The 227,151-nt window shown below is 67.5% G+C and carries 213 protein-coding genes, 1 tRNA gene and 1 riboswitch; of the genes, 95 read left to right on the top strand and 119 right to left on the bottom strand.

Annotated features, from left to right (window positions below; translation table 11 throughout):
* Window positions 1-55: 55 nt before the first annotated feature.
* On the bottom strand, window positions 56-1,030 hold the full coding sequence (locus LGN19_RS19370) for a LysR family transcriptional regulator (RefSeq protein ID WP_226216631.1): 975 nt from the start codon (window positions 1,028-1,030) through the stop codon (window positions 56-58).
* Window positions 1,031-1,211: 181 nt separating this feature from the next.
* Window positions 1,212-2,183: a GlxA family transcriptional regulator gene (locus tag LGN19_RS19365; protein ID WP_174955529.1), complete on the bottom strand. Its 972-nt coding sequence runs from the start codon at window positions 2,181-2,183 to the stop codon at window positions 1,212-1,214.
* A gap of 117 nt (window positions 2,184-2,300) precedes the next feature.
* On the opposite strand from LGN19_RS19365, the gene LGN19_RS19360 reads away from it, so the two are divergent.
* Together LGN19_RS19360 and LGN19_RS19355 are read left to right on the top strand one after the other, a co-directional pair.
* The gene (locus tag LGN19_RS19360; RefSeq protein WP_226216629.1) at window positions 2,301-2,984 is read left to right on the top strand and encodes a DJ-1/PfpI family protein; all 684 of its coding nucleotides are present in this window, start codon (window positions 2,301-2,303) and stop codon (window positions 2,982-2,984) included.
* 67 nt (window positions 2,985-3,051) lie between these two features.
* Window positions 3,052-3,363, top strand: a complete 312-nt coding sequence (locus tag LGN19_RS19355) for a cupin domain-containing protein (RefSeq protein ID WP_226216628.1) — start codon at window positions 3,052-3,054, stop codon at window positions 3,361-3,363.
* A 58-nt stretch (window positions 3,364-3,421) separates the two neighbouring features.
* Here LGN19_RS19355 and LGN19_RS19350 read toward each other — a convergent pair whose 3' ends face one another.
* Together LGN19_RS19350 and LGN19_RS19345 are read right to left on the bottom strand one after the other, a co-directional pair.
* Window positions 3,422-3,706, bottom strand: a complete 285-nt coding sequence (locus LGN19_RS19350; protein ID WP_166963454.1) for a PAAR domain-containing protein — start codon at window positions 3,704-3,706, stop codon at window positions 3,422-3,424.
* A gap of 141 nt (window positions 3,707-3,847) precedes the next feature.
* Window positions 3,848-4,240, bottom strand: a complete 393-nt coding sequence (locus tag LGN19_RS19345) for an MAPEG family protein (protein ID WP_122946196.1) — start codon at window positions 4,238-4,240, stop codon at window positions 3,848-3,850.
* 410 nt (window positions 4,241-4,650) lie between these two features.
* Here LGN19_RS19345 and LGN19_RS19340 point away from each other — a divergent pair, with 410 nt between their 5' ends.
* The gene (locus tag LGN19_RS19340; RefSeq protein ID WP_122946197.1) at window positions 4,651-7,758 is read left to right on the top strand and encodes a transglycosylase domain-containing protein; all 3,108 of its coding nucleotides are present in this window, start codon (window positions 4,651-4,653) and stop codon (window positions 7,756-7,758) included.
* 34 nt (window positions 7,759-7,792) lie between these two features.
* On the opposite strand, the gene LGN19_RS19335 is transcribed toward LGN19_RS19340, so the two are convergent.
* The gene (locus LGN19_RS19335; RefSeq protein ID WP_226216626.1) at window positions 7,793-8,140 is read right to left on the bottom strand and encodes a GFA family protein; all 348 of its coding nucleotides are present in this window, start codon (window positions 8,138-8,140) and stop codon (window positions 7,793-7,795) included.
* A gap of 144 nt (window positions 8,141-8,284) precedes the next feature.
* On the opposite strand from LGN19_RS19335, the gene LGN19_RS19330 reads away from it, so the two are divergent.
* A complete protein-coding gene (locus LGN19_RS19330; RefSeq protein WP_226216624.1) occupies window positions 8,285-8,530 on the top strand; it encodes a DUF1272 domain-containing protein in 246 nt (81 codons plus the stop codon).
* A 27-nt stretch (window positions 8,531-8,557) separates the two neighbouring features.
* On the opposite strand, the gene LGN19_RS19325 is transcribed toward LGN19_RS19330, so the two are convergent.
* Window positions 8,558-9,190 (bottom strand): FadR/GntR family transcriptional regulator, encoded by a 633-nt coding sequence (locus LGN19_RS19325; protein ID WP_235995892.1) that lies wholly within the window; start codon window positions 9,188-9,190, stop codon window positions 8,558-8,560.
* Between the two features lie 222 nt (window positions 9,191-9,412).
* Here LGN19_RS19325 and dgoD point away from each other — a divergent pair, with 222 nt between their 5' ends.
* Window positions 9,413-10,561, top strand: a complete 1,149-nt coding sequence (gene dgoD, locus LGN19_RS19320) for a galactonate dehydratase (RefSeq protein WP_011353101.1) — start codon at window positions 9,413-9,415, stop codon at window positions 10,559-10,561.
* A gap of 161 nt (window positions 10,562-10,722) precedes the next feature.
* On the opposite strand, the gene LGN19_RS19315 is transcribed toward dgoD, so the two are convergent.
* Complete coding sequence (locus LGN19_RS19315) at window positions 10,723-11,655, bottom strand: CopD family protein (RefSeq protein WP_175221657.1); 933 nt, start codon at window positions 11,653-11,655, stop codon at window positions 10,723-10,725.
* Between the two features lie 379 nt (window positions 11,656-12,034).
* Between LGN19_RS19315 and LGN19_RS19310 the strand changes: the two genes are divergently transcribed.
* The 3 genes from LGN19_RS19310 to LGN19_RS19300 all read left to right on the top strand — a co-directional run bounded on the left by LGN19_RS19310 (window position 12,035) and on the right by LGN19_RS19300 (window position 15,712).
* The gene (locus tag LGN19_RS19310; protein WP_122946200.1) at window positions 12,035-12,799 is read left to right on the top strand and encodes a c-type cytochrome; all 765 of its coding nucleotides are present in this window, start codon (window positions 12,035-12,037) and stop codon (window positions 12,797-12,799) included.
* A gap of 19 nt (window positions 12,800-12,818) precedes the next feature.
* Window positions 12,819-14,117 (top strand): c-type cytochrome, encoded by a 1,299-nt coding sequence (locus LGN19_RS19305; RefSeq protein ID WP_122946201.1) that lies wholly within the window; start codon window positions 12,819-12,821, stop codon window positions 14,115-14,117.
* Between the two features lie 134 nt (window positions 14,118-14,251).
* Window positions 14,252-15,712 carry a DEAD/DEAH box helicase gene (locus tag LGN19_RS19300; RefSeq protein WP_226216622.1) on the top strand — a complete coding sequence of 487 codons (1,461 nt, stop codon included), beginning with the start codon at window positions 14,252-14,254 and terminating at the stop codon, window positions 15,710-15,712.
* On the opposite strand, the gene LGN19_RS19295 is transcribed toward LGN19_RS19300, so the two are convergent.
* The 3 genes from LGN19_RS19295 to LGN19_RS19285 all read right to left on the bottom strand — a co-directional run bounded on the left by LGN19_RS19295 (window position 15,706) and on the right by LGN19_RS19285 (window position 19,078).
* On the bottom strand, window positions 15,706-16,212 hold the full coding sequence (locus LGN19_RS19295) for a hypothetical protein (protein ID WP_175221655.1): 507 nt from the start codon (window positions 16,210-16,212) through the stop codon (window positions 15,706-15,708). The two genes, LGN19_RS19300 and LGN19_RS19295, sit on opposite strands and share 7 nt — an antisense overlap.
* Window positions 16,213-16,282: 70 nt before the next feature.
* Window positions 16,283-17,110 (bottom strand): ferritin-like domain-containing protein, encoded by an 828-nt coding sequence (locus LGN19_RS19290; protein ID WP_043190698.1) that lies wholly within the window; start codon window positions 17,108-17,110, stop codon window positions 16,283-16,285.
* 327 nt (window positions 17,111-17,437) lie between these two features.
* Complete coding sequence (locus LGN19_RS19285; protein WP_226216620.1) at window positions 17,438-19,078, bottom strand: gamma-glutamyltransferase family protein; 1,641 nt, start codon at window positions 19,076-19,078, stop codon at window positions 17,438-17,440.
* 222 nt (window positions 19,079-19,300) lie between these two features.
* Here LGN19_RS19285 and LGN19_RS19280 point away from each other — a divergent pair, with 222 nt between their 5' ends.
* Both LGN19_RS19280 and LGN19_RS19275 read left to right on the top strand, forming a co-directional pair.
* A complete protein-coding gene (locus LGN19_RS19280; RefSeq protein ID WP_048025981.1) occupies window positions 19,301-20,080 on the top strand; it encodes a DeoR/GlpR family DNA-binding transcription regulator in 780 nt (259 codons plus the stop codon).
* 304 nt (window positions 20,081-20,384) lie between these two features.
* Window positions 20,385-20,582 carry a hypothetical protein gene (locus LGN19_RS19275; RefSeq protein ID WP_011353109.1) on the top strand — a complete coding sequence of 66 codons (198 nt, stop codon included), beginning with the start codon at window positions 20,385-20,387 and terminating at the stop codon, window positions 20,580-20,582.
* Between the two features lie 91 nt (window positions 20,583-20,673).
* Here the strand turns inward: LGN19_RS19275 and LGN19_RS19270 are convergent, their stop codons facing one another.
* A complete protein-coding gene (locus tag LGN19_RS19270) occupies window positions 20,674-21,042 on the bottom strand; it encodes a hypothetical protein (RefSeq protein ID WP_164462622.1) in 369 nt (122 codons plus the stop codon).
* A 162-nt stretch (window positions 21,043-21,204) separates the two neighbouring features.
* Between LGN19_RS19270 and glpD the strand changes: the two genes are divergently transcribed.
* The 3 genes from glpD (at window position 21,205) to LGN19_RS19255 (ending at window position 25,133) form a co-directional block, all read left to right on the top strand.
* Window positions 21,205-22,728: a glycerol-3-phosphate dehydrogenase gene (glpD, locus tag LGN19_RS19265; protein WP_226216618.1), complete on the top strand. Its 1,524-nt coding sequence runs from the start codon at window positions 21,205-21,207 to the stop codon at window positions 22,726-22,728.
* 104 nt (window positions 22,729-22,832) lie between these two features.
* A complete protein-coding gene (gene glpK, locus LGN19_RS19260; protein WP_226216615.1) occupies window positions 22,833-24,335 on the top strand; it encodes a glycerol kinase GlpK in 1,503 nt (500 codons plus the stop codon).
* Between the two features lie 81 nt (window positions 24,336-24,416).
* Window positions 24,417-25,133: an MIP/aquaporin family protein gene (locus LGN19_RS19255; protein WP_011353113.1), complete on the top strand. Its 717-nt coding sequence runs from the start codon at window positions 24,417-24,419 to the stop codon at window positions 25,131-25,133.
* A 195-nt stretch (window positions 25,134-25,328) separates the two neighbouring features.
* Here the strand turns inward: LGN19_RS19255 and LGN19_RS19250 are convergent, their stop codons facing one another.
* The 3 genes from LGN19_RS19250 to LGN19_RS19240 are packed head-to-tail and all read right to left on the bottom strand — an operon-like array spanning window position 25,329 to window position 27,951.
* Window positions 25,329-26,579 carry an NAD(P)/FAD-dependent oxidoreductase gene (locus LGN19_RS19250; protein ID WP_226216613.1) on the bottom strand — a complete coding sequence of 417 codons (1,251 nt, stop codon included), beginning with the start codon at window positions 26,577-26,579 and terminating at the stop codon, window positions 25,329-25,331.
* Between the two features lie 4 nt (window positions 26,580-26,583).
* Window positions 26,584-26,892, bottom strand: coding sequence for a non-heme iron oxygenase ferredoxin subunit (locus LGN19_RS19245; RefSeq protein ID WP_226216611.1), 309 nt, complete (start codon window positions 26,890-26,892; stop codon window positions 26,584-26,586).
* A 36-nt stretch (window positions 26,893-26,928) separates the two neighbouring features.
* Complete coding sequence (locus tag LGN19_RS19240; RefSeq protein WP_264173126.1) at window positions 26,929-27,951, bottom strand: fatty acid desaturase family protein; 1,023 nt, start codon at window positions 27,949-27,951, stop codon at window positions 26,929-26,931.
* A gap of 232 nt (window positions 27,952-28,183) precedes the next feature.
* On the opposite strand from LGN19_RS19240, the gene LGN19_RS19235 reads away from it, so the two are divergent.
* The 5 genes from LGN19_RS19235 to LGN19_RS19215 all read left to right on the top strand — a co-directional run bounded on the left by LGN19_RS19235 (window position 28,184) and on the right by LGN19_RS19215 (window position 33,349).
* Complete coding sequence (locus LGN19_RS19235; RefSeq protein ID WP_226216608.1) at window positions 28,184-29,248, top strand: LacI family DNA-binding transcriptional regulator; 1,065 nt, start codon at window positions 28,184-28,186, stop codon at window positions 29,246-29,248.
* A 264-nt stretch (window positions 29,249-29,512) separates the two neighbouring features.
* A complete protein-coding gene (locus LGN19_RS19230) occupies window positions 29,513-30,547 on the top strand; it encodes a xylose isomerase (RefSeq protein ID WP_226216606.1) in 1,035 nt (344 codons plus the stop codon).
* A 39-nt stretch (window positions 30,548-30,586) separates the two neighbouring features.
* Window positions 30,587-31,414 (top strand): TIM barrel protein, encoded by an 828-nt coding sequence (locus LGN19_RS19225; RefSeq protein ID WP_226216604.1) that lies wholly within the window; start codon window positions 30,587-30,589, stop codon window positions 31,412-31,414.
* Window positions 31,415-31,485: 71 nt separating this feature from the next.
* Window positions 31,486-32,472 carry an inositol 2-dehydrogenase gene (gene iolG / locus LGN19_RS19220; RefSeq protein ID WP_226216602.1) on the top strand — a complete coding sequence of 329 codons (987 nt, stop codon included), beginning with the start codon at window positions 31,486-31,488 and terminating at the stop codon, window positions 32,470-32,472.
* 190 nt (window positions 32,473-32,662) lie between these two features.
* The gene (locus LGN19_RS19215) at window positions 32,663-33,349 is read left to right on the top strand and encodes an HAD family hydrolase (RefSeq protein WP_122946215.1); all 687 of its coding nucleotides are present in this window, start codon (window positions 32,663-32,665) and stop codon (window positions 33,347-33,349) included.
* 100 nt (window positions 33,350-33,449) lie between these two features.
* Here the strand turns inward: LGN19_RS19215 and ribB are convergent, their stop codons facing one another.
* From ribB to LGN19_RS19200, 3 genes are all read right to left on the bottom strand, one after another.
* Window positions 33,450-34,160, bottom strand: coding sequence for a 3,4-dihydroxy-2-butanone-4-phosphate synthase (gene ribB, locus LGN19_RS19210; RefSeq protein ID WP_085042345.1), 711 nt, complete (start codon window positions 34,158-34,160; stop codon window positions 33,450-33,452).
* Window positions 34,161-34,278: 118 nt separating this feature from the next.
* Window positions 34,279-34,427, bottom strand: a riboswitch (FMN riboswitch).
* Between the two features lie 189 nt (window positions 34,428-34,616).
* Window positions 34,617-35,318 (bottom strand): helix-turn-helix domain-containing protein, encoded by a 702-nt coding sequence (locus LGN19_RS19205; RefSeq protein ID WP_122946216.1) that lies wholly within the window; start codon window positions 35,316-35,318, stop codon window positions 34,617-34,619.
* A gap of 218 nt (window positions 35,319-35,536) precedes the next feature.
* Complete coding sequence (locus LGN19_RS19200) at window positions 35,537-36,712, bottom strand: MFS transporter (RefSeq protein WP_174955560.1); 1,176 nt, start codon at window positions 36,710-36,712, stop codon at window positions 35,537-35,539.
* A 146-nt stretch (window positions 36,713-36,858) separates the two neighbouring features.
* Here LGN19_RS19200 and LGN19_RS19195 point away from each other — a divergent pair, with 146 nt between their 5' ends.
* From LGN19_RS19195 to lnt, 8 genes are all read left to right on the top strand, one after another.
* Window positions 36,859-37,791 (top strand): LysR family transcriptional regulator, encoded by a 933-nt coding sequence (locus LGN19_RS19195; protein WP_174955562.1) that lies wholly within the window; start codon window positions 36,859-36,861, stop codon window positions 37,789-37,791.
* Between the two features lie 253 nt (window positions 37,792-38,044).
* The gene (gene miaB, locus LGN19_RS19190; RefSeq protein ID WP_039360028.1) at window positions 38,045-39,418 is read left to right on the top strand and encodes a tRNA (N6-isopentenyl adenosine(37)-C2)-methylthiotransferase MiaB; all 1,374 of its coding nucleotides are present in this window, start codon (window positions 38,045-38,047) and stop codon (window positions 39,416-39,418) included.
* A 31-nt stretch (window positions 39,419-39,449) separates the two neighbouring features.
* Window positions 39,450-40,496: a PhoH family protein gene (locus tag LGN19_RS19185; protein ID WP_122946219.1), complete on the top strand. Its 1,047-nt coding sequence runs from the start codon at window positions 39,450-39,452 to the stop codon at window positions 40,494-40,496.
* Window positions 40,497-40,643: 147 nt separating this feature from the next.
* Window positions 40,644-41,420 (top strand): rRNA maturation RNase YbeY, encoded by a 777-nt coding sequence (gene ybeY / locus LGN19_RS19180; protein ID WP_226216601.1) that lies wholly within the window; start codon window positions 40,644-40,646, stop codon window positions 41,418-41,420.
* Between the two features lie 12 nt (window positions 41,421-41,432).
* Window positions 41,433-42,065, top strand: coding sequence for a gamma-glutamylcyclotransferase (locus tag LGN19_RS19175; RefSeq protein WP_122946221.1), 633 nt, complete (start codon window positions 41,433-41,435; stop codon window positions 42,063-42,065).
* A 70-nt stretch (window positions 42,066-42,135) separates the two neighbouring features.
* Window positions 42,136-42,285, top strand: coding sequence for a hypothetical protein (locus LGN19_RS19170; RefSeq protein ID WP_164462623.1), 150 nt, complete (start codon window positions 42,136-42,138; stop codon window positions 42,283-42,285).
* Between the two features lie 305 nt (window positions 42,286-42,590).
* Complete coding sequence (locus tag LGN19_RS19165; protein WP_122946222.1) at window positions 42,591-43,478, top strand: HlyC/CorC family transporter; 888 nt, start codon at window positions 42,591-42,593, stop codon at window positions 43,476-43,478.
* A 52-nt stretch (window positions 43,479-43,530) separates the two neighbouring features.
* Window positions 43,531-45,219 carry an apolipoprotein N-acyltransferase gene (lnt, locus tag LGN19_RS19160; protein ID WP_226216599.1) on the top strand — a complete coding sequence of 563 codons (1,689 nt, stop codon included), beginning with the start codon at window positions 43,531-43,533 and terminating at the stop codon, window positions 45,217-45,219.
* Between the two features lie 142 nt (window positions 45,220-45,361).
* Here lnt and LGN19_RS19155 read toward each other — a convergent pair whose 3' ends face one another.
* Entirely contained in the window at window positions 45,362-47,062 is a 1,701-nt protein-coding gene (locus tag LGN19_RS19155) for a hypothetical protein (protein ID WP_226216597.1), read from the bottom strand.
* Window positions 47,063-47,382: 320 nt separating this feature from the next.
* On the opposite strand from LGN19_RS19155, the gene glyQ reads away from it, so the two are divergent.
* The 5 genes from glyQ to LGN19_RS19130 are packed head-to-tail and all read left to right on the top strand — an operon-like array spanning window position 47,383 to window position 52,825.
* Complete coding sequence (gene glyQ, locus LGN19_RS19150) at window positions 47,383-48,387, top strand: glycine--tRNA ligase subunit alpha (RefSeq protein WP_175221648.1); 1,005 nt, start codon at window positions 47,383-47,385, stop codon at window positions 48,385-48,387.
* 22 nt (window positions 48,388-48,409) lie between these two features.
* Window positions 48,410-50,509, top strand: coding sequence for a glycine--tRNA ligase subunit beta (gene glyS / locus LGN19_RS19145; protein WP_226216595.1), 2,100 nt, complete (start codon window positions 48,410-48,412; stop codon window positions 50,507-50,509).
* 10 nt (window positions 50,510-50,519) lie between these two features.
* Entirely contained in the window at window positions 50,520-51,083 is a 564-nt protein-coding gene (gmhB, locus tag LGN19_RS19140; RefSeq protein ID WP_226216593.1) for a D-glycero-beta-D-manno-heptose 1,7-bisphosphate 7-phosphatase, read from the top strand.
* A 43-nt stretch (window positions 51,084-51,126) separates the two neighbouring features.
* Complete coding sequence (locus tag LGN19_RS19135) at window positions 51,127-51,891, top strand: lysophospholipid acyltransferase family protein (protein ID WP_122946226.1); 765 nt, start codon at window positions 51,127-51,129, stop codon at window positions 51,889-51,891.
* 46 nt (window positions 51,892-51,937) lie between these two features.
* Window positions 51,938-52,825, top strand: a complete 888-nt coding sequence (locus tag LGN19_RS19130; RefSeq protein ID WP_226216591.1) for a M48 family metallopeptidase — start codon at window positions 51,938-51,940, stop codon at window positions 52,823-52,825.
* 108 nt (window positions 52,826-52,933) lie between these two features.
* Here the strand turns inward: LGN19_RS19130 and gloA are convergent, their stop codons facing one another.
* Complete coding sequence (gene gloA, locus LGN19_RS19125; RefSeq protein WP_174955567.1) at window positions 52,934-53,323, bottom strand: lactoylglutathione lyase; 390 nt, start codon at window positions 53,321-53,323, stop codon at window positions 52,934-52,936.
* Window positions 53,324-53,722: 399 nt separating this feature from the next.
* Between gloA and LGN19_RS19120 the strand changes: the two genes are divergently transcribed.
* Window positions 53,723-54,658: a DMT family transporter gene (locus LGN19_RS19120; protein ID WP_122946228.1), complete on the top strand. Its 936-nt coding sequence runs from the start codon at window positions 53,723-53,725 to the stop codon at window positions 54,656-54,658.
* 115 nt (window positions 54,659-54,773) lie between these two features.
* Here LGN19_RS19120 and rsmA read toward each other — a convergent pair whose 3' ends face one another.
* The 4 genes from rsmA to LGN19_RS19100 are packed head-to-tail and all read right to left on the bottom strand — an operon-like array spanning window position 54,774 to window position 60,419.
* Window positions 54,774-55,601, bottom strand: coding sequence for a 16S rRNA (adenine(1518)-N(6)/adenine(1519)-N(6))-dimethyltransferase RsmA (gene rsmA / locus LGN19_RS19115; RefSeq protein ID WP_174955571.1), 828 nt, complete (start codon window positions 55,599-55,601; stop codon window positions 54,774-54,776).
* A 46-nt stretch (window positions 55,602-55,647) separates the two neighbouring features.
* Window positions 55,648-56,637: a 4-hydroxythreonine-4-phosphate dehydrogenase PdxA gene (gene pdxA / locus LGN19_RS19110; protein WP_226216589.1), complete on the bottom strand. Its 990-nt coding sequence runs from the start codon at window positions 56,635-56,637 to the stop codon at window positions 55,648-55,650.
* Between the two features lie 11 nt (window positions 56,638-56,648).
* Window positions 56,649-58,007 (bottom strand): peptidylprolyl isomerase, encoded by a 1,359-nt coding sequence (locus LGN19_RS19105; protein ID WP_122946231.1) that lies wholly within the window; start codon window positions 58,005-58,007, stop codon window positions 56,649-56,651.
* Between the two features lie 51 nt (window positions 58,008-58,058).
* The gene (locus LGN19_RS19100) at window positions 58,059-60,419 is read right to left on the bottom strand and encodes an LPS-assembly protein LptD (protein ID WP_226216588.1); all 2,361 of its coding nucleotides are present in this window, start codon (window positions 60,417-60,419) and stop codon (window positions 58,059-58,061) included.
* A 223-nt stretch (window positions 60,420-60,642) separates the two neighbouring features.
* On the opposite strand from LGN19_RS19100, the gene LGN19_RS19095 reads away from it, so the two are divergent.
* Together LGN19_RS19095 and murU are read left to right on the top strand one after the other, a co-directional pair.
* Window positions 60,643-61,692 carry an aminoglycoside phosphotransferase family protein gene (locus LGN19_RS19095; RefSeq protein ID WP_226216586.1) on the top strand — a complete coding sequence of 350 codons (1,050 nt, stop codon included), beginning with the start codon at window positions 60,643-60,645 and terminating at the stop codon, window positions 61,690-61,692.
* 31 nt (window positions 61,693-61,723) lie between these two features.
* Window positions 61,724-62,443 carry an N-acetylmuramate alpha-1-phosphate uridylyltransferase MurU gene (gene murU, locus LGN19_RS19090; RefSeq protein WP_226216585.1) on the top strand — a complete coding sequence of 240 codons (720 nt, stop codon included), beginning with the start codon at window positions 61,724-61,726 and terminating at the stop codon, window positions 62,441-62,443.
* A 376-nt stretch (window positions 62,444-62,819) separates the two neighbouring features.
* Here the strand turns inward: murU and LGN19_RS19085 are convergent, their stop codons facing one another.
* On the bottom strand, window positions 62,820-64,691 hold the full coding sequence (locus LGN19_RS19085) for an ABCB family ABC transporter ATP-binding protein/permease (protein ID WP_226216583.1): 1,872 nt from the start codon (window positions 64,689-64,691) through the stop codon (window positions 62,820-62,822).
* Between the two features lie 174 nt (window positions 64,692-64,865).
* Here LGN19_RS19085 and LGN19_RS19080 point away from each other — a divergent pair, with 174 nt between their 5' ends.
* Complete coding sequence (locus LGN19_RS19080; protein ID WP_226216582.1) at window positions 64,866-65,261, top strand: acyl-CoA thioesterase; 396 nt, start codon at window positions 64,866-64,868, stop codon at window positions 65,259-65,261.
* 36 nt (window positions 65,262-65,297) lie between these two features.
* On the opposite strand, the gene LGN19_RS19075 is transcribed toward LGN19_RS19080, so the two are convergent.
* Window positions 65,298-65,780 carry a nitrate reductase associated protein gene (locus LGN19_RS19075; protein WP_226216580.1) on the bottom strand — a complete coding sequence of 161 codons (483 nt, stop codon included), beginning with the start codon at window positions 65,778-65,780 and terminating at the stop codon, window positions 65,298-65,300.
* A gap of 115 nt (window positions 65,781-65,895) precedes the next feature.
* Between LGN19_RS19075 and fdhD the strand changes: the two genes are divergently transcribed.
* Complete coding sequence (gene fdhD, locus LGN19_RS19070; protein ID WP_374730312.1) at window positions 65,896-66,726, top strand: formate dehydrogenase accessory sulfurtransferase FdhD; 831 nt, start codon at window positions 65,896-65,898, stop codon at window positions 66,724-66,726.
* 51 nt (window positions 66,727-66,777) lie between these two features.
* Here the strand turns inward: fdhD and LGN19_RS19065 are convergent, their stop codons facing one another.
* From LGN19_RS19065 to LGN19_RS18980, 18 genes are all read right to left on the bottom strand, one after another.
* Window positions 66,778-67,545, bottom strand: a complete 768-nt coding sequence (locus LGN19_RS19065) for an enoyl-CoA hydratase (RefSeq protein ID WP_226216579.1) — start codon at window positions 67,543-67,545, stop codon at window positions 66,778-66,780.
* Window positions 67,546-67,636: 91 nt separating this feature from the next.
* Window positions 67,637-68,836 (bottom strand): acetyl-CoA C-acyltransferase, encoded by a 1,200-nt coding sequence (locus LGN19_RS19060; protein WP_043190603.1) that lies wholly within the window; start codon window positions 68,834-68,836, stop codon window positions 67,637-67,639.
* Between the two features lie 27 nt (window positions 68,837-68,863).
* Window positions 68,864-71,299: a 3-hydroxyacyl-CoA dehydrogenase/enoyl-CoA hydratase family protein gene (locus tag LGN19_RS19055; RefSeq protein WP_174955580.1), complete on the bottom strand. Its 2,436-nt coding sequence runs from the start codon at window positions 71,297-71,299 to the stop codon at window positions 68,864-68,866.
* A 113-nt stretch (window positions 71,300-71,412) separates the two neighbouring features.
* Window positions 71,413-73,200, bottom strand: a complete 1,788-nt coding sequence (locus tag LGN19_RS19050) for an acyl-CoA dehydrogenase C-terminal domain-containing protein (protein ID WP_226216577.1) — start codon at window positions 73,198-73,200, stop codon at window positions 71,413-71,415.
* A gap of 58 nt (window positions 73,201-73,258) precedes the next feature.
* The gene (locus LGN19_RS19045; protein WP_006751498.1) at window positions 73,259-73,858 is read right to left on the bottom strand and encodes a TetR/AcrR family transcriptional regulator; all 600 of its coding nucleotides are present in this window, start codon (window positions 73,856-73,858) and stop codon (window positions 73,259-73,261) included.
* Between the two features lie 200 nt (window positions 73,859-74,058).
* Complete coding sequence (gene clsB / locus LGN19_RS19040) at window positions 74,059-75,333, bottom strand: cardiolipin synthase ClsB (RefSeq protein ID WP_226216576.1); 1,275 nt, start codon at window positions 75,331-75,333, stop codon at window positions 74,059-74,061.
* Window positions 75,330-75,824 carry a dihydroneopterin triphosphate diphosphatase gene (gene nudB / locus LGN19_RS19035; protein ID WP_226216574.1) on the bottom strand — a complete coding sequence of 165 codons (495 nt, stop codon included), beginning with the start codon at window positions 75,822-75,824 and terminating at the stop codon, window positions 75,330-75,332. The genes clsB and nudB overlap by 4 nt, the downstream gene beginning before the upstream one ends.
* A 158-nt stretch (window positions 75,825-75,982) precedes the next feature.
* Window positions 75,983-77,785, bottom strand: a complete 1,803-nt coding sequence (gene aspS, locus LGN19_RS19030; protein WP_226216573.1) for an aspartate--tRNA ligase — start codon at window positions 77,783-77,785, stop codon at window positions 75,983-75,985.
* A gap of 67 nt (window positions 77,786-77,852) precedes the next feature.
* Complete coding sequence (locus LGN19_RS19025) at window positions 77,853-78,503, bottom strand: DUF502 domain-containing protein (RefSeq protein WP_011353157.1); 651 nt, start codon at window positions 78,501-78,503, stop codon at window positions 77,853-77,855.
* A gap of 61 nt (window positions 78,504-78,564) precedes the next feature.
* Window positions 78,565-78,912, bottom strand: coding sequence for an FmdB family zinc ribbon protein (locus tag LGN19_RS19020; protein ID WP_226216571.1), 348 nt, complete (start codon window positions 78,910-78,912; stop codon window positions 78,565-78,567).
* 95 nt (window positions 78,913-79,007) lie between these two features.
* Window positions 79,008-79,634 carry a TPMT family class I SAM-dependent methyltransferase gene (locus LGN19_RS19015; protein WP_226216569.1) on the bottom strand — a complete coding sequence of 209 codons (627 nt, stop codon included), beginning with the start codon at window positions 79,632-79,634 and terminating at the stop codon, window positions 79,008-79,010.
* Window positions 79,635-79,651: 17 nt separating this feature from the next.
* On the bottom strand, window positions 79,652-81,229 hold the full coding sequence (gene ubiB, locus LGN19_RS19010) for a ubiquinone biosynthesis regulatory protein kinase UbiB (protein ID WP_226216568.1): 1,578 nt from the start codon (window positions 81,227-81,229) through the stop codon (window positions 79,652-79,654).
* A gap of 13 nt (window positions 81,230-81,242) precedes the next feature.
* Window positions 81,243-81,869 (bottom strand): SCP2 domain-containing protein, encoded by a 627-nt coding sequence (locus LGN19_RS19005; RefSeq protein ID WP_006487883.1) that lies wholly within the window; start codon window positions 81,867-81,869, stop codon window positions 81,243-81,245.
* A 164-nt stretch (window positions 81,870-82,033) separates the two neighbouring features.
* Window positions 82,034-83,068 (bottom strand): Tim44 domain-containing protein, encoded by a 1,035-nt coding sequence (locus LGN19_RS19000; protein WP_226216566.1) that lies wholly within the window; start codon window positions 83,066-83,068, stop codon window positions 82,034-82,036.
* A 41-nt stretch (window positions 83,069-83,109) separates the two neighbouring features.
* Complete coding sequence (gene ubiE / locus LGN19_RS18995; protein ID WP_122946245.1) at window positions 83,110-83,841, bottom strand: bifunctional demethylmenaquinone methyltransferase/2-methoxy-6-polyprenyl-1,4-benzoquinol methylase UbiE; 732 nt, start codon at window positions 83,839-83,841, stop codon at window positions 83,110-83,112.
* Between the two features lie 53 nt (window positions 83,842-83,894).
* Window positions 83,895-84,308 carry a gamma-butyrobetaine hydroxylase-like domain-containing protein gene (locus tag LGN19_RS18990; protein ID WP_122946246.1) on the bottom strand — a complete coding sequence of 138 codons (414 nt, stop codon included), beginning with the start codon at window positions 84,306-84,308 and terminating at the stop codon, window positions 83,895-83,897.
* The gene (locus tag LGN19_RS18985) at window positions 84,305-84,748 is read right to left on the bottom strand and encodes an HIT family protein (RefSeq protein ID WP_174955593.1); all 444 of its coding nucleotides are present in this window, start codon (window positions 84,746-84,748) and stop codon (window positions 84,305-84,307) included. The genes LGN19_RS18990 and LGN19_RS18985 overlap by 4 nt, the downstream gene beginning before the upstream one ends.
* Window positions 84,749-84,833: 85 nt before the next feature.
* On the bottom strand, window positions 84,834-88,859 hold the full coding sequence (locus LGN19_RS18980; protein ID WP_226216564.1) for a DUF3683 domain-containing protein: 4,026 nt from the start codon (window positions 88,857-88,859) through the stop codon (window positions 84,834-84,836).
* 574 nt (window positions 88,860-89,433) lie between these two features.
* Here LGN19_RS18980 and ilvA point away from each other — a divergent pair.
* Together ilvA and queF are read left to right on the top strand one after the other, a co-directional pair.
* The gene (ilvA, locus tag LGN19_RS18975; RefSeq protein WP_122946250.1) at window positions 89,434-90,957 is read left to right on the top strand and encodes a threonine ammonia-lyase, biosynthetic; all 1,524 of its coding nucleotides are present in this window, start codon (window positions 89,434-89,436) and stop codon (window positions 90,955-90,957) included.
* Between the two features lie 11 nt (window positions 90,958-90,968).
* On the top strand, window positions 90,969-91,793 hold the full coding sequence (queF, locus tag LGN19_RS18970; protein WP_122946251.1) for an NADPH-dependent 7-cyano-7-deazaguanine reductase QueF: 825 nt from the start codon (window positions 90,969-90,971) through the stop codon (window positions 91,791-91,793).
* Window positions 91,794-91,915: 122 nt separating this feature from the next.
* Here queF and LGN19_RS18965 read toward each other — a convergent pair whose 3' ends face one another.
* The 4 genes from LGN19_RS18965 to LGN19_RS18950 all read right to left on the bottom strand — a co-directional run bounded on the left by LGN19_RS18965 (window position 91,916) and on the right by LGN19_RS18950 (window position 95,449).
* Window positions 91,916-92,335, bottom strand: coding sequence for a bleomycin resistance protein (locus tag LGN19_RS18965; protein WP_226216562.1), 420 nt, complete (start codon window positions 92,333-92,335; stop codon window positions 91,916-91,918).
* 180 nt (window positions 92,336-92,515) lie between these two features.
* The gene (locus tag LGN19_RS18960) at window positions 92,516-92,902 is read right to left on the bottom strand and encodes a RidA family protein (protein ID WP_011353171.1); all 387 of its coding nucleotides are present in this window, start codon (window positions 92,900-92,902) and stop codon (window positions 92,516-92,518) included.
* Window positions 92,903-93,026: 124 nt separating this feature from the next.
* Window positions 93,027-94,508, bottom strand: a complete 1,482-nt coding sequence (locus LGN19_RS18955; RefSeq protein WP_226216560.1) for an N-acyl-D-amino-acid deacylase family protein — start codon at window positions 94,506-94,508, stop codon at window positions 93,027-93,029.
* Window positions 94,509-94,510: 2 nt separating this feature from the next.
* Window positions 94,511-95,449, bottom strand: coding sequence for a MurR/RpiR family transcriptional regulator (locus tag LGN19_RS18950; RefSeq protein ID WP_226216558.1), 939 nt, complete (start codon window positions 95,447-95,449; stop codon window positions 94,511-94,513).
* A gap of 119 nt (window positions 95,450-95,568) precedes the next feature.
* Here LGN19_RS18950 and LGN19_RS18945 point away from each other — a divergent pair, with 119 nt between their 5' ends.
* Together LGN19_RS18945 and LGN19_RS18940 are read left to right on the top strand one after the other, a co-directional pair.
* Window positions 95,569-96,849, top strand: a complete 1,281-nt coding sequence (locus tag LGN19_RS18945; protein WP_226216556.1) for an amino acid deaminase — start codon at window positions 95,569-95,571, stop codon at window positions 96,847-96,849.
* Between the two features lie 156 nt (window positions 96,850-97,005).
* Window positions 97,006-97,587 carry a DJ-1/PfpI family protein gene (locus LGN19_RS18940; RefSeq protein WP_021161332.1) on the top strand — a complete coding sequence of 194 codons (582 nt, stop codon included), beginning with the start codon at window positions 97,006-97,008 and terminating at the stop codon, window positions 97,585-97,587.
* Between the two features lie 69 nt (window positions 97,588-97,656).
* Here LGN19_RS18940 and LGN19_RS18935 read toward each other — a convergent pair whose 3' ends face one another.
* Together LGN19_RS18935 and LGN19_RS18930 are read right to left on the bottom strand one after the other, a co-directional pair.
* Entirely contained in the window at window positions 97,657-98,103 is a 447-nt protein-coding gene (locus LGN19_RS18935; protein WP_122946257.1) for a MarR family winged helix-turn-helix transcriptional regulator, read from the bottom strand.
* A 26-nt stretch (window positions 98,104-98,129) separates the two neighbouring features.
* On the bottom strand, window positions 98,130-99,725 hold the full coding sequence (locus LGN19_RS18930; protein ID WP_122946258.1) for an MDR family MFS transporter: 1,596 nt from the start codon (window positions 99,723-99,725) through the stop codon (window positions 98,130-98,132).
* Between the two features lie 95 nt (window positions 99,726-99,820).
* Between LGN19_RS18930 and LGN19_RS18925 the strand changes: the two genes are divergently transcribed.
* Entirely contained in the window at window positions 99,821-100,663 is an 843-nt protein-coding gene (locus tag LGN19_RS18925; protein WP_226216555.1) for an EcsC family protein, read from the top strand.
* On the opposite strand, the gene LGN19_RS18920 is transcribed toward LGN19_RS18925, so the two are convergent.
* The 5 genes from LGN19_RS18920 to LGN19_RS18900 form a co-directional block, all read right to left on the bottom strand.
* Window positions 100,633-101,595 carry an alpha/beta hydrolase gene (locus LGN19_RS18920; protein ID WP_226216553.1) on the bottom strand — a complete coding sequence of 321 codons (963 nt, stop codon included), beginning with the start codon at window positions 101,593-101,595 and terminating at the stop codon, window positions 100,633-100,635. The genes LGN19_RS18925 and LGN19_RS18920 overlap by 31 nt on opposite strands.
* An 89-nt stretch (window positions 101,596-101,684) precedes the next feature.
* Window positions 101,685-102,119, bottom strand: coding sequence for a CHRD domain-containing protein (locus tag LGN19_RS18915; RefSeq protein WP_226216551.1), 435 nt, complete (start codon window positions 102,117-102,119; stop codon window positions 101,685-101,687).
* Between the two features lie 365 nt (window positions 102,120-102,484).
* On the bottom strand, window positions 102,485-103,258 hold the full coding sequence (locus LGN19_RS18910; protein ID WP_175221639.1) for a class II aldolase/adducin family protein: 774 nt from the start codon (window positions 103,256-103,258) through the stop codon (window positions 102,485-102,487).
* Between the two features lie 228 nt (window positions 103,259-103,486).
* Entirely contained in the window at window positions 103,487-105,109 is a 1,623-nt protein-coding gene (locus LGN19_RS18905) for a phospholipase D family protein (RefSeq protein WP_226216549.1), read from the bottom strand.
* 255 nt (window positions 105,110-105,364) lie between these two features.
* Window positions 105,365-106,081 carry a FadR/GntR family transcriptional regulator gene (locus LGN19_RS18900; protein WP_043190542.1) on the bottom strand — a complete coding sequence of 239 codons (717 nt, stop codon included), beginning with the start codon at window positions 106,079-106,081 and terminating at the stop codon, window positions 105,365-105,367.
* A gap of 134 nt (window positions 106,082-106,215) precedes the next feature.
* On the opposite strand from LGN19_RS18900, the gene LGN19_RS18895 reads away from it, so the two are divergent.
* Genes LGN19_RS18895 through LGN19_RS18880 form a run of 4 tightly spaced genes read left to right on the top strand, consistent with a single transcriptional unit; the run spans window position 106,216 to window position 110,949 of the window.
* Window positions 106,216-107,016: a (Fe-S)-binding protein gene (locus LGN19_RS18895; protein WP_226216547.1), complete on the top strand. Its 801-nt coding sequence runs from the start codon at window positions 106,216-106,218 to the stop codon at window positions 107,014-107,016.
* Entirely contained in the window at window positions 107,013-107,744 is a 732-nt protein-coding gene (locus tag LGN19_RS18890) for a LutC/YkgG family protein (RefSeq protein WP_226216545.1), read from the top strand. The genes LGN19_RS18895 and LGN19_RS18890 overlap by 4 nt, the downstream gene beginning before the upstream one ends.
* Window positions 107,741-109,186, top strand: coding sequence for a LutB/LldF family L-lactate oxidation iron-sulfur protein (locus LGN19_RS18885; protein WP_226216543.1), 1,446 nt, complete (start codon window positions 107,741-107,743; stop codon window positions 109,184-109,186). Before LGN19_RS18890 ends, LGN19_RS18885 begins: the two co-directional genes overlap by 4 nt.
* Window positions 109,187-109,236: 50 nt before the next feature.
* A complete protein-coding gene (locus LGN19_RS18880; RefSeq protein ID WP_226216541.1) occupies window positions 109,237-110,949 on the top strand; it encodes a lactate permease LctP family transporter in 1,713 nt (570 codons plus the stop codon).
* Window positions 110,950-111,048: 99 nt separating this feature from the next.
* On the opposite strand, the gene LGN19_RS18875 is transcribed toward LGN19_RS18880, so the two are convergent.
* The 5 genes from LGN19_RS18875 to LGN19_RS18855 all read right to left on the bottom strand — a co-directional run bounded on the left by LGN19_RS18875 (window position 111,049) and on the right by LGN19_RS18855 (window position 115,450).
* On the bottom strand, window positions 111,049-111,810 hold the full coding sequence (locus LGN19_RS18875) for a M48 family metallopeptidase (RefSeq protein WP_122946267.1): 762 nt from the start codon (window positions 111,808-111,810) through the stop codon (window positions 111,049-111,051).
* Between the two features lie 195 nt (window positions 111,811-112,005).
* Entirely contained in the window at window positions 112,006-112,788 is a 783-nt protein-coding gene (locus tag LGN19_RS18870) for a glycosyltransferase family 2 protein (protein WP_226216539.1), read from the bottom strand.
* A gap of 125 nt (window positions 112,789-112,913) precedes the next feature.
* Window positions 112,914-114,275: an endoribonuclease L-PSP gene (locus LGN19_RS18865; protein WP_226216538.1), complete on the bottom strand. Its 1,362-nt coding sequence runs from the start codon at window positions 114,273-114,275 to the stop codon at window positions 112,914-112,916.
* An 87-nt stretch (window positions 114,276-114,362) separates the two neighbouring features.
* Window positions 114,363-115,079 carry a 3-oxoacyl-ACP reductase FabG gene (gene fabG / locus LGN19_RS18860; RefSeq protein WP_226216537.1) on the bottom strand — a complete coding sequence of 239 codons (717 nt, stop codon included), beginning with the start codon at window positions 115,077-115,079 and terminating at the stop codon, window positions 114,363-114,365.
* Window positions 115,080-115,189: 110 nt separating this feature from the next.
* Window positions 115,190-115,450 carry a phosphopantetheine-binding protein gene (locus LGN19_RS18855; RefSeq protein ID WP_041490598.1) on the bottom strand — a complete coding sequence of 87 codons (261 nt, stop codon included), beginning with the start codon at window positions 115,448-115,450 and terminating at the stop codon, window positions 115,190-115,192.
* 572 nt (window positions 115,451-116,022) lie between these two features.
* On the opposite strand from LGN19_RS18855, the gene LGN19_RS18850 reads away from it, so the two are divergent.
* The 10 genes from LGN19_RS18850 to LGN19_RS18805 all read left to right on the top strand — a co-directional run bounded on the left by LGN19_RS18850 (window position 116,023) and on the right by LGN19_RS18805 (window position 126,409).
* On the top strand, window positions 116,023-116,676 hold the full coding sequence (locus LGN19_RS18850; RefSeq protein ID WP_226216536.1) for a hypothetical protein: 654 nt from the start codon (window positions 116,023-116,025) through the stop codon (window positions 116,674-116,676).
* Between the two features lie 63 nt (window positions 116,677-116,739).
* On the top strand, window positions 116,740-118,482 hold the full coding sequence (locus LGN19_RS18845; protein WP_226216535.1) for an AMP-binding protein: 1,743 nt from the start codon (window positions 116,740-116,742) through the stop codon (window positions 118,480-118,482).
* Window positions 118,479-119,456 (top strand): acyl-CoA synthetase, encoded by a 978-nt coding sequence (locus tag LGN19_RS18840; RefSeq protein ID WP_122946271.1) that lies wholly within the window; start codon window positions 118,479-118,481, stop codon window positions 119,454-119,456. Before LGN19_RS18845 ends, LGN19_RS18840 begins: the two co-directional genes overlap by 4 nt.
* A complete protein-coding gene (locus tag LGN19_RS18835; protein WP_226216533.1) occupies window positions 119,453-120,109 on the top strand; it encodes an outer membrane lipoprotein carrier protein LolA in 657 nt (218 codons plus the stop codon). Before LGN19_RS18840 ends, LGN19_RS18835 begins: the two co-directional genes overlap by 4 nt.
* The gene (locus tag LGN19_RS18830) at window positions 120,109-122,586 is read left to right on the top strand and encodes an MMPL family transporter (protein ID WP_226216531.1); all 2,478 of its coding nucleotides are present in this window, start codon (window positions 120,109-120,111) and stop codon (window positions 122,584-122,586) included. The genes LGN19_RS18835 and LGN19_RS18830 overlap by 1 nt, the downstream gene beginning before the upstream one ends.
* Window positions 122,583-123,476, top strand: coding sequence for a polysaccharide deacetylase family protein (locus LGN19_RS18825; protein WP_226216529.1), 894 nt, complete (start codon window positions 122,583-122,585; stop codon window positions 123,474-123,476). Before LGN19_RS18830 ends, LGN19_RS18825 begins: the two co-directional genes overlap by 4 nt.
* A 63-nt stretch (window positions 123,477-123,539) precedes the next feature.
* Entirely contained in the window at window positions 123,540-124,751 is a 1,212-nt protein-coding gene (locus LGN19_RS18820; protein WP_226216527.1) for a beta-ketoacyl-[acyl-carrier-protein] synthase family protein, read from the top strand.
* 8 nt (window positions 124,752-124,759) lie between these two features.
* On the top strand, window positions 124,760-125,578 hold the full coding sequence (locus LGN19_RS18815; RefSeq protein WP_226216525.1) for a beta-ketoacyl synthase chain length factor: 819 nt from the start codon (window positions 124,760-124,762) through the stop codon (window positions 125,576-125,578).
* Window positions 125,575-126,078: a hotdog family protein gene (locus tag LGN19_RS18810; RefSeq protein ID WP_122946277.1), complete on the top strand. Its 504-nt coding sequence runs from the start codon at window positions 125,575-125,577 to the stop codon at window positions 126,076-126,078. The genes LGN19_RS18815 and LGN19_RS18810 overlap by 4 nt, the downstream gene beginning before the upstream one ends.
* Window positions 126,062-126,409: a hypothetical protein gene (locus LGN19_RS18805; RefSeq protein ID WP_122946278.1), complete on the top strand. Its 348-nt coding sequence runs from the start codon at window positions 126,062-126,064 to the stop codon at window positions 126,407-126,409. Before LGN19_RS18810 ends, LGN19_RS18805 begins: the two co-directional genes overlap by 17 nt.
* A 90-nt stretch (window positions 126,410-126,499) precedes the next feature.
* On the opposite strand, the gene LGN19_RS18800 is transcribed toward LGN19_RS18805, so the two are convergent.
* From LGN19_RS18800 to LGN19_RS18760, 9 genes are all read right to left on the bottom strand, one after another.
* Entirely contained in the window at window positions 126,500-126,706 is a 207-nt protein-coding gene (locus tag LGN19_RS18800; RefSeq protein WP_105815070.1) for a hypothetical protein, read from the bottom strand.
* 124 nt (window positions 126,707-126,830) lie between these two features.
* Complete coding sequence (gene phbB / locus LGN19_RS18795; protein ID WP_041492959.1) at window positions 126,831-127,574, bottom strand: acetoacetyl-CoA reductase; 744 nt, start codon at window positions 127,572-127,574, stop codon at window positions 126,831-126,833.
* A 216-nt stretch (window positions 127,575-127,790) separates the two neighbouring features.
* The gene (locus tag LGN19_RS18790; protein WP_226216523.1) at window positions 127,791-128,972 is read right to left on the bottom strand and encodes an acetyl-CoA C-acetyltransferase; all 1,182 of its coding nucleotides are present in this window, start codon (window positions 128,970-128,972) and stop codon (window positions 127,791-127,793) included.
* A 292-nt stretch (window positions 128,973-129,264) separates the two neighbouring features.
* Entirely contained in the window at window positions 129,265-129,849 is a 585-nt protein-coding gene (phaP, locus tag LGN19_RS18785) for a TIGR01841 family phasin (RefSeq protein WP_122946279.1), read from the bottom strand.
* A gap of 502 nt (window positions 129,850-130,351) precedes the next feature.
* On the bottom strand, window positions 130,352-131,116 hold the full coding sequence (locus LGN19_RS18780; protein WP_226216521.1) for a ParA family protein: 765 nt from the start codon (window positions 131,114-131,116) through the stop codon (window positions 130,352-130,354).
* Between the two features lie 102 nt (window positions 131,117-131,218).
* A complete protein-coding gene (locus LGN19_RS18775) occupies window positions 131,219-131,842 on the bottom strand; it encodes a DNA-3-methyladenine glycosylase (protein WP_226216519.1) in 624 nt (207 codons plus the stop codon).
* A complete protein-coding gene (gene mug / locus LGN19_RS18770; protein WP_226216738.1) occupies window positions 131,829-132,377 on the bottom strand; it encodes a G/U mismatch-specific DNA glycosylase in 549 nt (182 codons plus the stop codon). Before mug ends, LGN19_RS18775 begins: the two co-directional genes overlap by 14 nt.
* 120 nt (window positions 132,378-132,497) lie before the next feature.
* On the bottom strand, window positions 132,498-133,052 hold the full coding sequence (locus tag LGN19_RS18765) for a single-stranded DNA-binding protein (protein WP_011353211.1): 555 nt from the start codon (window positions 133,050-133,052) through the stop codon (window positions 132,498-132,500).
* Window positions 133,053-133,153: 101 nt separating this feature from the next.
* Window positions 133,154-134,341 carry an MFS transporter gene (locus LGN19_RS18760; protein ID WP_043187349.1) on the bottom strand — a complete coding sequence of 396 codons (1,188 nt, stop codon included), beginning with the start codon at window positions 134,339-134,341 and terminating at the stop codon, window positions 133,154-133,156.
* A 264-nt stretch (window positions 134,342-134,605) separates the two neighbouring features.
* Between LGN19_RS18760 and uvrA the strand changes: the two genes are divergently transcribed.
* Window positions 134,606-137,491 (top strand): excinuclease ABC subunit UvrA, encoded by a 2,886-nt coding sequence (gene uvrA / locus LGN19_RS18755; protein ID WP_226216518.1) that lies wholly within the window; start codon window positions 134,606-134,608, stop codon window positions 137,489-137,491.
* 251 nt (window positions 137,492-137,742) lie between these two features.
* On the top strand, window positions 137,743-138,828 hold the full coding sequence (locus LGN19_RS18750; protein ID WP_164462627.1) for an AI-2E family transporter: 1,086 nt from the start codon (window positions 137,743-137,745) through the stop codon (window positions 138,826-138,828).
* A gap of 147 nt (window positions 138,829-138,975) precedes the next feature.
* Here LGN19_RS18750 and purU read toward each other — a convergent pair whose 3' ends face one another.
* The 5 genes from purU to LGN19_RS18725 form a co-directional block, all read right to left on the bottom strand.
* Window positions 138,976-139,860 carry a formyltetrahydrofolate deformylase gene (purU, locus tag LGN19_RS18745; protein ID WP_122946291.1) on the bottom strand — a complete coding sequence of 295 codons (885 nt, stop codon included), beginning with the start codon at window positions 139,858-139,860 and terminating at the stop codon, window positions 138,976-138,978.
* Between the two features lie 73 nt (window positions 139,861-139,933).
* The gene (locus LGN19_RS18740; protein WP_174955659.1) at window positions 139,934-140,800 is read right to left on the bottom strand and encodes an NUDIX hydrolase; all 867 of its coding nucleotides are present in this window, start codon (window positions 140,798-140,800) and stop codon (window positions 139,934-139,936) included.
* Between the two features lie 6 nt (window positions 140,801-140,806).
* On the bottom strand, window positions 140,807-141,421 hold the full coding sequence (locus LGN19_RS18735; protein WP_175221625.1) for a LysE family translocator: 615 nt from the start codon (window positions 141,419-141,421) through the stop codon (window positions 140,807-140,809).
* A gap of 50 nt (window positions 141,422-141,471) precedes the next feature.
* Complete coding sequence (locus LGN19_RS18730) at window positions 141,472-142,038, bottom strand: adenine phosphoribosyltransferase (RefSeq protein WP_011353218.1); 567 nt, start codon at window positions 142,036-142,038, stop codon at window positions 141,472-141,474.
* Window positions 142,039-142,121: 83 nt separating this feature from the next.
* On the bottom strand, window positions 142,122-144,128 hold the full coding sequence (locus LGN19_RS18725) for a monovalent cation:proton antiporter family protein (protein WP_122946294.1): 2,007 nt from the start codon (window positions 144,126-144,128) through the stop codon (window positions 142,122-142,124).
* A 125-nt stretch (window positions 144,129-144,253) separates the two neighbouring features.
* Between LGN19_RS18725 and kdsD the strand changes: the two genes are divergently transcribed.
* The 11 genes from kdsD to LGN19_RS18670 all read left to right on the top strand — a co-directional run bounded on the left by kdsD (window position 144,254) and on the right by LGN19_RS18670 (window position 153,486).
* Entirely contained in the window at window positions 144,254-145,237 is a 984-nt protein-coding gene (gene kdsD / locus LGN19_RS18720) for an arabinose 5-phosphate isomerase KdsD (RefSeq protein ID WP_122946295.1), read from the top strand.
* Window positions 145,237-145,773 (top strand): KdsC family phosphatase, encoded by a 537-nt coding sequence (locus LGN19_RS18715; protein ID WP_226216516.1) that lies wholly within the window; start codon window positions 145,237-145,239, stop codon window positions 145,771-145,773. Before kdsD ends, LGN19_RS18715 begins: the two co-directional genes overlap by 1 nt.
* 3 nt (window positions 145,774-145,776) lie before the next feature.
* On the top strand, window positions 145,777-146,391 hold the full coding sequence (lptC, locus tag LGN19_RS18710) for an LPS export ABC transporter periplasmic protein LptC (protein WP_174955661.1): 615 nt from the start codon (window positions 145,777-145,779) through the stop codon (window positions 146,389-146,391).
* A gap of 20 nt (window positions 146,392-146,411) precedes the next feature.
* Window positions 146,412-147,077 carry a lipopolysaccharide transport periplasmic protein LptA gene (lptA, locus tag LGN19_RS18705; RefSeq protein WP_175221624.1) on the top strand — a complete coding sequence of 222 codons (666 nt, stop codon included), beginning with the start codon at window positions 146,412-146,414 and terminating at the stop codon, window positions 147,075-147,077.
* Window positions 147,074-147,850, top strand: a complete 777-nt coding sequence (gene lptB / locus LGN19_RS18700; protein WP_011353224.1) for an LPS export ABC transporter ATP-binding protein — start codon at window positions 147,074-147,076, stop codon at window positions 147,848-147,850. The genes lptA and lptB overlap by 4 nt, the downstream gene beginning before the upstream one ends.
* 159 nt (window positions 147,851-148,009) lie before the next feature.
* Window positions 148,010-149,515 (top strand): RNA polymerase factor sigma-54, encoded by a 1,506-nt coding sequence (locus LGN19_RS18695; RefSeq protein WP_226216514.1) that lies wholly within the window; start codon window positions 148,010-148,012, stop codon window positions 149,513-149,515.
* Between the two features lie 158 nt (window positions 149,516-149,673).
* Entirely contained in the window at window positions 149,674-150,033 is a 360-nt protein-coding gene (gene hpf, locus LGN19_RS18690) for a ribosome hibernation-promoting factor, HPF/YfiA family (RefSeq protein ID WP_006477786.1), read from the top strand.
* Window positions 150,034-150,201: 168 nt separating this feature from the next.
* A complete protein-coding gene (locus LGN19_RS18685; RefSeq protein ID WP_122946770.1) occupies window positions 150,202-150,741 on the top strand; it encodes a PTS sugar transporter subunit IIA in 540 nt (179 codons plus the stop codon).
* A 129-nt stretch (window positions 150,742-150,870) separates the two neighbouring features.
* The gene (hprK, locus tag LGN19_RS18680) at window positions 150,871-151,839 is read left to right on the top strand and encodes an HPr(Ser) kinase/phosphatase (protein WP_011353227.1); all 969 of its coding nucleotides are present in this window, start codon (window positions 150,871-150,873) and stop codon (window positions 151,837-151,839) included.
* A gap of 75 nt (window positions 151,840-151,914) precedes the next feature.
* Window positions 151,915-152,823, top strand: a complete 909-nt coding sequence (gene rapZ / locus LGN19_RS18675) for an RNase adapter RapZ (RefSeq protein ID WP_043187318.1) — start codon at window positions 151,915-151,917, stop codon at window positions 152,821-152,823.
* A gap of 27 nt (window positions 152,824-152,850) precedes the next feature.
* Window positions 152,851-153,486, top strand: coding sequence for an LON peptidase substrate-binding domain-containing protein (locus tag LGN19_RS18670; protein WP_122946299.1), 636 nt, complete (start codon window positions 152,851-152,853; stop codon window positions 153,484-153,486).
* Between the two features lie 287 nt (window positions 153,487-153,773).
* Here the strand turns inward: LGN19_RS18670 and mutY are convergent, their stop codons facing one another.
* Together mutY and mutM are read right to left on the bottom strand one after the other, a co-directional pair.
* Window positions 153,774-154,880: an A/G-specific adenine glycosylase gene (mutY, locus tag LGN19_RS18665; RefSeq protein WP_226216512.1), complete on the bottom strand. Its 1,107-nt coding sequence runs from the start codon at window positions 154,878-154,880 to the stop codon at window positions 153,774-153,776.
* 24 nt (window positions 154,881-154,904) lie between these two features.
* Window positions 154,905-155,732, bottom strand: coding sequence for a bifunctional DNA-formamidopyrimidine glycosylase/DNA-(apurinic or apyrimidinic site) lyase (mutM, locus tag LGN19_RS18660; RefSeq protein ID WP_122946300.1), 828 nt, complete (start codon window positions 155,730-155,732; stop codon window positions 154,905-154,907).
* A gap of 86 nt (window positions 155,733-155,818) precedes the next feature.
* On the opposite strand from mutM, the gene LGN19_RS18655 reads away from it, so the two are divergent.
* From LGN19_RS18655 to hisC, 8 genes are all read left to right on the top strand, one after another.
* Window positions 155,819-157,642: a tetratricopeptide repeat protein gene (locus LGN19_RS18655; RefSeq protein ID WP_122946301.1), complete on the top strand. Its 1,824-nt coding sequence runs from the start codon at window positions 155,819-155,821 to the stop codon at window positions 157,640-157,642.
* Window positions 157,642-158,262: a lipoprotein insertase outer membrane protein LolB gene (lolB, locus tag LGN19_RS18650; RefSeq protein ID WP_122946302.1), complete on the top strand. Its 621-nt coding sequence runs from the start codon at window positions 157,642-157,644 to the stop codon at window positions 158,260-158,262. Before LGN19_RS18655 ends, lolB begins: the two co-directional genes overlap by 1 nt.
* A 25-nt stretch (window positions 158,263-158,287) precedes the next feature.
* Window positions 158,288-159,169, top strand: coding sequence for a 4-(cytidine 5'-diphospho)-2-C-methyl-D-erythritol kinase (gene ispE, locus LGN19_RS18645; protein ID WP_226216510.1), 882 nt, complete (start codon window positions 158,288-158,290; stop codon window positions 159,167-159,169).
* Between the two features lie 55 nt (window positions 159,170-159,224).
* A tRNA-Gln gene (locus LGN19_RS18640) sits at window positions 159,225-159,301 on the top strand.
* Window positions 159,302-159,346: 45 nt separating this feature from the next.
* Window positions 159,347-160,309 (top strand): ribose-phosphate pyrophosphokinase, encoded by a 963-nt coding sequence (locus tag LGN19_RS18635; RefSeq protein ID WP_043187297.1) that lies wholly within the window; start codon window positions 159,347-159,349, stop codon window positions 160,307-160,309.
* Window positions 160,310-160,470: 161 nt separating this feature from the next.
* Entirely contained in the window at window positions 160,471-161,076 is a 606-nt protein-coding gene (locus tag LGN19_RS18630; RefSeq protein WP_226216508.1) for a 50S ribosomal protein L25/general stress protein Ctc, read from the top strand.
* Window positions 161,077-161,197: 121 nt separating this feature from the next.
* Window positions 161,198-161,797, top strand: a complete 600-nt coding sequence (gene pth / locus LGN19_RS18625; RefSeq protein WP_006477776.1) for an aminoacyl-tRNA hydrolase — start codon at window positions 161,198-161,200, stop codon at window positions 161,795-161,797.
* A 116-nt stretch (window positions 161,798-161,913) separates the two neighbouring features.
* Window positions 161,914-162,981 carry a histidinol-phosphate transaminase gene (gene hisC, locus LGN19_RS18620; RefSeq protein WP_226216506.1) on the top strand — a complete coding sequence of 356 codons (1,068 nt, stop codon included), beginning with the start codon at window positions 161,914-161,916 and terminating at the stop codon, window positions 162,979-162,981.
* A gap of 84 nt (window positions 162,982-163,065) precedes the next feature.
* On the opposite strand, the gene LGN19_RS18615 is transcribed toward hisC, so the two are convergent.
* The 3 genes from LGN19_RS18615 to rsmD all read right to left on the bottom strand — a co-directional run bounded on the left by LGN19_RS18615 (window position 163,066) and on the right by rsmD (window position 164,615).
* Complete coding sequence (locus LGN19_RS18615; RefSeq protein ID WP_174916173.1) at window positions 163,066-163,332, bottom strand: YfhL family 4Fe-4S dicluster ferredoxin; 267 nt, start codon at window positions 163,330-163,332, stop codon at window positions 163,066-163,068.
* Between the two features lie 59 nt (window positions 163,333-163,391).
* Window positions 163,392-163,889 (bottom strand): pantetheine-phosphate adenylyltransferase, encoded by a 498-nt coding sequence (coaD, locus tag LGN19_RS18610; protein ID WP_031403077.1) that lies wholly within the window; start codon window positions 163,887-163,889, stop codon window positions 163,392-163,394.
* A gap of 111 nt (window positions 163,890-164,000) precedes the next feature.
* Window positions 164,001-164,615 (bottom strand): 16S rRNA (guanine(966)-N(2))-methyltransferase RsmD, encoded by a 615-nt coding sequence (gene rsmD / locus LGN19_RS18605; RefSeq protein ID WP_226216504.1) that lies wholly within the window; start codon window positions 164,613-164,615, stop codon window positions 164,001-164,003.
* A 215-nt stretch (window positions 164,616-164,830) separates the two neighbouring features.
* Between rsmD and ftsY the strand changes: the two genes are divergently transcribed.
* Entirely contained in the window at window positions 164,831-165,985 is a 1,155-nt protein-coding gene (gene ftsY, locus LGN19_RS18600; protein WP_226216502.1) for a signal recognition particle-docking protein FtsY, read from the top strand.
* A 72-nt stretch (window positions 165,986-166,057) separates the two neighbouring features.
* Here the strand turns inward: ftsY and maiA are convergent, their stop codons facing one another.
* A complete protein-coding gene (gene maiA, locus LGN19_RS18595) occupies window positions 166,058-166,702 on the bottom strand; it encodes a maleylacetoacetate isomerase (protein ID WP_226216500.1) in 645 nt (214 codons plus the stop codon).
* A 195-nt stretch (window positions 166,703-166,897) separates the two neighbouring features.
* Between maiA and ybiB the strand changes: the two genes are divergently transcribed.
* Together ybiB and leuA are read left to right on the top strand one after the other, a co-directional pair.
* Window positions 166,898-167,872 (top strand): DNA-binding protein YbiB, encoded by a 975-nt coding sequence (gene ybiB, locus LGN19_RS18590; RefSeq protein ID WP_226216498.1) that lies wholly within the window; start codon window positions 166,898-166,900, stop codon window positions 167,870-167,872.
* A 380-nt stretch (window positions 167,873-168,252) separates the two neighbouring features.
* Window positions 168,253-169,902 (top strand): 2-isopropylmalate synthase, encoded by a 1,650-nt coding sequence (leuA, locus tag LGN19_RS18585; RefSeq protein WP_174955675.1) that lies wholly within the window; start codon window positions 168,253-168,255, stop codon window positions 169,900-169,902.
* Window positions 169,903-170,045: 143 nt separating this feature from the next.
* Here leuA and LGN19_RS18580 read toward each other — a convergent pair whose 3' ends face one another.
* Window positions 170,046-170,429 carry a nuclear transport factor 2 family protein gene (locus LGN19_RS18580; protein WP_043187274.1) on the bottom strand — a complete coding sequence of 128 codons (384 nt, stop codon included), beginning with the start codon at window positions 170,427-170,429 and terminating at the stop codon, window positions 170,046-170,048.
* A 45-nt stretch (window positions 170,430-170,474) separates the two neighbouring features.
* Window positions 170,475-171,044, bottom strand: a complete 570-nt coding sequence (pagL, locus tag LGN19_RS18575; RefSeq protein ID WP_043187272.1) for a lipid A 3-O-deacylase PagL — start codon at window positions 171,042-171,044, stop codon at window positions 170,475-170,477.
* A gap of 361 nt (window positions 171,045-171,405) precedes the next feature.
* Between pagL and rpoH the strand changes: the two genes are divergently transcribed.
* The 6 genes from rpoH to LGN19_RS18545 all read left to right on the top strand — a co-directional run bounded on the left by rpoH (window position 171,406) and on the right by LGN19_RS18545 (window position 178,960).
* The gene (gene rpoH / locus LGN19_RS18570; RefSeq protein WP_122946312.1) at window positions 171,406-172,341 is read left to right on the top strand and encodes an RNA polymerase sigma factor RpoH; all 936 of its coding nucleotides are present in this window, start codon (window positions 171,406-171,408) and stop codon (window positions 172,339-172,341) included.
* 349 nt (window positions 172,342-172,690) lie between these two features.
* Complete coding sequence (gene cydP, locus LGN19_RS18565; RefSeq protein ID WP_174921515.1) at window positions 172,691-172,972, top strand: cytochrome oxidase putative small subunit CydP; 282 nt, start codon at window positions 172,691-172,693, stop codon at window positions 172,970-172,972.
* On the top strand, window positions 172,962-174,542 hold the full coding sequence (locus LGN19_RS18560; protein WP_226216496.1) for a cytochrome ubiquinol oxidase subunit I: 1,581 nt from the start codon (window positions 172,962-172,964) through the stop codon (window positions 174,540-174,542). The genes cydP and LGN19_RS18560 overlap by 11 nt, the downstream gene beginning before the upstream one ends.
* A 31-nt stretch (window positions 174,543-174,573) precedes the next feature.
* Entirely contained in the window at window positions 174,574-175,710 is a 1,137-nt protein-coding gene (gene cydB, locus LGN19_RS18555) for a cytochrome d ubiquinol oxidase subunit II (RefSeq protein WP_226216494.1), read from the top strand.
* 62 nt (window positions 175,711-175,772) lie between these two features.
* A complete protein-coding gene (gene cydX / locus LGN19_RS18550; protein WP_043187264.1) occupies window positions 175,773-175,886 on the top strand; it encodes a cytochrome bd-I oxidase subunit CydX in 114 nt (37 codons plus the stop codon).
* A gap of 581 nt (window positions 175,887-176,467) precedes the next feature.
* Complete coding sequence (locus LGN19_RS18545) at window positions 176,468-178,960, top strand: family 20 glycosylhydrolase (protein WP_226216492.1); 2,493 nt, start codon at window positions 176,468-176,470, stop codon at window positions 178,958-178,960.
* 248 nt (window positions 178,961-179,208) lie between these two features.
* On the opposite strand, the gene nagE is transcribed toward LGN19_RS18545, so the two are convergent.
* The 11 genes from nagE to LGN19_RS18490 all read right to left on the bottom strand — a co-directional run bounded on the left by nagE (window position 179,209) and on the right by LGN19_RS18490 (window position 195,364).
* Window positions 179,209-180,978, bottom strand: coding sequence for an N-acetylglucosamine-specific PTS transporter subunit IIBC (gene nagE / locus LGN19_RS18540; RefSeq protein ID WP_226216490.1), 1,770 nt, complete (start codon window positions 180,976-180,978; stop codon window positions 179,209-179,211).
* A gap of 87 nt (window positions 180,979-181,065) precedes the next feature.
* On the bottom strand, window positions 181,066-183,648 hold the full coding sequence (ptsP, locus tag LGN19_RS18535) for a phosphoenolpyruvate--protein phosphotransferase (protein WP_226216488.1): 2,583 nt from the start codon (window positions 183,646-183,648) through the stop codon (window positions 181,066-181,068).
* A 15-nt stretch (window positions 183,649-183,663) separates the two neighbouring features.
* Entirely contained in the window at window positions 183,664-184,671 is a 1,008-nt protein-coding gene (locus LGN19_RS18530) for an SIS domain-containing protein (RefSeq protein WP_226216736.1), read from the bottom strand.
* A complete protein-coding gene (nagA, locus tag LGN19_RS18525) occupies window positions 184,664-185,767 on the bottom strand; it encodes an N-acetylglucosamine-6-phosphate deacetylase (protein WP_041492962.1) in 1,104 nt (367 codons plus the stop codon). The genes LGN19_RS18530 and nagA overlap by 8 nt, the downstream gene beginning before the upstream one ends.
* A 98-nt stretch (window positions 185,768-185,865) precedes the next feature.
* Complete coding sequence (locus LGN19_RS18520; RefSeq protein ID WP_226216486.1) at window positions 185,866-186,600, bottom strand: GntR family transcriptional regulator; 735 nt, start codon at window positions 186,598-186,600, stop codon at window positions 185,866-185,868.
* Between the two features lie 318 nt (window positions 186,601-186,918).
* Window positions 186,919-190,122 carry an error-prone DNA polymerase gene (locus tag LGN19_RS18515; protein WP_226216484.1) on the bottom strand — a complete coding sequence of 1,068 codons (3,204 nt, stop codon included), beginning with the start codon at window positions 190,120-190,122 and terminating at the stop codon, window positions 186,919-186,921.
* A gap of 6 nt (window positions 190,123-190,128) precedes the next feature.
* A complete protein-coding gene (locus tag LGN19_RS18510; RefSeq protein WP_226216482.1) occupies window positions 190,129-191,616 on the bottom strand; it encodes a Y-family DNA polymerase in 1,488 nt (495 codons plus the stop codon).
* The gene (gene imuA, locus LGN19_RS18505; protein WP_043187248.1) at window positions 191,549-192,256 is read right to left on the bottom strand and encodes a translesion DNA synthesis-associated protein ImuA; all 708 of its coding nucleotides are present in this window, start codon (window positions 192,254-192,256) and stop codon (window positions 191,549-191,551) included. The genes LGN19_RS18510 and imuA overlap by 68 nt, the downstream gene beginning before the upstream one ends.
* A 310-nt stretch (window positions 192,257-192,566) precedes the next feature.
* Window positions 192,567-193,361 carry an ABC transporter ATP-binding protein gene (locus LGN19_RS18500; protein WP_122946321.1) on the bottom strand — a complete coding sequence of 265 codons (795 nt, stop codon included), beginning with the start codon at window positions 193,359-193,361 and terminating at the stop codon, window positions 192,567-192,569.
* 1 nt (window position 193,362) lies between these two features.
* Window positions 193,363-194,259, bottom strand: coding sequence for an ABC transporter permease (locus tag LGN19_RS18495; protein ID WP_122946322.1), 897 nt, complete (start codon window positions 194,257-194,259; stop codon window positions 193,363-193,365).
* A gap of 139 nt (window positions 194,260-194,398) precedes the next feature.
* Window positions 194,399-195,364 carry an ABC transporter substrate-binding protein gene (locus tag LGN19_RS18490; RefSeq protein ID WP_011353263.1) on the bottom strand — a complete coding sequence of 322 codons (966 nt, stop codon included), beginning with the start codon at window positions 195,362-195,364 and terminating at the stop codon, window positions 194,399-194,401.
* 329 nt (window positions 195,365-195,693) lie between these two features.
* On the opposite strand from LGN19_RS18490, the gene LGN19_RS18485 reads away from it, so the two are divergent.
* Window positions 195,694-196,002, top strand: coding sequence for a VF_A0006 family four-cysteine protein (locus LGN19_RS18485; protein WP_174955690.1), 309 nt, complete (start codon window positions 195,694-195,696; stop codon window positions 196,000-196,002).
* 110 nt (window positions 196,003-196,112) lie between these two features.
* Here LGN19_RS18485 and LGN19_RS18480 read toward each other — a convergent pair whose 3' ends face one another.
* Together LGN19_RS18480 and LGN19_RS18475 are read right to left on the bottom strand one after the other, a co-directional pair.
* Window positions 196,113-196,928: a MetQ/NlpA family ABC transporter substrate-binding protein gene (locus tag LGN19_RS18480; RefSeq protein ID WP_043187236.1), complete on the bottom strand. Its 816-nt coding sequence runs from the start codon at window positions 196,926-196,928 to the stop codon at window positions 196,113-196,115.
* 204 nt (window positions 196,929-197,132) lie between these two features.
* Window positions 197,133-198,737, bottom strand: coding sequence for a methyl-accepting chemotaxis protein (locus tag LGN19_RS18475; RefSeq protein WP_226216479.1), 1,605 nt, complete (start codon window positions 198,735-198,737; stop codon window positions 197,133-197,135).
* Between LGN19_RS18475 and LGN19_RS18470 the strand changes: the two genes are divergently transcribed.
* Together LGN19_RS18470 and LGN19_RS18465 are read left to right on the top strand one after the other, a co-directional pair.
* On the top strand, window positions 198,712-198,936 hold the full coding sequence (locus tag LGN19_RS18470) for a hypothetical protein (protein ID WP_164462629.1): 225 nt from the start codon (window positions 198,712-198,714) through the stop codon (window positions 198,934-198,936). The two genes, LGN19_RS18475 and LGN19_RS18470, sit on opposite strands and share 26 nt — an antisense overlap.
* Window positions 198,937-198,975: 39 nt before the next feature.
* On the top strand, window positions 198,976-199,266 hold the full coding sequence (locus LGN19_RS18465; protein WP_175221614.1) for a YciI family protein: 291 nt from the start codon (window positions 198,976-198,978) through the stop codon (window positions 199,264-199,266).
* Between the two features lie 151 nt (window positions 199,267-199,417).
* On the opposite strand, the gene LGN19_RS18460 is transcribed toward LGN19_RS18465, so the two are convergent.
* From LGN19_RS18460 to LGN19_RS18440, 5 genes are read right to left on the bottom strand one after another with little or no spacing between them, the layout of a single operon-like run.
* Window positions 199,418-200,035 carry an SCO family protein gene (locus LGN19_RS18460; RefSeq protein ID WP_046544363.1) on the bottom strand — a complete coding sequence of 206 codons (618 nt, stop codon included), beginning with the start codon at window positions 200,033-200,035 and terminating at the stop codon, window positions 199,418-199,420.
* An 18-nt stretch (window positions 200,036-200,053) separates the two neighbouring features.
* The gene (cyoE, locus tag LGN19_RS18455; RefSeq protein WP_011353269.1) at window positions 200,054-200,956 is read right to left on the bottom strand and encodes a heme o synthase; all 903 of its coding nucleotides are present in this window, start codon (window positions 200,954-200,956) and stop codon (window positions 200,054-200,056) included.
* An 8-nt stretch (window positions 200,957-200,964) separates the two neighbouring features.
* Window positions 200,965-202,077, bottom strand: a complete 1,113-nt coding sequence (locus tag LGN19_RS18450; RefSeq protein WP_122946326.1) for a COX15/CtaA family protein — start codon at window positions 202,075-202,077, stop codon at window positions 200,965-200,967.
* Between the two features lie 24 nt (window positions 202,078-202,101).
* Window positions 202,102-202,728 (bottom strand): SCO family protein, encoded by a 627-nt coding sequence (locus LGN19_RS18445; protein WP_122946327.1) that lies wholly within the window; start codon window positions 202,726-202,728, stop codon window positions 202,102-202,104.
* A 60-nt stretch (window positions 202,729-202,788) separates the two neighbouring features.
* Entirely contained in the window at window positions 202,789-203,499 is a 711-nt protein-coding gene (locus LGN19_RS18440) for an SURF1 family protein (RefSeq protein WP_226216734.1), read from the bottom strand.
* 84 nt (window positions 203,500-203,583) lie between these two features.
* Between LGN19_RS18440 and LGN19_RS18435 the strand changes: the two genes are divergently transcribed.
* Window positions 203,584-203,793, top strand: a complete 210-nt coding sequence (locus LGN19_RS18435) for a twin transmembrane helix small protein (protein ID WP_011353273.1) — start codon at window positions 203,584-203,586, stop codon at window positions 203,791-203,793.
* A gap of 172 nt (window positions 203,794-203,965) precedes the next feature.
* On the opposite strand, the gene LGN19_RS18430 is transcribed toward LGN19_RS18435, so the two are convergent.
* The 8 genes from LGN19_RS18430 to LGN19_RS18395 form a co-directional block, all read right to left on the bottom strand.
* Complete coding sequence (locus LGN19_RS18430) at window positions 203,966-204,823, bottom strand: cytochrome c oxidase subunit 3 (protein WP_011353274.1); 858 nt, start codon at window positions 204,821-204,823, stop codon at window positions 203,966-203,968.
* 138 nt (window positions 204,824-204,961) lie between these two features.
* Window positions 204,962-205,159: a DUF2970 domain-containing protein gene (locus LGN19_RS18425; RefSeq protein WP_043187225.1), complete on the bottom strand. Its 198-nt coding sequence runs from the start codon at window positions 205,157-205,159 to the stop codon at window positions 204,962-204,964.
* A 16-nt stretch (window positions 205,160-205,175) separates the two neighbouring features.
* Complete coding sequence (locus LGN19_RS18420) at window positions 205,176-205,784, bottom strand: cytochrome c oxidase assembly protein (protein WP_226216477.1); 609 nt, start codon at window positions 205,782-205,784, stop codon at window positions 205,176-205,178.
* A 35-nt stretch (window positions 205,785-205,819) separates the two neighbouring features.
* On the bottom strand, window positions 205,820-205,960 hold the full coding sequence (locus tag LGN19_RS18415) for a cytochrome oxidase small assembly protein (RefSeq protein ID WP_043187223.1): 141 nt from the start codon (window positions 205,958-205,960) through the stop codon (window positions 205,820-205,822).
* A 70-nt stretch (window positions 205,961-206,030) separates the two neighbouring features.
* Entirely contained in the window at window positions 206,031-207,638 is a 1,608-nt protein-coding gene (gene ctaD / locus LGN19_RS18410; RefSeq protein WP_031401318.1) for a cytochrome c oxidase subunit I, read from the bottom strand.
* A gap of 43 nt (window positions 207,639-207,681) precedes the next feature.
* Entirely contained in the window at window positions 207,682-209,271 is a 1,590-nt protein-coding gene (gene coxB / locus LGN19_RS18405; RefSeq protein ID WP_226216475.1) for a cytochrome c oxidase subunit II, read from the bottom strand.
* Window positions 209,272-209,326: 55 nt separating this feature from the next.
* Window positions 209,327-209,851, bottom strand: coding sequence for a DUF2244 domain-containing protein (locus tag LGN19_RS18400; RefSeq protein WP_011353279.1), 525 nt, complete (start codon window positions 209,849-209,851; stop codon window positions 209,327-209,329).
* 195 nt (window positions 209,852-210,046) lie between these two features.
* Window positions 210,047-211,012, bottom strand: coding sequence for a methyltransferase domain-containing protein (locus tag LGN19_RS18395; RefSeq protein ID WP_174955704.1), 966 nt, complete (start codon window positions 211,010-211,012; stop codon window positions 210,047-210,049).
* Window positions 211,013-211,093: 81 nt separating this feature from the next.
* Between LGN19_RS18395 and LGN19_RS18390 the strand changes: the two genes are divergently transcribed.
* Together LGN19_RS18390 and trmL are read left to right on the top strand one after the other, a co-directional pair.
* Window positions 211,094-211,897: a ComF family protein gene (locus LGN19_RS18390; RefSeq protein WP_226216473.1), complete on the top strand. Its 804-nt coding sequence runs from the start codon at window positions 211,094-211,096 to the stop codon at window positions 211,895-211,897.
* 107 nt (window positions 211,898-212,004) lie between these two features.
* Window positions 212,005-212,475 (top strand): tRNA (uridine(34)/cytosine(34)/5-carboxymethylaminomethyluridine(34)-2'-O)-methyltransferase TrmL, encoded by a 471-nt coding sequence (gene trmL / locus LGN19_RS18385; protein ID WP_089451320.1) that lies wholly within the window; start codon window positions 212,005-212,007, stop codon window positions 212,473-212,475.
* A gap of 34 nt (window positions 212,476-212,509) precedes the next feature.
* Here the strand turns inward: trmL and LGN19_RS18380 are convergent, their stop codons facing one another.
* From LGN19_RS18380 to LGN19_RS18360, 5 genes are all read right to left on the bottom strand, one after another.
* Window positions 212,510-213,034 carry an O-acetyl-ADP-ribose deacetylase gene (locus LGN19_RS18380; RefSeq protein ID WP_043187212.1) on the bottom strand — a complete coding sequence of 175 codons (525 nt, stop codon included), beginning with the start codon at window positions 213,032-213,034 and terminating at the stop codon, window positions 212,510-212,512.
* Between the two features lie 95 nt (window positions 213,035-213,129).
* Window positions 213,130-214,128: an NAD(P)H-dependent glycerol-3-phosphate dehydrogenase gene (locus tag LGN19_RS18375; protein ID WP_122946333.1), complete on the bottom strand. Its 999-nt coding sequence runs from the start codon at window positions 214,126-214,128 to the stop codon at window positions 213,130-213,132.
* A 28-nt stretch (window positions 214,129-214,156) separates the two neighbouring features.
* The gene (gene secB, locus LGN19_RS18370; protein WP_011353285.1) at window positions 214,157-214,639 is read right to left on the bottom strand and encodes a protein-export chaperone SecB; all 483 of its coding nucleotides are present in this window, start codon (window positions 214,637-214,639) and stop codon (window positions 214,157-214,159) included.
* Window positions 214,640-214,747: 108 nt separating this feature from the next.
* On the bottom strand, window positions 214,748-215,008 hold the full coding sequence (gene grxC, locus LGN19_RS18365) for a glutaredoxin 3 (protein ID WP_122946334.1): 261 nt from the start codon (window positions 215,006-215,008) through the stop codon (window positions 214,748-214,750).
* Complete coding sequence (locus tag LGN19_RS18360) at window positions 215,005-215,427, bottom strand: rhodanese-like domain-containing protein (RefSeq protein WP_011353287.1); 423 nt, start codon at window positions 215,425-215,427, stop codon at window positions 215,005-215,007. The genes grxC and LGN19_RS18360 overlap by 4 nt, the downstream gene beginning before the upstream one ends.
* Window positions 215,428-215,562: 135 nt before the next feature.
* On the opposite strand from LGN19_RS18360, the gene gpmA reads away from it, so the two are divergent.
* From gpmA to LGN19_RS18345, 3 genes are all read left to right on the top strand, one after another.
* Entirely contained in the window at window positions 215,563-216,309 is a 747-nt protein-coding gene (gene gpmA, locus LGN19_RS18355) for a 2,3-diphosphoglycerate-dependent phosphoglycerate mutase (RefSeq protein ID WP_027789056.1), read from the top strand.
* Between the two features lie 270 nt (window positions 216,310-216,579).
* Window positions 216,580-218,124, top strand: a complete 1,545-nt coding sequence (locus LGN19_RS18350) for a S41 family peptidase (RefSeq protein ID WP_122946335.1) — start codon at window positions 216,580-216,582, stop codon at window positions 218,122-218,124.
* Window positions 218,125-218,228: 104 nt separating this feature from the next.
* Window positions 218,229-218,981, top strand: coding sequence for a HesA/MoeB/ThiF family protein (locus LGN19_RS18345; RefSeq protein ID WP_174955710.1), 753 nt, complete (start codon window positions 218,229-218,231; stop codon window positions 218,979-218,981).
* Between the two features lie 68 nt (window positions 218,982-219,049).
* On the opposite strand, the gene ptsP (LGN19_RS18340) is transcribed toward LGN19_RS18345, so the two are convergent.
* The 7 genes from ptsP (LGN19_RS18340) to LGN19_RS18310 all read right to left on the bottom strand — a co-directional run bounded on the left by ptsP (LGN19_RS18340) (window position 219,050) and on the right by LGN19_RS18310 (window position 226,475).
* On the bottom strand, window positions 219,050-220,822 hold the full coding sequence (ptsP, locus tag LGN19_RS18340; RefSeq protein WP_122946773.1) for a phosphoenolpyruvate--protein phosphotransferase: 1,773 nt from the start codon (window positions 220,820-220,822) through the stop codon (window positions 219,050-219,052).
* Between the two features lie 201 nt (window positions 220,823-221,023).
* Window positions 221,024-221,293, bottom strand: a complete 270-nt coding sequence (locus LGN19_RS18335) for an HPr family phosphocarrier protein (RefSeq protein ID WP_226216471.1) — start codon at window positions 221,291-221,293, stop codon at window positions 221,024-221,026.
* Between the two features lie 73 nt (window positions 221,294-221,366).
* On the bottom strand, window positions 221,367-221,837 hold the full coding sequence (locus tag LGN19_RS18330) for a PTS sugar transporter subunit IIA (RefSeq protein WP_043187196.1): 471 nt from the start codon (window positions 221,835-221,837) through the stop codon (window positions 221,367-221,369).
* A gap of 230 nt (window positions 221,838-222,067) precedes the next feature.
* Entirely contained in the window at window positions 222,068-223,024 is a 957-nt protein-coding gene (gshB, locus tag LGN19_RS18325; protein WP_175034800.1) for a glutathione synthase, read from the bottom strand.
* Window positions 223,025-223,050: 26 nt separating this feature from the next.
* Window positions 223,051-224,340 carry a glutamate--cysteine ligase gene (gene gshA / locus LGN19_RS18320; RefSeq protein ID WP_043187192.1) on the bottom strand — a complete coding sequence of 430 codons (1,290 nt, stop codon included), beginning with the start codon at window positions 224,338-224,340 and terminating at the stop codon, window positions 223,051-223,053.
* A 244-nt stretch (window positions 224,341-224,584) separates the two neighbouring features.
* Window positions 224,585-226,099 (bottom strand): ammonium transporter, encoded by a 1,515-nt coding sequence (locus LGN19_RS18315; protein ID WP_175221606.1) that lies wholly within the window; start codon window positions 226,097-226,099, stop codon window positions 224,585-224,587.
* A 37-nt stretch (window positions 226,100-226,136) separates the two neighbouring features.
* Window positions 226,137-226,475, bottom strand: a complete 339-nt coding sequence (locus LGN19_RS18310) for a P-II family nitrogen regulator (RefSeq protein ID WP_027789049.1) — start codon at window positions 226,473-226,475, stop codon at window positions 226,137-226,139.
* 355 nt (window positions 226,476-226,830) lie between these two features.
* On the opposite strand from LGN19_RS18310, the gene LGN19_RS18305 reads away from it, so the two are divergent.
* Entirely contained in the window at window positions 226,831-227,082 is a 252-nt protein-coding gene (locus tag LGN19_RS18305; protein WP_006489451.1) for an accessory factor UbiK family protein, read from the top strand.
* Window positions 227,083-227,151 lie beyond the last annotated feature (69 nt).

The raw sequence follows: 227,151 nt of genomic DNA, 5'->3' as shown, positions 1-227,151 counted from the left end.
GCAACCGTGCACCGGCTGATCGACATATCGGCGCAGGCCGGCGCGCCCCGGCCCCCTACGCCGCCACCGCTCCGCGCCGCGCCTCCGGCGCCTTGCCCCCCACCCGCCCGCGCCAGTTCTCCCCGCCCTCCAGCGACGGCGTCGACTCGAACACCTCCGCGATCCAGTCGGCGAACACGCGCACCTTCTGCGACAGATGCCGGTTGTGCGGATAGACGATCGAGATCGGCTTCGGCTTCGGATTGCAGTCCGGCAGCACCTCGACCAGCGAGCCGTCGAGCAGGTTCGGCAGCACCATGAACAGCGTCGGCTGGATCATCCCGAACCCTTCGAGCCCGCACGTCACATAGGCATCCGAATCGTTGACCGTGACACTTCCGTTCATCCGCACCTCGAACGGCTTGCCGTCGATCATGAACACCCACGGAATCGCCCGCGCGCCGTGGCTCGAACGGAAATTCACCGCGTGATGCTCGGCGAGATCGGCAATCTCGTGCGGCTCGCCGTGACGCGCGAGGTAATCGGGCGACGCACACGTCACGCGCTTCAGCATCCCGATCCGCCGCGCGACCATCGACGAATCCTCGAGCGGCCCGACCCGGATCATGCAGTCGATGCCCTCCTCGACCGGATCCACGTAGCGATCGGAGAGCCCCAGTTCGAGCGTGATGTCCGGATAGCGCTGCCGGAAAATCGACAGCGACGGCAGCACGATGCGCCGCCCGAGCGAACTCGGCATGTGGACACGCAGCACGCCGCTCGGCTTGCGGTTGCCGGTCTGGAAACTCGCGTCGGCCTCCGCGATCTCCGAGATGATCTTCATGCAATGCTCGTAGTACGCCGCCCCTTCCGGCGTCAGCGACAGCCTGCGCGTCGTCCGGTGCATCAGGCGCACGCCGAGCAGCGCCTCGAGGTTCTGGATGATGGTCGTCACCGATGCGCGCGGCATCGCGAGCGTGTCGGCCGCACGCGTGAAGCTGTTCGCGTCGACCACCCGGGTAAAAACTTCCATTGCCTGGATTCGGTCCATGCTGCTCCCCCTTCGAATCGCCAACGAAACAGAATAGAGCGCGCGACGGCCGCGGCACAAGCCCCCACCCATTGTTCTACGATCCTGAATAGTTTCGGCGTTTCGGACTGGAAAACGATCGATTTCCGTTCAGTCTCACCCGGCAATCGTTCCGGCCCCGATCGCAGCCGCCCGTCGTGCGTTACCGCACGAATCGGTCGCGATATCCCTGCGGCGACACACCCAGCACGCGCACGAAACAGCGTCGCAGCGTCTCCTCCGAGCCGAAGCCGCAACGCGCGGCGATCCGCTTGACGGGCCATGCCGTTTCGCCGAGCAGGCGCTGCGCGGCCTCGACGCGAATCTGCTCGACCGCGCGCGCGGGCGTGCGGCCGGTTCCCGCGCGGTAGTGGCGCACGAAGCTGCGCTCGCTCATGCGCACGCGCTCGGCCAGCGCGGGCACCGACAGGTCGTCCGCCAGGTGCTCGGCCATCCACGCGTGCAGTTCGCCGAACCGGTCGTCGGTGCGCTGCATCGACAGCATCGTGCTGAACTGGGCCTGCCCGCCCGGGCGCTTCAGGAACACGACGAGTTCGCGCGCGACGTCGAGCGCGGTCGCCCGCCCGAGATCCTCCTCGACCAGCGCGAGCGCGAGATCGATGCCGGCCGTCACGCCGGCCGAAGTCCACAGCGCGCCTTCGCGGATGAAGATCGGATCGGATTCGACGCGCACGTTCGGATAGCGCGCCGCGAATTCGTCGCAGCGCGCCCAGTGCGTGACCGCACGCCGCCCGTCGAGCAGGCCGGCCTCGGCGAGCAGGAATGCGCCGGTGCAGACCGATGCCACGCGCCGTGTGCGCGCCGCCTGCTGCTGCACCCAACGCACCAGCCGTGCATCCTTCGATGCCGCATGCACGCCCTTGCCGCCGGCGACGATCAGCGTATCGGGATGACGTGCCGCCGAGCGCAGCGATTCCGCCATCACGACCAGGCCCGACGACGTCTCGACCGGCCCCGCCTCGGCCGCGATGACGCGCGGCGCATACGGCGCCGGCTGGCCGCGCTCCAGCGCGAGCTCGTTGACGGACGCAAACACCTGCAGCGGCCCCGACACGTCGAGCAGTTGCGCACGAGGGAACGCGAGGACCAGGATCGAACGCGGAGCGGCAGGCATGGCGATTGGCTGAAAACGTGGGTGATATGGCAATTTCGCCAAACACTACGCGCCTAGAATCGATCTGTCCATCCGGTGCCCGCAACGGTTCGTTCCCCTTCCACTCGGAGTTTTCGCATGACCCTGCATATCGGCTTTCTCGTGTTTCCGGGCGTCCAGCAACTCGATCTCACCGGCCCGCACGACGTGCTCGCGTCGCTGCCCGACGCCACTGTCCACCTGGTCTGGAAGTCGCGCGACACCGTCGCGTCGAGCAGCGGGCTCGCGCTCGCGCCGACCTGCACGTTCGACGACTGCCCGCCGCTCGACGTGATCTGCATTCCGGGCGGGATCGGGATCAACGCGCTGCTGCTCGATGCCGAGACGATCGCATTCGTGCAGCAGCGCGCGGCCGCCGCGCGCTACGTGACGTCGGTCTGTACGGGTGCGCTGCTGCTGGGCGTCGCCGGCCTGCTGCGCGGGCGGCGCGCGACGACGCACTGGGCGTTCCATGCGCTGCTCGAACCGCTCGGCGCGGTGCCCGTGCGCGAGCGCGTCGTGCGCGACGGCAACCTGATCACGGGCGGCGGCGTCACGGCCGGCATCGACTTCGCACTGACGATCGCCGCGGAGCTGGCCGGCGAAGAAGAAGCGCAGGCGATCCAGCTGCAGCTCGAATACGCACCCGCGCCGCCGTTCGACGCCGGTTCACCCGACACCGCGCCGGCAGCGGTCGTGAAGCGCGTCACCGAACGGTCGGCGGCCAGCTTCGCGAAACGCAAGGAGACGATCGAACAGGCGCTGCGCGCGATGTCGCGCTGAATGCGGACGTCGGGACATTGACTCGAAGACTGGAAGACGACGCGCATTCGCGCCGGAGAACCCATCGATGAACATCATCCGCAGCGCCACGTTCACCGCAGACCGTGCGTGGGGCGCGCTCGACATCGCGAACCTCAACGGCATCACGGTCCGCCTGCACTGGACCGACCAGCCGTATCGATGGCATGTGAACGACGGTGAGGAAGTGTTCGCAGTGCTCGACGGTCGCGTCGAGATGCGCTATCGCGAAGCAGGCGTCGAGCACGCGACGGTGCTCGAAACGGGCGACGTGTTCCACGCGGCGGCCGGTACCGAGCACGTTGCGCATCCGCTCGGCGAAGCACGCATCCTCGTGATCGAAACTGCAGGCAGCGTCTGACGGCCGGCGGCCGTACGCTGACGCCGCGCGGATGGCAACCGCATCCGCGCGGCGGGTTTCATCCGGTGATCGTCCCCGTGGCCTGCGACGCGATCAGCTTCGGCTGCGGCGTGCACAGGCACTGGCACAGGTCGTGTTCGAGCGCGACGACCTTGCCCATCACGGTCATCGTCCGCTCGCCGCCGTCCGACACGATCACGCCCGGCGACTTGCAGGCGGCGCAGAACACCGGCGCGCCGAGATAGGCGAGTTCGCGTCCGTCGAACGACGAATTGGCGATCCCGTCGAGCACGACGCCGCCGTGGTCGGTCGTGTCGCCCTTCAGAATGAATTTGCGGCTCATGTTGTCGGCTCTTCCGTCGGAAATGCCGTGCAACGCGGCAGCGCGCAGGCAGTCGGAATCCGCCCGTCGATCGCGGGCGTATCACCGCTCGCCGCGGCCGCCCCGTCAGGACTTGTGCGGTATGCCGCCGCTTGCCGTCACTCAGACGAACAACGCGATACACAGCGCGGCGCCGCACAGATACGTGCCGAGCGCGCCGACGAAACGGACGGGATTCGGGTTGGCCATCGTCGGCCACGCGAGCAATCCGATCACGAGCAGACAGCGGCACACGGTCGCCGCGACGATCAGCGCCAGGATCGCGCGCGATGGATCGTGCGTGCCGAAATAGAGAAACAGCACCGCGAGAAACGGCGCGTATTCCGCCGTGTTGCCATGCGCGCGCACGATCTTGTGCAACCCGTTCGCCGGATCGGGGGCACACCCGGAACCGGTGGTGCACCGAAAGCGCGTGACGGACACGACGAGCCCGAGCCCGAACAGCAGCAGCCCGAGGATGGCCGTGCACACGAGCGCGACGGGATGGATCGGCATGGGACTCCCGGCGAAAGCGGAAAGGCGCCGCACATCCGACGATCCTACCCGCGGCCGGCGTGCGCGGCTATCGCGGAAACCCGCAGCATCTTCATACGACAGCGACGATTTTAAGGGTGGGTTCCGGCCCGAATTGTCGCCCTGCCGCACCGCACGAAACCGGTGCATCGTGCGCCCGGCCGGCCGCCCGGGCCTGCGCGCCGACACCCTTGCCACGCGGGTGCTCCGGCCTGAAACGCGCAAACGTTACGCCGCCACGGCGCACCGCAACGCCGGTTGCCCCACCGCACAGGCACGCCCGTTGCGTCGGCGCATCTCGGTAGTGAACGCCCTTGGCAGCCCGCTGCGGAGGACTACACTAATCCTTAATGGGGTGCGGCCGGAGCCCGTGCCTTCAGGGAGACGCCGCCATGAATCGGCCGCTGAATCGTATCCTGCCGCGCGTGACCGGTCTCGCATCGGTCTGGACGTGGGTCAAGTGGTCTTTGCTGGCCGCGCTGCTGATCGCCGTGGCGATCGTTGCGCGACTCGTGCAGAGCGAGATCGAAACGTCCCGGCTGCAGGCGCACTACCTGTCCGAGCTCACCCGCGACGTCGGCTACACGGTCGAGACGGGCCCGAGCGATCACATCCGCTTCCCCGCCAACGGCCCGTACGACCAGCGCCTCGGCTACGCGATGATTCCGGCGTTCCAGGAGCGGCTGCTCGCGCGCGGCTTCGTCGTCAGCAAGCAGGCGCGCGATTCGCAGCGGATGCTGTCGCTCGGCGATCGCGGGCTGTTCCTGCCGTTCGAAGAGAAGGACCAGGCGGGCCTGATGCTGTTCGACTCGACCGGCGCGCCGCTGTTCACGACCGTGTTCCCGCAGCGCGTCTACGCCGACTTCGACATGGTGCCGCCCGTGGTCGCGGATTCGCTGCTGTTCATCGAGGATCGCTACCTGCTCGACGCGAACGAGCCGAACCGCAACCCGGCAATCGACTGGGGGCGCTTCGGGCGCGCGGTCGCCGACCAGGCACTGCACGTCGTCAACCGCCATCAGGCGCGCCCGGGCGGCAGCACGCTCGCGACGCAGATCGAGAAGTTCCGCCATTCGCCCGAGGGCCGCACCGCGACGCCGCCCGAGAAGCTGCGGCAGATCGCGTCCGCATCGGTGCGCGCGTACCTGAACGGCCCGCAGACGATGCCCGCGCGCCGTACCATCGTCGTGCGCTACCTGAATTCCGTACCGCTCGCCGCGCGGCCGCATGTCGGTGAAATCACCGGCATCGGCGACGGTCTCGCCGCGTGGTACGGCCGCGACTTCAACGACGTGAACCGCATCCTGTCCGCGCCGACCACCGGCGACAACGTCGACGAACAGGGCAAGACGTTCCGCGAAGTGCTGTCGCTGATCATCGCGCAGCGCGCGCCGTCGTACTTCCTCAACCGCGGCTATCCGGCGCTGCAGAAGCTGACCGACAGCTACCTGCGGCTGCTGTCGAACGGCGGCGTGATCTCGCCCGCGCTGCGCGACGCCGCGCTCGCCGCGCAGATCGAACGGAGCGCACCGCCGGCCGCCGCGCACGTGCAGTCGTTCGTGTCGCGCAAGGCCGTGACGTCCGCGCGCGCGTCGCTGCTGTCGGCGCTCGGCATCAGCGACCTGTACCAGCTCGACCAGTTCGACCTGCAGGCGACCAGTACGCTCGACAACGGCGTGCAGCAGGCGGTCGCCGAACGGCTCGCCCAGGCGTCGACGCGTGACGGCGCGCAGAAAGCGGGCCTGTACGGTTTCGAGATGCTTGCGCCGAAGGACGACCCGTCGCACCTCACGTACAGCTTCACGCTGTACGAACACCGCAACGGCGCGAACCTGCTGCGCGTGCAGACCGACAGCGTGAACGAACCGTTCGACGTCAATCGCGGCGGCCGCATCAACCTCGGCTCGACCGCGAAGCTGCGCACGCTGATCACGTACCTGCAGATCGTGTCCGACCTGCATGCGCGCTACGCGAACCTGTCGAACGCGGAGCTGGCCCGCGTGAAGCCCGACCCGCTCGACGGGCTGTCGCACTGGGCGCTCGACTATCTGTCGCATACGCGCGACCGCTCGCTGCAGGCGATGCTCGACGCGGCCGTCGAACGCAAGTATTCGGCGAGCCCGGACGTGTTCTACACGGGCGGCGGCGCGCAGGTATTCTCGAACTTCGAGAAATCGGACAACGGCCGGATCCTGACGCTGCACACCGCGTTCGAGCATTCGGTCAACCTCGTGTTCGTGCGGCTGATGCGCGACATCGTCCACTACGAAACACTGCAGGCGGCCGGTCCGTCGTCGTCGTGGCTCGGCGATCCCGAGCAGCGCCAGCATTACCTGCAGCAGTTCGTCGACGGCGAAAGCCAGGTCTACGTGAAGCGCTACTACACGCGCTATGCGGGCAAGGTGCCGGACGACGCGCTCGCGCTGATGCTGAAGGACGTGCGCAAATCGCCACCGAAGATCGCGACGGTGCTGCGCAGCGTCGCGCCGAACGAATCGCTCGCGTGGTTCGATGCGCAGATGCGCGTGCAATTGAAGGGCACGCCGGCCGCGACGCTGTCCGACGATGACCTCGCCAAGCTCTACGCGAAGTATGCGATCGACCGCTTCAACCTCAACGATCGCGGCTATATCGCGAGCGTGCATCCGCTCGCGCTGTGGACGCTCAACTACCTGCGCGCGCACCCGAGCGCATCGCTCGCCGACGTCCAGCGCGACAGCCGCGATGCGCGTTTCTACACGTACTCGTGGCTGTACAAGACGCGCTACCACGCGACCCAGGACCGCCGCATCCGCCGCATGGTCGAGTTGCGCGCGTACGCGGAGATCACGAAGTCGTGGCGTGCGCTCGGCTACCCGTTCGCGGAAGTCACGCCGTCGTACGCGGCCGCGATCGGCGCATCGGGCGACCAGCCGGACGCACTCGCGAAACTGATCGGCCTGATCGCGAACGGCGGCCAGAAAGCACCGACCGAGACGATCACGCGGCTCGATTTCGCGAAAGGCACGCCATACGAAACGCGCTTCGCGCGCGCGGCCGCGCAGCCGCAGCCGATGCTGTCGCCGGAGATCGTCAACGTGGCGCACACGCTGCTGCGCGACGTCGTGCTCAACGGCACCGCGCGCCGCCTCGCGGGCGGCTTCACGCTGCCCGACGGCAAGACGCTCGACGTGTACGGCAAGACGGGCACCGGCGACCAGCGCTTCAACGTCTATGCGCGCGGCGCGCGGCTGATCGAGTCGCGCAAGGTCAATCGCAGCGGCACGTTCGTGTTCGTGCTCGGCGACCGGTTCTTCGGGGTCCTGACCGCAACGGCACACGAACCGTATGCGGCGCGCTACGACTTCACGAGCGCGATGGCCGTGCAGTTGCTGAAGTCGATGGCGCCGGCGCTCGCGCCGCTGATCGAACGCCCGGCCGGCACCGGTAAGCGCACCGCGGGCCCTGCCCCGCAGGCGGAAACGCCCGCGCCGGGTGCCGCTACCGCGCAACCGTCCTGACGGCCATGCGACCGTTCATGCACCGACGCGCCGCTCAGTGCGAGCGGCCGTCGTAGTGCGTGACCGGCAGCGCGTCGATATCGACATCCTCGAGACAGCGCACGTTGATCGCGGCCATCGCGGTGCCGTTCGGGTGGACGCCTTCGCCGAACGTGTGAATCCCGCAGCGCTTGCAGAAGCGGTGCTTGATCACGTGCTTGTTGAACATGTAGGTCGCCAGGTTCTCGTCGGGCGTGAGCAGGGTCATGCTCGTGCGCGGCACGAACCACATCAGTGCGCCCTTGCGCTGGCAGATCGAGCAATTGCAGGCCATCACGCCCTGCAGGTCGCCTTCCGCCTCGAACTTCACATCTCCGCAGTGACAGCTTCCGCGATAAAGCATGGTCGTCTCCCGGTGCGGCCCGTGCGCGTCGACGGCGCCCGGACGAGCGCCGTTGGCCAAGCCGATTCGATGCGCGTACAGTAGCGCGCACCCGCGGGGCCCGCAACGCCCGGCGGCGCCCCCTTTCCGAACGAGGAGACACCCATGCTCGAACTGCGCCCCGGCTGCGAATGCTGCGACAAGGACTTGCCACCCGATTCCGCGGAGGCGCGCATCTGCACGTTCGAATGCACGTTCTGCTCGACCTGCGACGAGCAGATCCTCAAAGGCCAGTGCCCGAACTGCGGCGGCGAGCTGGTTGCCCGCCCGCGGCGGCCGGCGCGCCTGCTCGGGAAATATCCGGCATCGACGCAACGCGTGCTGAAGCCCGGCGGCTGCGCGAACGCCTGACGGCGCCGCACCGCTCGCGCGCGCCCGTCACGACATCTCGATCCGCGCGCGCGTCACCGCGAGCAACGCCGCCATCGCGCGGCGCGCACCGTCCTCGTCGCGCACGCGGATCGCGTCGCTGACGGCCGTGTGCTCGGCGAGCGATGCGTTGTACACGTCCGCGCGGCGTGCATTCAGATGCAGTTGCGCCTCGAGCGTGCGATCGATCAGCGTGCCGAGCGGCACCAGCAGTTCGTTACCGCCGGCCTCGAGCACGCTCAGGTGAAAACGCAGGTCGGCGCGTACCCATTCGTCGACGTTGCGCGCGGCGGCCATCGCACGCGCGGCGCCGTCGATCGCGTCGAACGTGTCCGGCGTATGCATGCGCGCGGCGAGCGCGGCCGCGTATGGCTCGACCATCTCGCGCATTTCCTGCAGCTTCAGCGCGAACGCGAGCGGCGGCGCAACGCGCGCGTACCAGTCGAGCAGATCGGCGTCGAGCAGGTTCCATACGCCGCGCGGCCGCACGCGCGTGCCGATCTTCGGCCGCGATTCGACGAGCCCCTTCGACGTGAGCGTACGCAGCGCCTCGCGCATCACCGTACGGCTCACGCCGTACATCTCCATCAGGTCGGGCTCCCTCGGCAGCAGCGACTCGGGCGGGTAGTCGCCGCGCAGGATCGCCGTGGCGAGCCGGAAGGCCGTCTGTCCATGCAGGTCGCGTCGAATGATCGTTCTCCGTTAAGCCGGTACCCGGGCGTGCCGGCTGCCCACTATCTCACTATCTGCACAATAGTGCTATTAATACTATTTTTTATCGGGCTGCGCTAGGATAACCGCGAAAGCACGCGACCGTGCGCCGCGCCCGACTGCCCGCGCCGGTCAACCCTGGAGACCCGCATCGTGAAAATCACCCGCCTCGAAACCTTCGTCGTCCCGCCGCGCTGGCTGTTCCTCAAGATCGAAACCGACGAGGGCATCGTCGGCTGGGGCGAGCCGATCGTCGAAGGCCGCGCGCATACGGTCGAAGCCGCGGTGCAGGAGTTGGCCGACTACCTCGTCGGCCGCGACCCGCTGCTGATCGAGGATCACTGGCAGGTGATGTACCGCGCGGGCTTCTACCGCGGCGGCCCGATCATGATGAGCGCGATCGCGGGCGTCGACCAGGCGCTATGGGACATCAAGGGCAAGCACCACGGCGTGCCCGTGCATGCGCTGCTCGGCGGCCAGGTGCGCGATCGCATCAAGGTGTATTCATGGATCGGCGGCGACCGGCCGAGCGACGTCGCGAACAATGCGCGCGCGGTGGTCGAGCGCGGCTTCAAGGCCGTGAAGATGAACGGCTCCGAGGAGCTGCAAATCGTCGACACCTACGACAAGGTCGAGCAGGTGATCGCGAACGTCGCGGCGGTGCGCGACGCGGTCGGCCCGCACGTCGGGATCGGCGTCGACTTCCACGGCCGCGTGCACAAGCCGATGGCGAAGGTGCTCGCGAAGGAGCTCGACCCGTACAAGCTGATGTTCATCGAGGAGCCGGTGCTGTCGGAGAACGCCGAGGCGCTGCGCGATATCGTCAACCAGACCAACACGCCGATCGCGCTCGGCGAGCGGCTGTACTCGCGCTGGGACTTCAAGCACATCCTCGCGGGCGGCTACGTCGACATCATCCAGCCCGACGCATCGCATGCGGGCGGCATCACCGAGTGCCGCAAGATCGCGACGCTCGCGGAAAGCTACGACGTCGCGCTCGCCCTGCACTGCCCGCTCGGCCCGATCGCGCTTGCCGCGTGCCTGCAGCTCGACGCGGTCAGCTACAACGCGTTCATCCAGGAGCAGAGCCTCGGCATCCACTACAACCAGGGCAACGACCTGCTCGACTACCTGCGCAACCCCGAGGTGTTCCGCTACGAGGACGGCTTCGTCGCGATCCCGCAGGGCCCGGGGCTCGGCATCGACGTGAACGAGGAGAAGGTGCGCGAGATGGCGAAGACGGGCCACCGCTGGCGCAACCCGGTGTGGCGCCATGAGGATGGCAGCGTCGCCGAGTGGTGAGCGCGATGCGCGGCGCGCGCGGCTGCGGCCCGTGCGGTCAGTATCGATTCGAGAACGGCTGCCCGACGGGCAGCCGTTTTTGCATGTGCAGTGCGACGCCCGGCACGTGCCGGGTGCGCGCGGGCGGCCTTGCGGCGCGCCTCTGCGCGCAAGCCTTGCCGTCAGCCGAGGGCCGCGAACCCCGGCACGCTGAACGACAGCACGGCGGCCGCGACGAACACGCCGATCATCGTCAGCGCTTCGAGATGCAGGATGTTGCGGAACGTGTGCGCATCCTCGGTCGACGCGGTGCGGCGCAGGCGCGGCAGCGCCGAGAAACGGTTCAGTCCGCCGAGCACGAGCGCGAGCGCGACGAGCAGCAGCTTCAGCAGCAACACGCGCCCCCACGTGCTGCCGTCGAGCGGCGCGAGCGAACCGCCGAGCCCGCGGATCGCGTTGAGCGCGCCGGTACCGAGCACGAAGACGACCGCGATGATCGACGTACGCGACAGGTGCTGGCCGATGCGGATCAGCGCGCCGCGCGCGACCGACGAACCGAGCACCGGCAGCACCGCGAGCCCGCCCGCGAGCACGAGGCCGCCCCACACGGCCGTCGCGAGCAGGTGCAGCGTCTGCACGCCGACCGCCGCGGACAGCGCGCCCGTATCGGCCGCATGGCCGAGCGACGCCTTGCCGGCCGCGACCACGATCACCGCGAGCCACAGCACCGCATGTGCAACCGGGCCGTCCGGCTTGGCCAGCGCGACGATCGCGAGCACCACGGCTCCGCCGAACGCGACGCTCCACGCGAAGCCCGTATGCGTCTGCGTCAGCATGACGGGAATCGCGGCGAACGCGCCGCCGAGCCCCGCCCCGCTCATCGTCGCGGCCTCGTAGACGAGCCAGCCGAGATCCGCGAGCACCAGCGCCAGCGCCGCCGCGGTCAGCGAATGTTGCGCGCGCAGCCACGCGGGATGCGACGGCGCGACGACCGGACGGGCGCCGTCCTTGCCAAGCCATGCCTTGAGCAGCGCCGAGCCGACCGCCATCGCGAACGCGGCGTCCATCAGCGCCGCGAGCGCGACCTGACCGATCCACAAGCTGTCGAACTTCATCGCGTACACCCTCCCGAAAGCGGCAGGCCGACAGAGCGGCGGCAACGGGACAGACTGCGTGAGGAAGGCAACGGCACGGTAGAAAACGTCATCGATGAATCCGGAAACGGGAGAAATGACTGGACCTGCGGCGGAGGCGGCGCCGCGCGACCCGCGAGTGTACGGTCTTCGATGGTGAAAACGCACGCCGGTTCACACCAGCCCGTCACAGTGCGCGTCAAATTGTCGCAAGTCGCAAACAGACAGGAACCGATGACCTTTTGCCAAATAGCCGTCATTACCCATCGATGATAGAATGCCGCGTCGCAGCAGCCCGGCTGCCTTGCCGTCATGCGCCGAGCCGATCGTAGCCCGGACAACAGGTCCCCGTCGAATAAACATGGAGTCTCGTGTGTCTTCAAGACGCCTCTTCCGTCCGCTGCTCGCCGTTCTGATGTTCGGCGGCGCGGGCCTTATGAGCGCTGCCCAAGCGCAGACCAAGCCCACGGAGCAAGCGCAAGCCCAGCAGGCGCCGCTCAAGGCACCCGATACCATGGCCGAGCGCGTGCGCGGCTGTACGGCCTGCCATGGTGTCCATGGCCAAGGCACGGACAACGACTACTTCCCGCGTCTTGCCGGCAAGCCGGCCGAGTACCTGTACAACCAGCTCGTCAACTTCCGTGACGGCCGGCGCAAGTACCCGCCGATGAACTACCTGCTGACGTACCTGAACGACGACTACCTGCGCGAGATGGCCGAGCACTTCTCGGCCGAACGCCCGCCGTACCCGGCGCCGGCGAAGCCGACGCTGCCGGCCGCGACGCTCGCGCGCGGCAAGCAGCTCGTCACGCAAGGCGATCCGTCGCGCAAGCTGCCGGCCTGCGTGGCCTGCCACGGCGCGACGCTGACCGGCATGCAGCCGGCGATCCCGGGCCTGGTCGGCCTGCATGCCGATTACCTGAGCGCGCAGATCGGTGCATGGCGTTCGGGCAACCGTCACGCGAAGGCGCCCGATTGCATGCATGACGTCGCTTCGAAGCTTTCCGACGAAGACGTGACCGCCGTGACCGCATGGCTCGCCGCGCAACCGGCGCCCGCCAACCCCGTGCCGGCTCCGGCGCGTTCGATGAAGACTCCGCTCGCCTGCGGCAGCGAACCGCAATAAGGCAAGGGAGACAGACACAATGAAACGCAAGTCCCTGTTTGCACTCTCGGCCGTCGCGATCGTCGCGGCTGCCGCCCTCGTGCCGGTCCTGTGGCCGGGCAACGACACGCTGCACGGCGCTTCCGCCGTCGCGGCCACGCCGGCCGACCAGGCCGCGCTGATCAAGAAGGGCGAATACCTCGCGCGCGTCGGCGACTGTATCGCGTGCCACACCGTGCGCGGCGGCAAGTCGTTCGCGGGCGGCCTGCCGATGGCGACGCCGTTCGGCACGATGTACACGCCGAACATCACGCCGGACGACAAGGACGGCATCGGCAAGTGGACGTCGGACGACTTCTACCGCGCGATGCACACCGGCCGTTCGAAGGATGGCAGCCTGCTGTACCCGGGCTTCCCGTTCGCGAGCTACACGAAGGTCACGCGCGCGGATTCGGACGCGATCTACGCATACCTGCGCTCGGTCGCGCCGGTGTCGGTGCCGAGCCGTCCGCATGAACTGAAGTTCCCGTTCAACAACCGCAACCTGCTGATCGGCTGGCGCACGCTGTTCTTCAAGGAAGGCGAGTACAAGCCGGATCCGACCAAGTCGGTCGAATGGAACCGCGGCGCGTACCTCGTCGAAGGCCTCGGCCACTGCTCGATGTGCCACACGTCGATCAACATGATGGGCGGCCCGGTGACGGGGTCGGCGTTCGCCGGCGGCCTGATCCCGCTGCAGAACTGGTATGCGCCGTCGCTGACGAACGACAAGGAACTCGGTCTCGGCGACTGGCACGTGCAGGAGCTGTCCGACCTGCTGCAAGCCGGTGTGTCGAACAAGGGTGCGGTGTTCGGTCCGATGGCCGACGTCGTGCACAACAGCCTGCAGTACATGAGCGACGAAGATACGCGCGCGATGTCGACGTACCTGAAGTCGATCCCGCAGAAGGCTGAAGCGCCGAAGAACATGCAGTACGAGCCGTCGAAGCAGTTCGGCAACGCGCTGTTCGACCAGGGCAAGAAGATCTACGCGGACAACTGCGCGACCTGCCACGCCGCAACCGGCGCGGGCAAGCCGCCGGCGTATCCGCCGCTCGCGGGCAACCACTCGATCATGATGGAATCGGCAGTCAACCCGATCCGCATGGTGCTGAACGGTGGCTATCCGCCGAGCACGTTCAAGAATCCGCGTCCGTACGGGATGCCGCCGTTCGCACAGTCGCTGTCGAACCAGGAAGTTGCGGCGGTCGTCACGTATATCCGGATGTCGTGGGGCAACAACGGTACGCCGATCTCGCCGCAACAGGTGAGCGACCTGCGTTCCGCGCCGCTCGACTAAGAAGCGGCTGACACAAACGGGGCGCGGCTGCGGGAAACCGCGGCCGCGCCCTTTTGCATTTTGCATTTTGCGATGTCACCTCCCGCGCGGGCCGCGCGAGACGTCGCCGATCATAAAACTGAAGAGTGGCAACTATGTCTTTCGAATCTCTCGGCTTGGCCGAACCGCTGGTCAAGGCGGTCAACGAGCTCGGCTACACGTCGCCGACCCCGATCCAGCAGCAGGCGATCCCGGCCGTCCTCGGCGGCGGCGACCTGCTCGCCGGCGCGCAGACGGGCACCGGCAAGACCGCCGGCTTCACGCTGCCGATCCTGCAACGCCTGCATACGTTCTACGCCGAGCATCGCGGTGCGAAGCGCGCGGTGCGCGCGCTGATCCTCACGCCGACGCGCGAACTCGCCGCCCAGGTCGAGGAAAGCGTCCGTGCGTACAGCAAGTACCTGAAGCTGCGCTCGACCGTGATGTTCGGCGGCGTCAGCATCAATCCGCAGATCGATGCGCTCAAGCGCGGCGTCGACATCGTCGTCGCGACGCCGGGCCGCCTGCTCGACCACATGCAGCAGAAGACGATCGACCTGTCGGATCTCGACATCCTCGTGCTCGACGAAGCCGACCGGATGCTCGACATGGGCTTCATCCACGACATCAAGCGCGTGCTCGCGAAGCTGCCGCCGCAGCGCCAGAACCTGCTGTTCTCGGCCACCTTCTCCGATGAGATCAAGGCGCTCGCCGACAGCCTGCTCGATTCGCCCGCGCTGATCGAAGTCGCCCGCCGCAACACGACCGCCGAAAGCGTCGCGCAGAAGATCCACCCGGTCGACCGCGATCGCAAGCGCGAACTGCTCACGCACCTGATCCGCGAACACAACTGGTTCCAGGTGCTCGTGTTCACGCGCACGAAGCACGGCGCGAACCGGCTTGCCGAGCAGCTGACGAAGGACGGCATCAGCGCGATGGCGATCCACGGCAACAAGAGCCAGTCGGCCCGCACGCGCGCGCTGGCGGAGTTCAAGAACAGCACGCTGCAGGTGCTCGTCGCGACCGATATCGCCGCGCGCGGGATCGACATCGACCAGCTGCCGCACGTCGTCAACTTCGACCTGCCGAACGTGCCGGAAGACTACGTGCACCGGATCGGCCGCACGGGCCGCGCAGGCGCGACCGGCGAAGCCGTGTCGCTCGTGTGCGTCGACGAAAAGCAGCTGCTGCGCGACATCGAGCGGCTGATCAAGCGCGAGATTCCGCAGGAAGTGATCGCGGGCTTCGAACCCGATCCGAACGCGAAGCCGGAGCCGATCCAGCAGCGCCGCGGCCAGCAGCAGCCGCGCGGCGGTGGCGGTGGCGGTGGCGGCAATCGCCAGCCGCGCGCAGGCGGCTCGGGCCAGCCGGCCGCGAAACGCGACGGCAACGCGCAACCGAAGGCTTCGCAACAGAAAGCCGCGAAGCCGCGCACGCAAGGGCAAGGCGGCGGCGCCGGCGGCAGCGGCAGCGGCGGACGCCCGGCCGGTGGCGGCAACAGCGCACGTCCGGCGAACGGCAATGCCGCGCACCCGAACCGCAACCGTTCGTCGCGCAGCGGCCAGCGCGGTCACTGAAGCCGCGCGGCTGCGCGCCGCAGGTGCTCGACCTGGCGTTGCCAGCGTGCGAGCACCGCGGCGCGCTCCCCTTCCAGCGTGAACGTGACACCTGTCGCGAGTCGCGCATAGCCGACCCGCTGCGCATCGCCGTGCGCGATCGTCGCAGCGAATCCGGCCAGTCCGCCGAAGTCTCCTTCGAGCGGCGTCATCCTCAATTGCGCCTGAAAGAACGCACCGTCCGCGACGAGCGTCAACGCGGCGTTACGCCGTTGCGCGATCGCGCGCGCCGCACGCGATTGCGGCCAGAGCGCCAGCAGCAGCGTGCGCGCATCGTGCGCATAGATCTCGCCGACGCCGAGCAGCGTCGTGCGCAACTGGCCGTCGTCGGTTGCGACGATCAGCGACGCGGCAACGTCGGCATGACGCTCGAGCGCGGTACCGTCGAACAGCGAGACGACGGCCGGCGGCCACGCATCGAACGTCCATTGTTCGAGCGCGTGGCGATGGGTATCGGTCATGATGGCGTGGCCCCGGTGGAAAGCGGATGATGAAGCCGCAGCATACGCGCGTCGGGCCGCGCCGCGGCGATCAGCGCAGGAACACGTGCCGCGTGATCTTGGTGAGCGGATAGTGGACGCCCGGCTGGATCTTCGCGGGCAGGTCGAGCGGCTTGAGCAGCATCTTCACGCACATGTCGGCCGACAGGTTGCGCCGCACGAGCTTGCTGATCCGCGCGGCGCGTTCGCGGTTGTACTGGCTGTCGCCGACACGATCCGGATAGCGGACCGCGAACACGTGGCGCAGCGCGATCTCGGAATCCTCGTTCTTGATTTCCATCACGCGGCGCGCCAGCGCGCCGAGCACCGCAAGCCGGCCATTGCCTTCGAGCTGGTTGTACTTCTTGAAGAACTTGAAGAAGTGCTTGTAGTGACGCACTTCGTCCGTGCGGATGTTGTCGGTGATTTCCTTCAGCACGGGCTCGTCCGAGCATTCGTTGATCGCACGATAGAGCGTGGCCGTGCCCGTCTCGACGACACAGCGCGCGACCATCTCGAGCGCACGGGTCTTCTCGAACGCCTCGACCTTGCAGGTCTTCGAATACTCGGCGAAGAAATTCGCGAACGCGGTATCCCAGTCGAACTCCGGCCACACGTGCGCGATGTACGCCTTCAGCGCGCGCCCGTGCTGCAATTCTTCGTGCTCCCATGCATTGTTGAGCCATGCGGAGACTTCCGGGTCGTCGTTGAAGAACTGGCTCAGATTGCTCGTGTAGAGATCCGAGCCGCTTTCGATGAACGACGACGCACACAGCAGCAGCAACAGATCTTCGTTCGCGGCGGCACGCTGACGATCGATCCGGTTCAGATCGATGTCCTCGATGCGCCACGGCATCACATGCGTTGTTTTGGTGTCCATGGTGGTGCGCTCCCAGTCGTCGCGCGGGGGCCGGCCCATGCCTTCGGCACAGGCGCCAACCGACCCGCAGGCGGCGTTTTACTTGCGTTTATAGTGGATTGGTCCGGCCGAACCATGCTGGCATCTTAGCCGGACTTTGATGTTCCTGCTCCAACCACTGACCATACCCGACCAGCGCAGTTCCACGGCGTCTGTTGCCGTTGGTTAGACGAGTCCTTCAAACCGCTTGCGCCCGCTCGACGATACGGGCCGCGCCAAACGAAACGGGCGGCCATTCGGCCGCCCGTGAAGCGCAAAAAACTGCAAACGAAAGCCGGCAGCAATCCGTCAGAAACCGGCCGCCAGACCGTCGCGACGGCTGTCGCTTGCCGCCACGTAGCCGCGCTCGCGATCGTCGCGGTCGAGACGCCAGATGAACTGCCCCGAACCGAAATCCATGTAAGGATCGTCGATCGACTTGATCGTATGGCCGCGCGCGGCCAGCGCATCGACGGTCGCGCGATTCATCGTCGCCTCTACGTCGAGCGTGAAGTCGCGGTTGACCTTCCAGCGCGGCGCATCGCAGGCGGCCTGCGGTTGCTGCCCGTAGCCGAGCATCCGCACGACGGTCTGCAGGTGGCCCTGCGGCTGCATGTCGCCGCCCATCACGCCGAAGCTCATCACGGCCTCGGTGCGGCCGTCGACCTCCTCGGTGACGAACGCCGGGATGATCGTGTGGAACGGCCGCTTGCCGCCCGCGACGACGTTCGGCGAAGCCGGGTCCATCGAGAAGCCGTGCCCGCGGTTCTGCAGCGCGATGCCGGTGCCGGGCACGACGAGCCCCGAACCGAAGCCCATGTAGTTCGACTGGATGAAGCTCACCATCATCCCGCGCTCGTCGGCCGCCGACAGGTAGACCGTGCCGCCCGAATGCGGCCGGCCGGCGCCGAAATGCGTCGCGCGCGCGGGATCGATCAGCTTCGCGCGTTCGGCGAGATACGCATCGTCGAGCATCTGCTCAGGCGTGACGTCCATCGCGCGCGGATCGGCGACGTAGCGATAGACATCGGCGAACGCGAGCTTCATCGCCTCGATCTGCAGATGCTGCGAGTCGACCGAATCGACTGGCCATTCGGTCACGCCCGCGTGCTCGGCGATCCCGAGCGCGATCAGCGCGGCGATGCCCTGCCCGTTCGGCGGAATCTCGTGAATCGTATGACGGCCGAAGCGCTTGCCGATCGGCTCGACCCATTCGGGCCGGTAAGCATGCAGGTCGGCTGCGGTCAGCGCGCCACCGCCTTCACGGGAGAACGCGGCGATGCGCTCGGCGAGTGCGCCCTCGTAGAACGCGCGAGCGCCCTCCTTCTGCAGCGTGCGCAACGTCTGCGCATGGCCCGGCAGGCACATGCGCTCGCCCACCTGCGGTGCGCGGCCGTGCGGCATGAAGGTGTCCGCGAAACCCGGCAGCCCCTTGAGTTCCGGCACCGCGGCCGCCCACTTGTGCGCGACGATCGGCGGTACCGCATAGCCGCGCTCCGCGATCTCGATCGCCGGTTCGAGCAGGTCCGCGAACGGCAGCGAACCGAATTTCGCATGCAGCGCCTCCCAGCCCGCGATCACGCCCGGCACGGTGACGGTATCCCAGCCGCGCGTCGGCTTGTTCGCGATCCCGTTGCCCGCCTCGCCGTGGCGCTGGCGGAAATAGTCGACGTTCCACGCGGCCGGCGCGACGCCCGACGCGTTCAGCCCGGACAACCGCTCGCCGTCCCACACGAGCGCGAACGCGTCGCCGCCGAGCCCGCACGACACGGGCTCGACGACCGTGAGCGCGGCCGCCGCGGCCAGCGCCGCGTCGACCGCGTTGCCGCCCTTCCACAGCATCCGCAGGCCGGCCTGCGCGGCGAGCGGGTGCGACGTCGACACGACGTTGCGCGCGAACACCGGAATGCGGGTCGTCGGATATGGGTTGTGCCAGTTGAAGCCAGTCATCGGTTCCACCTCGTCGAAAGCTGAATGAACGCGCCGAACGCGCACCCGCGTGCGCGCGCAATCCGCCATTGCAGCGCGATCAGCGCAATCGCACAAATTCATTTGTCACATTAATCCATGCAATTTCCGCATGAATATCCGGCGACCATGCCGGCCAGGCCGGCCTAACGCCGTTGCCGCCCTTACAATACCCGCTCCGTCTCACGACACGACCATCGAGCCATGACCCGAGATCCCCGCCTCACCCTCAACGCGCGCCAGCAGGAATTGCTCGAATGGGTGCAGCGCGACGGTTTCGTGACCGTCGACGATCTCGCCGCGCACTTCGCGGTGACGCCGCAGACGATCCGCCGCGACGTGAACTGGCTCGCCGACCTGAACCTGCTGCGCCGCTACCACGGCGGCGCGAGCCTGCCGACCAGCTCGGAGAACGTGTCGTACACGGCGCGCCAGCGGATGTTCCACGACGAGAAGCGGCGCATCGCGGCGCTCGCGGCGTCGCACATTCCCGACCAGGCATCGCTGTTCATCAATCTCGGCACGACCACCGAGGAAGTCGCGCGCGCGCTGAACCGTCACCACGGGCTGCACGTGATCACGAACAACCTGAACGTCGCGTCGATGATGAGTGGCTACCCCGACTGCGAGGTGCTGATCACGGGCGGCATCGTGCGGCCGTGGGACAAGGGGATCGTCGGCGAACTCGCGATCGACTTCATCCGCCAGTTCAAGGTCGACTACGCGATCATCGGCACGTCGGCGATCGAGGCCGACGGCACGCTGCGCGACTTCGACACGCGCGAGGTGCGCGTGGCCGAGGCGATCATGCAGCATGCGCGCACGGTCTATCTCGTCGCAGACCACTCGAAGGTCGGCCGCCCCGCGCTGGTACGCCAGGGCCATCTGAGTCAGGTGCACGCACTTTTCACCGACAAGCCGCTGCCGCCCGAGATGGCCGATGCCGTGGCAGCCGCCGGCACTCAGGTGTACGTCGCGGAGTGACGGCGCCGATGCTGCGCCGCACCCAAAACTTCAAGTGAAATCAAGAAGTTGGCGTCGCAAGCAAACCGCTTGCGCGCGGCTCGGCTGTCAAAGGGAAAATTAACGGGGCACGATTTGTCGTTGCCTGCGTGCTCGACTAGACTCCAGTTCCCCGGCCCGTTTCGACCGTTCCGCCTGTGCCAGGGCGCGGACGAATGGCATGGCCGGCGCATGCAGCTTTTCCCCCCAAGCCATACCCCGATGGGTATCGCGCGTCGGCTTTTACGCCGGCCGCGCGGGCTGACTGGTCGCCATGGAGAGAACGATGCTGAGTCCGCATGAATTCGCCACGCTATTGCTTGTGAAGGACGCTCCCGATCAAACCCATATGGATCGGGACGAAATCGACGCACTGCTGGAACAGCAGCTCGTTCGCCTGGAAGGGCTCGGATCGGGGCGCAAATACTGCGTGACCGAAACCGGCGACGCCGCGCTGCGATCCATCAAATACCGCTATTCGTAAAACCACACCGTTCCTGACCTGACCGCGCCGCCCGGATTCCGGGCCGCGCGGTCGTTTCCGCTTCCCGTTCGCCGCCCCGCCGCAGCCTGCTTCAGCCGCCGCGCAGCGTCGGATCGACCGCCGCCCGCCAGCTGATGGCCTGCGCGCGCGCACCGTTGAAATACGCGATCCAGCCGGCACGCGCCGCCGCGTCGGGCGCCGCATAGTGCGTCGAAAGTTCGTTTACGAACGCACAATAGTTCGCTTCGGTCAGCCCGCGATACCGCTTCGCCACGTACGCGTCGTACAGCGTCGAATAGACCGGCTGCGCGTCCGCGCCCCAGTCGCGCGCCGTGCCGCCGCACGACGTCTGCAGGTCGACGAACGACGGCGCCCGCCAGTTGCCGGCAAGCGGCGGCGTGCCGGCACTGCACCCCGCCAGAAGGACGGCGCACACGCCGGCCCACATCCCAATACGCATGATTCACCTCGCGAAACGGTCGATTCCGCCAGTATCGTCCGGGATCGCGCCGTGCGCTACTGGCCCCGCTTTTTCGAACTTTACTTTTTCGATTTCGTTCGTTAAATTTCGAATTCGAACATTTTCTGTTCACCCATTTCCCTCAGACGATAAGGACAGCAGGTGACCCAACCGAATCGCTACGATCTGCTCGTCGTCGGCGGCGGCATCAACGGCGCGGGCATCGCGCGCGATGCGGCCGGCCGCGGCCTGTCGGTCATGCTCTGCGAGCAGGACGATCTCGCGTCGCACACGTCGTCGTCCAGCACGAAGCTGATTCACGGCGGCCTGCGTTACCTCGAGTACAACGAGTTCGGGCTCGTGCGCAAGGCGCTGCAGGAGCGCGAGACGCTGCTGCGCGCGGCGCCGCACATCATGTGGCCGCTGCGCTTCGTGATGCCACACATGCCGAACCTGCGTCCGGCCTGGCTGATCCGCATCGGCCTGTTCCTTTACGATCACCTCGCGAAACGCGAACTGCTGCCCGGCTCGCGCGGCATCGACATGCGCCGCCATGCGGCCGGCGCGCCGCTGATCGATTCGATCAAGCGCGGCTTCGTCTATTCGGACGGCTGGGTCGACGACGCGCGCCTCGTCGTGCTGAACGCGATGGATGCGAAGGAGCGTGGCGCCGAGATCCTGACGCGCACGAAGCTGGTGTCCGCCGAACGTCGCGGCGACGAATGGGAAGCGCGGCTGCAGCACGCCGACGGTTCGATCCGCGTCGTGCATGCGCGCGCGATCGCGAACGCGGCCGGCCCGTGGGTCGGCGAAGTGCTGAAAGGCGCGCTCGGCCGCGGCGCGCACCACAGCGTGCGGCTCGTGAAGGGCAGCCACATCATCACGCGGCGCCTGTTCGATCACGACCACGCGTACATCTTCCAGAACCCGGACAAGCGGATCATCTTCGCGATTCCGTACGAACACGATTTCACGCTGATCGGCACGACCGACGTGGAATACACGAACGATCCCGCGAAGGTCGCGATCGATCGCGACGAAACGCAGTACCTGTGCGACTCGATCAACCGCTACTTCAAGCGCAAGATCTCGCCGGCCGACGTGCACTGGACCTACTCGGGCGTGCGCCCGCTGCTGGAAGACGAGAACGCCGCGAACGCATCGGCCGTCACGCGCGACTACCGCCTCGAGCTGGACGACGGCGCGGGCGCCCCACTGCTGTCGGTGTTCGGCGGCAAGATCACGACGTTCCGCAAGCTCGCGGAAGAAGCCAGCGACATGCTGTGCAGCGTGCTCGGCCGCGACGCGAAGACCTGGACGGCCGGCGTCGCGCTGCCGGGCGGCGACATCGCGAACGCGAAGTTCGATGCATTCGCCGACACGTTCGCCAAACGCCATGCATGGCTGCCCGCCGCGCTCGCCCGCCGCTATGCCCGTGCATACGGCACGCGCGCGGAGCGCGTGATCGACGGCGCGAAGTCGCTCGCCGATCTCGGCACCGAAATCGCGCCGGGCATCTACGACGCCGAACTGCACTACCTGCGCGACGCCGAATGGGCGACCCGCGCGCAGGACGTGCTGTGGCGCCGCTCGAAGCTCGGCCTGCATGTGGCGCCCGGCACGCTCGATGCGGTGACCGCCGCGGTCGATGGGTGGTTTGCCGCCGCGCACGCGCCGCAGGCCTGATCCGAATGCAGTTGCAGTTGCCGTACCGACGTTGACTCACCGACGCGCCGCCCCACGCGGCGCGCATCACAACTAAGCCAAATCCACGGATGGAGATGAGAGACATGCAGGATCAGTACATCCTCGCGCTTGACCAGGGCACCACGAGTTCCCGCGCGATGCTGTTCGATCGCCAGGGCAATATCGTTTCGATCGCCCAGAAGGAATTCGAGCAGATCTACCCGCAACCCGGCTGGGTCGAGCACGACCCGCAGGAAATCTGGTCGACGCAAGCCGGCGTCGCCGCCGAAGCCGTCACGCGGACGGGCCTGAACGGCACGTCGATCGCCGCGATCGGCATCACCAACCAGCGTGAAACCACGATCGTCTGGGATCGCGAGACGGGCCAGCCCGTCTACAACGCGATCGTCTGGCAGGATCGCCGCACGGCCGACTTCTGCGATTCGCTGAAAGCCCAGGGCCTCGAGGCGAAGGTGCGCGCGAAGACCGGCCTGCCGATCGATTCGTACTTCTCAGGGACCAAGATCCGCTGGATTCTCGACAACGTGCCGGGCGCACGCGAGAAGGCCAAACAAGGCAAGCTCGCGTTCGGCACCGTCGACAGCTGGCTCGTGTGGAACTTCACGAAGCACGAACTGCACGTGACCGACGTGACGAACGCGTCGCGCACGATGCTGTTCAACATCCACACGCGCGAGTGGGACAACGAACTGCTCGAACTGCTCGACATCCCGCGCAGCATGCTGCCGGAAGTGAAGGCATCGTCGGAAATCTACGGCCACACGAAGACCACCGTGTTCGCATCGAAGATCCCGCTCGCGGGCATCGCGGGCGACCAGCAGGCAGCGCTGTTCGGCCAGATGTGCACGCAGTCCGGCATGGTGAAGAACACCTACGGCACCGGCTGCTTCCTGATGATGAACACCGGCGACAAGCCGATCGAATCGAAGAACAACCTCGTCACGACGATCGCCTGGCAGATCGGCGACAACGTGCAGTACGCACTCGAAGGCAGCATCTTCATCGCGGGCGCGGTGGTGCAATGGCTGCGCGACGGCGTCGGCATCATCAAGTCGGCCGCTGAAATCGAAGCGCTCGCCGCGAGCGTGCCGCATACCGACGGCGTCTATCTCGTGCCGGCCTTCGCGGGCCTCGGCGCACCGCACTGGAACGCGCGGGCGCGCGGCTCGGTGTTCGGCGTCACGCGCGGCACGACCTCCGCGCACCTCGCACGCGCGGCGCTCGATTCGATCGCGTACCAGTCGCTCGACGTGCTGGCCGCGATGGAAGCCGATTCGGGCATCAGCATCGGCGAGCTTCGCGTGGACGGCGGCGCGAGCGCGAACGACCTGCTGATGCAGTTCCAGGCGGACCTGCTCGGCGTCGACGCGGTGCGTCCGCAGATCACCGAGACGACCGCGCTCGGCGCGGCCTATCTCGCGGGCCTCGCGATCGGCTACTGGAAGAACCTCGACGAAGTGCGCGACCAGTGGCAGCTCGATCGCCGCTTCTCGCCGTCGATGCCGAAGGAGCAGGTCGAACGCTGCATGTCGGGCTGGCAGCGTGCGGTGCGTGCTGCGAAGGCATGGGCCGACGACACCCAGTAATCCTCAGACATCCAGACGAAATACAACAACACCGGCGGACCGCGCAATGCGCGAGTCCGCGATGACATACGAGAGACAACCATGTCACCTTATATTGCAGAGTTCATCGGCACAGCGATCCTCGTGCTGCTCGGCAACGGCGCGGTCGCAAACGTGCTGCTTGCAAAGACCAAGGGCAAAGGCGCGGACCTGATCGTGATCGTGATGGGCTGGGCGATGGCCGTTTTCGTCGCCGTCTACGTGACCGCGTCGTTCAGCGGCGCACACCTGAACCCGATCGTCACCATCAGTCTCGCGCTCGCGGGCAAGTTCGCGTGGTCGAAAGTCGGCGGCTACATCCTCGCGCAGATGCTCGGCGGGATGGCGGGCGCCTTGCTCGTGTGGCTCGCGTATCGCCAGCACTTCGCGAAGGAAGCCGATGCGGACCTGAAGCTCGCGGTGTTCTGCACGGCGCCCGCGATCCGCAGCGTCACGCACAACGTGCTGACCGAAGCGATCTGCACGTTCGTGCTGATCCTCGGCGTGCTGTACCTCGCATCGCCGCAGGTCGGCCTCGGCGCGCTCGACGCACTGCCCGTCGGCCTGCTCGTGCTCGGCATCGGCATCTCGCTCGGCGGCCCGACCGGCTATGCGATGAGCCCCGCACGCGACCTGTCGCCGCGCATCATGCACGCGCTGCTGCCGATCCCCGGCAAGCGCGACAGCGACTGGCGCTACGCATGGGTGCCCGTCGTCGGCCCGCTGCTGGGCGGCGCCGCGGCGGCCGGCCTGTACCTGCGCCTGCACGCGATGGCCTGAACGCGGGCCTGTGAAGAAGCGCGTGGCAATCAACCCGCGCGCGCTTCGGGAACAGGCTCTTGCACGTGACCGCCGGCACGCCGGCATGGCGGCACGGGTATCGCACCCGTGCCGCTTCTCCCCTCCTTCGTACTCGTTCCCCCGGCCCGTGGCTCGCGCCCGTTGCGCATTGCTCACATTGCTCGCATCGTTTCGCTACCTGCCGCCCGCCTCTCCGATCAGCGATTTCAGCTTCACGTTCACGTCCGCCACTGCGGTCGGCGTCACGTCCGCCTCACGCTCGACCAGCATCCGCGCGACCCGCATCTCCTTGACGAAACCCGACGCGTGGCCGAAGCCGCTCGCCGCGACGAGCCGCCCATCCGCATCGAAATGGAAGTGGATTTCCGCATCGTCGCCGAGCACGCGCGCGACCGACCGCTCGCCCAGCGCCGGCTCCCCGGCCACTTGCAGCTGCGCGTCGTATTGATCCGACCAGAACCACGGCATCGCGCGGTACGGTTCGTCGGCGCCGAGCATGTTGCGCGCGGCGACGCGCGCCTGGGTCTCGGCGCCGTGCCACGTCTCCTGACGCACTAGCCGCCCCGACCGGTGGCTCGGAAACACCGCGACGTCGCCGGCCGCGTAGATGCCGCGCGCAGAAGTCTCGAGCCGCGCGTTCACGACGATGCCGCGCTCGACTGCGAGGCCCGCATCGCGCGCCAGCTCGTCGGCCGGCTCGATGCCGATGCCGGCGACGACCGTGTCGGCGATCAGCGTGTCGCCGTCGTCGAGCACGACGGCCAGCGCGCCGCGCGCCGTGCGCTCGATCGCAACCGGCTTCCGGTTCATGCGAATCGCCACGCCCTGCCGTTCGTGAAGCGCGTGCACGCGCGCCGCGATCGTCTCCGGCACCGCGCGCCCGAGCAGGCGCGACGCCGCATCGAGCACCGTCACGCGGCAGCCGCGCAGTCGAGCCGACGCCGCGACTTCGAGACCGATGAAGCCGCCGCCGATCAGTACGACCCGCGCATCGGGCACGAGCCGCGCGCCGAGCGCCGCCGCGTCGTCGAGCGTGCGCAACGCAAACACGCCGTCGAGCGTCGCACCCGGGATCGCCAGGCGACGCGCGCGGCCGCCGGTCGCGAGCAGCAGCGCGTCGTAGCCGAATACGCGTTCGCCCGACACGCGCACTTCGCGTGCGCAAGGATCGATGCGCTCGACCGTCGCGACGACCGGCTCGATGCAATCGGCCGCCCATGCGTCCGGATCGCGCAACCGGCACTGCGCCGCGCTGCGTTCGCCGGTCAGCACCCCCTTCGACAACGGCGGCCGCTCATAAGGCAGGTGCGCTTCCGCGCCGATCAGCACGATCCGCCCGCCCCAGCCGGATTCGCGCAGCACCTGCGCCGCACGGCCGCCCGCGTGGCCCGCACCGACGATCGCCATCAACCGGTCGTTCGCCATCGCGTCACACCTCGATCAGGATGCGGCCTTCTTCGATCTTCGCGCGGTACGTGCGCAGCTTCTCGCAGGCAGGTGCGGACAGCGGACGGCCGTCGCGTATGTCGAAGCGCCCGTTGTGCTTCGGGCATTCGATCACGTGGTCAATCACGAGGCCGTCCGCAAGATGCACGTGCTCGTGCGTACACAGGCCGTCGCTCGCATAGACTTCACCGTCGATGCGGTAGATCGCGTACGTGTGGCCGGCATGATCGAAGCGCGCGACGTCTTCATCGTCGATGTCGTCGAGCGCGCCGGTGTCGATCCATTGCGTCATGTTGCGTGTCTCCTGGGTGGGAAGGGTCGATATCGGTCACGCACGCGCGGCATCCGGCACGGGCCGCACGACGTAATCGGTCGGGTCGCGCGTCTGCCGGACCAGCGCCGGCACGATCTCCGCATACGCGGCCAGCGTGCTGCGGTACGGCGGCGGCATGTCGGCCTTCACGGCCTCGTGCAGCTTCGGCAGCGCGTGGAACGGCACCATCGGGAACATGTGGTGCTCGACGTGATAGTTCATGTTCCAGTACAGGAAGCGGAACACGGGATTCATCATCACGGTCCGGCAGTTGCGCCGGTGATCGAGCACGTTCTCGGGCATGCCCGCGTGCTGCGTGAGGCCGAAATACAGGTACAGCCACGCGCCGTAGAGGCTCGGCAGCCCGATGTAGAGCAGCGGCAGGATCGTGTGCCAGTACCACGACGCACCGACCACAATTGCATAGACCGCGAGATGGATGCGAGACTCACGCACCACCTTCGGCCGTTCCGATTCGGGCACGTAGGTACGCTCCTCGTCGTCGAGCCGGCCAGTGAACGCAATCGCAATCATCTTGCGCAGCTCGCCGGCCACATGCTTCAGCGCGACGATATTCAGCGCGAGCGAGCGCCAGTCGGTCGGCTTCGGCGCGGCGATTTCCGGATCGCGCCCGACGACCAGCGTATCGGTGTGATGGCGCGCATGGCTCCAGCGCCACGCCGTCGCGCGGCGGAACACCTGGAACGACGCGACCTGGTACAGCACGTCGTTCATCCAGCGCGTGCGGAACGCGGTGCCATGCCCGCATTCGTGCCAGCGCGAGTCGGCCGGGCTGCAGTAGAGCGTGCCGTACACGAAGAACGCGGGGATCACCCACGCCGAATGCGCGCGCCACGCCAGCCACGCGAGCACGCCGCTGATCGCGATCGCCGCGTACCAGAGCAGCGTGTCGCGGATCGCGCGCGCGTCGCCGCGCTGCATCAGCTGCTTCATCAGCGGCCGCGGCACCGCGCACCGGTACCACTCGGCGTTGACGAGCCCGGCCGCGTGCGCGCGCTCGCCGGCGCCACCGATCATCCGGTATTCGTGACGGCGCGCCGCCGTGCGGTCGTGCGCGGGGTTGTCGAGATGAACCACGTGCGTCTCCTTGATTCCTTGTCCGTAGGAAGCGCGGCAAGCGCTTCGGCATGGAATCAAAATTAGGCCCGCGGCCGCCCCCGCTCAATCGAAACGTTGACGAAATTTCGTCATCGCTTTAGCGTTCCTCGCATCGCCACGCATCGATGGCGACACCACGATGGAGACAACCATGGCAGGCGAATCCGGGCCGCGCTGGCGCAAGCGCACCGCGCGCTTCGACGAGATCGCGGCGCTCGCCGGGGTCAGCACGACCACCGTCGACCGCGTACTGAACGAGCGCGGCAGCGTGTCGGCGCAGGCGCGCGAGCGCGTGGTCGCGGCCGCGCGGCAGCTCGGCGTGCCGCGCCAGTTGCCCGACACGCGGCACGGGCTGATCCACGTCGACGTGCTGCTGCCGGACACCGACGCGGCGTTCTTCCGGCGGCTGCAGCTGGCGCTGCAGCGCTCGCTGCAGATGCTCGACCGGCGCGTGGTCGTGCACCGGACGATCCTGCCCGCCGCCGACGACGAGCGGGCCGCCGCGCTGATCGAACGGCCCGCGTACCGGCGCGCGGCGCTGATCGTCACGGCGCGCGACACGGCCCGCGTGCGCGACGCGCTGGCCGGCGCGATCGCGCGCGGCGAGACCGTCGTCACGATGGTCACCGACATCGGCGGCATCGACCGCGTGCACTTCGCGGGCATCGACAACTACCGGGCCGGGCGCACGGCCGGTTACTACATCGGCCGCCTGGCGGCACGCCCCGGCCGCGTGCTGCTGCTCGGCGGGCGCATGGGCTACCGCGCGCACGCCGACCGGATGGCCGGCTGCCGCGACCAGCTCGCCGAAGCATTCGCCGCCGTCCGCTGCGACGACGAGCCGGTCGAGACGCTCGACCAGGACGACCGCTGCTACCGCGCCGTGACGAAGGCGCTGCAGGCGCACGACGACGTGGTCGCGATCTACAACAGCGGCGCCGGCTCGGCCGGCATCGAAGCGGCGCTGCGCAAGACCGGCGCGGCCGGCCGGGTCGTGTGGATCGGCCACGAGATGATCGACCTGCACCGCACCTTCATCGAAGCCGGCGCGATGGACCTCGCGATCGACCAGGATCCGGACGGCCAGGTGATTTCCGCGCTGCAGCACGTGCTGCATGCGTGCGGGATCGTCGAACAGCCGCCGCCAGCCGACCCGGTCGAATTCCGCGTGTTCTGTCCGGCAAACGTGAGGACGAGCGCCTACCTGCCGGCCTGAATCCCGCCGCCTGGTGCGCTGTCTGTCGCGCTGTCTGTTGCGCTGTCTGTCGCACCGTCTGTCGCACCGTCTGTCGCGCCGTCTGCCGCACCGTCTGTCGCACCGTCTGTCGCACCGTCTGTCGCGCCGTCTGTCGCGCCGCATCCGCGTTGTAAAAAAATCGACCGCCGCATGGGCGATTTTTCGTCAACGTTTGTCATGCAGCCCGCGCCGCACCTCCGTACATTGGGCAGCCAATCCCATGACAACGGCGGACAGGAGACGATGGCTGAACCGATCCTCATCGGCGTGAACCTCGACGGCGTGCTCGAACACGACGGCCTGCCGTTGCCCGCGCCCCCCGAACGCTTCCGGAGGGTCGCCGGCGCCGGTGTATTCGACTACGTCGAAATGAACCCGGCGCGCGGCGAAGACCTGTCGCCTTATTTCGCGCTGGTCGAACGCCATGCGCTGCCGATTCGCGTGATCGGCGGCATCTGGTGCGCGGGCCGCGACGAAGCACACGTGGCCGAGATCGTCGACGCGGGTGCGCGCTTCGGCAGCACCGTACTCAACTGCCAGCTGTACACGCATCACGCGGACGGCCATCCGCTGTCCGACCGCGAGGTTGCCGATTTCTACCTGCGCACTTACGAGCGCGGCGAGCCGGCCGGTTGCCTGCCGAGCCTCGAAGTGCACGTCGACATGTGGAGCGAGGATTTCACGCGCATCGCGCGCGTCGCGCGGCTTGTCGAACAGGCCGGCGTGCCGTTCCGGATCACGCTCGATCATTCGCACCTGCTGTTCAAGATCGGCAATCGCGCCGAACTCGATGCATCGGGCATGCACGACGCGGCCGATGGCGGCCGCCGGTTGCTCGACCCTGTATCGCCCGACGCCCTCTACACCGACTGGATCGCGCGCGGCTGGGTCCGCCATGCGCATGCGCGCAGCGTGAGCCCGAACAATCCGGACAACCCATGGATGCGCCGCGCAGACGGCAGGCCCGGGCGCGGCATCCAGTATCCGTTCGTCGCGCCTGCGCCGGGCGCCTATCACGGCGCATGGCACGCGGCGGCGCTCGACACGTGGAAGGCCGCGCTTCGGCAGTTGCTGCGCGCGCAGGCCCACGCACAGCCGGTGCACGTCGAACAGATCAGCTGCGAGTTCATCCCGTTTCCCGACTACGGCGGCGGCGCGCGCTATTCGATCTTCGACAACAACGTCGCGTGCGCGCACTGGCTGCGCGACACGTGGCATGCCCTCGCCGCGCCGCCGGCGAACCAGCCGGCAGCCGACCTCGCGCGCACCGGCACCTGATTCGAACCTCGCCCCCACTCGAACCCCAAGGACAGAACGATGACGCAAACCTTCCATTTTTCGCTGAACCGGATGAGTGCGCCGCGCTTGCCGCTCGACCGTTACATCGCGCTGTGCAAGCGTCTCGGTGTCGACACGATCGAGATCCGCAACGATCTCGACGGTGTCGAGATCGCCGATGGCACGCCCGCCGCCGCCGTGCGCGCGACGGTCGAAGCCGGCGGCGTGACGATCCTGACGATCAACGCGCTGCAGCGCTTCGAGCAATGGAACGCCGAGCGCGCGGACGAGGCGACCGTGCTGGCCGACTACGCGGCGCAATGCGGCGCGCGTGCGCTGGTGCTGTGCCCGACCAACAGCCGGAGCGACACGCGCAGCGCGGACGTGCGCCACGCCGATCTCGTGAAGGCGCTGAAGGCGCTCAAGCCGATCCTCGACGCGCGCGGCCTGCTCGGTTTCATCGAGCCGCTCGGCTTCGAGGAATGCGCGCTGCGCCGCAAGTCGGATGCGGTGAAAGGCATCTACGACGCAGCGGGCGAGCAGGTGTTCCGGCTCGTGCACGACACGTTCCACCATCACCTGTCGGGCGAGGACATCTTCTTCCCGAACCTGACGGGCCTCGTGCACCTCTCGGGCGTCGAGGAAGACGACCTGCCGGTCGACCGGATGCGCGACGGCCATCGCGTGCTGGTCGGCGGCGCCGACCGGCTCGGCAATATCCGGCAACTGCGCGAACTGCTCGCGCGCGGCTACCGCGGCGCGTTCTCGTTCGAGCCGTTCGCGAACGAGATCGCCGAAGCCGGCGACATCGAAGACCGGCTGCGGGCGAGCATCGACTACGTTCGCGGCGAACTGGCGGATCAATGACCGCCGCCACGGTGCATGGCCGACTCGAGCCGCGTGCCAACGGAAAACTTCGAAATCAACAGGAGAACGGAATGATCGAATTCGCGTTGTTCGGCGCGGGACGGATCGGCAAGATCCACGCGGCGAATCTTGCGCGCCATCCGGGCGCGAAGCTGACGTACGTGGTCGACCGGCACGCGCCGTCAGCCGAAACACTGGCCCACGCGCACGGCGCGCACGTGGCCGACGTCGAGCGTGCGCTCGGCGATCCGGCTATCCACGCCGTCGTGATCGCATCGAGCACCGACACGCATGCGGACCTGATCGTCGCGGCCGCGCACGCGGGCAAGGCCGTATTCTGCGAGAAGCCCGTCGACCTGACCGTCGAGCGCTCGCGCAGCTGCGCGGACGTCGTCCGGCGTAGCGGCGTGACTTGCATGATCGGCTTCCAGCGCCGCTTCGACCCGACCTTCGCCGCGCTGAAGGCGCGCGTCGAGCGCGGCGAGATCGGTGCACCGGAAATGCTGATCGTCACGAGCCGCGACCCGGGTGCACCGCCCGTCGACTACATCCGCAGTTCGGGCGGCATCTTCAAGGACATGCTGATCCACGATTTCGACGTGTTCCGCTGGATCCTCGGCGACGAAGCGCAGACGCTGCACGCGACCGGCAGTTGCCTGACCGATCCGGCCGTGCACGACGCAGGCGACATCGATTCGACCGCCGTGACGATCCGCACGCGGCGCGGGCTGCTGTGCCAGATCAACACGTCGCGGCGCGCCGCCTACGGCTACGACCAGCGTTTCGAGCTGCTCGGCAGCAACGGGATGCTGCAGGCCGGCAACGTGCGGCCGACCGAGGTGAGCGCGTGGCTCGCGGGCGGCATCGCGACGGACGTGCCGGAGCCGTTCTTCCTCGAGCGCTACCGGCATGCGTACGCGGCCGAGATCGCGCACTTCGTCGACGCGCTGCGCGACGGCACACCGGTCAGGACGACGATCGATGACGGGCTCGCCGCGCTCGAACTGGCCGAGGCCGCGATGACGTCGTGGAAAACGGGGCGCGTAATCGAGCTGTAACGCAACCGCTGGCAAGCGGCGGCGAATCGTGCAAGCGAGCCGCCGACGAACGATCTGCCGCCCCCTGGACGACAGGTTGCGAGCGCGCGGCCGCATCGGGAAAATTTGCCGAAGCGTCGCGCGGCATGCGCGTGAAAGCACGTATGATGGCGAATTGATCTGCGTTGCCGACATCCCGCTTTTCACCACCATGCTCGATCACCTCATCTGCGACTGCGACGGCGTGCTCGTCGACAGCGAAGTCATCGCCGACCGCGTGTTGCTCGACACGCTGTCCGCCACGTTCCCGAATCTCGATTTCGAAGCCGCCGCAAAGTCGGCGTTCGGCCAGCAGACGTCGCGCTTCCTGGCGGGAATCGAATCCCGCTTCGGGATCGAAATGCCCGCCAATTTCATCGAGATCATCGAGCACAACATCGAGAGCGCGCTGGCGCAGTCGCTCGCGCCGATCACCGGCGTGCGCGACGCGTTGCTGAAGGTGAGCCTGCCGGTGGCCGTCGTGTCGAACAGCCGGCTCGTGCGCGTGCGCAGCTCGCTGAAGCGCGCGTCGCTCACCGAGATCTTCGGCGATCGTGTGTTCAGCTCCGAACAGGTGGCGCGGCCGAAGCCCTACCCCGACGTCTACCTGCACGCGGCGCACACGCTCGGCGTCGCGCCAGAGCGCTGCATCGTCGTCGAGGACAGCGTGTCGGGTTTGAATGCCGCGCGCGCGGCGGGCATGAAGACGATTGCGTTCGTCGGTGCGAGCCACATCCCCGACAACTACGCGGACGCGCTGCGCGCGATGGGCATCACGCGGATCATGCGCAAGATGGACGAACTGCCGACGCTCGTCGAAGCCGGCGTGCGCGGCGAATTCGGGGACGTACAGTCCTGACGGTCGTGCCGGTCCGATCACGCTGATCGGGCCGATCCGGCGTGCACCGGTTCACGCACGCCGTGCCACGGGCGCGCGAACGCGCCCGCTTTCCCTACGCTCAGGCCGGCTCGCAGCAGCGCTCGCGCGCGGCGGCCAGCGCCTCGCGGAACTCGACGAGTTCCGCGATCGTCAGCATCGGCAGCCCGTGCTGTTGCGCGAAACGCTCGACATCGTCGCCGCGCGTCATCGTGCCGTCCGGATTCATCAGCTCGCACAGCACACCGGCCGGCTTCAGGCCCGCGAGGATCGACAGGTCGACCGTACCTTCGGTGTGACCGCGGCGTGCCAGCACGCCGCCCGGTTGCGCACGCAACGGAAACACGTGGCCGGGGCGCACGATGTCGTGCGGCTTCGCGCCTTCGGCAATCGCCGCGCGGATCGTCGTCACGCGATCGGCCGCCGATACGCCCGTATGCACGCCTTCGCGTGCCTCGATCGAGACGGTGAACGCGGTGCCGTTGCGGCTCTCGTTGGTCTGCACCATCGGCGGCAGCTCGAGCGCGCGCACCGTGTCGTCGGTCAGGCACAGGCACACGATGCCGCTGCACTCGCGAATCAGCAGCGCCATCGTCTCGGGCGTGATGCGCTCGGCGGCGACGATCAGGTCGGCTTCGTTCTCGCGGTCGTGGTCGTCCTGCAGCACGACCGCACGGCCTGCGCGCATCGCATCGAGCGCGGCGGCGATGCGCGGCGGCACCGGTTCGGAATCCAGCAACGGGAGATCGGCAAAGGCGTCGGCGGGTGCCGACGAAACGGACATCAAGGACATGTGAAACGCTCCTCGCAAAGATGATTTGGGCGAAAAACGTTTCAGGGCATTGCAAACAGACAGAACGACAACCCGCTTCGCACGCATCGCGAAGCGGCCCTGGCGGACATGACTATCTGCACATCTTCTCTCATCCGGACTATGACCGTCGGCTCTGGCATTCGACCAGATCTGCTGACCCCGCGCGGATGCGCGGGCGCTCGCGGGCTCGCCGGCTTACGCCAGCCTACCGCCGGTGGGGAATTTCGCCCCGCCCTGAAGACGCACTGATTGCCGGATGGGCCAACCCCATCAACGGCGGGCCAAGCATACAACAGCTACGCGCGCGGCGCAGCGAAGACTACCTAAAACCTTACTGACGACTCCGTTTAACGGCATCGTCCGAACGGCCGACTGACGACCCGCGATCTCGCCCGAACGACGAGAACGCGGCCCGCTTCCGTGCAGCCTGTGCAATCAGCCGGCCGCGTGCGCAGCATGTGCCGCGTGCGCCGCGTCGGGCACGAGCCAGCGCGGCGGCACCTCGGGGCTCACCGTCACACGAAACGCGCGCGCCTCGCTGTCGCCCGGGTTGCGCAGGCTGTACGGCTGGTCGGCATCGAACACGATCGCGTCGCCGGTCGCGAGCAACTGACGGCGCTCATGCACGCTGACTTCGAGCGTGCCTTCGCTGACGACGAGGTTGACCGTCGTGCCGGGCGCGCGGCGTGCGCCGGGCTCCGTATGCAGCGGCGCGATCCGCAGCTCGTGGAACTCGGCCGCGGCCGGCTCGCCTTCCGGGTACAGCGCGCGCGCCGAGAAGCGGCCATTCGAGCTGACGACGCGCGATGCGCGCTCGGCCGCCAGATGCTCGAAGCCGTTCACCGCATGGCGGCGCAGGAATGCGGCGACCGATACCTTCAGCGCCGCGGCGATCTTGCAGAGCACCTTGATCGACGGCACGCTGCGCGCCGACTCGATCTGCGCGAGCATCGCGCGCGACACGCCGGACAGCCGTGCGAGCGCATCGAGCGACAACTGCCGCTCGGCGCGCAACCGCGCGAGGTTCACGCCGACGACCTGCTCGAGCACGTCGAGCGACGCGGAGGCCCGCGCATCGACGGCGTTGCCGGACTCGAAGGAAGACACGTCGCGCACGAGCGCCAGGGATGAAGACATAGCATTGCCTCCGGGCCGCCTGTGCAGCCCTGCGTATGGGGTAAGCCGGGATCGGAATCGGGTTGCGCCAGCAACGGCGCGTATCGAGACGCTATCACCCGGCCTGGCACCGGCAAACGAAGTTATCTTCACACCGTTATCAGCATCGCGGAGGAATGCGTTCCTCGCGAACCCATTCCTGCCGCTATCGCGTCGCGCGGGTGCCGCTCATTCGCCACTCATTGCGCGGCCGGCGCCGCGCCGCGCGCCGGCCCGCGCGCGTCGAGCCGCATCGCGAACCACGTGACGACGAGCGCCGCGAACGTCACCGCGACGGCGACCCACGGCAGCGCATCGAGCGCGAGGCCGTGGTCCAGCGCAACGCCGCCGAGCCACGCACCGAGCGCATTGCCGACGTTGAACGCCCCGATGTTCAGCGTCGACGCGAGATGCGGCGCGCTCGCGGCCTTCTCGACCATGCGCGCCTGCAGCGGCGGCACCGTCGCGAACGCGGCGATCCCCCACACGAACACGGTCACGGCCGCCGCGACCGGATAGTGGCTCGTCTTCGCGAACACGACCATCACCGCCATCAGTGCGACGAGGATCGCGATCAGCGACGGCATCAGCGCGCGGTCGGCGAGCTTGCCGCCCAGCGTGTTGCCGATCGTGAGCCCCGCGCCGAACAGCACGAGGATCAGCGCGACCGCGCGCGGCGAATAGCCCGACACGGACTGGAGGATCGGTGCGATGTACGTGAACACGACGAATACGCCGCCGAAGCCGAGCACCGTCATCAGCAGCGCGAGCCACACCTGCGGCTCCTTCAGCACGCGCACTTCGTGGCCGAGACCGACCGGCCCGCTGTCGTGGCGGTTCGGTACGAGCACGGCGACGCCGCCGAGCGCCAGCACACCGAGCGCGGCGACGATCCAGAACGACGCGCGCCAGCCGAGCAACTGGCCGACGAACGTGCCGAACGGCACGCCGAGCACGTTCGCCAGCGTGAGCCCCGTGAACATCAGCGCGATCGCGCTCGCGCGCTTGTCGGTCGGCACGAGCGACGCGGCGACGACCGCGCCGATCCCGAAGAACGACCCGTGCGCGAACGACGTGACGACGCGCGCGACCATCAACGTCGCGTAGCCGGACGCGGTCGCGCACAGCACGTTGCCGACGATGAAGATCGCCATCAGCAACTGCAGCGCGGCCTTGCGCGGCATGCGGCTCGTCAGCACCGCGAGCAGCGGCGCGCCGGCCGCGACACCGAGCGCATAACCGGTGACGAGCAGCCCGGCCGACGGCAGCGACACGGCCAGATCCTGCGCGACTTCGGGCAACAGGCCCATGATGATGAATTCGGTGGTGCCGATGGCGAAGGCGCTGATCGCGAGCGCCAGCAAGGGAATGGGCATGAGGTTCTCCGGGAAGCGGCGGTGCGGCGCCCGGTCGGTGCCGCACCGCACAAAAATGCGGGGTGTGCGCGCATTGTCCCGAATACGCCTATATTTGATAATTGGCGTGGCATTTGAATCATTTTCAAAAATTTCTGGAAAATCCGATGGATCGACTGGGCGATATCCGGCTGTTCGTCGAGGCGGCCGACCTGGGCAGCCTGTCGGCGGCCGGGCGCAAGCTGAACCTCACGCCGGCCGCCGCCAGCGCGCGCCTCGCGAAGCTCGAGGCGAAGGTCGCGACGCGCCTGTTCGAGCGCTCGACGCGCCAGCTGCGGCTCACCGACGAGGGCCGGCTGTACCTGAACTGCTGCCGGCAGGCGCTGCAGGCACTCGACGACGCGGACGCCATGCTGCAGGAAGGCCGCAACGTGGTCGGCGGCAAGGTGCGGCTGTCGTCGACGACCGACTTCGGCCGCAACCAGCTGCTCGACTGGCTCGACGAATTCACCCGGCTGCACCCCGACGTCAGGTTCTCGCTGACGGCGTCCGATTCCGCGTCGAACCTGTGGCAGGACGAGATCGACCTCGCGATCCGCTTCGCCGCGCCGCCCGACGGCGCGCTGATCGCGCGCCGGCTCGCCGCGAACCGGCGCGTGCTGTGCGCGGCACCGTCGTTCGTCGAGCGGCACGGCATGCCGGCCGATCCACACGATCTGGCCCGCTTTCCATGCAACGTGATCACGATCGCGTCGGGGCCGATGAACACCTGGCGCTTCACGCGCGGCGACGAGACACAGACCCACACGGTGCCGCTGTCGACCGCGTTCGAGACCAACGACGGCGGCCTCACCCGCGAATGGACGCTGCGCGGCCACGGGATCGCGCTGAAATCGTTGTGGGACATCGCCGACGACGTGCGTGCGGGCCGGCTGCGCGTGCTGCTGCCCGACTGGCGGCACCAGGATGCGCCGCTGCACGCGATCCATCACAGCAAGCGCTACATGGCACCGCGCGTGCGCGTGCTGCTCGACTTCCTCACCGAACGCTTCGCACGCGAGGAAGCCGCGCTCGAGGACTTGCTGAACGCTTGCCGCTGACGGCCGGCGCGCGCCCCGATCAGGGTCGGAACGCGACACATGCCGTCGCGCGGCCGCAACCCGCCGGGCGCTCCCGACAGCATGAAAAGCTATAATGGAAAGCTTTCCCGACGGCTTTTCATGCGCGTGCACGCGAGATGCGTGCAAGGCGGCACGCCCGCCCCTGCGCGGCGCGGCATGCGCCAGGCAAGGCCGTCCCGATTCACCCTATAGACGACGCCCCCAGGTCAACCACTGCGAACGGCGAACCCCCATGACCAAGAAAGTTTACGTAAAGACCTTCGGCTGCCAGATGAACGAGTACGACTCGGACAAGATGGTGGACGTGCTGAATGCGGCCGAAGGCCTCGAAAAGACCGATACGCCGGAAGACGCGGACATCATCCTGTTCAACACCTGCTCGGTGCGTGAAAAGGCGCAGGAGAAGGTGTTCTCCGATCTCGGCCGCGTGCGCGAGCTGAAAGAAGCGAAACCGGGCCTGCTGATCGGCGTCGGCGGCTGCGTCGCGAGCCAAGAAGGCGCGTCGATCGTGTCGCGCGCACCGTACGTCGACCTCGTGTTCGGCCCGCAAACCCTGCACCGCCTGCCGCAGATGATCGACGCGCGTCGCGAGAGCGGCCGCGCGCAGGTCGACATCTCGTTCCCCGAGATCGAGAAGTTTGATCACCTGCCGCCCGCACGCGTCGAAGGCCCGAGCGCGTTCGTGTCGATCATGGAAGGCTGCTCGAAGTACTGCAGCTACTGCGTGGTGCCGTACACGCGCGGCGATGAAGTGTCGCGCCCGCTCGACGACGTGCTGACCGAAGTGGCCGGCCTCGCCGACCAGGGCGTGCGCGAAGTCACGCTGCTCGGCCAGAACGTGAACGCGTATCGCGGCGCACTGGCGGCCGGCTCGTCGGAGATCGCCGATTTCGCGACGCTGATCGAATACGTCGCCGACATCCCCGGCATCGAGCGGATCCGCTACACGACGTCGCACCCGAAGGAATTCACGCAGCGCCTGATCGACACCTACGCGAAGGTGCCGAAGCTCGTGAGCCACCTGCACCTGCCCGTCCAGCACGGCTCCGACCGCATCCTGATGGCGATGAAGCGCGGCTACACGGTGCTCGAATACAAGTCGGTGATCCGCAAGCTGCGCGCGATCCGCCCGGACCTGTCGCTGTCGACCGACATGATCGTCGGCTTCCCCGGCGAGACCGAGGACGATTTCGACAAGATGATGGCACTCGTGCACGAGATGAGCTACGACACCAGCTTCTCGTTCATCTACAGCCCGCGCCCCGGCACGCCGGCCGCGAACCTGCACGACGACACGCCGCGCGAAGTGAAGCTCAAACGCCTGCAACATCTGCAGGCGACCATCGAGGAAAACGTCGCGCGCATCAGCCAGTCGATGGTCGGGAAGGTCGAGCGGATCCTCGTCGAGGGCCCGTCGCGCAAGGACCCGAACGAACTCGCGGGCCGCACCGAGAACAACCGGGTCGTGAATTTCCCGGCACCGCTCGCATCGCACCCGCGCCTGATCGGCCAGATGATCGACGTGAAGATCAACCATGCGTATCCGCATTCGCTGCGCGGCGAGCTCGTGCTCGTCAGCGACGACGCGAGCGCGGCCACCCACTGACACTGACGCTCAACAGGAGCCCGACGCCACTTTGAAGCCGACCCAAGCACTGGAATTCGTCGCGCCGCGCGACGACAACGCGCGCCTCGCCAACCTCTGCGGCCCGCTCGACGAGAACCTGCGGCAGATCGAACAGGCGCTCGACGTCACGCTGTCGCGACGCGGCCACCGGATCGCGATCCGCGGTCGCGGCGCCAAGCTCGCGCTCGCCGCGCTCGAGAACTTCTACAACCGCGCGCGCGATGCGCTGTCGGTCGACGACATCCAGCTCGCGCTGGTCGAAGTGCGCCACACGTCCGGCAACGGCCGCCAGGACACGCTCGACGTGCGCTTCCGCGGCGACCCCGACCATCCGTTCGACGACCCCATCGTACAACTCGACGCCAGCGAGCCGGACGAGGAGCCCGCACCGAAGCTCTACACGCGGCGCGCCGACCTGCGCGGCCGCACGCCGGCACAGCGCGAATACCTGAAGCAGATCCTGTCGCACGACGTGACGCTCGGCGTCGGGCCGGCCGGCACCGGCAAGACCTACCTCGCTGTCGCGTGCGCGGTCGACGCGCTCGAGCGCGACCAGGTCAAGCGGATCGTGCTGACGCGCCCGGCCGTCGAGGCCGGCGAGCGGCTCGGTTTCCTGCCGGGCGATCTCGCGCAAAAGGTCGACCCGTACCTGCGTCCGCTGTACGACGCGCTGTACGACCTGCTCGGCTTCGACAAGACCGCGAAGATGTTCGAGCGCCAGATGATCGAGATCGCGCCGCTCGCGTACATGCGCGGCCGCACGCTGAACCACGCGTTCATCATCCTCGACGAGGCGCAGAACACGACGCCCGAGCAGATGAAGATGTTCCTCACGCGGATCGGCTTCGGCTCGAAGGCGGTCGTGACCGGCGACACGAGCCAGGTCGACCTGCCGCGCGGCCACAAGAGCGGCCTCGTCGAGGCGCAGCAGGTGCTCGGCGGCGTGCGCGGCATCGCGCTCACGCGCTTCACGAGCGCGGACGTCGTGCGCCATCCGCTCGTCGCGCGCATCGTCGAGGCGTACGACGAGTTCCACGCGCAGCACCAGGACGGCTGACCGGCCGGCGGCGCGCGCACGCCGCCCCGGCCTGACAGCCCGGCCCGGCCCGCCAGACGGCGCGCCGGGCTTTTTTTCGCCTGCGCGAATTCGGGTGCGATCGGCCGTTTGGTGTATCCTCAACGCGTCCTAATCGCCGCACGCGTCATGAAATCCTCCCGTTCCCGCAAGTCCGGGCGCGCCAAGTCCGCCGCGCCCGCCTCCCCCCGCCTTTCGCTGTTCGATTCGAAGGGCAAGGCCCGGACCGTCAACGCACAAGGGCTGCGAATCGACTTCCCGGACGGCCGCAGCCTGATGTTCGACCTGTCGGGCAGTTCGGGGGAAGCCGCCGTCGCGATCGTCGCGCAGCACAACGATCCGGCGATGCGCGCAAAGCTCGCGCTGCAGCCCGAGCACTACGACAGCGTGACGCTGCACGTGGGTGCCGAGCCCGCGCCGCGCGAAGACGACACCGAAGATGCGCTGCGCGAGCCGGAGCTCGACCTGTCCGTGCAGTACGGCGACGAAATCACGAGCGACGTGCGCAAGACGCTGCCCAAACGCAAGCTGATCGCCGAATGGCTCGAGCCGGCGCTGTTCGCCAGCGCGCAGCTCACCGTGCGCTTCGTCGGCGAAGAAGAAGGCCGCACGCTGAACGCCGGCTACCGCCACAAGGACTACCCGACCAACGTGCTGACCTTCGCGTACGACGCGGCGCCCGACGGCACCGTGATCGGCGACCTCGTGCTGTGCTGCCCGGTCGTCGAGAAGGAAGCGCACGACCAGGGCAAGCCGCTCACGGCCCACTACGCGCACCTGCTGGTGCACGGCGCGCTGCACGCGCAAGGCTACGACCACGAGACGAGCGACGAAGACGCGGCCGAAATGGAAGCGCTCGAAGTCGACATCCTCGCGAAGCTGGGCTTCCCGAACCCGTACCAGTAAGCCGTCCGCACGATGCGCAACGCCGCGACGCTCCCGCCCGCCTACCCGCCGTCGATCGGCGACGGGCGCCTGCTGACGGAAGACGAGCTCGCGGCGTCGCTCGCGCTCACGATGCGCGACTGGGACGGCCAGCAGGATCTGTGGCTGTTCGGCTATGGCTCGCTGATCTGGAACCCGGGATTGCCGACCGTCGCCGCCGTGCGCGGCAAGGTGCACGGCTATCATCGCGGGCTCTATCTGTGGTCGCGCGTGAACCGCGGCACGCCCGAGCGCCCGGGCCTCGTGCTCGCGCTCGATCGCGGCGGCTCGTGCTCGGGCATCGCGTTCCGGCTCGCCGGCCCGACCGCGCAGCCGCACCTCGAAACGTTGTGGAAGCGCGAGATGCCGATGGGTTCGTACCGGCCCGCGTGGCTGCCGTGCTCGCTCGAGAACGGCGAACGCGTGAACGCGCTCGCGTTCGTGATGCGCCGCGACGCGCCGACCTATACGGGCAAGCTGTCCGATCCCGTCGTGAAGGAAGTGTTCGGCTGCGCGGCCGGCCGCTACGGCACGACGCTCGACTACGTGAGCCGCACGGTCGACGCGCTGCGCGCGAGCGGCATCCCCGATCGCGCACTCGAAGGGTTGCTCGCGCGATGCCGGTGACACGGCACGGCGCCCGGCTTGCCGCCGCGCGCGGCCGCGCCGTGTGCGCATTCGAACGAGGGCATGCCCGATGAATCCGTCACGCTGGTCACGCTGCAAGGTCGCCGCGCTGCTCGTCGCCGCGAGCATCGCGCTGTCCGGCTGCGGAATCCTTGGCTGCGGCGGCGCCGCGACCAACGGCGCGGCCGCAGGCGGCTGTTCGGCCGGCATGCGGTTCTGAACCGCGGCCCGGCCAAACCCGCGTGCGGCAGAATGCCGCCGCAGGCCGCGTCCGCCGGGCGCTTTCCCGCGTCACGGTTCCCGGCGCCTTCCGCACCCGATTTTTTTCGCCGCTGCCCCGCGCCCTTTTCTGAGATAGGATGGAACCGAGGACGAGGTCGCGCCCGGCGCGACCGTTCCCGAGCGGGGCCCGCGCGCGCTGCCCACCCTGGCCGTGCGGCCGGTGTGACACGGTCGCGTCGTGCCCTTGGTGTATCCTTGCCTACTCCGTGACAGCGCGCTCCGGCATGACCCGGGCGCACCACCATGAACGATTCGTATCCCAGTCGTAAGCCAACCGACAAACCGCAAGAAAAGCGCTCGCTCCTCGAGCGCCTGACCGACTTCATCTCGCCCGAGCCCGAATCCCGCGCCGAGCTGCTGGAAATCCTCCAGGATGCCCACGAACGCAACCTGATCGACGCCGATTCGCTGTCGATGATCGAAGGCGTGTTCCAGGTATCCGACCTGTGCGCGCGCGACATCATGGTGCCGCGCGCGCAGATGGACGCGATCAACATCGCCGACAAGCCCGAAGATTTCATCCCGTTCGTCCTCGAGAAGGCGCACTCGCGCTACCCCGTGTACGAGGAGAACCGCGACAACGTCATTGGCGTGCTGCTCGCGAAGGATCTGCTGCGCTTCTATGCCGAAGAGGAATTCGACGTGCGCGGCATGCTGCGCCCGGCCGTGTTCATTCCCGAATCGAAGCGCCTGAACGTGCTGCTGCACGACTTCCGCGTGAACCGCAACCACCTCGCGATCGTCGTCGACGAATACGGCGGCGTCGCGGGCCTGATCACGATCGAGGACGTGCTCGAGCAGATCGTCGGCGACATCGAGGATGAATACGACTTCGACGAGGAAGCCGGCAACATCATCTCGGGGCCCGATGGCCGCTACCGCGTGCGCGCGCTCACCGAGATCGAACAGTTCAACGAGACGTTCGGCACCGATTTCCCCGACGACGAAGTCGACACGATCGGTGGGCTGATCACGCATCATTTCGGCCGCGTCCCGCATCGCGGCGAGAAGCTGCAGCTCGGCAACCTCGTGTTCGAGATCCAGCGCGGCGATGCGCGCCAGGTCCACGTACTGCTGGTGCGCCGCAACCCGCTCGCCAGCCGTCGCGCCGAAGCCTCGCACGAGGACTGACCGTCGCGCGCCAGCCGCGCGTTCCACAACCGCTCGCCCACTTCCGCTTCACATGGACGATCCGATCCTGTCCCGCCCGGCTGGCGGCCTGCTCGCGCCGACACCCGGCCGCGCGCTGCCGCGCTGGCACTACCCGGCCGCGCTGCTCGCCGGCGCGGCCAATACGCTCAGCTTCGCACCGACGCCGCATGGCGGCTGGTTGCAACTCGTCGTATTCGTCTGGTTTTTCGCGCAGCTCACGCGCACCGCGAGCTGGCGCAGCGCCGCGCTCACCGGCGGCGCGTTCGGCTTCGGCAACTTCATCAGCGGCATCTGGTGGCTCTACATCAGCATGCACGTGTACGGCGAGATGGCCGCACCGCTCGCGGGCGGCGCGCTCGTGCTGTTCTCGCTGTACCTGTCGCTGTACCCGGCGTTCTCCGCCGGGCTGTGGTCATTCTGCGCGGGCCATGCGTGGCATCGCCGCACACCCGACCCGCGGCCGTTCCTGCCGACCTGGCATGGCGCATTCGCGTTCGCGAGCGCCTGGGCGCTCGGCGAATGGCTGCGCGGCACCGTCCTCACCGGCTTCCCGTGGCTCGCCAGCGGCTATCCGCAGGTCGACGGCCCGTTCGCGGGCTTCGCGCCGGTTGCCGGCGTGTACGGGATCGCGTGGGTGCTCGCGCTGTTCGCCGCGCTCGTCGTGCAGGCGCTCGCCGCCGCCCGGCCGTCGCCGCTCGCCGAGCCCCGCGCCGGCAATGCGCGCGTGCGCATCGCCGCGCCGGCCGGCATCGCGCTCGCGCTGATCGCGGCCGGTCTCGGCCTGTCGCAGGTCACGTGGACCGTGCCCGCGAACGCGCCGCTCACCGTGCGGCTGCTGCAGGGCAACGTGAAGCAGGACATCAAGTTCGAGGAAGCGGGCATCGACGCGGCGATCAAGATGTACACGCAGATGATCATCGAGAAGCCCGCCGACCTGATCGTCACGCCCGAAACCGCGATCGCGGTAATGATCCAGGAGCTGCCCGAGCCGTTCGCCGTCGCGATCCGCAAGTTCAGCGACACGACTGGCTCGGCCGTGCTGTTCGGCGCGGTCGGCGCGTCGGTGACCGAGGACGGCCACTACGTCGACTATACGAACAGCCTGTACGGTGTGACGCCGAATTCGCGCGACATCTATCACTACGACAAGCACCACCTCGTGCCCTTCGGCGAATTCATCCCGTGGGGCTTCCGGTGGTTCGTCGACCTGATGAAGATGCCGCTCGGCGACTTCGCGCGCGGCGCGCCCGTGCAGAAGCCGTTCCTGGTGCACAACCAGCCCGTGATGGCCGACATCTGCTACGAGGACTTGTTCGGCGAGGAAATCGCCGCGACGATCCGCGACAACCCGCAGCCGCCGGGCGTGCTCGTCAACGTGACGAACCTCGCGTGGTTCGGCGACACGATCGCGCTCGACCAGCACCTGCAGATCGCGCGGATGCGCTCGCTCGAGACGGGCCGGCCGATGCTGCGCTCGACCAACACGGGGATGACCGCCGCGATCGACGCACACGGCCGCGTGCTCGGCCAGCTGAAGCCGTTCACGATCGGCTCGCTCGACGTGCGGATCGAAGGCACGAGCGGCTTCACGCCTTACGTGACGAGCGGCAACAACATCGTGCTCGCGGTGTCGCTCGTGCTGCTCGCGTTCGGCTTCACCTTCGGCCCCGGGCTGCGCCGACGCAACGGCCGGAAGAACGGCGGCGACCAGCCGGAATGACGCCACGGGCGGCCGCTGCGCAGTGCGCGGCGGCCGTCGCCGCATGCAACGTGCGGCGGCGGCCCGTGGCCGCGAACCGGTCGGCCTCTCAGCCCTCTCAGCCCTCTCAGCCCTCTCAGGCCTCTCAGGCCTCTCAGGCCTCTCAGGCCTGCCGGGCCGATTGAACCGATTGAACCGATTGAGCCGATTGAGCCGATTGAGCCGATTGAACCGATTGAACCGGCTGCGCGGCGAGACACCGCAGGTCGCGGCTCACCGCCTCCATCACCGGTTCCCACGCGCCGAACGCCGGTTGCCGGTACAGCGTCGCAGTCGGATACCACGGGCTGTCCGTGCGTTCGAGCAGCCACGGCCAGTGCGGATTCACGTCGAGCAACACCCAGGTGCGCGCGCCGAGCGCGCCCGACAGGTGCGCGACCGACGTGCAGACGGTGATCACGAGATCCAGCGCGCCGATGAACGCGGCCGTCTCGTCGAAGCTCGTCAGTTCCGCCGTGAGATCCTCGATCGCGAAGCCGGCCGCGCGCGCCGCCGCGACGTCCGCGCCCGCACCCGGCTGCAGCGAATAAAACGCGACGCCGTCGATCCCGCGGAACGCGTCGGCATAGCGTTCGAGCCCGACGCGCCGGTACGGATTGCGCTGGTGCCCGGCGCTGCCCGTCCACACGAGCCCGACCTTCAGCCGGCCGTCGCCCGCAAGCCGCGCGTGCCACGCGTCGCGCGCGGACGGATCGGCCCGCAGGTACGGCACCGACGACGCGAGCGTCGACGCTTCCATGCCGAGCATCAGCGGCAGGCCGATCAGCGGGACTTCGTAATCGAAGGCAGGCAGCACGTCGACGCCACCGCCCGTGCTGAATGCATCCGCATGCGCGCCGAGGCTGCGCTGCATCAGCGTGCCCACCAGCGGGAACGTATTCCAGACGAGCCGGCCGCCCTCGCGATGCACGCGCTCGGCGAGCGGTGCGACGAAGCGGCAGAACTGCAGCACATCGCCGAGCCCCTGCTCGCCCCACACCAGCAGCGTCTTGCCGGCCAGCGGCTCGCCCTGCCAGCGCGGGCCCGGCAGCGCCGGCCGGCGGCCGCGCAACTCGCCCGCGCCGTCCCAGCGCGCCTCGTGGCCGCGCCAGCCGGCCGCGAAGTTGCCTCGCACGAGCTGGATGATCGCCAGGTTGAAGCGGTACGACGCGTCGTCGGGCGCCAGCTCGCACGCGCGCACCGCGTAACGCTCGGCGTCGTCCCAGCGCTGCGCCTCCTTCATCGCCAGCGCGACGTTGTTCATCGCGAGCGCGTTGTCGGGCGCGAGCTCGACGAGCCGCGCGCCGCATGCGAGCGCGCCGTCCAGGTCGTGCGTCGCGAGCCGCGCGACCACGAGGTTGATCCACGCCTGCACGTCGCGCGGATCGGCGTGCACGGCTGCGTCGAGCAGCGCGATCTCCTCCGTGCGGTCGCTGCCCGACAGCCGCAGCGCGATCGCGAGGTTGTTGCGCAGCGATGGCCACCCGGCATCGAGCGCCAGCGCCGCGCGATACGGCGCCACGGCGTCCGCGTGACGGCCCGCCATCTGCAACGCGTAGCCGTGATTGAAATACGCGGCGGCACCCGGATGCATGCGCGCCGCGCATTCGGCGAGCGCGACCGCGTCGGCCGTGCGCTGCCGCGCGACGAGCGCGCCAGTGAGCTGCGCGAGCGCATCGGCGTCGACCGCATGCAGGTGCGCGGCGGCGGCGAGCCACAGATCGTGCGCGGCGCGCTCGCCGCGCGCCTGCGCATCGGTAGCCTGCCCGAGCAGCGCGAGGAAGGGCGGAAGCAGCGGAATGAGGATGTCGGTCGGTTCGTCCATGCGATCGGGATCGGCAAGCAGTGACGCGGCACGCGTCGCGCGCACCGCAATACGCGCATCTTAACGCCCGCACGAAGCCGCGCCGCACCCGCGTCGCGCATGCCGCGCGCGGCCGTCCGACGCGCGCCGGGCACGCCCGCGCAGGCCGCCCGGACGGGGCCGACGGTGCGCCCGCCCGCGTTCCGGCCGCATCCGCTCGCCGATCCGGTAAAATTACGCGTTTCAGCACACTAACAAGCCGCGCCGCCGCGCGAGCCGACCCTCCGGGCCCCGCCCGGAGCGCCGCCCGCAACGGAGCGCCAGCGCCACGAAGGCTCTTCATGCTTACGTTTCAGCAAATCATCCTGACGCTGCAGTCCTACTGGGACAAGCAGGGTTGCGCCCTGCTCCAGCCCATCGACATGGAAGTCGGCGCAGGCACGTCGCACGTCCACACGTTCCTGCGCGCGATCGGCCCCGAGCCGTGGCGCGCCGCGTACGTGCAGCCGTCGCGCCGCCCGAAGGACGGCCGCTACGGCGAGAACCCGAACCGCCTGCAGCACTACTACCAGTACCAGGTCGTGCTCAAGCCGGCGCCGGAAAACATCCTCGACCTGTACCTCGGCTCGCTCGAGGCACTCGGCTTCGACCTGCAGCAGAACGACGTGCGCTTCGTCGAGGACGACTGGGAAAACCCGACGCTCGGCGCGTGGGGCCTCGGCTGGGAAGTGTGGCTGAACGGGATGGAAGTCACGCAGTTCACGTATTTCCAGCAGGTCGGCGGCCTCGACTGCAAGCCGGTGCTCGGCGAGATCACCTACGGCCTCGAGCGCCTCGCGATGTACCTGCAGAAGGTCGAGAACGTGTATGACCTCGTGTGGACGGAGTGGGAAGAGCAAGGCCCGAACGGCCCCGAGCTGCGCCGCCTGTCGTATGGCGACGTCTACCACCAGAACGAGGTCGAGCAGTCGACCTACAACTTCGAGCACGCGAACGTCGACCTGCTGTTCACGTTCTTCAACAGCTACGAAGCGGAAGCGAAGAAGATGATCGACGCGCAGCTCGCGCTGCCCGCGTACGAACTCGTGCTGAAGGCCGGCCACACGTTCAACCTGCTCGACGCGCGCGGCGCGATCTCGGTCACCGAACGCGCGGCGTACATCGGCCGCATCCGCGCGCTGTCGCGTCTCGTCGCGCAGGCTTACTACGACTCGCGCGAGAAGCTCGGCTTCCCGATGCTCGGCAACCCGCCGGGCGTGCCCGGCCTCACCACCGACGCCCAGGACGCCGCCCAGCCGGCATGGGCGCCGCCGCTCAAGGTCGAACGCAAGATCGATCAGGACTGACGAGACGAGATTCATTCCAATCATGACGCACAATCATCCCGCCCCCCTGCTCGTCGAACTGCTGACCGAAGAGCTGCCGCCGAAGGCCCTCGCGCGCCTCGGCGACGCATTCGCCGAAGGTCTCGCGCAACGCCTCGCGGCACGCGACCTCGTCGAAGGCGAACTCGTGTTCGAACGCTACGCCACACCGCGCCGCCTCGCCGTCGTCGTGCAGAACGTGCGCGCCGTCGCCCCTGAAAAGCAGGTCCGCGAAAAGGTCCTGCCCGTGTCGGTCGCGCTCGATGCCGAAGGCAAGCCGACCGCCCCGCTCGCGAAGAAGCTCGCGGCGCTCGGCCACCCGAACCTGTCGATCGCCGATCTCGAGCGCGCACAGGACGGCAAGGCCGAAGCGTTCTTCCTCAACTATTCGGCAGCCGGCGCGACGCTCGCCGACGGCCTGCAGGCCGCGCTCGACGAAACGCTCGAGAAGCTGCCGATCCCGAAGGTGATGACCTACCAGCGCCCGGACGGCTCCGACGTGAAGTTCGTGCGCCCGGTGCATCGCCTGACGGTGCTGCACGACGATCGCATCGTGCCCGTCACCGCCTTCGGCGTCGACGCCGGCGATACCACGCTCGGCCACCGCTTCCTGTCCGACGGCCTCGTCGCGATCCAGCATGCGCGCGCGTATGCCGACACGCTGCGCGACAAGGGCCGCGTGATCGCGCACTTCGTCGATCGCCGCGAAACGATCCGCACGCAGCTGAACGAACATGCGAACGGCGATACCGTCGTGATGCCCGAGTCGCTGCTCGACGAAGTGACGTCGCTGGTCGAATGGCCGGTCGTCTACCCGTGCCGCTTCGAGGACGAATTCCTGCAGGTCCCGCAGGAATGCCTGATCCTCACGATGCAGACGAACCAGAAGTATTTCGCGCTGACCGACGTCAGTGGCAAGCTGCGCTCGCGCTTCCTGATCGTGTCGAACATCGAGACGAAAACACCGGGCGAGATCATCGAAGGCAACGAGCGCGTCGTGCGCCCGCGCCTCGCCGATGCGAAGTTCTTCTTCGAGCAGGACAAGAAGAAGCCGCTCGCCGACCGCGTGCCGCAACTCGCGAACGTCGTGTATCACAACAAGCTCGGTTCGGCGCTCGCGCGCGTCGAGCGCCTCGAAGCGCTGGCCGGCGAGATCGCACCCGCGATCGGCGCCGACGCCACGCTCGCGAAGCGCGCCGCGCGCCTCGCGAAGGCCGACCTGCTGACCGACATGGTCGGCGAGTTCCCGGAACTGCAGGGCACGATGGGCACGTACTACGCGCGCCACGACGGCGAAGCCGACGACGTCGCGCTCGCCTGCGCCGAGCACTACCAGCCGCGCTTCTCCGGCGACGCACTGCCGACCACGCCCGTGTCGACCGCGGTCGCGCTGGCCGACAAGCTCGAGACGATCGTCGGCATCTGGGGCATCGGCCTCGCGCCGACCGGCGAGAAGGATCCGTTCGCGCTGCGCCGCCACGCGCTCGGCGTGCTGCGCCTGCTGCTCGAGAAGCAGTTGCCGCTCGATCTCGTGTCGCTGCTGCGCACGGCCCACGCGCGCTTCGAAGGCGTGCCGGGCGTCGCCGAGTCGACCGATGCGATCTTCGCGTTCTTCATGGATCGCCTGCGCGGCCTGCTGCGCGAGCGCGGCTATTCGGCCGGCGAAATCGACGCGGTGCTGAGCCTGAACCCGACGCGCGTCGACGATCTCGTCGCGCGCCTCGACGCGGTGCGCGAATTCACGCGCCTCGCGGAAGCCGAAGCGCTCGCGGCCGCGAACAAGCGGATCTCGAACATCCTGAAGAAGTCGGAAGGCGGCGCGAACGGCACGGTGCAGCCGACGCTGCTCGTCGAGGCCGCCGAGAAGGCGCTGCACGAACAGCTCGCGGCCGTGACGCCGCACGTGCAGTCTCAGCTCGAGGCGCGCGCGTACACGGGCGCGCTGTCGGCGCTCGCCGCACTGCGCGCACCGGTCGACACGTTCTTCAACGACGTGATGGTCAACGCGGAAGATCCGGCGCTGCGCGCGAACCGTCTCGCACTGCTGTCCGCGCTGCACCAGCAGATGAACTGCGTCGCCGACATCTCGAAGCTCGCCGCATAAGGGCCGCACGATGCCGATCAGCCCCAACCGAAAGCTCGTCGTCCTCGACCGGGACGGCGTGATCAACGTCGATTCGGATGCGTTCATCAAGACGCCCGACGAATGGATCGCGCTGCCCGGTGCCCTCGAGGCGATCGCCCGGCTCAACCACGCGGGGTATCGCGTGGTCGTCGCGACCAACCAGTCCGGCATCGGTCGCGGGCTGTTCGACATGGCCACGCTCAACGCGATGCATCTGAAGATGCATCGCGCGGCGGCCGCGGTCGGCGCACGTATCGACGCGGTGTTCTTCTGCCCGCACACGGCCGAGGATCACTGCGACTGCCGCAAGCCGAAACCCGGCATGATGCAGATGATCGCCGAGCGCTTCGAGATCGATCCCGATCACACGCCGGTCGTCGGCGATTCGCTGCGCGACCTGCAGGCCGGCGTCGCGGTCGGCTTCCAGCCGCACCTCGTGCTTACCGGCAAGGGCAAGAAGACGCTCGCCGCCGGCAACCTGCCGCCCGGCACGAAGGTCCACGACGACTTGCGCGCGTTCGCGCTCGATTTCCTTTCACACGACCACGAGTGATGCAGCCGCCGCGCGCATCCTCCCTAACGCCAGACTTACGCCGATGCGCTTCGTCCGCTCCCTGCTGCTGCTGATCTACTTCGTCCTGTACACGGTGCCGTACGCCACCGCGTGCTTCATCGCCTTTCCGTTCATGCGCCCCGATGCGCGCTACTGGATGGCGGCCGGCTGGTGCAAGTCGACGCTGTGGGTCGTGCGCTGGCTGAACGGCATCCGCTACCGGATCGAAGGGTACGAGAACCTGCCCGACGGCCCGGCGGTGCTGCTGTCGAAGCACCAGTCCGCCTGGGAGACGCTTGCGTTTCCGGCGCTGATGCCGAGGCCGCTCTGCTACGTGTTCAAGCGCGAGCTGCTGTACGTGCCGTTCTTCGGCTGGGCGCTCGGGCTGCTGCACATGGTCAACATCAACCGCAAGGAAGGCAAGAACGCGTTCGTTTCGGTGATCCGCCAGGGCAAGAAGCGCCTGTCGGAAGGCGCATGGATGATCATGTTCCCGGAAGGCACGCGCACGCCGGTCGGCAAGCAGGGCAAGTACAAGACGGGCGGCGCGCGCTTCGCGATCGAAACCGGCGCCCCCGTCGTGCCGATCGCGCACAACGCAGGCCGGGTGTGGCCGCGCAATTCGTTCACGAAATTCCCGGGCGTCGTCACCGTGTCGATCGGCAAGCCGATCCCCAGCGAGGGGCTGACGCCCGACGCATTGAACTCGCAGGTCGAAGCATGGATCGAAGCGGAAATGCGCCGGATCGATCCGGATTCGTATCGCCAGGCGGGCAACGCCGGCGCGCGTGATGCCGCGCGTGCCTGACGCCCCCAGGTTGCAGCCGTTGCGTACGACAAAAAGAAGCGAACTGATGAAACAGCGTCCGCGGCCACGGCCTGCCGTCGTGGCCCTCGATCATCGCCAGATGGACCTGCCGCTCTTCGACGGGCCGGCCGCCGCACCGTCGGCGCCCGCCACGCCGCCGGCGCCGACCGCAGCGGCACCCGCCGCGCCCCTCGATCCGGGCCCGGCACCCGACCGCTCGCGCGTGCGGACGTTCGCACTCGACAGCCGCGTGCTCGAATACCGCCTGAAGCGCTCCGCGCGCCGCACGATCGGCTTCACGATCGACGGCAGCGGGCTGTCGATCACCGCGCCGCGCTGGGTCACGCTCGCCGACATCGAAGCCGCGATCGCCGAGAAACAACGCTGGATCTTCGCGAAGCTCGCGGAGTGGAAGACGCGCACCGAGCAGCGCGCGCTGCCGCAGATCGACTGGCGCGACGGCGCGCAACTCCCCTATCTCGGCAAGACGGTGACGATCGCGCTCGGCGCGGGCGCCGTCGCGTTCGATGCGGATGCGCTGCGGCTCTCGCTGCCGCTGCCCGTGCAGGCCGACATGCAGCAGATCAAGGATCGCGTGCAGGGCTGGCTGCAGGGCGAAGCCAAGCGGATCTTCGGGGAACGCCTCGTGGTCTATGCGGAGAAGCTCGGCGTCACATATTCGATGTACGCGCTGTCGTCGGCCGCGACGCGCTGGGGGAGCTGCTCGAGCGACGGCAAGATCCGCCTGAACTGGCGGCTGATCCATTTCCCGATGTCGATCATCGACTATGTCGTCGCGCACGAGCTGTCGCACCTGCGCGAGATGAACCACAGCCCGGCCTTCTGGCAGACCGTCGAATCGATCTTCCCCGAGTTCCGCGAAGCGCGGCACACGCTCAAGCATCACCCGCCCGAGTTGCTGCCGTCGCTTTGACGCGCACGGCTTCGCCGCCAACGAAAAAGGGCGATGCGGGTTACCCCGCACCGCCCTTTTTTGCGGCTGCGGCGCACATCGCACGCCGCAGCCCGGTTCATCCGGCGCTCAGTGCGCCTTCTTCTGGATGAACTCGATCTTGTAGCCGTCCGGATCCTCGACGAACGCGATCACGGTCGTGCCGTGCTTCATCGGGCCCGCTTCGCGCGTGACCTTGCCGCCTTGCGCCTTGATCTTGTCGCAGGCCGCGTAAGCGTCGTCGACTTCCAGCGCCAGATGGCCGAAACCCGTGCCGAGGTCGTAGGACGGCGTGTCCCAGTTGTGGGTCAGTTCGATCACCGTGTTGTTGCTTTCATCGCCGTAGCCGACGAATGCGAGCGTGAACTTGCCTTCCGGATAGTCGTCGCGGCGCAGCACCTTCATGCCGAGCAACTCGGTGTAGAACTTGATCGAGCGGTCGAGATCGCCGACTCGCAGCATCGTATGCAGCAATCGCATGGGTTGTACTCCTGTGGGGACTTTCCAGAACCGGGAACTCTACCAGAGTCGGGTGAACTTCGCCGGGGGCGCCTAGCCGGGGGCGCCTAGCCGGGGGCGCCCAGCCAGGCGCGCCTAGCCGCGAGTGCCAGGCCGGCGCGCGGCCGAGACGGCCCATCGATCCCGACCGGCGCGAGCACAACGGCGAAAAACAGCACGATCCGGCTCGCCCGGCTACCGCGCCGATCGGGTAACATCCTTCCACCTCGCACCAAAATCGGGCATGCGATCCACCGCCCGAACGCGACCACCCACACTTCCCTACCTCCACACTGCCGTGCGAAACCGCCGATTCGAGCGCGCCGGATGCGCCGCCCTCCCGATCTCGCAGCCGCCGTCCCGAACCGGTGAGGCTCGCCGATGACCACGCTCGCCGCTGCCCCCGTGCGCCGCGCCCTAGACACGCGCGCCGTCGGCCTGATGCTGCTGCTATGCGCGATCTGGGGCTTCCAGCAGGTTGCGATCAAGAGTACGAACGCCGCGATCGCACCGATGTTCCAGGCCGGGCTGCGCTCGGTGATCGCGGCGGTGCTGCTATGGGGCTGGGCCCGCTCGCGCGGTACTCCGCTGTTCCAGGCCGACGGCACGTTCGGCCCAGGTCTTGCGGCCGGTGCGTTGTTCGCCGGCGAATTCATCTGCGTGTTCTTCGGGCTGACGCTGACGAGCGCGTCGCACATGGCGATCTTCCTTTACACGGCGCCGTGCTTCACCGCGCTCGGCCTGCACCTGTTCGCACCCGGCGAGCGGCTGCAGCGCACGCAGTGGGCCGGCGTCGGCCTCGCCTTCGCCGGCATCGCGCTCGCGTTCGCGGACGGCTTCCTGAAGCCGCGCGCACCCGGTGCATCCGTGCTGGCCGGGCTCGCCGGCGACGCGCTCGGGATACTCGGCGGTGCGATGTGGGCCGCGACGACGGTCGTCGTGCGCTCGACGACGCTCGCGCGGGCGAGCGCGAGCAAGACGCTGTTCTATCAGCTTGCGGTGTCGGCGGTCGTGCTGGTCGCGCTGGCCGCACTGTTCGGCCAGGTGTCGTTCGCACGCGTCACGCCGATCGCGATGGTGAGCCTCGCGTACCAGTCGGTGATCGTCGCGTTCGTCAGCTACCTGTCGTGGTTCTGGCTGCTGACGCGCTACAGCGCGTCGCGGCTGTCCGTCTTCACGTTCCTGTCGCCGCTGTTCGGCGTCGCGTTCGGCGTGCTGCTGCTTGGCGAATCGGTCGGCTGGCGCTTCATGTCCGCGGCCGCGCTCGTGCTGACCGGCATCGCACTCGTCAACGCGCCGCCGCGCAGGCGGGCATGACCACCCTGCGCAACACGCGCGCGCCCACGCCATAAAAAAGGCTGCCCCGCAGGGCAGCCTTTTTCGCACATCCGGGCCGGCTCGCGTAACCGGCCTTAACCCGCCTCAACCGGCCTCAACCGGCCTTGCGCACCGCCGCGAGCGCCTGCGCGACGCCGACATATTCGGCCACGCTCACGTCCTCCGCGCGACGCGCGAGATCGAAGCCGAGCGCGTCGAAATCGATCGTCTCGCGATAGTCGCCGAGCGTATTGCGCAGCATCTTGCGGCGCTGCGAGAACGCGGCGGTGACGACTTCGCCGAGCAGCACGGGATCGACGTCCGGCAGTTCGTGCGGCTCGTACGGAATCATCCGGACGATCGCCGAATCGACCTTCGGCGGCGGCTGGAACGATTCCGGCGGCACGTCGAGCATCTTCTCCATCACGTAGCGGTACTGCAGCATCACCGACAGACGCGAAAACGCCTTCGTGCCCGGCTCCGCGACCATCCGCTCGACGACTTCGTTCTGCAGCATGAAATGCTGGTCGATGACCGCATCGGCGAACGTCATCAGGTGAAACAGCAGCGGGCTGGAAATGTTGTACGGCAGGTTGCCGACGATCCGCAGCGACGGCTTGTCGCCGGGCGCCGCGAGCGACCGGAAGTCGAACGCAAGCGCGTCGCCCGCGTGCAGTTCGAGCAGCGGGCCGAAGCGTTGCTGCAGGCGCCCGATCAGGTCGCGGTCGAGCTCGACCGCATGCAGCGGCGACTCGGGCGTCGCGAGGCGCGCGATCAGCGGCTCGGTCAGCGCGCCGAGCCCGGGGCCGATCTCGACCATGCGCTGGCCGCGCGCAGGGCCGATCGTCGAGACGATCGAATCGATCACGCCGTGATCGACGAGGAAGTTCTGCCCGAAGCGCTTGCGCGCGAAATGGCCTTGGTGCTGTCTGCTGTTCGACATCGACTGAGTAAAACGAAAAATACGACGAAAGAGGTAAAGCCGGGCGTCAGGCCGTGCGGCGATGGCGCGCCATCGTGACGGCCGTGTCGAGCGCGGCGATCATGCTGCCCGGATCCGCGCGGCCCGTGCCGGCCAGATCGAGTGCCGTGCCGTGATCGACCGACGTGCGGATGATCGGCAGCCCGAGCGTCACGTTGATGCCCTCGCCGAACGTCGCATACTTCAGCACGGGCAGACCCTGGTCATGGAACATCGCGAGCACGCAATCGGCGTCGGCGAGATGGCGTGGCTGGAACAGCGTGTCGGCCGGATACGGGCCGCGCGCGTCGATGCCCTGCGTGTTCGCGCGGGCCAGCGCCGGCGCGATCACGTCGATCTCCTCGCGGCCGAGATAACCGTTCTCGCCCGCGTGCGGGTTCAGGCCCGTCACGAGGATGCGCGGCGCGGCCAGACCGAAGTCGCGCCGCAGGTCGCGATCGATGATCGCGAGCGTCTCGACGAGCCCGTCGACCGTCAAGGCGGCCGACACGTCCTTCAGCGGCAGGTGCGTGGTCGCGAGCGCGACGCGCAGCGGCTTGTGGCCGGTACCGGCCAGCATCATCACGACACGCGGCGTATGCGTGCGCTCCGCCAGGTATTCGGTATGGCCGGTGAACGGCACGCCCGCATCGTTGATCGTGCTCTTCTGCAGCGGCGCGGTGACGATCGCGTCGTACCGGCCTGCCAGCGCGCCGTCGATCGCCGCGTCGAGCAACCCGAGCACGTACGGACCGTTCGCCGCGTCCAGCTTGCCCGCCTGCACGGGCACGGCGAGCGCATGATGCGCGACCGACACCGGCCCGCCACCGGCCAGCGTGGCCCGGTCGGCACCGACGGCCGCCGCACGCGCATCGAGCAGCGCCGCATCGCCGAGCACGGTGAAATGCGCATCGGGCCAGCGCTGCGCGGCATCACGCAGCGCCTGCACGGTCAGCTCCGGGCCGACCCCCGCAGGTTCGCCGGTCGTGATTGCGATCTGCAACGCGGGCGTGGTCATCTGATGCTCGCTCAGTTCGCCGGACCGGCGCCGCCGAACTTGTACTGCACGTACGACGAATCGCGCAGCTCGCGCAGCCAGTCGGCATACGCCTGTTCGGCCTTGCGCTGGCCGATCGCCTGACGCGCGATGTCCATCTGCTGCTGCACCGAGCCTTCCGCCTCGCGGCGGTTCAGCACCTGGATCAGGTGATAGCCGTACTCGGTACGAATCGGCTGGCTGATCTGGCCGTCCTGCAGGTTGTTCATCGCGCGCTCGAATTCCGGCACGGTCTCGCCCGGGCTGATCCAGCCGAGATCGCCGCCCTGCGACGCCGAGCCGTCCTGCGAGTAGGTGCGCGCGAACTTCGCGAAATCGCCGCCGGCCTCGACCTGGTTGCGGATGTCGGCCAGCTGCTGGCGCGCCTGGCCTTCCGACTTGCCTTCGCCCACGCGCAACAGGATGTGGCGCACGTGCGTCTGCACGATCTTCGGTGCCGCGGCGGACGCACCCTGACTCTGGCGACGATCGACGAGACGCACGATCTCGAAGCCGTCCGGCACGCGGATCAGCGTCGGGTTGACCTGGCCCGGGCGCAGCTTCGATGCGGCGTCGACGACCTCGGCCGGCAGCGCGCTCGGCGACTTGAAGCCGAGGTCGCCGCCCTTCTTCGCGTCGTTCGCTTCCGAATTGTTCTTCGCGAGCTTTTCGAAATCGGCGCCCGACTTCGCCTCCTGCAGCAACGCATCGGCCTTCTTCTGCGCGACTTCGATGTCGGCCTGCGGCGCGTTGGTCGGCGCCTTGATGAAGATGTGCTGGAAGCGCAGATCCTGCTGCTGCGACGCGTTCGGCCCGCGCTGGCTCGCGATGTAGTTCGCGACCTCGGCGTCCGAGACGGTGATCTTGCCGTCGACCTCGCGCTCGCGCAGCTTCGACAGCATCAGTTCGGTACGCGCGTCGCTCGTGAAGATGCTCCAGGGCACGCCTTGCGCCTCGAGACGCGAGCGGTACTGGTCGAGCGTCATGCCGTTCGCCTGCGCGAGACGCTGCAGCGTGGACTGCACGGTCGCGTCGTCGATGCGGATCCCGTCGTCCTTCGCCTTCTGCACCTGGATACGCTCGAGCACCATCTGGTTCAGCACCTGCGCACGCAGCTGGTCGACCGGCGGCACCGGCGCATTCTGCTGCTGCAGCCGGCGCGCGATCAGGCCGGCACGCTGGTCGAGTTCGCGGCCCGTGATCACGTCGTTGTTGACGACCGCGACGACTTCGTCGGCGAGCTGCGCACCTTGCGAACCGAGCGCCTGCGCCGCGGCCGGCGCGGCGGCGAGCAGCGCGGCGGCCGCAGCGAGGCTGGACACGACTGCCGCGAAACGAAGGGTTTTCTTCATTGCCACTGGAACTCCATTGAAATCGTGCTGACCGGTGCAGACAAGCCGGCGTTACTCGTAGTTGCTGAAGCGGGACATCGGTGGCGGCGGCGGCGGCAGCGGCGTGTAGCCCGGCACCCCGGCGCGGAACGCGGACACGAGGCCGTTGTCGACCGTCGACAGGCCCTTGAGTGTCAGCTGCATCATGACTCGCGTCGACGAATTCTGCTGTCCCGACGAATTGATACCGTTCGCAGCCCGTTGCACCCCGACCCCAAGCGCCCAGCAATCCGCGTCGTATTGTAAGCCGACCAGACCGTCGACCACGCGATCGCCGGCGATGTCGTAGTTGAAGCGGCCGATCGCATACAGGCGGCGCGTGAGCGGCCACTGCGCGGACACCAGGAACTGGTTGATCGGCTGGTTGTCGAGCGTGGTGTTCGATCGCGTATAGCGATAGCCGACGTTGATCACGCGGCGCTCGCCCGGGCTGTAGCCGAACCCGACACTCGACTTCACGAGCTGGTTGTTGTTCTGGTTGTACTGGAACGCCGTCTCCGACATGAAGCCCGAGCCGAGCTTCAGCGCGGCGCCGACGATCAGGTCCGAGTGGCGTGCCTGCGCGGCGGACTGCCCCGAATTCAGCGTGACGCGCTGATCGGCGAAGTAGTACTGCTGCGCGATCACGAAGCGCGCGCGCTCGTCGCCGGTGCGCGGATCGATGAAGCGCGACGTCAGGCCGGCCGTGATCCGGTTCGCATCGGCGATCCGGTCGTTGCCGACGAACGTGTTCGGCTGGTAGATCTCCGCGAGGCCGAAGTCCGATTCCGCGGTGTCGAACAACGGCGCGTTCGACTGGTCGCGATACGGCGTGTACACGTAGTACAGGCGCGGCTCGAGAGTCTGGATGAAGTCCTGGCCGAACAGGCGCACCGAGCGGTCGAAGATCAGCCCCGTATCGAAGCTCACGGTCGGGATCGACTCGGTGAAGCGCTTCGGGCTGTTCGGCGTAGTCGACGACAGGTAGTTCAGGTCGTACGACGCGAAGTGGTACTGGACCTTCGGCACGACGAAGTAGCCGGGGCCGTACACGCCATACGAGATGTACGGATTGAAGACGATCCGGTCGCCTTCGGTCGCATCGCCCGTCGTGATGCGGAACCGCGAATAGTCGGCTTCCGCGCCGAAGTCGAAGCCGCCGACGTTGTACTTCGTGTACTTCACGTTCAACTGCGGCTCGCGGCTGTAAGGCGCGATCGACGGCGGCAGCGTCTGCCAGTGCTGGTAGCGCGCGAGCACCGACCACGGGCCGTTGTTGTACGTGAGGCCCGCTTCCTGCTGGTACAGCGTCTGCGTCCCGTTGACGAACTGGTTCGTCGACCCGAGGTCTTCGGGATACGTGTTGTCCGAGACCTTGTTGTAGTAGACGTAGCCGCCGAAACCGCCGCCGAAGTTCTGCTGGTGCTGCCAGTAGATCGCGTAGCGGTTGCGGTGCGCGAGCCGGTCGTCCGGCAGGTAATTGGCCGTAAACGTGCCCGAATACGACGGCGACAGGTAGCGGAACGTCGCCTCGGCCATCACGCCGCGCCGCGAGATGATGCGCGGCGTGAGTGTCAGGTCGCGGTTCGGCGCGATGTTGAAGTAGTACGGCAGCGACAGCTCGAAGCCGTTGTTCGAGCTCATCGAGAACGTCGGCGGCAGCAGGCCGCTGCGCCGCTCGCCCGACAACGGGAACGTCATCCACGGGCTCGCGAAGATCGGCACGCCCTGGAAGAACAGCACGCCGTTGCGCGCGGTGCCTTCGTCTGCGCCCGTATCGAAGTCGAAGCGGCTGCCCTTGATGTACCACGCGGGGTTCGTCGAGCACTGGCACGCGGTGTAGGTGCCGTTGACGAACACCGAGCGCTCGTTGTCGACCATGTCGACGCGCTCCGCGCTGCCCGAGCCGCCCGTCATGTTGAAGTGATACTTCGGCGCCGTCATGAAGCCCTGGTTCGCCTCGATCTTCAGGTGCGCCTCGGGGCCTGCGAACGACGTACTGCCATTGACCACCTTGACCTGGCCGTACGCATCGGCCATGTCGGTATCCTGATCGTAGTGGATCGCGTCGGCCTTCACGACGGCGTCGCCGCGCCGCAGCTCGGCCGAACCCTTCGCGGCGAGATCCTGCTCGGCCGTCCCGTTCGTGTGGTCGGCGATCACGAAGGCGGCCGGCTTGGCGCCGTTCTTCAGCGGATGATCCTCGAGCTGGGGCGCGAGACGCAGATCCCACGGCGAGTCGAGCGACTGCGGCTGCGCGGCCGCGCCCGACAGCTGCGCGTACGACACGGCCGGCACGAGGCCGGGCACGGCCAGGAGCGCGAGCGCGAGCCGCCGTTTGCGCGGCGCCCCGTCACCGGGGAAAACATTCGGGAATAGCGGTTTGGGCGGCATCTATCGTTTGGCGAATCGCCCCTTGTCAACCGCGCCGTCGCGGCACATTCGCGCGCGGCGGGCCGCACCGTCGCACCGCGACTGCGGCTGAGCGCAAACCGGGGAGGCGATCGGGTGACGGCTCGACAGGCGGCGGGCCTGCACGGCGGAAAGCTGACGCGGGGCGCGTCAAAAAAGTCGTGGGGTATTATATGGCAAGACGTTCCCCCCTCCTCCGAGTTTCATGACGCCCCCATCCGCCGCATCCCAGCCCGACGCCCGCCTCGAAGCGCTCACCGCGTGGCTGCACCCGCTCGCCGAGCGCTATGCGCTCGATCTGTCGACCCTCGCGCCCGCCTCGTCGGACGCCAGTTTCCGCCGCTATTTCCGTGTCGCATCGGCCACGAGCGCCGGCGGCACGCTGATCGCCGTCGACGCGCCGCCGCCCGAAAAGTGCCGTGAGTTCGTCCAGGTCGCGCAGTTGCTCGCCGCGGCGGGCGACCACGTGCCGGACATACTGGCCCACGATTTCGACGCGGGCTTCATGCTCGTGACCGATCTCGGCCGCACGTCGTACATCTCGGTGCTCGATCCGGCCGACCCGGCCGCCGCAAAGCCGCTGATGCGCGCCGCGCTCGACGCGCTGATCCGCTTCCAGCTGACGTCGAAGCCCGACGTGCTGCCGCCGTTCGACGAGGCATTCCTGCGCCGCGAGATGGAGCTGATGCCCGAATGGTTCGTCGGCCGCCATCTCGGCAAGCCCGTCACCGACGCGATGCGCGGCACGCTCGACCGCACCTTCGCGCTGCTGATCGCCAGCGCGCACGCACAGCCGCAGGGTTTCATGCTGCGCGACTTCATGCCGCGCAACCTGATGGTCTGCGAGCCGAACCCGGGCATCCTCGATTTCCAGGACGCCGTCTACGGGCCGCTGACATACGACGTCGTGTCGCTGCTGCGCGATGCGTTCATCAGCTGGGACGAGGAGTTCGAGCTCGACTGCTTCGCGTACTACTGGGAAAAGGCGAAAAAGGCCGGCCTGCCGGTCGACCCCGATTTCGGCGAGTTCTACCGCCAGCTCGAATGGATGGGGCTGCAGCGCCACATCAAGGTGCTCGGCCTGTTCGCGCGCATCAACTACCGCGACGGCAAGCCGCACTACCTGAACGACCTGCCGCGCTTCATCGCGTACGCGCGCAAGGTCGCGCTGCGCTACCGCCCGCTCGTGCCGTTCGCGAAGCTGCTCGACGAACTCGAGGGCAACGCGCCGGCCGACGTCGGCTATACGTTCTGACCGTTCCGACTCTCCTGAAACCCGGCCGAACATGAGCAACACCCTGACCACGGCGATGATCTTCGCCGCCGGGCGCGGCGAACGGATGCGCCCGCTCACCGACACCCGTCCGAAGCCGCTGCTCGAAGCGGGCGGCAAGCCGCTGATCGTGTGGCAGATCGAAGCGCTCGCGTGCGCAGGCATCGAGACGATCGTGATCAACCACGCGTGGCTCGGCGAGCAGATCGAGGCCGCGCTCGGCGACGGTTCGCGCTGGGGCGTACGGCTCGCGTACTCGGCCGAGGGCGAAGCGCTGGAAACGGCTGGCGGCATCGCGCAGGCGTTGCCGCTGCTCGAGCGCGACGGGCAGCCGGCCGTGTTCGCGGCGGTCAGCGGCGACGTCTACTGCGCGTTCGACTACCGGACGCTCGCGCCGCGCGCCGCCCGGATGGCCGCGCTCGAAACACCTGCGATGCACCTCGTGATGGTGCCGAACCCGCCGTTCCACCCGGCCGGCGACTTCGCGCTCGGCGACGACGGCCGCCTGGCGCTCGACGGCGCCGCGCGCTTCACGTTCGGCAACATCGGCCTGTACGACACGCGGATGTTTCGCGATCTCGCACCGGGCACGCGGCGCGCGCTGACGCCGTACTATCGCGCGGCGATCGAAGCCGGCCGTGCGAGCGGCGAACTGTATGAAGGTATCTGGGAGAACGTCGGCACGCCCGCGCAGCTGGGCGAGCTTGACGCGCGGCTGCGCGCCGCGGGGTGACCGGTTGACTGGTCGTCGGGTTGATCGATCCGCTGGCTGATTGAGCGGCCGGCTGATTGAGCGGCCGGCTGATTGAACGGTTGGTTGATTGAGCGGCTGGTCAGTTGGCCGGCTGTTCGGCTGTTCGGCTGTTCGGCTGTTCGGCTGTTCGGCTGTTCGGCTGTTCGGCTGTTCGGCTGTTCGGCTGTTCGGCTGTTCGGCGATGCGGCGATGCGGTGGTGCGGCTGACCGGCTGACTGACTGGCCAACCGGCGAACTGGCTGGGTTGGCTTGACCGATCAACAGGGCCAGCCCCTGCCGGACCATCCTGCCGGCCCGACTCCGCCCATCGAGCAAGCGCCCTTCCGCTGCGCGCCCCCGCGCGCAGCACCGCCGCTCACGCGGCTTCCGCCTCTTCCCCGCCCGCCGCGGCGCGCTGCTGCTGCAACGCCCACATCTGCGCATACAACCCGTCGGCGCGCACGAGTTCGTCGTGCGTGCCGCGCTCGACGATCCGCCCGTGGTCCATCACGAGGATCTGCTGCGCGTGCACGACCGTCGACAGCCGGTGCGCGATCACGAGCGTCGTGCGATGCCGCGCGATCTGGTCGAGCTCGTGCTGGATCGCACGCTCCGAGCGCGAATCGAGCGCCGACGTCGCTTCGTCGAACAGCAGCACCGGCGGGTTCTTCAGCAGCGTGCGCGCGATCGCGACGCGCTGCTTCTCGCCGCCCGACAGCTTGAGCCCGCGCTCGCCGACCGGCGTGTCATAGCCCTTCGGCAGGCTTTCGATGAAATCGTGGATGTGCGCGGCGCGCGCGGCCGCGATCACCTCGTCGCGGGTCGCGGTCGGCCGCCCGTACGCGATGTTGTAATAGATCGAGTCGTTGAACAGCACGGTGTCCTGCGGCACGATCCCGATCGACGCGCGCAGCGAGTCCTGCGTGACGTCGCGGATGTCCTGGCCGTCGATCCGGATCGCGCCGCCCGCCTGCCGGTCGAGATCGTAGAAGCGGAACAGCAGCCGCGACAGCGTCGACTTCCCGGAGCCGCTGTGGCCGACCACCGCGGTCGTCGTGCCCGCGTCGATCGTGAACGACACGTCGTGCAGGATCTGCCGCGCCGGCTCGTACGCGAAATTCACGTGCTCGAAGCGCACCTGCGCGCCGGCCACCGCGAGCGGACGCGCATCGGGCAGGTCGGCCACTTCCTTCGCGGACGACAACAGCCCGAACATCCGGTCCATGTCCGTGAGGCTCTGCTTCAGCTCGCGATACACGACGCCGAGGAAGTTCAGCGGAATGTACAGCTGCAGCATGAACGTGTTGATCAGCACGAGATCGCCGAGCGTCAGCTTGCCGGCGAGCACGCCCTGCGTCGCGCGCCACAGGATGAACACGAGCCCCGTGCCGATGATCGCCTGCTGGCCGAAGTTCAGCACCGACAGCGAATTCTGCGAGCGGATCGCGGCCTTCCGGTAGCGCCGCAGGTTCTCGTCGTAGCGCTGCGCTTCCCACTCCTCGTTGCCGAAATACTTGACCGTCTCGTAGTTGATCAGCGAATCGATCGCCCGCGAGTTCGCGCGCGAATCGAGCTCGTTCATCGTGCGGCGGAAATGCGTGCGCCAGTTGGTGACCTTCACGGTGAACACGATGTAGGTGACCAGCGCCGCGAACGTCACGTACGCGTAATAGGCCTCGTACTTGACCACGAAGAATCCGAGCACGAGCCCGACCTCGACGAGCGTCGGCAGGATGCTGTACAGCGAATACGAAATCAGTTGCTGGATGCCGCGCGTACCGCGCTCGATGTCGCGCGACATGCCGCCCGTCTGGCGCTCCAGGTGAAACCGCAACGACAGCCCGTGCAGGTGCCGGAACACCTGCAGCGCGAGCTGGCGCACCGCGCTCTCGGTCACCTTCGAGAACAGGATCTCGCGCAGCTCGGTAAACAGCGACGTCGACAGCCGCACGAATGCATACGCGACGACCAGCAGGCCCACGCCGCCCGCGAGCACGATGGCGGCCGACTGTTCGGCGCGGCCGAGCGCGGTGATCTGCTGCACGTAGGACAGGTGGTCCACGATGCGCTTCATCACGACCGGCACGCCGAGGTTCGCGACCTTCGCGCCGATCAGGCAGCCGAGCGCGAGCGCGACGCGCCATTTGTAGGTGGTCAGGTACGGCAGCAACGACCGGATGGTCTGCCAGTCGTTGCGGGGCCCGGTCGAAGCCGGCGCGGGCTCGCCGGAAGCAGGAAATCGGCGCATGGGGGAAGGATCGGCGGCGGTGCCGGGCGCGTGCATCGGCGGCCGGCTCGCTCACTTTCTCGTACAATTTGCGGACGTTGTATTGTCGCAGAAGCCGCTTCGCGCCGCTGCCGGCGCCCTCGCCGGCCGGCCTGCGCGCGGCGGCACGTTTATTACAGGATGAAAGCCCCCGCCATGACCGATTCGACCCTCGAACTCCCGCAGAAACAGCCCGCGCTGCGTGTCGTCCCGCAACCGCACGACGCGAACGTCCACGGCGACGTGTTCGGCGGCTGGATCATGTCGCAGGTCGACATCGCCGGCTCGATCCCCGCGAGCCAGCGCGCGAACGGCCGCGTCGCGACGGTCGCGGTCAACTCGTTCGTGTTCAAGCAGCCGGTGTTCGTCGGCGATCTGCTGAGCTTCTACGCGACCATCACGCGCACCGGCAACACGTCGATCACGGTCGACGTCGAGGTGTACGCGCAGCGCATGCGCCTGATCGGTGAAATCGTGAAGGTCACCGAAGCGACGCTCACCTACGTCGCGACCGGCCCCGACCGCAAGCCGCGGCAACTGCCGCCGCTCTGACCGGCGAGCGCCGCGACCGCGCGGCGCACGGCCGCGTCAATGCGTAGCCGTCAGCCCGAACTCCCGCATCGCGGGCAGGAAATCGTGGTTCAGCTTCGGCTTGCGCGACAGTTTCACCAGCACGTAGCGCTGGAACGGCGCGAGCCGCTGCCACTGCGCGAGCTCGGGCGCCATCAGCCCGGCCAGCGCGCTCTGCTGCACGAGCGACGCCGGCACGATGTGGGTGGCGCGCCAGGTCGGCTGCTCGTCTGGCTGGAACCACGATGGTTCCAGATCGGCGTGCGTGCGCAGCATTTCGAACAGCGCGTGATCGAAGTTGGGCTCGATCGCGGTGTCTTCGTCGGCCGGAAAGCGCGCGAGCAGCTTGCGGTCCTCGAGCGGCAGCAACTGCCACTGCTCCAGTGAAATCCGCAGACCGAAACGGTCGAGATTGAAACGCACGATCATCGGAATGTACGTGAAATTTTCCGACGAATCGTGTTCGAAGTTGAATAGCAACGGAGCGTCGCTGAGTCCCATGGTCGTTACCTGACGTGGCGGATGCCGGCGCGGCCGGCCTGCCTGAGGTATTTTAGAACCTCTGCGCGCGGGCGGCGCACACGATTGTCGCCGCCCGTGCTTCGAATCAACGGGAGTGCTCGTGAATCCGACCGAAACAACCGAACCGCGCGGCGCGATCGAATTGTCCGTGCGCCGCACGCGCGGCGACGCCGTCGAAACCGCGCACGACTACGTGGGCCAGGAATGGCCGGTCGCACTCGTCTTCAACGGCATCTCGCACGCGGTAATGATGTGTACGCCGTGCGACCTCGAGGCATTCGCGGTCGGCTTCGCGATTTCGGAGGGGATCGTCGCGCGCGGCAGCGACATCAAGGACATCGAGGTGATCCTGCACGCCGACGCACCGCTGCCGCACGCGGAAGTCCATCTGGAAGTCGTGCAGCAGGCGTTCGCCGCGCTGAAGGACCGCCGCCGCGCACTCGCGGGGCGCACCGGCTGTGGCGTATGCGGGATCGAAAGCATCGACCTGCTCGACCTCGCGCCCGAACGCGTGCCCGATACGGGCTTTCTCGCGCGCCTCGCGCCCGACGCGCTCGCACGCGCGGCGCAGGCGCTGCCGGCCCACCAGGCGCTCACGCGGCTCACGGGCGGCCTGCACGCGGCCGCGTGGTGCGACGCAACAGGCGCGATCCGGATGGCGTTCGAGGACGTCGGCCGCCACAACGCGCTCGACAAGCTGATCGGCTCGCTCGTGCTGTCGCGCGCCGACACGACCGACGGCTTCGTGTTCCTGTCGAGCCGCGCGAGCTACGAGCTCGTGCGCAAGGCCGCGCGGGTCGGCATCCCGCTGGTGGCAACCATCTCCGCCCCGTCGTCGCTCGCGATCGAGATTGCGAAAGCGGCCGGCTTGCGGCTCGTCAGCTTCTGCCGCGAAACCGGCCACGTCGATTACGGCACGGCCTGAGCGCGATCGCGGGCGCGCGCCGGCAATCCACTGCCGGCGCGCCCTGCCCCGTCAGTCGAACTGACGGAAATCCGGCTTGCGCTTCTCGAAGAACGCCGTCATCGCCTCGCGCGCTTCCGGTGCGCGCAGCATCGCGGCGAAGTGGCCCGCTTCCTCGGCCATCCGCGCCTGCGTCGCCACGCCGCCCGTATCCTTCAGCAGCGCCTTCGTCACACGCAGCGATGCCGCCGGCAGCGCCGCGAGCTTCGCCGCCTGCTTCGCAGCGAACGCGTCGAGCTCGGCCGCCGGCAGCACGCGGTTGACGATGCCGATCCGGTGCGCTTCCAGCGCGTCGAACGCCTCGCCGAGCAGCAGCTTCTCGGCTGCGACCTGATGGCCGGCCAGACGCGGCAGCAGCACGCTCGACGCGGCTTCCGGGCACAGCCCGAGCTGCGTGAACGGCAGCGAGAACGTCGCGGTGTCGGCCGCGTACACGAGATCGCAATGCAGCAGCATCGTCACGCCGACGCCGATCGCCAGGCCCGGCACCGCGGCCACGATCGGCTTGCTCGCGCTGCTGATCCGCGCAAGAAACTGGAACACCGGCGCGGTGTCGTCCTTCGGCGGCGACTTCAGGAAATCCTCGAGATCGTTCCCCGCGGTGAAGCTGCCGTCGCCACCGCGCAGCAGGATCACGCGAACCGCCGTGTCTTCCTGGGCGTCGGCGAGTGCGTCGGCCATCGTCTGGTACATCGCCGCCGTCAGCGCGTTCTTCTTCGCCGGGCGCGCGATCGTGATCGTCATCACGCCATCGGCGCGTTCCACTTGAATTTCGGCCACAACCGTCTCCTTTGACTTTCCTCTACCGGAATGAAAAAACGGTGCGCGAGCTCGTGGCCCGCGCACCGTCGTCGCTACTGTCCCGCTCCGCTTACAGGCGTTCGATGATGCCCGCGGCACCCATGCCGGTGCCGACGCACATCGTGACCATCCCGTACTTCAGGTTGCGGCGGCGCAGCCCGTGCACGACGGTCGCCGCGCGGATCGCGCCGGTCGCGCCGAGCGGGTGGCCGAGCGCAATCGCGCCGCCCATCGGGTTGACCTTCGACGGGTCGAGGCCGAGATCGCGCATCACCGCCAGCGATTGCGCGGCGAACGCTTCGTTCAGCTCGATCCAGTCGAGATCGTCCTGCTTCAGGCCGGCAGCCTTCAGCGCGGCCGGAATCGCTTCCTTCGGGCCGATGCCCATGATTTCCGGCGGCACGCCACGCACCGCGAAGCTCACGAAGCGCGCGAGCGGCGTCAGGTTGAATTCCTTCAGCACCTTCTCCGACACGACGAGCAGCGCGCCTGCGCCGTCCGACGTCTGCGAGCTGTTGCCGGCCGTGACCGAGCCCTTGTTCGCGAACACCGTACGCAGCTTCGCAAGACCTTCGATCGACGTATCCGCACGCGGACCTTCGTCGAGCGCGATCTCGCGCGTCTTCACGTCGACTTCACCGGTCGCGAGGTTCGGGAAACGCTCGGTGATCGTGTATGCGGCGATTTCGTCGTTGAACTCGCCGGCCTGCTGTGCGGCAAGCGCCTTGCGGTGCGACTCGACCGAGAACGCGTCCTGGTCTTCGCGGCTCACCTTCCACTGCTCGGCGACGCGCTCGGCCGTCAGGCCCATCCCGTACGCGATGCCGAAGTCTTCGTTGCGATCGAAGATGTGCGGCGACATCGACGGCTTGTTGCCCATCATCGGCACCATGCTCATCGATTCGCAGCCACCCGCGAAGATCGCGTCCGATTCGCCGACGCGGATACGGTCGGCCGCCATTGCCAGCGCGGTGATACCCGACGCGCAGAAGCGGTTGACCGTCACGCCGCCGACCGTCTGCGGCAGGCCCGCGAGCAGCGCACCCATCCGCGCGACGTTCAGGCCCTGCTCGGCTTCCGGAATCGCACAGCCGATGATCGCGTCTTCGATCAGCTTCGTGTCGAAGCCGGGCACCTGCGCCACCGCCGACTTGATCGCGTGGACCAGCAGCTCGTCCGGGCGCGTGTTCTTGAAGACACCGCGCGGGGCCTTGCCGATCGGCGTGCGGCTGGCGGCGACGATGTATGCGTCTTGCAATTGTTTGCTCATTTGAGACTCCTTGCCTTATCCGCTCGCTCAGTTACGCACCGGCTTGCCGGTCTGCAACATGCCCATGATCCGTTCCTGCGTCTTCTGCGTGCCGAGCAGCTCGACGAACGCACGGCGCTCCAGCGCGAGCAGCCACTGCTCGTCGACCAGGCTGCCGGCTTCGACGTCGCCACCGCACACGGCTTCGGCGATACGGCTCGCGATCAGGTAGTCGTGATCGCTGATGAAGCGGCCGTCACGCATGTTGACGAGCGATGCCTTGATCGTCGCGATTGCCGAGCGGCCTGCGACCGGCACGTCCTTCGCACGCAGCGGTGCGCGGTAGCCGGTTGCGGCCAGCGCACGCGCTTCCTTCTTCGCGGTGTCGAGCAGTTCGAACACGTTGAAGATGATCGTGTCGGACGGCTTCACGTAGCCCATCGCACGGGCATCGTGCGCGGACGCTGACACCTTCGCCATCGCCGCGTTCTCGAACGACTTCGTGACGAACTTCAGGATGTCGGTGGTCGCGTTCGCGGCCGTGGCAGCATCCGCTGCGCGCAGCGCGGCTTCCTTCAGGCCGCCGCCCGCCGGCACGAGGCCGACGCCCACTTCGACGAGACCGATGTAGCTCTCGACGTGCACGACGCGCTTCGCGCTGTGCAGCATCAGCTCGCACCCGCCGCCGAGCGCGATGCCCGACACGGCTGCGACGACCGGCACGTTCGCGTACTTCACGCGCAGCATGCCTTCCTGGAACTTCTTCACGAAAGGCTCGATGCCCTTCGCACCGCCCATCATGAACGCGGGCATCGCCTCTTCGAGGTTCGCGCCGGCCGAGAACGGGCCGCCCGGCGTGCCGAGCTTCAGCGACGTCGGCTGCCAGATCACGACGCCCTTGTAGTCCTTCTCCGCGAGTTCGATCGCCTGCACGAGGCCGTCGATCACGCTCGGTCCGATCGTGTTCATCTTCGACTTGAACGACACGATCACGACGTCGTCTTCACCCGCACGGTCGTCGACCCACGCGCGCACTGCGTCGGTCTCGAACAGCGTTTTGCCGTAAGTCTTCGGATCGGCACCGGCTTCGCCGAGCAGCGGCGCGCGGAATACCTGCTTGTCGTAGACCGCGAGGTCCGAACGCGGCACGAAGCGCTGCGCGGCCGGCGCCCACGAGCCTTCGGCCGTGTGCACGCCACCCTTCTCCGCGACCGGGCCTTCGAGCACCCACGACGGCAGCGGCACGTTCGCGAGCGCCTTGCCTGCCGCGATGTCTTCCTGCACCCACTCGGCGACCTGCTTCCAGCCGGCGGCTTGCCAGCCTTCGAACGGGCCTTCGTTCCAGCCGAAGCCCCAGCGGATCGCGAGGTCGACGTCGCGCGCGTTGTCGGCGATCGACTCGAGATGCACGCCGATGTAGTGGAACACGTCGCGGAAGATCGACCACAGGAACTGCGCGTGCGGATGGTCCGTTTCACGCAGCAGCTTCAGGCGTTCTGCCGGCGGGCGCTTCAGGATGCGGCCGACGGTTTCGTCCGCCTTCGCGCCCGAATCCACGTAGGTGCCCGTCTTCGCGTCGAGCACCTTGATCGCCTTGCCTTCCTTCTTGTAGAAACCGCCGCCCGTCTTCTGGCCGAGCGCGCCCTGCTTCACCAGTTCGGCGAGCACGGCAGGCGTCTGGTAGACCGGGAAGAACGGATCGTCGGCGAGGTTGTCCTGCATCGTCTTGATCACGTGCGCCATCGTGTCGAGGCCGACCACGTCCGCGGTGCGGAACGTCGCCGACTTCGCGCGGCCGAGGCGGCTGCCCGTCAGGTCGTCGACTTCGTCGAAGCGCAGGCCGAACTTGGCGGCCTCGGTGATCACCGCGAGGATCGAGAAGATGCCGACGCGGTTCGCGATGAAGTTCGGCGTGTCCTTCGCGCGCACGACGCCCTTGCCGACGATGCTCGTCAGGAACGTCTCGAGCTGGTCGAGGATCTCCGGACGCGTATGCGCGGTCGGGATCAGTTCGACGAGGTGCATGTAGCGCGGCGGGTTGAAGAAGTGCACGCCGCAGAAGCGCGACTTCAGCTCGTCCGAGAAACCTTCGGACAGCTTCGTGATCGACAGGCCCGACGTGTTGGTCGCGAAGATCGCGTTCGGCGCGATGTGAGGTGCGACCTTCTTGTACAGGTCGTGCTTCCAGTCCATCCGCTCGGCGATCGCTTCGATCACGACGTCGCACTCGGCGAGCTTCGCGATGTCGTCTTCGTAGTTCGCTGCTTCGAGGTACTTGGCGTCGTCCTTCACGCCGAACGGCGCGGGCGACAGCTTCTTCAGGTTCTCGATCGCCTTCAGCGCGATCGCGTTTTTCGGGCCTTCCTTGGCCGGCAGGTCGAACAGCAGCACCGGCACGCGTGCGTTGATGAGGTGCGCGGCGATCTGCGCGCCCATCACGCCGGCGCCGAGCACGGCGACCTTGCGAATCAGGAAATTGCTCACGGGATGTCTCCGGATAGTGTCGTGCAGCGCGGGAGAGGTGGGCTGCACGGCGAAGTGAGTACCAGGAACCGTTGCGTTCGGGCGGCGCGCGTCGCGCCCCGCCCGGACTCGCGTCAGAACAGCGATTCGTCGACTTCCATCATCGTCTTCGAACCGGCGCGTGCGGCGCGGATCGTCGACGCCGTCTCGGGCAGCAGGCGCGCGAAGTAGAAACGTGCGGTCGCGAGCTTCGACTTGTAGAACGGATCGCCCGACGCTTCGTTGTCGAGTGCGAGGCGCGCCATGCGCGCCCAGAAGTACGAGAACACCAGGTGGCCGACGGTGCGCAGGTACGGCACGGCGGCAGCGCCGACTTCGTCCGGGTTCTGCATCGCCTTCATGCCGATTTCCATCGTCAGCTTCTGCACCTTGTCGCCGATGTCGGCGAGCGGGTTGATGAACTCGGCCATTTCCGGCTTCACGCCTTCGGCTTCCGCGAATTCGGTGACGAGCTTGCCGAACTTCTTCAGCTTCGCGCCCATGTCGCCGAGCACCTTGCGGCCTAGCAGGTCGAGCGACTGGATCGAGTTCGTGCCTTCGTAGATCATGTTGATCCGCGCGTCGCGCACGTACTGCTCCATGCCCCACTCGGAGATGAAGCCGTGCCCGCCGTAGATCTGCATCGCGTGGTTGGTCGACTCGAACGCGTTGTCGGTCAGGAACGCCTTGATGATCGGCGTGAGCAGCGCGACGAGATCGGCTGCTTCCTTGCGCACCGCTTCGTCACCGTGCGACAGTTCCTTGTCGATCTGCAGCGCGGACCAGTACGTGAACGCGCGCGCGCCTTCGGCGTAGGCCTTCTGCGTGAGCAGCATGCGGCGCACGTCCGGGTGCACGATGATCGGGTCGGCCGGCTTGTCCGGTGCCTTCGGGCCCGTCAGCGAACGCATCTGCAGGCGTTCCTTCGCGTACGTGAGCGAGTTCTGGTATGCGACTTCCGTGAGGCCGAGGCCCTGCATGCCGACGCCGAGGCGCGCGGCATTCATCATCACGAACATCGCGTTCAAGCCCTTGTTCGGCTCGCCGACCATCCAGCCCTTCGCGCCGTCGAGGTTCATCACGCACGTCGAGTTGCCGTGGATGCCCATCTTGTGTTCGATCGAGCCGCACTTGATGCCGTTGCGCTCGCCCGGCTCGCCCGCTGCGTCGGGAATGAACTTCGGTACGATGAACAGCGAGATCCCCTTGGTGCCCTGCGGCGCTTCCGGCAGGCGCGCGAGTACGAGGTGGACGATGTTCTTCGACATGTCGTGCTCGCCGCTCGAGATGAAGATCTTCGTGCCGCTGATCGAGTACGAGCCGTCGCCGTTGGGTTCGGCCTTGGTGCGCAGGATGCCGAGGTCGGTGCCGCAGTGCGGCTCGGTCAGACACATCGTGCCGGTCCATTCGCCCGACACGAGCTTCGGCAGGTAGCGCTGCTGCAGTTCCGGCGCGCCGTGTGCGTGCAGGCACTCGTAGGCGCCGTGCGACAGGCCCGGATACATCGTCCATGCCTGGTTCGCCGAGTTCAGCATTTCGTAGAGCGCGTTGTTCACGAACGCGGGCAGGCCCTGGCCGCCGTAGTCCGGATCGCAGCCGAGTGCCGGCCAGCCGGCCTCGACGTACTGCTGATAGGCTTCCTTGAAGCCGGTCGGGGTCTTCACGACGCCGTCGCCTTCATACGTGCAGCCTTCGCGATCGCCGACCTGGTTCAGCGGGAACAGTACCTCGGAGCAGAACTTGCCCGCTTCCTCGAGGACCTGGTTGATCGTGTCGGCGTCGAGGTCCGCATGCTTGGGCATTTGCTTGACTTCGGCTTCGACGTTCAGAAGCTCGTGCAACACGAATTGCATGTCGCGCAGCGGCGCGGCGTACTGTCCCATGACTCTCTCCAAAGGTGGGCAAAACGGCTCGAGCTCCTGGCGGGCGGATCACGCGCCGCTAACGGCTCTCGCTCTGATACGAAACAATCGTCTTTTCCAGCGCGGCCCACGTGAGGCGCACGGCGTCCGGCGAATGCAGGAAGCGTGCGTCGTGATGCAGGCCGAGCGTGAAGCTGTACAACTCGAAGAGCATCAGGTCCGGATCCGTATCCGCACGCAGATGGCCTTCTTCCTTCGCCTGCGAAATGGCACGCAACATCGCGGCACGCCAGGCCGTCACGCTTGCGATCAACTGCTCGCGCACGGGGCTGTCAGGCCGGTCGTCGTACTCGACTGCACCGCTGATGTAGATGCATCCCGTCGTCACCTCCTGGATGCGCTTCTCCGTCCAGCGGGCCAGCATCGCCCGAAGGCGCGGCAGGCCTCGCGGCTCGCGCAGGCTCGGAAAGAACACCTCGTTTTCGAAACGATGGTGATACTCGCGGACGACCTCGACCTGCAGGTCCTCGCGCGATCCGAAGTGCGCGAACACGCCGCTCTTGCTCATCTGCATGCGCTCGGCCAGCAGGCCGATCGTCAGCCCCTCCAGCCCATCACGGCTGGCGAGGTCCAAAGCAGCTTCAAGTATCGCGGCACGCGTCTGTTCGCCTTTTCGCATAGCTATTTCTGTAACCGTTCGGGGGTTCGAATAAAATCGAACGGCCGTACTATTATTGAGTGCGGCCGCTCGCGAAACAAGGAAATTATTAGAAACCGGTGTCTAACCGAGCCGCTATTTTGCGCGATTCCGGCGGGACCGGAGCGGCTTTTCCGCACGAACGTGCGGACAGATTTTTTGAAGCGAACGCTTAGTCTTCGTCAGTCGTAACCGCCGACCGTCAGCGCCTTCATCACGACGCGATACGCCGTATAGGCGAGCCAGTTCAGCATGCGCTCGATGCGCGGGCGCGCGGCGAATCGTGCGGGATCGATTTCCCGACCATCGGCGAACGCGGCCGCGATCGCGTCGCGCAGTTCGTTCGTGACTGCATCGTAGCGCACCAGCACGACATTCGCCTCATTGTTCAGCATCAGGCTCAGCGCGTCCAGGTTCGACGAGCCGACCGTCGCCCAATTGTCGTCGATCACGGCCACCTTGCCGTGCAGCATCGTCTTGTCGTATTCGGCCACGCGCACGCCTGCGCGCAGCAGCGTGTGATAGAGGAACGGCACGGCCGTATCGAGTGCCGCGAATTCCTTGCGGCCGATCAGGATCCGCACGTCGACACCGCGCCGCGCGGCGCCCGTCAGCGCACGGCGCAGCTTGCGCCCCGGCATGAAGTACGGATTGGCGAGCAGGATCCGCTGGCGCGCCTGGCCGATCGCCGCGAGATACGTCTTCTCGATCGCGCGGCGGTTCACGACGTTGTCGCGCGCGACGAACGCGACGCTCGGCTCCGTCACGACCCGCAGCGCGCCGGCCTTGATCCAGCGGTGGCTGCGCATCCAGCGCCGGAACATCTCGGGGAACGCTTCGCCGCCGTGCAGCCCGGCCGCGTATTGCGCATACGGCTTGTGGCCGAACATGATCCGGTGCCACTGCAGTTCGAACGCGGCACGCACGTCGGACACCGCGGGCCCCGCCATCTCGACCGCGAAATCCCAGCGCGGAAACGGCAGCCTCGTGCCGCCCTGCGCGTAGTCGTCGATGATGTTGATGCCGCCGCAGAACGCGACCGCGTGATCGATCACCGCGAGCTTGCGATGCGTGCGCGAGAAGCCGAAGCGGCCGAACAGGAAGCGGTTGTAGATGCAGTGCTCGACGCCGGCTGCCACCCACGTGTCGAACAGCGGCAGGCGTGCGGTGCCGATGCCGTCGGTGATCACGCGCACACGCACGCCGCGCTGCGCCGCGCGGATCAGCGCGTCAGACACCGGCCGGCCTGCCGCGTCGTCGCAGAAGATGTAGGTTTCGAGCATCACCTGCTCGCGGGCGGCATCGATCCGTTCGATCAGTGCCCCGAAGAATGCCCCGCCGCCCTCGCACAGCCGCACGGTGTTGCCCGACGTGAAGGCGAGCCGCGACGCGGAACCGCGTTCCTGCAGGAACATCTGCCGCAATTGCGCGAAGCGCTTGCGGGCTTCCGCCGTCATGCGGACGAGCCGTGCGGCGCGCGCGACAGTGCCACGCGCGCGGGCAGTTGCAGGATCGCTTCGGCGTTCGACGGCGAGAAGCAGCGCGCGGCCGCCTCGCGGAACGGCAGCCATGCATGGTCGACATGCTCGCGCGGCGACAGCGTCACGTCGACCCGATACGGCACGCACAGGCCGAACCAGTGCTCGACGTTACGCGTGACGCCCGGTGCATAGCGGTGCAGGTATTGCGGATAGATCGTGTATTCGATCCGGTGGCGCCAGTCGACGAGTGCGCTGGCCGGCACGTCCGGCGCGCCGATCGCGATGCCGGTTTCCTCGGCCACTTCGCGCGCGGCGGTGACCGCGAGCGGCTCGTCGAGCGCGTCCTTCGAGCCGGTCACCGATTGCCAGAAATCGGGCTGGTCGGCACGCTTGATCACAAGCACATCGAGGTCGGGCGTGTAGATCACGACAAGAACGGATTCGGGGATTTTCGGCGGCTTCGTCATCGTTGTTTCATGCGGCACGGGGCCGCGCGCCGGGCAAATGCTCCGAACGGGCGGCAAGTGCTGCGACTGTACCGCAAAAAATGAAAAAGGCGCATCGCTGCGCCTTTTCATGTGCGTCGTGTGCGCGTGAATGCACACACGACCGGGTGCCAGGCGCGTTACGCCTTCGGCTGTTCCGGCTGACGCAGACGGATGTGCAGTTCGCGCAGCTGACGCTCGTCGACCGGGCTCGGTGCTTGCGTGAGCAGATCCTGCGCACGCTGCGTCTTCGGGAACGCGATCACGTCGCGGATCGAATCGGCACCGGCCATCATCGTGACGATGCGGTCGAGACCGAAGGCGATACCACCGTGCGGCGGCGCGCCGTACTGCAGTGCGTCCAGCAGGAAGCCGAACTTCAGCTGCGCTTCTTCCGCACCGATCTTCAGCGCGCGGAACACCTTGCTCTGCACTTCCTCGCGGTGGATACGCACCGAGCCGCCGCCGATTTCCCAGCCGTTCAGCACCATGTCGTAGGCCTTCGCGAGGCAACGGCCCGGATCCGTCTCGAGGTACTCGAGGTGCTCGTCCTTCGGGCTCGTGAACGGGTGGTGAGCCGCGACGTAGCGCGCATCTTCGTCGTCGTATTCGAACATCGGGAAGTCGACGACCCACAGCGGCTTCCAGCCGGCATGGACGAGGCCGTTCGCCTTGCCGAATTCCGAATGGCCGATCTTCAGGCGCAGTGCGCCGAGGCTGTCGTTGACGACCTTCGCGCGGTCGGCCGCGAAGAAGATGATGTCGCCGTCTTCCGCGCAGGTGCGCTCGAGGATCGCCGCGATCGATGCGTCGTGCAGGTTCTTGACGATCGGGCTCTGCAGGCCGTCACGGCCCTTCGCCTTCTCGTTGACCTTGATCCAGGCGAGGCCCTTCGCGCCGTAGATGCGCACGAATTCGGTGTAGCCGTCGATGTCGCCACGCGACAGCTCGCTGCCCTTCGGCACGCGCAGTGCCGCGACACGGCCGTCCTTCGCGTTGGCCGGCGTGCTGAACACCTTGAAGTCGACGTCCTTCATCGCGTCGGTCAGCTCGGTGAATTCGAGCTGCACGCGCAGGTCCGGCTTGTCCGAACCGAAACGCGCCATCGCTTCAGAGTACGGCATCACCGGGAAGGTCGCGTCGAGTTCGACGTCGATCGTCGTCTTGAAGATGTGACGGATCATGTCTTCGAACAGGTCACGGATTTCCTGCTCGCCGAGGAACGACGTTTCGCAGTCGATCTGCGTGAATTCCGGCTGACGGTCGGCACGGAGGTCTTCGTCGCGGAAGCACTTGGTGATCTGGTAGTAACGGTCGAAGTTCGCGACCATCAGCAGCTGCTTGAACAGCTGCGGCGACTGCGGCAGCGCGAAGAACTGGCCCGCGTTCGTACGCGACGGCACGAGGTAGTCGCGCGCGCCTTCCGGCGTGCTCTTCGTCAGCATCGGCGTTTCGATGTCGATGAAGCCCTGCTCGTCGAGGTACTTGCGCGCTTCGATCGCGACGCGGTAGCGCAGGCGCAGGTTGTGCTGCATCTGCGGACGGCGCAGGTCGAGCACGCGGTGCGTGAGGCGCGTCGTTTCCGACAGGTTGTCGTCGTCGAGCTGGAACGGCGGCGTGACCGATGCGTTCAGCACGTTCAGTTCGTGGCACAGCACTTCGATCTTGCCACTCTTCAGGCCGGCGTTGACCGTGCCTTCCGGACGGTTGCGCACGAGGCCCTTGATCTGCACGCAGAACTCGTTGCGCACGCCTTCGGCGGTCGCGAACATTTCCGCGCGATCCGGGTCGCACACCACCTGCACGAGGCCTTCACGATCGCGCAGGTCGATGAAGATCACACCGCCGTGATCGCGGCGGCGCTGCACCCAGCCGCACAGCGACACGGTTTGGCCCAGCAGGTGTTCGGTCACGAGACCACAGTATTCAGTACGCATCGACATGATGTTTGCTTTCGTTCGGTTTGATCAACGGGCGCCGCAACGCGCGGCCCGGGCGATGATTCTTTACTTACAGCGGCGGCTCGACGGGGCGGCGTGCCGGCGCCGGAGCCGGCGCCGGGGGCGCCACCACGCCCATCGAGACGATGTACTTGAGCGCGGCATCGACCGACATGTCGAGTTCGATGACTTCGCTCTTCGGCAGCATCAGGAAGAAGCCCGACGTCGGGTTCGGCGTCGTCGGGATATAGACGCTCACGTATTCTTCCGTCAGATGATTGAGCACGTCGCCGCCCGGCGTACCGGTCAGAAACGCGATCGTATACGAGCCGCGACGCGGGTATTCGATCAGCAGCGCCTTGCGGAACGCGTTGCCGCTGCTCGACAGCAGCGTGTCAGACACCTGCTTGACGCTCGTGTAGATCGGCCCGACGACCGGGATGTGACGCACCACGGCGTTCCACCACGTGACGAGCTTCTGGCCGATGAAGTTCCGCGTGGCCAGCCCGACGACGAAGATGAACGCGAGCGTCAGCACCGCGCCGATCCCCGGCAGATGGAAGCCGAGCATCCGCTCGGGCTGCCACGATTCGGGCAGCAGGAGCAGCGTCTGGTCCATCGTGCCGATGATGAGACCGAGCACCCACAGCGTGATCGCGAGCGGGACGAGAACCAGCAGGCCGGTCAGAAACACCGATTTCAGGGTCGTCTTTTTCATCATCTGCCGTCAATGAACCGCGCCGGCGGCGCGGGTTGGTCGCAGCCCGGCCGGGCTGCGACGGTCAACTGCTGGCGGCGGGCGCTGCAGCCGGGGCAGGCGCGGCGCTCGTCGTCGTGCTGGCGGAAGGGCTTGCTGCAGCCGATGCGGCTGCTGCGGGTGCGGCTTCCGCCGGTGCTGCCGGGGCTGCGTCGCCCGACGCCGTCGCCGGCGCGCTGGTGCCGCCCGAACCGCCGCGGAAATCGGTGACATACCATCCCGAACCCTTCAGCTGGAAGCCTGCGGCGGTGACCTGCTTGCGAAATGCATCCTTCCCGCATTCCGGACACTGCGACAGCGGCGCGTCGCTCATCTTCTGGAGCACGTCCTTCGCGAAACCACACGCTTCGCATCGATAGGCGTAGATCGGCATGATATTTTTCCCGCGGAAACTGGAAACGGCTTGCAAAACCTTGAATTATAGCCGAAACCCTGCCGCGCTCCGGCAATGGCCGCGACACGCGTGCATCAGCGGCGGCGCCACGTGAGCCAGCGCTCGTGCCCTTCGAACACGGGCAGCGAATCGGTCACGGGCAAATCCTCGATCAGTTCGAAGTGCGGCACGAGCAGCGCATCGAGTTCGGCGCGCTCGATTCCGAACGGCGGCCCCTTCGGTTTCGCCATCAGGAAGAAATAGCCGGCCAGCAAGCCGTCCGTTGGCAGCAGCTCGGCCATGCGCGCCGCATAGCCGGCGCGCATGGCCGGCGGCAGCGCGCACAGGAACGCACGCTCATACACCCACTGCACGTCGAACGGCGGCCGGTACGTGAAGAAATCGGCCTGCTCGACGACGCCCGCATGCGCACCGAGCTGCGCCTTCGCCGCAGCCACCGCCTGCGCGGCAAAATCGATCGCACGCACGGGCCAGCCGGCCTGCGCGAGCCACCCGGCCTCCTGCGCACTGCCGCAGCCGGGAATCAGCACCGCGCACGGCTCGAGCCGGTGCGCGAACACGCTGAAACCGTCGGGCACGCCACCGAATTCCCACGGCGTCATGCCACGCTCGAAACGCTCGTCCCAGAACGATGCGTCGCCGGGATCGCGCGTCGTGAAATCGGTGGCTGCCGGTGTGACGGGTTGCTTCGGATCGGACATCGCCCTGCTCCTTTCGGTCATGTGCCGTACGCGAGCGCCAGCAGCACGCGCGCAACGAGCGCCCCGACGCCGACGGCGAGGCCGAAGATCAGCAGCGCCTGCATCAACCGGTTCGTCCGCTTCTGCTCGACGAGGATCTGCCGCATCAGGTCCTCGCTCGCCGCGCGCGGCGCGTCAAGGCGCGCGGCCATCGCGTGATGGATCAGGCGCGGCAGTTGCGGCAGCGTCTTGCTCCACTGCGGCGCCTCGACCTTGAAACGCTCGTACCAGCCGCGAAGGCCGATCTGCTCGGTCATCCAGCGCTCGAGGTACGGCTTCGCGGTCTTCCACAGGTCGAGCTCGGGGTCGAGCGAGCGGCCGAGCCCCTCGACGTTCAGCATCGTCTTCTGCAACAGCACGAGCTGCGGCTGGATCTCGACGTTGAAGCGGCGCGACGTCGAGAACAGGCGCATCAGCACCTGGCCGAGCGAGATGTCCTTCAGCGCGCGATCGAAATACGGCTCGCACACCGCGCGGATCGCGCTTTCGAGTTCCTCGACGCGCGTTTCGGGCGGCACCCAGCCCGATTCGAGGTGGAGCGTCGCGACGCGGTGGTAGTCGCGCTTGAAGAACGCGAGGAAGTTCTGCGCGAGGTAATTCTTGTCGAAATCGGACAGTGCGCCGACGATCCCGAAATCGAGCGCGACGTAGCGGCCGAACGTGTTCGGATCGAGGCTGACCTGGATGTTGCCCGGGTGCATGTCCGCGTGGAAGAAACCGTCGCGGAACACCTGCGTGAAGAAGATCTCGACGCCTTCACGCGCGAGCTTCTTGATGTCGACGCCGGCCGAACGCAGCGTCTCGACCTGGCTGATCGGCACGCCGGTCATGCGCTCCATCACGAGCACCTGCGACGTCGAGAAATCCCAGAACATCTCGGGCACGAGCAGCAGGTCGAGGCCCGCGAAATTGCGGCGCAGCTGGCTGCCATTGGCTGCCTCGCGCATCAGGTCGAGCTCGTCGTGCAGGTACTTGTCGAATTCGGCGACGACTTCGCGCGGCTTCAGGCGCCGGCCGTCGGCCCACATGCGCTCGGTCCAGATCGCGATGTCGCGCATCAGCGCGAGGTCGGAATCGATCACGGACAGCATGTTCGGGCGCAGCACCTTGACGGCGACAGCCTTGCCCGCGTGCTGGCCCTGCTTCAGCTTCGCGAAATGCACCTGCGCGATCGACGCGCTCGCGATCGGCTCGCGCTCGAATTCGTCGAACAACTCGTCGACCGGCGCACCGAGCGACTTCTCGATGATCCCGATCGCGACCGCCGAATCGAACGGCGGCACCTGATCCTGCAGCTTCGCGAGTTCGTTCGCGAAATCGACCGACAACAGGTCGCGGCGGGTCGACAGCACCTGGCCGAACTTCACGAAAATCGGGCCGAGGCTTTCGAGCGCGTGGCGCAGCCGCACGGCAGGCGGATCGGAATAGCGGCGGCCGATCGTCGTGATGCGCAGCAGCAGCTTCACGCGCCGGTCGTCGATCCGGGACAGCATCACTTCGTCGAGGCCAAAGCGGATGACGGTGTAGACAATCTTGATGAAACGGAAAATGCGCATGCCCTGCGGCCCCTCAGTGCGCGCCGCGCGGGCCGGAACCCGTGCGCGCGCCGATTTTTTGTTCGAGTCGCTCGACCCGCTTTTCGACCCGCGCGAGCGCATCGCGTGCGCGCGCCAGTTCGGCATCGAAGCCGCCGAGCGACGCGCGCCGGACGACTTGCGGGTTCTCGTCGAGCCAGTATTCGGCGACGGAATCGAGCACGTTGCGGCCGGTGCGTCGCGCGCGTGCACCGGCGTCGCGCACGACCGTCGCGATCCGGTATGCCGCCGCGTCGCCGACCAGCTTCGCGAGATCTTCTTCAGGTTCCCAGCGCAGGTGCTCGGCCAGCTTCGCGATCTGCGTCGCGAACTCCGCGTCGCCCTCGATCTTCACGTGCTTCATCACGGCCGCCTGGCCGCCCTGCAGGAACGCGGCGACCGTGTCGCCGGCGAGCGCGATCGACACGTCGACCTGTTGCGCATCGTGCGCGTCGACGGCCGACAGATAGCCGTCGGGCTGCACCAGCAGCGTGAGCGTAACGGGAGGCACGTCGATCCGGGCAGTCTTGCCCGCATACGGAATCAGGCGGTCGCGCGCCCACGATTCGCGGGCGAGCAGGTGATTGACGGCAGCAGCAAAAGGCTTGGCAGCAAAGGTCATCGGGCTGGGAAAGAAAAAACCCGCGCAGGCCGGGCGCCCACGCGGGTTTCTATTGTAACGTCGGATCGTCGGCAGGCCGTGCCTGACCGCACACCCGGGCGGCAAGCGGTCGCAGTGCGGCGGCCGTTGCCCGGGTGCCCGGCGGCGCGGGCCGCCGGTCACGCTCAGTGCGTGTTGATCTGCTGGATGCCCGCGAGCAGCCAGCCCTGACTGCCCGACTTCGACAGGTTCCACACCTCGTCGAACGGCGCGGCCGACGCATTCGCCGATTCGCGGATCAGGCCGTGGAAACGCACGCTCGCCGACTGCTCGATGCCGCGATCCTCGATCGCGACCAGTTCCGCGTCAAGCTGCACGACGTCGGTCTGGTTCGACTCGTTGCCGCGCGAATCGAGGTCGATCTTGATCTCGGCGAACATTTCGGGCGTCGTGAACTCGCGGATGTCGGCCAGGTTGCCCTGGTCCCACGCGGCCTGCAGGCGCACGAAATAGACCTTCGAGCTGCGCAGGAACGCTTCGGTGTCGAAGCCGGCCGGCACCTGGAGCGGGGCTACCCCGGCAGCCGCTGCCGCGCCGGCGGCCGCGGCACCGCCGCCGAACACGCCTTGCGCTTCGTTCGCGTAGTTGCTGCCGCTGCCCGCGTAGTTGCTGCCGGTGCTGCCCTGCTGGAACGACGGGCTTTGCGAGTAGCCGCCCGACGACGACGCCGAGCCGCCGACCGAGTAGGCCGGCTCCTGCGGACGACGGCGGTTCATGAACTTGCGGATCAGCCAGATGCCGACCGCCGCGAGCAGCGCGATCACGATGACGTTCGCCATCATGCTCGCGAACGCGCCGCCCAGGCCGAAGTGCGACAGCAGCGCCGCGATGCCGAGACCGGCCGCGAGGCCGGCGATCGGCCCGAGCCAGCGCGAGCGGTTGGGCTGCGCGGCCGGCGCCGGCGCGGCCGGGTTCGCACGCTGTGCCTGCGACGGCGCGGCCTGCTGCATCGGCTGCTGCGCGGGCGGCGTGGCCTGGCGCTGCGTGACGGTGGAGTTCTGACGGCCGATGCTGCGCCCGCCGCCCACGCGCTTGGCTTCGGCGTCGAGCGATGCGAACGTGCCGGCCGTGAGCAGGCCGACCATCAGCAGCGTGCCGACCCGTCGAGCCCACGGCTTCGACGGCTTGCTACGGTTGAACAACGAACGCGATTCGAACATCAGCTTCTCCGGATGTAAGACAAATGTATGGAAAGAACCCCTTAGTACTTGGTTCCTAGGTGTAAAGCTACCACGCCACCTGACAAATTGTAATATTTGACGGCATCGAGGCCCGCTTGTTCCATCATCGTCTTCAGCGTGTCCTGGTCGGGGTGCATCCGGATAGATTCAGCAAGATACCGGTAACTTTCAGCATCTTTCGCGAACTTGTCGCCAAGCCACGGTAATACTTTGAAAGAATACAGATCGTACGCTTTTTTCAGCGGATCCCAGACTTTCGAGAATTCCAGCACCATCACGCGGCCGCCAGGCTTCGTCACGCGGCGCATCTCGGCCAGCGCGGCATCCTTGTGCGTCATGTTGCGCAGCCCGAACGCGACCGTGACCACATCGAAGTAGTTGTCCGGAAAGGGAATTTTCTCCGCGTCGCACAGCAGCGACGGCGTCACGATGCCCTTGTCGAGCAGCCGGTCGCGGCCGACGCGCAGCATCGATTCGTTGATGTCCGTATGCCAGACCTCGCCCGTCGGCCCGGCGGCCTTCTTGAACGACTTCGTCAGGTCGCCGGTGCCGGCCGCGATGTCGAGCACCTTGAAGCCGGGGCGCACGTTCGCCTGCGCGATCGTGAACGCCTTCCACGCACGGTGCATGCCCGCCGACATCAGGTCGTTCATCAGATCGTAGTTGCTCGCGACCGAATGGAACACGCCCGCCACTTTCTTCGCTTTTTCGTTTTCCTCGACGCTTTCGAAGCCGAAGTGGGTTTTGCTCATCGCGTTGATCCTCAGTAAATGGCAAGACGGCGCCAAGCGGGCGCCGTCGAATTTCAGTGGCAGTGGCCGTGCGACGCACCCGCCGCCGGCATCGGGGCATCGCGCTCGACGCCCGCCGCCTTCAGTTTGTCGAAATAGTCGCGCCACAGCGCGTCCTGCTGCGTGGCCAGCTCGTACAGCAGGTCCCACGAGTAGATGCCGGTCGAATGGCCATCGGAGAAGGTCGGCTGCAGCGCATAGTTGCCGACGCCCTCGAGCGCGGTGATGGTCACTTCGCGCTTGCCCGTCTGCAGCGTCTCCTGGCCGGGCCCGTGGCCGCGCACCTCGGCCGACGGCGAATACACGCGCATCAGCTCGAACGGAATCCGGTAGCTGTCGCCGTTCGGGTACTGCAATTCGAGCACGCGCGACACCGCGTGCACGACGACGCCGGACGGAATCGGCGTCGTGGAAGTCAAACCGCTCATGGCTGCCTCGAATCGGTCATGCGTTGAATTTCCTCGCGCACCGCATTGTGCAGCAGCGAGGCCTGCGCGGCGCGCGAGCGCAGCAGCGCCTCGGACACGCTGCGCTGGCGCGGCGCCCATACGGGCTGCGGGAAATGGGCGTCGTTGGAAAAGCGCGGAATCACGTGCCAGTGCACGTGCGGCACCATGTTGCCGAGGCTCGCGAGGTTCACCTTGTTCGGCTGCATCACGCGGCGCACGGCCCGCTCGACCGCGTAGACCACGCGCATCAAATGGGCCCGCTCGGGCTCGCCGAGATCGGAGAACTCGGCCACGTGCGCGCCCCAGATCACCCGGCAGAAGCCCGGATACTCGTGCTCGCCCGTCGCGAGGACGACGCGCACCGCATCGTCCTGCCAGAGCAGCTCGCCGCCGTCTTCACGGCAAAACACGCATTCCATCGTCGCTCCCATGTGGACGGGCGCCGGCATTGCTGCGCCGGCGCCCGCTCATTCCTGGCCCGGTCGGGCGGTCGTCATGCCCGCATTAGACCAGCACGCGCTCGATCCCGCCATTGTTCGCACGTGCGACATAATCGGCCATCCAGTTCTCGCCGAGTACCTGGCGCGCGATTTCGACCACGATGTAGTCGGCTTCGAGGTTCGCATCCTCGCCGTAGCGCGACAGGCCCTGCAGGCACGACGGGCAGCTGGTCAGGATCTTCACGTCCGGGCCGTTCGCGGCCGCGGCGGCCGGCGCCGGCGCGTTGCCGGCCACGACCGGGATGCTGCGCAGCTTCGCGGCACCCTTGCGGATCTCCTCTTCCTTGCGGAAGCGGACCTGCGTCGAAATGTCCGGGCGCGTGACCGCGAGCGTGCCCGACTCACCGCAGCAGCGCTCGTTCTTCTCGATCTTGTAGCCGTCCTTCTCCGCGCCCATCAGCTCGTTGACGAGCTTCACCGGGTCCATCGTCTTGATCGGCGTATGGCACGGGTCGTGATACATGTAGCGCGTGCCCGACACGCCATCCAGCTTCATCCCCTTCTCGAGCAGGAACTCGTGGATGTCGATGATCCGGCAGCCCGGGAAGATCTTGTCGAATTCGTAGCCCGCGAGCTGGTCGTAGCAGGTGCCGCACGACACGACCACCGTCTTGATGTCGAGGTAGTTCAGCGTGTTCGCGACCCGGTGGAACAGCACGCGGTTGTCGGTGACGATCTTCTCGGCCTTGTCGTACTGGCCCGAGCCGCGCTGCGGATAGCCGCAGCACAGGTAGCCCGGCGGCAGCACGGTCTGCACGCCGGCTTCCCACAGCATCGCCTGCGTCGCGAGGCCGACCTGCGAGAACAGGCGCTCGGAGCCGCAGCCCGGGAAGTAGAACACCGCTTCCGAATCGACGGTGGTCGACTTCGGGTCGCGGATGATCGGCACGATCTTGTTGTCCTCGATGTCGAGCAGCGCGCGCGCCGTCTTCTTCGGCAGGTTGCCCGGCATCTTCTTGTTGACGAAGTGGATCACCTGCTCGACCACGGGCGGCTTGCCGACCGTTGCCGGCGGGTGCTGCGTCTGCTTCGTCACGACCTTCTTCAGCATGTCGTTCGCGAAGCGCTGCACCTTGTAGCCGGCGCCCATCATCACGCTGCGCGCGACGTTGATCGTCTGCGGGTTGGTCGCGTTCAGGAAGAACATGCCCGCCGCATTGCCGGCGTTGAACTTCTTCTTGCCCATCTTGCGCAACAGGTTGCGCATGTTCATCGTGACGTCGCCGAAGTCGATCTTCACCGGGCACGGCGTCGCGCACTTGTGGCACACCGTGCAGTGGTCGGCCACGTCGTTGAACTCGTCCCAGTGCTTGATCGACACGCCGCGGCGCGTCTGTTCTTCATACAGGAACGCCTCGACCAGCAGCGACGTCGCGAGGATCTTGTTGCGCGGGCTGTACAGCAGGTTCGCGCGCGGCACGTGGGTCGCGCACACCGGCTTGCACTTGCCGCAGCGCAGGCAGTCCTTCACCGAATCGGCAATCGCGCCGATGTCGGACTGCTTCATGATCAGCGACTCGTACCCCATCAGCCCGAAGCTCGGCGTATACGCGTTGCGCAGATCGGCGCCTTCGAGCAGCTTGCCCTTGTTGAAGCGGCCGTTCGGGTCGACACGCTGCTTGTACGCGCGGAACTCGGCGATCTCGTCGTCGGTCAGGAACTCGAGCTTCGTGATGCCGATGCCGTGCTCGCCGGAAATCACGCCGTCGAGCGAGCGCGCGAGCGTCATGATGCGCGCGACCGCCGCGTGGGCGTCCTGCAGCATCTCGTAGTTGTCGGAGTTGACCGGCAGGTTGGTGTGGACGTTGCCGTCGCCCGCGTGCATGTGCAGCGCGACGAACACGCGGCCGCGCAGCACCTGCTTGTGGATCGCCTGCGCCTCGTCGAGGATCTGCTTGAACGCGCCGCCGTTGAAGATCGCGCGCAGTTCCGCGCGGATCTCCTGCTTCCACGAGATCCGCACCGTGCGGTCCTGCGTGATGTGGAACACGGTCGCACCCGGCTGCTCGTCGGCGCGATCCGCGAACTTCTCGGCGAGCGCCTCGTAACCGAGCTGCACGAGGTAGTGCTGCGCCTCGCGCAACGGCTGGTCGAGCCGGTCGCGCACGAATTCCCAGCGGGCGCGCACGCGGCTGAGCAGCTCCAGCGCCTGCTGGACACGGTCTTCGAGCAGTTCGGCGCTCGGGATCTCGTTCGCGTCGTCGGTCTTGCCGAGCGGCAGGTTGCCGGCGCGGAAAAACGCTTCCAGTGCGTCGACGAGCTGCAGCTTGTTCTTCAGCGACAGCTCGATGTTGATCCGCTCGATGCCGTCGGTGTACTCGCCCATCCGGTTCAGCGGGATCACGACGTCTTCGTTGATCTTGAACGCGTTCGTGTGCTTCGCGATCGCGGCCGTGCGGCTGCGGTCGAGCCAGAAGCGCTTGCGTGCCTCCGCGCTGACCGCGACGAAGCCTTCGCCGCTCTTGCCGTTCGCCATCCGGATCACTTCGGACGTCGCGTGCGCGACCGCATCGGCATCGTCGCCGACGATGTCGCCGATCAGCACCATCTTGGGGAATGAATTGCGCTTGCTCTTGGTCGCGTAGCCGACCGCGCGCAAGTAGCGCTCGTCGAGGTGCTCGAGGCCCGCGAGAATCGCGCCGCCCTGCTTCGACGTTTCGAACAGGTAGTCCTTGATCTCGACGATGCTCGGGATCGCCTCGCGCGCCTGGCCGAAGAATTCGAGGCAGACGGTGCGCGTGTGCGCGGGCATCTTGTGCAGCACCCAGCGCGCGGACGTGATGAGCCCGTCGCAGCCTTCCTTCTGCACGCCCGGCAGGCCGGCGAGGAACTTGTCGGTCACGTCCTTGCCGAGCCCTTCCTTGCGGAACCGGCGGCCTTCGATCTCGAGCATTTCGGTGCGCAGCAGCTTCTCGCCCGGCGCGTGCGCGCCGTCGAACCACTTCAGCTCGAAACGCGCGACGGGGATGTCGTGGATCTTGCCCTGGTTGTGCTCGTGGCGCGTGACTTCGAGCCAGTTGCCGTCCGGGTCGACCATCCGCCACCAGGCCAGGTTGTCGAGCGCGGTGCCCCACAGCACGGCCTTCTTGCCGCCCGCGTTCATCGCGACGTTGCCGCCGATGCACGATGCGTCGAGCGAGGTCGGATCGACCGCGAACACGTAGCCGGCCGCTTCTGCCGCCTCGGTCACGCGGCGCGTGACGACGCCCGCGCCGGAGAAGATCGTCGGCACCTTGTGTGCGACGCCCGGCATTTCGGTCAGCTCGACCGCGCCGAGTTGTTCCAGTTTTTCGGTGTTGATCACCGCGGAGAACGGCGTGAGCGGCACCGCGCCGCCCGTGTAGCCGGTGCCGCCGCCACGCGGGATCACGGTCAGCCCGAGCTCGAAGCAGGCCTTGATGAGGCCCGCGATCTCGGCTTCAGTATCGGGGGTCAGCACGACGAACGGGTATTCGACACGCCAGTCGGTCGCGTCGGTCACATGCGACACGCGCGACAGCCCGTCGAAGCGGATGTTGTCCTTCTGCGTGCAGCGGCCGAGTGCCTTGGTCGCGCGGCGGCGCAGGTCGGCCATCTTCTCGAATTCGTCGGCGAACTCGTTGACCGCGCGCTGCGCGGCGGTTTCGAGCATCTCGACGCGCACCGCGCGTTCGCGGCCCGCGTCGTCGCGGTGCGCGGTGAGGTCCGCGCTGCGGCGCTTGCCGATTTCGGTCAGGCGGTGATTCAGCGCCTCGATCAGCAGCGCGCGGCGCTTCGGGTTGTCGAGCAGGTCGTCCTGCAGGTACGGGTTGCGGCGCACGACCCAGATGTCGCCGAGCACTTCATACAGCATCCGTGCCGAGCGGCCCGTGCGGCGCTCGGCGCGCAACTCGTCGAGCACCGACCACGCCTCTTCGCCGAGCAGGCGGATCACGATCTCGCGATCCGAGAAGGACGTGTAGTTGTAGGGAATCTCGCGCAAGCGGGGCGCGGGGTCGGCGGCGACGGCAGCAGCCGCGCCATGCGGATCGAAAACTTGTGGTGCGTTCATGTTCGGACGACTCGGAGGGCCGATACACCGTGCACGGGCGTCGGCAAGCGCGTGGGCGCAATCTTGGGGAAATCTGTTCTGTTACCAGGCGCGCGGCTGTCCTTCATGGGGCCGGAGCGGGCGACTCGCCCCTCCTGGCCGGCGACAGGGCCTGGCGGCACTCGGAACCATCAGCACGATCGCGCGCGGCGCGCATGCCGCTCCGCCGCGGGGGTGGCTGCGCGCGGCGTCGGCTTCAACGGGGCGATCCGAGGGTGCCTCTGCATCTTCCGATCCTTGATTCAAAACGGAATTCTAACCCATGATCGGGCCATGCGTGACACGTCGGACAGGTCGTGGGGCTATCCCCGCGAGCCGCGCCAGGCCTGGCTCGGCGCGATTTCGTGTGACCATTCGCCGTCCGTCCGGTCGGTAACCACGCAGTTAAACCGGTAAAAAAGGCCCCGCGAGCGCGCCGACGCGCCGCCCGCACGGCCCGCCAAGCGCGCGCTCGGCATGCCGCTTGCATGCGGGCGGACCCTTGGCGCTATCATTGATCCTTTACCGTCTGCTTCCGCACTGCACGCGAGCGCCCATGGCATCCCACGATTACCTGAAGAAAATCCTCACCGCGCGCGTCTACGACGTCGCGATCGAGACGGAACTCGAATCCGCCCGCAACCTGTCGGCCCGACTGCGCAACGCCGTCTACCTGAAGCGCGAGGACAACCAGCCGGTGTTCTCGTTCAAGCTGCGCGGCGCGTACAACAAGATGGCGCACATTCCGGCGGACGCGCTCGCGCGCGGCGTGATTACGGCGTCGGCCGGCAACCACGCGCAGGGTGTCGCATTCTCGGCGGCCCGGATGGGCGTCAAGGCGGTGATCGTCGTGCCCGTCACGACGCCGCAGGTGAAGGTCGATGCCGTGCGCGCGCACGGCGGCCCGAGCGTCGAGGTGATCCAGGCCGGTGAGTCGTACAGCGATGCGTATGCGTATGCGGTCAAGGTGCAGGAAGAGCGCAGTCTCACGTTCGTCCACCCGTTCGACGATCCGTACGTGATCGCCGGCCAGGGCACGATCGCGATGGAAATCCTGCGCCAGCACCAGGGCCCGATCCACGCGATCTTCGTGCCGATCGGCGGCGGCGGGCTCGCGTCCGGCGTCGCGGCCTACGTGAAGGCGGTGCGGCCGGAGATCAAGGTGATCGGCGTGCAGGCCGAAGATTCGTGCGCGATGGCGCAGTCGCTCAGCGCGGGCAAGCGCGTCGAGCTGAGCGAGGTCGGCCTGTTCGCGGACGGCACCGCGGTGAAGCTGGTCGGCGAAGAAACCTTCCGGCTCTGCAGCGAATACCTCGACGGCGTCGTGACCGTGAACACCGACGCACTGTGCGCGGCGATCAAGGACGTGTTCCAGGACACGCGCAGCGTGCTCGAGCCGTCCGGCGCGCTCGCGGTCGCAGGCGCGAAGCTCTATGCGGAACGCGAAGGCATCGAGAACCAGACGCTCGTCGCGGTCACGTCCGGCGCGAACATGAACTTCGACCGGATGCGCTTCGTCGCCGAGCGCGCGGAAGTGGGTGAAGCGCGCGAAGCCGTGTTCGCGGTCACGATCCCCGAGGAGCGCGGCAGCTTCAAGCGCTTCTGCTCGCTCGTCGGCGACCGCAACGTCACCGAGTTCAACTACCGGATCGCCGATGCGCAGGCCGCGCACATCTTCGTCGGCGTGCAGATCAAGCGTCGCGGCGAATCGGCCGAGATCGCGGCGAACTTCGAATCGCACGGCTTCAAGTCCGTCGACCTGACGCACGACGAACTGTCGAAGGAACACATCCGCTACATGGTGGGCGGCCGCTCGCCGCTCGCGCTCGACGAGCGCCTGTTCCGCTTCGAATTCCCGGAACGGCCGGGCGCGCTGATGAAATTCCTGTCGTCGATGGCGCCGGACTGGAACATCAGCCTGTTCCACTACCGTAACCAGGGCGCGGACTACAGCTCGATCCTCGTCGGGCTGCAGGTGCCGCAGGCCGATCGCGCCGAATTCGAACGCTTCCTCGCGGCACTCGGCTATCCGTATGTCGAGGAAAGCGCCAACCCGGCTTACCGCCTCTTCCTGTCGTAAAGGCGTCACGCATGCATCCCGAACATTCCCCGCTCGGCAAGGCCACCGTCTACGCCGCCCAGTACGACGCGTCGCTGCTGTTCCCGATCCCGCGCGCCGGCGCGCGCGAGCAGCTCGGCATCACGTCGGCGCTGCCGTTCTTCGGCACCGACATCTGGAACGCCTACGAGCTGTCGTGGCTCAATGCGCGCGGCAAGCCGCAGATCGCGGTCGCGACCTTCTACGTGCCGGCCGAATCGGCGAACATCGTCGAATCGAAGTCGTTCAAGCTGTATCTCGGCTCGTTCGCGCAAACCAAATTCGACTCGATCGACGCGGTGCGCGACACGCTGAAGCGCGACGTCTCGGCCGCGTGCGGCGCGACCGTCTCCGTGCAGCTGGTGTCGCCGCACGATTTCGGCAAGCTGGAAATGGACGAGCTCGACGGGCTGTCGCTCGACCGGCTCGACCTCGACACCGACGTGTACGAACCCGATCCTTCGCTGCTGTCGGCCGCCGAGGACGAAGCGCCGGTCGAGGAGACGCTCGTGTCCGACCTGCTGCGCTCGAACTGCCCGGTTACGGGGCAACCCGATTGGGGCAGCGTGCAGATCCACTACGTCGGGCCGCAGATCGACCATGCCGGCCTGCTGCGCTACATCATCTCGTTCCGCAACCACACGGGCTTTCACGAGCAGTGCGTCGAGCGGATCTTCCTCGACATCCTGCATGCGTGCAAACCGGTGAAGCTCGCGGTGTATGCGCGCTATACGCGCCGCGGCGGGCTCGACATCAACCCGTTCCGCACCAACTACAACCAGCCGATGCCGGACAACGCGCGCAACGCGCGGCAGTGACGGCGGCGGGCGGCCACCGCGGTTTGCAATCGGCAACGCGCGGCGGTCACCCCATATAGAACAGCCCGGCCGGATGCGTCCGGCCGGGCTGTTTTTCATTGTGCAGAGAAGCGCGGCCGGCGTCACCCGCTCACCGGCCGCTCCGGAAGAATCTCCACCAGGCGAAACAGGTAGCCGTCGGGATCCTGCACCAGCATCTCGACCTGGCCATGCTCGATCTCGTCCTCCCGATACCAGGACGTGCGCGGCTCGACGAACAGCGTCACGCCTTCGGCGCGAATCCTGTCGAGAATGGGGTCGAGCGCATCGACCTCGATCTGCAGATTGATCCCGCGCCCGAACGGCGGCTCCAGCGGGCCGGTCAGCCAGCCCTCCGGGCTGTACTGCTCGAGCATCAGCTGAGCCCGCCCGAATTCAAGATAGACGAACCCGTCTTCCGGACGCTCGAAGCGAATCCGGAATCCCAGCACGTCGCGATAGAAGCGAACGCTTCCGGCAAGGTCCGAGCAGATCAGCTCCGGCACCAGCGCAGCCCATTCCATGCATGTCGTCCCCGTACGGTCATGCGGCACATTACATGAACAGGCGGAATGCGTTGCGGCGGTTGCGGCCTCGGGCGCACGCCCGCCGGTCGACCGGTGCCCTGCACATGAAAAAACGGGCCCGGCGCACATGAATGCGCCGGGCCCGTTGCGTAGCGGCTCGCCGTGGCGGCGTTGGCGTTACTTCGCCGGCGCCTTGTACGCGATGCAGTCGACTTCGACCTTGCAGTCGATGACCATGCTCGACTGCACGCACGCGCGTGCCGGCGGATGCTCGCCGAAGTACGAGATGAACACCTTGTTGAACGACGCGAAATCGCGCGCGTCGTCGAGCCACACGCCGCAGCGCACGACGTGCTCGAGGCCGTAGCCGGCTTCCTTCAGGATCGCGATCACGTTCTCGATCGTCTGCTTCGACTGCGTGACGATGCCGCCTTCGACGACCTCGCCGTTCACCATCGGCGTCTGGCCCGACACGTACAGCCAGCCGTCGGCCTCGACCGCGCGTGCGAACGGCATCACCTGGCCGCCCGTGCCCTTCGCTTCGCCTACGCCATATCGCTTCATCGTTTCACTCCTTGTGTGTGGACCGGCGCTCGCGCGTCAGCGCTGGCGCCGGCCCATGCAACGCACGGTTGCGGATGCGCGCACCGACGATGGCGCGCGCGGCAGATCGGAACAACCACCGCGTTCAGAACGCGGCGTCGGCACTCGCCGGCACGCGCTCGCCGCGCGCGACGAAGCCGCCGGCGCGCTCGCCGGTCGGCTGGCCGTTTTCATAAGTGAGCACGCCGTTCACCCACACGGCGTCGATCCCGTGCGCGGGCTGCTGCGGCTTCTCGAACGTCGCGGCGTCGATCACGCTCGCCGGGTCGAACAGCACGAGATCCGCGTGGTAGCCGACATGCACTTCGCCACGCTTCGCAATCCCGTAGCGGCGCGCGGACAGCGACGTCATCTTGCGGATCGCCTCCTCGAGCGGCAGCAGGTTCGTGTCGCGCACGTAGTGGCCGAGCACGCGCGGGAACGCGCCCCACAGCCGCGGGTGCGGCAGCGGATCGTTCGGCAGGCCGTCGGAGCCGACCATCGTCGCGGGATGCGACAGGATCCGGCGCACGTCGTCCTCGGACATGTTGTGGTACACGGCGCCCGCCGGGCGGATGCGCTGCGCGGCTTCCTGCTCGGTCACGCCCCACTCGGCCGCGATCGCCTTCAGCAGCTTGCCCGCCACTTCCGGGTGCGGCTCCGACCACGTGATCGTGATGTCGATGTCGCCCGTCACCTGCTTCAGGTCGAGCGTCGACGAGCTGCGGCTGTACGGATAGCAGTCGCAGCCGACCGGCTGGTAGCGGCGCGCGTCTTCGAGCGATGCAAGCACTTCGGTGCTGCGCCCCCAGTTCGACGGGCCCGCGCACTTCAGGTGCGAGATCACGACCGGCACGCGCGCATGGCGGCCGACCTGGTACGCCTCTTCCATTGCATCGAGGATCGCGTCGAACTCGGTGCGCATGTGCGTGGTGTACAACGCGCCCGCGTTCGCGAGCGGCTCGGCGAGCGCCATCACCTCTTCGGTGGGCGCCGCGAACGCGGAGCCGTACGCGAGGCCCGACGACAGGCCGAGTGCGCCGTTCGCAAGCGCCTCCTCGAGCTGTGCGCGCATGCCGGCGATCTCGCCGTCGGTCGCCGCGCGGTCGAGGCGGTCCATCTGGTTGTTGCGCAGCGCCGTGTGGCCAACGAGCGCCGCGACGTTCACGGCCGGACGCGCGCCGTTCACGGCCGCGACGTAGTCGGCGAAGGTCGGGTACTGGAACGCACCGCGCTCGCCGAGCAGGTTCATCGGATCGGGCGGATCGCCCGCGAGCGTCACCGGCGACGCGCTGATCCCGCAGTTGCCGACGATCACGGTCGTCACGCCCTGCGAGATCTTCGGGATCATCTCCGGTGCGCGGATCACGTGCGTGTCGTCATGCGTGTGCACGTCGACGAAGCCCGGCGCGAGCGCGCGGCCGTTCGCATCGACGACATTCTCGGCAAGCCAGTTCGACAGGTTGCCGATCGCCGCGATCAGGCCGTTGCGGATCGCGACGTCGCGCGTGACGGGCGGCGCGCCGGTACCGTCGTAAAGCTGCGCGCCGACGATCAGCGTATCGGCGGCTTCGGGATGCGAATGCATGGTCAGTCTCCTACCGGTTGACGGTCTCCGCCGCCGCGGTGCGCATCGAGCGCGTGCTTGATGCGACGCAGCGATTCTCGGCCCGCATCACCGAGCCGCAAGGCGACTCCGGTGACGAGCACGTCGATCGCCATCATCATCGCGTAACGCGATGTCGACGGCTTGTAAATGAAATCGGTTTCGAACGCGACGACCGGGATCAGGTGATCGGCCAGCTTCGCGAGCGGTGAAGCCGGCGCGGTGATCGCGATCAGCTTCGCACCGTAGCGCTTCGCGAGCCGGCAGCTCTCGAGCAGCTCGGGCACGCGCCCGCTCACCGACAGCGCGACCACGACGGTATCGCGCGACAGCGTTGCGGCCACCATCCGCTGCAGCACGCTGTCCTGGTAGCTCGCGACCGGCCGGCCGAAGCGCACCAGCCGGAAGCGCAACTCGTCGGCGAGCGCGGTCGAGCCGCCGCCCTGCCCGTACACGTAGGTCATCTTCGCAGCGGCAAGTAGATCGGCCGCTGCCTCGAACGACGTATTGCGCAGCAACTGATGGTTGTGCGCGAGCGCCACGCGGATCTCGTCGTAGACCATCGACGCGGGGCTCGTGTCGTCGGCCGGCGCATCGTCGGACGGCACCAGAAAGCGCTGGCCGACGGCCGCCGCCTGCGCGACCAGCACCTTCAGTTCGCGCACGTCGCGGCAGCCGACGGCCTTCGCGAAACGCGTAACCGTCGCGACGCTGACCTCCGCGTCGCGCGCGAGCGCGCCGATGCTCGCATGCGCGGCGCGCGCGAGGTCGGCGAGGATGAACGCGGCGACCTTGCGCTCGGCTTCGCGCAGCTCGGGTGCGCATTCGGCGATCCTCGCGACGATGTCGAGGAGCGGCGGAGCAGCCGGAGCCGGATGGAGTTCGGCCGCGAGCGGAACGGACGGGGTGACGGGCGTATTCATCTGCGGAAAAGGGTGTGAAGCTCTATGTTACTAAATAACATCACCGCGCCGATGCTACTTTCTGTACCATCGGCGTGTCAACTTCAGTGCAATGCATAGTGATGATGGAGCGGGATGACATGAAAGTTACAAACTATCAGGAAGCGACGATCGATCCGTTCGGCAAGGGCCTCGGCAATCTGCCGAGCGCGAGCGTGCCGCTCGGCGACGCGGGCCGACTCGAGTGGAACCTGCTCGCGGAAGACGTCAGCCTGCCGGCCGCCGTGCTTTATGAGGATCGCATCGAACACAACCTGAACTGGATGCAGGCATTCGTCCAGAAGTACGGCGTCAAGTTTGCGCCGCACGGCAAGACGACGATGGCGCCGCAACTGTTCCGCCGCCAGCTCGACGCCGGCGCATGGGGCATCACGCTCGCGACCGCGCACCAGACGCAGGCCGCGTATCACGGCGGCGTGCGGCGCGTGCTGCTCGCGAACCAGCTGGTCGGCCGCCAGAACATGACGATCATCGCCGGGCTGCTGTCCGATCCCGATTTCGAATTCTTCTGCCTCGTCGATTCGGCGGAGAGCGTCGACCAGCTCGGCCGCTTCTTCGGCGCACTGAAGAAGCCGCTGAACGTGCTGCTCGAGCTCGGCGTGCCGGGCGGCCGCGCAGGCGTGCGCGATGCCGCGCAACGCGAGGCCGTGCTCGCCGCGATCGCGCGCTATCCGGACACGCTGAAGCTGGCCGGCATCGAACTCTATGAAGGCGTGCTGAAGGAGGAAGGCGAGATCCGCACGTTCCTGCAGGACGCAGTCGCGCTCACGCGCGAGCTGGCCGAGGCAGGCCGCTTCGCGCGTACGCCGGCGATCCTGTCCGGCGCCGGTTCGGCGTGGTACGACGTGGTCGCGGAAGAATTCGCGAAGGCGTCCAACGCCGGCTTCGCGGAAGTCGTGCTGCGTCCGGGCTGCTACCTGACGCACGATGTCGGTATCTACAAGAAGGCGCAGACCGACGTGTTCGCGCGCAACCCGATCGCCCGCACGATGGGCGAAGGGCTGCTGCCTGCGCTGCAGCTGTGGGCGTACGTGCAGTCGGTGCCGGAAGCCAATCGCGCGATCGTCGCGCTCGGCAAGCGCGACGCGGCGTTCGACGCGGGGCTGCCGGAGCCGGCACGCCACTTCCGCCCGGGCCGCGACACCGCGCCGCGCGATGTCGCCGCCACCGAAGGCTGGGCCGTCACCGGGATGATGGACCAGCACGCGTACCTGCAGATCCCGTCGGGTGCGGACGTGAAGGTGGGCGACATGGTCGCGTTCGACATCTCGCACCCGTGCCTGACGTTCGACAAGTGGCGCCAGGTGCTCGTGCTCGATCCGCAGTTCAGCGTGACGGAAGTCGTCGAAACCTTCTTCTGACGCCCATCGCGCACACCGCCCCGCCGCTCGCGCGGGGCGGCCGTCACGCGCGCTTCAAGCGGCCGGAGTACACTGCGCTTTCGTCCTCGGGGCCCCGGGCGGGCGTTGCATTCGCCTGCCGCGCGGGCCCTCAACGCAGCTCCACTGGAGAAAGCCATGGCCGCGAAGAAGATCCTGTTCCTGACCGGCGATTTCGCCGAAGACTACGAAACGATGGTGCCGTTCCAGGCGCTGCAGGCCGTCGGCCACCACGTCGATGCAGTCTGCCCGGGCAAGCGCGCGGGCGACAAGATCAAGACCGCGATCCATGATTTCGAGGGCGACCAGACCTACACCGAGAAGCCCGGCCACCAGTTCACACTGAACGCGGCGTTCGACGACGTCGACGCATCGCGCTACGACGCGCTCGCGATCGCGGGCGGCCGTGCCCCCGAATACCTGCGACTCGATCCGAAAGTGATCTCGCTCGTGCGCGAGTTCGCCGAAGCCGGCAAGCCGATCGCCGCGATCTGCCACGCGGCGCAACTGCTCGCGGCCGCCGACGTGATCCGCGGCAAGCGCATCTCGGCCTACCCGGCGTGCGCGCCGGAAGTGAAGCTCGCGGGCGGCGAATACGCGGACATCCCGGTCGACGCGGCCGTGACCGATGCACCGTTCGTCACCGCGCCCGCCTGGCCCGCGCATCCGGCCTGGCTCGCGCAGTTCCTCGCGCTGCTGGGCACGCGCATCGAGCTTTGAACCGGCAGTGAATTGAGATGAGATGAAGGGCCGGGCCGGCGGCGTACTCGCGCCGCCCTGCCCCGCGCGTCAGCGCGCGGCCGGCGTCGAGCCGACGTCCGCGATCCGCGATTCCAGCATCGCCAGCGCGCCCGACAGCGCGTTCAGCACGTCGTCCGGCAATTGCGCCATCGTCTGTTCGAGAAACGCCTTGCGGCGCGGCAGGCACGCGTCGAACGCGGCGCGGCCTTCGTCCGTCAGCGTCACGTTGGTCACGCGATTATCGCGCGCGTCGGATTCACGCTGGATCCAGCCGAGCGCATCGAGCGACTTCAACTGGCGCGTGAGCGCGCCCGGATCGATGCGCAGCACTTCGACGAGCTTCTTCTGCGACGAATGCCCGCCCATCGTGTGCAACGCGACCATGATGCGCCAGCGCGGCATCGGCTGTCCGACCTGCGCCTCGAACGCGGTCATGAACGCGCGATACGTGCGTCCGAATTGCTGCAAGATCGCGACGCGGTCCTGTTCTTCCATGCGCTCAGTTCTACTCGTTCAATCGTTCAGTCGGCCGCGACATGCGGTTCGATCTTGCGCCGCAGCGCGATGGGCGGCACGCGGCGACATTGCCACACCGACACCACGGCGACGACGGCCGCCATTGCGACACCCAGGTGAATCGCGCTGACGAGCGATTCGCGGGCCGCTTCCAGCAGCAGCGCGCCATTATGCCCGGCACGCGTCAGCTCCGCGACCAGGCCGCCCTGCGCGGCGCGATCGATCAGGATCTGCGGATCGGCGAGCTGCGCATGCCACTGCATCGCGTGATCGGCCGACAGCGCATCGCGCACGCCGCCCGAATACATCTGGTTGACGAGCGTGCCGGTCAGCGCGGTGCCGATCATCCCGCCGACCATCCGCAGCGACTGCAGCAGCGCGGTCGCGATGCCGAGGTGCTCGCGGCCGGCCGTCTGCTGCGCGAAGACGGTGAGGTTCGGCAGCACGAAGCCGAGCCCGATGCCGCCCGCGACCATCAGCGCCATCAGCACCCACTTCGGCGTCGTGTGGGTCGACACGACGATGCCCGCGCAGGTGATCGCGAACAGCACGAAGCCGACGTGCAGCATCGCGTTCGGATTGCGGATGCGCGTGACGACCCGGCCGTTCATGATGCTGCCGATCGTGATGAACACGACGAGCGGCGTGATCACGAGCCCCGCCTCCTTCGGCGACATCCCGAACCCGCCCTGGAACAGCAGCGGCGCATAGAACAGCAGCGAGAACATCGAGAAGCCGGCGAGGATCGCCAGCACGAAGAGCGCCGACAGCGCGCGGTTGCCGAACATGTCGAACGGCAAAATCGGCTGCGCGCAGCGCCGCTCCCAGTGCCACAGGCCGAAGCCGGCCGCGACCGCGACGACGAGCAGCAGCGACGCCCAGCTCGCGACGCCGTACTTCGGCAGCCATTCGACGAACAACTGCAGCGCGCCGAGCGACAGCGCGATCAGCAGCGCCCCCGGCCAGTCGAGCCGCATCTTGCGATCGTGCTCGACATGGCGCAGGTGCGGCAGGTAGCGCCACACGAACAGCAGCGACAGCAGGCCGACCGGCAGGTTCACGTAGAACACCGAGCGCCAGCCGAACGACTGGGTTAGCACGCCGCCGAGCGACGGGCCGACTGCGTTCGCGATGCCGAACGCAGAGCTCATCAGCACCTGCCAGCGCAGCCGCACGACGGAATCGGGGAACAGGTCGGGAATGCACGCGAACGCGGTGCCGACCAGCATCCCGCCGCCGATCCCCTGCAGCCCGCGCGCGAGCACGAGCATCAGCATGTCGTTCGCCATCCCGCACAGCACGGACGCGCCGGTGAACACGACGATCGACACGATGACGAACGGCTTGCGGCCGTAATAATCGCCGAGCCGGCCGAAGATCGGCACCGTGATCACGGAACTGAGCAGGTACGAGGTTGCGACCCATGCGTACAGGTCGAACCCGCGGAGCTCGGCGACGATGGTCGGCAACGCGGTGCCGACGACGGTCTGGTCGAGCGCAACGAGCATGGTGACAAAAGAGATCCCGATCATCGCCAGCAGCGACTCGCGGAACGGCAGGACTTGCCCGCTCGAATGGTGGGCGGCAGTATGGACGGCCATTTTTTGTTGGCGCAACTTTTGACGAGTCAAACAATCTCAAAATTCTAGCACGCCGGAGTAATCTAGGCTGGCGACGGTCAATGCCAAGGAGAAAGATGAAACCGATTTCAATTACCCCCGCGACCACGCTGTCGCAGGACGATCGGGACGCGCTGTGGCGCGCGAAGCAGGTGCTCGAAAGCCCGTCGCTGACGATGAAGCTGACGGGCATGCTGGGCGCACCGGTCGAGAAGATGATCGCCCGGCTGCCGGATTTCGCGACCGGCAAGATCAACGATGCGACGCAGCTCGCGCTGCGCAAGTGCCTGAACATCGCGCTGCGCACGCTCGGCAAGCCGCCCGCGCCGGACGCCGAGCCCGACAAGCCGAGCAACCTGCTGCACAAGCTCGCGGTCGCGACGACCGGCGCGGCGGGCGGTGCGTTCGGCTTCCTCGCGCTTCCGGTCGAGCTGCCGGTCACGACCACGCTGATCTTCCGTTCGGTGTGCGACATCGCGCGCAGCGAGGGCGAAGACCTGAGTTCGGTCGATACGCAGCTGCAATGCCTGGCCGTGCTCGGCATGGGCGGCAACCCGGACAAGCAGGAAGAGGACGCCGATCTCGGCTATTTCGTGCTGCGCGGCGCGCTCGCGCAGGCGATCTCGAAGGCCTCGTCGGACATCACGACGAAGGGCATCGCCGCGCACAGCTCGGCGGCCGTGTTCAAGCTCGTGCAGACGGTCGCATCGCGCTTCTCGGTGCAGGTGACCGAGCAGATGGCCGCGAAGTCGATTCCGGCAATCGGCGCCGTGCTCGGCGCGACCGTCAATACGCTGTTCATCGACCATTTCCAGCAAATGGCGCACGGCCACTTCACCGTGCGCCGGCTCGAGCGCAAGTACGGCTCGGTAGCCGTCAAGGCCGCCTATCAGGCGATCGACGCCTCGCCGGCGCGCTGAACCGCACGCTCGACCGCGACGCGGCGCAGGAACGCGGCCGCGCGGTCGAGCGCGTCGCGCGCTTCCGGCACCATCGGCGCGTACAGCTGCCACACGTGCGGCATGTCCGGCCACACCTCGATCTCCACCGCCCCCCCGGCCGCCTTCGCCTTCTCGGCGACACGGCGCGAATCGTCGAGCAGCACCTCGGTGCTGCCGACCTGGATATACAGCGGCGGCAGGCCCGTGAAATCCGCGTAGAGCGGCGACGCGTACGGATTCGTCCCCGGCTCGTCGCCCAGGTACAGCTTCGCGGCCTTCGACAACGCCGCACCCGCGAACATCGGATCGGCGCCGTCGTTCGTGCGCAGCGTCGCGCCGGTGGCGGCCAGGTCGGTCCACGGCGAGAACAGGATCGCGCCGGCCGGCAGCGGCTCGCCGCGGTCGCGCAGCGCGACGAGCGTCGCGAGCGCAAGACCGCCGCCCGCCGAATCGCCGCCGAGCACGATCGACTCGGGCGGCGTGCCGAGGGCCAGCAGTTGCCGGTACGCGGCCAGCGCATCGTCGAGCGCGGCCGGGAAGCGGTTTTCCGGCGCCAGCCGGTAGTCGAGCGAGAACGAGCGCACGCCCGCGCGCTTCGTGAGGCCGAACACGAGCGGCCGGTGAGTCTTCGTCGAACAGAAGTAATAACCGCCGCCGTGGTAGTACAGCAGCGTGCGGCCGGCCCCGCGACCCGCGCCCGCGTCGGTGCGTTCGAGCCATTCGCCGCGCAGTGGCGCGTCGCCCGCGCCGTAGCACTGGCGCAGCCGGTACCCCGACGGCGCGCGGCGCGGCACGACCATCCGCAGGTCGGTAAAGCGCCGTGCGCGGGCGGGATCGAGCACCTCGCGCGTGGTCTCGGGACGGAACTGCCAGCGCAGCAGCCAGCACGCGAACTTGCTTTGCCAACTCATCGGACGCACTCCGCAATCACAGTGTGACGATGGTACGTGCGATCGCTCCCGCACCGTTCGACAGGTGCCTCTACATCAAACGCCGGCGCTCAGTTCGCCGGCATCACCTGGCCGCGGATCTCGCCGGCCGGGTGGTCCTTCGTATGGACGTTGAAATACCACTTGCCGCCCATCAGGTCGGTGACCTGCGCGTCGGTGAGTTCCTTCGAACCCTTGATCGGGCTCGCCAGCTCGTCCTTCGGAATCGGCACCTGCACGCCCGCGTTCTGGCCGACCGGTGCGGGCCCGTGGAAGTGCGCGGCGGTGGCCGGCCCCGTGAGGTGTTCGTAAGTGACCTTCCACTGCAGCATGTGCGTAGCCGTGTCGTAGGTGGCCTCGACGTCGCCCGAACCCTTGGTCGCCGTCGGCGGCACTTCACTCGACGGCTGGAGATTGGCGGACAGGTGCACCGTTTCAGCAGCGGCACTGCCGGCGGCCAGCACGCCCGCGAGTAACGCGACCTGGAGCAAACGCAGCTTGAGCATGGACTCTCCTTGTACGACGTTGTACGCCGCCCGAGCGGGGGCGTCAGACATGATGGTAGTCGATCGCCGCTGATCCGGGCATCCACCGAACGGCCATGCAGCGAATCGCCGCAGCACGCACGGCCGGCCATCTCGCGCCGCGCGCGATGCGTCAGTCTGCGTCAACCTGGAATGGACCTTTGCAGCCTGGTGACTGAATCCGCGCGCGGCCTTTCGCTACACTTCGTCTCACAGTTGCTTGTTTCCTTCGTCCGAAGGAGTCTGCGAGTATTCACGCGGCCGCCCGGCCGCGTTTTTTTTTGCGCGCGCCACCGGATCCGGTTCACGCCGTATCAAGCATGACGAAGCGATCTCGCCGCTTTGCGTTACGCGCGATAGCCGGGATCGATGCGATCGACGATACGCTGCAGCGCATCGAACGCGTCCTGCCCCGCGCCATGCTTCGGATCGAAATTCAGCGAATCGCGCACGCACGCTTCGAGCACGGGCGGCGCGATCGACAGCGCGTCGCCGATCGCATGCGTGGCGACCTGCACCTCGCACGCGCGATTGAGCAGCCACATCAGCGAGAACGTCTGCGCGAGCGTCGCGCCGATCGTCACGGGCCCGTGATTGCGCAACAGCAGCACGGGCCGCCCGCCGGCGCTCTCGACGATGCGCCGCCCCTCCTCGAGATGCACGGTGATGCCCTCGAAGTCGTGATACGCGATCTTCCCGTACAGCTGCGCCGAATAGAAATTCGAGAACGACAGCCCGTCGCGCGAACAGCACACGGCCATCGTCGGCGTCGTATGCACGTGCATCACGCAGTGCGCGTCGGGCAGCGCCGCATGGATCGCGCTGTGGAACGTGAAGCCGGCCGGATTGATCGGCCAGTCGGAATGACCGATCACGTTGCCGTCGATGTCGATCTTCACGAGGTTCGACGCGCACACCTCGCGGTAATGGAGCCCGAACGGGTTGATCAGGAAATGGCCGTCCTCGCCCGGCACGCGCAACGAGATATGGTTGTAGATCAGCTCGGTCCAGCCGAGATGGTCGAAGATGCGGTAGGCCGCCGCGAGTTGCACGCGCGCCTGCCATTCGGCTTCGGAGAAACGCGCGGGACGCGTGAACGGCTGGTTCGGAACACGTTGCATGGGGGGCTCCGGTTGCGGGCGCATCGCACGGTCGTGCGGCTTGCGCGCCTCGTCTCCTGGCGCCGCGCAGAGGTCGCGGCCGGGTTTGTCTCGCCGCCATGGCCCCTGGATGCGGCTGCCGGCGGCACCTTCACGATGCAATGATCGTTGCGCGCACAACCATATCACCTTTCCCCGCGCACCGGTATCGCGGGTTTTGCCGGAGCGCCCCGCCCGCTTCCGCCCCTTTTACAGCTGGTTGTCGACCGGCAGCAGCATGAACATGCCGGTCATCAGGTTGCGCAGCAGCCCCGCATGCGGATCGACGTGGTACGTGCTCGGCACGCCGTTGTCGACGCCGGTCCATTCCAGTTCGGGCGTGCCGCCGCCCGGCGGTGTCACGAGGCTGACGCGGTAGCTGTCGTCGGGCTGCGTCACGCGCGCGAAGATCGTCGCGACCTGCTGCGCGAGTGCCGGGCTGTGGATCACCAACGCCAGTTCGGTATTCAGGTTCGCCGAGCGCGGATCGAGGTTCATCGAGCCGATCACGAGGATCTTCCGGTCGATCACGTACGCCTTCGCGTGCAGGCTCGCGCGCGAACGCGAGCCGAACAGCCGCGCCCGCCGCCGGCCCGGCTCCGCCTTGAACTCGTACAGCTCGACGCCGTGCTGCAGCAGCGGCACGCGGTACGGCCCGTAGCCGGCCTGCACGGCCACCGCATCGGTCGCGGCGAGCGAATTCGTCAGGATCGCGACCCGCACGCCACGCGCGGCCGTCTCGCCGAGGATCTTCACGCCCGCGTCGTGCGGCACGAAGTACGGCGAGAACGCGAGGAATTCCTGCTGCGCGTTGCGCGTCAGCTCGACGAGCCGCTGCATCGGCGGGCTCACGTAGCCGGTCGGCTGCGCGACCTTGTCCGGCGCGTCGACCTTGAATTCGGCCGGCGCCCACACGAGCCCGAGCTCGTCGCGCGCGATCTGCTGCGCGAGCGGCGTCGCGTTCAGCGGCTTCGCGTTGTACGGCTCGGCGTTCTTGCGCCAGTGGGCGCGCAGCTCGTCGCGCATCGTGTCGAGGTCCTTCGCGTCGAACGACTGGTGGTTCAGCTCGCGCAGCGGATAGCTGCTGGCACTCGCCCAGTAGGTGTCGAAACTCGCCGAGACGTCGTTCGTCACCGGGCCCGCCGCGAGCACGTCGAGATCGCGGAACTGCAACGTCGGGCTCGCGCTGAAGTATTCGTCGCCGAGATTGCGCCCGCCGACGATCGCGATCTGGTTGTCCGCGATCATCGCCTTGTTGTGCATCCGGCGCGTGAAGCTGTCGATCCGCGTGAAGAAGTTGGTCGTGCGCTCGACCATCCCCTGCTGCGACGCACCGAACGGGTTGAACACGCGGATCTCGACGTTCGGGTGCGTATTCAGCGCGGCCATCACGCGATCGATGTCGCGGAAGTTCAGGTCGTCGACCAGCATCCGCACGCGCACGCCGCGATCGGCCGCGTACAGCGCCGAGCCGAGCAGCAGCTTGCCGGTCGTATCCTCGGTCGCGATGTAGTACTGCATGTCGAGCGTCTTCGTCGCCGCGCGCGCGAGTGCGATGCGCATCTGCAGCGCCGACGCGCCGTCGGCCAGCAGCCGGAAGCCCGACTGGCCCGGATGGGCGGCCTCGGGTGCGGCCAGTGCGTCGCGCAGCGGCGTCGCGGCATCGGGCGACAGCGCACGGGACACGGGGCGATCGAGCGCGGTGGCGGGTGGATGCGTCGCACAGGCCGCGACGAGCGACAGCAGTACGCAGGCGGCAAGCGCGCGGGCCGGGCGGCACACGGCGCGCCACGACCGGGCGGCCGGCGCGCGCCGGATGAAAGACATGAGCACGGGGCTTCCTCGGCAGGCGGATCAACGGGTCCGCATTCGCCGCGGCGCGCGGCTGACGGGCGTTCCGGCCGATTCTAGTGGGCGGCCGACGACACGGTCAATCGCGCGGCGGCGGCCGGACGGGCTTGCGGCCGCCGCGTGGCGTCGCGCCACCGGGGCAACCGGTCGCCGATTCGCCGCGGCCGTCACGCACCGCCCCGCACGGTTCGCCCGCGCCCGCCCGGCGGCCTGCGGCACGAGGCGGCCCAACCAATTTCAGCGCGTATCGCCGCTTTGTTCGAAGTGGCTGCGCACGTAGTCGATATGCGTCTGCATCGCGGTGCGCGCCTCCTCGGGCCGCTGCGCGCAGATCGCGTCGCACACGACGCGGTGCTGCCGCAGCAGCAGGTCCGACGCATATTCGTCCTGCTCGGTCATCCCCGACACGTTGATCGAGATGTGTTCGCGCAGCATCCCGAGCACGCTCGTATGCAGGTGCAGGAACATCGTGTTGTGCGACGCGAGCGCGATCGCCTCGTGCAGCTTCGAATCGGTCGCGGCCTCCACGGCCCGGTCGTTGTGCGCGTGTGCGGTTTCGAGCTCGCGCAGCAGCGCACGGATCCGGCGCCGGTCGTTCGCGTCGGCGCGCAGCGCGGCGAAATACGCAGTCGCGCCTTCGAGCACGCGGCGGAATTCGAGGATGTCGTCGCGCAGCGCGGGGTGATCGGCAACCAGCTGGCCCCACGGCGACGCGATACCGGCACGCAACTGGTCCGTCACGTAAACGCCCGCGCCGCGCCGGCTCTGCAGCAGCCCGCGCGCGACGAGCCGCTGGGTCGCCTCGCGCACCGTATTGCGAGCCACTCCGTACTGCTGCGCGAGCACGCGCTCGGCCGGCAGGCGTGCGCCGGCCGGCCAGGTGCCGTCGAGCAGCGCCGTCTCGATCTTGCGCATCACCACTTCGGTCCGGCCCCGTGCCGTCATCGCTGCCATCGTCGCGTCTCCCTGCGTCATGCCTGCCACGCCGATTGGCCCAACCAATTTGAGCTACGGCGCCGTCGCGGGAATTATGCAGCGAAATCGTCGTCCCGCATCCGCATGCCGGGCCGTCGCCTCTGGAGCGAGACATGAACGAAAGGCAGTACCCCGCCGCCGCCCCCGCGCACGTCTATCTGTTCGCGACCTGTCTGGTCGACCTGTTCGTCCCCGAAGCCGGGCTCGACGCGGTCCGCCTGCTGGAACGCGAAGGCCTGACCGTCCACTATCCGCGCGGCCAGAGCTGCTGCGGGCAGCCCGCCTACAGCAGCGGCAATCCCGACGAAGCGCGCCGCGTCGCGGCCGCGCAGCTCGACCTGTTCGCCGAACCGTGGCCCGTGATCGTGCCGTCGGGCTCGTGCGGCGGGATGATCCGGCACCATTGGCCAGCGCTGTTCGCCGACGAACCCGTCCACGGCCCGAAGGCCCGTGCGATCGCGGAACGGACCTACGAACTCGCCGAATTCCTCGTCCATGTGCTCGACGTGCGACTCGACGCGGCCACGGTCAATGCCGGGGCCGACGAGCGCGTCGTACTGCACACGTCGTGCGCGGCGCGACGCGAGATGGGCACGCGCGGACACGGCGTCGCGCTCGTCGACGCGCTGCCGGGCGTGACCCGCATCGAACACGAACGCGAATCCGAATGCTGCGGCTTCGGCGGCACGTTCTCGCTGAAACATCCGGACATCTCCGGCGCGATGGTGCGCGACAAGGTCGCGTCGGCCTGCGCAACGGGCTGCGACCGGCTCGTGTCGGCCGACTGCGGCTGCCTGCTGAACATCGGCCACGCGGCCGACAAGTCCGGCGCGCCGTTGCCGGTCGAGCATCTCGCCAGCTTCCTGTGGCGGCGCACGGCCGGTGCCGCGTCGCTGCGCGGAGACAAGCGATGAGCGCGCGCGACGCGATCCTCAAGCGGCTGCGCGCCGCCGCTCCGGGTGTCGCCGCCGAGGCCGCCCCCGCGCTCGACGCGCGCATCGACACGCATTACGACACGTGCCGCTCGCAGACCGAGACCGCACGCGATCCGCACACGCTGGCCCACACGATGCAGGCGGCGCTCGCCGCGTCGCACGCGGAGGTCTGGTGCGCCACCGCAGACGAATGGCCCGCACAACTCGCGGCGCGCCTCGCCGATGCCGGCGTACACCGCCTGCTGCTCGATCCGGCCCGCGCCGAATCCGCGGCGCTCGCCCGCGCGCTGCCCGACACGGTCGCGCCCGTGCCGTTCGACCGGCCGATCGACGCTTGGAAGACCGAACTGTTCGACACGATCGATGCGGGCTTCACGGTTGCGCGCTCGGGCATCGCGACCACCGGCACCGTCGTGCTCGCACCCGACGCCGGCACGCCGCGCACGGTGTCGCTGGTGCCGCCGCTGCATGTCGCGCTCGTCCACGCGAGCACGCTGCATCCCGACCTGCACGCGGCCGTGCACGCGGAGCGCTGGCACGCCGGCATGCCGACCAACCTCGTGCTGGTGTCGGGCCCGTCGAAGACGTCCGACATCCAGCAGACGCTGGCCTATGGCGCGCACGGCCCGCGCCGCCTGTGGGTCGTGATCGTCACCGATGCGGCCGCCCGTCCGGCCGCCACCGCCCGCGAGGATCTCCCGCAATGAGCGACCACACGCTGCAATTCGTCGCCCCCGGCGACTTCAAGGCCCGCGCGCGCGCGGCGCTCGACGATCCCGCGCTGCGCAAGAGCTTCCGCGGCGCGATGGACTTCCTGCAGGGCAAGCGCGCGACCCAGTTCCCCGACGACGCGGAGCTGCAGCAGCTGCGCGACCTCGGCGAAGCGGTGCGGCAGCATGCGCTCGCGCAGTTGCCCGCGCTGCTCGAACGGCTGGAGACGAAGCTCACCGAAGCCGGCGTGCACGTGCACTGGGCCGAGACGGCCGCCGACGCGAACGCGATCGTGCTCGGCATCGCGCAGGCGAAGAAGGCGCGCCGCGTGATCAAGGGCAAGTCGATGGCGAGCGAGGAAATCGAGCTGAACCATTACCTCGCGGAGCACGGTGTCGACTGCATCGAATCCGACATGGGCGAATTCATCGTGCAGCTCGCGGGCGAGAAGCCGTCGCATATCGTGATGCCCGCGATCCACAAGACGCGCGGCGACATCGCCGAGCTGTTCGAGGCGCACATCCCCGGCACGCGCTACACGGAAGATGTCGACGAGCTGATCCAGACCGGCCGGCGCGCGCTGCGCCGCGCGTTCGCCGATGCGGACATCGGTCTGTCGGGCGTGAACTTCGCGGCGGCCGACACGGGCACGCTGTGGCTCGTCGAAAACGAAGGCAACGGCCGCCTGTCGACGACGGTACCCGACACGCACGTCGCGATCATGGGGATCGAGAAGGTCGTCGAGAAGCTCGAGCACATCGTGCCGCTGTCGAGCCTGCTCACGCGCTCGGCCACCGGCCAGGCGATCACGACCTACTTCAACCTGATCTCGGGCCCGCGCCGCGACGGCGAACGCGACGGCCCGCGCGAGTTGCATCTCGTGCTGCTCGACAACGGCCGCACGCAGGCCTACGCGGACGAGCAGCTGCGCGCGACGCTGCAATGCATCCGCTGCGGCGCGTGCATGAACCACTGCCCCGTCTATACGCGCATCGGCGGCCACGCCTACGGCACGACCTACCCGGGCCCGATCGGCAAGATCATCTCGCCGCACCTGCTCGGCCTCGACGCGACGGCCGACCTGCCGACCGCGTCGACGCTGTGCGGCGCCTGCGGCGAGGTGTGCCCGGTGCGGATCCCGATCCCGCAACTGCTCGTGCGGCTGCGTACCGAGGCCAACCGCAAGCCCGACGAACCCGTCGCGCATCCGCTGCGCGGCCAGGGCGCGAACTACACCCGCGCGGAAGACCTCGTGTGGCGCTTCTGGTCGGGCGCGTTCGCGCATCCGCGCGCGTACCGCGCGTTCCGCTGGACCGCGACGCGCCTGCGTGCGCTGACGCCCGCGAAACAGATGGGCTGGACGCAGCACCGCACGCCGCTCGAACCGGCACCGCGCAGCCTGTCCGACCTGCTGCGCGCACGCGGCCAGCCCGAATAGCCGTTTCGTTTTTCAAGCCGTACCGACAAAAACCTATGGAGGAGACATCCATGCAGGCCTGGCATCAGATCTACACCCCGCTCGGCAGCCTCGGGCTGTCGGCGTTCGTCGCCGCAATCCCGATCATCTTCTTTTTCGTCGCGCTGGCCGTGCTGCGGCTCAAGGGCCACGTCGCCGCGGCAATCACGCTGCTGCTGTCGCTCGGCGTCGCGATCCTCGCGTACGGCATGCCCGTGCCGCAGGCGCTCGCGGCGGCCGGCTTCGGCTTCGCGTACGGCATCTGGCCGATCGCGTGGATCATCGTCGCGGCCGTGTTCCTGTACAAGATCGTCGTGAAGACCGGCCAGTTCGACATCATTCGCGCGTCCGTGCTGTCGATCACCGACGACCAGCGCCTGCAGATGCTGCTGATCGGCTTCTCGTTCGGCGCGTTCCTCGAAGGCGCGGCCGGTTTCGGTGCGCCTGTCGCGATCACGGCCGCTCTGCTCGTCGGCCTCGGCTTCAAGCCGCTGCACGCGGCAGGACTGTGTCTGATTGCAAACACTGCGCCGGTCGCGTTCGGTGCGATGGGCATCCCGATCATCGTCGCCGGGCAGGTGACGGGTATCGATCCGCTCCATATCGGCGCGATGGCCGGCCGCCAGCTGCCGCTGCTGTCGCTCGCGGTGCCGTTCTGGCTCGTGTTCATGATGGACGGGCTGCGCGGCGTGCGGCAGACCTGGCCGGCCGCGCTCGTCGCGGGCGGCAGCTTCGCGGTGACGCAATACTTCACGTCGAACCACATCGGGCCCGAGCTGCCGGACATCACGTCGTCGCTCGTCAGCCTCGTCGCGCTCGCCGCGTTCCTGAAGGTCTGGCAGCCGCGCACCGAGAAGCAGCCGGCCGGCGGCCTCGTCGCTTCGGGCGGCGGCGCCGCGCTCGCGGGCTTCGGCGGCACGGGCGCGCGCAACGGCTTCGGCACCGGCACCAGCCGGCAGGCCTCACCGTACACGCTCGCGCAGACTGTGCGCGCGTGGTCGCCGTTCCTGATCCTGACGGCCGTCGTCACCGTATGGAGCATCGCGCCATTCAAGGCGCTGTTCGCCGCGCACGGCGCGCTCGCGTCGACCGTGCTGAAGTTCCATGTCGCGGGGCTCGACCAGCTCGTCGTGAAGATCGCGCCGATCGCTGCGACGCCGAAGGTGCTCGAGGCCGTGCTGAAGATCGATCTCGTGTCGGCGGTGGGCAGCGCGATCCTCGTGACCGCGCTGATCTCGATGGCGCTGCTGCGGATGAAGCCGCGCGACGCGCTCGTCACGTTCGGCGAGACGCTGAAGGAGCTGACGCGCCCGATCCTGTCGATCGGCCTCGTGCTCGCGTTCGCGTTCGTCGCGAACTATTCGGGAATGTCGTCGACGCTCGCGCTGATGCTGGCCTCGACCGGCGCCGCGTTCCCGTTCTTCTCGCCGTTCCTCGGCTGGCTCGGCGTGTTCCTGACGGGCTCGGACACGTCGTCGAATGCGCTGTTCTGCTCGCTGCAGCAGGCCACGGCCCATCAGCTCGGCGTACCCGAGACGCTCGCGGTGGCCGCGAACACGACGGGCGGCGTGACCGCGAAGATGATTTCGCCGCAGTCGATCGCGGTCGCCTGCGCGGCGACGGGCCTCGTCGGCAAGGAGTCGGAGCTGTTCCGCTTCACGGTGCGGCACAGCCTGCTGTTCGCGGTGATCGTCGGGTTGATCACGCTCACGCAGGCGTACCTGCTGCCGGGCATGGTGCCGTAAGCGGCGCACGCCCCAAAACAAAACCCCACGCCCGGAAGAGCGTGGGGGTTTTCATTTCGTCGCTGGATCGCCCGCTTCGGCAGGCGACCCGTTGCCCGATCAGCTGCCCTTCGCGATGCGATCCTCGATGTGCTGCGCGCGGCTCGCCGACGACGGGTGCGAATCCATCATCGAGCTCTTGCCGCCGTCCAGCTTCGCGAGCTTCTGGAACGACGTGACGAGACCCTTCTGGTTCATGCCCTTCTGCTTGAGCAGGTCGAACGAGTAGTCGTCGGCCGCGCTTTCCTGCGACTGCGAGAACTGTGCGTTGATGAACTTCTCGGTGATGTCGCCGAGCTGCGAGCTCGTCAGTGCCGCCACGCCCGGCGATGCCGCGCCAGCCGCGGTGCGTGCCGCGCTGACCGCGTAGGCCGTCTGCATCGCCTTCTTCGAGTGGCCGAGGGCGACGTGGCCCATTTCATGGCCGATCACGCCACGCAGCTCGTCGTCGTTCATCATGTCCATCAGGCCGCTGTACACGCGCACGCAGCCGTTGCCCATCGCCCACGCGTTGACGTCCTTGGTCACGTAGACCTTGTAGTTGATCTTCTGGCTGTTCAGCGTCATGTCGCCGAAGCCCTTCATCACTTTCGTCAGGCGCTTCGCGTACGCGCTGTTCGCCGGCGCGACCTTCGATTCGGCATCGCTCGCCTTGCACGAGTCGTTCGACAGTGCGGCGATGTCCGCATCCGACAGCGTCGCCGCCTTGTACAGGCTCGTCCCCGCCGACGTCAGGCTGTTCGCGTCAAGGCTCTGAATTCCGCCGCACGCGCTCAACAGAAACGCCACGCCACACGCTGCCACCGCTTTCTTGAGTTGCATCCCGGATCCCTCGATAGTTGTATTTGGGAGCGGCGATTTTGCATAATCCGGCAGAAAATTACCAGATGTTTACATCCGATGACACGTTCATTACTCATCGGACTGAAACGAAGCGGCACCCCGACGCGGGATTGATGACAAAAATCGGCGCAATCGCCGCAACCGGGCGACGATCGGCATGGAAACCGGACCTGCTCAGGCGGTCTGGTCGCGGCGACGCATCAGCCGCCGCGCGACCAGCATCGGCAGCCGCACCGCGAAGCCGATGAACAGGCGCAGGTGCATCCACGCGAGCAGCGCGTTGTCGCGGCCGTAGTGGAAATGCGAGACGCCGCCCTCGTGCCGGCCGAAATAGCGCACCGGCGCGTCGATGCGGATCGGACGCACGCCGGCCCAGCACAGCCGCACGGCCGCCTCGGGATCGAAGTCGAAGCCGCGCATCCACGGCTGGCGGCGCATGATCGCGGCAAGCGGCGCGACCGGATACACGCGAAACCCGTACAGCGAATCGCCGATCCCGGCCCACAGCGTCTCGAGGTCGGCCCATGCGTTCGACAGCCGGCGCCCCTGCACGCGCAACTGCGGCGCGCTCGCGTCGAACTTCGGCACGCCCAGCACCATCGCGTCGGGCGTGGCCTGCGACGCGGCCATGAATGCGGGAATCAGGTCGGCCGGATGCTGGCCGTCGGAATCCATCGTCAACACATGCGTGAAGCCGCCCGCGGCCGCCGCGTCGAGCCCGGCGAGCACCGCGGCGCCCTTGCCGCGGTTCTCCGGCAGCACGATCACGCGCAACCCCGGGTCGCGCTCGGCCATCGCCTGCAGCCGTTCGGCGCTGCCGTCGGTGCTGCCGTCGACGACGACCCACACCGGATTCCACTGCGCGCGAGCATTGCGGACGGTCGTGTCGACCTTGACGCCCGGGTTGTAGCTCGGAATCAGGACGAGATGGGTGGACGAGGCGTGCAGCTTGGACATGGAAACGGCCGATTGCGAAGACGGGGATCCTGACAAAAGTTTATGACTTGCCGGCGACCGTCGGCAGGCTTCATCGACGTCGCCCGCGTGCGGGGCCGGTTGCTCGATCGTGAGGCTTTCTCGCTTCATGACAGCCACGCCTCCTCATGACCCGCGCTGGCCTCGATCTCGACCAGCAGGTCGTCGCGGCACACGTCCGCATGGACGATGAGCGGCCGCACGCCGGGGCCGGCCATCTCGCGCAGCACGCGCTCGATCGCGGCCAGCGCCGCGGTGTCGCCGGCGTCGCGCACGTAGACGCGATAGCTCAGGTCGGCGAGCGAGAACGGGCCGTGCCCCTGGCGCGCGGCCTGCTCGAGCACGGCCGCGAGGTTCGCGACCGTCGCGCGCGTTTGCGCGACGACGTCGCCGTGATGCACGGTGCGGTGCCCGACGATGCTCGCGGTGCCCGACACGAACAGCACCGGCGCGGCGTCGCCTTCCGTCCATGCGGCTGCGCGCGCGAACGTCGGCGCACGTGGGCCGTACTCCGCCGGGTAGTGATACGCGCTGACCTGGCGCGGGTTCTCGACCGGATCGGCCGGCGTGCGGCTCGCGAGGAAATGGATCGCGAGCGGCGCGGCAGGCGCTGCATCGCCCGCGACCGGCACGACCGAACCGAGCGCGCATGCGGCCGGCACGCCGCCCGTCAGCGCGCGGCGGCACGCATCGAACGCGTGCTGGCGGCCGATATTGAACTGACGATAGCGCTCGATCCCGAACTGCACCGCATTGATCGCCGGCACGGTATTCCAGATACGCAGCGGGTGCGGCATGCCGAGCGAATCGAGCACGTCGAACAGCGCGCGGTACGCGTCGTGCGTCGCGCGTTCGAGCGGCGTGCCGCGATCGTGCGATGCGGGTGATGCGGGTGATTCGGGTGATGCGGGTGATTCGGGTGATTCGTGCGTACCGCTCGTCTCGTGCACGACGATGCTGCCGAACACGAGGCCCGCCGCTTCGCTGTACCGATAGTGCAGCGCGCCGCGCCGTTCGCTGCGCAAGTCGCGCGCATGGCATTGCCAGATTTCGCAGACGGCGTCGTCCGGCGCGATGCCTGCGCCGAGCAGCGTCATCGGCACCGGCGCGACCGGCAGGTCGGGCACGACATCGGCCAGCATCCGTGCCGCCGCGTCCGCGCGCGATCCGGTTCGGGATTCGGTTCGGGATTCGCGTGGCGAGCCGCCCGCGCCGATGCACACCGCGCCCAACGCGCCAGGCAAAACGTGGTCGAATCCGTCGCCACGATTGCGCGCATCGTGCAGCAATGCGGCGAGCCGCGCATGGCTCATCCGGACGAGCCGCAGCGCGCGGTCGCCGCCACCCGCGAGCGATTCGCCCGATCGCGATGCGGCCGGCCCGGCCGCCGTCTGCCCGCGCGCGACGGGCACGGCAGAGGACGACAGGGAACACGGGCGCCGTTCGGCGTCGACTGGATGCACGGACACTTCGATTTCCTCACTAGGCGGCGCAGGCCGCGCAACATCGCGGCCTGCGCCGCGTTGCGTTACGTCACGCCGACACTGCGCGCTGCGTCATGCGAGCCCGCCGTTGACGGACAGCACCTGTCCTGTCACATAGGCCGCGGCGTCGGATACCAGATACGCGACCATCGCCGCGACTTCGTCGGGCCGGCCCGCGCGCTGCGCGGGTACGAGCTGTTTGATGCGTTCGGCGGGAAACGCCTGTTCGGCCATCGGCGATTCGATGATGCCGGGCGCCACCGCGTTCACGGTGATGCCGCGCGACGCGAGCTCGAGCGACAGCGACTTCGTCGCGCCGATCAGCCCCGCCTTCGCGACCGCGTAGTTGACCTGCCCGCGATTGCCGGTCACGCCGGCCACCGACGCGATGTTGACGATCCGGCCGCGCCGCGTGCGGATCATCGGCAACAGCAGCGGCTGCGTGACGTTGAAGAAGCCGTTGAGCGTCACGTCGATCACGCTGTGCCACTGCCGCTGCGACATGCCGGCCATCGGCGCGTCGTCGTGAATGCCCGCGTTGTTGACGAGGATCTGCACCGGCGCATCGTCGATGAACGGCTTCAGCGCGGCGAGCGTCGCATCGGCGTCGGTCACGTCGAACGCGATCGCGTGCGCGGTGCCGCCGGCCGCGACGATCTGCTGCGCGACCGCCTCCGCCTGCGCGAGATGGCGATTCGCATGCACCCACACTTCATGGCCGGCCTGCGCGAGCGCCGTGCAGATCGCCTGCCCGAGTGCGCCGCTGCCGCCCGTCACGAGCGCCCGCATCGAATTGCTCCGTTCATCGCGTTCCACCTCGATCGACGCGGCCGCAAATCGTCTGCCGATCGCGGCCGCGTGCCGTCATCATTTGCGCGCCGCGCCCGTGCGCGACACCGTCACTTCGTGCGGTGCGCGGCCACGTACGCAGCCAGTGCACCGAGCGTCGCAAAGATCTTCTGGTTGTCCGGATTGTCCGAACGCAGCTCGAAGCCGTACTTCTTCGAGATCAGCAGTGCGATTTCCAGGATGTCGATGGAGTCGAGCCCGAAACCCTCGCCATACAGCGGGGTCCCGGCCGTTACTGTTTCGAGCGGGACGTCTTCGAGATTCAGTTCGCCGATGATCAGTGTGGCGAGCTCTTGTTCCAGTGCGTTCATCATGCGTGCGGGCAGGCGGCCCGTGGCAGCGGAAGGCGCCCGGAAACGGCAATCGCCATGCACGCCCGGCGCGTGCGAATCTCCGTCCCTCCGGCGTCTGCCGGCTTCCCCGCCTGCGTTATTTGGGGATCGTTTGTAAAAGTTACGCGGATTCTAGACGAACGGGTATCGGGCCGTATACCGCCATTGGTTACAGACTGGCGAGCCGGCGCCGCGACCCGTTTCGGGACCCGAATGCACCAGACGCTTGAGCCGCTTTGGATGGAAATGGACCGACCCCGCGAAACCGTTCGTCCGACGCCATACAATCGGTTACAAAACCCGTTCGCGCCTGCCCCGAACACGCGGTGCCGCGGCCCTAAAATGAGCGTGCCCGACCACCGGCCCGGACCCGCGTCCCGGCCGCCATTCATATGATGTTTGACGGCCCGACCACCGCGTCCGGCCACGATCTTCCCGATGTCGCCAGTCATGCCGCGCCCGTCCTTCCGCTCCGTTACGGTTCGCCCGTCCGTCCGCTGCCACCCGGCCGCCGGCAACGGGTACCCGCGCCGTGTGCGCGGAGGCCGCCGATGAGCCGGCTGCTGCCCGTCGCGCGCGGCGTCGCCGCAGTCGGTGCCGTCGCGGCCTACCAGGCCGGCGCGCACTACGCGGCCGCGACGCCCGGCGCGCACGGCTTCGGCCTCGCGATGGCGCTCGTGCCGCCGCTGCTGCTCGCGCTCGGCGCGGCACTGCGCTCGCCGCATCGCAGCTGGTTCGTGCCGGCGTGGCTGCTTGCCACCGTCGCGCTATGGGCCGCGCGCGTGCCGCTCGCCCGGCATTTCGAATGGGGCCTGTATCTGGAACACGCGAGTTTCAACCTCGCGATGGCGCTGCTGTTCGGCCGCACGCTCGCGGCCGGCCAGGTGCCGCTGTGCACGCGTTTCGCGACGATGATCCACGGCGCGATCACGCCGGCCGTCGCGCGCTACACGCGACAGATCACGCTCGCGTGGACCCTGTTCTTCGTCGCGATCGCCGCCGTGTCGACGCTGCTGTTCGCGACCGCGCCGATCGTCACGTGGTCGACGTTCGCGAACTACTTGTCGCTGCCGCTCGTCGCCGTGATGTTCGCCGCCGAGCATGCGTGCCGGCGCTTCGCACTGCCGCACGAGGCGCGGCCGCGCATGGTCGATGCGGTGCGCGCGTATCGCGCGACGACCCACGCGTCGCAGGCGTCACGATGAATTCACGGCCGGTGCGGCGCCGCCACGCGGCGCGCCGGCCTTCGCTCCCGTTTTGACTGATTTATGCCGACTCACCCGCTGGTTTTCCATTCATCGCCGGACCAGACGATCGCCTGGCGCGACGGCTCGCCCGTCACCGTGCGCGCGTTCGTCGCCGACGTCGCGCGCGTGGCCGCCGCGCTGCCCGCCGGCGGCCACGTGTTCAACGTGTGCCGCGACCGCTACCGCTTCGCGGTCAGCCTGTGCGCCGCGCTCGTGGCCGGCAAGATCAGCCTGCTGCCGTCGACGCACACGCCGGAAATGGTTCGCCAGCTCGCGTCGTTCGCACCCGACGCGTTCTGCCTGCACGACGCGCCCGACTGCACGATCGACCTGCCGCGCTTCGCGTACCCCGAAGCCGCTCCCGGCGAGCTCGCGAGCGATGCGCCGTTCGCCGTTCCGCAGATCGATGCGGCGCGAATCATGGCTTACGTGTTCACATCCGGCTCGACCGGTGCACCGGTGCCGCACCGCAAGACCTGGGGCTTCCTGGTCGGCTGCGTGCGCGCGGCGGCCGACCGCCTCGGGCTGCTCGACGGCCGCGCGGCCACGCTGATCGGCACGGTGCCCGCGCAGCACATGTACGGCTTCGAGTCGACCGTGCTGCTCGCGCTGATCGGCGGCCTCGCGTTCAGCAACCGCCAGCCGTTCTACCCGGTCGACATTCGCGACGAACTCGACGCGATCCCGCAGCCGCGCGTGCTCGTCACGTCGCCGATCCACCTGCGAGCGCTGCTGGCGGCCGGCCATGCGCTGCCGCCCGCGGCGCTCGTGCTGTCGGCCACCGCGCCGCTGTCGGAAAAGCTCGCGTGCGAAGCCGAAGCCGCGCTCGACGCGCCGCTCGTCGAAATTTACGGCAGCACCGAGACCGGCCAGATTGCCACCCGCCGCACGTCGCAAGGCGCGACGTGGGCGTTGTTCCCGGGCATCCGGCTCGACGCGCGCGACGAACCGGAGAGCGACGACGGCGAGCCGACGATCTGGGTGTCGGGCGGGCACGTCGAGGCGCCCGTGCCGATGGGCGATGCGCTCGAACTGCTCGGCGATGGCCGGTTCCTGCTGCACGGCCGCAAGGCCGACCTCGTCAACATCGCCGGCAAGCGCACGTCGCTCGCGTACCTGAACCATCAGCTCAATGCGATTCCGGACGTGATCGACGGCGTGTTCTTCATGCCCGACGAAGCCGTGCCGGCGCACGCCGACGCGGGCCTCGAACCGGTCACGCGCCTCGTCGCGCTGGTCGTCGCGCCGACGCTCGCGGCAGCCGGTCTGCAGCGCGCGCTGCGCGAGCGGATCGATCCCGCGTTCATGCCGCGCCCGCTCGTGTTCGTCGACGCGCTGCCGCGCAACGAAACGGGCAAGCTGCCGCGCGACGTGCTCGCCGCAATCGTTGCGCAACATGCGCGCACTTCGGCGGCGCCGACGCCCGTACGCAACCCGGCCGCCGCGCCCACGCTCGGGTTCACGATCCCCGCCGATCACCCGGCACTGCCCGGCCACTTCCCCGGCCATCCGGTCGTGCCGGGTGTCGTGCTGCTCGATCATGCGATCCATGCGATCGGCACGGCGCTGAACCGCCCACTGCACACGTGGCGGCTCGGTTCTGCGAAATTCCTGAGCCGGGTCGCGCCCGGCGAACCGCTCGAACTCACGTTCGACCCGGCCGCCAGCGGCACGATCCGCTTCACGCTGCACGCCGGGGCGCGCGAGGTCGCGAGCGGCGTGCTGTCCGCGCCGCCGGCCGCGCAGGATGGCGCGCAGCCATGAAGCGCACCGCGTGGGCCGAGCGCCAGGAGCGCAGCAATGCGGGCTTGCTGCGCGCGATGACGTGGATCTCGCTGCGCTTCGGCCGGCAGCGCGCGCGTGTCGTGCTGCATCTGATCGCGACGTATTTCGTGCTGTTCTCGCCGGTCGCGTGCGCGGCGTCGCGCGACTACCTGCGCCGCGTGCTCGGCCGCCCCGCGCGCTGGCGCGACGTGTACCGGCACGTGTTCACGTTCGCGGCGACGATCCACGACCGCGTCTACCTGATGAACGGGCGCTTCGACCTGTTCGACATCCGGTTGCACGGTGAAACGCTCGTCGACGAAGCCCTCGCGGGCGGACGCGGCGCGTTCCTGATGGGCGCGCATCTCGGCAGCTTCGAGGTCGTGCGCGCGATCGGCCGCACGCACCCGGACCTGCGCGTCGTCGTGACGATGTACGAGAAGAACGCGCGCAAGATCAACGCGACGCTCGCCGCGGTGAATCCCGCCGCGCAGCCGGAAGTGATTCCGCTCGGCCAGGTCGACTCGATGCTGAAGGTACGCGAGCGCCTCGACGCGAACTGCATGGTCGGCATGCTCGCCGACCGCACGCTGCTCGACGACGCGGCCGCGTCGCTGCGGCGGCTGCCGCTGCTCGGCGCGCCGGCCGCGTTCCCGCTCGGGCCGCTCTACATGGCCGCGATGTTGAAGCGTCCGGTGATCTTCATGACGGGCCTCTATCGCGACGGCAACCGCTACGATGTGCACTTCGAGACGCTCGCCGATTTCTCCGACGTGCGGCGCGACGCGCGCGCGGCGGCCGTCGACGCGGCACTCGCGCGCTACGTCGCGCTGCTCGACAAGTACTGCCGCGCGGCGCCGTACAACTGGTTCAACTATTTCGATTTCTGGCGAGGCGGCGATGCCGCGGCTGCGCGCAGCGACGCGGCGCGCACCGGTGCCGGCCTGTCCGCCACGAGGGATTCCGACGCATGACCGCCGTTCGCCGCTGCCTGCCCACGCTCCCGTCCACGCTGCGTCGTGCCGTCCGCACGGTAGCCGTCGCCATCGCGGCAACCACCGCGGCGATCGCGCTGGCCGCCACGCCCGCGCAGGCGGCCGACACGGCACCGGCGTGGAGCCTCGACCGGCTGATGTCGACACTTGCGCAGCACAAGTCGGGGCGTGCGACGTTCACCGAGACGAAATACCTGTCGATCGCGACGCAGCCGGTCGAATCGTCCGGCGAGCTCGTGTTCGTCGCGCCCGACCATCTCGAGAAGCACACGCTGAGCCCGAAGCCCGAACACCTCGTCGTCGACGGCGACATGCTCACCGTCGAGCGCAACAACCGCAAGTACACGCTCGCGCTCGCGCGCTATCCGGAACTCGGCGCGTTCATCGACAGCATCCGCGCGACGCTCGCCGGCAATCGCTTCGCGCTCGAACAGGTGTACAAGGTCGCGCTCGCCGGGCGCGGCGACGACTGGACGCTGACGCTGACGCCGCTCGACTCGCGGATGCTGAAGGTCGTCAGCACGATCACGCTCGACGGCACGCGCGACGTGTTGCGCAGCGTCGCGATCCGGCAGGCTGACGGTGATCGTTCGGTGATGCGCCTGCAACCCGTTCCGGCGAACCCGAACTGATGGACGAACGCACCCGGCCCTCGTCGTCACCGGTCACCCGCCGCCTGCACGCGCTGCGGCAGCGCGCGGTGCTCGTGTGGCTGCTCGCGCTTCTCGCGTGCGGCGTCGCGATCGGGCGCGCGCACTTCACGGCCGACCTGTCCGCCTTCCTGCCGAGCGCGCCGAGCGCCGGGCAGCGCGTGCTCGTCGACCAGTTGCGCGACGGCATCGTGTCGCGGCTGATCCTCGTCGCGATCGACGGCGGCGATGCCGCCGCGCGCGCCGCGCTGTCACGACGTGTCGCCGGTGCGCTGCGCACCGATCCGCAATTCGCGGCCGTTCACAACGGGGAAGGCGCGAACGACGCGCGCGACCGGCAGTTCATCTTCGATCACCGCTACCTGCTGAGCCCGGCCGTCACGCCGCAGCGCTTCAGCGCCGCCGGCCTGCATCAGGCGCTCGGCGACAGCCTCGACCTGCTGAGCTCGTCGGCCGGCCTCGTAGCCAAGGCGATGCTGCCGCGCGACCCGACTGGCGAAGTCGCCGCGCTCGTCGACCAGCTCGACAGCGCGGCCGAACCGGCGAGCCGCGACGGCGTGTGGGCATCGCGCGACGGCACGCGCGCGGTGCTCGTCGTGCAGACGGCCGCCGCCGGTTCCGATACCGACGCGCAGGCCCGCGCGATCGACACGGTGCGCCGCGCGTTCGCCACCGCAAAGCAGGCCGTGCCGAACGCGGCCGCGACCACGCTCGCGATGACGGGCCCCGGCGTGTTCTCGGTCGACACGCGCGACACGATCCGGCACGACGTCGAGCGACTGTCGACGGCGAGTGTCGTGCTGATCGTCGCGCTGCTGCTGACGCTGTATCGGTCGCCGCGCACGCTCGCACTCGGCTTGCTGCCGGTGCTGACGGGCGTCGCGGCGGGAATCGCGGCGGTCAGCCTCGCGTTCGGCACGGTCCACGGGCTGACGCTCGGCTTCGGCACGACGCTGATCGGCGAAGCCGTCGACTATTCGATCTACCTGTTCGTGCAATCGGCGCAGGCCGGCACGCGCGGTGCGGCACGCCCGGCCGACGCGACGCGCGCCTGGGTCGCCGCGTACTGGCCGACGATCCGGCTCGGTGTGCTGACCTCCGTGTGCGGGTTCGCGTCGATGCTGTTCTCCGGCTTCCCGGGCCTCGTGCAGCTCGGGCTGTATTCGATCGTCGGGCTGACGGCCGCCGCGCTCGTCACCCGCTTCGTGCTGCCGCACCTGCGCGGCGAGCATGTCGCGATCCGCGACGTGTCGCGTGTCGGCGCCGTGCTCGCGCGCGCGGCCGACGCCGCACCGCGGCTGCGCTGGCCGCTCGCCGTGCTGGTGATCGCCGCGGGCGCGACGCTCGTGCTGCATCGCGACGGCCTGTGGAGCCGCGAACTCGCTGCGCTGAGCCCAGTGCCGGCACAAGCGCAAGCCCTCGACGCGCGGTTGCGCGCCGATGTCGGCGCACCCGACGTGCGCTACCTCGTCGTGATTTCCGCATCGACCGAACAGGCCGCGCTCAAAGGCGCCGAAAAAGTGGCCGCGCAATTGCAGCCGCTCGTCGACCGGGGTGCGCTCGCCGGCTTCGAAAGCCCCGCGCGCTACCTGCCGAGCGACGCCGCGCAGCGCGCGCGCCTGGCGAGCCTGCCCGATGCCGACGTGCTCGCGGCGCGGATGCACAACGCCGTCGCGAACCAGCCGATCGCGGTCAAGCCCGACCTCTTCGCACCGTTCATCACCGACGTCGAGGACGCGCGCCGCGCACCGCTGCTGACGCGCGCCGACCTGCACGGCACATCGATGGCGCTCGCCGTCGATGCGCTGCTGACCGAACGTGACGGCCGCTGGAGCGCGATGCTGCCACTGCGCGCGCCGGATGCCGCCCGCACTGCGCACCCGGCATCGAGTCTCGATGCCACGCCGATTCGCACGGCCGTCGCGCGCGCGAGCGTGCCCGATGCGCTATTCGTCGACATGAAGGCCGAAGCCGATCGCCTGTACGTGAGCTACGTGCATGAAGACATCCGGCTGTCGCTCGCGGGTTTTGCCGCGATCGCCGTCCTGTTGCTGATCGCACTGCGCTCGCCGCGCCGCGTCGTGCGTGCGCTCGCGCCGCTCGTCGCGGCCGTGCTGGTCGTGACGGCCGGCTTCGCGCTCGCCGGCGTGCAACTGACGATCCTGCATCTCGTCGGGATGCTGCTGATCGTCGCGGTCGGTTCGAACTACGCACTGTTCTTCTGCAAGCGCGACGACGCGCAGCCCGTCACGCCCTACACACTCGTGTCGCTGCTGATCGCGAACCTCGCGACGGTCGCCGGCTTCGGGCTGCTCGCGCTGTCGCGCGTGCCGCTGCTCGAAACCTTCGGGCTGACCGTCGGCCCCGGCGCGATGCTCGCGCTCGCGTTCGCGGCGATTCTCGCACCGCGCGCGGCCGAGGCCGCGGCCGTCAACCGTCATCAAGGAAACCGCGCATGAACGCGCCGTCGTCCGTTCCGTCGCGACAGCCCGGCGATACGCGCCGCTGGAAGCCGACGCCGTTGATCGCGGGCACGGCCGCGCTGCATGCGGGCGCGGCCGCGGCCGTCGTCGCGCAGCCGGCCGCGTGGCCGTGGGCCGTCGGCGGCGTGGTCGCGTCGCATCTCGCGCTGACCGCCGCCGGCCTGTGGCCGCGCAGCACGCTGCTCGGCCCGAACTGGACGCGCCTGCCGCCCGGCGTCGGCCGCCGGATCGCAATGACGATCGACGACGGCCCGGACCCGGACGTCACGCCGCGCGTGCTCGACCTGCTCGACCGTTACGACGCGCGCGCGACGTTCTTCTGTATCGGCAATCTCGCGCGCCGTCATCCGCGCTGGATCGAGGCGATCGTCGCGCGCGGTCACGCGATCGAGAACCATAGCCAGCGGCACCGGCACACGTTCTCGCTGTCGGGGCCCGCCGCGCTGCGGCGCGAGATCGCGGCCGCGCAGCAGACGCTGACCGAAATCGCCGGTACGCGCCCGCTGTTCTTCCGCGCGCCGGCCGGCCTGCGCAATCCGTTTCTCGAACCGGTGCTGTGCGAGCTCGGCCTGCAACTCGCGAGCTGGACGCGGCGCGGCTTCGACACGCGCGCACACGATGCCGCGACCGTCACGCGCCGCCTGCTGCGCGGTCTCGACGCGCGCGACATCCTGCTCGTGCACGACGGCCACGCGGCGCGCGACGCGCGCGGCGAACCGGTCGTGCTCGACGTGCTGCAAGCGGTGCTGCGTGCGGCCGCCGACGCGCAGTTGCACTGGACCACGCTGCGCGCGGCGCTCGCGCCGGAACCGCCCGGCAAGCCTGGCGAGCCGGCCGGTTCGGCCCCCCCGTTTGATAAAATCTGACCTCGAACGGCGCGCCTGCCAGCCCTGCTGCGGCGCCCGTTCCGGCCACCGGATGCGACCCTCGTGAAACCTCTCCTGCTCTCGCACTTCACCGCCACCAGCTGCATCGGCCGCGGCCTCGATGCGACCCTCGATGCGCTGCGCCACGCGCGCGGCGGGCTCACGCCCTGCGACTTCGAGCGTGCGGATCTCGACACGTGGATCGGTGCGGTCGATGGCGTCGATGCACAGCCCGTGCGTGCCGACCTCGCCGATTTCGCGTGCCGCAACAACCGCCTTGCGCAGCTCGGCCTCACGCAGGACGGCTTCGACGCACGCGTTGCGGCAGCCGTCGCGCGCTACGGCGCGGCGCGCGTCGGCGTGTTCATCGGCACGAGCACGGCCGGCATCCTAGAAACCGAGCACGCGTACCAGCGCCGCGATCCGGCGAGCGGTGCGCTGCCCGCCGACTTCCGCTACGCACAGACGCACAACCCGTATTCGCCGGCCGCATTCGTGCGCGCGTTTTTCGCGCTGCGCGGGCCGGCGATGGCGATCTCGTCCGCCTGCTCGTCCGGCGCGAAGGTGTTCGGCTCCGCGCGCCGCATGATCGAGGCGGGCTTGATCGACGCGGCCGTTGTCGGCGGCGTCGATTCGCTGTGCCTGACGACGCTGTACGGCTTCAATTCGCTCGAGCTGCTGTCGCGCCAGCCGTGCCGTCCGTTCGACGTCGCGCGCGACGGCATCTCGATCGGCGAGGCCGCCGCGTTCGCGCTCGTCGAACGCGTGCCCGACCGGCCCGCCGCACTCGACGCCCACGCGATCCTGCTGCTCGGCATCGGCGAATCGAGCGACGCGCATCACATGTCGTCACCGCATCCGGACGGGCTCGGCGCGCGCGTCGCGATCGAGCAGGCGCTCGCGTCCGCCGGCCTCGGCGCGACCGACATCGACTACGTGAACCTGCACGGCACCGCGACGCCGAGCAACGACGCCGCCGAAAGCCGCGCGATCGGCGCGCTGTTCGCCAGCACGCCATGCAGCTCGACGAAGGGGGCGACCGGCCATACGCTCGGTGCGGCGGGCGCGCTCGAGGCGGTCGTCGCCGCGCTCGCGCTGCGCGAGCAGTTCGTGCCGGCCGGCGTCAACACGACGCAGCCCGACCCGGCCCTCGCCGCCGACTACGTGCTCGCGAGCCGCGATGCGCGCGTACGCGCCGTCCTCTCCAATTCGTTCGGCTTCGGCGGCACGAATTGCAGCCTGATCCTCGGCCGCGCCGACCACGCCCGCCGTTGAGGCCCGCCATGACACTCACCGCCTTCATCGAAAGCATCGGCCTCGTCGGCCCCGGATTGACCGACTGGCCGCACACGGCCGACGTGCTCGCGGGCCGCGCGCCGTATGCACCGGCCCGCACCGAGCTGCCGCCGCCGGCCGGCCTGCCGTCGGCCGAGCGGCGCCGCACCGGCCCCGTCGTGCGCGTGGCGCTCGCGGCCGGCCACGAAGCGGTAGCCGCGAGCGGACGCGACGCCGCGACGCTCGCGACCGTGTTCAGCGCGTCGGGCGGCGACGGCCAGAATTGCCACGCGATCTGCGAGACGCTTGCCGGCGACGATCGTCAGCTGTCGCCGACGCGCTTCCACAACTCCGTGCACAACGCGCCGGCCGGCTACTGGAGCATCGCGACCCGCGCGATGGCGACGTCGAACGTGCTGTGCGCGCACGACGGCAGCTTTGCCGCAGGCCTGCTCGAAAGCCTGTGCCAGGTCGCGGTCGATCGCGTGCCGACCCTGCTGATCGCGTACGACACCGACTATCCGGAACCGCTGCGCGCGGTGCGGCCGATCGGCGACGCATTCGGCGTGGCGCTCGTGCTCGCGCCCGACGCGAGCGAACGCGCGCTCGCCCGCATCGACGTGCAACTCACCGACGCGCCGGCCACGACGCTCGCGCATGCCGAACTCGACGCACTGCGCGCCGGCAATCCGGCCGCGCGCGTGCTGCCGCTGCTCGACGCGCTCGCCGCGCGGCGTTCGACACGCGTCGTGCTCGACTACCTGGCCGACACACGCGTGCAGGTCGATGTCGCGATGCCGGATACGTTCACGGAGCGTGCGCGATGACCGCGACCAACCCGCTCGCGCCGCCGCTCGACCACGCGTGGATTGCCGCGCACATTCCGCACGACGGTGCGATGTGCGTGCTCGATACGGTCGATGCGTGGGATGCCGACCGCATCCGCTGCACCGCGACGAGCCACCGCGATCCACACAACCCGCTGCGCACGCACGGCCGGCTCGCATCGGTCTGCGGCATCGAATACGCGGCGCAGGCAATGGCCGTGCACGGCGCACTGCTCGGTGCGCACGAAGCGCGCCCGCGCGTCGGCTATCTCGCGAGCGTGCGCAACGTCGACGCGTTCGTCGACCGGCTCGACACGTTCGCGCAACCGCTCGTCGTCGAAGCGGAGCGCGTGAGCGGCGATGCCCGCTCGGTGCTGTACGGCTTCGCGTTGCGCTGCGGCGAGCGCGTGCTGCTGTCCGGCCGCGCGGCAGTGATGCTCGACGCGTCGGCGGCCGGCGCGTTTCGCCCGGCGCCAGCCGGCAATGCGGCGCCTCGATGAAGCCGCTTACTCAACGGAAGGAAACCAGGACGTGAAAGTTCGTCAGTTCATTGGTACCGCGCTCGTTCTGGCGCTGATCAGCCCGATCGCGCACGCGGACATGTCGGAAGTGAAGCAGGACATCAAGCGCGATTCGAAGGAAGCCGCGCACAAGACCGGCGAGGCGGCCCGCAGCTTCGGCCACGCGACCGCGAGCGCCGCAAAGGCGGTCGGGCACGGGGTCGCACACGCGTCGCGCGAAGGCTGGGATGCCACCAAGCGCACGACGAAGCGGATCTTCCACAAGAACGACTCGGGCGAGTCGGGTGGAAAGAGCGAAAAGAGCGATTGACCATGGGCATCGCGCGCCTCGCCTGTGGCGTGCGCGCGATGCGTGACCGCTCGTCAACCGTGACGCGTCACTGCCGCGCCGCCGCTGCCGTCAACGCGCGCCGCGCAGGCGGCGTGCCGGCCTGGCCCGCACGCGCGCGAAGCACTTGCCGTACGCGACGAGCCAGCAATCGCGATGATCGAAGTTCCGCAGCAGGCGCGCACGGCGCCGCTCGAGCCAGTAGAGCGAGACCGCCATCGTCAGCGCGACGGCCAGTGCCGTGCCGCCGATCGCGAGTCCCATCCAGGTGTCGCCCATGCCTTCTCCGGAATGCAAAGCCGAAGCGGCGCACCTGCCGCCGCCCTGGCACTGGATAGTGCGGAACGCGGCCCGGCACGTGCGCGCACGCCGCCGGAGCGCCGGACCGCCGGACCACTGCGCGTCAGTGCATGTGCTGCCCGCCGTTGATCGCGATGTTGGAGCCCGTCACGAAGCCGGCCTCCTCCGAGCACAGGTAAGCGACCAGCGCCGCGACTTCCTCGGGCTTGCCGAGCCGGCCCGCCGGAATCTGCGGGAGGATCTTCGAGTCGAGGATGTCCTGCGGGATCGCCGTGACCATCTTCGTCGCGAGGTAGCCCGGCGACACCGTGTTCACCGTCACGCCCTTGCGCGCGATTTCGAGCGCGAGCGATTTCGTGAAGCCGTGCATGCCGGCCTTCGCGGCCGCGTAGTTGGTCTGGCCGACCGAGCCTTTCGAACCGTTCACCGACGAGATGTTGACGATGCGGCCCCAGCCGCGCTCGACCATGCTTTCGCAGACCGGCTTCGTCATGTTGAACACGGAATCGAGGTTCGTGCGGATTACCGCATCCCAGTTGACCTTGTCGAGCTTGCGCAGCGTCATGTCGCGCGTGATGCCCGCGTTGTTCACGAGAATGTCGACCGGGCCGACGTCCCGCGCGATCTTCTCGATGCATTGCTGGCACGAATCGTGGTCGGCCACGTCCACCGGGTACGCGTGGAACTCGCGGCCGGCCGCATGCATCTCGGTCAGCCAGCGGTCCGCGCCGGTGTTGTTCGGCGAATACGTGACGACTACCCGGTGGCCCGCGTCGTTCAACCTGATGCTGACCGCTTCGCCGAGGCCACCCATTCCACCAGTCACAACTGCAATTCGCTTAGTCATCCTATAAATTACCGACAGAAAAGTAATCGATGAAGGCGGGGCGACGGCATCGCACCTGCTGCCGCCCCGCCGCTTCGATGCGCAGCCGCCCGCATCGCGGGCACGGCACGCACCGGCACCTCGCGCTTGTTGTTCACGGCTTGTCGTGCGCGAAAACCGCTTCGCCCGCATGCGGCGCCGGCCGGCGCCACACGCGGGACGTGTGTCAGACCCTGCTCACGCGCGCTCGACCGCGAGCGCGACGCCCATCCCGCCGCCGATACACAGCGACGCCAGCCCGCGCTTCGCATCGCGCTTGGCCATCTCGTGCAGCAGCGTCACCAGGATCCGGCAGCCCGACGCGCCGATCGGGTGGCCGATCGCGATCGCCCCGCCGTTCACGTTCACCTTCGACGTGTCCCAGCCCATCTGCTTGTGCACCGCCAGCGCCTGCGCTGCAAATGCCTCGTTGATTTCCATCAGGTCCAGATCGCCCGGCGTCCAGCCCGCGCGCTCCAGGCACCGGCGCGATGCCGGCACCGGGCCCATCCCCATCACGCTCGGATCCACGCCCGCGTTCGCGTACGCCTTGATCCGCGCCAGCGGCGTCAGACCCAGCGCCACCGCCTTCTGTGCCGACATCACCAGCACCGCCGCGGCGCCGTCGTTCAGCCCCGACGCGTTCGCCGCCGTCACCGAGCCGTCCTTCGAGAACGCCGGCTTCAGCCCCGCCAGCGATTCCGCCGTCACGCCATGACGCACGAATTCATCGGTGGCGAACTGCAGCGGCTCGCCCTTGCGTTGCGGAATCGCCACCGGCACGATCTCGTCGTTGAAGCGACCGGCCTTCTGTGCGGCTTCCGCCTTGTTCTGCGACAGCGCCGCGAACGCGTCCTGCGCTTCGCGCGTGATCCCGTATTCCTTCGCGACGTTCTCCGCCGTGATGCCCATGTGGTACTGGTTGTACACGTCCCACAGGCCGTCGACGATCATCGTGTCGACCAGCTTCGCGTCGCCCATCCGGAACCCGTCCCGCGAGCCCGGCAGCACGTGCGGCGACGCGCTCATGTTCTCCTGGCCGCCTGCGATCACGATCTCCGCGTCGCCCGCGACGATCGCGTTCGCCGCCAGCATCACGGCCTTCAGGCCCGAGCCGCACACCTTGTTGATCGTCATCCCCGGCACTGCCGTCGGCAGCCCGGCCTTGATCAGCGACTGCCGCACCGGGTTCTGCCCGGAACCGGCCGTCAGCACCTGGCCCATGATCACTTCGCTGACCTGCTCGGGCTTCACGCCCGCCCGCTCCAGCACCGCGCGGATCACCGTCGCGCCCAGCTCCGGCGCCGCGATCTTCGCAAGCGAACCGCCGAATTTGCCGACCGCGGTTCGCGCGGCCGATACGATCACTACGTCCGTCATGTCCAGTTCCTGCATTGAAATCAGTTCGTCGTTCTGACGCCGGCGCGAGCCGGCCTCGGCTGGCGCTCGCGTATCCCGGGCGATCCGGCGCGAGAGCGGTCGCACGTCGCCATACGACGCGCGGCACCCGTTCGCACGGGCGGCACACCGTTACGGCTCGCCGGGTCACCAGCGCCTTGCGGCAAACCGGACGTTCGCCGAACGCCACGCGGCACACGCGGCGTCCGGCGCCATCCGGCGCCGATCAATCGTGTCGCGCCGGTGCGCGACACGTGCTTGCGTGGCTACGCGATTACGCAGCCGATTCGCGTGCGGCCGCTGCGTCCTTGCGTGCGGCGGCAGCCGTTTGCTTCGCGCCGCGCGTTGCCGTTTCGCTGACCGCATCGAAACCGCTCTGGGCGGCTTCGATCGCCTGGCCCGTCGCTGCGCGCACGGAGTCGGCCGCGGCGGTTGCCGCGGACAGCGCCGAGTTCAGCGCGGCCACCACCGGCGCCGAGCCGGCCGGTGCATGCTTCGACAGCTCGCCCAGCACGTCCTTCAGGCGCTTGTCGTTCTGTTCGTATTGCGCTTGCGCGACCTTTGCCCATTCGGACTGCGTCGACACCGCGATGTCGAACAGATGGCGGCCATACGACACGGCCTTGCCGGCCGCTTCCTGAGGAGCTGCGACCTGCTGGGCGAAACCCGCGGCCGGATTGCTGCTGTTGAACGCGTTCTTCAGCTTGTCCTCGTATTCCTCGAGCGCCGTCCGGGCCGCTTGCAGGTTGAGTTCGACGACAGCCTCGAAACCTTGGATCGCCGGACGGGCGATCGCAAACCACGCGGCGATACCGGACTGATATTCGGCGTTGAGTTTTTCGGGGGCAAATACGGACATCGGGCACGCTCCTGTTAGCAATGCGAGAGACGACGTAAAGAAAATTGGAAGCCGGATCGACAGCAGACTTCCTTATTGACAACCCGTCACTTATTTGAGTACGGGAAGTTGAAGGAGCTCATTCTAGATCGATTAATTGTCAATTAAATGGCATTAATGCTAGGTGTAAACCCTTATTTCAACCCAAGACGATCGCTGGAACCCGTGATGCGCCGACATCGCAGACGAGGTTGCGCATCACTCTGTCCCGCAATGTATTTTTACCTTTTTACAGGATAGCGGATCATGACCTCGCACAACATTTACCAATCCATTATTCCATTTATTAGAAAACCGGGACGTATTGAAAATGGAGCGGTCACTTATGTAATCGTTTTTTCTGGATTTATTATGAAATCGTTTTCGTGATTATTAATGACGGAATCAATGATCGGATAAATTGCGGGTCGTAATGAAAAACGGCCGCGTGATGCAGCCGTGTCTCCGTCAGGCAGGCGCGAAATCAGCCGGCCAGTTCGCGATGCAGCGCGAGGAACTCCTGCGCAAGCTTGTGCCCGGGTTCCAGATGGATCACCGGCTTCGACTGCTGATGCGACTCGCGGATCTTCACCGACGCCGACAGCTTCGACGCAAGCACCGGCAGCCCTTCGTCGACGAGTTCGTCGACCAGCCGCTGCGGCAGGGCCGCCCGCGGCTGGAACTGGTTGATCACGATCCCTTCCACCTCGAGCGCCGCGTTGTGGTCCTGCTGGATTTCCTTCACGTTCTCGAGCAGCGTGTACAGCGCGCGGCGCGAGAAATCGTCGCAGTCGAACGGGATCAGGCAGCGCTCGACCGCGATCAACGCGGAGCGCGTATAGAAGTTCAGCGCGGGCGGCGTGTCGATGTACACGGCGTCGTAGGTGTCGAGCTCGTTCAGCGCGTCGCGCAGCTTGTAGATCTTGTAGCGCGATTCGAGCTTGCCGTGCAGCGTGTCGAGATCCGGGTGCGCGGGCATCACGTTGAGCCCTTCGAACGGGGTCGGATGGATGAACGACGCGACGTCGACCGGACGGAAGTTGAAGGTCAGCGCGGTTTCGAAGAAATCGGCGACGCCCGGCTGCGCGTCAGCCGCGGCGTCGCCGAGCAGGTAGCGCGTCGAGTTCGCCTGCGCATCGAGGTCGATGACGAGCGTGCGCAGCCCTTCGCTCGCGCTGATCGCCGCCAGGTTGCAGACGATCGTCGATTTGCCCACGCCGCCCTTCTGGTTGAATACGACCCGCCGCATTGTGTCTCCTCGATCGAAACGTCGAAAGGAGCAGCTTAGCCGGTCAATTGTGGCGGTCGCGTGACGCAGGTCGAATTGTGTGCATCTGCGCACGGGGCTGTATCAGCGGCGCGTCACCGGCCCCGACACGTACCGGTTGCCCGGCACGCTCCACCGCCACGGCAGATCCGTGCCGACGCGAATGCCGATGCGCGGCCCGCCCGCCAGATCGGCGGGCGGCGCGATGCCGTCGTCGACGATCGCGAACCCTTCGTGCGCGCCGATCAGGTCGACCCCATCCTGCGCGCCGCCGATCCCCATCGCCTGGGTCAGTCGCGCCGGCCCCCGGCACAGGTCGCGATCGCGCGTCTGCGGCGGCCGCGCCGCACGCATGTGTTCGAGCCCCAGCAGCGGCTCGAGAGCACGAATCAGCACGCCCGTTCCCGTGCCATCCGGGCCGCACACGCAGTTGCAGCACCAGTGCATGCCATAGGTGAAATAGACGTACAGGTGCCCCGGCGGCCCGAACATCGTCGCATTGCGCGGCGTCTTGCCGCGATAGGTATGCGCGGCCGGGTCGATCGCGCCGGCATAGGCCTCCACTTCGACGATCCGCCCGGCCCGGCCGTCTGCGGCCGCGAGGATCTTGTTCAGCAGCTGCGGCGCGACGTCGGTAGCCACGCGGTCGAAGAACGCGCGCGGCAGCACGGCGCCCGGCCACCGAGGCGCTGTTTCACTGCGCCGCATCCCGCCCCTCCGGTTGATGACCGGAAACGGCCGTCACCTGCAGACGAAGCTGACGGTATGCGTCGACCAGGTCGTCGAGGCCGAACGCGAGGTTTCTCCCGCTGGGATTGGGCAGCACCCAGACGCTCGCCCCCTGCATGCGGGCCGGTTGCAGCCCCCACTCGACTTCTCGCTGACGGGATAGCGCCGAGTACGCCGCCTTGCCGAGAAAAGCGACGAAGCGCGGCGCATAACGCGCCACCTTGTGCTCGAACTCGGCAGCCGCGGCGATGAATTCCGCGCGCGAAAGCTGATCGGCACTCGCGGTCGGCCGCTTCACCACCGCCGTCAGGCCGCAGCCATATTGAAGAATCGCGTGATCGTCCTTCGGCGAGATTTCAGCCGGCGTGAAGCCCGCGAGATGGATCACGCGCCAGAAACGGTTGCTTCTCCCCGCGAAGTGATGCCCGGTCGCGGCCGCGGTCAGGCCGGGGTTGATCCCGCAGAAGAGCACGTCGAGATGCGGAGCGATGAGGTCAGGAAGTTCGTCAGCCACGTTTTGCCTGGCGCGCAAGGAACATCGACGTAAACGAAACAAGGCCCGAAGACCCGGGCCAAGCAGCTGGCTTGACTCGGACATTCGGGCCCATCGTGATGCTGGATGCCGACTTGCCGATCAGAACGGGATATCGTCGTCCATCTCGTCGAAGCCGCCGCCTGCCGGTGCGCTCGGACGGCTTTGCGCGCCGCCGCCTGCACCGCCACGCGCTGCGCCGCCGGCACGACCACCGCCGCCACCGCCACGCTCCATCTGCTCGCCACGGCCACCGCCGCCGCCACCACCGTAGCCGCCGCCGTAACCGCCTTCGTCACCGCCACCGCCACCGCCGCCCGCACCGCGGCCGCCGAGCATCTGCATCTGGTCTGCGACGATTTCGGTCGAGTAACGATCCTGGCCGTCCTGACCCTGCCACTTGCGCGTGCGGATGCGGCCTTCGATATAGACCGACGAACCCTTCTTCAGGTACTCGCTGACGATTTCCGCCAGACGGCCGAAGAACGCGACGCGATGCCACTCGGTCATTTCCTTGAAATCGCCGCTTGCCTTGTCCTTGTAGCGGTCGGTCGTCGCGAGACGGATGTTCGCAACCGCGTCGCCGCTCGGCAGGTAACGGACTTCAGGATCGGCGCCGAGATTGCCGACGAGGATGACCTTGTTGACGGATGCCATGTGTTTCTCCAGTAAATTCGATGCCGGGCCGCCCGCTCATGCTGTCGGGGCGGCCCGCCGGGCAAGCCGGCGAACGCCGCCGGTACCTGCCAAAATTGAGTTCAGGCCTTGCGCGGCGGCGCTTTCATGCTGGCCGCGATTATAAGCCACGCGGCAACGAGCCCCGAGCACGTGTAGAACACCGTATTGGCGCCCCCGTGCTTCAGCAGCCAGCCGCCCACGATGCCGCCGAGTGCGAGCCCGATCGACTGCGTGGTGTTGTAAACCCCCGTGGCCGCGCCCTTGCGCGAACCGGGCGCGAGCTTCGATACGAGCGACGGCTGCGACGCTTCCAGAATGTTGAAGCCGAGGAAGTAGACGAAAAGAACTGCCGCCACAATCAGGATGGTATGCGGCGCGCTGCCCAACAACAATTGGCCGATCAGGATAGCCAGGATGCCGCCGAGCAGCACCGGTTTCATCTTGCCCCGTTTTTCCGCAACGATGATCGCCGGGACCATCATCACGAACGCGAGCCCCATCACCGGCAGGTAGACCTTCCAGTGCGAGGCGACCGGCAGGCCGCCGTCGACGAGCAGGCGCGGCACGACGAGGAACAGCGCCGTCTGCGTTGCATGCAGCACCAGCACGCCGAAGTTCAGGCGCAGCAGCTCGACGTTGTGCAGCACCTCGGCGAACGGCGCGGGCACGTGCACGGGCTTCGCCGCGTCGGGCACGATCCACAGCACGACGCCGATCGCGAGGATCGACAGCACGCCGACGATCGCGAACAGCCCGCTCATCCCGACCCAGTGGAACACGATCGGCGCACCGACGATCGCGACCGCGAACGATACGCCGATCGACCCGCCGACCATCGCCATCGCCTTCGTGCGGTTTTGCTCGGAGGTCAGGTCGGCGATGAACGCGAGCACCGCGGACGACACCGCGCCCATCCCCTGGATCACCCGGCCGACGATGATCCACGTGATGTCGTGCGCGGACGCGGCGACGAAGCTGCCGATCGCGAAGATCACGAGGCCCGTGGCGATCACCGGCTTGCGGCCGAACTTGTCGGACGCCCAGCCGTAAAAGATATAGAACAGCGACTGTGTGACGCCGTAGGCCCCGAGCGCGATGCCGACGAGCAGCACGTTGTCGCCGCCCGGGATGGTTTTCGCGTAGACCGAGAACACCGGCATGATCATGAACAGGCCGAGCATGCGCAGCGCGAAGATCGCCGCGAGCGACGTGGTCGCGCGCAATTCGGGCGCGGTCATGCGGGAAGACGTGGCAGACGGATTGGACATCGGGAATGAATTTCGAATGATCGGAATGTCCGCCCGACATCGGGCGGCGGAAGATCAGGACCAGCGGCCCGGGAGGCTTGGCGGGCGACACGTCGGGGCAGGATTCAGGCAGCCCGCAGGCCACCCGGAACCGCGCGGCGCGGCCGCTTTCCCGGCGCAGGTGCCACCTTGCTGCCACCTGCTGCTAAGGCTGGGGGCCCCAAACGACGGCCTCGAAAAGCCGTTATAGTAGCAGGTTTGGTTCCCTCCATTTTCGCCAGGTTCATGGAACAGATCCGTATCCGTGGGGCACGTACCCACAACCTGAAAAACGTCAATCTCGACCTGCCGCGCCACAAGCTGGTCGTGATTACCGGGTTGTCCGGGTCGGGCAAGTCGTCGCTCGCGTTCGACACCCTTTATGCCGAAGGCCAGCGCCGCTACGTCGAAAGCCTGTCGGCGTATGCCCGCCAGTTCCTGCAGCTGATGGAGAAACCCGACGTCGACCTGATCGAAGGCCTGTCGCCGGCGATCTCGATCGAGCAGAAGGCGACGTCCCACAACCCGCGTTCGACCGTCGGCACGGTCACGGAAATCCACGACTACCTGCGACTTTTGTTCGCACGTGTCGGCACGCCGTACTGCCCCGACCACGACATCCCGCTGGAAGCCCAGAGCGTGTCGCAGATGGTCGACGCGGCGCTCGCGCTGCCCGAGGAAACCAAGCTGATGATCCTCGCGCCCGTCGTCGCGAACCGCAAGGGCGAGCACGCCGAGCTGTTCGAGGACATGCAGGCGCAGGGTTTCGTGCGCTTTCGCGTGTGCTCCGGCGGCGGCACCGCGAACGAAGGCGTCGCGAAGATCTACGAGGTCGAGTCGCTGCCGAAGCTCAAGAAGAACGACAAGCACACGATCGACGTCGTCGTCGATCGTCTCAAGGTGCGCCCGGACATGAAGCAGCGCCTCGCCGAGTCGTTCGAGACGGCGCTGCGCCTCGCCGACGGCCGCGCGATCGCGCTCGAGATGGATACCGACCGCGAGCACCTGTTCAGCTCGAAGTTCGCGTGCCCGATCTGCTCGTACTCGCTGCAGGAGCTCGAGCCGCGCCTGTTCTCGTTCAACAACCCGATGGGCGCGTGCCCGGAATGCGACGGCCTCGGCCAGATCACGTTCTTCGACCCGAAGCGGGTCGTCGCGCACCCGTCGCTGTCGCTCGCCGCCGGCGCCGTGAAAGGCTGGGACCGCCGCAACCAGTTCTACTTCCAGATGCTGCAGAGTCTTGCGGCATTCTATGAATTCGACATCGACGCCGCGTTCGAGGATCTCCCGGAAAAAATCCGGAAGGTGCTGCTGTACGGCTCGGGCAAGCAGACGATCCCGTTCTCGTACATCAACGAGCGCGGCCGCACGACGATCCGCGAGCACGTGTTCGAAGGGATCATCCCGAACCTCGAGCGCCGCTACCGCGAGACCGATTCGGTCGCGGTGCGGGAAGAACTCTCGAAGTACCAGAACAACCAGCCGTGCCCGTCGTGCGACGGCACGCGCCTGCGCCGCGAAGCGCGCCACGTGCGGGTCGGCACCGGCGACTACGCGCGCGGCATCTATGAAATCAGCGGCTGGCCGCTGCGCGACGCGCTCGGCTATTTCGACGGCCTGACGCTCGAAGGCGCGAAGGGCGAGATCGCCGACAAGGTGATCAAGGAAATCGTCGCGCGCCTCACCTTCCTGAACAACGTCGGCCTCGACTACCTGTCGCTCGAGCGCAGCGCCGAAACCCTGTCGGGCGGCGAGGCGCAGCGCATCCGGCTCGCGTCGCAGATCGGCTCGGGCCTCACGGGCGTGATGTACGTGCTCGACGAGCCGTCGATCGGCCTGCACCAGCGCGACAACGACCGCCTGATCTCGACTCTCAAGCACCTGCGCGACCTCGGCAACTCGGTGATCGTCGTCGAGCACGACGAGGACATGATCCGCACGGCCGACTACGTCGTCGACATGGGCCCGGGCGCCGGCGAGCACGGCGGCGTGGTGGTCGCCGAAGGCACGCCGAAGCAGGTGCAGTCGAACCCGCAGTCGCTCACCGGCCAGTACCTGGTCGGCAAGCGCACGATCGAGTATCCGGACGAGCGGATGGCGCCCGATCCCGAGCGGATGCTGCGTATCGTCGACGCGCACGGCAACAACCTGAAGCACGTCGATCTCGAGCTGCCGGTCGGCCTGCTCACCTGCATCACCGGCGTGTCGGGCTCCGGCAAGTCGACGCTGATCAACGACACGCTGTATCACGCGGTCGCACGCCACCTGTACGGGTCGTCGGCCGAGCCGGCGGCGCACGAGGCGATCGAGGGCCTCGAGCATTTCGACAAGGTGATCAACGTCGACCAGTCGCCGATCGGCCGCACGCCGCGTTCGAACCCGGCCACTTACACGGGCCTGTTCACGCCGATCCGCGAGCTGTTCTCGGGCGTGCCGACCTCGAAGGAGCGCGGCTACGATCCGGGCCGCTTCTCGTTCAACGTGAAGGGCGGCCGCTGCGAATCGTGCCAGGGCGACGGCGTGCTGAAGGTGGAAATGCACTTCCTGCCGGATGTCTACGTGCCGTGCGACGTGTGCCACGGCAAGCGCTACAACCGCGAAACGCTCGAAGTGCAGTACAAGGGCAAGAACATCAGCGAAGTGCTCGACATGACCGTCGAGCAAGCGTACGCGTTCTTCAGCGCGGTGCCGGTCATCGCCCGCAAGCTGAAAACGCTGCTCGACGTCGGCCTCGGCTACATCCGCCTCGGCCAGTCGGCCACGACGCTGTCGGGCGGCGAGGCGCAGCGCGTGAAGCTGTCGCTCGAACTCTCCAAGCGCGACACCGGCCGCACGCTGTACATCCTCGACGAGCCGACCACCGGCCTGCACTTCCACGACATCGCGCTGCTGCTCGAGGTGATCCACCGGCTGCGCGACCAGGGCAACACGGTCGTGATCATCGAGCACAACCTCGACGTGATCAAGACGGCCGACTGGGTGATCGACCTCGGCCCCGAAGGCGGTGCCGGCGGCGGCCAGATCATCGCTCAGGGCACGCCCGAGCAGGTCGCGAAGACGAAGGCGAGCTTTACCGGCAAGTACCTCGCGCCGCTGCTCAAGCGCACGACCCGCAAGGTCGCGGCAGGCTGACGCGCCCGCCTGCCTCCCCTCCCGCGCGCGGCCGCCCGGCCGCGCGCGCCCTTCCGCACCGCGAATCCGGCCCCTTCTCGTTTTCCCTTCTGCGTTTACACCATGCGCCAAACGGCCCCGTTGCGGACCATAATGGCGGCTATACTTTACGGTCGTAAGGTTCGCCGTACGCACCAATCCGGTGCGGCGCCGGGCGAACACGGCTCTGCCGCGCATTCCGCGGCATGACACACGAACGACAGGAATCCACGATGGAGAAGCAACCCGACTCGTCTCGCGATGCGCAGAATCGCGAACCGCACCTGCGCAGCGTGCGGCTGACGAGCGATTTCAGCCTGCCGAAGCTGTCGGCACTCGAGATCGGCAGCTATGCGTTCGCGATCGTCGCCATGTGGCTCGTGATCGAGCTCAAGCTGCTCGGCGGGCTGCTGGCCGGCCTGCTCGTGTACCAGCTGATCCACACGATCGCACCCGTCATCGAGCGTCACACCACGAGCATGCGCGCGCGCTGGGTCGCCGTCGTGCTGCTGGCGATCGTGATCGTCGGCGGGCTGACGGGCCTGACGATCGGCATCATCGAGCACTTCGAGCGCACGGTACCGAACCTGCAAAGCCTGCTCGACCAGCTGATGCAGATCGTCGAGCAGACCCGCGCCCGCACCCCGGCCTGGATCGCGAACCTGCTGCCCGTCGATGTCGAGCAGATGAAGACCAAGGCGGCCGTGCTGATGCACTCGCACATGGACCAGCTCCAGCAAAGCGGCAAGAGCGTCGCGCGCGGCTTCGGCCACGTGCTGTTCGGCATGATCATCGGCGCGATGATCGCGATCGGCGTCGAGCACGGCAAGGTTCGCCGGCCGCTGTCCACTGCACTCGTCACGCGCGTGTCGCGCTTCGCCGACGCATTCCGCCGGATCGTGTTCGCGCAGATCAAGATCTCGGCGATCAACGCGGTGTTCACGGGCATCTACCTGCTCGTCGCGCTACCGATCTTCCACCAGCGGCTGCCGCTGTCGAAAACGCTCGTGCTCGTCACGTTCATCGTCGGCCTGCTGCCCGTGATCGGCAACCTGATCTCGAACACGCTGATCGTCGCCGTGTCGCTGTCGGTCAGCATGGGCACCGCGATCGCGTCGCTGGCGTTCCTCGTGATCATCCACAAGCTCGAATACTTCCTGAACGCGAAGATCATCGGCGGCCAGATCGAGTCGCGCGCGTGGGAGCTGCTGCTCGCGATGCTGATCATGGAAGCCGCGTTCGGGCTGCCGGGCGTGATCGCCGCGCCGATCTTCTATGCGTACCTGAAGCGCGAGCTGTACCTGCTGCGGCTGATCTGAAACAGCCCGCGCGTCAGACGCGATAAAAAAACGCCGCGCCCCGTGAAGGGCGCGGCGTTTTTGTTTGTTGCGGCCGGCGATCCGGGGGCCGGCCAACGGCGGCCGGCCATCCGGGGGCCGACAATCCGCCGGCCGGCGCCCAGCGAATCAGCGGAACACGACCGTCTTCGTCCCGTTCAGCACGACCCGGTGCTCGACGTGCCACTTCACCGCGCGCGCAAGCGTCACGCATTCGACGTCGCGGCCGATCGCGGTCAGCTGGTCGGGCGTCATGCTGTGGTCGACGCGCTCGACTTCCTGCTCGATGATCGGGCCTTCGTCGAGATCGGTCGTCACGTAGTGCGCGGTCGCGCCGATCAGCTTCACGCCGCGGTCGAACGCCTGGTAGTAAGGCTTCGCGCCCTTGAAGCTCGGCAGGAACGAATGGTGGATGTTGATCGCGCGCCCGGCGAGCTGCTGGCACATGTTCGGCGACAGGATCTGCATGTAACGCGCGAGCACGACCAGATCGGCCTGATGCTCGTCGATCACTTCCAGCACGCGCGCTTCCTGTGCGGCCTTCGCGGCATCGGACGAGCCGCCGATCAGCGGGAAGTGATGGAACGGAATGTTGTAGCTCGCGGCGAGCTGGTAGAACTCCTTGTGGTTCGACACGATCGCCGGGATCTCGATCGGCAGCTGGCCGGTGCGATAGCGGAACAGCAGGTCGTTCAGGCAGTGGCCGATCTTCGACACCATGATCACGACGCGCGGCTTCACGGCCGCGTCGTGCATTTCCCAGCGCATCGAGAACTGCTCGGCGAGCGGCGCGAATTCATTGCGGAGCGTGTCGAGCGCCGTCGCGGCATCCGCGCCGCCGCCGTCCTGCTCGAAGTGCACGCGCATGAAGAATTCGCTGGTGCGGCTGTCGCCGAACTGCGCCGAATCGAGGATGTTGTTGCTGCGCTCGAACAGGAAGCCCGAGACCGCATGGACGATGCCGTGCCGGTCGGGGCACGACAGTTTCAAGATAAAGCTGTGATCGGTCGGCATGACCGCTACTCCCTTCGTTTCCGGATTCGTCAAATTGCCCGTTCGCGCCGCCAGGCTGCGTGCGCGGCACGCGTCACGCGGCCGGTGCGAACAGTGCGTCGATGCCCGCCGCGTCGGCCGCCGGGATCCAGCGATGGCGCAGCAGCGTGTCGAGCGTCGCGAGGCTCGCGTCCATCGTCGCGCGGCCGGCGCGCAGCCAGCCAATCACCTCGGGCACACCGGCCAGCAGGTGCTCGGCCACTTCGCCGTCCTGGTTGCGCGGCGCGAAGTCGCGCGGCAACGGCAGGTCGTACACGAAGATCAGTTCGGACTGCGTGCCTTCCGGCAGCGAGCACAGTACCTGCACCGCGCGGCCCGCGATCGCGCGCGCGGCCAGTTCGGCCGGAATGCCGGCTTCTTCCCAGCATTCCTTCGCGAGCGTCTCGTGAACGCCCAGGCCCCAGCCGATCCCGCCGGCAACGACGTTGTCGAGCATGCCGGGGTCGGTCGCCTTGGTCTCGCTGCGGCGGCCGAGCCACATCTGCGGGACGGCCGCGGCGGACGGCTCGCCCGGCGCAACCGCATATTCTACGATGCCGTTCAGATGCACCGCATAAGTCTGCGTGCCGAAGAAGCGCGACGCGGCGCGCTCGATGTACGCGAGCGGCGGATCGTCGAAGCGGTTGCGGATCGCGTAGATCTCGTCGCGCCAGCCGGGAATCGCGCCTTCGGCCGCGAGCGCGCCGATCGCGCTCGCCAGCGCCATGCTGCGTGCATCGACCGAGTCGTAGCGCGCCGACAGCACGACACGCGCATCGGTCAGCTCGAACACGTCGGGCCAGCGGGCAAGCATCGCGACGTCCTGGCGGCGCACCCAGCCGACCGCCTGCCCGGCAATCTCGAAACGCAGGTGCGCGGCCGGATCGAAGCGGCGCGCGGCCGCAATGCACGGAAACGTCATCGTCTATCAGTCCTTCAGTGCCACGCGGATGCCGATCGCGATGAACGTCGCGCCGGCGATCCGGTCGAGCCACACGCCGGCCTTCGGGCGGCGCTTCAGCCACGCGCCGATCATGCCCGCGCCGACGCCGAACAGCGAAAAGATCGCGGCCGTCTGCAGCATGAACAGCGCGCCGAGTTCGAACATCTGCAGCGTCACGCTCTGCCCGCCATGCGGATCGACGAACTGCGGCAGGAACACCACGAAGAACAGCGTGACCTTCGGGTTCATCAGGTTGCCGATCACGCTCTGCCGGAAGATCGTGCCGAGCGGCTGCGGCGGGCGCGCGTGCGCATTCGCGAGGCCCTGGCTGCGCAGCGCCTTGATGCCGATCCACACGAGATACGCGGCGCCCGCGAGCTTCAGGATCTCGAACGCGACCGGCGACGAACGCAGCACGGCCGCGACGCCGAGCGCCGCGAGCGTCGTGTGGAACAGGATCCCGGCGGTGAAGCCGAGCGCGGCGACGAAGCCGGCCGCGCGGCCCTGCGAGATGCCGCGTGCGAGCACCTGCAGGTTGTCGGGACCCGGCGCGAACGTGATCGCGATCGACGTGGCGAGAAACAGCATGAAGTTGGGCATCGTGACCTCGCTGCTAACGTGAACTCAGGTGGATTCAGGCCAGCCGGCGTTCAGTGGCCGGCGAATTCGGTGACGGTATAAACCGGCAGTCCCGCGTTGCGCAGCAGCGCCGAGCCGCCGAGATCGGGCAGGTCGATGATCGCCGCGCCTTCGACCACTTCCGCGCCGAGCCGCTGCAGCAGGTTGCGCCCCGCCATCATCGTGCCGCCGGTCGCGATCAGGTCGTCCATGATGATCACGCGGTCGCCGGGGCGGCACGCATCTTCATGGATCTCGACCGTCGCGCTGCCGTATTCGAGGTCGTACGATTCCGAGCGCGTCTTGTACGGCAGCTTGCCGACCTTGCGGATCGGCACGAAGCCGACGCTCAGTTCGTACGCGACGATCGGCGCGATGATGAAGCCGCGTGCGTCGAGGCCCGCGACATAGTCGAGCTTCGCATCGACATAGCGTTCGACGAACAGGTCGACGAGGATGCGCAGCGCCTTCGGGCTCTGCAGCAGCGTCGTAATGTCGCGGAACATCACGCCCGGCTGCGGCCAGTCCGGCACCGTGCGGATCTGGCTGTGGATGAAGGCGACCGGATCGAGCGGTGCGCCCGACGACGAATGCGGCATGAAACTCTCCGAAAAAAACGGTGCGCGAAGATCGGGCACCGTTTCGAGTAAATACGGGTCAGATTATCAATCCGAGCACGGGCTCAGGCGGCTGCGGCCGGCGGATCGCGCCGATGGCGCGACAGCCGCTCCTCCGCGAGCGCGAGCGCCTCGGGCAGCCCGCGCAGCACGACGATGTCGCTCGCGCGCAGCTTGGTCTGCGGATCGGGTTCGACGCCGCGGATGCCGTGCCGGCGAATCGCCGTGACTTCCAACCCGAGCGCATACAGCCCCAGTTCTTCCAGCGAACGCCCGACCGCGTCCGCGCGCGCATCGACCGGCACCGATTGTAGCCGCACCTGCTCGTGGTCGTCGTCGTCCGCATCGTCCGCGCCGCGGAAATAGCCGCGCAGCAGGCTGTAGCGTTCGTCGCGCATTTCCTCGACGCGCCGCACGACCTTGCGCATCGGCACGCCGACCAGCACCAGCGTGTGCGACGCGAGCATCAGGCTGCCCTCGACGATCTCCGGAATCACCTCGGTCGCGCCCGCCGCGAGCAGCTTCTCGAGATCGGCATCGTCGACGGTACGCACGATCGCGGGCAGCGTCGGCTCGAGTTCGTGCACGTGATGCAGCACGCGCAGCGCGGACGGCGTGTTCGCATAGGTGATCGCCACCGCCGCCGCGCGGTGGATACCGGCCGCGAGCAGCGACTCGCGGCGCGCCGCGTCGCCGAACACGACCGATTCGCCGGCCGCCGCGGCCGCGCTCACGCGATCTGGGTCGAGGTCGAGCGCGACGTACGAAATGCCTTCCTGTTCGAGCATGCGCGCCAGGTTCTGGCCCGCGCGGCCGTAGCCGCAAATGATCACGTGGCCGCGCTGCTTGAGGCTTTGCGTCGCAATGCGCGTCATCTGCAGCGACTGCTGCATCCATTCGGTCGACGACAGCCGCATCACGATCCGGTCGGCGTTCTGGATCAGGAACGGCGCGGCGAGCATCGACAGCAGCATCGACGCGAGGATCGCCTGCAGCAGCGTCGAATCGACGAGATGGCGGTCGAGGATCAGGTTCAGCAGCACGAAGCCGAATTCGCCGGCCTGCGCGAGCCCGATGCCGGTGCGCATCGCGACACCCGGCGTCGCGCCGAACAGCCGCGCGAGCCCGGCGATCATCGTCCCCTTGAACAGGATCTGCCCGACGAAGAAACCGAGCACGAGGAACGGGTGCTCCCAGATCACGCGCGGATCGAGCAGCATCCCGGTCGTCACGAAGAACAGGCCGAGCAGCACGTCGCGGAACGGCTTGATGTCCTCCTCCACCTGATGGCGGAACGGCGTCTCGGAGATCAGCATCCCCGCGATGAACGCGCCGAGCGCGAGCGACAGGCCGAAGCGGTCGGTGATGAACGCGGCGCCGAGCGTGACGAGCAGCAGGTTCAGCACGAACAGTTCCTGCGAGCGGCGCCGCGCGACGACGTTGAGCCAGCGCGTCATGAAGCGCTGGCCGATGACCAGCAGCAGCGTGAGCGCGATCACGATCTTGACGGCCGCGAAACCGAGCGTGATCGCGAGGTCCTTCGACGATTCGGCGCCGAACGCGGCGATCACGATCAGCAGCGGCACCACCGCGAGATCCTGGAACAGCAGCACGCCGAAGATGTTGCGGCCGTGCTCGGTCTCGATCTCGAGCCGCTCGGCGAGCATCTTCGATACGATCGCCGTCGACGACATTGCAAGCGCGCCGCCGAGCGCGATACTGCCCTGCCACGTGATGTGTACCCAGTGTTCGAACAGCATGCCGAGCACGAGCGCGAGCACGAGGGTCGCGACGACCTGCAGCAACCCGAGCCCGAACACGAGCCGCTGCATCGCCCTCAGCTTCGCCAGCGAGAACTCGAGGCCGATCGAAAACATCAGGAACACCACGCCGAATTCCGCGAGATGCTCGGCCCGTTCCAGATCCGCCGCGATGCCGAACGCATGCGGGCCGACCAGGATGCCGACGGTCAGGTAGCCGAGCATCGGCGGCAGGTTCAACGAGCGGAATACGACGACGCCCACCACTGAGGCCAGCAGCAGCAGCAGGGTCATTTCGAGCGGGGAAATCACAGGCGAAGCGTCCTCGTTCGTCGGGGCCACGGCAATGCGGGCGCGGGTGGTGGCGGTGGTCGGGCGACCTCGGACGAGTCCGAAGGCCCGGCGCGGCGAACAAACGCCTTTGCTATACTCCGCGCATGATAGCGAAAATCAATGATGATCGGGCGCTCGCGCTCGCCCGCGACGTGCTCGACATCGAGGCGGACGCCGTGCGCGCGCTGCGCGACCAGCTCGACGGCGGCTTCGTCCAGGCCGTCGCGCTGCTGCTCGGCTGCCGCGGCCGCGTGGTGGTGTCCGGTATCGGCAAATCGGGGCATATCGCCCGCAAGATCGCGGCCACGCTGGCCAGCACCGGCACGCCGGCCTTCTTCGTCCACCCTGCCGAGGCCAGCCACGGCGACCTCGGGATGGTCACCTCCGACGACGTCTTCATCGGCATCTCCTATTCCGGCGAATCCGAAGAACTCGTCGCGATCCTGCCGCTCGTGAAGCGGATCGGCGCGAAGCTGATCGCGATCACGGGCCGCGCGGGGTCGAGCCTCGGCACGCTCGCCGACGTGAACCTGAACGCCGCGGTCTCGAAAGAGGCCTGCCCGATGAATCTCGCGCCCACCGCGAGCACGACTGCCGCGCTCGCGCTCGGCGACGCGCTCGCCGTTGCCGTGCTCGACGCGCGCGGCTTCGGGTCGGAAGATTTCGCGCGCTCGCACCCGGGCGGCGCACTCGGCCGGCGCCTGCTCACCTACGTGCGCGACGTGATGCGCTCGGGCGACGACGTCCCGTTCGTCGGGCTCGACGCGACGCTGTCGGACGCCCTGTTCCAGATCACCGCGAAGCGCCTCGGCATGACCGCCGTGGTCGATGCCGACGGCAAGGTCGCCGGCATCTTCACGGACGGCGACCTGCGCCGCGTGCTCGCGCGCGACGGCGACTTCCGCACGCTGCCGATCACCGACGTGATGACGCGCGACCCGCGCACGGTTGCACCGGATCACCTGGCGGTCGAGGCCGTGGAACTGATGGAGCGCCACCGGATCAACCAGATGCTGGTGGTCGATGCCGACGGCGTGCTGATCGGCGCGCTGAACATGCACGACCTGTTTTCGAAGAAGGTGATCTGATGAGCGCAGCGCTGACTGCGGCCGAACGCGCGAGCCGCGTGGAGCTGATGATTTTCGACGTCGACGGCGTGCTGACCGACGGCGGCCTGCTGTTTACGGCGGCCGGCGACACGATGAAGTCGTTCAATTCGCTCGACGGCCACGGCGTGAAGCTGCTCGGCGAAGCCGGCATCGCAACCGCGATCATCACGGGCCGCCGCTCGGAAATCGTCGCGGCGCGCGCGAAGGAAATGAAGATCGCGCACCTGTTCCAGGGCGTCGAGAACAAGCTCACCGTGTTCGCCGACCTGATCGCGTCGCTCGGCCTCACCGCCGACCAGTGCGGCTACATGGGCGACGACTGGCCCGACCTGCCCGTGATGCTGCGCTGCGGCTTCGCGACGGCCCCCGCGAATGCGCACCCCGAGGTGATCGCCCGCGCGCACTGGGTGGCCGAGGCCCGCGGCGGCCACGGCGCCGTCCGCGAAGTCTGCGACGCGATCCTGCGCGCGCAGCGCCGCTACGACGCGCTGCTCGCGGCCGCCTGCGGAGCCTGACGGATGAACACGCATTTCCGCTGGACCCAGTTGCTGCCGCTCGTCGCGGTCGCCGCGCTCGCGGGCATCACCTGGTGGCTGCTGCAGGCCACGCTGCCGCCGCCCGGCGAGGGCACCGTGCAGCCGAAGCGCCACACGCCCGACTATTTCGCCGACAACTTCTCGGTCACCGAGCTCGACCAGTCCGGCGCGACCCAGTACCGGCTGACGGCCGCGAAGCTGATCCATTACGAAGACACGGAAAGCAGCGACCTGGCCGATCCGGCCATGCGCGCGTTCCAGCCCGGCAAGCCGGTCGTGACGACCACCTCGAAGCGCGGCACCGTCAACGGCGACGTGTCGATCGTCGACTTGTACGACGACGCACGCATCCTGCGCGCGGCCGGCGGCGGCGATCCGCAGATGCAGGCCGATTCCCAGCATTTCCGGATCTTCGTCAATGACGATGTGATCCAGACCGAAAAGCCGGTTAAACTTCAGCGCGGCCTGTCGCTCGTCAACGCGACCGACGGCATGAAGTACAACAACGTCACCCGGGTCATCGAGCTTTACGGCAACGTGCGCGGCACGATCGCCGCGCAGGACACGTCCGGCGGCTCGAAAGGTCAACCCAAGTGACGCATCCCTCACGTGACTGCATGAACGAACCGTTCCCTCGACTGATTTCCGGCGGCGCTGCGCGCGCCGTCCGCGCCGCGCTTGCCGCGACGCTCGTGGCGCTCCCGCTGGTCGGGCTGGCGCCGCTCGCCCATGCCGAGAAGGCCGACCAGAACAAGCCGATCAACGTCGAGGCCGACAACCTGACCTATGACGACCTGAAGCAGGTCACGGTCGCGACCGGCAACGTCGTGATCACGAAGGGCACGATCATCATCAAGGGCGATCGCGTCGAAGTGCGCCAGGACCCGGAAGGCTATCAGTACGCGACCTCGTTCGGCAGCGGCAAGAAGCACGCAACCTTCCGCCAGAAGCGCGAAGGCATCGACGAGTACATCGACGGCGACGCCGAGCGCATCGACTACGACGGCAAGCAGGACCTGACCACGCTGACCACCGCCGCGACCGTGCGCCGCCTGCAGGGCACGACGACCGTCGCCGATACCGTGCACGGCAGCGTGATCACGTACGACGGCCAGCGCGACTTCTACACCGCGAAGGGCGGCAAGGACGTCGCCGCGCCGGGCAACCCGAACGGCCGCGTGCGCGCGATGCTGTCGCCGAAGAACGGCGGCCCCGCGCCGCTGAACGGCGCGCCGGCAAAGCTGTCGCCGTCGACCACGATCCAGGGGGCGCCGGGCCAATGAACGCGTTACCGAACCGCCAGCCGGCCGGCACCACGAGCTCGCTCGTCGTCCGCAACCTGAAGAAGCGCTACGGCTCGCGCACGGTCGTCAAGGACGTATCGCTCGACGTGAAGAGCGGCGAAGTCGTCGGCCTGCTCGGCCCGAACGGCGCCGGCAAGACCACGTCGTTCTACATGATCGTCGGCCTCGTGCCGCTCGACGCGGGCGAGATCTCGCTGAACGGCAGCTCGATCAGCCTGCTGCCGATCCACAAGCGCGCCTCGCTCGGCCTGTCGTACCTGCCGCAGGAAGCGTCCGTGTTCCGCAAGCTGACCGTCGAGGAAAACATCCGCGCGGTGCTCGAGCTGCAGCACGGCGAAGACGGCAAGCGGCTGTCGAAGGACGCGATCTCGTCGCGCGCCGAAGCGCTGCTCGACGAGCTGCAGATCGGCCACCTGCGCGAGAACCCCGCGCTGTCGCTGTCGGGCGGCGAGCGGCGCCGGGTCGAAATCGCGCGCGCGCTGGCCACCAACCCGAACTTCATCCTGCTCGACGAACCGTTCGCCGGCGTCGACCCGATCGCGGTGCTCGAGATCCAGAAGATCGTCAAGTTCCTGAAGCAGCGCAACATCGGCGTGCTGATTACCGATCACAACGTCCGCGAAACGCTCGGCATCTGCGATCACGCCTACATCATCAGCGACGGCTCGGTGCTCGCCGCCGGTGCGCCGAGCGAAATCATCGAAAACGAAAGCGTGCGCCGCGTGTACCTCGGCGAACACTTCCGGATGTAACTCCCCCTCGTGGCTGGCTGCACCCCGCCCGGCGTCGCCGCGCGGGGCCGCGCCCCGCTTCGCGGCCATGCCCGCGGCCGGGCGGCGCGCCGCGCGTAATCGCGGATGGCTCAACGCGCCTGGGTCGTGGCAAACTGCCGGTATGACCTCCTCCTTGCCATGAAAGCCAGCCTTCAACTCCGCCTGTCGCAACATCTGGCGCTGACGCCCCAGCTACAGCAGTCGATCCGGCTCCTGCAGTTGTCGACGCTCGAATTGCAGCAGGAAGTCGCGATGGCCGTCGCGCAGAATCCGCTGCTCGAGAACGACGACGAATGGATCGCGAGCCCGCTGCGTGTCGCAGCGGACGGATCGTTGATCGCGCAGACGCCTCCCGCACAGAACACCGAGCCCGCTTCGATGAACAGCGGCAGTTCGTCGAGCGATCGCGCCGAGCGCGACGAGCCGGCCGGCGCGGATGAATACGACAGCTACGCATCCGGCGACGGCAACGACGGCCCGCAGTGGAATCTCGACGAATTCGGCCGCTCGAGCGGCGCGTCCGACGACGACGACCTCCCGCCGCTGCAGGTGCAGGAAGCGGCGACGTCGCTGCGCGACCACCTGTCCGCGCAGTTGCGCGTCACGCAGGCCAGCCCGCGCGATCGTGCGCTCGTGATGTTCCTGATCGAATCGCTCGACGACGACGGCTACCTGACCGCGACGCTCGACGAAGTGCTCGCCGACCTGCCGCCCGAACTGGAGATCGACTGCGACGAACTGAACGCGGCGCTCGCGCTGCTGCACAGCTTCGATCCGGCCGGGGTCGGCGCCCGCTCGGCATCCGAATGCCTGAAGCTGCAGTTGCTGCGCCTCGATCCGTCCCCGACGCGCACGCTCGCGCTCGAGATCGTGTCGCAGCATCTCGAACTGCTCGCCGCCCGCGACTTCACGCGGTTGCGCAAGCACCTGAAGGCGAGCGACGACGCGCTGCGCGACGCGCACATGCTGATCCGCTCGCTGGAGCCGTTCCCCGGCGCCGCATACGGGAAGGCCGAGGCCGACTACGTCGTGCCCGACATCATCGTGAAGAAGGCCGGCCAGGGATGGCTCGCGGAGCTCAATCCGGAAGTCGTGCCGCGCCTGCGGATCAACAATCTCTACGCGAACATCCTGCGCAACAGCCGCGGCGATCCGTCGGCCGGTTCGCTCAAGCAACAGCTGCAGGAAGCACGCTGGCTGATCAAAAACATCCAGCAGCGATTCGACACGATCCTGCGTGTCGCGCAGGCGATTGTCGAGCGTCAAAAGAACTTCTTTGCGCACGGTGAAATTGCCATGCGCCCCTTGGTTTTGCGGGAAATAGCTGATACGCTGGGCCTACACGAGTCGACTGTCAGCCGTGTGACAACCGGGAAGTACATGCTGACCCCGTTCGGGACGCTTGAATTTAAGTACTTCTTCGGATCTCACGTCTCGACCGACACCGGTGGCGCCGCTTCGTCGACGGCCATCCGAGCCCTCATCAAGCAACTGATAGGAGCTGAAGACCCTAAATCGCCACTTTCGGACAGCCGCATTGCCGAGCTGCTGGCGGAACAAGGATTCGTGGTCGCGCGCCGCACGGTTGCGAAGTACCGCGAAGCCCTCAAGATCCCGGCAGTGAATCTACGCAAGTCTCTTTAAGCCTGCTGCCTGCCCGGCGGCAGGCGTGTTCCGGCCACCGCGCATACGGGGAACAGGCCGGGCGACCTGTCCGCGATACACCGCCTCGCGCGGTACGGGCAAGTCGACCGGAGCGCCGCCTCGATGCGGCCGGGTGGTCACTCGCTTGGAGAAGCACTATGAACCTGAAGATCAGTGGACATCATCTCGAAGTCACGCCTGCAATTCGCGAATACGTGATCACCAAGCTGGACCGGGTGCTACGGCATAGCGATCAGGTGATCGATGGCACTGTGATCCTCTCGGTCGACAACCACAAGGAAAAGGACAAGCAGCAGCGCGCGGAAATCAACCTGCACCTGAAGGGCAAGGACATCTTCGTCGAAAGTGCGAACGGTAACCTGTATGCAGCGATCGACCTGCTGATCGACAAGCTGGACCGTCAGGTCGTCAAGCACATGGAGCGCCTGCAAACGCATGCGCACGACCCGATCAAGCTTCAACCGTCGATCGACCAGATTGAACTGCCGCCGCAGTAACCTTCACCGCAACACACACGTCGCCCGGTTCGCCGGGCGTTTTTTTTGCGACTCCGCGCAGAGGTGCAACCGGTCCGTCCGCGCTGCGCCACGCACGCGGCTGTGCTCTATAATGTTCCGGTTATCGCCGGGGGGCGCTGGACGCGGTAGCTGCGTTGCAGGTTGCCGATGCCAAACGCCTTGATATCGCCGGACATGGGTAATCAGTCTGCCGCCGCAAGGAGACCCCAGGCCGCCCAATCGCCTGCCAACATGAATCGCCTAGCCAAAATCCTGCCCATAGAGAACGTCGTCATCGACCTCTCAGTCACCAGCAAGAAACGCGTGTTCGAACAAGCCGGGCTGATGTTCGAGAATCAGAACGGCATCGCCCGCAGCACCGTCACGGACAACCTGTTCGCGCGCGAGCGCCTCGGCTCGACCGGGCTCGGCGAAGGTGTCGCGATTCCGCACGGGCGCATCAAGGGTCTCAAGCACCCGCTCGCCGCGTTCGTCCGGCTCGCCGATGCGATCCCGTTCGAAGCCCCCGACGGCCAGCCGGTCGGCCTCCTGATTTTCCTGCTCGTGCCCGAGCAAGCCACCCAGCAGCACCTCGAGATCCTGTCGGAAATCGCGCAACTGCTGTCCGATCGCGACGCACGTGAGCGTCTGCACAACGAAACGGATATCGCCGAGTTGCATCGCCTGCTCACTCAGTGGCAACCTTGAGTTGATCCGGGCGGAATATTTTCCGGTACGCGGCGGCACACGCCGCCGTTCAGGGCCGCCCGGCGCCGGCCCGGCATGGCGACGCCCGTCGCCGCGCGCACGCACCGGCCCATTGGAGTGACGAGAGTCATGGATACGTCCAGCATCAACGCCCAGAGCATCTTCGACGACAACGCGGCCACGCTGAAGCTGAGCTGGCTGACGGGGCATGAAGGCTGGGAACGCGGCTTTTCGGCCGACACCGTCGGCAATGCCACCTCGAGCGCCGACCTCGTCGGCCACTTGAACCTGATCCACCCGAACCGGATCCAGGTGCTCGGCGAAGCCGAAATCGACTACTACCAGCGGCAGACCGACGAAGACCGCTCGCGCCACATGGCCGAGCTGATCGCGCTCGAACCGCCGTTCCTCGTCGTCGCCGGCGGCGCCGCGGCGCCGCCCGAACTCGTGCTGCGCTGCACGCGCTCGTCCACCCCGCTGTTCACGACGCCGATGTCGGCCGCCGCGGTGATCGACAGCCTGCGGCTCTACATGTCGCGGATCCTCGCGCCGCGCGCGACGCTGCACGGCGTGTTCATCGACATCCTCGGAATGGGCGTGCTGCTGACCGGCGATTCGGGCCTCGGCAAGAGCGAGCTCGGCCTCGAACTGATCAGCCGCGGCCACGGCCTCGTCGCCGACGACGCGGTCGATTTCGTCCGACTTGGCCCCGATTTCGTCGAAGGGCGCTGCCCGCCGCTGCTGCAGAACCTGCTCGAAGTGCGCGGCCTCGGCCTGCTCGACATCAAGACCATCTTCGGCGAAACCGCCGTGCGGCGGAAAATGAAGCTGAAGCTGATCGTCCAGCTCGTGCGGCGCCCCGACGGCGAATTCCAGCGCCTGCCGCTCGAAAGCCAGACCGTCGACGTGCTCGGCTTGCCGATCAGCAAGGTCACGATCCAGGTCGCGGCGGGCCGCAACCTCGCGGTGCTCGTCGAGGCGGCCGTCCGGAACACGATCCTGCAGTTGCGCGGAATCGACACATTGCGCGATTTCATGGATCGGCAACGACTCGCGATGCAAGATCCCGACAGTCAGTTCCCCGGCAAACTGGTGTAACCCGCACGCGCCGGCCGCGCAACGCCGACGCGTCGAGCCGGTGCTATGATGAAACGTCAGGATTCTCTGCTTCCCATGCGCATCGTCCTTATCACTGGCATCTCCGGCTCAGGCAAGTCCGTCGCGCTGAACGCGCTCGAAGACGCAGGCTATTACTGCGTCGACAACCTGCCGCCGCACGTGCTTCCCGAACTTGCCCGCTACCTCGCCGAGGACGGCCAGCGCCGGCTCGCGGTCGCGATCGACGCGCGCTCGAGTGCGTCGCTCGACGAAATGCCCGGCCTGATCCGCGAGCTGTCGCGCGAGCACGACGTGCGCGTGCTGTTCCTCAACGCGAGCACCCAGGCGCTGATCCAGCGCTTCTCCGAAACGCGCCGCCGCCATCCGCTGTCCGGTTCGCTGTCGCACGATGCGAACGTCGGCCTGCTGTCGTCGCTCGAGGAAGCGATCGAGCGCGAACGCCACCTCGTCGCACCGCTCGCCGAATTCGGCCACCAGATCGACACGAGCACGCTGCGCGCGAACGCGCTGCGGACGTGGGTCAAGCGCTTCATCGAGCAGAAGAACAACGACCTGATGGTGATGTTCGAATCGTTCGGCTTCAAGCGCGGCGTGCCGCTCGACGCCGACCTGATGTTCGACGTGCGCGCGCTGCCGAATCCGTACTACGACCACGAGTTGCGCCCGCTCACCGGGCTCGACCAGCCGGTCATCGCCTTTCTCGACGCACTGCCGATCGTCCACCAGATGATCGACGACATCCATGCGTTCCTGATGAAATGGCTGCCGCACTTCCGCGATGACAACCGCAGCTACCTGACCGTCGCCATCGGCTGCACGGGCGGGCAGCATCGTTCGGTGTTCATCGCGGAAACGCTCGCCACGCGCCTTGCGCACGAGGCGAACGTGATCGTGCGGCATCGTGACGCGCCAGTGGATGTCGACGCGTCGTCGCGGCTCGTCTCCGAGGTCGACCGACCCTAGCGACGCATGCCCCAACGCCCGCGCGCCATGTCCTCCCTATCGACCACCCTGATCGACCTGCCGCTGTTTCCGCTGCACACGGTGCTGTTTCCGGGGGGCCTGCTCCCGCTCAAGGTGTTCGAGGCGCGCTATCTCGACATGTCCCGCGCGTGCCTGCGCGACGACGCACCATTCGGCGTGTGCCTGCTGAAGAGCGGGCCCGAAGTCGCGCAGGACGGCGCCGTGTCGGTGCCCGAGACCATCGGCTGCATGGCGCGCATCACCGAGTGCGATACCGGCGAATTCGGGATGCTGTACCTGCAGACGGTCGGCACGCAGCGTTTCGAGCTGCTGTCGTATCGCGTCGAAGGCAACGGGCTGCTGGTCGGCATCGCAGAGCCGCTGCCCGACGACATCCCGCTCGAAGGCGAGCAAACGCTCGCGCAGTTCGGCTCGTGCGCCGAGGTGCTCGAGCGCATCATCGACGCGCTGAAGAAGTCCGAACCGGAGAAAATGCCGTTCGGTGAACCGTTCCGCCTCGACGATCCGAGCTGGGTGTCGAACCGCCTCGCGGAACTGCTGCCGCTCGACCTGCGCGCGCGGCAGAAGCTGATGGAGTTTCCGGACGTCGGCGCGCGCATCGACGCCGTGCACCACGTGCTCGGCCGGCACGGCTGGTTATAAAGGCCCCCGGACCTGTCGCTCCGCGCCAGGCCCCACGAGGGGGTCAAGAAAACTTGGGACGGCCCGGCGTTTTCCTGAGCGCGCCCCTGCCCAGTCGCTTCACGCGAGACTTCGGAAGGAATCTCCCCCAAAGCCGCTTCCTTCAGGACGGAAAGCTTGCGGTGGCCCGGCGTTCTCCTGAGCGCTCCCGGACCGCCACTTCGCGCCCGGTCTCCGAGCGGACTTCCTTCCGCACGGAAAATGTCGGGCCGCCCCACGTTTCGTTGAAAGCGCGCCCTTCCCCTTCGTTACAGCAGCGGCCCGCTCAGCGCATCGAGCAGCTTGCGCACCGGCGCCGGCACGCCGTACGCGTCGAGCCGGCTCAGCGGCACCCAGGCGGTGTCCGCATCCCGCGCGCCCGAAGGCAGCCCGTCGCCGTCGGCCATGTCGCTCAGCCGCGGCTCGATCTCGAGCCGGAAATGCGTAAACGTGTGCGTGAGCGGCGCGAGCGGCACCGTGCCGCCGCCGCCGAAACCGCGCGCGAGTTCCGCGAGCGCGGCGTCGCCGTCCGCTTGCGGCAAGCTCCACAGTCCGCCCCAGATGCCGGTCGGCGGCCGCCGCTCGAGCAGCACGGCGTCGCCGTCGCGCAGCACGAGCATCCAGGTCTTGCGCGTCGGCACGGCCTTCTTCGGCCGCGCGGCCGGCAGTTCGCGCTGGCGGCCCGTCGATTGCGCGACGCAGTCGCCCGCGAACGGGCAGCGCGCACAATCGGGCTTGCCGCGCACGCACAGCGTCGCGCCGAGATCCATCAGCCCCTGCGTATAGGCGCTCACGTCGGCCGCGTTCGCGGCGTCGGGCAACAGCGATTCGGCGAGCGCCCACATGTCGTTCTCGACGCGCTTCTCGCCCGGAAAGCCCTCGACGCCGAACACCCGCGCCAGCACGCGCTTCACGTTGCCGTCGAGGATCGTCGCGCGTGCGCCGTATGCGAACGACGCGATCGCCGCGGCCGTCGAACGGCCGATGCCCGGCAGTTCGGCCAGCGCGTCGGGCGTCGCCGGAAACGCGCCGCCGTGCTCGGCGACGACGACCTGTGCGCAGCGGTGCAGGTTGCGCGCGCGCGAGTAGTAACCGAGCCCCGCCCACAACGCCATCACGTCGTCGGTCGGCGCGGCCGCGAGCGCGGCAACATCGGGGTAACGTTCGAGAAAGCGCGTGTAATACGGGATGACGGTCGACACCTGCGTCTGCTGCAGCATGATTTCCGACAGCCAGATCCGGTACGGATCGCGGGTGTTCTGCCACGGCAGGTCGTGGCGGCCATGCTCGCGCTGCCACGCGACCAGGCGTGTGGCAAACGTGCGGTGCAGCGGCGTAACGGGGAACGGAGCGGGGGCGATGCGGGGCGGCTTCAAGTTATCTAATCGCGAAAAAAGGTTTCAACGCTGGCACGTCGGGCAGAAATAGGTCGACCGCTGGCCCTGCACGATCTGGCGGATCGGCGTGCCGCATACGCGGCAAGGCTGGCCCGCACGGTCGTAGACGAAGCAGTCGAGCTGGAAATAGCCGCTTTCGCCGTTGCTGCCGACAAAATCGCGCAACGTGCTGCCGCCGCGCTCGATCGCGTCGGCGAGCGTCGCGCGCACCGCATCGGCCAGCCGCTCGTAGCGCGGCAGCGAGACCTTGCCGGCGGCCGTCGTCGGCCGGATGCCGGCGCGAAACAGGCTCTCCGACGCATAGATGTTGCCGACGCCAACGACCATGTCGCCCGCGAGCAGCGCCTGCTTGACCGACACGGTGCGGCCGCGCGTGCGCGCGTGCAGCAGCGCGCCGGTAAACGCCGGCGAGAACGGCTCGACGCCAAGGCTCGCGAGGAGCGGATGCGCATGCACGTCACCCGCGTCGCGCGGGTGCCACAGCACCGCGCCGAAGCGGCGCGGATCGCGGAACCGCAGCACGAATTCGTCGAAGATCCAGTCGATGTGGTCATGCTTCGCGGCAGCCGGTACGCCATCTGCGGGCAACACGCGCAGCGTGCCCGTCATGCCGAGATGGACGATGAACCAGCCCGCATCGACCTCGAACAGCAGATACTTGCCGCGACGCTCGACGCCGAGCACCTCGCGCGCGCGCAACTGCTCGGCGAGCCCGGCCGGCACGGGCCAGCGCAGCATCGCGGTACGGACGTCGACACGCTCGACGCGGCGGCCTGCGACAAAGGGCTCGATGCCCCGGCGCGTGACTTCGACTTCTGGCAACTCTGGCATTGTTTGCGGGTCTGAGACTGGATTACCGATCGTGCGTGTATTGTAGCGAGCGCGTTACAATCGGTTGAAACATCGAACGGATTTCCATGACCCTGCCCTCGAAGCTGCTTCAGAAGCGCCCCGCCGCCGTGCGCGGCGCGCGCGCCTTCCCGGTCCGCCGTGCACTCGGCGCCGCGTTGTTTGCCGCCTGGACCCTTACCGCCTTCCCGGCCCACGCGCAGGATCCGGCATCGGACGACGCGGAGCCGCAGGGCGCGTTCGAGCATGTGATGCCGGACGAGAGCAAGAATCTCCCCAGCGTGCCGCTGACGAGCCAGATCGTCTACCAGGTGCTCGCCGCCGAGGTCGCGCTCCAGCGTAACCAGCCCGCGCCGGCCTACCAGACCTACCTCGCGCTCGCCCGCGACACGCGCGATCCGCGCATGGCGCAGCGTGCGACCGAGATCGCGCTCGGCGCGCAGAGCCCGGCCGACGCACTGTCCGCCGCGAACCTGTGGCGTCAGTACTCCCCGGATTCGAACCGCGCATCGCAGGTCGACGCCGCACTGCTGGTGCTCGCCGGCAAGCCGGCCGACGCGCAGCCGATGCTCGCGCGCGAACTGGCCCGGGCGACCGGCGAGACGCGCGGCCCGGCGATCCTCGCGCTGCAGGCGCTGCTCGTGCGCGGCCCCGACCGCGTCGGCGGCCTCGCAGTGCTGAAGGACATGCTGAAGAACGACCTGAACCGGCCCGAGGCCCAGCTCGCGATCGCGCGCCAGCAGCTTGCCGTCGACGACAAGGACGGCGCCGCGCAGTCGCTGAAGCAGGCGCTGCAGATCCGCCCCGACTACCTGCCGGCCGCCCTGATGCTGTCGCAGATGGGGCCCGCGGAACGTGCGGCGGGCATCGCGTCGTTCGAGAAGTATGTTCAGCAGAATCCGAAATCGCGCGATGCGCGGCTCGCGCTGTCGCAGCTCTATCTCGCCGACGATCGCCTCGACGACGCGCAGAAGCAGTTCGAGACGATGCGCAAGCTCGACTCGAAGGATCCGACGCCGCTGATGGCGCTCGCGCTGATCAAGATCCAGCAGAAGAAGCTCGACGAAGCGACCGTCTACCTGAAGCAATACGTACAGCTCGGCGACAAGCAGCCGAACCTCGACGTCGGCCAGGGCTACATCTACCTCGCGCAGATCGCGATCGACCAGGATAACGACGCGCAGGCGTCGCAATGGCTCGACAAGGTCGACCAGACGAGCCAGCACTACCTCCCCGCGCAGATCACGCGCGCGCAACTGCTGCAGAAACAAGGCAAGACCGACGAGGCACGCAAGGTGCTCGACGACCTGCCGATCACGGATCCGCGCGATGCGGCCGTGGTTGCACGCACCGACGCGTCGATCCTGTTCACCGCGAAGCGCTACCCGGAAGCCGAGGCCCGGCTCGGGCAGGCGGTCCAGGACTTCCCCGACGATCCCGACCTGCGCTACGACTACGCGATGGCGGCCGAAAAGACCGGCCACTACACGACGATGGAAAAGCAGCTGCGCGAGCTGATCCGCACGCAGCCCGACAATCCGCAGGCGTACAACGCGCTCGGCTATTCGCTCGCCGACCGCAACCAGCGGCTGCCCGAAGCCAGCAAGCTGATCGACAAGGCGATGACGCTCGCACCGAACGACGCGTACATCATGGACAGCCTCGGCTGGGTGAAGTACCGGATGGGCGATACGGCCGGCGCGGCGAAGGTGCTGCAGCGCGCGTACGAACTGCAGCCGAACGCCGAAATCGGTGCGCATCTCGGCGAAGTGCTGTGGAAGAGCGGCGCGCAGGACGACGCGCGTACCGCGTGGCGCGCCGCGCAGAAGCTCGAGCCGGACAACGACACGCTCGTGCAGACGCTGAAGCGCCTCCAGATCAACGGTCTCTGATGCAGATGTTCCCGACGTTTTCCCTGTCCTCCCGCGCGCAGCGCACGCTGGCCGCAGCCGGCGCGGCGCTCGCGCTCGCCGGCTGCGCGAGCACGCCGCCGTCGGCAAACGCACCGACCGGCGCCGCGCTGCAGACTGCCGCCACGCACGCTTACCATGGCCGCTTCGCGGTGCAGTACGACGACCGTCTCGGCAAGCAGCAGAACGTGTACGGCAACTTCGACTGGCAGGAGCACGGCGACGACGTGTCGCTCGAGCTGCGCAGCCCGCTCGGCCAGACGCTCGCGGTCGTGAAGTCGACGCCGCAAGCGGCGTCGCTCGAATTGCCGAACCGTCCGACGCAATATGCGCCGGACGTCGGCGACCTGATGCAGAAAACGCTCGGCTTCGAACTGCCGCTCGCGGGCCTGCGCTACTGGCTGCTGCCGACCGCCGCGCCCGCGACGCCCGCGGAGACGGTGCGCGATCCGGCCGACGGCACGCGCGTCAAGCAGATCCGCCAGGACGGCTGGACGATCGACTACCTCGCCTACGCGGATGCCCCGGCCACGGGCGTCAAACGCGTCAACCTCGTGCGCGCGACACCGCCGCTCGACATCAAGCTCGTGCTCGATCAGTGAGCACCCGCCTAGCCCAGACATACGCATGACCGATTCGACCCGCTCGCTGCGCAACTGCCTTGCGCCCGCGAAACTCAACCTGTTCCTGCACATCACCGGCCGCCGTCCGAACGGCTATCACGATCTGCAGAGCGTGTTCCAGCTGCTGAACTGGGGTGACACGCTGCACTTCACGCTGCGCGACGACGGTCGCGTCGCGCGCGTCACCGACGTGCCTGGCGTGCCCGAGGAAAGCGACCTCGTCGTGCGCGCGGCCAACCTGCTGAAAGCGCATACGGGCACCGCGCTCGGTGTCGACATCGAGATCGACAAGTGCCTGCCGATGGGAGCCGGCCTCGGCGGCGGCAGCTCCGACGCGGCGACGACGCTGCTCGCGCTGAACCGCCTGTGGCAACTCGACCTGCCGCGTGCCGAGCTCCAGTCGCTCGCGGTAAAACTCGGCGCAGACGTCCCGTTTTTTATTTTTGGAAAAAATGCGTTCGCAGAGGGTATCGGAGAAGAATTAGCTGAGGTACAATTGCCGACTCGCTGGTTCTTGGTTGTAACGCCTCGCGTTCACGTCCCAACCGCTGAAATATTTTCAGATAAGTTGTTGACAAGAGATTCGAAGCGCGTCACAATTACGGACTTTCTTGCACAGCAAAACAGCGACGCGGGATGGCCAGATAGTTTCGGTCGGAACGATATGCAGCAAGTTGTGACAAGTAAGTACGCGGAAGTTGCGCAGGTGGTCAAATGGTTGTATGATGTGACCCCCGCGAGGATGACCGGCTCCGGAGCAAGCGTGTTTGCAGCGTTTCGCAGCAAACATGAGGCAGAAGCGGCGCAAGCCAAGCTGCCCACCGGTTGGAATGGTGCAGTTGCCGAGAGTCTGAACGAGCATCCGCTCTTCGCTTTCGCGTCATGAAGTTTTACTTTGCCGGATGGCCTACACAAGTCCGGTGAAGTTATCAGTTAAGTGTAGGGGAGTCGCCAAGTTGGTCAAGGCACCGGATTTTGATTCCGGCATGCGAGGGTTCGAGTCCTTCCTCCCCTGCCAAAAATTTTTCCCGCATTTCCCGCCCAAGCCTGAAGCAGGTGCACGATGAGCAGCCACAGCCATGATGGCCTGATGGTCTTTACTGGCAACGCGAATCCCGCGCTCGCCCAGGAAGTCGTCAATATCCTTGGAATCCCCCTCGGCAAAGCAATGGTCAGCCGTTTCTCCGACGGCGAGATCCAGGTCGAGATCCAGGAAAACGTGCGCGGCAAGGACGTCTTCGTCCTGCAATCCACGTGCGCACCGACGAACGACAACCTGATGGAACTGATGATCATGGTCGATGCGCTCAAGCGCGCATCCGCCGGCCGGATCACTGCAGCCATCCCCTACTTCGGCTACGCCCGTCAGGATCGCCGCCCGCGTTCGGCGCGCGTCGCGATCTCGGCGAAGGTCATCGCGAACATGCTGGAAATCGCCGGCGTCGAGCGGATCATCACGATGGATCTGCACGCCGACCAGATTCAGGGCTTCTTCGACATCCCGGTCGACAACATCTACGCAACGCCGATCCTGCTGGGTGACCTGCGCAAGCAGAACTACTCGGATCTGCTCGTCGTGTCGCCGGACGTCGGCGGCGTGGTGCGTGCCCGGGCACTGGCGAAGCAGCTCAACTGCGATCTCGCGATCATCGACAAGCGTCGCCCGAAGGCGAACGTCTCCGAAGTGATGAACATCATCGGTGAAGTCGAAGGCCGCACCTGCGTGATCATGGACGACATGGTCGATACGGCAGGCACGCTCTGCAAGGCCGCGCAAGTGCTGAAGGAACGCGGCGCGAAGCAGGTATTCGCCTACGCGACGCACCCGGTGCTGTCGGGTGGCGCAGCCGATCGCATCGCCGCGTCGGCACTCGACGAACTGGTCGTCACCGACACGATCCCGCTGTCCGCCGAATCGCTGGGCTGCTCGAAGATCCGTGCACTGACGAGCGCGAGCCTGCTGGCCGAAACGTTCTCGCGGATCCGCCGCGGCGATTCGGTGATGTCGCTGTTCGCGGAATCCTGATCGCGAGTCGACTAAACAAAGCATGCGCAGAAAGCGAAGCGGCAACGCTTCGCTTTTTGCACAATCGGACGGGATAGACGAAACCCCGGCCGTTTCATCGGGGGCCGCCGTTTGACGGCCCCGTTTTACTGCCTGGTCGCGGGCAGCCATTGGAGAATTACATGAAAGTCGTCGCTTTCGAGCGCCAAGAGCAAGGTACGGGTGCGAGCCGCCGCCTGCGCAACGCTGGTAAGACCACGGGTATCGTTTACGGTGGCGAAGCAGCCCCGCAAAAGATCGAACTCGATCACAACGCCCTGTGGCACGCCCTGAAGAAGGAAGCATTCCACTCGTCGATCCTCGATCTCGACGTGGCTGGCCAGTCGCAACAGGTTCTGCTGCGCGACGTGCAATACCACCCGTTCAAGCAACTGGTGCTGCACGTGGACTTCCAACGCGTTGACGCGAAGAAGAAGCTGCACACGAAGGCTCCGCTGCACTTCCTGAACGCGGAAATCAGCCCGGCCGTGAAGCTGTCGAGCGCGATCGTTTCGCACGTCGCGACGGAAATCGAAATCGAGTGCCTGCCGGCTGACCTGCCGGAGTTCCTCGAAGTCGACCTGTCGAAGATCGAAGCGGGTCAATCGCTGCACGCGAAGGACATCACGCTGCCGAAGGGCGTCGCGCTGGTCGCGCACGTCGACGCGGAAAACCCGGTTGTCGCATCGGCGACGGTCCCGGCTGGTGCCGTGTCGGACGCAGCAGAAGGCGAAAAGCCGGCTGCCTAAGCGGGCTGCTTACGCGCCCCATCGACCCGTTTCACGAAACGGTCGACGCAACCCGCCGCGGCTTGCCCGGCGGGTTTTTCTTTTTCTGCGCCCAGGCGGCCGTTGCCGCCTTCGAAACGTCATGATCAAACTGATCGTCGGCCTCGGCAATCCCGGGGCGGAATACACCGCGACGCGCCACAACGCCGGCTTCTGGCTGATCGACCAGCTCGCCCGCGAAGCAGGCACGACGCTGCGCGACGAACGCCGCTTCCACGGCTTCTACGCGAAAGCGCGCCTGCACGGCGAGGAAGTCCACCTGCTCGAGCCGCAAACCTACATGAACCGCTCCGGCCAGTCGGTCGTCGCGCTCGCGCAATTCTTCAAGATCCTGCCCGACCAGATCCTCGTCGCGCACGACGAGCTCGACCTGCCGCCCGGCACCGTGAAACTGAAGCTCGGCGGCGGCAGCGGCGGCCACAACGGCCTGAAGGACATCACCGCGCACCTGTCGTCGCAGCAGTACTGGCGGCTGCGGATCGGCATCGGCCATCCGCGCGACCTGATTCCCGAAAGCGCGCGCGCGGGCGCGAAGCCCGACGTCGCGAACTTCGTGCTGAAGCCGCCGCGCCGCGAAGAACAGGACGTGATCGACGCGTCGATCGAACGCGCGCTCGCGGTGATGCCGATGGTCGTCAAGGGCGAACTCGACCGCGCGACGATGCAGCTGCATCGCAACTGACCGCATCGCACCGCTCCGGTGCATCGAGCCGTCCGGCGTCACCGGGCGGCTCCGCCCGCCCCCACCCTGCGCGCACATGCGGTAATCTGGTCGCTTTGCCCGACAGGAGCCAAGCGGTGAGCCGTTACTGGAGCGACGTCGTTCAGCAACTCGTGCCTTACGTGCCGGGCGAGCAGCCCGCGCTCGCACACCCCGTCAAGCTGAACACCAACGAGAATCCCTATCCGCCGTCGCCGCGCGTCGTCGCGGCGATCGCGCGCGAACTCGGCGAGACCGGCGACACGCTGCGCCGCTATCCCGACCCCGTTGCGCGCGCGCTGCGCGAGTCGGTCGCGGCGCATCACCGCATCAAGCCCGACCAGGTGTTCGTCGGCAACGGCTCCGACGAGGTGCTCGCGCACACGTTCCAGGCGCTGCTCAAGCACGACCGGCCGCTGCGCTTCCCCGACATCACGTACAGCTTCTATCCGACCTATGCGCGCCTGTACGGCGTGCAGACGTCGATCGTGCCGCTCGCGGACGATTTCTCGATCCGCGTCGACGACTATCTCGACGATGCCGGCGGCGTGCTGTTTCCGAATCCGAACGCGCCGACCGGGCGCGCGCTGCCGCTCGCGGACGTCGAACGGATTGCGGCCGCGAATCCATCGTCGGTCGTCGTGATCGACGAGGCATATGTCGACTTCGGCGCGCAGTCCGCGATTACGTTGATCGACCGCCATCCGAACCTGCTCGTCGTGCACACGACGTCGAAGGCGCGCTCGCTCGCGGGCATGCGCGTCGGTTTCGCGTTCGGCGATGCCGCACTGATCGACGCGCTGAACCGCGTGAAGGACAGCTTCAACTCGTACCCGCTCGACCGGCTCGCGCAAGTCGCCGCGCAGGCAGCATACGAAGACACCGATTATTTCAGCGCAACCTGCCGGCGCGTGATCGACAGCCGGACGCGGCTCACGCACGCGCTCGACGCGCTCGGTTTCGACGTCGTGCCGTCGGCCGCGAATTTCGTGTTCGCGCGCCATCCCGCGCACGACGCGGGTGCGATTGCGGCGAAACTGAAGGAACGGGAAATTTTCGTGCGGCACTTCCGGCTGCCGCGGATCGACCAGCACCTGCGCATCACCGTCGGCACCGACGCCGAATGCGATGCACTCGTCGCGGCGTTGTGCGAGCTGCTGGACTGAAACGAGAGAACCGGCGCCAGGCGGCGCCGATCCGGTTGCGTGACGTGCGTGCCGAAGGGCTCGAGCGCGCGCGTCACCGCGGGGTCACGACGCGTCGTCGCCCTTCGCGGCGGTCAACGCGTGATACTTCTCCATCAATTGCGCGTGCGATTCGTCATGCTGCGGATCGCGCGGAATGCATTCGACCGGACACACCTGCTGGCACTGCGGTTCGTCGAAATGGCCGACGCACTCGGTGCACTTGTTCGGGTCGATCACGTAGATGTCCGTGCCCATCGAAATCGCGCCGTTCGGGCACTCGGGCTCGCACACGTCGCAATTGATGCACTCGTCGGTAATCATCAAAGCCATACTGATCTCACTTCTTCAGGCCGGCGGCCGGCTTCGCAACGAAACCGGCCGGCGCCGCATTACGCGGCAGGGCCTCCCATCGCAGCGACTTTCTCGGTCAGCCACTTCTCGACGGACGGGAACACGAACTTGCTGACATCGCCGCCCAACTGCGCGATTTCGCGCACGATCGTCCCCGAGATGAACTGGTACTGATCGGACGGCGTCATGAACATCGTCTCGACGTCGGGCAACAGGTAGCGGTTCATCCCCGCCATCTGGAACTCATATTCGAAATCGGACACGGCGCGCAGGCCGCGCACGATCACGCGCGCATTGTTGGTGCGGACGAAATCCTTCAGGAGGCCGGTGAAACTCATCACCTTCACGTTCGGATAATGGCCGAGCACCTCGTTCGCAATCGTCAGACGTTCTTCCAGCGAGAAGAACGGCTTTTTCGCGCGGCTGTCGGCGACGCCAACCACCAGCGTATCAAAAATGCTCGACGCACGCCGCACGAGGTCTTCGTGCCCGCGCGTCAGCGGATCGAACGTACCGGGATACACGGCGACTACCATGTCGCTCCTCCTGTCATCACGCAAACGGGATGGCAGCCGTGCGATGCGCACGCCGCTGCCGAGATGGGCATGCGTCGCCTTTGCGGCGCGCCGCCTCGTATGGAACGCGCATTATTCATCATTTTCGCGCCGCAGCAAATGATAGTGAACCGCACCGGCCTTGCCGTGCTTCACGACCTGCCAGCCCGCGAGCGCGTCGTGCGCGGCCGGATCGAGTTCCGCCCCTGCTTCGACGTACAGCGCGCCGCCCGCCGCGACGAGCGATGCCGCCAGCGCGATCGCGCGCTCGAGCACGGCCAGATCGCCGAACGGCGGATCGAGGAACACGACGTCGAACGCGCCCGGCGTGAGCCCGGCCGCGAGCCGCAACGCGTCCGCCTCCGCGACCTCGACCGCTCGCGCGCCGAGCTTGTCCTTGATCGCCCGCAGCTGTTGCGCGGCACGCGGATGGCGCTCGACCATCACGACGCTCGCCGCGCCGCGCGACGCGGCCTCGAAACCGAGCGCGCCGGTGCCCGCGAACAGGTCGAGGCAACGCCAGCCTTCGAGATCCTGGCCGAGCCAGTTGAACAGCGTCTCGCGCACGCGATCGGGCGTCGGCCGCAGGCCGTCGAGATCGAGCACGGCGAGCGGCGTGCGTTTCCAGTCACCGCCGATGATGCGGATCGTGTGCGGCTTGCCGCGGCTGGAAGGGGCCGCCGGGCGGCCGGGAGAGGAACGGGACATACGGAATATCGACGACGGAGGGACCGGGCGCGCAAGAGGGCGCACCGCTAAACAGGCGCACGTTACCACAGCGGCGCCGCACACTGACGCGAGCGCCCCGCCGCACTGATAAAATGCACGGTTTCGGCCGCCGTGCGCCGCGCCCGCGCGAACGCAGAACGGCCCGTCCGGTGCCCGCCCCTGGCGGCGGCCCGTCCTCTTCCCGACGTCAGACCATGTTCAGCTTCTTCAAACGATTCAAGAAAACGCAGGAGCCCGATCCGGCGGAATCGCAATCGGCCGACGCGCAGCCAACGGACGAACCGTCCGATGCGCCCGCGGTCGAGGCTCCGCCTGTGGCCGAAGTGCCGCGAGCGCCCGCGCAACCGGCCGCGCCGGCCGTCGTGATGACGGTCACGCCGACCAACGACGGCCGCGACGAAGTCGTCGAGACGGTCGAAATCGTTCCGCCGCCGCTGCAGGACGCCACCGCGAAGAAATCGTGGCTCGCGCGCCTGAAAACGGGGCTCGCCAAGACGGGCTCGAGCATCACCGGCGTGTTCGTCAACACGAAGATCGACGAGGATCTGTACGAGGAGCTCGAAACCGCGCTGCTGATGTCCGACGCGGGCGTCGACGCGACCGAGTACCTGCTCGGCGCGCTGCGCGAAAAGGTGCGCGCGGGCCGCCTGACCGACCCGCAGCAGGTAAAGGCCGCGCTGCACGACCTGCTCGTCGAGCTGCTCTCGCCGCTCGAGAAATCGCTGATGCTCGGCCGCGCGCAGCCGCTCGTGATGATGATCACCGGCGTGAACGGTGCGGGCAAGACGACCAGCATCGGCAAGCTCGCGAAGCATCTGCAGAGCTTCGACCAGTCGGTGCTGCTGGCCGCGGGCGACACGTTCCGCGCGGCCGCGCGCGAACAGCTGGCGGTCTGGGGCGAGCGCAACAACGTGACGGTCGTGCAGCAGGAAAGCGGCGATCCGGCCGCAGTGATCTTCGACGCGGTCAGCGCCGCGCGCGCGCGCAAGATCGACGTGATGATGGCCGATACTGCCGGCCGCCTGCCGACGCAGCTCCACCTGATGGAAGAGCTGAAGAAGGTAAAGCGCGTGATCTCGAAGGCGCACGACGGCGCGCCGCACGAAGTGCTGCTGGTGATCGACGCGAACACCGGCCAGAACGCGCTCACGCAGGTCAAGGCATTCGACGACGCGCTCGGGCTCACCGGCCTGATCGTCACGAAGCTCGACGGCACCGCGAAGGGCGGGATTCTCGCCGCGATCGCGCGGCAGCGCCCGGTACCCGTCTACTTCATCGGCGTCGGCGAGAAGGTCGAGGATCTGCAGCCGTTCAGCGCGGTCGAATTCGCGGACGCGCTGCTCGGCTGAACACCGCCGGCCCGCCTCGCACAGGGCGCCTTCGGGCGCCCTTTTTCATGCGCGCCGCGGGGCGCGCTTCGCTCACTCGGCGTCAGGCTGCACGCCTGGCTCGGCGGCCTTGAACGCATCGATCGCCGCCGCATGGTCGACGATCCGCTGGATCGTCGGATAGCGCGTCGTGTCGATCGAGAAGCGGTTCGCATTGAACACCTGCGGCACGAGGCACACGTCGGCGAGCGTCGGTGTGTCGCCGAAGCACAGCTTGCCGGTGCGCGGATCGCTCGCGAGACGCGTCTCGAGCGATTCGAAGCCCGCCTCGATCCAGTGCCGGTACCACGCGTTCTTCGCCTCCTCGGGCACCTGCAGCGTGTGCTTCAGGTACTTCAGCACGCGCAGGTTGTTGAGCGGATGGATTTCGCACGCGATCTGCAGCGCGACCGCACGCACATACGCGCGATCGACCGGCTGCTTCGGCAGCAGCGCCGGTTCCGGATGGGTTTCCTCGAGATATTCGATGATCGCGAGCGACTGCTGCAGCGTCGCGTCGCCGTCGGTCAGCGTCGGCACGACCGCGTCCGGATTCAGCGCGCGGTACGCGTCCTTCAGTTGCTCGCCGCCGTCGCGCAGCATGTGCACGGGCACATAGTCGAACGGCAGCTGCTTCAGGTTCAGGGCGATCCGCACGCGGTACGACGCGGAACTGCGGAAATAGCTGTAGAGCTTCATGGGATGTCTCTCGTAGTCGTATTCGGCCGGCAACGGCACGGGCGCGGCGCAGCCGGCGCGCGCACCGCCGGGAACCAGAGTGTAGCGCGCCGCGCTGCGCGGCCTCGCTTGGCGACAGCCTCACCCGTGCGATACTCGGGGCATTCCTCACCGTTCACAGCGCGGCCCGATGCCGGCCGCCCGCCCCACGCCCCGATGACCGCTTCCCACGATCCCGCTGCCGTTCCGTTCCCGTGCGCCCGCTTCATCAAGGAAATCGGCCGCGGCCCGCACGGCGCACGCGCACTGTCCGCCGAGGACACGTTCGAGCTTTATCGCGCGATGCTCGACGCGCGCGTGTCGGACGTCGAACTCGGCGCGATCCTGATCGCCTATCGGCTGAAGGGCGAATCCGCCGACGAGCTGGCTGCGATGCTCGCCGCCGCGCAGGCGTCGTTCGCGCCGGTGCACGTGCAGGACGCCGCGTTCCGCCCCGTGTCGATCCCGAGCTACAACGGCGCGCGCAAGCAGCCGAACCTCGTGCCGCTGCTCGCGCTGCTGCTCGCGCGCGAAGGCGTGCCGGTGCTCGTGCATGGCGTCGAGCAGGATCCAGGCCGTGTGACGAGCGCCGAGATTTTCTCGGCGCTGTCGCTCGCGCCATCGACGTCGCACGATGCGATCGAGGACACGCTTGCCGAGCGCCGCGTCGCGTTCGCGTCGATCGAAGTATTGGCGCCGCGTATCGCGCATCTGCTGTCGATGCGCAGCGTGCTCGGCGTGCGCAACTCGACGCACACGCTCGTGAAGATCCTGCAGCCGTTCGCGCCGGCCGGCCTGCGGCTCGTCAACTACACGCACCCGCCGTACCGCGACAGCCTGGCTCAATTGTTCCGCGACCATCCGGACGCTGCGCTCGGCGGCGCGCTGCTGGCTCGCGGCACCGAGGGCGAAGCCGTTGCCGATACGCGACGCCAGGTGCAGGTCGACTGGCTGCACGAAGGCGTGTGCGACACGCTGATCGAGGCCGAGCGCTCGTCGACCGATGCGTCCCCCGTCGCGCTGCCCGAATCGCGCGATGCGGCCACGACGGCCGCGTGGACCGACGCCGTATTGCGCGGCGAAGTACCGGTGCCCGACACGGTCGCCCGGCAGGTCGCGACGATCGTGCAGATCGCCCGCATCGCGCGCTGACGGCACGCTCGCGAACCGGCCCCGCTTGCAGGGCATTTGACACGCGAGCGCATCCTGGCATAGAGTTGCCGTCATGCGTTCCTTTCCGAACACCCTCCGAATTACGTCCGGCCGCCTAGCGCGGCCGCTATCGCTACGACTAGCCTAAGGCTTTCGTAGCGCCGTGTGCTGTCCGCACGGTCCCTCCCAGCAGTTCCTCGCAGTACCCCTCTCGCAGTTTTTACAACCCGAAGTCGTCAGCATTCGTCCGTCTATCCGTCGGCCGATTCGCGAAGATCATCCGCATCCGCAGCGCGCTTACGTGCCGCGGAGCGAGGCAGCGCCAACCGTCGCCCATGCCGCCCGTCTTCGCTCGCGACTTGAGACCCGAGGTCCAGAAGATGCAGCGCAATCCGCAAGACAAGTACCGCCCGTTCGAGCCCGTCCGCCTCAATGGCCGCAAATGGCCGTCGCGCACCATCGAGCGCGCGCCCGTCTGGATGAGCACCGACCTGCGCGACGGCAACCAGTCGCTGATCGAGCCGATGAGCATCGAGCAGAAGCTCGAATTCTTCGAGATGCTGGTTGCGATCGGGTTCAAGGAGATCGAAGTCGGTTTTCCGTCGGCTTCGCAAACCGACTTCGATTTCGTCCGCAAGCTGATCGACGACAAGCGGATTCCCGACGACGTGACGATCGAAGTGCTCGTGCAGGCGCGCGAAGACCTGATCGCCCGCACGTTCGACGCGCTCGAGGGCGTGCCGCGCGCGATCGTGCACCTGTACAACGCGGTCTGCCCGTCGTTCCGCCGCATCGTGTTCGGGATGTCGAAGGCCGACGTGAAAGCGCTCGCGATCGACGGCACGCGCATCATCAAGGAACACGCCGCCGCGCGCCCCGACACGCAGTGGACCTTCCAGTACTCGCCGGAAACCTTCAGCATGACCGAGCTGACGTTCGCGCGCGAGATCTGCGACGCAGTCGCGCAAACCTGGCGCCCGACCCGCGATCACAAGATGATCGTCAACCTGCCGGCCACCGTCGAAGCCGCGAGCCCGAACGTGTTCGCCGACCAGATCGAGTGGATGGACCGCAACCTCGCGTATCGCGACAGCATCGTGCTGTCCGTGCATCCGCACAACGACCGCGGCACCGCGGTCGCGGCGGCCGAACTCGCGCTGCTCGCCGGCGCCGACCGCATCGAGGGCTGCCTGTTCGGCAACGGCGAGCGCACCGGCAACGTCGATCTCGTCACGCTCGCGCTGAATCTCTACACGCAAGGCATCGATCCGGGCCTCGATTTCTCCGACATCGACGCCGTGCGCCGCGTCGTCGAACGCTGCAACCAGATTCCCGTGCATCCGCGCCATCCGTACGCGGGCGACCTCGTGTTCACCGCATTCTCGGGCTCGCACCAGGACGCGATCCGCAAGGGCTTCGCGCAGCAGCGCCCCGACGCGGCCTGGGAAGTGCCGTACTTGCCGATCGACCCGGCCGACCTCGGCCGCAGCTATGACGCGGTGATCCGCGTGAACAGCCAGTCCGGCAAGGGCGGCGCGACGTTCCTGCTCGAACGCGGGATGGGCTTCACGCCGACGCGCCGCGTGCAGATCGAATTCAGCCATGCGGTGCAGACGCTCGCCGACGCGTCCGGCGAGGAAGTGACGGGCGACGCGATCTGCGCGCTGTTCGCGAGCGAATTCTTCGACACCGACGGGCCGGCTGCGCGTCACGGCAGCGGCGCGCGCTGGCGGAACCGCGAGATCGCTGCGCCGGCGGCGGCGGCGGACACGACGCCCGACGATGCCGTGCGACGTATGGCCGCAGCCTTCGCGGCGGCCGCCGACGCCGCGATCGACGTCGCGACGTGCGAACACGCGCGCACGACGGACGGGCGGATCGCGGTATCGGTCGGCTGCCGGGTCGGCGATGCGCCGCTGCGGCACGGTGTCGGCCTGCACGCCGATGCGGCAAGCGCCGCGCTCGATGCGGTCGTCAGTGCGATCAACCGCTCGGCCTGGCACTGCGCGGATCGCCGCGCGGCGGCCTGACCGCCGGGTTCCGTTTCAGGGTTCAAACGTCAGCGAGCGGGGCGTGACCGCCCGTGCGCCGCGCGATCCGCGCCGCACGAGGCAGCAAAAAGCGGCCCAGAAGGCCGCTTCGGTCGGGACATGAAAAGGAGCGCCACACGCGCTCATGTCTCGGTCGCGCACCGCGTCGCCTGCCACGCGAACAGGCACCAGCGGCCCTGTTCGTGGGTATGGACGGAGGTATACGCAATCGGGAAGACCAGGCCGCCGTTGTTCGTTTCCATCTCGATCAACGCACGCCCGGTGACGACGCAGGTCGCATCGCCGACGGGCAGCACGTCCTGCGACTGGATTTCGATCTGGCGATAGCGGCGGCGGCCGGCGACGATGGCGTCGATGAACTGCTGCTTGGTTTCGCGTTTGCCGTTGGTGTGCACGAAGAACACCTTGTCCGACAAAAGCGTGTCGAGCGCTTCGCCGTCCCCGTCCACCATCGCCCGGAACCGGTCGCGCTCGAGCGCGCGGACCGCATCGACCACCTTCGCCATCGCCTGACTCCTCGGCAACGCGCACGCCGTGCGCGGGCGTGCGGATCAGAAGTTGTACTGCAAGTAGAACTGGTGGAAATTTATACCAGGATTCGGCTCTTTGATACCCGCGTTAGACACATGTTCAAAACGGTAGCCGACCTGATACTGTTGCCGTTGGCCGAACTGCACGCCCACCCCCGCGGTCGGCGCGAACTGGAACGCGGTCCCCATCGAGAAACTATCCGAGATCGTCGGGTGCGTCAGCAGCCGGACGCCGCCGCCGGCCTCGATGAACGGGCGGATCGCCCCGGCGCTCTTGATGAAACGGAACATCGGCGTCACGCCGAATTCACCGATGCTGCTGTGGACGTTGCCGCCCGTATGCCAGTAGCCGGCATGCCCTTCCACGACGAACGCGAAGTGCCAGCCGCCGATTTCCCACCAGTTCCAGCCCGGATCCCACACCACGCCGAGATCGGCCTTGTCGACCCCGCGGCGATCCGAAAAGCCGCCGCCCGCCTGAATCCCCCATCGATCCGCACATGCCGCACCCGATCCGCCCAGAAGGGACGCCGCCAGCATCGCGTGCAGCGCAAGCCGGCTGCGGGGCCGGCGATTCTTCTTATTGTTCATCTGACACTCCAACTTTGTGGGTTGAATGGAGCCTGCCGCTTCGGCCGGCTCGAGCGAACTGAATGGTATGGTAAAGGACTTTTCGAATCGGCATCACAAAGCGAAATGGCTTCCTTCCAAAACGACAAAAATTGAAATCGTCTACTGATTACCATCAGAAACAACGGCTTACGGAACTTCGCCTCGCTCCCTCTGTCGCAGATTAGACTATCGACTCGACTGGCTCGATAGAAAAAGTGGGAACTCCGATGCCCACGCTTGCTCTAAGGAATTAGCACTCGGATTGCGGGAGTGCTAAGATGGCCCACGGAATTTCATTCGAGACCGGGGGTTTGTCCCTGATTCCAAAGGAGTTTTTTTAGTGAGCAATGCCCTGACCCTCCCGAACACCCTGAGCCAGACGCCGGCCAAGGCCGCATCGGCAGGCTCGCTGGCGCTCGCAGCCCAATCGATGTTGCCGGGCCAGCTTGGCAACATCGACGCGTATATCCAGGCCGTCAACCGCATTCCGCTGCTGACGCCCGAAGAGGAACGCCAGTACGCAACCGAATTCCGTGAAGGCAACAATCTCGACTCGGCACGCCGCCTCGTGCTGTCGCACCTGCGGCTCGTCGTGTCGATCGCGCGCAACTATCTCGGCTACGGCCTGCCGCACGGCGACCTGATCCAGGAAGGCAACATCGGCCTGATGAAGGCCGTGAAGCGCTTCGACCCGGCCCAGAACGTGCGTCTCGTGTCGTACGCGATCCACTGGATCAAGGCCGAGATCCACGAGTACATCCTGCGCAACTGGCGCACGGTGAAGGTCGCGACGACGAAGGCGCAGCGCAAGCTGTTCTTCAACCTGCGCAGCCACAAGAAGGGCCTGCAGGCGATGACGCCCGAGGAGATCGACGGCCTCGCGAAGGAACTCAACGTCAAGCGCGAAGACGTGACCGAAATGGAAACGCGTCTGTCGGGCGGCGACATCGCGCTCGAAGGGCAGGTCGAAGACGGCGAGGAGTCGTACGCGCCGATCGCCTACCTGGCCGACTCGCACAACGAACCGACCGCCGTGCTCGCCGCGCGTCAGCGCGACACGCTGCAGACGGACGGCATCGCGCAGGCACTCGACGCGCTCGACGCGCGCAGCCGCCGCATCATCGAGGCGCGCTGGCTGCACGTCGACGACGACGGTTCGGGCGGCTCGACGCTGCACGATCTCGCCGCCGAGTTCGGTGTGTCGGCGGAACGTATCCGCCAGATCGAAGCGAGCGCGATGAAAAAGATGCGCACCGCCCTCGCCGAATACGCGTAAATCGCTGCGATTTAGAGCGCTTCATCAAAAACCGCTGCCCGACCGGCAGCGGTTTTTTTTCGCCTGCTTTATCCGCTGCTTTTCACCCGCTTCTCCACTCGATTCTTTGCCGATTAATTGACCTGATTCGTCAGGTAATAGGCCGTTTGCGGGCCCCTTCCGCATAACCTTGATCTGCCTCAAATTTCGGCCCGTGTTTCGCGACGGTCTGCCGCAGCGCAGCACTCGGCATTGGAAAGCCGTCCTTTTAAAATTGGCATGTCAGGCGCAAAAGGATTAAAACAGCTTCACGGCCGTCATAAATCCGACGTAAAGTCGCCCCAAATCAGACCTAAATCGATTCAGGATAATCGCCTTGATCTCGATCAATAAAGAGCCTGCGCCTCCGCCGCGGCCGGCCGGCACGATCGGCTGGCGCGCGCGCATCGCCGCGTGGGCACGCGGACCGACCCTCGCCCGCGACATCACCCTGGTGCTGATCGTCAAGCTGATCCTCCTGATGTCGCTCAAATACGCATTCTTCAATCATCCGCAGGCCGAGCACATGTCGTTGCCGCCTGCCGCCGTCGCCGAGAAGCTGCTCTCGGTGCCGGCGCCTGCACCCACCGAGGGAGACCACCATGATAAGTAGTGAAGTCGTCGATCTGTCACGTCTGCAGTTCGGCATCACGGCGCTCTACCACTTCCTGTTCGTGCCGCTGACGCTCGGCCTGTCCTGGCTGCTCGTCATCATGGAAGCCGTCTACGTGATGACCGGCAAACAGGTCTACAAGGACATGACCCAGTTCTGGGGCAAGCTGTTCGGGATCAACTTCGCGATGGGCGTGACGACCGGCATCACGCTCGAATTCCAGTTCGGCACGAACTGGTCGTACTACTCGCACTATGTCGGCGACATCTTCGGCGTGCCGCTCGCGGTCGAAGGCCTGATGGCGTTCTTCCTCGAATCGACGTTCGTCGGCCTGTTCTTCTTCGGCTGGAATCGCCTGTCGAGGGTCAAGCACCTGATGGTCACATTCCTCGTCGCGCTCGGCTCGAACCTGTCCGCGTTGTGGATCCTCGTCGCGAACGGCTGGATGAACAACCCGGTCGGCGCCGAGTTCAACTACCAGACGATGCGCATGGAGATGACGAGCCTGTTCGACGTGCTGTTCAACCCGGTCGCCCAGGTGAAGTTCGTGCACACGGTGTCGGCCGGCTACGTGTCGGCGGCGATGTTCGTGCTCGGCGTGTCGTCGTGGTACCTGCTGAAGAAGCGCGACGTCGATTTCGCGCTGCGCTCGTTCGCGGTCGCGGCCGGCTTCGGCCTCGCGGCGACGCTCTGCGTGATCGTGCTCGGCGACGAATCGGGCTATACGACCGGCGAAGTGCAGAAGATGAAGCTCGCCGCGATCGAATCCGAATGGGAAACGCAGCCGGCCCCCGCATCGTTCACGCTGATCGGCATTCCGAACCAGGAAGAACAGCGCACCGACTACGCGATCAAGATCCCGTATGCGCTCGGCCTGATCGCGACGCGCTCGATCGACGAACCGGTGATCGGCCTGCGCGACCTCGCGAAGCACAGCGAGGAGCACATCCAGAGCGGGATGATCGCGTACGGCGCGCTGCAGAAGATCAAGCAGGGTGACACGAGCGACGCGACCCGCGCGCTGTTCGACCAGCACAAGCAGTATCTCGGCTACGGGCTGATGCTCAAGCAGTTCACGCCGAACGTGGTCGATGCAACGCCCGAGCAGATCAAGGCCGCCGCGAAGAAGACGATCCCGCCGGTCGCGCCCGTGTTCTTCTCGTTCCGGATCATGGTGGCCCTCGGCTTCCTGTTCGTCGCGACGTTCATTGCCGCGTTCTGGTTCTGCGCGCGCCGCGAACTGCTGCAGGACAACCGCCGCTGGTTCCTCCGCTATGCGGTGTGGGCGATCCCGCTGCCGTGGATCGCGATCGAATTCGGCTGGATCGTCGCCGAGCTCGGCCGCCAGCCGTGGACGATCGCCGGCGTGCTGCCGACGCACCTGTCCGCATCGAGCCTGCAGCCGAGCGACCTGTACCTGAGTCTCGCGGGCTTCATCCTGTTCTACACCGCGCTGTTCGTCATCGAGATCAAGCTGATGTTCAAGTACGCGCGCCTCGGCCCGTCGTCGCTGCATACCGGCCGCTATCACCACGAAATCGCGGCCGCCAGCGAGCGCGCCCCGGCGTGAGCACGCACCTGAAACGGAACAAGGAATCGCTATGGACTATGCAACTCTCAAGCTGATCTGGTGGCTGCTCGTCGGCGTGCTGCTGATCGGCTTCGCCGTCACCGACGGCTTCGACATGGGCGCGACCGCGCTGCTGCCGTTCCTCGGCAAGACCGACGAGGAGCGCCGCATCATCGTCAACACCGTCGGTGCGACGTGGGAAGGCAACCAGGTGTGGCTGATCACGGCCGGCGGCGCGATGTTCGCGGCCTGGCCGCTCGTCTACGCGGCGTCGTTCTCCGGCTTCTACTTCGCGATGCTGCTCGTGCTGTTCGCGCTGTTCTTCCGGCCGGTGGGCTTCGACTACCGCAGCAAGCGGCCTGACCCGCGCTGGCGCGCGGGCTGGGACTGGGGCCTGTTCATCGGCGGCTTCGTGCCCGCGCTCGTGTTCGGCGTCGCGTTCGGCAACCTGCTGCAAGGCGTGCCGTTCAAGTTCGACAGCGACCTGCGCGTGACCTACTACGGCAGCTTCTGGGCGCTGCTGAACCCGTTCGCGCTGCTGTGCGGGCTCGTCAGCCTCACGATGCTCGTCGCGCACGGTGCGGCCTTCATCAAGATGAAGACAGAAGGCGTGATCGCACGCCGCGCATCGGTCGCGCTGCGCGTGGCGTCGTTCCTCGCGGTCGTGCTGTTCGTGCTGGCCGGCGTGCTGATCGCATCCACCATCGGCGGCTTCCACATCACGCACGCCGCGCCGACCGATAGCGTCGCGAACCCGCTGCTCAAGGACGTCGCCGCGGGCTCGGGCCTGTGGCTCGCGAACTACGGCGAATTCCCGTGGATGATCGCAGCACCCGTCGTCGCGATCGCGGGCGGCCTGCTCGCGCTGCTGCTCGCCGGTTCGAAGCAGGAGAAGACGGCGTTCTTCTGCACGGGCCTGATGATCACGGGCGTGATCCTGACCGCCGGCTTCTCGATGTTCCCGTTCATCATGCCGTCGTCGCTCGACCCGCGCAGCAGCCTGACCGTGTGGGACTCGACGTCGAGCCACATGACGCTGCAGGTGATGCTGTTCGCGGTGATCGTGTTCCTGCCGCTCATCCTGCTCTACACGAGCTGGGTGTATCGCGTGATGCGCGGCAAGGTCACGCGCGAAGTGCTCGAAGAGAACAAGCATTCGATGTATTGATGCTTTGAACCGGGACGGGGCGCGCACGCGCCCTCGCCCACCGTTTCGCAAGGAGTCGGATCATGTGGTATTTCAGCTGGATTCTCGGTATCGGCGTCGCGCTGTCGTTCGGCATCGTCAACGCGATGTGGCTCGAAGCGCGGCAGAAGACGCAGGAAGCGCGCGTCCGCGACTGACGTGTACGGCCGGTCACGCGGCCGCCATCCGGAAGGAACCTCGCCTCGCGCGAGGTTTTTTTTCGCCCCGGCCGGCCAGACAGGCCCAGCGCATCGATGCCAATTTAGCGCCAGATTGATACCACTTGAATACCAATAAAAGGTTTCATAAGATCTTTGGACACGGCCGCTGACAGGCCGAATCCATCTGGGTGGGGGAGACATGCGAATCCCGTATGTGGCGCGCGCTTGCGCGCTGTCTCGCCGTCGGCGTGCGGCGTCCGGTTGCGCTTCGTCGGCGAGCGTCGCCATCATCGTCCGCATAGGCCGGACGCGCGCCTGTGCCACCGGTCGCGCCGCCACGGCATCCGCAGCAGCCGCTGCCGCGCGCCGCCGATGAAGACGCGCACCCGCCCGCGCCGATCCGACCGGCACGCCTGCCCGCCACCCGTTCCGTAACCGCACGCCCACGCGTGTCGACTGCGCGCGGGGCAGCTGCATCGCCCGCGCACCCCGTTGTCCCCGCAGCTCCGTTGAAAGACCCGCCCGCAACGACGTCATCCCGTGACGCCGCTACGCCCCCTTTTTTCTCAGGAGTCCGCATGAACCGAACCTTGCCCACCCTGTTTGCCGGCCTGCTGATCGCGGCACTGTCGCCGGTCGCGCTCGGCGCGCTCGGCGCGCTGCCAGCGTCGAGCGCGGCGGTCGCGACGGCCGGCGCCGTCCGTCCACCCGTGCCGCCGGCCGATCTCGCGGCGCGGCTGTCGAACGGCCTCGCGTTGCGCGTCGCCGTCGACAACAATCACGCGGCCGCAGCCGGCGTGCCATGCGCCGATCTGGGTGCCGACGGCGCGGCCTGCGCGACGGGCCGCCTGATCCTGCAGAACCGCGGCCACCAGACGATCGCCGACGGCGGCTGGAAGCTCTACCTGCACAGCATCCGCCGCCTGCTGCGGATCGACCGTCCGGGCTTCGCGCTGCGGCGGCTCACCGGCGACCTGTACGAACTGACGCCGCAACCGGGCTCGGTGCGGCTTGCCCCCGGCGAGCGCCTCGAGCTGCCGTTCGTCGCCGAATACTGGCTGCTGCGCTACAGCGACGTGATCCCGCGCCCGTACGTGGTCGTCGATGGCGCGCCGCCTGCCGTGCTCCGCTACAACGACACCGACGACGAGCTGCGCTACGTCGAATCGCTGCCGGCCGACGCGCAGAACAACTCGACCGGCAACGCGCCGCCCGTGGCCGCGCGGCCCGACGGGAGCCGCGCGCTACCGAGCGTGAAGCGCGAGCAGCCGCTGCCCGGCACGCTCGACCTGCGCGGCGTCGAGCTCGCGCTGCCCGACCTGCCGGACGCGCAAGTCGCGGCGCTGCGCGAACGCGCGACGACACTCGGGCTCGACGGCGCACGCGTGCCGGTACGCGGCACCGTCGCGCCGCGCCGGCTGCCGGCCGATATCGCAACGCCGGGCGGCTACCGGCTCGCGATCGGGCCGCGCGGCGTGCTGATCGAAGGCTACGATCGCGCCGGCCTCTACTACGGCGTGCAGACGCTCTACTCGCTCGCACCCGCCGGCGGCGGCCCGATCCCGGCGATGCTCGTCGAGGACGCGCCGCGCTTCACGCATCGCGGGATGCACGTCGATCTCGCACGCAACTTCAAGCACCCGGCCACGTTGCGCCGCCTGATCGACCAGATGAGCGCGTACAAGCTCAATCGCCTGCACCTGCACCTGTCCGACGACGAGGGCTGGCGCATCGAGATTCCCGGCCTGCCCGAGCTGACCGAGATCGGGGGACGCCGCTGCCATGACCCGAGCGAAACGCGCTGCCTGCTGCCGCAGCTCGGCTCCGGCCCGGACAACCGCTCGGGCGGCGGCTACCTGACCCGCGACGACTACGTGGCGCTGGTGCGCTACGCGGCCGCGCATTTCGTCGAGATCATCCCCGAGATCGACATGCCCGCGCATGCGCGCGCGGCCGTCGTGACGATGGAGGCACGTTACCGGCGGCTGCATGCGGCCGGCCGCGAGCAGGAAGCGAACGCGTACCGGCTGCTCGATCCGCAGGACACGTCGAACCTGACGACGGTGCAGTTCTACGACCGGCGCAGCGACCTGAACCCGTGCGTACCGGGCGCGCTCAATTTCGCGTCGAAGGTGATCCGCGAAATCGCCGCGATGCATGCGGACGCGCAAGCGCCGCTGCACATCTGGCACTACGGCGGCGACGAAGCGAAGAACATCTTCCTCGGCGGAGGCTTCCAGCCGCTGAACGGCACCGACCCGAACAAGGGGCGTATCGATCTCGCCGCGCAGGACAAGCCATGGGCGCGTTCGCCCGCGTGCGCGGCATTGCTCCAGCGCGGCGAAATCAAGTCGACCGACGAGTTGCCGACGCGCTTCGCACAACAGGTGAGCGCGGCGGTCAGCGCGAACGGGATCGACACGATGGCCGCGTGGCAGGACGGCATCAAGCATGCGAACGGGCCGCAGGACTTCAGCACGCGCCACGTGATGGTGTCGCTGTGGGACACGATCTTCTGGGGCGCATCGGACAGCGCGCGCGACCTGAGCGGCAAGGGCTACCTGACGGTGCTCGCGCTGCCCGACTACCTGTACTTCGACTTCCCGTACACGCTGAACCCGCGCGAGCGCGGCTACTACTGGGGCTCGCACGCGACGGACGAATACAAGGTGTTCTCGCTCGCGCCCGAGAACCTGCCGCAGAACGCCGAAGTGATGGGCGACCGCGACGGCAACGCGTTCGAGGTGACGGGCACGGGCCCCGCGCCGCGCATCGAAGGCATGCAGGGGCAGGCATGGGGCGAGGTGATGCGCAACGACACCTTCCTCGAATACATGGCCTATCCGCGGCTGCTCGCGCTGGCCGAGCGCGCATGGCACCGGGCCGACTGGGAGCTGCCGTATGCGGCCGGCGTGCGCTTCAAGCGCGGCGACACGCATCACGTCGACATGGCCGCACTGCAGCGCGACTGGGCCGGTTTCGCGACGCTGCTCACGCAACGCGAATTGCCGAAGCTCGACCGGGCCGGCGTCGGCTACCGGAAGCCCACCTTTACGCTGACGAATCCGTGATCGGCCAAGCAGTCGAGCGGTGGCGCGATGCGGGCGAACGCGTCGCGCTACCGCGCATCGGTTACCGGAAGCCTACCTTTTTGCTGACGGAACCGTGAACGACCAGGCGGTCGAGAGGTAGCGCGATGCGGACGAACACGTCGCATCACCGCACCACCAAAGAAAAACGGCTTGCGACGCATCGCAAGCCGTTTTCGTTTTGCCGGCCGGCCCGAACCCGCGTCGCGGATCAGGCCGGCTTCATCGCATCAGGCCGGTTGCACGGCCGCCCCGCTGCCCGACGGCGGCAGGCGTGCGCCGAGCTGTTCGGCATAACGTGCGGCCGCATTGCCGCAGACGATGTGGAACGTGTCGACCGACACCCATGCGACATCGAGCGTACCGAGACGATCGCGATCGACCGCCGACGGATCGCGCACGACCACACGCAGGCGCGTGGTCGCGATCGCGTCGAGCGACACGACGTTGGTCGCGCCGCCGAATACCGCGAGCCAGCGCGTCGGCTCCGGATCGAGCGGGCCGGCGGCCGCGCCCGTGACGGGCTGCGCGGCGGCTGCGGTCGCCGTCGATGCCGCGCCTGCCGCGCCGCTGCCGATGGCGGTACGCATCTCGTCGGCAATGATGTCGGCCTCGGGCCCGATGATCACCTGCACGCTGTTGCCGCCGCGCTTGAGCACGCCACGCGCGCCGATCGACTTCAGCTCCGGCTCCGAGATCCGCTCCGGATCGACGACGGTCAGGCGCAGGCGCGTCGTGCACGCGTCGACGACCGACAGGTTGCCGGCCCCGCCGAGCGCGGCGATGTAGCGCTGCGCGCGCGGCGCAGCGGCAACCGCCGCGGCGCCCGCAGCCGGTGCGACGAAGCCGCCCGATGCGTACGATTCCGCGGCCGCATCGGCCGATGCCGGTTCACGGCCCGGCGTGGCCATGTTGAACTTGCGGATGAAGAAGCGGAACAGCCCGTAGTACGCGGCACCGTACGCGATGCCGAGCGGGATCGCGATCCAGCCCTTCGTCGACAGCCCGTAGTTCAGCACGTAGTCGATCGCGCCGGCCGAGAACGTGAAGCCGAGCTTCACGTCGAGGATCTGGCAGATCGCGAGCGACAGCCCCGTCAGCACCGCATGGATCACGTACAGCACCGGTGCAAGGAACATGAAGCTGAATTCGATCGGCTCGGTCACGCCGGTCAGGAACGACGTCAGCGCCATCGACAGCAGCAGCCCGCCAACCATCGCGCGGCGCTCCTTCGGCGCTTCGTGCAGCATCGCGAGACACGCTGCCGGCAGGCCGAACATCATGATCGGGAAGAAGCCGGCCATGAAGGTGCCCGCGGTCGGGTCGCCCGCGAAGAAGCGGTGCAGGTCGCCGTGCACGATCTCGCCGCCGGACGGCGGCGTGAAGTTGCCGAACACGAACCACGCGAGCGAGTTGAGGATGTGGTGCAGGCCCGTGACGAGCAGCAGGCGGTTCAGGAAGCCGAACACGAACGCACCGATCGCGCCCGCCGTCGTCAGCCACTGGCCGGCCGCGTCGATCGCATGCTGGACTGGCTGCCAGACGTACCCGAACGCGATGCCGAGTATCACGCAGACCAGGCCGGTGATGATCGGCACGAACCGTTTGCCGCCGAAGAACGCGAGGTAGTCCGGCAGCTTGATGTCTTTATAGCGGTTGTACAGCAGGCCCGCGACCACACCCGCGATGATCCCGGACAGCACGCCCATGTTCAGCTTGGGATCGATGTCCTTCATGATCGCGGTTTCGATCAGGTAGCCGATCGCGCCCGCGAGCGCCGCCACGCCGTTGTTGTCCTTCGCGAAGCCGACCGCCACGCCGATCGCGAACAGCAGCGGCAGGTTGTCGAAGATCGCACCGCCGGCGTCGGCGATCATCTTGATGTTGAACACGTCCGGCTGGCCGAGTCGCAGCAGGATGCCGGCAACCGGCAATACCGCGATCGGCAGCATCAGCGCCCGGCCCAGGCCCTGTATTTTCAGAAACGGATTCCCGTTCATTCAGTCCTCCAATCCTTGTCTCGTCATTAATCGTCGTTGACCTAATTGCTTTCGTCGTGAAACCGGTCGCGAACCTGCCGTCGACGCTCAGTCGAGCGGCCAGACCTCGCGGCTTGCTGCCCTTACCGCCTGTGCCGAATCGAGCGCGAGCAGATCCTGCGCGCGCTGACGGCACAACTGGTAATCGAGACGGCGCACACGCGCCTTGATGCCCGGCACCGATACGGGGTCGACCGACAGTTCGGTCACGCCGAGGCCCACCAGGATCGGCACCGCGAGCGGATCGCCGCCGAGCGCACCGCACACGCCGACCCACTTGCCGTGCCTTTCCGCACCGCGCACCGCGATGTCGATCAGGCGCAGCACGGCCGGATGCAGGCCGTCGGATTGCGCGGCCAGATCGGCCTGGCAGCGGTCCATCGCGAGCGTGTACTGCGTCAGGTCGTTGGTGCCGATCGACAGGAAATCCGCGTGCTGCGCGAGCTGGTCGGCCAGCAACGCGGCCGACGGCACCTCGATCATCACGCCGACCTCGATCGGCTCGGTCCGGCCCTGTGCGCGCGCGAATTCGTCGATACGCTTTTTCAGGCGCACGAGCTCGCCCACGTCGGTCACCATCGGCAGCAGGATGCGCACCGCGCCGAACGGCTTCACCGCGAGCAGGCCCTGCAACTGATCGTCGAGCAGATCGGGGCGCACCTGCGCGAGACGGATGCCGCGCAGGCCAAGTGCCGGGTTCGGTTCGGGCGGCAGCGTCAGGTAATCGACTTCCTTGTCGGCGCCGACGTCGAGCGTGCGGATAATCGCAGTGCGGCCCTGCAGCGCGTCGACGATCGACTGGTAGCTCTGCTGGTGCTCGACGACCGTCGGCGCGGCCTGGCGATGGATGAACATCAATTCGGTGCGCAGCAGGCCGACCGCGTCGGCACCGTTGTCGACCGCGGTGTTCGCATCGTCGAGCGTCGCGATGTTCGCGGCGACCTCGATCGCGCGACCGTCGACCGTCGCGGCGGCTTCTCCCGCCAGTTGCCGGTTCGCCTCGCGCACGCCGTCCAGGCGTTGGCGTTCGTGCCGCGCGCGCTCGACATCGAGCGCGGTCGGTGCGTGTTCGAGCCGGCCCGCGCTCGCATCGACGACGACCTGCGTGCCGTCCGGAATCGCATACAGCGCATCGCCAACCGCGACCAGCGCCGGAATGCCGAACTGCCGCGCGATGATCGCCGCGTGCGACGTCGCGCCGCCGCGCGCCATCACGAGCGCGGTCACGCGCTGGCGATCGAGCGACGACAGATCGGACGGCGTGAATTCCTCGGCCGCGAGCACCGCTTCGTCCGGCAGCGCACGCGTGGCGCCGTTCGTATGACCGAGCGCGCGCAGTACGCGCTTCTCGATGTCGCGCAGGTCGGCCGCGCGTTCGGCGAGCAGCGCATCGTCGAGCTTCGACAGTGTGTCGATCTGCGTGCGGATCGTCGCGCGCCAGGCGAAGCCCGCGCTCTTGCCGAGGCTGATCAGGTCGCGCGCCGCGTCGATCAGCGTCGGGTCTTCCAGCAGCACGCGGTGCACCGCGAAGATGCCCGCTTCGCCGACCGCGCCGCGTGCCGATGCGTTGCGTACCGTTTCGTCGAGTTCGACGTCGACCACCTTCAGCGCCTGGTCGAGCTGGCGGCTTTCCGCAGCCGGCGTGCCGGCGGCCTGCTCGGGCGGCACGATTTCCGCATCGTCGAGACGCACCAGTGTGCCGACCGCGATGCCGGGCGCCGCGCACACGCCTGCGAGCGTGTTCGGGTCGATGGAGGCACCGACGTTGCGCGCGACCGTCTGCGGCGCGGGCGACCTCAGCCGCGCCGGTTTTTCCTCGACTTCGCCATGCGCTTCGCGCAGCAGCTCGTGCTCGACCGCATCGACGGCCTGCTGCGCATGCGCGCCACGGCCGACCAGTTCGACCGTCGCGCCTTCGCCGGCACCGAGGCCGAGCAGGCCGACGACGCTCGCGATCGACGCCTTGCGGCCGTCGAACAGCACGTCGACGGTCGCGTCGAACCCGCGCACGGCTTCGCGTGCACGCGCGGCCGGCCGCGCATGCAGGCCGCCCGGCTGCGCCAGCACGATTTCACGGCGCACTTCGTTCTGCGCCGCAGCGCCGGCTTGTGCCGCCTGCACGGCCGCTTCGCCCTTGCCGCGCAGCGCGAGCAGCGGCGTCTTGCCGGCCGTCGCGAAGCCGCTGGCACGATCGACGACCTCGAACGCATCCGAGTTCGCGATCGCGATCACCGATACGAGCGAATGCGCGCTGCGCGCCACCGCATCCTGGTCGAACTCGATCAGCAGCGTGCCCGCCTCGACACGCGCGCCGGACTCGACGTGCGCAGTGAAGCCCTGCCCGTTCAGCTCGACGGTGTCGATGCCGATGTGCAGCAGCACTTCCGCGCCTTGCGGCGTCGTGATCGTCACCGCGTGGCCCGTGCGCGCGAGGTGCGACACGACGCCCGCGCACGGCGCGACGAGCTGGCCCGCGAGCGGGTCGATGCCGATGCCGTCGCCGAACATCCCGCCGGAGAACACCGGATCGGGCACGTCGGCCAGCGGAACGATCGGCCCCGTCAGCGGGGCAAGCAGGACGATCTGATCGTGGGTGGGGCTCTTCAACTGGGACTCCTCGGCGCGTCTCATCGGCTGTCTCGGCTATCAGTGCGTTTCGGTGACTTTGTTCAGGTGGCGCGGCGTATCGGGATTGCGGCCGCGCGCGACGGCGAGATCCGCCGCCATCACGTAGAACGAAAGAATGGCGGCGATCGGGTCGAGCGCCGAATGGGCGGACTGCGCGAGCGGCAGCGTCGCGCCGGGCGTGCCGGCGGGCGCCGCGAGCAGCACGGCGGCGCCACGTGCCCGCATGTCTGCGGCGAGCTGCAGCAGGCCGGCCTGCTCGGGCCCCGGCGGGGCGAACACGAGCAGCGGATAGTCGCGGTCGATCAGCTCCATCGGGCCGTGACGGACTTCGGCGCTCGAGAACGCCTCGGCCTGGATGCCGGACGTTTCCTTCAGCTTCAGCGCGGCTTCCTGCGCGATCGCGAGGCCCAGCCCGCGGCCGATCACGATCATCCGCTCGACACCCGCCAGCGCGGCTACGGCCTGCGACCAGTCGAGCTGGCCGGCTTGCGCGAGTACGTCGGGCAGGCCGCGCAGCGCGGTCGTCAGCTCGGCGTCGCGCTGCCAGTACGCGACGATCTGCGCGGACAGCGACAGCATCGCGATATAGCTCTTCGTCGCGGCCACCGACAGTTCGGGGCCGGCGAGCTGCGGCAACTGGTGCTCGCATGCGTCGGCGAGCGGCGACGGCAGCACGTTCACGGCGGCGACGGTGCGCGCGCCGGCTTCGCGCAGCGCGGCCATCGTGTTGACGAGATCGGGGCTCTTGCCCGACTGGGAGAACGCGATCGCGAGCTGGTCCTGCACCTTCAGCGGTGCCTGCTGCAGCGTGGCGACCGACATCGGCAGCGACGCGACCGGCACGCCGAGGCGGCTCATCGTCAGGCTCGCGAAATAGCTCGCGGCGTGATCCGAGCTGCCGCGCGCGACCGTCAGCGCGACGGCCGGCGGGTGATCGAGCAATTGGCCGGCGAGCGCTTCGACGCGCGTGGTGTCGGCGATCTGCGCGGCGACGACCTGGGCGGACTCGCGCGCTTCCTTAAGCATATTCGACAATCGATTCTCCTTCGACGTAGGTCGCGGTGAGGTTCAGGTCGCGATCGAACACCGCGAGGTCGGCCCATGCGCCGCGCTCGAGGCGGCCGCGATCGGTGACGCCGAGGTAGTCGGCCGCATAGCGCGACATCCGGTTCGACACGTCGGCGATCGGCAGGCCGAGCGACACGAGGTTGCGCAGCGCCTGGTCCATCGTCAGCGTGCTGCCGGCGAGCGTGCCGTCGGCGAGGCGCACGCCGCCGAGGCACTTCGTCACGTGCTGGCTGCCGAGCCGGTATTCGCCGTCGGGCATGCCGGTGGCGGACGTGCTGTCGGTCACGACGTACAGGCGCGGGATCGCACGCAGCGCAGCACGAATCGCGCCCGGGTGCACGTGCAGCAGGTCGGGAATGATTTCCGCGTATTCGGCGTGCGCAAGCGCCGCGCCCACCAGGCCCGGGTTGCGGTGATGCAGCGGCGACATCGCGTTGAACAGGTGCGTGAATCCGCACGCGCCGTGCTTGAGCGCGGCCACCGCGTCGTCGTAGGTCGCGAGCGAATGGCCGAGCTGCACGCGCACGCCGCGCGCGGCCATCTCGCCGATGATCTCGATGTGGCCGGCGATTTCCGGCGCGAGCGTGACGACCCGGATCGGCGCGATCGACAGGTACTTCAGCACTTCGTCGAGCACGGCCGACACGGCCGCGTCGGGCTGCGCGCCGAGCTTGCCGGGGTTGATGTACGGGCCTTCGAGGTGCACGCCGAGCACGCGCGCGCCGCCCGGCGTGCGGGTGCGCGCGACGCTGCCGAGGTTGCCGACGACTTTCATCAGTTCGTCGCGCGGCGCGGTCATCGTCGTCGCGAGCAGGCTCGTCGTGCCGAATTGCGCGTGCGTGCGGGCGATCGTCTCGATCGCGTCGCCACCTTCCATCACGTCGGCACCGCCGCCGCCATGCACGTGCAGGTCGATGAAACCGGGCAGGATGTAAGGCGCGTCGTTCTTCGCGGGATCGACGGGCTTGCCGTCGAGGGTCGTAATGCGGCCGTTCTCGCTATCGAGCGAACCGTGAATCCAGCCGTCGGGGGTAAGGATGTTTCCAGTCAGCATGACGTTCTCTTGATGATCTGGTGACGCAGGCATCCGCGTCGTGATTTGCAAATTCGTGTCGTTACTTCACGCTTGCCGCGCGCGGGCAGTCTCGCGCGTCAGCGTTTCAGTTCGGCGACGAAGTCGTAGTAGTCGTCGCGGCAATACGTTTCACTCACTTCGATCGCGCGCTGGTCGGCGCCGTAGCCGATCCGCGTGATCACCAGCAGCGCCGAGCCCGGCTTCACCGCCATCCATTTCGCGATCGCGTGCGTCGCGTTCGCCGCGCGAAAGTGCTGCAGCGCGCGCACGACGGTCATCCCGCGCGCTTCGAGGTATTCGTACAGCGACGCGCCGAGCACCTGCGGATCGGGCACCACCGCGGCCGGCAGCGTCGAGTGCTCGACGGCCATCACGATGCCGTCCGCGCGGCGCAGCCGTTCGAGCCGCGCCACCGTCGCGCCGGGCGCGAGGCCGAGACGCGTGATCTCGTCGCGGTTGGCGGCGCGCAGCGTGCGCGACAGCCACACCGAATCGGGCACGAAGCCACGCTGCCGCATCTTCTCGGTGAAGCCGACGAGACGCGACAGCGGATCGGCAACGCGCGGCGTGATGAAGCTGCCCGCCCCGCGCGCCCGCTTGATCAGCCCCTGCTCGACCAGCAGTGCGAGTGCGCGACGGGCCGTGATCCGCGACACGCCGACCGACATCGACAGCAGCCGCTCCGACGGCAGCGCCTCACCGGCCCGCCACGCGCCGGCGTGAATCGCGCTCGCCAGGTTGCGGGCGAGCTGCAGATAAAGCGGCGTGTCGCTGAGGGGATCGGGCGCCAGTTCGGACCAGCCGGTTTCCATGTGCCTCCGGGTGTCGGACGACGACCGCAGGCCGTCGAAAGTGAGGGCATTATATAACCACCATAATACCAGTCAACGAACTGGTATTAGCGGTGCCGAAATCGCTGGAAGCCTTGTCCGGCAAGCGTTTTAGCACCCATAAACCCTTTGTTTACAACGAAGTACGGGATAGGGATTTACCCGGATTGGTATGCAAGGGGACAGTTCCAGTGCGCGGTCAGGCCAGATTTTGGGCGCGAATATGAGACCTGAATAGAACCAGTTGAGCCGACTGGTATGCACGGATAACGGCAGGCGCGCCGCCCCCGCAACGGGGCGTCAATGGAATTCGCGGCTCGACGTGCGCAGGCCGCCGAGCAGCGGCGTCAGATCCTCGAAGTGCTGCACGACGAGGTGCCTCACGTCGCTCGCGACCTGCCACACACCGGACGCGGCGAGCAAACGCGAATCGAGGGTTTCGCGGCGCTGCCGCGCGAGCAGCTCGGGCCGGACGATCAGGTTCACGCAGCCCGTTTCGTCCTCGAGCGTCATGAACATCACGCCTTTCGCGGTGCCCGGCATCTGCCGCGCAGTCACGAGCCCGCACGCACGCGCGAGCCGGCCGTCGGGGCGGTCGTGCAGTTCGGCCGCGGACGACAGCCGCCGCGCACGCAGCGCGGGCCGCAGCAGCGCGACCGGGTGGCGGTTCAGCGTGAGGCCGGTGGTGTGATAGTCGGCGAGGATGTCGTCGGCTTCCGACGGCGCGCCGAGCGCGGGCCTCTCGGGTTCGTCGATCGGCGCGGTCGCGAGCAGGTCGCGTTCGGGGGCTGCTGCAACCGCTTGCCACAACGCATCGCGACGATGGCCGGCGAGCGTTGCAAGCGCGTTCGCGGCGGCGAGCGCTTCGAGATCGCGGCGTTCGAGTTGAGCGCGGCGCGCGAGGGTATCGACGTTGTCGAAGGGGTCGGTTGCGCGTGCCGCTTCGATGCGTCGCGCCGCGGCTTCGCCGAGACCACGCACGAGCGACAGGCCGAGCCGCACGGCCGGCTGGCCATCGGGAGGCGGCTGGTCGGGCAGCGCTTCGAGCGATGCTTCCCAGTTGCTTTGCGTCACGTCGATCGGCAGCACCTGCACGCCGTGGCGCTTCGCGTCCTGCACGAGTTGCGACGGCGGGTAGAAACCCATCGGCTGGCTGTTCAGCAGCGCGGCGAGGAAGATCGCCGGTTCGTGGCATTTGAGCCAGCTGCTGGCGTACGCGAGTTTCGCGAAGCTGGCTGCATGGCTTTCGGGGAAACCGTAATCGCCGAAGCCCTTGATCTGCTCGAAGATCTGTTCGGCGAAGTCGGGTGGATAGTCGCGCTCGCGCATCCCGTCGACGATCTTGCGGTGATATTGCTCGAGATTGCCCTTGCGCTTCCACGCGGCCATCGCGCGGCGCAGTTCATCAGCCTCGCCAGGCGTGAAGCCTGCCGCGATCATCGCGATCTGCATCACCTGTTCCTGGAAGATCGGCACGCCGTACGTGCGTTCGAGTGCCGGCTTCAAGTCCTCCTTCGGATAACTGACCTTTTCGATGCCCTGGCGCCGTTTCAGATAGGGGTGCACGGCCCCGCCCTGGATCGGCCCCGGTCGCACGATCGCAACCTCGATCACGAGATCGTAGTAAGTCCGCGGGCGCAGGCGCGGCAACATCGACATCTGCGCGCGCGATTCGATCTGGAACACGCCGACCGTATCGGCACGGCAGATCATGTCGTAGGTCGCCTTGTCATCCTGAGGAATGTGCTTCAGCGTGAACGGCTCGCCATCCGGCTCCGGCGGCCCGCGCCACGCGGTACGCATGTCGAATGCGCGATGCAGCGCCGACAGCATGCCGAGCGCGAGCACGTCGACCTTCATCAGCCCGAGTGCTTCGAGATCGTCCTTGTCCCACTGGATCACGCGCCGCCCGTCCATCGCCGCGTTCTCGACCGGCACGAGCCGCGTGAGCTTGCCGCGGCTGATCACGAAACCGCCCGAGTGCTGCGACAGATGGCGCGGGAAGTTCAGCAGCCGCGCGGCGAGCCGGGCCCACGCCAGGATGAGCGGCGTCTCGGGATCGAGCCCGATCGTCGAGAATTGCTGCAGCAGGTCGCGGCTGCCATCGAACCAGCGATGCGCTTTCGCGACGCGATCGACCAGCATCGGATCGACGCCGAGCGCCTTGCCGGTTTCGCGCAGCACGCCACGCGGGCGATAGGTCGATACGGCGGCGGCGAGTGCGGCGCGGTTGTGCCCGTATTTTTCATAGATATGCTGGATCACTTCTTCCCGACGCTGATGCTCGAAGTCGACGTCGATGTCGGGCGGCTCGCCTCGCTCCACGCTGATGAAGCGTTCGAACAGCATCGTGCTCTGCTCGGGATTCACCTCGGTGATGCCGAGACAGAAGCAGACGACCGAGTTCGCCGCCGAGCCGCGACCCTGGCACAGGATGTTCTGGCTGCGCGCGTATTTGACGATGTCGTAGACGGTCAGGAAGAACGGCTCGTAGCTCAGTTGTGCGATCAGGCCGAGTTCATACCGGATCTGCTTCGACACCTTCTCCGGCACACCTTGCGGATAGCGTGTGGCCGCCCCGGCCATGGTTTCCTGCTCCAGATAGCTCGTCGGCGTGAGCCCCTTCGGCACGATCTCGTCGGGATACTCGTAGCGCAGCGAGTCCAGTTTGAAGTCGCACGTATCGAGAATCGTGCAGGTCTCCTCGATCTCCGCCGGCGAATACAGATTCCCGATCCGGTTCCGCGCGCGCAAATGCTGTTCCGCATTCGGCGCAAGCGCATACCCGCATTCGGAGACCGGCATCCCGACGCGAATCGCCGTCATCACGTCCTGCAGTTCCTTGCACGAGCGCCGGTGCATCGTCACGTCGCCGAGCGCGACGATGCGCACGCCACGCCGCTCAGCCGCAGCACGAATCTCCTCGCGCTGCGCCCCGTCCAGCGCGCGCTGCAATTGCACGAGCCCGAGCCGTGCACGTTCGCCGAAGGTCGTGCGAAACCACGCGACCTGCGCATCGAGGACATCAGCACGCACCGGATACGTCGGCACGAGAATCGCGAAGCAGTCAGGCAGGCCGCGCAAATGCGCAAACTCGGCAGGCGGCGCCGACAGCATCCGCGACGTCAGCTTGTAAGTGCCCTTCGGTGACTCCATCCGCCGCCACGAAATCAGCTCGGACAGGTTGCCGTAGCCTTCACGATTCTGCGCAAGCAACACGAGCCCGAACGCGCCGGGGCCCGGATCGTGGCCGGGCGCGACTTCATCCGGCGTGACTTCGAAATACGAACCGATGACGAGCGGCAGTCCTTTCGCCTTCGCCGCGACATGCATGCGCGGTGCGCCGGCGAGCGAGCATTCGTCGGTGATCGCGATCCCGCGATAGCCGAGCTCGAACGCACGCTCGACCAATTCTTCCGCATGCGACGCGCCATGCAGGAACGAAAAGTTCGAACGGCAGAACAACTCCGCGTAATCGGGCAGCCAGCTGAATTCCGCAACCATCGCCGCTCACCCGAACAGGCCGTGCAGGAACCAGCGCGGCTCGGCCTCGCTCCCCGCCCGCTCCTTGAACACCCAGTAGCACGCACCGGCCTCGTCCTGCGCGACGCAGTAATCGCGTGCAGCGAGCTGACCGTCGAACCACCCGGCCTCGATCCGCTCCACCGACGACATCATCCTCAGCGGCGTATGAAATACCGGCCGCTCCCCGCGCATCAACAGCGCCAGCGGCTCAGCCAGCAACCACGCTGGCCTCGGCGGCACGGCGGGCGGCCCGCCGGCTGGCTTGCCGGCCTGCGCGTCGAGCGGCAGCCAGCGGTTCGCGGCCTCGGGCCGGTGATCGGCGACGGGCGCCGCGCGCAGCACGTTGTCCGCGCCGAGCCGCGCAACCAACAGCTCGAACAGCCGCGCGCGCGTCTCGCGCGTGCCGCCCGGCTCGGGGAACAGATCGTCGGCCGGCGGCGCGACCGATTCGACGCGCGTGGCCTTCAGCCGCACCGCGATCACCGCGGCCGGCAACTCGACGCGCGCGAGCCGCTCGCCGAGCAGCCGCATGAAATGCGCCTCGTCACGCACCGGCGACGCGAACGCGAGTTCGAGCGGCGTCGGCGGCACGGCCTGGCGGCCGCGCTCGTGTTCGAGATCGAACGTCATCGCGGCCAGTGACAGGTGCCGCGCGGCCAGCCAGCCGCAGAGCTGCACGACGAGCCGCCGTGCAACGAACAACACGGCTTCCGCGTATTCGACGCGCTCCTGCAATTCGAGCCGCACGTCGAACACGGGCGGCACCGCCATCCATGCAAGCGGCTCGACCGCATCGCCATACGCGCGATCGAGCGCGGCCAGCAACGCGGGGCCGCAGCGGCGCTGCAGCCCCGCACGCGGCAGGCCGCGCAGATCGGCGAGCGTGCGGCAACCGAGGCCGTCGAACCAGCCTGCATACGGGCGCGCATCGGGCAGCAGCACGCACGGCAGCCTGTCGAGCGAACGAACGAGCGACACCTGGCCGGCAACGCGGCGCCGGATGCGTGCACGGGCCGACACACGCGCGAGCAGCCATGCACCGCCCCCGGTCGGCGCGGCGGACAGGCGCGCCGCATAGCCGAGCGCCGCGAGCGTCGCGCGCACCTGGCGGCACAGCGACGGCAGCCCGCCGAACAAGCGCAGGCTCGGGCCGACGTCGACGAGCAGCGTGGCTTCGTCATCGAGCGCGACGCACGGCGAGAAGCGCAGCAACGCGAGCGCGACCGCGCGCAGCGCATCGGCCTCGCGCGCGGGATCGCGTTCGACGAGCTGCGTGTGCGGCGCGAGCGTGAGCACGCCGCCGCGCTTCATGCCCGCGCGCACGCCCTGCCGGCGCGCGGCCGCGTCGGCGATCAGCACGACACCCTGCTCGAGCACCGCACAGCCGGCGCCGCCGGCCTCGCCGTCAGACGGAGGCGCGACGCACACGTCGAGCGGCAGGCGCGGCAGATGGATGCCGAGCAAGACGCGCATAGCGGCTCTCCACGATGGGCGACGGCAGGTCGAGCACGAGCGGCTCGCTGCGGGCGGGGCCGCGCCGCTTGACGATGTCGAGCGACACGCCACCCGGCACCGGGTACAGCGCGACCCGCAGCACGGCCGGCGACGGCTGCCGCTCGGCCGACAGCGGGCGCAGCATCACGAACAGCGTGTCTCCCGTGCGCGCAGCCGCGAGATGCAGACGCCGCAGCGCATCGGGCCGCGCGTCCTGCCACAGCAGCAGCGCGCCGCAACAGCCGGTCTTGAGCGCCTGTTCGGCAGCCCACAAAGCATCCGTGCGGCTGCCGGCGCGCAGCCACAGCAGCGCGTCGGCCGGCACGCCGAGACTGGCGAGCGCGGTCGCATGCGGCGACTGCGGCGGTGCGACGAGCGCGAGCGGGCGCCGCGCGCTGACGGTGCGCGCGAGCGCGGGCGCGAGCAGCCGCATCTCGCCGCAGCCCGGCTGCGCGGCCAGCAGCTCGACGAGCCCGCCGACCGGCCAGCCGCCGCCCGGCAACTCGGCGGACAGCGATGCAAAACCCGTGTCGATCGTGCGCGGGCCGCCACGCGCGAGCTGCGAGCCGCGCCAAAGCGACGGATGAAGGGATTCGGGAGAAATGGAGGATGCGAGCATGACGCCACCCACAACTGTATGGATATACAGTATATGGCAATGCGTCCACGCCGAACAGTACTGGTACGAAACCGGTCCTTTGTCAGATGAAAGACCGGTAACAAGCCGGCGGGCCCGACTTATGACGGCGCGTCGCCCCCGGCATCACCGGCGCGCGTGGCCAGCACGCCCGCCCCGCGCCTCCGGAGTCGATACGGCGCACGCGAACCGGATCGCGCAACCGGGCCGGGCCGAACCGCGCCCAGCCCAGCCGGCCTGCCGACCGGCACGATGCGCACCCTGCACACCGCGCCAGCCCGCCTGCCGCCCGTCAGCCGAGCAGCAGCGCGTCGTCGTCGAGCTGCTCGTGGCGCACCTTCTCGAACATCTGCAGCAGGTCCGGCACGTCGAGCCCCTTGCGCGCGTCGCCCGACACGTCGAGCACGACCTGCCCCTGGTGCAGCATCACCGTGCGGTCGCCGTAGTCGAGCGCCTGCCGCATGCTGTGCGTGACCATCATCGTCGTCAGCTTGCTCTCGGCGACGATGCGCGCGGTCAGCTCCAGCACGAACGCGGCCGTCTTCGGATCGAGCGCGGCCGTATGCTCGTCGAGCAGCAGGATCCGCGACGGCCGCAGCGACGCCATCAACAGGCTCACCGCCTGCCGCTGGCCGCCCGACAGCAGCCCGATCCGGTCGGTCAGCCGGTTCTCGAGGCCGAGGTTCAGGAGCCGCAGCTTGTCGCGGAACAGTTCGCGCGACGGCCGGTCGAGCGCCCCCCGGAAGCCGCGCCGTGCGCCGCGCGCCATCGCGAGCGCCATGTTCTCCTCGATCGTCAGCGCCTCGCAGGTGCCGGCCATCGGATCCTGGAACACGCGCGCGACGAGGTGCGCGCGGTCCCACGCGGCCTTGCGCGTGACGTCCGTGCCATCGATCGAGATGCGCCCCGCATCGACGGCCTGGTCGCCGCTGACCGCATTGAGGAAGGTCGACTTGCCGGCGCCGTTCGAGCCGATCACCGCGACGAACTGGCCGTCGGGAATCTCGAGCGACAGCCCGCGCAGCGCGCGCGTCTCGATCGGCGTGCCGGGGTTGAACGTGAGTTTCAGGTCTTGTGCGGACAGCATGTCAGGCCCCTCCGTTCTTGCGCGCGAACAGCTTCTTGCGCGTCGCCGGCAGCACCAGCGCGATCGTGACGAGCGCGGCCGTCACGAGGTTCAGATCCTGCGCCTTCAGCCCGATGAACTCACTGTTGAGCGCAAGCGCGATGAAGAAGCGGTAGACGATCGCGCCGAGCACGACGGCGAGCGTCGTCAGCACGAGCCGGCGCGCCGGCAGCAGCGTCTCGCCGATGATCACGGCAGCCAGCCCGATCACGATCGTGCCGATCCCCATCGAGATGTCCGCGCCGCCTTGCGTCTGCGCGAACAGCGCACCGGCGAGCGCGACGAGCGCGTTCGACAGCGCCATCCCGGCGAGCGTCGCACGGCCGGTCGCGATGCCTTGCGCACGCGCCATCCGCGGGTTCGCGCCGGTCGCGCGCATTGCGAGGCCGAGCTGCGACGAGAAGAACCAGTCGAGGCCGAGCTTCGCGACCACGACGACGATCGCGAGCAGCGCCGGACGCAGCACGTAGTCGGGCATCCAGTCGGGCTGCAGCACGGTGAAGACGGTCGGCTCGGTGATCAGCGGCACGTTCGGCCGGCCCATGATCCGCAGGTTCACCGAATAGAGCGCGATCATCATCAGGATACTGGCGAGCAGATCCATGATCTTCAGGCGCACGTTGAGCCAGCCGGTGATGAAGCCGGCCACCGCGCCCGCGACGATCGCGAGGCAGGTCGAGCTGAACGGGTCGTAGCCGGCCGAGATCAGCGTCGCGGCGACGGCGCCGCCGAGCGGAAAGCTGCCGTCGACGGTGAGGTCGGGGAAGTTGAGGATGCGAAACGAGATCAGCACCCCGAGAGCGACGAGACTGAAGATCAGGCCGATCTCCAGGGCGCCCAGTAACGAGAACAGAGACATGATGGGGAAATCCTGTTGCTTCCCGGCCGGACGTGTACGGCCGGGCGAAGCGAACGGGCGGCCCCGGGTGGGAGCCGCCCGTCCGGCGAGGTCGTTCAGGCCCGGATCGGGCCCGCAAGCGCAGCGGTCGGGCCGCGGCTTACTTGATGACCGTCTTCGCGTCCTTGAGCAGATCCGGCGACAGCGTGACGCCCTGCTTCGCGGCCGCACCCGTGTTCGCGAACAGTTCGAGGTTGCTGCTCGTCTCCGACGCGATCGCGCCCGGTTTCTCGCCCTTCAGGATGCGCGCGACGACCTTGCCCGTCTGGCGGCCGAGGTCGCCGTAGTTGATGCCGAGCGCCGCGATGCCACCGCGCTTCACGCTGTCGGTGTCGCCCGCGACGAGCGGGATCTTCGCTTCGTTCGCGACCTTCACGAGCGCTTCGTACGCGGACACGACGTTGTTGTCGGTGTTCGTGTAGATCACGTCGACCTTGCCGATCAGGCTCTTCGCGGCCGGGCCGATGTCGACGGTACGCGGCGCGGCCGCTTCCTTCAGCGTCATCCCCTGCTTCGCGAGGATTTCCTTGAGCTCCTTCACGACCACGACCGAGTTCGCCTCGCCCGGGTTGTAGACCATCCCGACCGTCTTCGCATTCGGCACGACGCGCTTGATCAGCGCGACCTGGCGATCGAGCGGCAGCTTGTCGGACACGCCCGTCACGTTGGTGCCCGACGGGCCCCAGCCCTTCACGAGCTGCGCGGCGACCGGATCGGTCACGCCCGAATAGACGACCGGCACGCTCTTCGTCGACGCGACCACCGCCTGCGCGGCCGGCGTCGCGATCGCGACGATCACGTCAGGCTGATCGCCGACGAACTTGCGCGCGATCTGCGCAGCCGTACCCGTGTTGCCCTGCGCGCTCTGGTATTCCCACTTGAGCTTGTCGTCGCCGTAACCTTCCGCCTTCAGTTCGGCGCGCACGCCGTCGCGGATCGCGTCGAGTGCCGGGTGGTCGACGATCGACAGCACCTTGACGGTCTGTGCGTGCGCGGCACCTGCCAGCGCGAGTGCGGCCACGCCGGCCGTGATCGAACGGATCGCGAAAGTCTTGAAACGCTTCATGGGTGTCTCCCCCGTATTGTGTCGGTTCTGGATGATGGATTCCCGCCGCCGTCATGCGGGCGCCGCCACGCGTCAACGCAGGGGCGGCCGGCCCGCGCATGCCCCGGGAAGGCGTGCAGCGGCGAACGCACGAGGATACCATTTCCGCAGACCACCGCCTGACTCCGCGCTTTCGCGACGGTGCCGGGCCGCGACGCCCGACGGGGTGCGCCTCCCGCGCGCGAAACCCGCCCGGCGGCGGCACCCGTCGGCCCGGCGCAACGCGTCTGCCGCGCTCGCGGCTTTACGTTATGCTGTCGGCCGACCCAGTCCACTCCATCGGAGAGCACATGAAACGGGGGATCCGAGCCATCGCATGCGCGGCCGTCGCGCTGACGCTGCCGGGTGCGGCGTTCGCGCTGACCGACGGCAGTGCGCAATACGACGACTGCATGCTCAATGCGCTGCGCGAAAGCCGCAACGGCGCGGCGGCCCAGCTGATCCAGCGCTCCTGCGACGCGCTGTATCGCAACAACGCGATGTTGCTGCCGCGCGAGCGACGCTTTCACGAGTGTGTCGTGCAATCGCTGCCGGGCGTGCGCGACAACTATGCGATCCAGCAGATCATGTCGATCTGCTCGCGGCGCGGCGAGATGTGAGCCGGCGTTGAACGCGATGCACCCTGCGGCCGTCGACCGGCCGCGCCAATAAAAAAGGGCCCGCATGATGCAGGCCCTTTTCGTTCAACGGGACAACCGGTGTGCGACGTTCAGAACGACGCGACCATCGAGCCCTTGAACTGCTTCTTGATGAATTCCTTCACTTCCGGCGACTGGTACGCCTTGACCAGCTTCTTCACCCACGGCTGGTCCTTGTCCTTCGCGCGCACGGCGATCACGTTCGCGTACGGGCTCGTCAGCGATTCGAGCGCGATTGCATCCTTGGTCGGCTGCAGGTTCGCGGCGAGCGCGTAGTTCGTGTTGACCACGGCCGCATCGACGTCCGACAGCACGCGCGGCAGTTGCGCGGCGTCGAGTTCGGAGATCTTCAGCTTCTTCGGGTTGTCGGCGATGTCGAGCACCGTCGCGTTGTTGCCGCCCGTGCCCGCGCCGGCCTTCAGCTTGATCAGGCCCTGCGTCTGCAGCAGCAGCAGCGCGCGGTTCTCGTTCGACGGATCGTTCGGCACCGCGACCTTCGCGCCTTGCGGCAGGTCCTTCAGCGCCTTGAACTTCTTCGAGTACACGCCCATCGGCGAGATGTAGGTCAGGCCCGCGGTGACCAGCTTGTAGCCGCGCTGCTTCACCTGGCTGTCGAGGTAGGGCTGGTGCTGGAAGCTGTTCGCGTCGAGGTCGCCCGCGTCGAGCGCCGCGTTCGGCTGCACATAGTCGTTGAACTCGACGACCTTCACGTTCAGGCCTTCCTTCTCCTTCGCGACCTTCTGCACGAGCTGCCACACTTCCGAATCCGGACCGGCCACCGTGCCGACCTTGATCACCTTGTCTTCGGCGTGCGCGCCTGCCGACAGCGTCAGTGCTGCACCGGTAGCCAGCACGGAAAATACCTTCAGGAGACTGCGACGCTTCATCTGTTTCTCGCTTTCTTGCTTGACTGAAAAGGGGCGCGATACGGGTATGCCCCGACTCGCAGGAAGGGGCAAATGGTGTCACAGGATCGGCGGGAAGTGAAATACATCCCGCTCATATGGGTATGCACCGCAGCGGTGCTGGCGGAGGTTGCGCGACTCGGCCGTTAGTTGCGTTTATACCGGTCGCGCATCAGGCCGGGTACGTCACGCCACCACCGCCTGAGCGGCCACCTTCATATCGAATGCGGGTTCGACCGCTTGCCCGCCGACCCGGAACGCGCCGACCGCGTCGCGCAGCCGCGCGGCCTGTTCCTGCAGCGACGCGGCGGCAGCGGCAGCTTCCTCGACGAGCGCCGCGTTCTGCTGCGTCACCTGGTCCATCTGCGTGACCGCGCGCCCGACCTGCGTGATGCCGCTCGCCTGCTCCTCGGACGCGGCCGCGATCTCGCCCATGATGTCGGTCACGCGTGCGACGGCCTGCAGGATCTCGCCCATCGTCGTGCCGGCTTGGCCGACCAGCGTCGACCCGTTGCGCACGCGCTCGACCGAGTCGACGATCAGCTCGCGGATCTCCTTCGACGCCGTCGCGCTGCGCTGCGCGAGCGAGCGCACTTCGCCCGCCACCACGGCGAAGCCGCGGCCCTGCTCGCCGGCGCGCGCAGCTTCGACCGCCGCGTTCAGCGCGAGGATGTTGGTCTGGAACGCGATGCCCTCGATCACGCCGATGATGTCGGCGATCTTGCGCGAGCTGTCGTCGATCTGCCCCATCGTGCCGATCACGCGGTTCACGACGTCGCTCCCCGTGCGTGCGATCTCCGATGCGCTGTTCGCCAGCCCGCTCGCCTGCCGCGCGTTGTCGGCGTTCTGCTTCACCGTCGCGGTCAGCTGCTCCATGCTCGCGGCGGTTTCTTCCAGCGACGCGGCCTGCTCCTCGGTGCGCTGCGACAGGTCGTCGTTGCCGGCCGAGATCTGGCGGCTCGCCGACGCGATCGATCCGGCCGACTGGCGAATCCCGCCGATCGTCGCCTGCAGCCGTGCCTGCATGTCGTGCATCGCGGCCATCATGCTCGTGCGGTCGCCCGCGCGCACCGGCACCGGCTGCGTCAGGTCGCCCTGCGCGATGCGCGTCGCGAGCGCGGCCGCTTCGTCGGGCTCGCCACCGAGGCTGCTGCGCACGTTGCGGATGATCACCAGCATCGCCGCGCTGATCACGAAGCCGATCACGAGCACGACTGCGAGGTGGCCGAGCAGCGTCCGGTAGTAGATGGTGTCGATGTCCTTCAGGAAGACGCCGCTCGAGATGTTCCAGTCCCACGGCGTAAAGCGCGTGACGTAGCTGATCTTCGGCACGGCAGTCTCGCTGTGCGGCAGGCGTCCGCGGTACTCGGCGAAGCCGCTGCCGGTTTCCTTTGCGGCGTTCAGGATCGTGACGAACAGTGGCTTGCCGTCCGGGTCGAGATAGTCGCCGACCTGCGTGCCGACCAGCTTCGGCAGCGTCGGATGCATCAGCACGACCGGCTTCGAGTCCATCACGAACACGTAGCCCGAATCGCCGTAGCGCATCGCGGCGAGGCTCGCGAGCGCGTCGCGCTTCGCGTCGGCCTCGGGCAGCGTGCCGCTCTGCGCGAGTGCGTGATACGCCTTCACGATGCCGGCCGCCGAGTCGACGAGATTCGCGATGCCTGCCTTGCGTTCGGCGAGCATCGTCGCGCGCGTCTCGTACGCGCTCCATGCGCCGACGCCCAGGAGACCGATCCATACCAGCGCAAGCGCGAGCCACAGCTTGCGGTTCAAACTCATTCTGCTCATCTGCGTGCCTTTGTCGATGTCGATGCGCACGCTGCGCGCGAACGGCCTGCCGCGCGCAAACGCTTGCCCATTTATTTACGGCACCGAGGCTTACAACTTGAATACGCGCAGGCGCCGCGAACCGGCGATCGGCACGCCGCCCCGCCCCGCGACCGCCGGCACGACAGCCCGCATCCGCTGTGCTAAAAAGACCGGCTAGCCGGCACACGAAGAGCCGGCATCATTCCGGGGGCCATCCATGTACGTCATCGACATCCACTACGCCGTATCGCTCGAGCGCATCGACGACGCGCTCGAACGCCATCGCGCCTTTCTGCAGCCGCTGTTCGACAAGGGCATCTTCATCGCGGCCGGGCCGAAGGTGCCGCGCGAAGGCGGCGTGATCCTCGCTGCCCGCATCGATCGCGACGAGCTGGACGCGATCCTGAAGACCGATCCGTTCGTCACCGAGGGGCTCGCCACGTATCGCGTGACGGAATTCCGGATCACGCGTGCCGCATCCGGCTTCAACGTGCCCGCGCTGCCGTAACGCGACGCCTGCGCGACATCTACGCGATACGCGCGCAGGCCGGCACGCCGCCCGACGGGCGGTGCAGGCAAACAACGAAGAGAGAGGGAAAGCGTGACGGCGCGTGGCGGCCGTCACGTGATCGCCGGGCCGGGCGCCCGGCGGCGGCCGGTCAGTCGACCAGCAGCTTCAGGTCGTGAACCCACGGGCCGGGGCCCTGGCCGTCGCGCACGAACAGGCGCAGCTTGCCGTCGCGGTCGAACACGTAGCTCGCGGCGGTGTGATCCATCGTGTAGCTGCCGGGCGTCTTGCCGGGCACCTTCGCGTAGTACACGCGGAAATCCTTCGTGACCTTCTTCAGTGCCGCTTCGTCGGCCGGCCGCAGGCCGATGAACGACGGATCGAACGCGGGCACGTACTGGCCGAGCAGCGCCGGCGTGTCACGCTCCGGGTCGACGGTGACGAACAGCACCTGCACGCGCTTCGCGGCATCCGGCCCAAGCTGCTTCAATGCTTCGGACAGCTCGGCCATCGTCGTCGGGCACACGTCCGGACAGTGCGTATAACCGAAGAACATCACGACAGCACGGCCCTTGAAGTCGGCAAGCGTGCGCACCTTGCCGGCCGTATCGGGCAGCGAGAAGTCGCTGCCGAACTGCGTGTTGCCGGTGATGTCGAGATTCTGGAATTTCGGCGCGTTATCGCATCCGGCAAGCAGCAGCGCTGCCGTGAATGCGCACGCGAGCATCCAGCCTTGGCGCGCGCGGCGCCCGAACCGTGATTGGAGCATTGCGTTCAAACCGTGCGGTTACACGCCGAGCAGCGGGCGTGCATAGTGATCGACGAGCAGCGCGGCGAACAGCAGCGACAGGTAGACGATCGAGTAGCGGAAGGCCTTGCGGGCGAGTTCGTCCGAATAATCGCGATGGATCTTCCACGCATACGCGAGGAACACCGCGCCGAGCAGCACTGCGCTCGTCAGGTAGACGGCCCCGCTCATCCCGGAGATGAACGGCATCAGCGTGACCGCGAACAGGATCACGGTGTACAGCAGGATGTGCAGCCGCGTGAATTTCTCGCCGTGCGTGACGGGCAGCATCGGCAGCCCGGCGTTCTCGTAATCCTTGCGGCGATACAGCGCGAGCACCCAGAAATGCGGCGGCGTCCACACGAAGATGATCAGCACGAGGATCCACGCGTCGCCCGGCACAGCGCCGGTGACCGCGGCCCAGCCGAGTGCCGGCGGCATCGCGCCCGATGCGCCGCCGATCACGATGTTCTGCGGCGTCATCGGCTTGAGCAGCAGCGTGTAGATCACCGCATAGCCGACGAAGGTGGCGATCGTCAGCCACATCGTCAGCGGGTTCGTGAACGTATAGAGCGTCCATGCGCCGACGCTGCCGAGCACGGCCGAGAAGATCAGGATCTGCGGGGTCGTGATCTCGCCGCGCGCGGACGGGCGCCACGCGGTACGGCGCATCATCGCGTCGATCTTCTGTTCAACGAGGCAATTGATCGCGAACGCGGCGCCGGCCAGCAGCCAGATGCCGACCGTGCCGCCGATCAGCACATGCCACGGCACCATGCCCGGCGTCGCGAGGAACATGCCGATCACCGCGCAGAACACCGCGAGCTGCGTGACACGCGGCTTCGTCAGTGCCATGTATTGCGAAAACCGGCTACCGGGCGATTGGGAGAGGGTGCTTTGCATGGGGACGGTCACGCCGGGGCAGCGTCGCGCGCAGGCTGCGCGACACGGCCGGGGCGGCTTGAAAGGATGCGAAAGTTTAACATGACGACGAGCAGCAGCAGGATCGCGGCCCCGCCGTTGTGCGCGACGGCGACCGGCAGCGGCCACTGCAGCACGATGTTGGTCAGGCCCGTCACGAACTGCAGCAGGACGACCAGCAGCACGCCGTTCGCGGGCCGCCGCAGCGATTCGAAGCGGCGCATCTTCAGCGCGAACGCGACCAGGTACGCGACCACGACGAACGCGAACGTGCGGTGCGTCCAGTGGATCGCGACCAGCGCGTCCTGCGTGATCGCCTCGCCGTCCTTCGTCATCCCGAGCGCGCGCCACAGGTGGAAGCCGTGCTGGAAGTCCATCGGCGGGATCCACTGGCCGTTGCAGGTCGGGAAGTCGGTGCACGCGAGCACCGCGTAGTTGGTGCTCACCCAGCCGCCGAGCGCGATCTGCGCGACCAGCAGCACGAGCGCCGCGAGCGCGGCCGCGCGATAGCGGCCGGCTTCCGGGTCATGCGACGGCAGCGGCGTCTGCCGCGCCGCGAGCCAGCCGAGCGTGCCGAGCAGCGTGAGGCCGAGCAGCAGGTGGATCGTGACGATCACCGGCTGCAGCTTCATCGTGACCGTCCACGCGCCGAACGCGCCCTGCACGAGGATCAGCAGCAGCAGGCTCGTCGGCCACCACGGCGACACGTGCAGCGGGCGGCGGCGCAGCCGCGCGGTCCACGCGATCACGACCTGCGCGATGATCAGCACGCCGATCGCCATCGCGAAATAGCGGTGGATCATCTCGATCCACGCCTTCGACATGCTGACGGGGCCCGTCGGCATCGCCTGGTGCGCGGCCGTGATCGCGGCGTGCGCGATGAACGGCGACGACGTGCCGTAGCAGCCGGGCCAGTCGGGGCAGCCGAGCCCCGAATCGGTCAGCCGCGTGAAGCCGCCGAACATCACGAGGTCGAGCGTCAGGAAGGTGGTGATCCACACCAGCTTGCGAAACTTGTTGTCGTCGGCCTTCACCCACACGTACGACAGCGGCAGCAGTGCGATGCAGAAGCCGATCAGGCCGAGTTGCAGTAGATACGACATCGGTTCATTGCCTCTCGTATTGCCTTAGCCGATGCTCGACCACTTCAGCAGCTTCGTCACGTCCGACTTGATCTTGCTGGGGTTCGGATCCTTCGGGAAGCGCATCATCAGGTTGCCGTTCGGGTCGACCATGTAGATGTGGTCGCTGTCCTTCGTGCCCGCGTCGGCCGGCAGCCACGCGGCCACCGCGGCCGGGTCGGCGACGAGCCGGCGCGTATCCGGGTACGCATCCAGCACCTTCTGCGACGTCGCGCCCGCATCGCTGCGCAGCCACACCATCGTGATCCGGTGCCGCTCGCCTGCCTGCGTGACGCGGATCTGGCGCATGAAATAGAGCTTCTTCGCGCAGGCTTCGTCGCACGCGCTGCTGTCGGTCATCACGAACAGCCACACGCCGCGCAGCGACGACAGCGGCACCGTCTTGCCGGTTTCGTCGGTCACCTGCAGATCCGCGGGAATCGGGCGCTGCGGCTCGATCAGCGTGCCGTAGTTGGTCGAGCCGCCCTTCGGCTTGATCACGTAATAGGTGAAGTACGACGCGATCATCGGTGCGGCGCACACGAGACCCAGCAGCACGAGCATCCAGCGGCCGCGCTTGCGGGCCGCGGGCGAGATCGGCGCAGCGGCCGGACCCTGACGGGAAGATTGCATGGACAAATCAGACCTCTCGAAACGAACCCGCGGCGCCGGCGCCGCGTCCTGGCATGGCGCTCACGCGCCGGCCGACTTCTTCGCCGCACGCCGCGCGGCGTACAGGCCGAAGCCGAGCGCGGCCGCCGCCATCGCCCACCACTGAAACATGTAACCGTAATTGCGCTCGACGCCGGTCGTCGCCGCCGGCCAGTCGCGCACGAGCTTGTCGCCGTCGTCGCTCGTCTGCTGGATCACGAACGGCTGCAGCGGCAGCCCCGTTTCCTTCGCATACGCGGCGACGTCCAGGTTCTGCCGGATCCTCTGGTGCGCGGCCGACCCGCCTTCGCCGAGCTCGAACGCGCGCGACGCGTCGGCGCGCGCGATGCCCACGATCTCGACGTCGCCCGCGGGCGTCGCGAACGGCTCGATCGCCGTGCGCTCGGAGATATTGCGCGGCAGCCAGCCGCGGTTCACGAGCACGACGCCGCCGCCCGAGAGTTTAAACGGCATCACGACGTAAAAACCCGGCTGGTCGTTATACGGCCGATTGTCGAGGAACACGGCCTGGTCGGGCAGGAAACGGCCCTTCGCACGCACACGATGAAACTCGATCGACGCGAGCGGCATCGGCTGCGCGCCGACGTCGACGGGCGCCGCCTGCTCGTAGCGCTCGATGCTCGCCTGCAGCGCTTCCTTCTGGTGCGCACGGTCGCGCTGCCAGAAACCGAGACGGATCGTAACCGCGACGACGACGAGAATCAGCAGCGCGGGCAGCCAGCGGATCTTCATCATGCGGCCCGCCCGGCACCTGCTGACAAGCGAAGTGCGATAATTATCCTCTTCCTTTCGAATTGCCGTCGTCCGGTTCGTGTCATGCACATACTCGTTCCCATCGCCTTCGTCCTCATCATTGCCAGCATGGGCTCGGCGCTCTACTTCATGATGCACGACCGCGGCCACACGAAACGCATGGTCTGGTCGCTCGCCACCCGCGTCGGGCTGTCGGTGTCGCTGTTCCTGCTCATCCTGATCGCGAACTGGATGGGCTGGATCCATTCGACCGGCCTGCCGATCGGGCGTTGATCCGTTTGCCTCCGTGGCCGCTGTGACATTTCGCCGCACAGCCACGGCACCAAGCAAAAGCGCCGCCTGACTGAGTCGCGGCGGCGCCCGGGTGGTGAAGGCCGGCAGCCACGCTGCCCGACCGACCCCAATGAAAACGGCCCGCGCATTGCTGCGCGGGCCGTTGTTCCATTTACAGCCAGTAGACGACGACGTACAGGCCGAGCCAGACGACGTCGACGAAGTGCCAGTACCACGCGGCGCCTTCGAATGCGAAGTGGTGATCGGGCTTGAAGTGGCCGCGGATCATCCGCACCAGCACCACCGCGAGCATCGTGCCGCCGAGGAACACGTGGAAGCCGTGGAAGCCGGTCAGCAGGAAGAACGTCGAACCGTACACGCCCGAGTTCAGCGTCAGGTTCAGTTCGTTGTACGCGTGGTAGTACTCGAAGCCCTGCAGGAACAGGAAGCAGATACCGAACGCGAGCGTCGCGGCCAGCCAGGCGATCGCCTTCTTGCGATGATCGTCACGCAGCGCGTGGTGCGAGATCGTCAGCGTCACGCCCGACGACAGCAGGAATGCCGTGTTCAGCGTCGGGATCGGCCACGGGCCCATCGTCTTGAAGTGACCGGCGAGCGCGGCGGGGCCTTCGTTCGGCCACACGGCGGAGAAATCCGGCCAGATCAGCTTGTAGTCGAGGCTGCCGAGCTGGTGCAGCGCGATTTCACGTGCGTAGAACAGCGCGCCGAAGAACGCGCCGAAGAACATGACTTCCGAGAAGATGAACCAGCTCATGCTCCAGCGGTACGACTTGTCGACGTTCTTGCCGTAGTGACCGCCTTCCGATTCGGCGATCGCGTCGCCGAACCAGTGATACAGCGTAAAGAGCAACCAAAGCAGGCCGAGCAGCGCCGTAAACGGCGCCCAGTCGTGACCGTTGATCCACAGCGCTGTCGATCCGAGCATGACCAGCAGGCCGATGGCCGCGCTGATCGGATGCTGCGACGGATGCGGCACGAAATAGTACGGGGTCTGGTTTTGACCGCTCATGCTTGATTCTCCACTTCAGTCCAATTTGTGTACCGGAAACCGCTCCGGCTTTATTTCTTGCGCGGCGTGACCACCACCGCTCCTTCCTGCACGCGGCACCGTGGCGCCGCGCACTGCATTCTTTCGTGGCCGCGGGCTTCAGCCCACGACGGCACGCACGATCAGGATCAGCACGCCGATGAACACACCGGCTGCCAACAACGCGACGATCAGCACGTGCAGCGGATTCAGCTGTGTCGCGTCGGCCTCCAGGTCGCGCCGCTTGCGCACCCCGAAGAACGACCACAGCACCGCTTTCAGCGCCTGGCCGAACGTCCCGCCCCGCTTCTCCGTCATCGCCCCGCCTCCGTCGTCATGCGTCCGGCTTCGTCGCGCCCTGCGCCGCGGTCTTGCCCGGCGCCGGCGCCGGCGTGGCCGGCGTATTCAGCTCGAAGAACGTGTACGACAGCGTGATCGTCTTCACGTCCTTCGGCAGTTTCGGATCGATCACGAACACCACCGGCATCTTGCGCGACTCGTTCGCGGCCAGCGTCTGCTGCGTAAAGCAAAAGCACTCGATCTTCTTGAAGAACTCCGTCGCCTGCTTCGGCGCGTAGCTCGGAATCGCCTGGGCGACGACCGGCCTGCCCTGCCCGTTCGTCACGTCGTACACGATCGTCGTCAGTTCGCCCGGATGCACGTCGAGACTGTTGTGCTCCGGCTTGAAACCGAGCGGGCCGCGCGCGTTCGCATCGAACTCGACCGACACCGTGCGGCTATAGTCGACCTGCGAGTTCTTCACCTCGCGCTCGCTGACATCGCGCTGCACCAGGTTGTTGATGCCGGTGATCTGGCAGATCGCCCGATACATCGGGATCAGCGCGAAGCCGAAACCGAACATCAGCCCGGCCACGACGAAAAGCTTCACCAGCATCGAACGATTGAACGCGCGATCGACGGCGCCCTCTTCCGGCTTCGACATACGACAACTTCCTCGCTACTGCGTCCGTTACTGCATCAGTGGGTGGACAGCCACCACTGCTTGATCACGACACCCATAAAAAAGACGGCGGCGATGACGAGCAGGATGAGGCCGAGCCGCTTGTTGCCCGCGCGAATCTGCTCGGGCGTTCGTCTTTCTTGTGGATTCCGGTTCATCTGACACTTCAGTTCGGCGCCCGCCGCGCCTGCCTGCAGCGGCAGACAGCGGCGGAGCGCACGGTGAAACTTACTCGACGTGCGGCGGTTGCTCGAACGTGTGGAAGGGAGCCGGGCTCGGCACCGTCCACTCGAGGCCCGTCGCGCCATCCCACGGCTTGTCCGACGCCTTTTCCAGCTCGCCACCACCACGGTAGGCCGGCAGCGCGACTGCGAACAGGAAGTACACCTGCGCGAGGCCGAAGCCGAATGCGCCGATCGTCGCCACCTGGTTGAAGTCCGTGAACTGCGCCGGGTAGTCCGCATAGCGACGCGGCATGCCTGCGAGACCGACGAAGTGCATCGGGAAGAACGTCAGGTTGAAGAAGATCATCGACGCCCAGAAGTGGATCTTGCCGCGCGTCTCGTTGTACATCCAGCCCGTCCACTTCGGCGCCCAGTAGTACCACCCCGAGAACAGCGCGAACAATGAACCGGCCACCAGCACGTAGTGGAAGTGCGCCACCACGAAGTAGGTACCGTGATACTGGATGTCGAGCGGCGCCATCGCGAGCATCAGGCCCGTCAGGCCACCGAACGTGAACACGAACAGGAAGCCGATCGCGAACAGCATCGGGGTTTCGAACGTCATCGAGCCGCGCCACATCGTCGCGAGCCAGTTGAACACCTTCACGCCCGTCGGCACCGCGATCAGCATCGTCGCGTACATGAAGAACAGCTGGCCGGTGACCGGCATGCCCGTTGCGAACATGTGGTGCGCCCAGACCATGAACGACAGGATCGCGATCGAAGCCGTCGCGTACACCATCGAGCTATAGCCGAACAGCGTCTTGCGTGCGAACGCCGGGATCACCTGCGACACGATCCCGAACGCCGGCAGAATCATGATGTACACCTCGGGGTGGCCGAAGAACCAGAAGATGTGCTGGTACATCACCGGATCGCCGCCGCCTGCCGCATTGAAGAACGACGTGCCGAAGTGGCGGTCGAACAGCACCATCGTGATCGCGCCTGCCAGAACCGGCATCACCGCGATCAGCAGGTACGCCGTGATCAGCCACGTCCATGCGAACATCGGCATCTTCATCAGCGTCATGCCCGGTGCGCGCATGTTCAGGATCGTCACGACGATGTTGATCCCGCCCATGATCGACGACGCGCCCATGATGTGGACCGCGAAGATCGCGAAGTCCATGCCCGGGCCCATCTGCGTCGACAGCGGTGCGTAGAGCGTCCAGCCGGCAGCCGTCGCGCCACCCGGCGCGAAGAACGAACCGACCAGCAGCACGGCCGCAACCGGCAGCAGCCAGAAGCTGAAGTTGTTCATCCGCGCGAACGCCATATCGGACGCGCCGATCTGCAGCGGAATCATCCAGTTCGCGAAGCCGACGAACGCCGGCATGATCGCGCCGAACACCATGATCAGGCCGTGCATCGTCGTGAGTTCGTTGAAGAACTCCGGACGCATGATCTGCAGGCCCGGCTCGAACAGCTCGGCCCGGATGGCGAGCGCCATCACGCCGCCCGACAGGAACATGATGAACGAGAACAACAGGTACAGCGTACCGATGTCCTTGTGGTTGGTGGCGAACAGCCAGCGCCGCCAGCCGTGCGGCATTTCGTGCGCGTGGTCGTCGTGCGCGTGGTCCGCGGCTACGTCGTGCCCGATGCTAGACATGAGAATCTCCTAATGCGAATACGTCGACTAACTCAGCGACACGTCAAGCCGCCGGGCCGATCTCGACACGCCGGGCTTCCTTCGCGTCAGCCCCGCCCGTGATCGTTTCCGGCTTTTTGAGAATAATGTGGTCTTCCGCCACGCCTGCTGCCTTCAGCGCATCGCGCACGGCTTGTGCGCGATGCTTCGCCAGTTCGGCGTTTGCGTCGGCCGAGCCCGACTTGTCGGTAAAGCCCGACAGCGCGAGCTTCGCGTCCGGATGTGCCTTCGCATAGTCGGCCGCGGTGGCGATCGCCGCTTTCGCGTCGGCCGGCAGCACGCTCTTGCCCGTCTCGAAGTAGATCGTCGACAGGGCGGCCGAAGCCGACGCTGCCGCCGGCTGCTCGGCTGCGCCCGACGCGGCTTGCGCCGGCGCTGCTTCGGCCGGTGCCGCTGCGCCCGCCGCGTCTTCCGGCATCTTGCCGTTACGCGCGTCGGCCACTTGCTTCGGCTGCAGCAGGTCGTTCTTGTGGTTGCCCCACGAATTACGTTCGTACGTGATCACCGACGCGATGTCGAGATCCGACAGCGATGCCCACGACGGCATCGCGCCCTTGCCGTGCAGCACGCGCTCGACGTGGCCGGCGATCGGGCCGTTCACGATCGGGCTGCCGTCCATCGCCGGGAACGCGCCGAGGCCCTTGCCGCTCACCTGGTGGCAGGCTGCGCAGTTCGCCTTGTAGACGTCCTCGCCGTGCGCGACGAGTTCAGCCATCGTGTAGACCTTGTTCGGATCGACTGCGGCGCTGGCCAGCTTGGCCTTCTGCGCGGTAACCCACTTCGCGTAGTCGTCTTCCGACAGGACTTCGACGACGACCGGCATGTACGCGTGTTCCTTGCCGCACAGCTCGGTACAGAAACCGCGGAACGTACCGACCTTGTCGGCCTTGAACCACGTGTCGCGCACGAAGCCGGGGATCGCATCCTGCTTCACGCCGAACGCGGGCACGTACCACGAGTGGACGACGTCGTTCGCGGTCGTGATGATGCGGATCTTCTTGTTGACCGGCACGACGAGCGGGTTGTCGACTTCCTGCAGGTACGTGTCGGTGATCGGCTTCTTGCCCATCACTTCGTCACGCGGGGTGCTGAGCGTCGACAGGAAGCCGATGCCCTCGCCCGGGCCCTTCACGTAGTCGTAGCCCCACTTCCACTGGTAGCCGGTGACCTTGATCGTGAGATCGGCGTTCGTCGTGTCCTTCATTGCGACGACGGCCTTCGTCGCCGGCAGCGCCATCAGCACGACGATGACGAACGGCACGATCGTCCAGATGATCTCGACGGTCGTGCTTTCATGGAAATTGGCGGCCTTGTGGCCCTTGGATTTGCGGTGCGCGAAGATCGAATAGAACATCACGCCGAACACGCCGACGAAGATCACCGTACACAGGATGAGCATCATCGTGTGGAGATCGTAGAGCTCCTCGGCGATCTTCGTGACAGGCGGCTGAAAGTTGATCTCGTTGACGCGGGGGCCGCCCGGGCTATCACCGACCGCCAGGGCGGCACCGGCAAAGAGCAATCCGCTGCATGCCAGCACGCCCGTGAGGGCTCGCTTGATTGTTTTCATAGCATCCTTACCCAAAATTTCCATTCAAACCCTCCCCCGTCGCAAGCCGCCGGCCATATCCGCCGGTGCCCGCGCCTCGTCAGCCGCAGCGCCTGAGCGACACGCGCAGTTCGTCGGCGAACTGCGCGCGCTTGTACTGCGCGAGATGCTGCCCGATTACGACGGTCTGCCCGCGCGATACCAGCCGAATCGGATCGCGTGGCGTCGCACCCGGCTCGACCCGCACCCAGCGCGGGTTGAATTCGATCTGCGTGAGCCGCTCCGCATCCATCCGCTCGATCACGAGCCGGTGCGGATACAGCCTGATGCGCTCGTAATCGACCGCATGGCGAGCATAGATCGCAAATGCGACACCCACAGCCAGCAACTCGATTCCGGTGAAGGGCATGACGAGCCAAGCCCCTTGCCACATCAGCAATGTCGCGATCACCAGCGAGAAACCCGCGAGCGACGCGTAAAACAGCACGAACTGGCGCGGCGACACCGAACAATTGCGTTTCATGAGCCAGTCTTCGAGGACCGGCTCGCCGTTCGTCGTCTCCGCCAAAACCCTCGCTGCTTCCATCGCCGCCTCACGCGAATGGCATGCGATGCATGCCTGCATCGGACTCGTCGCCCCGTATTGCGGGGACCCCGGGACGACAAGCTGACGCATTATAGGCGGGTTCAATGGCATCCACAAGCAAGCGACTATCGGCCCGCGAGCCAAGCGCGACAAGCTTTTCGGCCATTTCAGGCGCCAATTCGACCCCGCTTTGCGCCGCTAATTTCAGACATAACAAAACCCCTCTTTACCGCTTTACCGATTCTTCGGACGCCCCTTTCCGATGTCTTCGATGCGCACGATCCCGTGCCCTTCGGCGGTCGTGCGCGGCACGGCCTTCCATGCGTGGCCGTAGATCACTTCGAACGTCAGCGGAATCGTGCCGTCCGCGCGCCGGCGGGCCTCCAGCGCGTCGCCGAGCGCCGCGCGAAAGCGCCGCGTCGCGCGCTGCGGCGCCTCGCGGTCGAACGGATAGGCCCCCCAGCGGCGCACGTCGGCCAGCAGGGAGTCGGGGGTTTTGTAGGTGACGGTCAGCACTTCCTGATCCATCACGGGAATCTCGAAGCCGCTCTCGACGAGCATGTCGCCGAGGTCGTGCATGTCGACGAAATCGATCACGCGCGCGGCGGGCGGCGCCATGCCGAGCGCCGCTTCGGCGTCCGCGCAGGCCGCGCGCAGTTCGCGCAGGGTATCGGGGCCGAGCGTGCTGAACATCAGCAGCCCGTTGACGCGCAACACGCGCTGCCATTCGGGCAGCACCGCGTCCGGGCGCGAATGCCAGTGGAGCGCGAGATTCGACCAGATCAGGTCGAACGCGCCGCCGGGGAACGGCAGCGCGGCGAAATCGGCCTGCGCGACGCGCGGGCCGCGCTGGCCCAGTGCACGGCCGAGCGAGGCCGGCAGCCAGCGGCGCCAGTTCGTCTGCTCGACCTCGCGCTGCCCCGCTCGCGCGAGCATCGCGCCGGACAGGTCGACGCCGAATACAGGCGCCTCCGGAAAGCGCGCGCGCAGCGCCGGCAGGTCGTCGCCCGGGCCGCAACCCGCGTCCAGCACGGCTGCGGGGCTTACCTTGATGTATTCGAGGCGCTCGTTCATGCGCTGCGCGATCTCGCGCGGCAGGAACGCGACCGCATCGAACGTGGCGGCACGGCGGTCGAAGATCCGCCGCAGGCGCCTTGCGTCATTGGCCGGACGGCCGGTTGAAGTCGAAGCTGGGGACATGTCGGGCACACTGGCGAAGAGCCCGAAGTATACTCGCTCGCCCCGCAGGCTTCATTGAGGCGGGGTGTCAGGAGTGTTGCGATGATCCGCCGTTCCGCCCGACGCACGATGCGCGTCGCTTTGTCGCAGGTTCGCACGCTGGCAGCGCGCGTTGCCGCGGTCGCGCTACCCAATCGCTGCGCACTGTGCGGCAATTTGTCACACGCCGTGATTTGCGGCGCTTGCGACGCCGCGTACTGGAACGAAGCGCGGCTGCGCTGCGACGTCTGCGCGCTGCCGCTGGGCATCGGGCACCCTCGTTCGCATCCGCCCCGCGGCGCGCGCGGCGGTGCCGGCCGCACAGCCGCGTACCGTTGCGACGCGTGCCGCGCGGCGCCGCCGCCGTTCGATGCGACGCTCGCGCTGGCGGATTACCGCGCGCCGCTCGACGGGCTCGCGCGCGGCCTGAAGTTTCACCGGCAACTCGCGCTCGGTACCGAATTCGCGGCGCGGCTCGCCCGCTTGATCGACGAGTCGCCCGGCGCCAGCGGCTTCGACCTGGTGGCACCCGTGCCACTGTCGCACCGGCGGCTCGTCGCGCGCGGCTACAACCAGGCGTGGGCGATCGCGCGTCCGCTCGCGCGGCAGCTCGGCGTGCGCGCGGATGCGGCGCTGCTCGCGCGCGTCGCCGACACCGCGCCGCAGTCGCGGCTCGACCGGCACGCACGGCGCGACAACGTGATGGCGGCATTCGCGGTGGCGGGTAGCGTCGCCGGCCGCCACGTCGCGCTCGTCGACGACGTGATGACGTCCGGCGCGACGCTCGCGGCCGCCGCGCAGGCGCTAAAGGCGGCGGGCGCCGCGCGCGTGACGAATCTGGTTGCGCTGCGCACCGCCAGGGACTAATTAGATAGAGAGGCCAGCCGCCCGGATACGGCGGCGGCCGTCATGAACCGGCCAGCCGGGAACGCGCACGCGTCGCGCCGCCCCGGCCGGCCCAGCCAAACCGAAACATGTTCAACGTCGTCCTCGTCGCTCCCGAAATTCCGCCGAACACCGGCAATGTGATCCGCCTGTGTGCCAACACGGGCGCGCGCCTGCACCTGATCGAGCCGCTCGGCTTCCCGCTCGACGATGCGCGCATGCGCCGCGCGGGCCTCGACTATCACGAGTACGCGCAGATGCGCGTGCACCGCGACTGGGATGCGTTCGTCACGGCGGAAACGCCTGATCCCGCGCGGATGTTCGCGTTCACGACGCGCGGCTCGGGCCGCTTCCACGATCATGCGTTCCTGCCCGGCGACTGGTTCGTGTTCGGCTCGGAAACGCGCGGCCTGCCTGCCGAGCTGCTCGAGCGCTTCCCGAACGAACAGCGCGTGCGCCTGCCGATGCGGCCGGACAACCGCAGCCTGAACCTGTCGAACACGGTCGCGGTGGTCGTGTTCGAGGCATGGCGCCAGGCTGGCTTCGAAGGCGGCGCATGACGCTTGCGCGGCGCATCCCGCGCCGCGGGACGCGTTACGTCCGCGCGAGCCGCGCGCGATACAGGTCGTAGATGTCGGGGGAAAAGCACGCGAACACCACGCGTGCGAGGTTCGGCGCCTGCGGCAGCATTTCGGCGACGGTGCCGACCGCGATCTCGACGGCTTCTTCGGCCGGATAGCGATAGATGCCGCAACTGATTGCCGGGAACGCGATCGACGTTGCCGCGACCTCCTCGGCCAGCTCGATCGCGCGCCGGTAGCACGACGCGAGCAGCTCGGCCTCGCCGCGCCCGCCGCCATGCCACACGGGCCCGACCGCATGGATCACGTAGCGCGCCGGCAGCCCGTGGCCGCGCGTGAGCTTGGCGTCGCCCGTCTCGCAGCCGCCGAGCGTGCGGCATTCGGCGAGCAGGCCGGGGCCGGCCGCGCGGTGGATCGCGCCGTCGACGCCGCCTCCGCCGAGCAGCGAGCCGTTCGCGGCGTTGACGATCGCGTCGACATCAAGCGTCGTGATGTCGACGACCTGCGCATCGAGCGTGGTGGAATGGATCTGCAGCATGACAACCTCCCGGAATGCCGGAGACTGTTCAAGCGTAGCGCGCTTTGACACCGCGCGCCCGACGCAAACACGGCGCCAGGCGGCGCCGGGCCGCGTTACTCGGCGCGCGCGTCGCGCCGCAGCAGGCCGCTGACGGCGTCGCGCGGCGCGATGCCGTCGAACAGCACGCCGCACACGGCTTCGGTGATCGGCATTTCGATCGACTGCGCGCGCGCGATGGCCAGCACGGCCTGCGCGCAGCGCACGCCTTCGGCCACGTGGCCAAGCGCGCCGAGGATATCGTTCAGCGTGCGGCCGGCCGCCAGTTGCAGGCCGACCGTGCGGTTGCGCGACAGGTCGCCCGTTGCGGTGAGGATCAGGTCGCCGAGGCCCGTGAGGCCCGTGAAGGTTTCCGCGCGGCCGCCGAGCGCGACGCCGAGCCGCGACATTTCGGCGAGCCCGCGCGTAATCAGCGCGGCGCGCGCGTTCAGCCCGAGACCGAGGCCGTCGGCGATGCCGGTCGCGATCGCGAGCACGTTCTTCACCGCGCCACCGACCTCGACGCCGACCACGTCGTCGCCCGTATAGATCCGCATCGCGCCGTGATGGAACGCGGCGAGCGTGCGCTCGCGGCATTCGGCGGACGCGCTCGCCACCGTCAGCGCGACGGGCAGCGACTGCCCGACCTCGCGCGCGAAGCTCGGCCCCGACAGCACGCCGTTGCTGTGCTGTTCGGGCAGCTCGGCCGCGATCACCTGATGCGGCAGCAGATGCGTGTCGGCCTCGAAGCCCTTGCAGACCCAGACGACGTGCGCGGGCACGCAGCCTGCGTCGCGCATTGCGTGACACAGCGTGCGCAGCCCGGCCACGGGCGCGGCGATCACGCACAGTGCGTCGTCCGCGGCGCCATGCGCGAGCGCGGCGCCGAGATCGGCGTCGTAGCGCAATGCGTCAGGCAGCGCGATGCCGTCCAGATAGCGGGAATTTTCGTGCCGGGCCTGCAGCCCGGCGATGAGCGCGGCGTCGCGCGCCCACAGAAGCGTATCGTGCCGCGCGGCCAGATGGCCCGCGAGCGCGGTGCCCCAGGCACCGGCGCCGAGAACGGCTACTTTCATACCCAGCACCGGTCCTCCGAGTGAAACGTCAGTTCAGCGTCGTGCCGTTCGGTGCGCCTGCTGCGGCACCGGCCTGCTGCTGAAGCTGCGCGAGGCGCTGTTCGTACAGCGCCTGGAAGTTGATTTCCGCCAGATGGATCGGCGGGAAGCCCGCGCGCGTGATCGCGTCGGCGATGTTCGAACGCAGGTACGGGAACAGGATCGTCGGGCATGCGATGCCGACGAGCGGGTCGAGCTGTTCGTCCGGAATGTTGCGGATGTCGAAAATGCCGGCCTGCTTCGCTTCGATCAGGAACGCGACCTTGTCCTTCACCTTCGCGGTGACGGTGCCCGACACGACGACTTCGAACACGCTTTCCGCGAGGCGGTCGGCCTTGACGTCGACTTCGACTTCAACCGACGGCATGTCCTGCTCGAGGAAGATCGCCGGCGAATTCGGCTGCTCGAGCGACATATCCTTCAGGTAGACGCGCTGGATGTTGAAGAACGGTTGGTTTTCGACGTCGGACATGGTGTTTCCCTAAAAGTGGTGACGGAGCGGCCCGGCTTCACGCCGGCCGCCACGGAATTTATCCTGCGCGCTCAAGCCGCAGCGCGGCCGGCGGCCATTCTGCCCTATTCAGGCCGCTTGCAGAAGCGATACGAGCCCGCCTTCGCGGTCGAGCTTCGACAGATCGTCGTAACCGCCGACGTGCGTGTCGCCGATATAGATCTGCGGCACCGTGCGGCGCCCCGTGCGCGTCATCATTTCGTCGCGGCGGGCCGGATCGCGGTCGATCAGCACCTTCTCGATCTGCTCGACACCGCGCAGCTTCAGCAGGCGCTCGGCCTGGATGCAATACGGACACACCTGCGTGCTGTACATCAAAACCTTGTTCACTTCGCCACTCCTTGTTTGACGACCGGCATCCCGGCCTGCTGCCAGGCGGCCACGCCGCCCTCGAGCACGTGCACCTCGGCGTAACCCGCCGCCTCGACCTCGCGCGCCGCCTTCTGCGACTGCTGGCCGTTCTGGCAGACGAGCAGCACCGGCGTGCTCTTGTTCTTCGCGACCTGCGCGATCTTCGTGCCGATCTCGCCCGCCGCGACCTGACGTGCCGACGGCAGGTGGCCGGCAGCGAAATCGGACGCGGCGCGCACGTCGATCACGACCGCATTGCGGCGGTTGATGAGTTGCGTCGCCTCTGCGGCCGACAAGCCGCCGCGGCCGCGGCGCAGCGCGGGCCAGGCCAGCAGGCCGCCGGATACCACCAGGATCGCGATAAGGGCCAGGTTGGTGTAATCGGTAAAGAACGTCACGGAATTCCGCCGGAAAAAGAGAAATCGGATGAGGACAATCCCGCCATTATAAAATAACCGTCTTGCGCGATGGCGGGCCCGGGTCGGGTCCTGCTCGATGCGCCACAGCTTCCTTCACTACCGACCGCAAGATCCATGTACAAACTCGTTCTCATCCGCCACGGCGAATCGACGTGGAACAAGGAAAACCGCTTCACCGGCTGGGTCGACGTCGACCTGACCGAACAGGGTCGCAACGAGGCCTACCAGGCCGGCGAATTGCTCAAGGAGGCCGGCTACACGTTCGACATCGCGTACACGTCCGTCCTCAAGCGCGCGATCCGCACGCTGTGGCACGTGCAGGACAAGATGGACCTCATGTACCTGCCGGTCGTCCACTCGTGGCGCCTGAACGAGCGCCACTACGGCGCGCTGTCGGGCCTGAACAAGGCCGAAACGGCCGCGAAGTTCGGCGACGACCAGGTGCTCGTGTGGCGCCGCAGCTACGACACGCCGCCGCCCGCGCTCGAGCCGACCGACGAACGCGCGCCGTTCAACGACCCGCGCTATGCGAAGGTGCCGCGCGAGCAACTGCCGCTCACCGAATGCCTGAAGGATACGGTCGCGCGCGTGCTGCCGCTGTGGAACGAGTCGATCGCGCCGGCAGTCCGCGCCGGCAAGCAGGTGCTGATCGCCGCGCACGGCAACTCGCTGCGCGCGCTGATCAAGTACCTCGACGGCATCTCGGACAGCGACATCGTCGGCCTGAACATCCCGAACGGCGTGCCGCTCGTGTATGAACTCGACGAGAACCTGAAGCCGATCAAGCACTATTACCTCGGCGACCAGGACGCAATCGCGCAGGCGCAGGCCGCCGTCGCGAAGCAAGGCAAGGCGGGCTGACGCCCGTCGGCCGGGTGAGCCGCGTCCGGCGCGGCATGCCCGGCCCCGGCTCCGCCCCTTGCCCGGCGCACCGCGCGAACCTTCGCGCCCCCGGCGTGGTCGAATCCGCTTTCGAACCCGCAGCGCATCCGGCGGTGCCCCGCCGGGTGGCCCCGGCGCCCTTTTCGACGCTTTTCGCGCCGTTCCACTGAGTTATCGGACGAACAGTTATACTTGTCCGCTACATCATCCCCGCTACCGCCACGCGCTTCCCGACCGCACCAGATCTCTATGCGAATGAAATTGAAGAACATCGGCCTGATTGCCGCGGGCCTCGCCACGGGCGTGTTCGCCACGCTGCAGGTTTCCGCATCGGCCGAGCAGACCGCCACGGCGCCGCTTCCCCTCGACCAGCTCCGCCTGTTCGCGGAAGTCTTCGGACAGATCAAGCGCGAGTACGTCGAACCGGTCGACGACAAGAAGCTGCTGACGGCCGCGATCAAGGGCATGGTGTCGAGCCTCGACCCGCACTCGTCGTTCCTCGACAAGACCGACTATGACGAGCTGCAGGAGCAGACGAAGGGCCGCTTCGCGGGTCTCGGCATCGAGATCTCGCAGGAAGACGGTCTCGTCAAGGTGATCTCGCCGATCGAAGATACGCCCGCGTTCCGCGCCGGCATCCGTCCGGGCGACCTGATCACGCGCATCAACGACAAGCCGGTGCGCGGCATGACGCTCGACAAGGCCGTGAAGCAGATGCGCGGCGAGCCGGGCACCAAGGTCACGCTGACGATCTTCCGCAAGAGCGACGACCGCACGTTCCCGGTCACCGTCACGCGCGCGATCATCAAGGTCCAGAGCGTGAAGATGAAGATCCTCGATCCGGGCTACGCGTATGTCCGCATCACGAGCTTCCAGGAGCGCACGACGCCCGATCTCGCCCAGAAGCTGCAGGACATCGCGCGCCAGCAGCCGAACCTGAAGGGCCTCGTCCTCGACCTGCGCAACAACGGCGGCGGCCTGCTGCAGAGCGCGGTCGGCGTGGCCGGCGCGTTCCTGCCGCCCGACTCCGTCGTCGTGTCGACCAACGGCCAGATCGCCGATTCGAAGCAGGTCTACCGCGATACCTACGACAACTATCGCCTGCCGTCCTTCGATGGCGATCCGCTGAAGAACCTGCCGCCGGTCTTCAAGACCGTCCCGATGATCGTGCTGACGAACGCCTATTCGGCGTCCGCGTCGGAGATCGTCGCCGGCGCGCTGCAGGATTCGAAGCGCGCGCAGATCATGGGCAAGACGACGTTCGGCAAGGGTTCGGTGCAGACGGTTCGCCCGATGACGGCCGACACCGCGCTGCGCCTGACCACCGCGTACTACTACACGCCGAGCGGCCGTTCGATCCAGAACAAGGGCATCACGCCGGACGTGCCGGTCGATCAGTACGCGGACGGCGATCCGGACGACGTGCTCGTGACGCGCGAAGTCGACTACTCGAACCACCTCGCGAACACGCAGGATCCGAACGAGAAGAAGGAACAGGAAGACCGCGAGCAGCGCCGGATGGATCAGCTGCGCATCCTCGAAGAGCAGAACGACAAGAAGACGCCGGAGCAGCGCCAGAAGGATCGCGATCGCAAGCCGATCGAGTTCGGCAGCGCCGACGACTTCATGATGCAGCAGGCGCTCAACAAGCTCGAAGGCAAGCCGGTCCAGGAATCGAAGTCGCTGCTCGCCGAGAGCGCGAAGAGCCCGGCCGGCAAGGCTGCGGCGGGCTCGAAGGCATCGGCAAGCGTGAAGCCGGCGGCCGCACCGAAGCCCGCGTCGGCGCCGCAGTAAGCGCCGGCCGGCATCCGACGGGCCATCGCGGGAAGACCGCGATGGCCCGTTTTTCATGCGCGCCTAAAATAACGACACGTCCGCCGCCTCGCCCACGACTCCCCATGAACGACGATCAACTCCTTCGCTACTCCCGTCACATCCTCGTCGACGAAATCGGCATCGAGGCGCAGCAGCGCTTTCTCGATGCGCACGCGATCGTCGTCGGTGCGGGTGGTCTCGGCTCGCCCGCCGCGATGTATCTCGCGGCATCGGGCGTCGGCACGATCACGCTCGTCGACGCCGATACGGTCGACCTGACGAACCTGCAGCGGCAGATCCTGCACGTGACGGCATCGGTCGGCCGCAGCAAGGTCGAATCGGGGCGCGACGCGCTCGCGCAGCTGAACCCCGAGGTGAAGGTACACGCGATCGCCGAGCGCGTCGACGACGCGTGGCTCGACGCGCACGTGCCGCGCGCGACCGTCGTGCTCGACTGCACCGACAACTTCGCGACGCGACACGCGATCAACCGCGCGTGCGTCGCGCACGGCGTGCCGCTCGTGTCGGGCGCCGCGCTGCGCTTCGACGGCCAGATCAGCACGTTCGATTTCCGCGACCCGTCCGCGCCCTGCTATGCGTGCGTGTTCCCGGAAGACCAGCCGTTCGAGGAAGTCGCGTGCGCGACGATGGGCGTGTTCGCGCCGACGGTCGGGATCATTGGCGCGATGCAGGCCGCCGAGGCACTGCGCGTGATCGGCGAAATCGGCAAGACGCTCAACGGGCGGCTGATGATGCTCGATTCGCTGCGGATGGAATGGACGACGATGAAAATCGCGCGCCAGGCCGACTGCCCCGTGTGCGGGGGCCGGCACTGACGCGCGACGGGCATGCGCCGGACGGCGCATGCGTGACACTCCGCTACAGTTAGCGGCGGCGGGAACGCCTAAGCAGCCGCGTCCGCACGCGGTTCGGCAACCGACAGGCGCTGCAGCGCCGCCTGCACTTCCTCCGGCTCGAACGCGGCCAGCACGTCGGCCGTCGGCTTCTCGAGCGCCTTCAGGTGTGCGCGCAGGATCTCCTGCTTCACGACCAGCAGCTGACTCGGGTGCATCGAGAACTCGGTGAGCCCCATCCCGAGCAACAGGCGCGTGAGCGCCGGATCGCCGGCCATCTCCCCGCATACCGACACCGACACGCCCGCGCGCTTCGCTTCGCGCAACGTATAGGCGATCAGGTGCAGCACGGCCGGATGCAGCGGGTCGTACAGGTGCGCGACCGCGTTATCGGCGCGGTCGATCGCGAGCGTGTACTGGATCAGGTCGTTCGTGCCGATCGACAGGAAATCGAAGCGCTTCAGGAACAGCGGCAACGCGATCGCCGCGGCCGGAATCTCGATCATCGCGCCGATCCGCACGTTCGGATCGTACGCGAGCCCCGCGTCGTCGAGCTGGCGCTTCGCCTCGCGGATCAGGTCGAGCGTCTGGTCGATCTCCTGCGCGTGCGCGAGCATCGGGATCAGGATCTTCACCTGGCCGAACGCGGACGCGCGCAGGATCGCACGCAACTGCGTGAGGAACATCTGCGGCTCGGACAGGCTCCAGCGAATCGCGCGCAGGCCGAGCGCGGGGTTCGGTGCCGTCTCGTAGCCTTCGTCGAGCGCCTCGAGCGGCTTGTCAGCGCCGACGTCGATCGTGCGGATCGTCACCGGCATGCCTTTCATCCACTCAACGGCCCGCTTGTATGCGGCGAACTGCTCCTCCTCCTCCGGCATCTCCTTCTGATGCATGAACAGGAACTCGGAACGGAACAGCCCGACGCCGACCGCGCCGGCGTCGACGGCCGCCTTCGCATCGTCGGGCAGCTCGATGTTCGCGTACAGCTCGATCTTGGTGCCGCATAACGTTTGCGTCGGCGAGAATTTCAGACGCTGCAGCTTGCGTTGCTCCAGCAACTTCTCGGACTGCCGGTACGAATATTCCTCGAGGACGATCGGCGCCGGATCGACGATCACGATGCCCTGGTCGCCGTCGACGATGATCAGGTCGTCCTGGCGGATCAGCGCGCTCGCATGCTGCACGCCGACCGCGGCCGGTATGCCGAGGCTGCGCGCGACGATCGCCGTGTGCGACGTGCGCCCGCCGAGGTCGGTGACGAACGCCTGGAACGACTGCGACTTGAACTGCATCATGTCGGCCGGCGCGATGTCGTGCGCGACGACGATCATCTCGTTCGTGCCGTTCTTGGCCGCGCGGTCCAGTGCCTGCGACGCGGACGGCGCGCCGGCGAGCGCCTTCAGCACGCGCTCGACCACCTGCTCGATGTCGGCCTTGCGCTCGCGCAGGTATTCGTCCTCGATGTCGTCGAAGTGGCGCGTGAGCAGCTCGAGCTGCTCGGTCAGCGCCCACTCGACGTTGTAGCGGCGCGTGCGGATCAGGTCGATGGTTTCCTGTACGAGCATCTCGTCGCTCAGGATCATCGCGTGCACGTCGATGAATGCGCCGACTTCGCTCGGCGTGTCGTCGGTCAGATCGGCGCGCAGCGCTTCGAGTTCGTGATGCACGACCTCGAGCGCCGTGCGGAAGCGCTCGACCTCCGCATCGATCAGGTTTGCCTCGACCAGGTAATGGGCGACGTCGAGCGCCGCCGGCGCGATCAGATACGCTCGCCCGATCGCGATACCACGTGAGACGGGAATGCCATGCAGCGTGAAGGACACGCGCACCTCCTCTGTACAAGTAAAGCCGCGGCACACTGCTGCGATGCGCTTATGACCCCGGTTAGCGATTATAAATTCCGCGACTCCCCGCTGACTGCATGCACCGCAGCATTGCGCATTCCGCATCAATGCTTCCGACGAAAAAAATGCCGCGGAATCCGCGGCATTCTGGCTGGAAACGGCAACGATCCCGCGTGGCGATCACTGGCCTTCGCCGAACTTGTCGGCGATCAGTTTCAGCAGCGAGTCCATCGCTTCCTGCTCGTCGGACCCTTCGGTCTCGATCGTCACGGTGCTGCCGATGCCGGCCGCCAGCATCATCACGCCCATGATGCTCTTCGCATTGATCTTGCGCCCGTTGCGTGTCATCCAGACTTCCGACTGGAAGTTGCCGGCCAGTTGCGTAAGCTTGGCCGATGCGCGCGCATGGAGCCCCAATTTATTGACGATGGTGGTTTCTTGTTGAAGCATGATTCTCGGTCGGGTCGGTCGGGGCCGCCGGCGGCGCGCGTCGGCGGTGCTGTCTAAAACGGAAAACGGGAAATCAGTGCGACTCGGTGCGCGGCTGCGGTTCGGGCGGAATCGGCGCGCACTGGCCGCAGCCGGTTTCCGTCGGCGGCGGCGGCGTGCCGGCCGACACCTCGTGGACGCCCTTCGCGCCGCCGGACAGCGCCTTGTCCACCAGCTTGTCGAGCGGCACGGTGCGGTAGCAGACGACCCGCACGAGCATCGGCAAGTTCACGCCCGCGAGCACGCGCACGTTGTCGAGCTTCGCGAGCTGGCCCGCAATGTTCGCAGGCGTCGCGCCGTACATGTCGGTCAGCACGACCACGCCGTTCTCTTCCCTGAGCCGCGCGAGTTCCGCGTGCGCGAACGCCATCACCTGGGTCGGATCGCTGTCCGCCATCACGTCGATACAACCGATGCGTGCGGGCACGCCGCCGTAGATGTGCGCGATGCAGTCCCGCAGCGCGGTGGCGAGCGGGGCGTGCGCGATGATCAGAATCCCGGCCATGTCAGATCGCTCCCGGCCGCCCCTGGCGGGCCGACACCCCGCAGCGGGGCAATGAGCGTAGCGAGTGTGGGAAACGTTTCATGATCAGCCTTGCAACAGTATCGGCCCGACCGCCGGGCCTTCGGTGCGCGATCGCGGCACCGGGCAAGCGGGCATTGTAGCAGGCCGGTCGAACGGCTCCGGCGACGGGGGACCTGCGCGGCCGCCGCCGGGGTTGCGCGGGAGACGGCCTACGCGGCCGCACGCTCCAGCGCGTCGATGAACATCGCGGCGACGTCGAAGCCGGTTTGCTCCATGATCTCGCGGAAACACGTCGGACTCGTGACGTTCACCTCGGTCAGCCAGTCGCCGATCGCATCGAGGCCGACCAGCAGCAGCCCGCGTGCCGCGAGCACGGGCCCAAGCGTTTCGGCGATCTCGCGATCGCGCGCCGTCAGCGGCTGCGCGACACCGAGCCCGCCCGCCGCGAGATTGCCGCGCACCTCGCTGCCCTGCGGAATCCGTGCGAGCGAAAACGGCACCGGCTCGCCGCCGATCAGCAGGATGCGCTTGTCGCCTGCCTTGATCTCGGGGATGAATTTCTGCGCCATCACCGAACGCGTGCCGTCGTGGCTCAGCATCTCGATGATCGAACCGAGGTTCATGCCGTCCGGCTTCACGCGGAACACGCCCATCCCGCCCATCCCGTCGAGCGGCTTCAGGATCACGTCGCCGTGCTCGGCGTGGAACGCGCGCAGCCGTTTCGCGTCGCGCGTGACGAGCGTCGGCGCGACGAACTGCGGAAACTCGCCGATCGCGAGCTTCTCCGAATGGTCGCGGATCGACTGCGCCTTGTTGAACACGCGCGCGCCGGCGCGTTCGGCCAGCTCAAGCAGCCAGGTCGACGTCACGTATTCCATGTCGAACGGCGGATCCTTGCGCATCAGCACCGCGCCGAACGATTCGAGGCGGCGCGCGTCGACGGGCCCTTCTTCGAACCAGGTGTCGCGATGCAGGTCGTCCAGCTCGCCGACGAACGTGACGCGCCGCACGTCGGCCTCGACGGCCGAACCCGTCCACGCAAGGTGGCGCGGCTCGCACGCGTAGATCGCATGCCCGCGCCGCGCGGCCTCCGCCATCATCGCGTAGGTCGAATCCTTGTAGATCTTGAAGCGCTCGAGCGGGTCGGCGATAAAGAGAATGTCCATGAGGTCCTGTACTTGGCGAAGGTCCGTTACACCTGGATGGCTTCGGGATCGGTCTTTTCCAGTTCGATCGACGACGCGATCAGCGACAGCCGCGCGACGACGCCGTACATGTAGAAACGGTTCGGCGGCGCGGCACCCGGCTTCGCGCCCGCATCAGGCAGCGCGGTGTGCTCGAAGCCGAGCGGCACGTAGTGCATGCCGGGCGCGTTCAGGTTCTGGTCGCGCTCGCGGCCGGCGTGCGTACGGTAGAAGCCGCCGACCACGTAGCGGTCGATCATGTACACGACGGGCTCCGCGACTTCGTCGCCGACGCGCTCGAACGTATACACGCCTTCCTGCACGATCACGTCGCGCACCGCGAGGCCGGCCTTCGACTCGGCCATCTGCGCGCGCTCGGCTTTCGACATGCGGCCGATCTCGGCCGCGTCGTGCACGGTCATCACGCCGCGCCCCGCCGTGCCCGCGTCGGCCTTCACGACGACGTACGGCTTCTCGCTGATCCCGTATTCGCGATACTTGCGCGCGATCTTCTTCAGCACGCCGTCGATCGCGTCGGCGAGCGCCTGCTCGCCTTCATGCGCCTGCCAGTCGACCCCTTCCACGTGCGCGAAATACGGATTCACCATCCACGGATCGACGCCGACCATCTTCGCGAACTTCTTCGCGACGTCGTCGTAGCACGAGAAGTGCGTCGACTTGCGGCGCACGGCCCAGCCCGCATGCAGCGGCGGCAGCAGGTACTGCTCGTGCAGGTTTTCCAGCACGCCCGGGATGCCGGCCGACAGGTCGTTGTTCAGCAGGATCGAGCACGGATCGAAATTCTTCAGGCCGAGGCGGCGCTGCGAACGCTCGAGCGGTTCGAGCACGATCTTCTGGCCGTCGGCCAGCGTGATCGGCGTCATGTCGGTGATGCTCGGGTCGAGCGACCCGAAGCGCACGTTCAGGCCGGCCTGGCGCATGATCGTCGCGAGGCGCGCGACGTTTTCGAGGTAGAACGCGTTGCGGGTCGGCAGCTCGGGAATCACGAGCAGATTCTTCGCGTCCGGGCAGATCTTCTCGATTGCGGCCATCGCGGCCTGCACGGCGAGCGGCAGCACTTCGGACGGCAGATTGTTGAATGCGCCGGGAAACAGGTTCGCGTCGACGGGCGCCAGCTTGAAGCCGGCATTGCGCAGGTCCACCGAACAATAGAACGGCGGGGTATGTTCCTGCCATTCGAGCCTGAACCAGCGTTCGATCGCAGGCGTCGCGTCGAGGATCTTCTGCTCGAGTTCGAGCAGTGGACCGTTCAACGCGGTAACGAGGTGGGGAACCATGAATCACTCGCGAGCGGGAGAATGAAGATTGTAGAGCAATTGCCCTGCCCATTTGGGGATTGTTCCCGGCTTCGCAAGGGTTTGGAGGAAGTTTTCGGCTATTGACCCGATAGCGCGAAGGGTTATGCGCTACGGCAGCGGGTGACAGGAGAAAAAAAGCCCGCCGGGTGGGGCGGGCCGAAGTCGCTGCGCTCATTCATCGCGGGCGCCGTCGTCGCGGCGGCCCGCCGGTCATTCTTGTGACTTATTCGACATGCTCGCCGTGCAGGACCACGTCGAGGCCTTCGCGCTCTTCCTCTTCCGACACGCGCAGGCCGATCGTCAGGTCGATCAGCTTCAGCAGCACGAAGCTCAGCACGCCGCTGTAGACCAGCGTGATCAGCACGCCCTTGGCCTGCAGCAGCAGGCTGCCGTCGGCGCCGCCGATGTCCTTCACCGCGAACACGCCCGTCAGCAACGCGCCGAGAATCCCGCCCACGCCGTGCACGCCGAACGCGTCGAGCGAATCGTCATAGCCGAGCTTCGACTTGAGCCACGTGGCCGACCAGAAGCACACGACACCTGCGGCGATACCGATCGCAAGCGCACCCGTCACGCCGACGAAGCCGGCCGCCGGCGTGATCGCGACGAGACCCGCGACCGCACCCGACACGATGCCGAGCACCGACGGCTTGCCGTGCGAGATCCACTCGGCAAACATCCAGCCGAGCGCCGCGCAGGCCGTCGCGACTTGCGTCGTCAGCATCGCGAAGCCGGCACGGCCGTCGGCGGCAACCGCCGAACCCGCGTTGAAGCCGAACCAGCCGACCCACAGCATCGAGCCGCCGATCATCGTCAGCACGAGGTTGTGCGGCGCCATCGATTCGCGGCCGAAGCCGACGCGCTTGCCGAGCATCAGGCACGACACGAGGCCCGCGATACCGGCGTTGATGTGCACCACCGTGCCGCCCGCGAAGTCGAGCACGCCGTCCGACGACAGCCAGCCGGTCGGCTCCCACACCATGTGCGCGATCGGCACATAGACGATCAGCGACCAGAGCGTCATGAACACGAGCATCGCCGAGAACTTCATGCGGTCGGCGAACGCGCCGCAGATCAGCGCCGGCGTGATGATCGCGAACGTCATCTGGTAGACGAAGTAGACCGATTCCGGAATCGTCGGCGCGAGGTGGCTGACGGTCAGCGTCGTCGCCTTGTCGCCGTGGATGTAGTTCATCCCGTGCAGGAACGCGCGCGACAGGCCGCCGATGAAGCCGTTGCCCGGCGTGAACGCGAGGCTGTAGCCGATCACCGTCCAAAGCACCGTGATCACCGCGGTGATCGCGAAGCTCTGCATCACCGTCGCCAGCACGTTCTTCTTGCGGACCATGCCCGCGTAGAACAGCGCGAGGCCCGGGATCGTCATGAACAGCACGAGCGCGGTGGAGGTCAGCATCCACGCGGTGTCGCCCGCGCTGATCTTCGACGAATCGACGGAGAACGGTGCGGTCGGCGCGGCGGGCGCGGCCGGTGCCGATGCGGCAGCGGCGGCCGACGCATCGGTGGCGCCCGAGGCCGGTGCGGCGGCAGCGGCCGTGGCGGAGGCGTCGGTGGCAGCCGGCGCCGAAGCGGCCGGCGCGGCGGCAGCCGACGCGTCGGAAGCCGTTGCGGCGGGCGCGGACGCAGCCGCGGCGGACGCCGCGTCGTCGGCGAGCGCGGAGCCGACGCCGGCCGCGATCAGCGAGCCAGCCATCAGCAGGGACATCAGAAGTTTGCGCATCTTGGGTTTCCTCTTGTCGCTTGTCTTGTCTGTTCTGTTACAGCGCGTCTGCGCCGGTCTCCCCGGTGCGAATCCGGATCACCTGTTCGATCGCCGTGACGAAGATCTTGCCGTCGCCGATCTTGCCGGTGCGCGCGGCCCGCTCGATCGCCTCCACCGCCTGGTCGACGAGATCGTCGGACACGGCGGCCTCGATCTTCATCTTCGGCAGGAAATCGACCACGTATTCGGCGCCGCGGTACAGCTCGGTATGCCCCTTCTGGCGCCCGAACCCTTTCACCTCCGTGACCGTGATGCCCGAGACGCCGAGGGCCGACAGCGCCTCGCGCGTCTCATCGAGCTTGAACGGCTTGATGATTGCGGTAATGAGTTTCATGAAGTCCTCTCGCTGGGTTGTCCCGTCGAATTGGTTGGAATGTTGTAACGGACTCTCCTCAGCAACTCGCATGCCATGTCGGTTCGAGCACCGTTTCAAAGGGCTTCATCAAGGGGTCGCATCCCGTGATGTAAGGTGCGGAAGCCCGGCCGAATGGCCAACATGGCCCGGTTTGCTGGCGCGGCGAAAGGATCGTTGCTAGAGTGCACGCACGTCCCGGATCGCCGGGGCATTCACCCATGCGGGCGCCATGCCCGGAATTCGCGCCCCGGGCGCACCATTTCCGGTCATGCGTGCATCATGGGCACGTACGCAACTGAAGATGCACATTTTTTGTGCAAGGAAGGGGAATCACATGAAGCAACCCAGCGACGTTTTCAACGATCTGCAGTCGCGCGTCAGCGATCTGCTGAAAAACTCGCCGGCCAAGGACGTCGAGCGCAACGTGAAGGCCATGCTGTCGCAAGGCTTCTCGAAACTCGATCTCGTCACGCGCGAGGAATTCGACACGCAGGCACAGGTGCTCGCCCGCACCCGCGTGCGCCTCGAGGAACTCGAAAAGCGCGTCGCGGAACTCGAGCAGAAGCTCGCCGCGCCGCAAGCCTGACGCCCTACCCGGCCGCAAGGTCCGGGCGCGGGGCGCCCCCGGGGGCCCCCCCCCCCCCCCCAGCAGCAC

Origin of the sequence: Burkholderia sp. AU30198 (assembly GCF_020419825.1) — a bacterium.
GTDB lineage: Bacteria > Pseudomonadota > Gammaproteobacteria > Burkholderiales > Burkholderiaceae > Burkholderia.
This window is presented reverse-complemented; position numbering and strand designations above follow the sequence as displayed.

Coding starts and splice junctions, on each gene's coding strand:
- ybeY (WP_226216601.1), top strand. CDS start 40,644: ATGAAATCCTCCCGTTCCCGCAAGTCCGGGCGCGCCAAGTCCGCCGCG.
- LGN19_RS18950 (WP_226216558.1), bottom strand. CDS start 95,449: ATGAATACGCCCGTCACCCCGTCCGTTCCGCTCGCGGCCGAACTCCAT.
- LGN19_RS19300 (WP_226216622.1), top strand. CDS start 14,252: ATGTCTTTCGAATCTCTCGGCTTGGCCGAACCGCTGGTCAAGGCGGTC.
- LGN19_RS19100 (WP_226216588.1), bottom strand. CDS start 60,419: ATGCCGCCCAAACCGCTATTCCCGAATGTTTTCCCCGGTGACGGGGCG.
- LGN19_RS19080 (WP_226216582.1), top strand. CDS start 64,866: ATGACCGATTCGACCCTCGAACTCCCGCAGAAACAGCCCGCGCTGCGT.
- LGN19_RS19155 (WP_226216597.1), bottom strand. CDS start 47,062: ATGGACGAACCGACCGACATCCTCATTCCGCTGCTTCCGCCCTTCCTC.
- LGN19_RS18930 (WP_122946258.1), bottom strand. CDS start 99,725: ATGGCCGTCCATACTGCCGCCCACCATTCGAGCGGGCAAGTCCTGCCG.
- LGN19_RS18925 (WP_226216555.1), top strand. CDS start 99,821: ATGAAACCGATTTCAATTACCCCCGCGACCACGCTGTCGCAGGACGAT.
- LGN19_RS18520 (WP_226216486.1), bottom strand. CDS start 186,600: ATGGAAACCGGCTGGTCCGAACTGGCGCCCGATCCCCTCAGCGACACG.
- LGN19_RS18945 (WP_226216556.1), top strand. CDS start 95,569: ATGAAAGTTACAAACTATCAGGAAGCGACGATCGATCCGTTCGGCAAG.
- LGN19_RS18390 (WP_226216473.1), top strand. CDS start 211,094: ATGATCCGCCGTTCCGCCCGACGCACGATGCGCGTCGCTTTGTCGCAG.
- glyS (WP_226216595.1), top strand. CDS start 48,410: ATGACGCACAATCATCCCGCCCCCCTGCTCGTCGAACTGCTGACCGAA.
- LGN19_RS19330 (WP_226216624.1), top strand. CDS start 8,285: ATGCTCGAACTGCGCCCCGGCTGCGAATGCTGCGACAAGGACTTGCCA.
- mutM (WP_122946300.1), bottom strand. CDS start 155,732: ATGCCAGAGTTGCCAGAAGTCGAAGTCACGCGCCGGGGCATCGAGCCC.
- nagE (WP_226216490.1), bottom strand. CDS start 180,978: ATGAACGGGAATCCGTTTCTGAAAATACAGGGCCTGGGCCGGGCGCTG.
- LGN19_RS18695 (WP_226216514.1), top strand. CDS start 148,010: ATGAAAGCCAGCCTTCAACTCCGCCTGTCGCAACATCTGGCGCTGACG.
- LGN19_RS19350 (WP_166963454.1), bottom strand. CDS start 3,706: ATGAGCCGCAAATTCATTCTGAAGGGCGACACGACCGACCACGGCGGC.
- LGN19_RS18545 (WP_226216492.1), top strand. CDS start 176,468: ATGAACCGAACCTTGCCCACCCTGTTTGCCGGCCTGCTGATCGCGGCA.
- LGN19_RS18955 (WP_226216560.1), bottom strand. CDS start 94,508: ATGCATTCGCATCCCGAAGCCGCCGATACGCTGATCGTCGGCGCGCAG.
- LGN19_RS18685 (WP_122946770.1), top strand. CDS start 150,202: ATGCCAAACGCCTTGATATCGCCGGACATGGGTAATCAGTCTGCCGCC.
- LGN19_RS18400 (WP_011353279.1), bottom strand. CDS start 209,851: ATGCAGGCATGCATCGCATGCCATTCGCGTGAGGCGGCGATGGAAGCA.
- LGN19_RS18315 (WP_175221606.1), bottom strand. CDS start 226,099: ATGCGCAAACTTCTGATGTCCCTGCTGATGGCTGGCTCGCTGATCGCG.
- LGN19_RS19015 (WP_226216569.1), bottom strand. CDS start 79,634: ATGTCCGATCCGAAGCAACCCGTCACACCGGCAGCCACCGATTTCACG.
- lnt (WP_226216599.1), top strand. CDS start 43,531: ATGGACGATCCGATCCTGTCCCGCCCGGCTGGCGGCCTGCTCGCGCCG.
- LGN19_RS18345 (WP_174955710.1), top strand. CDS start 218,229: ATGAACGACGATCAACTCCTTCGCTACTCCCGTCACATCCTCGTCGAC.
- LGN19_RS19255 (WP_011353113.1), top strand. CDS start 24,417: ATGTCACCTTATATTGCAGAGTTCATCGGCACAGCGATCCTCGTGCTG.
- LGN19_RS19075 (WP_226216580.1), bottom strand. CDS start 65,780: ATGGGACTCAGCGACGCTCCGTTGCTATTCAACTTCGAACACGATTCG.
- LGN19_RS19310 (WP_122946200.1), top strand. CDS start 12,035: ATGGAGTCTCGTGTGTCTTCAAGACGCCTCTTCCGTCCGCTGCTCGCC.
- LGN19_RS19105 (WP_122946231.1), bottom strand. CDS start 58,007: ATGAAGAAAACCCTTCGTTTCGCGGCAGTCGTGTCCAGCCTCGCTGCG.
- LGN19_RS18890 (WP_226216545.1), top strand. CDS start 107,013: ATGAGCGCGCGCGACGCGATCCTCAAGCGGCTGCGCGCCGCCGCTCCG.
- LGN19_RS19135 (WP_122946226.1), top strand. CDS start 51,127: ATGCGCTTCGTCCGCTCCCTGCTGCTGCTGATCTACTTCGTCCTGTAC.
- LGN19_RS18780 (WP_226216521.1), bottom strand. CDS start 131,116: ATGCGGCGGGTCGTATTCAACCAGAAGGGCGGCGTGGGCAAATCGACG.
- LGN19_RS18495 (WP_122946322.1), bottom strand. CDS start 194,259: ATGTCTCTGTTCTCGTTACTGGGCGCCCTGGAGATCGGCCTGATCTTC.
- LGN19_RS18635 (WP_043187297.1), top strand. CDS start 159,347: ATGAGCAGCCACAGCCATGATGGCCTGATGGTCTTTACTGGCAACGCG.
- LGN19_RS18380 (WP_043187212.1), bottom strand. CDS start 213,034: ATGCTGCAGATCCATTCCACCACGCTCGATGCGCAGGTCGTCGACATC.
- LGN19_RS18435 (WP_011353273.1), top strand. CDS start 203,584: ATGCACATACTCGTTCCCATCGCCTTCGTCCTCATCATTGCCAGCATG.
- LGN19_RS18850 (WP_226216536.1), top strand. CDS start 116,023: ATGAGCCGGCTGCTGCCCGTCGCGCGCGGCGTCGCCGCAGTCGGTGCC.
- LGN19_RS18445 (WP_122946327.1), bottom strand. CDS start 202,728: ATGCAATCTTCCCGTCAGGGTCCGGCCGCTGCGCCGATCTCGCCCGCG.
- LGN19_RS18910 (WP_175221639.1), bottom strand. CDS start 103,258: ATGCAACGTGTTCCGAACCAGCCGTTCACGCGTCCCGCGCGTTTCTCC.
- LGN19_RS19305 (WP_122946201.1), top strand. CDS start 12,819: ATGAAACGCAAGTCCCTGTTTGCACTCTCGGCCGTCGCGATCGTCGCG.
- LGN19_RS18765 (WP_011353211.1), bottom strand. CDS start 133,052: ATGGCATCCGTCAACAAGGTCATCCTCGTCGGCAATCTCGGCGCCGAT.
- gmhB (WP_226216593.1), top strand. CDS start 50,520: ATGCCGATCAGCCCCAACCGAAAGCTCGTCGTCCTCGACCGGGACGGC.
- coaD (WP_031403077.1), bottom strand. CDS start 163,889: ATGGTAGTCGCCGTGTATCCCGGTACGTTCGATCCGCTGACGCGCGGG.
- LGN19_RS18810 (WP_122946277.1), top strand. CDS start 125,575: ATGACCGCGACCAACCCGCTCGCGCCGCCGCTCGACCACGCGTGGATT.
- LGN19_RS19365 (WP_174955529.1), bottom strand. CDS start 2,183: ATGCCTGCCGCTCCGCGTTCGATCCTGGTCCTCGCGTTCCCTCGTGCG.
- LGN19_RS19025 (WP_011353157.1), bottom strand. CDS start 78,503: ATGATGAAAAAGACGACCCTGAAATCGGTGTTTCTGACCGGCCTGCTG.
- glyQ (WP_175221648.1), top strand. CDS start 47,383: ATGCTTACGTTTCAGCAAATCATCCTGACGCTGCAGTCCTACTGGGAC.
- miaB (WP_039360028.1), top strand. CDS start 38,045: ATGACCAAGAAAGTTTACGTAAAGACCTTCGGCTGCCAGATGAACGAG.
- hpf (WP_006477786.1), top strand. CDS start 149,674: ATGAACCTGAAGATCAGTGGACATCATCTCGAAGTCACGCCTGCAATT.
- LGN19_RS19205 (WP_122946216.1), bottom strand. CDS start 35,318: ATGTCTTCATCCCTGGCGCTCGTGCGCGACGTGTCTTCCTTCGAGTCC.
- LGN19_RS18760 (WP_043187349.1), bottom strand. CDS start 134,341: ATGTCCAATCCGTCTGCCACGTCTTCCCGCATGACCGCGCCCGAATTG.
- leuA (WP_174955675.1), top strand. CDS start 168,253: ATGCAGCGCAATCCGCAAGACAAGTACCGCCCGTTCGAGCCCGTCCGC.
- LGN19_RS18465 (WP_175221614.1), top strand. CDS start 198,976: ATGTACGTCATCGACATCCACTACGCCGTATCGCTCGAGCGCATCGAC.
- LGN19_RS18330 (WP_043187196.1), bottom strand. CDS start 221,837: ATGGCCGGGATTCTGATCATCGCGCACGCCCCGCTCGCCACCGCGCTG.
- LGN19_RS18735 (WP_175221625.1), bottom strand. CDS start 141,421: ATGCCCAACTTCATGCTGTTTCTCGCCACGTCGATCGCGATCACGTTC.
- rsmA (WP_174955571.1), bottom strand. CDS start 55,601: ATGTCGAACAGCAGACAGCACCAAGGCCATTTCGCGCGCAAGCGCTTC.
- ilvA (WP_122946250.1), top strand. CDS start 89,434: ATGGCATCCCACGATTACCTGAAGAAAATCCTCACCGCGCGCGTCTAC.
- LGN19_RS18420 (WP_226216477.1), bottom strand. CDS start 205,784: ATGTCGAAGCCGGAAGAGGGCGCCGTCGATCGCGCGTTCAATCGTTCG.
- LGN19_RS19225 (WP_226216604.1), top strand. CDS start 30,587: ATGACGCAAACCTTCCATTTTTCGCTGAACCGGATGAGTGCGCCGCGC.
- LGN19_RS18480 (WP_043187236.1), bottom strand. CDS start 196,928: ATGAAGCGTCGCAGTCTCCTGAAGGTATTTTCCGTGCTGGCTACCGGT.
- LGN19_RS18490 (WP_011353263.1), bottom strand. CDS start 195,364: ATGAAGCGTTTCAAGACTTTCGCGATCCGTTCGATCACGGCCGGCGTG.
- lptC (WP_174955661.1), top strand. CDS start 145,777: ATGAACACGCATTTCCGCTGGACCCAGTTGCTGCCGCTCGTCGCGGTC.
- uvrA (WP_226216518.1), top strand. CDS start 134,606: ATGGAACAGATCCGTATCCGTGGGGCACGTACCCACAACCTGAAAAAC.
- LGN19_RS19230 (WP_226216606.1), top strand. CDS start 29,513: ATGGCTGAACCGATCCTCATCGGCGTGAACCTCGACGGCGTGCTCGAA.
- LGN19_RS18460 (WP_046544363.1), bottom strand. CDS start 200,035: ATGCTCCAATCACGGTTCGGGCGCCGCGCGCGCCAAGGCTGGATGCTC.
- secB (WP_011353285.1), bottom strand. CDS start 214,639: ATGTCCGACGTCGAAAACCAACCGTTCTTCAACATCCAGCGCGTCTAC.
- LGN19_RS18305 (WP_006489451.1), top strand. CDS start 226,831: ATGAAGCAACCCAGCGACGTTTTCAACGATCTGCAGTCGCGCGTCAGC.
- LGN19_RS18825 (WP_226216529.1), top strand. CDS start 122,583: ATGAACGCGCCGTCGTCCGTTCCGTCGCGACAGCCCGGCGATACGCGC.
- LGN19_RS19360 (WP_226216629.1), top strand. CDS start 2,301: ATGACCCTGCATATCGGCTTTCTCGTGTTTCCGGGCGTCCAGCAACTC.
- LGN19_RS18500 (WP_122946321.1), bottom strand. CDS start 193,361: ATGCTGTCCGCACAAGACCTGAAACTCACGTTCAACCCCGGCACGCCG.
- rapZ (WP_043187318.1), top strand. CDS start 151,915: ATGCGCATCGTCCTTATCACTGGCATCTCCGGCTCAGGCAAGTCCGTC.
- LGN19_RS18870 (WP_226216539.1), bottom strand. CDS start 112,788: ATGTCCAAGCTGCACGCCTCGTCCACCCATCTCGTCCTGATTCCGAGC.
- LGN19_RS19295 (WP_175221655.1), bottom strand. CDS start 16,212: ATGACCGATACCCATCGCCACGCGCTCGAACAATGGACGTTCGATGCG.
- LGN19_RS18415 (WP_043187223.1), bottom strand. CDS start 205,960: ATGAACCGGAATCCACAAGAAAGACGAACGCCCGAGCAGATTCGCGCG.
- LGN19_RS19085 (WP_226216583.1), bottom strand. CDS start 64,691: ATGCGCCGATTTCCTGCTTCCGGCGAGCCCGCGCCGGCTTCGACCGGG.
- queF (WP_122946251.1), top strand. CDS start 90,969: ATGCATCCCGAACATTCCCCGCTCGGCAAGGCCACCGTCTACGCCGCC.
- fabG (WP_226216537.1), bottom strand. CDS start 115,079: ATGCGGGCGCTCGTGACGGGCGGCAGCGGCGCACTCGGGCAGGCGATC.
- hprK (WP_011353227.1), top strand. CDS start 150,871: ATGGATACGTCCAGCATCAACGCCCAGAGCATCTTCGACGACAACGCG.
- LGN19_RS19005 (WP_006487883.1), bottom strand. CDS start 81,869: ATGACCTTTGCTGCCAAGCCTTTTGCTGCTGCCGTCAATCACCTGCTC.
- LGN19_RS19170 (WP_164462623.1), top strand. CDS start 42,136: ATGAATCCGTCACGCTGGTCACGCTGCAAGGTCGCCGCGCTGCTCGTC.
- ptsP (WP_226216488.1), bottom strand. CDS start 183,648: ATGAGACGCGCCGAGGAGTCCCAGTTGAAGAGCCCCACCCACGATCAG.
- nagA (WP_041492962.1), bottom strand. CDS start 185,767: ATGCTGACTGGAAACATCCTTACCCCCGACGGCTGGATTCACGGTTCG.
- LGN19_RS19215 (WP_122946215.1), top strand. CDS start 32,663: ATGCTCGATCACCTCATCTGCGACTGCGACGGCGTGCTCGTCGACAGC.
- LGN19_RS18510 (WP_226216482.1), bottom strand. CDS start 191,616: ATGCGCGTCTTGCTCGGCATCCATCTGCCGCGCCTGCCGCTCGACGTG.
- phbB (WP_041492959.1), bottom strand. CDS start 127,574: ATGACTAAGCGAATTGCAGTTGTGACTGGTGGAATGGGTGGCCTCGGC.
- phaP (WP_122946279.1), bottom strand. CDS start 129,849: ATGTCCGTATTTGCCCCCGAAAAACTCAACGCCGAATATCAGTCCGGT.
- LGN19_RS18835 (WP_226216533.1), top strand. CDS start 119,453: ATGACCGCCGTTCGCCGCTGCCTGCCCACGCTCCCGTCCACGCTGCGT.
- LGN19_RS18450 (WP_122946326.1), bottom strand. CDS start 202,077: ATGTCGTATCTACTGCAACTCGGCCTGATCGGCTTCTGCATCGCACTG.
- LGN19_RS19060 (WP_043190603.1), bottom strand. CDS start 68,836: ATGAGCAAACAATTGCAAGACGCATACATCGTCGCCGCCAGCCGCACG.
- LGN19_RS18990 (WP_122946246.1), bottom strand. CDS start 84,308: ATGAGCGGTTTGACTTCCACGACGCCGATTCCGTCCGGCGTCGTCGTG.
- nudB (WP_226216574.1), bottom strand. CDS start 75,824: ATGACGAAGCCGCCGAAAATCCCCGAATCCGTTCTTGTCGTGATCTAC.
- LGN19_RS19280 (WP_048025981.1), top strand. CDS start 19,301: ATGACCCGAGATCCCCGCCTCACCCTCAACGCGCGCCAGCAGGAATTG.
- cydX (WP_043187264.1), top strand. CDS start 175,773: ATGTGGTATTTCAGCTGGATTCTCGGTATCGGCGTCGCGCTGTCGTTC.
- LGN19_RS18395 (WP_174955704.1), bottom strand. CDS start 211,012: ATGTCCCCAGCTTCGACTTCAACCGGCCGTCCGGCCAATGACGCAAGG.
- LGN19_RS19345 (WP_122946196.1), bottom strand. CDS start 4,240: ATGCCGATCCATCCCGTCGCGCTCGTGTGCACGGCCATCCTCGGGCTG.
- LGN19_RS18840 (WP_122946271.1), top strand. CDS start 118,479: ATGAAGCGCACCGCGTGGGCCGAGCGCCAGGAGCGCAGCAATGCGGGC.
- LGN19_RS18855 (WP_041490598.1), bottom strand. CDS start 115,450: ATGAACGCACTGGAACAAGAGCTCGCCACACTGATCATCGGCGAACTG.
- LGN19_RS19245 (WP_226216611.1), bottom strand. CDS start 26,892: ATGACGCAATGGATCGACACCGGCGCGCTCGACGACATCGACGATGAA.
- iolG (WP_226216602.1), top strand. CDS start 31,486: ATGATCGAATTCGCGTTGTTCGGCGCGGGACGGATCGGCAAGATCCAC.
- LGN19_RS18800 (WP_105815070.1), bottom strand. CDS start 126,706: ATGGGCGACACCTGGATGGGACTCGCGATCGGCGGCACGGCACTGGCC.
- LGN19_RS18980 (WP_226216564.1), bottom strand. CDS start 88,859: ATGAACGCACCACAAGTTTTCGATCCGCATGGCGCGGCTGCTGCCGTC.
- LGN19_RS18935 (WP_122946257.1), bottom strand. CDS start 98,103: ATGGAAGAACAGGACCGCGTCGCGATCTTGCAGCAATTCGGACGCACG.
- pth (WP_006477776.1), top strand. CDS start 161,198: ATGATCAAACTGATCGTCGGCCTCGGCAATCCCGGGGCGGAATACACC.
- LGN19_RS18580 (WP_043187274.1), bottom strand. CDS start 170,429: ATGGCGAAGGTGGTCGATGCGGTCCGCGCGCTCGAGCGCGACCGGTTC.
- rsmD (WP_226216504.1), bottom strand. CDS start 164,615: ATGTCCCGTTCCTCTCCCGGCCGCCCGGCGGCCCCTTCCAGCCGCGGC.
- LGN19_RS18775 (WP_226216519.1), bottom strand. CDS start 131,842: ATGCGGCGCAGTGAAACAGCGCCTCGGTGGCCGGGCGCCGTGCTGCCG.
- LGN19_RS19285 (WP_226216620.1), bottom strand. CDS start 19,078: ATGACTGGCTTCAACTGGCACAACCCATATCCGACGACCCGCATTCCG.
- LGN19_RS18740 (WP_174955659.1), bottom strand. CDS start 140,800: ATGACGTTTCCGTGCATTGCGGCCGCGCGCCGCTTCGATCCGGCCGCG.
- LGN19_RS18310 (WP_027789049.1), bottom strand. CDS start 226,475: ATGAAACTCATTACCGCAATCATCAAGCCGTTCAAGCTCGATGAGACG.
- gloA (WP_174955567.1), bottom strand. CDS start 53,323: ATGCGATTGCTGCATACGATGCTGCGAGTCGGCGATCTCGACCGCTCG.
- LGN19_RS18985 (WP_174955593.1), bottom strand. CDS start 84,748: ATGGAATGCGTGTTTTGCCGTGAAGACGGCGGCGAGCTGCTCTGGCAG.
- ybiB (WP_226216498.1), top strand. CDS start 166,898: ATGACCGCTTCCCACGATCCCGCTGCCGTTCCGTTCCCGTGCGCCCGC.
- LGN19_RS18960 (WP_011353171.1), bottom strand. CDS start 92,902: ATGAAGCGATATGGCGTAGGCGAAGCGAAGGGCACGGGCGGCCAGGTG.
- LGN19_RS18715 (WP_226216516.1), top strand. CDS start 145,237: ATGAGCGCAGCGCTGACTGCGGCCGAACGCGCGAGCCGCGTGGAGCTG.
- LGN19_RS18530 (WP_226216736.1), bottom strand. CDS start 184,671: ATGCTTAAGGAAGCGCGCGAGTCCGCCCAGGTCGTCGCCGCGCAGATC.
- purU (WP_122946291.1), bottom strand. CDS start 139,860: ATGCCGACCGATCACAGCTTTATCTTGAAACTGTCGTGCCCCGACCGG.
- cyoE (WP_011353269.1), bottom strand. CDS start 200,956: ATGCAAAGCACCCTCTCCCAATCGCCCGGTAGCCGGTTTTCGCAATAC.
- LGN19_RS18630 (WP_226216508.1), top strand. CDS start 160,471: ATGAAAGTCGTCGCTTTCGAGCGCCAAGAGCAAGGTACGGGTGCGAGC.
- LGN19_RS19290 (WP_043190698.1), bottom strand. CDS start 17,110: ATGGACACCAAAACAACGCATGTGATGCCGTGGCGCATCGAGGACATC.
- LGN19_RS19045 (WP_006751498.1), bottom strand. CDS start 73,858: ATGCGAAAAGGCGAACAGACGCGTGCCGCGATACTTGAAGCTGCTTTG.
- LGN19_RS18750 (WP_164462627.1), top strand. CDS start 137,743: ATGGAGAAGCAACCCGACTCGTCTCGCGATGCGCAGAATCGCGAACCG.
- lptB (WP_011353224.1), top strand. CDS start 147,074: ATGAACGCGTTACCGAACCGCCAGCCGGCCGGCACCACGAGCTCGCTC.
- LGN19_RS19370 (WP_226216631.1), bottom strand. CDS start 1,030: ATGGACCGAATCCAGGCAATGGAAGTTTTTACCCGGGTGGTCGACGCG.
- pdxA (WP_226216589.1), bottom strand. CDS start 56,637: ATGACCACGCCCGCGTTGCAGATCGCAATCACGACCGGCGAACCTGCG.
- LGN19_RS18440 (WP_226216734.1), bottom strand. CDS start 203,499: ATGAAGATCCGCTGGCTGCCCGCGCTGCTGATTCTCGTCGTCGTCGCG.
- coxB (WP_226216475.1), bottom strand. CDS start 209,271: ATGGAAATTTTGGGTAAGGATGCTATGAAAACAATCAAGCGAGCCCTC.
- LGN19_RS19020 (WP_226216571.1), bottom strand. CDS start 78,912: ATGCCGATCTACGCCTATCGATGCGAAGCGTGTGGTTTCGCGAAGGAC.
- LGN19_RS18815 (WP_226216525.1), top strand. CDS start 124,760: ATGACACTCACCGCCTTCATCGAAAGCATCGGCCTCGTCGGCCCCGGA.
- LGN19_RS18805 (WP_122946278.1), top strand. CDS start 126,062: ATGCGGCGCCTCGATGAAGCCGCTTACTCAACGGAAGGAAACCAGGAC.
- lptA (WP_175221624.1), top strand. CDS start 146,412: ATGAACGAACCGTTCCCTCGACTGATTTCCGGCGGCGCTGCGCGCGCC.
- LGN19_RS19050 (WP_226216577.1), bottom strand. CDS start 73,200: ATGGGACAGTACGCCGCGCCGCTGCGCGACATGCAATTCGTGTTGCAC.
- LGN19_RS18475 (WP_226216479.1), bottom strand. CDS start 198,737: ATGAGCAGAATGAGTTTGAACCGCAAGCTGTGGCTCGCGCTTGCGCTG.
- LGN19_RS19250 (WP_226216613.1), bottom strand. CDS start 26,579: ATGGCGAACGACCGGTTGATGGCGATCGTCGGTGCGGGCCACGCGGGC.
- LGN19_RS18885 (WP_226216543.1), top strand. CDS start 107,741: ATGAGCGACCACACGCTGCAATTCGTCGCCCCCGGCGACTTCAAGGCC.
- glpK (WP_226216615.1), top strand. CDS start 22,833: ATGCAGGATCAGTACATCCTCGCGCTTGACCAGGGCACCACGAGTTCC.
- gshA (WP_043187192.1), bottom strand. CDS start 224,340: ATGGTTCCCCACCTCGTTACCGCGTTGAACGGTCCACTGCTCGAACTC.
- LGN19_RS19270 (WP_164462622.1), bottom strand. CDS start 21,042: ATGCGTATTGGGATGTGGGCCGGCGTGTGCGCCGTCCTTCTGGCGGGG.
- LGN19_RS19275 (WP_011353109.1), top strand. CDS start 20,385: ATGCTGAGTCCGCATGAATTCGCCACGCTATTGCTTGTGAAGGACGCT.
- ftsY (WP_226216502.1), top strand. CDS start 164,831: ATGTTCAGCTTCTTCAAACGATTCAAGAAAACGCAGGAGCCCGATCCG.
- LGN19_RS19095 (WP_226216586.1), top strand. CDS start 60,643: ATGACGCCCCCATCCGCCGCATCCCAGCCCGACGCCCGCCTCGAAGCG.
- aspS (WP_226216573.1), bottom strand. CDS start 77,785: ATGTCGATGCGTACTGAATACTGTGGTCTCGTGACCGAACACCTGCTG.
- imuA (WP_043187248.1), bottom strand. CDS start 192,256: ATGCTCGCATCCTCCATTTCTCCCGAATCCCTTCATCCGTCGCTTTGG.
- LGN19_RS18375 (WP_122946333.1), bottom strand. CDS start 214,128: ATGAAAGTAGCCGTTCTCGGCGCCGGTGCCTGGGGCACCGCGCTCGCG.
- LGN19_RS18730 (WP_011353218.1), bottom strand. CDS start 142,038: ATGCCGCATTCGTCGTCGGGCGCACCGCTCGATCCGGTCGCCTTCATC.
- LGN19_RS18485 (WP_174955690.1), top strand. CDS start 195,694: ATGAAACGGGGGATCCGAGCCATCGCATGCGCGGCCGTCGCGCTGACG.
- clsB (WP_226216576.1), bottom strand. CDS start 75,333: ATGACGGCGGAAGCCCGCAAGCGCTTCGCGCAATTGCGGCAGATGTTC.
- LGN19_RS18425 (WP_043187225.1), bottom strand. CDS start 205,159: ATGACGGAGAAGCGGGGCGGGACGTTCGGCCAGGCGCTGAAAGCGGTG.
- LGN19_RS19195 (WP_174955562.1), top strand. CDS start 36,859: ATGGATCGACTGGGCGATATCCGGCTGTTCGTCGAGGCGGCCGACCTG.
- LGN19_RS18350 (WP_122946335.1), top strand. CDS start 216,580: ATGCGAATGAAATTGAAGAACATCGGCCTGATTGCCGCGGGCCTCGCC.
- LGN19_RS18880 (WP_226216541.1), top strand. CDS start 109,237: ATGCAGGCCTGGCATCAGATCTACACCCCGCTCGGCAGCCTCGGGCTG.
- kdsD (WP_122946295.1), top strand. CDS start 144,254: ATGATAGCGAAAATCAATGATGATCGGGCGCTCGCGCTCGCCCGCGAC.
- trmL (WP_089451320.1), top strand. CDS start 212,005: ATGTTCAACGTCGTCCTCGTCGCTCCCGAAATTCCGCCGAACACCGGC.
- murU (WP_226216585.1), top strand. CDS start 61,724: ATGAGCAACACCCTGACCACGGCGATGATCTTCGCCGCCGGGCGCGGC.
- LGN19_RS18900 (WP_043190542.1), bottom strand. CDS start 106,081: ATGGCAGCGATGACGGCACGGGGCCGGACCGAAGTGGTGATGCGCAAG.
- LGN19_RS18790 (WP_226216523.1), bottom strand. CDS start 128,972: ATGACGGACGTAGTGATCGTATCGGCCGCGCGAACCGCGGTCGGCAAA.
- LGN19_RS19000 (WP_226216566.1), bottom strand. CDS start 83,068: ATGTTCGAATCGCGTTCGTTGTTCAACCGTAGCAAGCCGTCGAAGCCG.
- maiA (WP_226216500.1), bottom strand. CDS start 166,702: ATGAAGCTCTACAGCTATTTCCGCAGTTCCGCGTCGTACCGCGTGCGG.
- LGN19_RS19355 (WP_226216628.1), top strand. CDS start 3,052: ATGAACATCATCCGCAGCGCCACGTTCACCGCAGACCGTGCGTGGGGC.
- LGN19_RS18940 (WP_021161332.1), top strand. CDS start 97,006: ATGGCCGCGAAGAAGATCCTGTTCCTGACCGGCGATTTCGCCGAAGAC.
- LGN19_RS18915 (WP_226216551.1), bottom strand. CDS start 102,119: ATGCTCAAGCTGCGTTTGCTCCAGGTCGCGTTACTCGCGGGCGTGCTG.
- ispE (WP_226216510.1), top strand. CDS start 158,288: ATGACCGATTCGACCCGCTCGCTGCGCAACTGCCTTGCGCCCGCGAAA.
- pagL (WP_043187272.1), bottom strand. CDS start 171,044: ATGAACAATAAGAAGAATCGCCGGCCCCGCAGCCGGCTTGCGCTGCAC.
- LGN19_RS18430 (WP_011353274.1), bottom strand. CDS start 204,823: ATGAGCGGTCAAAACCAGACCCCGTACTATTTCGTGCCGCATCCGTCG.
- gpmA (WP_027789056.1), top strand. CDS start 215,563: ATGTACAAACTCGTTCTCATCCGCCACGGCGAATCGACGTGGAACAAG.
- LGN19_RS18515 (WP_226216484.1), bottom strand. CDS start 190,122: ATGGTTGCGGAATTCAGCTGGCTGCCCGATTACGCGGAGTTGTTCTGC.
- LGN19_RS18845 (WP_226216535.1), top strand. CDS start 116,740: ATGCCGACTCACCCGCTGGTTTTCCATTCATCGCCGGACCAGACGATC.
- LGN19_RS18965 (WP_226216562.1), bottom strand. CDS start 92,335: ATGGAATGGGCTGCGCTGGTGCCGGAGCTGATCTGCTCGGACCTTGCC.
- LGN19_RS18920 (WP_226216553.1), bottom strand. CDS start 101,595: ATGAGTTGGCAAAGCAAGTTCGCGTGCTGGCTGCTGCGCTGGCAGTTC.
- LGN19_RS18335 (WP_226216471.1), bottom strand. CDS start 221,293: ATGCTTCAACAAGAAACCACCATCGTCAATAAATTGGGGCTCCATGCG.
- ctaD (WP_031401318.1), bottom strand. CDS start 207,638: ATGTCTAGCATCGGGCACGACGTAGCCGCGGACCACGCGCACGACGAC.
- LGN19_RS19200 (WP_174955560.1), bottom strand. CDS start 36,712: ATGCCCATTCCCTTGCTGGCGCTCGCGATCAGCGCCTTCGCCATCGGC.
- ubiE (WP_122946245.1), bottom strand. CDS start 83,841: ATGAGCAAAACCCACTTCGGCTTCGAAAGCGTCGAGGAAAACGAAAAA.
- gshB (WP_175034800.1), bottom strand. CDS start 223,024: ATGGACATTCTCTTTATCGCCGACCCGCTCGAGCGCTTCAAGATCTAC.
- LGN19_RS18615 (WP_174916173.1), bottom strand. CDS start 163,332: ATGGCTTTGATGATTACCGACGAGTGCATCAATTGCGACGTGTGCGAG.
- LGN19_RS19235 (WP_226216608.1), top strand. CDS start 28,184: ATGGCAGGCGAATCCGGGCCGCGCTGGCGCAAGCGCACCGCGCGCTTC.
- LGN19_RS19175 (WP_122946221.1), top strand. CDS start 41,433: ATGCGCAACGCCGCGACGCTCCCGCCCGCCTACCCGCCGTCGATCGGC.
- LGN19_RS19240 (WP_264173126.1), bottom strand. CDS start 27,951: ATGATCGGTGGCGCCGGCGAGCGCGCGCACGCGGCCGGGCTCGTCAAC.
- LGN19_RS18895 (WP_226216547.1), top strand. CDS start 106,216: ATGAACGAAAGGCAGTACCCCGCCGCCGCCCCCGCGCACGTCTATCTG.
- LGN19_RS19315 (WP_175221657.1), bottom strand. CDS start 11,655: ATGAAGTTCGACAGCTTGTGGATCGGTCAGGTCGCGCTCGCGGCGCTG.
- cydB (WP_226216494.1), top strand. CDS start 174,574: ATGGACTATGCAACTCTCAAGCTGATCTGGTGGCTGCTCGTCGGCGTG.
- lolB (WP_122946302.1), top strand. CDS start 157,642: ATGCAGATGTTCCCGACGTTTTCCCTGTCCTCCCGCGCGCAGCGCACG.
- ubiB (WP_226216568.1), bottom strand. CDS start 81,229: ATGCGCATTTTCCGTTTCATCAAGATTGTCTACACCGTCATCCGCTTT.
- LGN19_RS18875 (WP_122946267.1), bottom strand. CDS start 111,810: ATGCAACTCAAGAAAGCGGTGGCAGCGTGTGGCGTGGCGTTTCTGTTG.
- LGN19_RS19335 (WP_226216626.1), bottom strand. CDS start 8,140: ATGCTTTATCGCGGAAGCTGTCACTGCGGAGATGTGAAGTTCGAGGCG.
- LGN19_RS18670 (WP_122946299.1), top strand. CDS start 152,851: ATGTCCTCCCTATCGACCACCCTGATCGACCTGCCGCTGTTTCCGCTG.
- LGN19_RS19340 (WP_122946197.1), top strand. CDS start 4,651: ATGAATCGGCCGCTGAATCGTATCCTGCCGCGCGTGACCGGTCTCGCA.
- LGN19_RS19130 (WP_226216591.1), top strand. CDS start 51,938: ATGAAACAGCGTCCGCGGCCACGGCCTGCCGTCGTGGCCCTCGATCAT.
- LGN19_RS18655 (WP_122946301.1), top strand. CDS start 155,819: ATGACCCTGCCCTCGAAGCTGCTTCAGAAGCGCCCCGCCGCCGTGCGC.
- LGN19_RS19120 (WP_122946228.1), top strand. CDS start 53,723: ATGACCACGCTCGCCGCTGCCCCCGTGCGCCGCGCCCTAGACACGCGC.
- LGN19_RS18830 (WP_226216531.1), top strand. CDS start 120,109: ATGGACGAACGCACCCGGCCCTCGTCGTCACCGGTCACCCGCCGCCTG.
- LGN19_RS19165 (WP_122946222.1), top strand. CDS start 42,591: ATGAACGATTCGTATCCCAGTCGTAAGCCAACCGACAAACCGCAAGAA.
- LGN19_RS18560 (WP_226216496.1), top strand. CDS start 172,962: ATGATAAGTAGTGAAGTCGTCGATCTGTCACGTCTGCAGTTCGGCATC.
- ribB (WP_085042345.1), bottom strand. CDS start 34,160: ATGTCCTTGATGTCCGTTTCGTCGGCACCCGCCGACGCCTTTGCCGAT.